Origin of the sequence: Candidatus Phytoplasma solani (genome assembly GCF_040126175.1) — a bacterium.
GTDB lineage: Bacteria > Bacillota_I > Bacilli_A > Acholeplasmatales > Acholeplasmataceae > Phytoplasma > Phytoplasma solani_A.
Genome location: NZ_CP155828.1, coordinates 173,014 through 403,699 on the forward strand (window position 1 = coordinate 173,014; position 230,686 = coordinate 403,699).

The window sequence follows — 230,686 nt, forward strand, 5'->3', positions numbered from 1 at the left end:
TACTATTTGAACGTTGTCGCCTTCAATTTGAGTAGCAGCACTGTTAAAATGACCTCCGCCTCCCATTTGTTCCATAATAGTTTGCACATTAATTTGATTGTAAGAACGAGCACTAATAGCTATTTTATTTTCAGCAATTTTGGCTATCATAAAAGCAGCATCAATACTGCTAATATTTAAAACATTTTCTGCTACTTGAGCTAAAAAAGAACGATTATCATAAATTTTATTACTGCCAATAATAGCAAAACGGTCCATAAAAATTTCCATTTTAGAAACCAATGCATTGGTTTCTAAAACGTTATCAAAATTTTTGCGTAACCAACTTTTAACCTTTATCCCATCAGCTCCCCAATCTTTTAATCGGGAAACAACCTCAAAAGTACGCGAACTAGTTCGATAAATGAAGGAATTAGTATCAATTAAAATACCAGCATACATAATGCTTGCTTCAAAAGAAGTAATTTTTATTTCCTCTTCTAAAAAATCCATAATTTCAACTAATAATTCAACCGTCGAAGAAGCAGAAGAATCGACATAAGCAAAAATAGAAGGAATAATTTCTTCAGTTGCTCGATGATGGTCAATAACAACAATATTATTAGTTAAAGATAATAATTCAGGACTATTAAGTGTATCTTTAATTTGGGTATCAACTAATACAATAGCATCATTAGAGTTAATCATTTGAGAAGCTTTTTTAGTGGTAATAATATTAATAAAAGGCGATGTTTCTTGTTGAAGTAATTGCTGATAAACAGGAAGAATACTTTTATCTAGTTTTGCTTCGTCAACAATAATATAATGATTAACTTCTGGTTTTAAACTAAAAGCTATTTTATAAAAAGCAATCATAGATCCTAAAGAATCTAAGTCAGTGTAATTATGACCCATAATGAAAAAATGAAGATATTTTTTAACAATATCAACTAAATTTTGAGCATTAACACGGATACTAACTTTGGATTGTTTACTTAAAGCAGCTATTTTAGCACCAAAATATTTAATTTTTTTATTTTCAATGTTAACAACTACTTGATCACCGCCTCTTTTTTGTGCTAATTCAATCGCGTTTTGACTATAAATTGATAATTGGTCGTAAGGTAAATTCCAACAAGCAATCCCCATCGAAAGAGTTACTTTTAATTGATATTTATGAGATATTTTTCTGACAGTATCTAAGATACTAAATTTATTTTCTAACATTTTATCTAAATTTTGACGATTCAAAAGCAGTAAAAAACGATCGTCTATTAATTGTTTTAGATAGCCTTCGTAAGGTTCAATAAAATCAGATAAAGCACTTAAATATTCGCCTTGAATTTGAGATTGATCCGAAAGATCATAACGAATCAAGGATTCTTCTAAATTATCAAAAGTAATCATCGCTAAAGCTAAAGATTTGTCTCGAAACAATTGTTTAATATTTTCTTTTTCGGTAGCATTAAATAAATAAAAAACATTTAAATCTTTTTTGTAAAAGCATTCAAATTTTTCTTTTTTTAAAGTAATAATTGTTTTTTCTTCTTCTTTTTCAGTCAGAAACAACATTGATTCATTGATTTTGCTTAAAGGAGTATTAATTTCGGGATTTTTTAAAATCAAATTAGCATAAGGATTTAACCATTGTATTTCTTTGCTATTTGAATCAATTAAAATAATTCCAATCGGAAGTTCATTTAAAACCTCTTCACCAATTTGACTAACATGAAAAGATAATTTAGACCATAAAGTTAATTTAGCTTTTAAACGCTTATTTTGGTTATTTTTTTTAACATATAACAAAAAACTAATAATAAAGGATATTAAAGTAATTTTACCAAAAAAAGCAAAAACCCAAAAAGTGAAGTTGCTTGCAAGATTATCATTTTTATGACGTATATCAGGGTTTTGATTGTTAGTCAAAACATCGATTTTTTGAAAAAAATCTGATATAGATTTATAATCATAGATCAAACCTAGCAAAAATAAAACAATAATCGCAATAGTTATGATTAATTTGATATTATGTTTGTTTTTAAGAAACATAAAAATTATCACCTGCCTTTTGTTTTAAAAATAATAAAAAAATTAAAAAATTAATTTGTCTTTAAAAAAAGGCATTCATATCTTTTTATCAACCACAAAGTTTTTTAAAGTACAAACAATGAAAAGAAGCAACATTAATAAAAAAAACAGGATTATACCTGTTTTTATTGTTGGATAAAAGGGATTAAAGCCATATGACGAGCTCTTTTGATAGCAACTGCTAAATGACGTTGCCATTTAGCTGAAGTATTAGTAATTCTTCGAGAAAGAATTTTTCCACGTTCAGTAATAAACCTTTGTAAAAGTTCTATGTCTTTAAAATCGATTTTAGTAAAACTATGTTCAGTAAAATAACAAACTTTATGACGTTTTTTGAAAATATTTCTTTTGATGTTTTTCATTTTTTTTATCTCTTTCCAAATTTAAAAAGGTAAGTCATCATCTTGTGATTCTTCTTGTTTGAAATTGTTAGATTGTGATGTTTCGTATTCCGCGTTATGTTCTGGGTGTGTACTTTTTTTTGATTCTAAAAAGTGAATATTACTGCAACTAACTTCAGTAGTCCAGTTAGTTTTGCCATCTTTTTCCCATTTTTCAACTCGAATACTTCCTTCAATACCTAATAAATTTCCTTTAGAAATATACCTGCTTAAATTTTCTGCTTGTTTACGCCAAACGATACAGTTAATAAAATCAGTTTTTTTATTTTCTTCTTGATTGCTAAAGAATCTATTTACCGCTAAAGTAAATTTAACATAACTAGTATCACTATTATGAGTTTTTAATTCTGGATCTTTAGTGATTCTTCCAACTAAAATAACTTTATTAATCATACTGATAAAATCTCCTTTTATATCTATTCTATATTTTCTTATTAATATCAAATAAAACTATACTATATAATAATTTTATTAATTTATTTTTTTATTATGTAATTGTTTTGAATTTATTTTTATTATTATTCCGCCCTTTGTTTTAAACTTAATAATAATTTTAAAAATTACAAACCCATTATCTACTTTTTTTTAACTACAAAGTTATTTGTTATTTATTCTTTAATAATAATAAATCTAATAATTTCTTCAGTGATTTTAACGATACGATTAAATTCTAAAACAGCTTCATTATCGGTTTTTGTAATGAACCAATGATAATAACCTTTTTTATGGTTATCAATAGGATAAGCTAATTCTTTCAAACCTATCTCTTTTTTTTCTAAAATAGTACTAGGTTTTTTGCTAAAAATACTTTCTAAATGAACGTTAATTTTTTTCACTTCGTGATTATCTAAATTAGGTCTTAAAATATACATAATTTCGTACTTTTTCATATTTTTCTCCTTATGGCCTATAAGGTCTTTATATTATAATAAAGACAAGGAATAAGCATGTATCTATAATTTTTTTTACAAGACATTATTATTATAACAAATTTTTAGTTTATTGTTGTTTTTATTTATAACTTATTGATATATTTTTAAACTTTTTGAAAAAAGAACTTAGTTTAAGTATACAACTAATCAGTTTTATTGTAATAGGTGCGGTGTTCCAAAAAATCACTATCACCCCCAGAAACAAGTTGAGTTTTTTTAAAACAATAAGCTGGTAAATTGGGGTTGTTTTGGTAAAAGATTTTATATTTAATCGGAGTTAACTATTTCGCGTTTGAAATTGTAAACATTAATCTCTTTGACTTCTAAAAATTTAACTTTTTTATTTTATTTTGCAACTAAAGTTAGATTAAATTAATTTTTCAATTTTTTCTCGAGTAATTGTTTCTTGTTCTAAAAGCGTAACTACTATTTTATCTAATAAAGATTTATTTTCTTTTATAATAATTTGAGCTTGCTTAAAACATTCATCGATGATTTTTTTTATTTCTATATCAATCGCTTTTTTATCTGAAAATTCGGAATCTTGTACTGGTCCTAATTCACTCATGCCATATTTAGTTACCATTAAGCGAGCTATTTTAGTTGCTTGTTTAAAATCATCATAAGCACCACTAGAAACATCATCAAACACTAATTCTTCAGCGACTCTTCCCCCTAAAAAAGAAATAATATTTGCTAACATTCTTTTTTTAGAAGAAAAGAAAGTTTCTTTTTCTGGCATCATTAAATTATAACCCCCTGCAGAACCTCGAGGAATAATAGTAATTTTTTGAACAATTTGTGCATGAGGTAATTTGATACCAATCACCGCGTGTCCAGCTTCATGATAAGCTACCATTTTTCTTTCTTCTTCTGTATATTTAATAGACTTCTTTGTTGGTCCCATTAAAACACGGTCGATTGCTTCTTCTAATTCAGTCATTGTTATTAAGTCTTTTTGGTTACGAACAGTTAAAATGGAAGCTTCGTTTAAAACAGCCCCTAATTGTGCACCACTCATACCTGGTGTTTGTTTCGCTAATTGATGGAAATCAATATCATTAACTATTTTTTTATTACGAGCGTGAACTTTTAAAATAGCTTCACGTGCTTTGACATCAGGTAACCCTACTTTAAAAATACGGTCAAATCTACCAGGTCGTAATAAAGCAGGATCTAGGATATCAGCGCGGTTAGTAGCGCCAACAATAATAATACCTTTAGATTGAGTAAAGCCATCCATTTCAGTTAAAAGTTGGTTTAAAGTTTGATCTTTTTCTCGAGAACCACCAGAAAAATTTCCTCCTCTTTTACCACCTAAAACATCTATTTCATCAATAAATAAAATACAAGGAGCGTTTTGTTTGGCTTCTTGAAATAGTTTTCTGATACGGCTGGCACCAACTCCAACATACATTTCAACAAATTCAGAACCTGAGGCGGCATAAAAAGGTACTTGAGCTTCACCAGCTAAAGCTTTAGCTAATAAAGTTTTTCCAGTTCCTGGTGGTCCTTCAAGTAAAACTCCTTTTGGAACTTGAGCTCCAATGGAGGCATATTTTTGAGGTTGTTTTAAAAAATCAATTAATTCTTTCATCTCTTCTTTTTCTTCTTCATTTCCTGCAACATCTTGGAAAGTAAAAAGAGATTTTTGTTTAGAAGATACTAAAGGATTGGTATTTAATCGTCCTGATGTTTTTAACATATTATTAATTATGTAAAAAATAAAAATAGTATAACCAATAAAATTAAAAATTTGAATAAACATTAAAATATTATCGCGATATTTAAGAAAAAAATTTTTTTCTGGATTTTCTAAAAAAACTTCTTTTCCTTCTATATTATTTTGTAAAAAAATTTTTACGATACTAAAATCATCTTGCGGTAATAAAATTTGATATTTAGAATTATCTTTTTTTATTAATTTCAAATAAAAAAATTTTGGATTATCGTGCAGCATCGAAATAGTAATATGTTTATAATTTTCATGTTCTTTTTGAAAATCCGAAAACGATGTCAAAGACGATTGATAAACATTATTATCTAAAAATAAATCCAAACACCATATAAATAAAACAAAAAAGCAAATAATAAACAAAACTCTTAACCCAATTATAATTTTTCTATTATAAAATTTATTCATTTGTTTCAATTCAAATTCCTTTCTTTATTGATTCATTTTTTATATAAAATACATTTTTGTAAACTTAATAAAGGAATAGAAGGTATAATTTCAAAATATTTTTTCCAATTCATTTAATAATTTTAAAATTATTCGTTCTTTATTATTAAAATTATTTTTCGATATATTTATAATAAAAGCGTTTAATGTATCAACATTACCTTTTAATCTGTTATTTTGATCAATACCTATAAATTCTTTATTAGTATAATGAATTTTATTTTTCAATTTTTCTTTATCTTGTTCAGGTATTTGTGACAATTCTTCATTTAAATCAATATCAAATATATAATTACAATAAAAATTAGTCAAGAAAAAAAACATAATAAAATTAAAATTTGAAGTAAATTGGCTATCTATAAATAGATCTACATTATCAGGATATAATAAACTATTTATAGTAGAAGATAAATTTTCACCTTGATTATTTTTTTCTAATATAGTTTCTTTATCATTACTACTATTTTTCATTGTTAAGAAACGTTTTAGAATAATTTTATTCTCGAAAAAAGTTTTAAATCTTTCTTGTAAATAATCAAAAAGCATTTCAAATCTTTTATCATCAAAACATGAAATTTTTAATTCAATGGGTTTTGTTTTTGTATCTAATGGTAATTTGTCATAAGCTTTAAAAAATAAATTTTTAGCTTTTTCTTCATCAAAACTTTTTGATAATAAATTATTTTTTTCTGTTCGTTGATTTTCTTCTTCTAAATCTAAAAAATTATTTAAATTTTTTTGCAAAGAAACGTTTTTATCATAACTAAATTCAGATAATTCGGAAATAAGATAACAAGAAGGTGTAAAAAAAGGAAAAATATTTTTTATTATTTCTTGACGATCAAATAAAAAATATAAAGATTTACGAAAATCTTTATCTTGTAAAATAGGATGTGATATTTCTGCATTTTCCCAATTGTCTAATATTTTTAAATATTTTTGATAAGTTGTTTTATCTTTAACTTCCCACAGTTGTTTTAGTAAATCTTTGTATTGATTGCAAATTTCATTTTCTTGTTCTTTTTCGGAAATAATTTTATAATTATTTTCTAATTTATTAATAATATTTTCTTTATTATCATTATTTTTTTCATTTTTATTAAAATAATCCTTAAAATAAACTAATTGTTCTAAAATTTTGGATTTTAGTCTATTTTTTTTTGTAGTTAAATTAAAAATTAAAAATAATTGTCTCTCATCTAATGTAAATTTTTTGTTATAATTTTCATTTTCTAAAAATTCTTGATTTTGGATATGGTCATTATAAAAAATATCTGAGTCGATGTCTTCTAAAGGAATATAACAAGAAATTTTACCATTTCGAAATAATTCGCGTTGTTCACCTTTAGAAGCGTTTAAATAAATAATATGATTTATTTTGGAATTATTTTTATTTTCTGTGATTAATTTAAGTTCTAAGATCATATTAAAAGGATCAAATTTATTAATTTTATATTCACCATAAGATAAAAGTGGATATTTTGGAAAACCATATTTTTTTTTGAAAAAATCATTATCTAAATTATTTGATTCATATTTAGAAGGAATTAAAAATATCTTTTTTTTTAAATATTCTATAATTTGTTTTGATGGTGTATTTTCTTTCAATTTAATTTTTATTTTTAAATCGTCGTTTTTATCAATTGAAATAAAATCATTGAATAATTTATCTTTTTCTGATTTACGATATTCAATAATATATTTAACTAAATCTTGATTTAATAACTCAATCAAATCTTTAGCTAAATTATTATCTATATAAATTTTTAAAGAATTTTTTAAAGTTTGAGCGTTAATAGATTCATCATTTTCAAATGTTAAATTAGGTTTTATTTTTAGTATTATTTCATTTGTTTTTGAATTTGTTTGAAATGTTTCTTCGAAAATATCTTGTTTTAAGTAATTAAAAATTTCTTGAATTTGTTCATCAAAAGTATTAATTCTTTGATAAATATTTAAATCAATAGGGAAATCATTTTTTTCTAAACATAAAACTTTAGATGATTGAGGGATATGAGATAAAAAAAAGATTTTATCAAAATTATTATTTTTTGTTTTTTGTTTTCTATCTTTTATTTTTAATCCCCATAACAAAAAAATAGATAAAGTAATAAAAATAAAAATAAATATTATGATAAATTTTTTTTTAAAATTAATTTTTTTCATTTGGTTCTCTTATTTTCTTTTTTAAAAATTTAGTTTTTTAAAAATAAATTTATATATTAAAATTATTTCAATTTTTTGTGACTATATTTTATTGTTAATCCAATTTTGATTGGCTTTTTGGATTGTTAACTTTATCAAGATAATCAGCATATTTAATTTTAAAAATTAAAATACCTTTTCTATTACTATTTTGAATATCATTTAATGTTAATTCTTCATATTTTTTATTGAATATTTGATTAACTGGATTACTAGAGTCGTCTTCTTTAAAAATTTTATCTATTTGTTCTCTCTTAGTCAAAGGAATAAAGATTAAAACACTTTTATCATCAGTGTTATTATTTATAACTGAATTTGGAAAATCTTCTTTGGCAAATATTACAGTCTTTGTTGTTTGATCTGGATAAATTTGAGGTTCTTGAGATAAACGATCAATACCCGAAGCAATAGCAATCATATTATTTTCTTTATAATATTTTTTAAAATATTCGTTTGTAAATAATGAATCAAGTGTTTCAAGTTCAATTTCTTTATAAGGGAAATCAAAGTTTAATTCATCTTCTGTATTATTTTGTGTTTGATTTGCTTCTATATTTTGTTGAGGTTGGTTTTTAACTTGTGGTAAATTTTTTATTTTGTTTATATATATATTTTTATTATTTTCAATACAATATTGTTTTAATTCTTCTAATGTTGAGTCAAAATATTTTTTTTCATCTTTTATGATGTTTTCTTCGTTTAATCTAGGTATAAAAATACAAAGAGGTTCTTTAATAATATTAGACGAACTATATCCCTTATTTATAAATATTAATGCATGAGCAACATGATTATCAGTTCCCGAATAATATCCATTTATATCTTTATATTTATATATTTTAGTCGCTTCTTCTGGATATTGTTGTGTCATTTTTGTTTGAAATGAATCTAATTCTTCAAATGAAATCTCTTTTTCTTCTAATATATTTGGAACAGAGAAATCTTTTTTTATATCATTTGATGATTTTTTATTATTTAATTTTTTTGTAAATAAAAAAGATAATGCAAAAATACAACAAATACTTAAAAAAAGTAAAAAAAATACTATTATTTGTTTATATCGATAATAAAAACTTTTAAATTTCATAATTTTTAATTCCTTGTTTTATTCTATTTCAATAATCATAGCAAATATTTAAATTAACTATTTTGCAAATTCAAAAAATAATTTAAACTTCACTATTAACTACAATTATACATCAAAAAAAAAAAAAACAAGTTTAACACTCAGAAAAATTAATTTACTAAGGTTTTTACTTGCAAAACAAAAAAATATTTAAAAATAATTATATAACATCAATGAATTTTTTTAAGAAAGAAAAAAATATGTTATAATTTAATAGCGATTTATTATTATTCATCTGTTATCTTAATTTACCTCTAAATCATTAAATCGCATAAACATAATTTTTTAATCTTCAAAAATATGTAATAGAATATTTATTATATTTTTTTACATTTTTTTGCTTAAATTTTAAATTCAAAAACTCTCAAATATTATTTTTCATTAGAAAGGGTTTTCATAAAATATAATCGACAACAATGAAAATCAAAAATAAACTTTTTTCTTATTTTCTTATTTTCTTATTTTTTTTATCTACCTTAAATGTTAACGCCCAAACACCATTTAAATCTAATATCTCCAAGAATATGCTTAAAAATATAGATGATTTTGATATTGTTCAAAAATTAAAAAATACTTTTCCTAAATTAAGAAATAATCATGAATTATTAACTAAAATAATTCAAATAATTGCTCAAGAATTTCAAAAAAATTTTTATATCGATGACGAACAAAAAAACAATACTTTAATAAATAATTTATATTTGATAGAACGTTACAATCTTTTATCAGATTTTAGTAGTTCTATTCAACAAACAATTTCCAGCATTAATGAATGTATGTTGGTTTTCATAGGAGATAAAAATGATTATATTAATTATAATCATTATTTAAATGCTAAAAAACAAAATTTTAATACCCCTAGTGGGTCTTTTTGGCATTCTTGGACGCCACGAAATTTTTCTATTATTTCAAAAACATATTTACAATTTTTTATTGATAATTACTCTGATATTCTCATCCAAGAAACTCAAATTAACCTTCAAACAATTAAAATTCAAAAACAACTACAAACTAATACTTTTTTAGAAGAACAAATTAAAGTAAAACAAAAAGAAATATTAGAAAACAAAAATTTAACTGAACAACAAAAAAAAGAATTAAATAATAAAATCGATAATTTAAAAAAACAATTTGAAAAACAAGAACTCGAAATATCAAATTTAAACATTGATATTGAATCATTTAAAACAGAATTAAACAATAAAGAAGTAGAATTAAAAAAAATAACTAATATTTCTTTATCTGAAAAAAATGAATTACAAAATCAAATTCAACTTCAAAAAACTTTAATTTCTAATAATCAAACATCTTTTAATGATTTACAATCTAAATATACAAATATTCAAACAGAATTAAAAAATAAAGACAATCAACTTCAAGAACAAAGAATTAAACTCCAAGAACAAGAAACTCAAATTAACTTTCAAACAACTAAAATTCAAAAACAACTACAAACTAACACTTTTTTAGAAGAACAAATCAAAGAAAAACAAAAAGAAATCTTAGAAAATAAAAATTTAACTGAACAACAAAAAAAAGAATTAAATAATAAAATCGATAATTTAAAAAAACAATTTGAAAAACAAGAACTCGAAATATCAAATTTAAACATTGATATTGAATCATTTAAAACAAAATTAAACAATAAAGAAGCAGAATTAAAAAAAATAACTAATATTTCTTTATCTGAAAAAAATGAATTACAAAATCAAATTCAACTTCAAAAAACTTTAATTTCTAATAATCAAACATCTTTTAATGATTTACAATCTAAATATACAAATATTCAAACAGAATTAAAAAATAAAGACAATCAACTTCAAGAACAAAGAATTAAACTCCAAGAACAAGAAACTCAAATTAACTTTCAAACAACTAAAATTCAAAAACAACTACAAACTAACATTTTTTTAGAAGAACAAATCAAAGAAAAACAAAAAGAAATCTTAGAAAATAAAAATTTAACTGAACAACAAAAAAAAGAATTAAATAATGAAATCGATAATTTAAAAAAACAATTTGAAAAACAAGAACTCGAAATATCGAATTTAAACATCGATATTGAATCATTTAAAACAAAATTAAACAATAAAGAAGCAGAATTAAAAAAAATAACTAATATTTCTTTATCTGAAAAAAATGAATTACAAAATCAAATTCAACTTCAAAAAACTTTAATTTCTAATAATCAAACATTTTTTAATGATTTACAATCTAAATATACAAATATTCAAACAGAATTAAAAAATAAAGACAATCAACTTCAAGAACAAAGAATTAAACTCCAAGAACAAGAAACTCAAATTAACTTTCAAACAACTAAAATTCAAAAACAACTACAAACTAACACTTTTTTAGAAGAACAAATCAAAGAAAAACAAAAAGAAATCTTAGAAAATAAAAATTTAACTGAACAACAAAAAAAAGAATTAAATAATGAAATCGATAATTTAAAAAAACAATTTGAAAAACAAGAACTTGAAATATCGAATTTAAACATTGATATTGAATCATTTAAAACAAAATTAAACAATAAAGAAGCAGAATTAAAAAAAATAACTAATATTTCTTTATCTGAAAAAAATGAATTACAAAATCAAATTCAACTTCAAAAAACTTTAATTTCTAATAATCAAACATCTTTTAATGATTTACAATCTAAATATACAAATATTCAAACAGAATTAAAAAATAAAGACAATCAACTTCAAGAACAAAGAATTAAACTCCAAGAACAAGAAACTCAAATTAACTTTCAAACAACTAAAATTCAAAAACAACTACAAACTAACACTTTTTTAGAAGAACAAATTAAAGAAAAACAAAAAGAAATCTTAGAAAATAAAAATTTAACTGAACAACAAAAAAAAGAATTAAATAATGAAATCGATAATTTAAAAAAACAATTTGAAAAACAAGAACTCGAAATATCGAATTTAAACATTGATATTGAATCATTTAAAACAAAATTAAACAATAAAGAAGCAGAATTAAAAAAAATAACTAATATTTCTTTATCTGAAAAAAATGAATTACAAAATCAAATTCAACTTCAAAAAACTTTAATTTCTAATAATCAAACATCTTTTAATGATTTACAATCTAAATATACAAATATTCAAACAGAATTAAAAAATAAAGACAATCAACTTCAAGAACAAAATCAAAACATGAAAGATTTTGCAAAACAAACTATTTTAACAATTAATGCATCTCATCAAATCCTAAATAATTCAATCGAAAATTCAAATAAACACATTAATAAATTGACAAATAAACTTAAAAAAGAAGAAAAAAATAAAATCATTAATAAATTAGAAAATCCTAAAAAATTTAAAGTTGATGCTTCTAAACTACCAACTTTAAGGGAAGTAATTGGTTTTCAAGAAGAAATATCACAACTAAAAGAATTTTTACATTATTTAAAAAATCCTGATAAATATAAAAAAATAGGAGTTAAAAAACCCCCGAAAGGAGTTTTATTATATGGTCCTCCAGGAACAGGAAAAACCTTTTTAGCCCAAGTAATTTCTAAAGAAGCCAATTTACCATTTTTTGCTCTTAATTCTAGTGATTTTTCAAAAACTTATTTGGGAGAAGGTCCGAAATTAATTAATGAAATCTTTGAAGAAGCTCGTAAAGAATCTCCTAGCATCATTTTTATTGATGAATGTGAAAGTGTTTTTCGTAGTCGTGTGAACAATAAAAATTCTCATTCTGATCACGATAACATGATTGCAGCTTTTTTAACCCAAACAGAAGGTTTTAAAACGGATTCGAAACATCCTGTTTTTTTAATTGGAGCTACCAATTATAAAGATGAAATCGATCCCGCTATTTTGAGTCGTTTTAGTAGACATATTAAAATAGATTTATTAAATGTTTCAGATAGAACCAAATTCCTCAAAACTTTAGCATCATCATATCAAATAGATATTCGAGCATACCAATATTTAGATAAAATAATTGAAATTACAGAAAAATACGATGATGAAACCCTCAAAACCCAAAGAAAATTAACAGATATTTTAGACCAAGCTGCTATCAAAGCTATTAGTCATGATCATTTAAATATTTTGCCTATTGATTTGCAATTATCTTTATCTACACAAATGAATCAAAAATTTAATTGGGGCCCACACGAGCATACCAAATATTTATTGACAGATTTAGAAAATTTAAAAGAATATAAAAATATTCCAATTCAACATATTTATCGAGATACAAATACACTTTATAATAGCAAAGAAAAACAGTATTTTGATTTGATTTTCGGAAATTCTCATTCCTTAAAACAAAAAGTTTATAATTCAAATGATCAAAAAATTCAAATTATCAACTTTTCTAAAAATCCAGATAAAATTCAAAAATTTTATGGAACTCTCAATTTTTTACCACCTGAATTATTAGGTTTTTATTTTGAAGATGAAAACCCAACTCAAGAAACTACTAAAATGTATGAATCTACAACTTTAGAAGAATTTTTGGATATTAGAAAAAAAAATACTAAAAAAATTTATTTTATTTGGAATATTAATAAAATAGCTGAAAACATGGCTTTTGCTCAAAATCTAATAACAAATATGAATCAAAAATATCCTTTTTTACAAAAACAAGAATTTTTAGAAAAAATTTATTTTTCTGCTAAACAAAAAGATATAACTTCAAATCAAATTCAACAAATAATTGATGAACACATTCAACAACTAAAAAACAACCTAAATAACAAAATTAATACTGAAAATCCATTTCCAAATTCTTGGTTTTTGACCGAAACATTAAAAACAATTATTACACAAGAAATAGATAAAAATTTTCAAAAACCCTACCATTCTATAAGTGAAATAGAAAATAGTATTTTAGAAAATATCCACCAAAAAATTTTAGAAAACAAAAAAAACATCATCCAAAATAAAATTAAAGAATTAGTAAATAATTTTAAAATCAATCATCCTTGGTTTGAAAACAATCAAATTTCACATTTAAAAAAACTACTATATAATAAAAATAATGAATTATATTTATTACCATTAAGTTTAAAAGATATGGATATCGAAATAATTTACAATAATTTTGAAAATATCAAAAACTATCAGTTGCTAAAAATAATTAATAATAAATGGAAACAAAACTTAAATTACTTTAATTTCCGTTATCCTCATTTTACTCAAAAAGAAATTAAAAACATTATTACTGATAAGGTAAAATCAGAATTATTTCAGCCTAGGGTTTCTTTGGAACAAATTAACCAAGAAATTCAAAAAACAATAGATGAAAACGAAATCAGAATAATTAATAATTTTCAAAATGAAATGTCTGAAAATATCGATCAATTATTAATAGAAAAAAAATTATATAAAAACATACCATTAAACAAAATCAACACTATTCACAAAGAATTACTAGTTCTTGTCAAACAAGAATTAAAAAAAACGGACTCCAACGAAAATAAAATACAACAAAAAATTAAAAATTTTCTTGAAAATTATCAAATAACACCTTTTTCAAACCCTTTATTATCGTTTTTTCAAGACAAAATAACACTTATTGCAATTATTTCAATTGTTACCATTTTAATTTTTTTTATAATAAGTAAAATAAAAAAATAATGTTAAAAAATTTTATAAAAATTAAATTTAAAAAAAGTTCAAAAAAAAATATAGTTACTGCAAAAATTCGATGAGTTTCTCAATAATTTTTAAATTATTTTTGGTTTTTTGAAAGAAAGTAAAAATAAAACTTTTTTATTTTATAATTTGTTGTAGCATTTGGGGTGCGCCTTGTTGTCGTTGAAACATTTTTTTTAACTAAAATTTAAATTATAATTGATTTAGTTTTTAATTTTAATTCAAAACATGGCTTAAAAAACTTCAATCAATCAACAAAAAAAGAGACTTTTTAAGGGTCTCCTTTTTTTTAATTAAAATTACAAATAGTTTTTATTTTTATGTTTCATTGTTAATACAATTTATAATTTATTTAAACTAATTTTTCAATTTCTTCTTTCGTAATTGTTTCTTATTCTAAAAGTTGATTTGCTATTTTATCTTATAATGTTTGATTTTCTTTTTTTATTATTTTTGATTTGGTTCTGAATTTAAGTTATCTACAATTTCAATAGTTGTTATAACTTCAAGAACTTCTACTTTTTCAGCTACTGCTTCTTCAGGAGTTTTTGGAGCTGATTTGATAGTGTCTTTTTTTGTAGTTTCATTTGTTTCAACCGTTTTAGTAACTTTTTTACCAACTCAAACTTTCTAAATTATAAGTGATGCAAACACAACTAACATTACAACCATCCCTAAGGCGATTAAATTATCTTTTTTTTGTTCTTCTTTCTTATTATGGTTTTCGCAATGAATTAAATGCAAAAGTAAATATTTCGGTTTGAATGAAATACTTAGAGTTTTAGATGGAATAAAAATGAATTAGAAAAATCTTTATTCAAGTTTTGATATAATTTAATTTTTTCTTGTATGTTTTGTTAGGGTGGAGTGGTTTATTGTTTGTTGATGAATTAATAAAGCCAAATGTAAGTAATTATAATAATTATTTTGTTTTTTTTATTAAAAATTGTTTTATTATCATGAATTTTTATTCCTTTTGTATTTTTTTTAATAGCAATTTCTATAAAAAATACTATTAATTATAATATATTATATATACATCAAAAAAAGTTTAACGATCAGAAAAATTAATTTTCTAAGATTTTTACTTGTTTTTTGTTATGTTTTTATGATTTTTTTAATTTCTTTATCAATCACTTTTTTATCTAAAATTTAGTAATTTCAAGATATGCACATTAATTAGATATGTTATAATATGCATATAGGAAAATCAAACTTTAATATAATATATTTTGATAATTTTTACTTGTTAACAACATTTTAAATGGGTTTTCTTATAAAAACTAAAAATAAGGAGAAGTTTTATTTATGATGAGAAATATTATGATGAGAAATAACAAAATAAAATTTAAATTATTATTTATAATTATTGTTTTATTACCTTGTGTTTTATCGTTTAATAATTTTGTTTTCGCTATTACAGAAATACAAAAACTAGAAAATAAAAATTTATCAAAAGAACTAATTCAAAAAATGAATCCCATTATGACAACTTTTTTGGATGATGATATTCCAATGCCATCCTTTTTTGTCAATCAATTTAATACTCTGGGTTGTGTAGAATTTAAACAAAGCAATGATATTAATTGTTATGATTATAAATTTGTTCATCATTATGATTTTGAAGGAAGATTAATGACTATGCAACAATATAATCCTGATGGTTCGTTAAAATATAAATTTTTTTATGTATACAGTGACGATAAAAAAAAATTACAAGTTATTGAAATATATCTTCCAGAAGAAAATAAAAAACCATTTTTTAAATTTGTAAATAGTCATAACGATGAAGGTAAATTGATAAAAATTCAAGAATTTTTTTTAGGTTTTGAAGGTGATATTTATATCCCTGTTTACAGTAATAAAAATTTATTATTTTATATAAAAAAATATAGTTTTCAAGATGAATTCAAATGTTTATATAAATTTATATACAACGGCGATCATCAATTAGAAAAAATTGGAAAATACAATGATATTTTGTCAACAGAAGAAACAAAAACATCTTATATTTCATACAACAAAAAACAAGAATTTTCAGAGATTGCAGATTTTAATAATTATGGTTTTAATCTTTGTACTTTTGTAAACACAATAAAATAAATCATTATGATTCAACATAGCGAATGTTGGTAATTTTATGATAAATAATAATTTTTAATAATATAAATAAGGTACCTAACCAAAAAAATATTGAAAATCAAAAACTAAATTGTTTATTAAAATAAACAGTTTAGTTTTTTTGTTTTTCTAAGTTGTGATAAAAAAAGAGTAATAAAAAAATGTGTTTAATAATTTTAAACTTTCACAATAATTCAAAAAAACTAGAAGTAATAAAAAAAATGAAAAAAACAATACAAGAATTAAAGATAGTCAATTGTGTCCCCCCCCCACTAGATTAAATTTTTGATTAAATAAAAAATACGTTTTTATTCTTGAAAAGAATAGATGATAAGCGAACAAAGCTTTTTTTAAATCATTAAATAAAATCGAAATCATTGAATATTAAGGAGAGTTATTCTAACACCTTTGCCATATAACTTGTGCATGCTTTATTTCTCTACTGTCTTATTCCTTAATACCCACCTAAGAAAAAAATATTAGTATTTTCAAAAGTAATTATTACAAAATATTTTTAATAAAGTTGTTATTTTTATACGGATAGATTAATTGTGTTTTATTCAGTGATTTGTCTTTGCTGTTTTATTTACAATCACCCCCGTCCAAACCGTGCGAGCAAGTTTCCAAGCACACGGTTTTCCATAATTTATTTCCGTTTCAATAAATTACTAGCTATTTTCGCCTTGTGAAGGTCGTTAACCTTCGCCCAGGTAGGTCAATGTGTTAATTTATTCCAAAATTAACTTTGAACTTTCTACGACTACTAAATAGCTTCTTTATCCTTGGCTATTGGGGCTTTTATTTTCCAATTTATCAATTTAATGACTTGGCTTTAGATCGTGATAGAATCATGGCGTTTCAGAGTTTAATCTTATTACCATGAGCCCCACACACCACCGTGCGAGCAAAGTTTCCAAGCACACGGCGGTTCCAAGTTTCTAGCTTTATGGATTGCGTTTATTTATTTATGAATTATTTCTTGATGTTTGTTCTAAAATTTAGTATTTGTTGTTGAGTTATTGGTGTGTGGCATGTGATACACAAAGCTTTCGTTTCTTTATTACGAACGCTTTGCTAGTTTTTATTTCTTACTGTTTTTTTGTGGTGAATTTGTAATTTTTGATTACTTTTTCCACATTTCTCGCATGTCTCAGCCCCTAGCCTGTCGAATAATTTGGTGCGTCCTTTATAGATATTGGGATTTGGTATTGAGTCCTCGCATTTAAAATTGCGTTTCATCTTTACCTTACCCCAATTAAAGGTTTCCCAAATTTCACACATGACTTTGATTTTATTCTTGGTCTTGTATTTTATTCCGAATGTTTTAGTTTTAGGTATGTTGTATTTCTTCCGCACTTTTGCGACGGAAGTACTAAACTTTCTTGCAAATGTTTTCAGGAGTGAATAAGTTGCGATGTAGTATAACTTTCCTAATTGGGCTATATTACCTGCGTAGGCATAGTAATTCGTAAACCCTCTTAGTCTTGCTTTGTAACTTCTGATAATTTCTAACAATTCAAAAGAGTGGAGATCCTCTTGGTGTTTGATTTTTTTCTTCTTGTTGACCCTTTCGGTTATTCAAAGCGTATTTTTCAACTTTTGCTTTGTTGATTTTTAATCTTGTTCTTCCGTTTAGTTTAGGATCTTGTAGTCCCCTTTGGGTTTTAGTTTTCGATGGGATTGACTGATAGGTCATATCCCAGAAATTCTACTCCTTTTTTGCTTTTCGAGATTGTAGATTTTTCAGTGGATACGACTAATTTTAGTTCTTCTTGTAAGTAATTCTTAATCGTATCCATTACTTTGTATGCAAGTGTTATATTGTCTGAACTTATTCCAATGATAAAATCGTCTGCATATCTAATATATTCAAGTCTAGTTGGTTTCTTGGAATTGATACAAACTTCTTTAAGTTGTTTTTTAAACTCTTGATATTTGTCTGTTGTTCCATTTACCTTCTTTTCTTTTGCCATAAGTCTCGATTTCTGGCTATATTCAGGGTTTATTTTACTTTTCCATCTCCCCATTGATGACTTTTTTTTAATTTATCCTCGATGAAGTTATCTAATTCATTTAACATGATGTTTGACAGGATGGGTGAGATAATGCCTTCTTGCGGGGTTCCTGAATATGTTGGTTCTATATTTCCCTTGTTTCATTACTCCACTTTTTAACATTTTATAAATCATTTTAATGAGTTTATGCTTTTTAATGCTTTTTTGGAGTAATTTGATTAGAGTTTCGTGATTAACTGTTCCGAAAAAATCTTTTAAGTCAATTTTGACGAAGTAGTTTATCCCTTGAAATCTTTGTTCAAAACGCTTTAAAGCATCTTGACAGGTTTTTTTAGGACGGAATCCGTAGCTCCATTCGGAAAACGTGGGTTCATAGACTGCTTCGAGTTGCATACGTATGATTTCTTGTACTACTCTATCTTTTATGGTAGGTAGTCCAAGTTGGTCTTGTTTTGCCATTGCTTTTGGGGATTTCTACATATTTCACGGGTTTGGGTATATATTTGTTTTCCCTTACCAGTTGTCGGATGTGTTGGATATCTTTTAACGTATATCCATCGATTGTTTCCCCATCTATTCCTGATGTGCCCGCTCTCTTGTTATTACTTATTTTGTTAAAAGCTACGAAATAACTCTCTTCAAGGTTGGTAATTTTTTGGAATCGTTTACAATTTGCAATTTTTGAATTTTTTGCAATCTCATTGAGTTGCTTCAATTCTGTAGAAAGCTTAGAATTATTTGTTAATAATTCAGTTGTTGACATACTTATCAACTCCTTTCTTCATCCAGAATTAAAGCTGAAATTTGGTTCCCCTTTCGCCTTGTGAGGGTTGTTATCCCTTTCTTTGGTAGGTCAGTGCATTAATTTATTCCAAAATTAACTTTGAACTTTCTACGACTACTACGGTTATGCTTTTCCCTTGAATCTACCAACTTAATGATATTTTAACTAGTTACCTAGTGATTTTTAGGGAGATAGAAGTTACTCTAATTTACGACCAATTCCTTTAGGTGAGATGACCTTAGCTTAGGTAAATACCGTTGAGCCAGGTGAATAATTAGCTTTTTTACTTGATAATTTTAGATATTAGAATCCTTGATATCTAAATAGCTAATTTCAGAGTCTTTTGCTATTATCTCTGAGTTACTTGATTACATTTTTTTATTCTCTTAGACTCATTTCAGAGCTTATCCATAGGAATATCATCTTGCGGGATCGTCTTAGGTAATAGTTTCCCTTCAATCCGCTTTCAATCTCTGCTGTAATTTTTGGTTCTTTCGTTCCGAAAACCGAGATCGTGATGTCACATATTATCTTGTGTGTGGGAGTGGTTAATTCCTTAGTAAATTAGGCATCTTTCTCGCCCGATTCTCCAAGTTACTCTAATTATCGACCTTTGTCCTTTAGGTGCAGTAACCGTTTATGTTTTTATGTCTTTCCTGACTGTCGGTGAGATTCCAGGTTTTCTTTATTGATAAACTATCCAATACGAAACTTTTCTATTGATAGATTCTGGACTGAATGACTTCAGTAGTTTGCATAACAGGTTATTTTATTACATCTTCTTTTCTTCTTAGGCCATTGCGCAGGCTTATCCATGGGACAATTTGATTGCGGGGGGTCATATTGATTAACAACTACTTCATCTCAACTCGCTTTTATGGTTTGCTGTAATTCATTTGTCTTTTGTTAAGTAAACCAACCCCATATTCTTTCAGTGTTTATCGCACTGGTTATTGGTTAGATAACACGATAATTAAGCATCTTTGGCGCCCTTATGAAATAAGTAAATATTTTTTTTGTTAAGATAATATCTTTGAAATAAAATAAAAAATTTTATTCATGTTTTGTGATTTTAATTTTAAATTAAGTTTAATTGTGTTATACTAAAGGTAATGATGTATATTTTAAAGATGAAACTCTTAGAAAATTTAAAAATTAAATAATTTTTAATCAAAAATTTCTTATTAAGTTAAAATTAAAGGAAAATTTATGTTTTTTTATAATAAATTATTATCTTTGTTTAAAAAAAAGCGAAAAAAAAATGATGTTTTTTCTCCTTTTTTACAAGAATTAAAAAAAACAATTATACAGATAAAAATAACATCTATCAATGAATCTAAAAAAAATAATGATTTAAATGATGATATACAAATATTAAAAGATAAGTACGAATCATATACAAAAACAATTAAAAAAAAATATTTTAAAATATTTACTGTTCTTGATGAAAAAATCAAACAATTAGTAAAACAAAAAAATATTATTTTGCAAAAAAACACTCTTAAAAAGGTTAAAATAAAAGATTTTTTTAACAAAGAGATTAGTGTTCAAAAAAACAAAAATCAAGTCAAAATTAAACATTTAATGAAAATTTTTCAAAAAGAAATTGAATATTACAAAAAGCAAAATCATAAAAAAAAAATACATCTTTTAACTCAATTAACCGATAAAAACAATAATATTAATAATTTATTAATTCATCTCGAAAAACAAAAAAAACAATTAGAAGAAAAAAAGAATTCTGATAATCAGCTGTTAAAACAAAATTTTTATAATACAGATTTTAAATTAAATCAAAAACATAAAAATCTCAATAAACAATTAGGTTTAGAATTAAAAGCTTTAGAAATTAAAAAAATAGACAATTTAGCCAATATTGAAAAAATATACAATAATAAAATAGAGTTATATCAAAAAAATATTAATAAAATCCACAAAATATACCAAATAAAATTAAATTTTCACGATCAAATCTTTGATTCGATTAAAAATGATTATGAAAAAAGCAAAATTAAAATTAAATTACAAAAAGAAAATTTTTTTTGCAAGATAAGACCTATTACTTTTTTAAATCTACCATTTTGTCATTTTTTTTATAATTCTTTTGGTTCAGATATTCAAAATCAAAAAAATAAACTTTATTCTCGCAATCAAGAAAATGAATTAACTTATTTAAAAGAAATAACTTTATGGAAAAAAAAATATAATTTTATTAATATCAACCATTATAAAGCCATTAATCAATTACATTTAGAAAAAGAAAAAAAAGAAGAAATTTATCAAAAATATCGAAAAAATTTAATAAAAAATTATTATTATCAAGAGCAAAAAATTAAATATTTATTTGAGCAAAAAATAAATGATGTTAAATTACAAATTCAAATTATTCGTAATTTACATTTGCGAGATAATTCTATTTTTGATAATGAAAAAGATTATCAAGAAACTTTTTTTTCTTATCGTAAAATTATGTTAATTTTAGAATTAGAAAACAATTCTATTCAAAGTGATTACTACCATGATTTTTTTCATAATAAAACAGCCTTTGAATTTAAAAATAAAAGCATTGCTTTACAATTGAAGTTAGAAAAAATAAAAATTCATTTTAATGATTTAACTAAAATAATGGATTTAAAAAAAGAAATTAGTTTTTTAGACAATCAAATCACAAATTATGAATTGTTGCAACAAGATAATTTAATTATTTATCAATTAAATGAAGTAAAAAAAAAGCATTTTTATTTAAAAGATATTAGTTTACACAATATATATATTAATTATCTTTGGAAAAAACAACTTTTTGAAGAAATGCAACTTTTAACTACATTATCAGACTCTGTAAAGAAAATAAAATCAATAAACAATCAAAATATTGTTATTTTGGAGCAATTAAAACAAAAAATTAGTTTTTTTGAGACTTTTTGTAGTAATAAAATTTGTCTTTTAGAAGAAAATATTATAAATAAGTTTCAACAAATGATCAATAATGATTTTGTTAAAATTATAGAAGAACAATTTTATAATTTTTGTTTGCTTAATGAAAAAAAGTATTTCTTTAAAAAACAACAAATTTTAGATAAAATTGAAATTATCAAACAAATAATTATTTTTTATGAAAAACAATTATTTTTTATTAGTGAAAAAATTCAAAATAATGATGGACATCAAATTCAAACCCCATTGGAACAAATTTATCGTCAAATCAACCTTAAAAAAGAAAAATTTAATCAACAAAGTAATTATTTTTCTCAAAAAGTAATCAAAATAAAAAATGATTATTATAAAAAAAAACAAAAATATAATTTAAAACATCAACAAAAAATTAATGAAATTAAAGGGTTATTTCAAAAACTTTTCTTTTTATGGAAATATTGTCCTTTAGAAACCAAAATCACAAAATTACAACCTTTATCAGTTGTTAAAAAATTTTATTCTCCCCTTTTTTTCAAAATTTGGAAAAAAATTTTAAACAAAACTCTTCAAGTTATTTTTTTTTATTATCGTTATCAAAATAATTTTATTAAACAAAATAAATTTTTTTTAAATTTAGAAAGACAACAATCAATTCAACAAAAAGAAAAACAATCAATTGACTATTATTTGTTTGATACAAACTTTTTAATCAAAGATAAATTTATGAATTCTTTAGATTTTTTTGTTGAAAAAATATTCTTGCAAAAAGAAAAAGCATTTTTGCAAGAAATTAAAAAAAAGAAAATTCAAAAAGAAAAAGAATTAGAAAAAAGTTCAAAATCAATGCAACAAAAAATAGTTTTATTGAATGATAACCTTGAAGATGTGTTAATCAATTTAAAACAATTTTGGGAAACACAACAAAAAGATTTGAAAAAAAAATTAATTTTTTTACAAAAAAAGAATTTAGATAAATTTTCTCAAAAAGAAAAATTATTTTTTGAAAATAAAAAAATAACCATTAAGAAAAAAAATAATGAAATTTTTAAAAATTTTATTTTTCACAAAGAAAATATTTTAAAAATATTTGCCCAAAAAGAAATAAACAACAAGAAAAAAATTATTGTAATTAATAAAAAGATTAAGTATAATCAAAAATTTTTGCATCAAAAAATTAAAATATCTTTTTGGAAAGAAAAGTTTAAAAAAATAATGTTACAATTATCATTATTTCAGCAAAAATACAAAAAAACACAAGAAATTAACGGTCATTACAAAAAAATAAGTAAAAAAATTAAACAAGAAATTCAATTTGAAAAAAGAATTTCTTAAAAAAATATTTTCAAAAAACAAAAAAAATTAGGAGAAAAAATGGCTATTATCAATCAGATTTTAATTGAAATTAAAAATCTATCAAAATATTTTGTTGTTAAAAAGAATTTTTTACAAGAAGATGAATTTTTAAAAGCTAACCAAAATATTAATTTAAATATTTTTAAAGGTGAAACTTTAGCTGTTGTAGGGGGTTCTGGTTCAGGCAAATCTACTTTAGGACAGGTGATTTTGCAACTACAAAATCCAACCTCAGGTCATGTTTTTTATCATCAAAATAACAAAATAAATGTGGATTTAACTGCAATTAGCAACAAACAAAAACGTTTTTTACGCAAAGATTTACAAATCATTTTTCAAGATCCTTTTTCTTCTCTTGACCCCCTTTTTAAAATATCTGATATTATTGGTGAAGGACTTTTGATTCATAAAATGGTTAAAAATAAAAAAGATTCGGTATATAAAAAAATGATTTTAGAAATAATGCAAAAATGCGGCATTGATCTTTCTTTTTATAACCGCTATCCGCATCAATTATCAGGTGGTCAAAGGCAAAGAATTGCTATTGCACGTGCTTTGGTTATTAAGCCTCAATTTGTTGTTTGTGATGAAATAGTTTCAGCTTTAGATGTTTCAATTCAAGCACAAATATTAAAACTGATTAATGATTTGAAAAAAGAATTTCAACTTACTTTTTTATTTATTACTCATGACCTAGGAGTTGCTCGTTTTTTAAGTGATCGTATTTGTGTGATGTATTTAGGTAAAACAATTGAACTTGCCAAAACAGAAGATATGTTTAAAAATCCTTATCATCCTTACACCAAACAATTACTAAATGCTATTCCTAAATTACCAATTCAAAACCAATCTCTTCCAGATTATGAAATTAAGTATGAATATCAAGATTTTTCATTTTTATTTCCAACCACCACTCAAGATTTAGATTGGTATCAAGTAGATTTTAATCACTTTGTGGCTTGTACTTTAAAAAATAAACCTAAAGGAAAAACCAAAATATGAGTTTATTACAAGTTAAAAATTTACATACTTATTTTCAGACTCAAAAAGAGTTAATTAAGGCAGTTTGTGGAGTTTCTTTTGAAGTTCAAAAAGAAAAAACCCTAGGTATAGTTGGAGAATCAGGAAGTGGTAAAAGTCAAACAGCGATGTCTATTTTGCAATTATTTGAAAAAAATCAAAAAATCCATCAAGGTAAAATTATTTTCGATCAACAAGTGATTTCGGAATTCGGGGAAAAAGAAATGCAAAAAATACGCGGAAATGAAATAGCTATGATTTTTCAAGATCCGACTACCAGCTTAAATCCTGTTTTTAAAATTAAAAACCAAATTATAGAAGTTTTAATGTTGCATCGCAATATAAACGCACAAAAGGCTTATCAAAAAAGTTGTGAAATTTTAAAAAAAGTTAAAATACCTAATATTCAAAGAATCATGAATTCTTATCCACATCAATTATCAGGCGGGATGTGTCAAAGAATCATGATTGCAATGGCGTTAGTTTGTCAACCTAAACTTTTAATTGCCGATGAAGCTACTACTGCTTTGGATGTGATTGTGCAAAAAGAAATCCTTAATTTAATTAGTGATTTGCAAAAAGAGGAAAAAACTGCTGTTTTGTTTATTACTCATGATTTAGGGGTAGTCTCTCAAGTGGCTGATGATGTGATTGTGATGCATCAGGGGAAAATAGTAGAAAGTGCACCCACTCAACAAATTTTAAACAATCCACAACACCCTTATACTAAAAATTTGTTAGCTAATTTTTTGAAAACAGGTCTTAGTTGCTAATTAGTAAAGAGTTTAAAAAAATTAACAAATATTTTTTTAATAAAACAAAAAAATTTTATCAATTATTAAATAACCAAAATATTTTTAAATTAAAATTAAAAAAAATCAAATTTTAAAAGTTTAATTTTTTATTGTTTATAAGTTAACTTTTTTTTGTTTTTGATGTATAATTGTATTTAATAGTAGTTATTTTTTGAAAAGCTGCTATTAATATCAAGCTGCTATTAATATCAAAACAAAAGGAGAAAAAATAAAATATGGATTTAACCAAATTCAAAAATTTTTACAAAAAACATAAAAAAGGAATGATTATTGGAAGTAGTTTGTTTGTTGTTTGTGGCATCATTATTACATTATTGATGATTTATAAACCTTTAAAAAACGACATTTTCGATAAAAATACAGTAAATATTGCTGTTCCTTGTGATACCAAAGGGTTTGATGTAACTATGGAAAGTATAACTAATTCTTCATATTCATACAATGTTTTTTCAATGATACATGATACTTTGTTATATAAAACAAAAAATGGCCAAGTAGAATCTAGATTAGCTTTGCTTCCTCAAAAAGAAGGCAAAAAACTAACATTTACTTTAAAAAATGATATCTTTTTTCACAATGGCAAACCTTTAAAAACAGATGACGTCATTTTTACTTTTGAAAGAGCAAAAACAAACGAACATAAACAATTTCAAGAAATTGATTCAATTACTAAAAAAGATGATAAAACATTTGAAGTTATATTAAAAGAAGATAATATGTGGTATGATTTTAAATTTTATAACTTTTTTAGAGTTTTAAGTAAGGAAACCATTTTAGCAGCCACAAATGAAACTGAAATGAAAAAAGCTTTACAAGTGGGATCAGGCCCTTATAAATTAGTTAATTATGAAAAAGATGATAAACTAAATTTTTTATTATTTGATTCTTATTATGATAAAACAAGAATCCAAAATAGTCTTAAAAAAGTTAATTTTATCGTTTCTAAAGACGATGACACTAATTTACAAAAATTAGAAAAGGGTGAATTTGATTCTATTAGTTATCCTGCAAGTAAAATTAAAGATATTAAAAAAAAGCTTGGCAATAAAGTGACGGTAGTTGAAAATGATTCTGTCAGTTGTAGCTATATTTATATTAACAAAAAAACCACTCCTTTGCAAACTAGACAAGCAATTAGTCAAACAATTGACACTAACAAAATTAAACAAGAGTTAGATTTACCGTCAAAAGTTTTAGATAGTTATTTACCACCTTCTTTGGTAGGTTATAATTCAGATTTAAAATATGTTTTAGATTTAACACAAGCTAAAACATATGTTAATACTTTAAACGAAACGCAAAAAAAATTAAAAATAGCTGCAAGTTCAGGTCCTTTAACTTTTCAACCTAAAATTATTGAACAATTAAGAGACGTTGGTTTTAAAGTTGAATTTGTTCAATTAGAATTTAATATGGTTACGCAAAAGATGATAGAAGATAATTCTGATTTTAATATGCTTTTTTTAGGTGAAAACCATGAAATGGAATACGGTCATAAATCTTTAAGTGATTATTTTTTAACCAACAATAACACGTCTAATTTTTGCCATGTTGATGAAAGCGATAAACTTTCCATTGAAAATAAATTAATTGAAGTACAAAAATCTTTTGATAAAGTCAAATACACTAATTTAGTCAAAGAAGTAAGTAAATACATCCATGATAATGTTTATGTCATTCCTTTATACACCTCTCCTTCTTATTTTATTACTTCAAATCATATTAAACAAGGTTTTACAACAGATGCTTTTTCGAGATTGGAATTTACTGATATTAGAAAAGAAAAATAGTATTATCTTGAAAGTATTTTTTTAATTCGCTTATCAAACTAGTTATTTTTAATTCTAAAAACTATTTTTTTTATCTTCTTAAAATAAAATATTTTGCCAATTAACTTGCTTTTTTTCAACACGGTATGTTTTAAATAATTGTTTATACCGTGTTTTGTGGAAGCAATTAATAACAAAACTTACAAAAAAATAAGAAAATACAAATTATTAATTTAAATTTTATAAAAATATTTTATCATTTTTGTATGAACTAAATACAAACTTATATTCTAAATTTGCGAGGAGCCTTTTTTTGACAAAATATATTTTAAAAAAATTTTTTTATACCGCAATATTGTTTATAACAGTAATATTCATTATTTTTTTTACTTTGAAATTAGTTCCTGGCGATCCTGTTTCTGCCATGTTTGGCCAAAAAGGTCCAACTAAAGAACAAAGAGTGATTTACGAAAAAGAATTAGGAATAGATAAACCTTTATTACAGCAATTTTCAAATTATTTGCAAAATATTTTTTTTGAATTTGATTTTGGTAAATCTTATGCTGGAAATAAAGAAAGTGCTTTAACTCTTTTTTTTAAAGCTTTTAAAAATACTTTTTTATTAGCTTTTTTAAGTTGTTTTTTTGGCTCTTTGATAGGTATTTTTTTCGGAGTATTAGCTGCTTTTTATGCAGGTACTAAAAAAAGTTTAATTATTGATTTAATTGCAATTATTTTGATTTCGGCACCTACTTTTGTTATTGGTTTTTTGTTGCAAATAACTTTAGGATATTATGCCGGACTTTTTCCCATTTCAGGTTTTGACACTTATCGACACATGTTTTTGCCAGTTTTAACTTTATCTTTGGTAATAGCCTCTTCAGTTTTTAAAACCGCTCAAACAACAATGCTAGATGTTTTAGGACAACCTTATATTACTGTTGCTTATGCTAAAGGTCTTTCGAAATCCAAAATTATTTTTAAACATGCTTTGAAAAATGCTTTAATTCCGATTGTCGCCCACATTGGTTTAATTCTTAGTTTTTTAATTGGTGGTTCGATTATTGTTGAATATATTTTCAACATTAAAGGTGTTGGAAATCTCATGATTACCGCCTTCGAAGAAAGAAATTATCCTGTAATTCAATGTTGCATTATTTTATTAGCTTTAGTAATTGCTATTTGGAATTTATTTTTAGATTTAATTTATCTTTTGTTGGATCCTAAAATAAATAAAAAAGGATGAAAATATGCTAGAAAGTAAAAAAACAATAATGAAATTTAATTATAAAAAAAGTTTTAAAATTTTGATTAAAAATAAAAATATTTTTTTTGGTAGTCTTTTTTTAATTATTTTATTTTTAACTATTTATTTGTTTCCTTTGACACCTTTTTATAAAGATCCTTATAAATCTTCTTTTAAACGTTTACAAAGTTTTAGTTTTAAACACTTGATGGGAACAGACTCTACCGGTTATGACTTATTTAGCCGTGTTTTAGAAGGGGCTAAAATTTCTTTAACTATTGGTTTTTATGCTGTTTGTTTAGGCAGTTTAATCGGTAGTTTTTTAGGGATTATCTCTGGTTATTTTCGCGGTATTATCGATAATATAATTAATTTTATATGTGATATTTTAGTCGTTTTTCCAGATGTTATTTTATCCATTATTATTATGTTTTTTTTACAAAAAAGCAAACTATCATTGATTATTGTCTTAAGTGTTTCTAATATTCCTAGCTTTATCCGTATTATTAGAGCCAATACTTTAAAAATTAAACAAAAGGATTTCATTAAAGCTTCAAAAGCTTTAGGCGCTAGTCAATTTTTAATTATTGTTAAACATCTTGTTCCTCATCTTTATCCCATTGTTATTGCAAGAATAAGTATTTGTATGGCAACTATAATTCTTACTATTTCAGGACTAGGTTTTATCGGTTTAGGACTTGATCCTACTCTTCCAGAATGGGGTAATATTTTAAGTTCTTCTAAAAGTGATATGCGTTTTTATCCTCATTTATTTTTTGGTCCCTTTATTGTTATTCTTTTAACTAGTTTATCTTTTAATTTAATTGGTAAAGGTTTAATTGCTTTTTTTAACCCTAAAAAAGAAAATTAAGTAAATCATTTTAATATTTTATCAAAATAAAAGATTAGTCTTAAAGTTAATAAACATTTAAAATAAAGAAAAATTAAAATTTTTAATAAAAATTTTTTATTTAGGACATTTTCTGGTTTAAAAAAACATTTATAAATGGAAAAAATAAAATATTAAATATTTTCACGATATTGAAATTAAACTATGTATATTATAAAAAGAATTATCCTAAATTTCAAAACAATAAATAAATTCAAGCGTATTTTACTACTATTAAAGATTTTGTTATTTGTCGATTTTTTCATACACATCTAAAAATTTTAATTAAATAAATTTTATTTTTTTATAACATTTCGCTTAATTATATAGTTAGTCAAACTAACTAAAATTAAATAAATAACACTTACAACAAAGAAAGGAGTTTTATAATCAAAATTAATAGATATATTGCGTTGTGCTTTCCACAAAAGACTAATTTAAACCAATAATCGAAAATAAAGCAGTATCTTTGATATTAATAATAAACTGGTTTCAAACAGAAGGATAAGTCATTTTTAAATCTTGTTTAAAAAAATATAACGAAAAACTTGTTTTTGATTCATTCCTAAGGAATACAGCCGCTTCGATTTGTCCTTGATCTAATAATTTAATATTGTGGGGCATCATAATATTAGTTAAATTTGCTATAGTGTTTAACGAAATGACAATCAAAGCAAGTATAAAAAAAGGATCTAAATCACCTTTAAAAACATCAAAAAAAATTAATCAACGAATAATAAAAAAATAATGCTTGAATGGCGATTGGAATTGACTGCAAAAAATAAATAATTTTATCTAATATAAAATTAAATGTTAAATAGCAAAATATAATAATTTTTTTACTTGTTTTTCGAAGATTTTCAATAAAAATTTTAAATCTTGCTAAAATTAAAGTAAATAAACAGCCTGCAATCAAACTATCAATAGCTAATAAAAGATATCAAAAAACTTTCTTTATACGAGGGTAAAGTTAACCATACTTTTTTTAAAAAACTATTATTTTTACTTTCATCTATTTTTTTGTTGAACAAGTTTATAATGAATTTTCGCTGGTACTCCAAAATTTGTTTCATAATTTTTTGTTTTTTTAATGCCTGTATTTCCTATTAAATCGTTTAAATGTGTTTTTAATGTTTTATAAATAGGATTTTCTTTTTTTTATAAAAAAAGAATAATTTCCGAGTTGTTTGAAAGAATCATCATTATCTAAAGGTAAAACTATAAACCGTTTATTTTTATCTTTTTCAAATATATCTTGGACATTAGCATCATCTGAAACATAAATATGAGCGATTCCTTTTTTCATATTTCCATAACACCCCGCAATATCTTCCCCAAACAAACTTTATTTAACTTCTAATTTATTTAAGTCTTTGTTGGGGGTAATCTTTTAATGGATTGTGATAGCGCAAGAGTTTAAAATAGAAATAACTTTTGGATTAATTTTATCATAAGTTTTGTTTATTTTTAAATTAGTTAATTTTTGTGCATTTTCTGGATTAGAAAACATATCTTTTTTTATTTTATTAAGGCACTCACTTTAGGCAAAGAATATTCTAAATTTAAAAATTTTTCTTTTCTTTCATTAGTTGCATTCAGACAACAAATCATAAAATCAATTTGTCCATTTTTCAAATCAGCTGTCATTCCTGCTATATTGCTATAAACTTTAACAACTATTTTTTTATTTATTTTTTCAGCTATTTTTTTACACAAAAGAATATTAGAACCATTAATAAAATCTTCATTTTCTTGTTCATGTTTATTGTTTGCGGCGTCTATATCTTTAAAACTATCAAAAATAAAAGGAGCAGAAAACATAGTTCCTACAATAAGGCAATTTTTTTTGTTCTTTTTGAGATGATTTTTTTGCCAAAACAAACTAATTTCCTAAAAATAAAACACTAATAAAAGTAATAATTTTTAATATAATAATTTATTATCTTTTTTTTCATAAATTATCTTTCATTTTTATTTTTTTTTAGATATTTTAAAAATTAAAAGAAAAATTAAAATTCTTCAAAAAAAGATTTAGATTTTGGATATTTATCAGTTTCAAAAATTTGTTTAGGAGTTCCTTGTTTCACTAATCCCCCTTTTTCTAAAAAACAAATTGTATGAGAAATTTTTTTGGCAAAACGCATTTCATGTGTTGCACTAATTAAAGTTATTTTTTTTATTATCAGATAGTTTTTGTAAAGTTTTTAGGACTTTTTCTGTAGAACCAGGATCTAAAGATGAAGTTGGTTCATCTAATAAAAGAATTTGAGGTTTCATACATAAAGCACAAGCAATAGCGACACGTTGTTTTTGACCGCCTGATAAAAATTCTACTTGATAATTGACAAAATTTCCTAAATTAACCTCTTTTAATTTTTCCAAAGATCTTTGTTCTGTTTGTTTGCGACTTAGTTTTAAAACTTTCATAGGAGCTAAATAACAATTTTCTAAAATAGTTCTTCCTACGAATAAATTAAAACTTTGAAATACCATATCAACTTTAGTCCTTAGTTCGGATAAAGACATTTTTGCATCTAAATTATTTTGGTTATCGATTAAAATAGTTCCTTCATCAGGTTTTTCTAATAAATTAAGACATTTTAATAAAGTTGATTTTTCAGAACCAGAATGACTAATAATAGTCATAATTTCTTTATCTTGGATTTTTAAATTGATATCTTGTAAAAATAATTTGATCATGATTTTTTTTGTAAATTTTTAATTTCCACTAAACAAGACATAATTATTTTTTAACCTCTTTTCTATTTTAATTATTAATTAAGGGATAAAACAGTATTTGAAATAACAATAAAATTTTTTCAAAAACTAACAACATAGATAAAATTAGTTATTTTATCTCTAAGACTGTTAAATTACTAAAATATTTACTTAATTAGCAATACAATAATATAACATAAAAAAATATTTATGTCAAATGTTTTTAAAAATCGATAATAAAATAATTTATATTGTGCAAAATTTATCTTTTTTTATATTTTCAGTTGGTCTTCTGATTTTTTGTAGTTTAACCAACAATAAAAAGTTTGGCAAAAAGTAATAATTTAGTTCAAATAATTATTATTTGGAGTAATGGCAAAAAAATAAATAAAAGTTGGTAAAAAATAATATTTTAAAAAAATTTGTTACAATAAGATAGTGGTAGAAATAATTTTTTCTTGTTTGTCACTTTTTTCTAAATTAAAAATACTTAAGATAACGAGATTAAATACTACTAATGTTTTGTTAAAATTAAAGATTTGTTTCATCTATTTGAATAATTAAAAGTCATTTTTTTAGTTAATTGTATGAAATGTTTAAAAAAATAATTTTTTTAATAAAATTTTTTTCTTTGAAAAATAAATCTATATAAAAATTTCTTTTAAGATAAATTACAAAAAAATATAAAAAAATAACAGAAAAGAGATATTTTAAAGTGAGTTATTTGGAAAAAATACGTCAAAAAATAGGTCATGAACCTTTATTTTCACCAGGAGCTTCAATTATTGTTTACGAAAATGAAAAATATTTATTGCAATTTAGAAATGATTTTAAAATTTGGGGTCTTCATGGTGGAGCGATGGATTTAGGAGAAACAGGTAAAGAAACTGCATTAAGAGAATTAAAAGAAGAAACTAATTTAAAAGCATTAGAAATGCACTCTTTTAAAACTTATTCAGGCGAAAAAATAAAAATCATTTACCCTAATGGTGATATTATTTATCCTATTGTTTTGGGTTTTGTAGTTACTGCAACAGAAGGAAAAATCAAGGCTCAAAAAACAGAAGTTAAAAGTTTAAAGTGGTTTGAAGAAAAAGATTTACCAATAGAAAAAATGATGGAAATTGATAAAATTTTTTTAAAAGATTTTATAAAATATAAAAAAAATTCTAAGACTCTTTTTACGCAAAATTCAGTTAATAAATTTTTGTAATAAAATAAAAAAATTGGAAAAAACTGTTGATTAAAATCATTAATAATATTTTTTTTCAATTTAAAGACATTTTAAAAAAATAACATAATGAAACTAATTTTTAAATTATTTTTAATGTGTAGTGAGGCTGGTTTATAATAGGATAAGTTTTGTATTAATAAATGAATTGGAAGAAGAACAACACTTTTTAAGATGGTAAAAGCAAGCCTTAAAAAAATTGTTTACTATTATTTTTAGTATGCAATAGAAAAAAAGTAATTGTAGTAAAAAAACACATTTTATTTTTTTAACAAATTTAAAAAATTTTTGAGTATTTTAGTTGATAAATAATTTACTTTATATTTATATATAAATCCGCGGAACTGATTTGTTAGTTTTTACCTTGTTTTTTTGGAATGTATCTAATTTTGTAAATCACAATAAAATATAACAGTTAAAACACTTATTTTTCAAAAAAATATATACTTTTATTAAAAATATGATTATTAGGTTTTTTTAAAAAGCAAAAAATATAACCTTTTAAAAAGATTATAAAAATGTTATTTGATGGATTTATTAAAATAGCTATCTAAAACGACGTTAAAATCTATTATAAAGAAGTTTTAGATGTTATATTTTCAAAAAAATATTTAAAATATTTTTTTATATTTTATTGGAGATAAATAATTTAGAATTTTCATTTTGCGTTTATAATTGTCATAATATATATACTCATAGAATAATATTAAAAACTCGTGTTATTTGTTTAAATATTTCATTTTTTCATAATTTTGCGTTTTTTTAAGATTATCTTAAAAAGATTAATTATCTACCTTTGTCCGTTAGGCGAATTGACCGTTTATGTTTTTATGTCTTTCTTGACTGTCGGTGAGATTCCAGGTTTTCTTTAATTGATAAACTATCCAATACAGAGTCTATATATTGATAGTCTCTGGGCTGTATGATTTCATTAGTTTGCATAACAGGTTGTTAGATTACATCTTTTTTTCTTCTTAGGCCATTGCAGGCTTATCCGTGGGGACAATTTGATTGCGCGGCGTCCTTTTGACTAACTATTTCATCTCAAACTCGCTTTTATGGTCTGCTTTAATCCATTATTCTTTCGTTTAACGAACCGAGATCATATTCTTTCAGTGTTTATCACACTGGTTACTGGTAAAATAACACGATAATTAGGCATCTTTGGCGCCCTGTTTATATAATAGAAGCATGTTTTGATAAAAATGTTTATTTTTTAAAAACAAAAAAAGAAATAAAATATTAGGATGTTTTATGTCTTTTAAAATTAAAATATTGTTTTTATTTTTAATATCGCTTAGCCAATAGTAGCGGCGGTTCTAATCGACTAGTTTTTATTCCTCTTGATTGCTAAATAGATTATTCTAAAAAACATGAATTAAAAGAATGGAGACATGAAAATGTTTCCGTTTATTCTTTTAATTTGCGATTATTTTGTGATATTTTAAATATTAAAATGTTTCCGTGTAAATCTTATTAAGAATGGGGTGTGATGAGTATTAATAAAACAATATTTCAAAAATTATTTTCCAAAGGGTCAACACTATATCAATGAAAAAGATTGTAATTTGGAATATATTTGATTTATATTTTTGTAAAAATATTTTCAAAATAATTTTTAATTTAACAGTTTTTATTTTATTTTTAGAAATCCTAGTGGTTTTCAAAAATAATTTTTTTTTGAATTGTGATTTATCAACATCATTTCTAAAAATAAGTCAAAATAGTTCATTTGGTAAAACACTTTATCTAAAAAATAATCCTTTAGTTTTAATTATGGAAAAATTAAATATTTCAGAACAAGAAATACCTAAAGTTTCTACAAAACCTTACTTAAAATATTTTGATTCAGAAGCCAATACTATTCGTGAATATAATTTATTTCAAAAATTATCTCCCCAAGTAGTAGATTATAAAAACAGAAAAAATTATTTTTTAAAACAAGATTTAAAAAAACAATATGAATTATTAGGGGGCTACAAGTTAAAATGGGGGGGAGGACAAGAAAATATTGGTGTGATAGAATATCAAAATAATTCTCGAACTGTAAAAAAGAAATATGGTTGGATAGTATCCAAAGCTAATTACAATTTAATTTTGACAAATCAACCTTATAATCCTCCAGAACTTATGACTCAAAATGAATTTGGAGAAAATAATTTTTTTAATAGATCTATTTGTTACCTAGATAATGAATCACCCCATACTCTCAATGATTTTCTAAATTATTATTGTAATGAAACAGATTTATCTCCTTATTTAGAAAAAATGCTTTATTGGCGTTTAATGACTAAAAATTTAAAATTAAAGTTTGACTGGTCTTCTTTGATTTATGATTTATTTAATGTGTATTTTAAAGAAGTATGTCAATCTCCTTTGCTTCCAAATAAAAATTTAGAATATTATTTTTTAAAATTAAAAGATAACCATGAACAAATGTATTCTGATTTACTTCAAAAAAGAAAAATTATTTTATGGAATCTTAACAAAGAAACAATTAAATTTTAATTATTTATAATTTAAGAGATTAAAAAAATACGTATTTGAATAAAAAAAATCTGTCAAATATTAATTTACGTAAATTTAATATGCGGGGTGTGGTTTTGATTGTTATTTAAAATGCAATTAGTAACACCGTAAATGTTTATTTTTTGATATTTTTTTTGAAAATTTTTGGAGACTTAACTACAAAAATATATTATTTTTTTATCTAAAATAAATTTGTGTAGTGCTTATATTTTTTTGAGATTTTTTAATTTAATTTTTATAAACTTTTTAAAATTATTTTTTATTGTCTGGTGTGCAATGGGATTGCGTAATCACAGTCATTCAAAATAAAATCATTAAATACTCCACACTAACCATGATTTTTTTAGCAAACGGCACCGGACCAAAAATGGCAACCACCCAAAAACAAAAAAATATTAAAAATATCAAAGCTAAACTGTTTATTAAAAATTAAACAGTTTAGCTTTTTTTGTGTTTTTTATAATTATTTATTTTTGGTTTTTCACATTCTTTATCTTTAGGATTTTTTTTATTTGAAGAATTTGGATTATCTGCTTCTGAATCAGTTACTTTTAATTTAGGATTTATTGCGTGCAAACTAACATAAACAAATTATTTTTGTTTTTTTAGTTTCCATTGCCATCACACAATAATTATTGATAACAAATAATAATCCTAATAAAATAAATAAACTAATCTTAAATAATAATGCATGTTTTTTTATTTTAAACATTGATCCAAACTATCTCGATATATTTTATTATATACAAATAATTCACCGTGCTTATGCTTATAATAATTAAATATTATTTTTTAAAATGTTTTATATTTTCAATATTTAAATTATCTATATATTTTATTATTTGTTCTATATTAATATTTGTTTTTTATATTCGAATATTGTTGTATAATTTTTCTTTTCTTTATTGTTTAAAATATTTGTGCATATTGTTTTTAATTGTTCTTTGTGAAAAATTAATTTTTGTTGTTCTTTGATGGGTTTCCAGTAGTAATCAACTTCTTCTTTATAAATATCTATTGTATTACACCCACAATAAACAGTTAAGCAAACTTTAAAAAAAGTAATACTGATTTAATGTATGAATTCATATTTTATATTTATTTCCTTTCACAATAAAAAATAATTTTAAAAAGTTTATAAAAATTAAATTCAAAAAGTTCAAAAAAATATAGTTACTGCGGGGATTAGACGGCAAGCAATAGTTTTAACAAGGGAAATTAAACCTTGTTAATTTTATTATAATTTTTTTTAATGGTTAGTAATTCAATTTAATATTTTTTTGGTCTATAATTGTATTTTTATTTTCTAATTTGCCGATTTTAATTCTAATTTGCTCCATTTGTTTAACTATTTCAATTTCTTCATCTTGTAATTTAGAGATTTCATTTTCTATTTGGATGATTTCAAGATTATTATAAATTGTTATTCCTTTTGTTTGTAATTGTGTTTTTTTATTTTGGTTTTTATTTTTTAATTTATTTATTTGTTCACTTTTACTAGTGTTTTTATTTTCTAATTCTTTTAATTTTAAAGTTTCGATTTCAAATTCTAGAATATTTCGTTGGCCTTCTGATTTATTGATGATTTTGCGACATTCATTAACTTGAAGTTGACAGTTATTTTTGTTATTTATTTTTTTGATTAATTTTTCTTTTTTCCTATCTTTATCGTTATTTTCTGATGAAACATATTTAATTTTGTCTTGAAGATTGGTTACGTCATCAATCTCATTTGGTGATTGGTGGTTATAAGAACAAGCTAAATAAACCATAATTGCAATTAACATTATAATTAAGGTAATATAAATAGTTGTTATGATTTTTTTAAATAAATTCATTTAATCTCCCCTTTTTAATAATAAGCTGAATATTTATAATTCAACTTATTATTATACAACTTTATTTTTTAATTTCGATTAAAAAAGTTTTTTGTACTGACAACAAATTTCAAAAATTTTTAAAAAAGTTGGTATTACATAAAAAAATTTTGTTATTGCATTTTTACTATTCGCAAAGACAAATATAACATTAATTCTTTTTTTTGCATAATCATAAACAATTACATATAATAATTTTAAAAAGAATCTTTCAAAAGATTCCTTTTTTATTTCATTTCAAAAGTTACTTATCGTCAACTTTGTTCTTTTTTTGTTTTAAACTAACTTGCATTTATCAAAAATACTTTTTATATGCTATAATTAATTTAGTGGTAATAAAAAGAGATAAAAATAAATTATAATTTATTTTTAAAGGAAAATTAGATATTAAGATTATTATGTCAACAATTAATAAAAATATAAAAAAAGAAAAAAAACAACCAAAACTGCTTATTTCAATTTTTAAAAAGATAATCATTGTTTTTTTAGATATTTTACTTTTATATTTATTTATTGCTTCTTTCGCTAATATTTTCTTTCCTAAAAATTCTGCTAAATGGGTTGGTTTAGCTGGTTTTCCTGTTGCTTCAGGTAGTATGTCTCCCTTTATTAATGGACCGAAGGAAAATATTGGAGGCGAAGGTGATTTTATCTTTATTAGGGGTGTTTGGAATTGTACTAAGTTAAAACCAGGAGATATTGTTGTTTTTCAAAATCCTCAATATTCAAGTAAATCACAATTAGAAACTCCTCGATTTATTATTCATAGAGTTGTTTCAAATGATACTAAAAAAAAAATTATTGCAACTTGGGGCGACAAAAATGATATTCAATTATCATATGAAAAAAACATTCCTTATGACAACATTGTTGGAAAATTTATATTGAAAGATAGAAAAATTATTCCATCAATCAGAAGAATTATTAATTATTTAAAGGAATATCCTTTATATTTATCCTTAACGATTATTTATTTAATTATCATGTTTTTGCTTTTGCGTATGATTAAAAAAAACATAAATATTTTAAAATAATTATTAATGAAAAATCAAAATCTTAAAAGGTAAGATAAAAAAATTAATGTGGCAAGAAATTATTGATTCGCAAAGAAAAAAAGTTTATTTTCAAAAAATAGTTCAATTTTTACAAGAAGAAAAAAAGAAGGACCAAATTATTTATCCGGCGACCAAAGATATTTTTACAGCCTTTCGTTTAACTCCCTTTAATAAGGTAAAAGCAGTTATTTTAGGGCAAGATCCTTATCACGGAAAAAATCAAGCTCACGGTTTATCTTTTAGTGTTAAATGTGAAAAAAGACCTCCAAGCCTCAATAATATTTTAAAAGAATTAAAAGATGATTTAAACATTGAAAATAAGCAAAATAATTTAAATTCCTGGGCTTTAGAAGGAGTTTTAATGTTAAATGCTGTTTTAACTGTCCAAAAAAATACACCTTTAAGTCATCAAAAAATCGGTTGGGAAATTTTTACTCAAACTATTTTACAAACTTTACAAACTAAAAAAAATATAGTCTATCTTTTGTGGGGTAAATTTGCTCAAACTTACGAAAAGTATATTATAGCAAAAAATAATTATATCCTTAAAACTGCTCATCCTTCTCCCTTTTCTGCTACTAGTGGTTTTTTTGGTTCCAAACCATTTTCTAAAACAAATCTTTATCTTAAATCACACAATCTTAAAGAAATTAATTGGCATCTTTACTAATTTTTGTTTTGATTTGTTGATTCATTTTTTTCAAAATATAACTTATTTTACAAATTTAATAAGAAAGGTAAGTTTTAATTTTTTATGTCTAAAAAAAAACGTTTTTTTGAAAAAATAACTTTTTATAAAAACCAAAATATTAATCTTCCTCAAAGACAAACCCAAAAAAGTGCAGGATATGATTTAGAAGCAGCTCAAACTCTAGAAATCAAACCTCAAACAATTCAATTAGTTCCTACAGGAATTAAATCTTATTTTCCCGAAAATGAAGTATTATTAATTTATGCAAGGTCCTCTTTGCCTTTAAAAAAACAATTAATGATAGCTAATGGCGTCGGAGTGATTGATAGTGATTATTATAATAATTCTTACAATGAAGGTCATATTTTTATTCCTTTATATAATTTTTCTTCTCAAATGGTTAAAATTGTTAAAGGTGAAAGAATTGCTCAAGGTATTTTTCAAACTTTTTTTTTAATCACTAACGAAGAAAATCCTTCTTTTTTAAGACAAGGTGGTTTTGGTAGCACAACTAATAAAAATTAGTTAATACAACAAAAAAACAATTGCCAAACGGCTTTAAATATGCTAAAATATTTTAGGTAAATGTTGTTTTATTGTTTTTATATTTTTTTATTTTCTTAATTGTTAAAATAATTTTTCGATTTAATAAAGTTTTAATAATAAATTAAAAACAGATGTAATTATGAGATTGTTTTGTCACAAGTAGCAAAATTAAAAAAGTTAAAAAAACAAAAAAATAATTAAAAAATTTTATTTTTTTAAAAATCAAAGAAAAACGTTAAGTTCAACAATAAATTTATTGTTATCAAAAATTTTATTATTTTTTATTATTTAATAATATTAAAAAACAAAGGAGTTATTAATAAAAATGGCAGTAGTTACGATGAAACAATTATTAGAATCAGGAGTTCATTTTGGTCATGCCACCAGAAAATGGAATCCTAAAATGAAAAGTTATATTTTTACATCAAGAAACGGCATTCACATTATCGATCTTAAAAAAACTTCAGATAAAATTGAAGAAGCTTATCAAGAATTATTAAAAATAATTAATCAAGGTGGCAAAATTTTATTTTTGGGAACAAAAAAACAAATTCAATCATCCATTAGAGAAGAGTCAAAACGTTGCGATCAATATTGTGTTGATCATCGTTGGTTGGGGGGGACTTTAACTAATTTTAATACCATTTTAAAACGAATTCAATTATTGCATTATTTGTATAAACAAGAAGAAGATGGTATTTGGAAAAAATTACCTAAAAAAGAAGTAGTTCAATTGAAAAGGAAAAGAGATAAGTTAGAAAAATTTTTGGGAGGAATTAAAGAAATGAAAGAATTACCTCAAGCTCTTTTTGTTATAGATCCTGAAAAAGAAAAAAATGCTGTCGCAGAAGCTCGTAAATTAAATATTAAAATTTTTGGCATTGTAGATACTAATTGTAATCCTGATTTAGTTGATTACATCATTCCTGCTAATGACGATGCTATTAGAGGTGTTAAATTAATTACTTGGGTGATTGCTAACGCTTGTATTGAAGGAAATGGCGGTGTCGCTGAAAAATCTGAGCAATTTGATGCTAAAAACGTTTTAAAACCGAAACCTTCCTATCAACAAAACAAAAGAACTTATCAAGAAACAGTAAAACCAACAACTTTTAATTAAGTTATTTTTCTATAAAAAACAAGAAATAATTATTATTGATTAGGAATTGTTTTTTTTAATAATATGATAAAGATACGAAAAATTATTATAACATTAATTTAATTTTAATTTGAAAAAAGTAAAATAACAAAAGGATTAAACACGAAAATGAAAATAACAGCAGAAATGATTAAAGAATTAAGACAACAAACTCACGCTGGAATGATTGCATGCAAACAAGCGTTAGAAAAAACAGAAGGAAACCTACAAAAAGCAATTATTTTTTTAAGAGAAAAAGGAATCATTAAAGCAGCTCAAAAACAATATCGTATAACTTCAGAAGGTTTAACTAATATTGTTTTTTCTCGAAATGATGCTTTTTTATATGAATTAAATTCAGAAACAGATTTTGTTGCTAAAAACGAATATTTCCAACAATTAATTAATATTATAGGAGAAGTAATTCTTCAAAAACAATTGCAAAGTGTTGAAGAAGTTTTAGCTTTCGCGTACCAAAACAAAACAATTCAAGATTTACTTTTAGAAAAAACATCTGTTTTAGGTGAAAAAATAACCCTTAAAAAGGTATTAAAAGTTACCAAAAAAGAAGAAGAAGTTTTTGGCACTTACAAACATCAAGGTGGTCGTATTTCTGTTTTGGTAGTTTTAAAAAACAATCATCCTTTGATTGCTGAAGATATAGCAATGCATATAGCCGCTTTTAACCCTAAATTTTTAACCCTTGAAAAAGTTAACCCTAAATTTTTAACTACTGAAAAAAATATCTTACAAAAACAAACTGAAAAGCAACTTTTAGAAGAAAAAAAACCTTTACATATTTTAGATAAAATAGTCCAAAATCGTTTAAATAAACTTTTAAAAGAAATTTGTTTATCAGAGCAACCTTTTGTCAAGAACAATGAACAAAAAGTAAAAGATTATCTTAAAAAACATAATACAGATGTTATTTCTTATTTCCGTTGGTCAATTACTAATCAATAAATTCAATTATTTTTTTAAAAATAAAAATATCTTGCTTGAAAAACATTTTTCAGGTGTTCACAAAAAAAGGTTGTCAAATGTATAAAAAAATTCTTTTAAAATTAAGTGGTGCATCCCTCAAAGGAGACACTTCCCACGGTATCGATCCTATAACTATTAAAAAAATCGCTTTAGAAATTAAAGACATTAAGGATTTAGGAATTCAAATTGTGATTATTGTAGGAGCAGGCAACCTTTGGCGTGGACGAACCGGAGAAGAACTAGGTATGGACCGTTCTCAAGCTGATTATATGGGGATGTTAGGCACTATTATGAACTCTTTAGCTTTACAAGATGCCTTAGAACAAACACAAACAATTACTCGAGTTATGACGGCCTTTCCCGTTGCTACAGTAGCAGAACCTTATATTCGTAGAAAAGCTCTTCGTCATTTAGAAAAAAGAAGAGTAGTTATTTTAGGTGCTGGTGCTGGTTCACCTTATTTTTCAACCGATACTGCTGCTGCTCTAAGAGCGGCTGAATTACATATTGATGTTATTTTGATGGCTAAAAACAACATCGAAGGAGTTTATGATAAAGATCCTAAAAAACACGATAATGCTATTTTATTAAAAAAGATGAAACACGAACAAATTTTATCACAAAGACTTTCTGTTATGGATATAACAGCAGCATCCCTTTGTTTAGAAAATAATATTGATATTTTAGTTTTCAACATGCTTCAATCAGGAAACATTAAAAAAGCTGTTTTACAAAAAGAAATCGGCACTATTATTAGTTCAAAAGGAGAACAAAAGTGGAACAACAAACCCAAGAAATAGTTTTATTAATTGAAAAAAAAATGTCCCAAGCGCAAGAAATGATGTTAAAATTATTTTTAGATATTAGAACAGGAATTGCTAATTCTAATATTTTGAATAAAATAAATATTAATTATTATGGAACCGAAACCCCTTTAAAAACATTATCTTCTGTTAGTATTTCTGAAGGAACTCAATTACAAATTAAACCTTATGAAAAAACTTTAATTCCTTCAATTAAAAAAGCTCTTTTAGCCTCTGATTTAGGAATCACCCCTGAAACTGATGGAGTTATTTTAAGGCTTAATTTTCCTAAACCAACAGAAGAAAGAAGAAAAGCTTTGACAAAAGAAGTCGAAAAAATAGCTGAACAAACTAAAATAATTATTAGAAATATTCGACGCGATGGCAACATTCAAATTAAAAAAATATCACTTACCAAAGACTTAGAAACTTTATATTTAAACAAAATTCAATTTTTAACTGACAAAAATATTAAAATAGTTGAAAAAGAAACTATCAATAAAAACAAAGAGCTTTTAAAAGCTTAATTTTTTCATTTATTTTTCATATTTTTCAAAAAATATTTTAACCCAATTAGGAGGTTTTTTTATGATAAAAAAGAGAATAATAACAGGTTTAAGTTTGGTTTTATTTTCTTTTTTCTTTTATTTTCTTCCTAATGGTGAAATTAAATTTTTGATCTTTGTCGGTTTAACTATTAAAGCATCTCAAGAAATGTTAATTATTTTTAACAAAGAAGAAAAAAAAGTAAGTTCTCAAAAATCTTTTAGCAAAAATTTCATTATCATAATCTTGACTTTATTGTTTTTTATCATTCTTTTTATTTTTTTGCAAAAGCAAAAGTTACTACCAAACCAAGTAAGATTTCTCGATAAAATTCCTTTTTCTTTTGATAAATACAGTTTTTTTCTTTTATTCTCTCCTTTTATTTTACTTTTATTTTTTTTTGTTTTTTTATCTTCTTGGCATACCTCAGATCTAGCTAAAATTTTTCTGATTATGATTTATATTGGCGTTGGCATGTCTTGTCTTTTGACTTTAATTTTATCGACTTTACCTTATCTACTTTTTTTTGTCTTGCTAATTGTTTTAACTGATTCCTTTGCTTTTTTAGCTCGCTTCCCACGTTTTTGTCCTTTTTTAAATTTAGGTCTTTTAGTGCCTCATCTCAGTCCTAAAAAAACCAAAAAAGGAGCTATTTTAGGTACTTTGGGATCTGTGATTGCTACTTTTATCTTTTTTTTCACTTGGAATAAAATTAACAACTACTCTTTATTTATTTTTTTTGCTTTTGCAATTTCTATTATTTCTCAAATCAGTGATTTATTAGCCTCTAAATTTAAAAGAGATTTTAATATTAAAGATTTTGGTAATATTTTACCTGGTCATGGTGGTTTTTTAGATCGTTTTGACTCTTGGCTTTTAACTGCTTTTTTCTCACTTTTCTTTTTTACTTTCATATTTTTAAACTAGACTGAGTTTCTTGTAATTTTTATTTTTATTTGTTGAATATTATCATTTTTTGGATTATTTTGTGTTATAATTTCATATGATATAATTTTATTTATTAATATTTATTATTTCTTTTTTTAATTACTTCTTTTTAGTCAAAATTTTATAATCAAAAAAACAATATAATATTACCTTTTGATAAGCTTGAATATATATTATTTTTAAACAATAAAATACAAATTAAATGTTTTTTAAAAATAATTTATCTTTTTGACAAATAAAATATTCAAAGGAGTTATTTTATGAATAATCATCAAAGAATTAAAGTTATCGCTGGAAATTGGAAGATGTATAAAAACAAAAATGAAGCTTTAGAATTTATACAAAAGGTTAATTTTAAAGTTCCAACCCCAAAAGAAGTAGAAACTATTATTTTTGCCCAAAGCACTTTATTAGATTTTTTAGTTCAAAATCAAGGACCTAATCTTAAAATTGGCGCTCAAAACATCTTTTATAAAAATGAAGGAGCTTTTACAGGAGAAATATCCCCCCTTAATTTGATTTCTTTGGGGGTAAAATATGTTTTATTGGGTCACAGCGAAAGAAGAATTATTTTTGGAGAAACTGATCAATTAGTAAATTTAAAATTATTAAAAGCGCTTCAAAACAATTTATCTCCTATTTTATGTTTGGGTGAAACCCTTGAAACAAAAGAAAAAAACGAAACTAAAGTTTTTTTAGAAAAACAATTAACTCAATCTTTAAAAGGTGTTCCACAAAATTCCTTAGAACAAATAATAATCGCTTATGAACCTGTTTGGGCAATTGGGACAGGAAAAACTGCCACTCCCGAGGATGCTAATAACATTATTCAACAAATTAGAAATAAAATTGCTACTTTATATTCAAATCAAATGGCAGAATCTGTAAGAATTCTTTATGGTGGTTCTGTTTCTTGTGATAATATCGAAAATATTTTAGAACAAATCGCTATTGATGGTGTTTTAGTGGGGAAAGCTGCTTTAGAAGTGAAAGATTTTTTATTTTTTACTCAAACAGCTATGAAATGTTTGCAAACTTGTTCCCGAAAAAAATTAAAAAAAGATGATTGCCTTTTTTGTTCTTAAACTTAACCAAAAATAATATTGCTTATTTTTTAATTTTAAAACCTCATATTAAATTTTATTTTAAAAAATAACATAAGGAGTTTTTTAAAATGATACCAACTAAAAAGATGTTTTTTTTTGATATTGATGGTACTCTTTTAAGCTCTAAATATAAACAAATTTTTTCTCAAACTAATGAAGCCATCAAAGAATTAGCTAAAAACCCTAACGTTATTTTAGGAATAGCTACTGGAAGAAATATGAAAAGAATTAATGTTTTAGGAGATTTAATGCCATATTTTAATCATTTAGTCTTATTTAATGGTGGTTTAACCAAAGTTTTTGATAAAGTTATCGATGATAGACCTTTTCAAAGAGAAATAGTGCAAGAGTTGATCAACAAAGCTCATCAAGCTAAAATTTATATTGGTCTTACAGGTTTCAACCAAGAAATTGTTCCTAGTCAAAAAGATTTAATTCCTACTTCTTTGCAAGAAATTTATTTCACCAATAAAAATTTTTTAGTCGATTCTCAATTTCATCTTTATAACAACGTTTATCAAGTTTGGTTATTTGAACCAAATCGTAAAAAATTAGAATATTTTTTAAAAGATTTTTCACATTTACAAAAATATTATTGGAGAAGCGATGGTGGAGTTGATTTGCTTCCCGAAAAAATAAATAAAACTCGTGGAATTAAGTTAATAAAATCTTTATATAAAGAGCATCAATTAATTTGTGTAGGAGATGGTTATAATGATGTTGATATGCTTAAATATGCTGATATTGGTATAGGGATGGATAACACTAATTGTCAAGAAATTAGAGACAATTCAAATCTTTTATCTCCTCATATTGATACTAATAAATTTTATGATTTTTTAAAACAAAATTCTTTAATTTAAAAAAAATATTTTTTTGGTTTTAGTTTGTTTTATAAGTGGTTTCATTTTTACCTCTTTTTAATTTCAAGTATTATTTTATCAAACATCCAAAAAGGAACAATTTCTCAAAAATTATTTTAAATCAAAGAAAAGGTTTAATTAAATGTTAACTTCAGATAAAAAAATTATTTTAAAAGCGCATCAACAAAAATATGCTATAGCTCAAGTAAATATTAATAATTTAGAATGGACTAAAGCAGCTTTACAAACAGCTCAAGAGTTACAATCTCCTATTATTTTAGGAGTTTCTGAAGGAGCTGCTAAATACTTGGGAGGATTTAAAACTGCTTTTGCTTTGGTGAAAGAACTTGATGCTTATTATAAAATTTCTGTCCCTGTTATTCTTCATTTAGATCATGGTTCTTTTGAAGGTGGTTTAGAAGCAATTGAAGCCGGCTTTACTTCTATTATGTTTGATGGTAGTCGTTTTGATTTTGAGATTAATTTAATGAAAACAAAAGAAATGACAAAGATATGTCACGATAGAGGACTTTTGATTGAAGCAGAAGTAGGAAGCGTTGGTGGCGAAGAAGATGGTATTGTTGGTCAGGGTGAAATAGCTGATCCGGAAGAATGTAAAAAAATAGCTGATTTAGGAATTGATATGCTTGCTGCTTGTGTTGGTAATATTCACGGTAAATATCCTGAAAATTGGGCTGGGCTTGATTTTAAAGTTTTTAATCAAGTTAGAGAATTAACTAACGAAAATACTCCTTTGGTATTACATGGAGGAAGCGGCATTTCCGAAGATATCATCAAAAAATCCATTGCTTTAGGAGTAGTCAAAATTAATGTTAATACAGAGTTTCAATTGGTTTTTGCAAAAGCAACTAGAAAATATATCGAAGAAGGAAAAGATTTAAAAGATAAAGGCTTTGACCCGCGTAAATTATTAAACCCTGGATTTATAGCGATTAAAGAAGAAATAAAATATAAGTTAGCTCTTTTTGGTTCAATCAATAAAGCTTAATACAAAAATATTTTTTTAACAAAAACAACATGATATTAATTTAGAAATGTAAAAATATTTAAAATTAAAAGGTGTAATTGCTATGAAGACTCAGTTAACTCATTTCAATATAGAAAATAAAAAAGTTTTATTGAGGGCTGATTTAAATGTCCCTTTAGAAAATAATGTTATTACAGATGACAATAGAATTAAAGCTATTTTACCAACTATCAAATATTTAATTAAAAACAAAGGTAAAATCATTATTTTATCGCATTTAGGAAGAATTAAAGATGAAACTCAAAAAGCTTATTTTAGTTTAAAACCGATAGCCGAAAAGTTATCTTTTTATTTGCAACAAAAAGTTATTTTTGTTCCAGAAACAAAAGGTAGGCTTGTAAAAGAGGCTATTGATAAATTACTTCCAGGTGATGTGTTAATGTTAGAAAATACTCGTTTTGAAGATTTAAATAACAAAGCTGAAAGTAAAAATGATCCTCAATTAGGTAAGTATTGGGCTTCTTTAGGGGATATATTTGTCAATGATGCTTTTGGCACCTGTCATCGTGTTCACGCTTCTAATGTAGGAATTGCTACCAACATCAAAGCAAAATGTTTTGGCTTTTTGATTGAAAAAGAAATCAATTTTATTCAAAAAATAATTTCTAACCCTCAAAGACCGTTAATTGCTATTTTAGGAGGTTCTAAAGTTACTGATAAAATAGAATTAATTAAAAATATGTTGCAAAAAGTTGATTTTCTTTTAATTGGGGGCGGGATGAGCTATACTTTTTTAAAAGCTCAAGGTTTTAACGTTGGTACTAGTTTGTTAGAAACTGATAAAATCCCTTTAGTTAAAGAATTATTATCTTCTCCAGAAGCTAAAAAAATAATTTTACCGAAAGATTTTGTTTGTGGAAAGGAATTTTTGCCAGACACTCAAGCAGTTGTTTATCAATATTTTAATATTCCTGATAATTTTATGGGCCTTGATATTGGACCAGAAACGATTAAACTTTTCAAAAGTTATTTAATAACAGCCAAAACAATTCTTTGGAATGGCCCTGTAGGTGTTTTTGAATTTGAAAAATTTAGTCAAGGCACTAAAAATATAGCTCAAATTATTAGCTTATTTACATCATCAACAACTATTATTGGCGGAGGAGATAGTGCAGCTGCTGTCTTTAAATTTGGTTTAGAAAATCATTTTAGTCATATTTCAACTGGTGGCGGGGCTTTTTTAGAATTTTTAGAAGGAAAACCCATGCCAGGAATTACATGCATTCAAAATACAACTAAATCATGATTTCTTTTTTTTACAAAAGATAAATAATTTATCAATTAAAAAAAATAAAAAAAACGAGGTTTTAACAATTATGAAAGTTAGAGTAGCAATTAATGGTTTTGGTCGTATCGGCAAATTAGCTTTTCGTCTTATTTTTGGAGATCCTAAATTTCAAGTAGTAGCAATTAATGATTTATCATCTTTAGAAACTGTTTCTTATTTACTCAAATATGATAGCATGCAAAAACCTTATAAAGTTGATGCTGTGCGTTTTGAAGGCAAACATTTAATAGTTGAAGGAGAAAAAATTCCTGTTTTTCAAGAAAGAAATCCACAAGATTTACCTTGGAAAGAATTAAAAGTTGACATTGTTTTAGAATGTACAGGTTTTTTTACTGATAAAGAAAAAGCTTCCTTACATTTAGCGGCTGGCGCTCTCAAAGTTTTAATTAGTGCCCCCGCAACCGGAGATGTTAAAACAGTTGTTTATAATGTTAATGATCACATTTTAAACAAGGATGATGTTATTGTAAGTGGCGCATCATGCACTACTAATTGTTTGGCGCCAATCGCTAAGGTGTTAAATGATCATTTTGGCATTAAACAAGCTTTTATGACTACTGTTCACAGTTATACAAGTGATCAAAGTTTAATAGATCAAAACCATCCTAAAGGTATTTGGACTCGACGTGGTAGAGCAGCAGCTTTTAATATGGTTCCAAGTTCTACTGGTGCTGCTAAAGCTATTGGCTTAGTTATTCCTGAATTAAAAGGTAAGTTAGATGGAACAGCCATTAGAGTCCCTACTATTACTGGTTCTTTGGTGGATTTAACAGTAGAATTAAAACAAGAAGCAACAGCACAAACTATTAATGAAACCTTTAAAAAAAGCGCAAATGAAACATTAGCTTACATTACAGATCCGATTGTATCATCAGATATTGTAGGTACTACTTATGGCTCTTTGTATGATGCAAATACTTTACAAATATTAAAAGAAAGTCCAAGATTTATTAAATTAATGTCTTGGTATGACAACGAAATGAGTTATGTTAATCAGTTAGTAAGATTACTATATAAAATATCAAGTTTAAGTTGAACCCTTTTTAAAAGACCATTTATCAAAATGGTCTATTTTTTTATTTTAAAATTATGATGATTAACCTAAAATTTATAAAAATTAAAAAAATTATTTGTAGTAGTTATATTTTTTAAAACTTTTTAAATTCATTTTTTTTAAATTTAAAACATTAAAAAAATTAATAAAAGTTAAAAAAATATCTTATAATTAATATTGGTGTTTATTCTTAAAATAAACACATTAATAAAATAGCTAAGGGTTTAAAAAAAATTATTAAAAAAACATTTGACTTGTTCTTTTCTTTTTGGAACAATATAAATTATAATTATCAAATGATTATCATAGCTTCTACAATCAGTTTAATCTTTGTTTGCTTTCGTAGCATTTTTAAAATTATTATTGCTTTACTTTTGTTAGTTGTTATATTTAAATTTGGCTTTCGAATAAATTTATTAACCAAACATTAAATTAACACTAATTTTTTGTTAAAAAGCGAAAAGCAACAAAACAAAGGATCAGCATTTTTTCAAGATAATTGTTAATTTGAAACAACTCTTTTTTTAATATCAAAGAAGAGTTGTTTTTTAATCACAAATATATATATATATTAATAAAATAATGATATATCAAATCATTTGTCGTTTATGTTCCAATGAAGATATTTTAAAGGCACCCCAAACTCTGCACAAAATTAAGATAAAAAAACAATATTTAAGGTTAGTTTTTAAAAAAGTGTTTAGTTTTATTTAGTATTTTTAATTATATTACAAAAATTTTAATAAAGGATTTTGAATCAACTTGAAAGTAAAAAATAATAATTTCAAAAACTTTAATTATAAAATAAAAACAAAATTTAAAAGGTTTTTTAGTTTGCAACACTCTTTATTTGGTTTCTTTTTGCTAATTGCTATTTTACAAATATGGTATATTAAAAATCAAGGTAAAATCAATAATTTGTGGCATCCTTTAATAACTCCTTTGTTTTTAACTATGGTATTAGGTTTTTGGCTAAATTTTATTGGAAATAAAACTCTTTATTTGAATAAATTGGGAGGTGGATTTTTACTTTGTCTTATTATTCCTTCTTTTTTAGTCCATAAAGACATTATTCCTGAAATATTAGCTCAAAAAATAGAGAAGGATTTTTTTAATAAACCTGATATTAAAGATTATTTGGGTATAAATTTTGCTCAATTTTTTGTTACTATAACTACTATTGGCAGCATTTTAAGTATTGATAAAATTTTATTAAAAAAATCTTTTTGGAAATTTATTCCTTTAACTTTAATTGCTTTATTTTGTAATTTTTTATTAGTTGGAATTGCAGGTGTTTTATTAAGGTATCAAATACCTAAAGGATTTATTTCTCGCGGACGTTTTTTAGATACTATTTTTTACTTTTGTAACCCTTTAACAAGTGGTGGCACCAATCTTGGTGTTAATCGTTTTTCAGAAGAGATTTTTCCTAAATTCTTTGATAAAATAAAGATTACTAGTTCTCAAATAAGAAGTTTTTTGGTAGCTCCTTTGATTTTAACACGTATTTTAGCTATCCTTCTGGGAGGGATTCTTTATAGTTTGTTTGATAAAACAATTTATAGCGGTAACCAAAAATTAGAAATAACAACCAACAAATATATTCCAAAAGTTCCAAAAGAAGGCAATAACAAACAAAAATCATATTTTTGTCCATTAGACTCCAAACAACAATATCAAGACATTTGCAATGGTTTATTAATCATGTTCGCTTTATACAATGGAGCTAGTATTATTAATAAAATTTTGATGATTTATAATTTTTCGACGGATTTAATGGTTTATTTAATTGTAATTTTAGTTATAATTAAGATTTTTGATTTTATTCCTTATCATTTAGAAAAAGCTATAATTCAATCATCCAAATTTATTATCATTAATTTTACTCCTGCAGCTTTAGTGTGTTTTGGTATTTCTATTAAATTTGAACAATTGCAAAGTTGTATCACAGATGTTACAATTCTAATTATGGTATTAATTTCTTTGTTAAGTGTTGTTTTTGTTGTTTTTCTATTAGCCAAAAGTTTTGGTTTTTATCCTTTGGAAGCATCGTTAACAGCGGGTCTTTGTTCTCATAGCGTTGGTAGCATGGGGAATATCGGTATTATGTCAATCAGTCATAGAATGAATTTACTTCCTTTAGCCAATATAGCAACTAGAATCGTAGGACCTATTGTATTTGTTATGATGAATATTTTTTTTAAATTTATTATATCACTTAACCCTTAATCTTTTTTAATTTTTTATTATGATTTTTCTATCAAAAGTTTCTAATAAAAATCAACATCTTTTCTTTTTACAACAAATTAAAAGCAAAAAAAATGATAAAATAATGTTTGATGATTTATTTTAATTTTCACAAATAATACTTTTTTCTTATGATGGGAATATCAATTTTTTTACTGGTTGTTATCAAAAAAAAGAAATGAGATTACCCAAAAACAAAAAAATTAATAAAAAAACAATAAAAATAAAAAAGGAGCGAAAAAGTTCATGAAATCTTTTGCAATTAGAAAAATGTGGCTTGATTTTTTTGCTGGCAAAGATCATCATATAGAGAAATCATTTTCTTTAATTCCCCATCAAGATCCTACTTTATTATGGGTTAACGCTGGAATTACTCCTTTGAAAAAATATTTTGACGGAAGAGAAGTGCCACTTTGCAAAAGGATTGTGAATGTGCAAAAATGTATTCGTACCAATGATATTAAAAATGTAGGGGAAACTTCACGTCATCATACATTTTTTGAAATGTTAGGAAATTTTTCAATTGGCGATTATTTTAAAAAAGAAGCCATTAATTATGCTTATGAATTATTAATTTCCTCTAAATGGTTTTCCTTACCTTTAGACAAACTATACATCACTTATTATCCCAAAGATAAAGATACATATCAATATTGGTTGGACTTAGGAATACCAAAAGATAGACTTATTCCTTTAAAAAGTAATTTTTGGCAAATTGGTCCTGGTCCTTCAGGTCCTTGTACGGAAATTTTTTTCGATAAAGGGGACAAATATGATACTCGTTACAAAGAATTAATTATTGAAGATTTAGAAAATAATCGTTTTATCGAAATTTGGAATATTGTTTTTTCTCAATATAATTGTGATCCCAAAATAACTGTTGAAAGATATCAAGAACTTCCAAGTAAAAATATTGATACAGGAGCAGGTTTAGAACGTTTAGCCGCTGTCATGCAAAAAACTAAAAATAATTTTGAAACTGATCTTTTTTTTCCTTTAATTAAAACAATAGGAAAACTATCTCGAATTTCTTATCAAGGTCAAAAAAGTTTTAAAATAATTGCAGATCATTTAAAAACGCTTGTTTTTGCTATTAATGACGGAGCCATTTTAACCAACGAAAAAAGAGGCTATGTTTTAAAAAAACTTTTAAGAAGATCAGTTAACCAGGGAAAAAAAATTAATTTAAATCAACCCTTTTTGTATCAATTAGTTCCTCAAACGGTTGATATGATGAAAGATTTTTATCCTGAATTAACTAAAAATCAAAATTATATCGCAGATGTTATATTAAAACAAGAGCATATTTTTTTAGAAACTTTAAAAACTGCAGAAGCTAAATTTTTTCATTATGTCAACAAAAAAGCTTTGTCAGGTGCAAATTTTTTTAAATTATATGATACTTATGGCATTCCCGAAGATTTAATTCTAGATTATGCCAAAAATAATAATATTGCAACTGATTATAACCAATTTAAAGTCTTACTTAAAGAACACCAAAATAAATCTAAACAAAAACAATTATTTGTAACAAAGATGAATCAACAAGAAGAAAAATTCTTAAATTTTCATGAAAAAAGCGAATTTGTAGGTTATAATAATTTTGCTATTCAAACCAAAGTCATTAAAGTTTTTGACAAAGGAATAGTTTTGTCAAAAACTCCCTTTTATGCGCCTATGGGAGGCCAAATAGCTGATGAAGGAACAATTGAAGAAAAAAAAGTAACAAATATTATTAAATTACCAAATGGACAACATTTGCATCAAGTTGCAGAATCTTTTTACGAAGGGCAAGAAGTTTTTGCTAAAATTAATCAAAAGAAAAGAGAGCAAATTTCTTACCACCACACAGTAACGCATCTTTTGGAAAAAGTCTTACGTATCAAATTAGGTAATCACTTAGAACAACAAGGTTCATTAGTTGGTTTTAACTCTTTACGTTATGATTTTAATCATTTTGAAAAAATAACACCTGAAATATTAATTCAAATCGAAAAAGAAGTTAATTATTTAATTGAAAAAAATTTATCTGTTAAAATCAAAAATATCCCCATAGAAGAAGCAAAAATTAATTATAATGTTCTTTTGAAAAAAAATCCTAAAGCTAAATATAAAGAACAAGTAAGAGTGGTAAGCATAGGAAATGATTTTATAGTTAATTTATGTGGCGGAACTCACGCTTTACAAACTAAAAATTTAGAACGTTTTGCCATCTTATCTTGTGAAACTATCAGTTCGGGGATTTATCGCATTGAAGCAGTTTGTGGTTCGAATTTAAAAAAAGTTTTAGCTAATAAATTAAAAACTTATCAGACAACAGAAAAACTTTTGATACAAAAAACACAAATAAAAAAACTTGTTTTTCAATTGCCTCCCACCCCTAAAATAAAACAAAGTTATCAAGATATTATCAATTATCAGAAATATCTTAAAGAGTTGCAAAAACAAATAGTTCTTTGTGAAAAAAATTCCTTAAAATATCATCAAAAAGAAATGATCCAAGAAAAAAATAAATTTTTACCTAACACTATCACTAAAGAAATGTTAATCATTGTTGAAGGAGATAAAAACGTTGAAGTTTTAAAGTATTTTATGAACAATATTTTTGATACTTTTAAACTAGAAGTTTTATTTATTTGTCAATTAAGTCTTCCGAAAGTTATTTTCTTGTGTAAAAGTAAAACTTGGCATGCAGGAAAATTAGTGAAAGAGATTTCTTTATTAGCTTTAGGGCAAGGTGGCGGAAATGCTTTTTTAGGACAAGGTGGCACCAAAACCACTCAAAACATGGATCAAACAATCAAAATCTTAAAAGAAAAATTTAAAATTACTTAAAACAAGTAATTTGGAGGAAGGAGTTTTTTATTGTTATTAATATAAATTATTGTAATTCTTACTTAGGATTTGATTTAGGTGAAAAAACTCTAGGAATTGCGTTATCTGAAACAGGAATTATTGCTCAAAAATTAAAAACCATTATTTTTCCTATTCACCAATATCAACAATTAATTAAACCTTTAAAAGAAATTATCGCTTGTTATGAAACTAAAACAATTGTTTTGGGATATCCCAAACACATGAATAATGTTGTAGGAATTAAAGCTAAAATCAGTATTGAATTTAAAAAATTACTTGAAAACAAATTTCCTCAAATTGAAATTATTTTGTGGGATGAACGTTTAACCACTGTCCAATCACTCAAAATTTTAAGACAAAACAACAAAACAAAAGTTCAAATAAAAGAAATGAAAGATGCAATTGCGGCTACTATTATTTTACAAAATTATCTAGATTTTAAAGAGATTGGTAATGTTTAATAAAGAAAGATATTTAAACAAATTAAAGAAATACGCTCAAGATAATCACATCCCCATAATTCAAAACAATAGTTTATCTTTTTTACTCCAAATTATTAATCAAAATAAAATACAAAAGATTTTAGAAATTGGAACCGCCATTGGCTATAGTGCTTTAGCCATGAGTTTTACAGACACTCAAATAGATACTTTAGAAAGAGATTATCTCAATTATCATTTAGCTAAAAATTTTCTTAAATGTACACCTTTTAAAATCAATGTTATTTGGACAGAAGCTTTAATTTATCCAATGAATCACTTAAAAAAATACGATTTGATTTTAATTGATGCCGCTAAAGCCCAATATAAAAAAATATTTTTAAAATATTGCTCCTTACTTAGTCCTGAAGGGTTAATTATTTGTGATAATATACATTTAAATTGTTTTCAAAATAAGCAAGAAGCCAGTAAGCCAAAAGGAATTTTCAAAAGAATGCACGATTTTATAATATTTTTGCAAAATAATCCAGATTTTAAAACTATTTTTAAGAATATTGGCGATGGTTTGAGTATTTCTTATAAAATAACAGATAATACAAAGCAATCATGATTGCTTGTTTAAGATAAATTAAAAAGAAGGTTTTTTATGAACAACACAATTTATGAACTAACCCAATCAGGAATATCAAAATTAAAAAAAGAATTACTTTTTTTGAAAGAAGTTAAAAGAAAAGAAAACTTAGAAGCTTTAAAAGAAGCGCGTGAGCAAGGAGATTTATCAGAAAATGCTGATTATGATGCTGCACGTAATGAACAGGCTTTAATAGAATATCGTATTACAGAAATCCAAAATATTTTAAAAAATGTTCGCGTTGTCAAAGTTTCTCAAGATAAAGAAATAAGCATTGGCAAAAAAGTATCTTTAGAAATGATCCATTTTGGGACAAAAGAAGAAATTGAATTGGTAAGTACCTTAGAATCAGATCCATTCAGTAATAAAATTTCGGTTGAATCTCCTTTAGGAAAAAAAATCAAAGGTCGTGAAATAGGAGATGTTGTTTTTGTAACTAGTGAGACTGGAAAAACCTTCAAGGTTAAAATTTTAAATGTTGAATAAAAAAAAATATATACCTCAATACTATTATCCTTCTGTTTACAAAATACCTTTTGATTTTTTTAAAAAAAAAGGTATTAAAGCTTTATTTTTTGATTTAGATAATACTTTAGTTGAATGTAAAAAAAATAAATTAGATGAAAATATTAAAAATCTTTTAACTCAAATATCACATTCTTTTAAAATAATTATCCTTTCAAATGCTTCTTACAAACGATTGCAAAAAGTTTTACAACAAGATTTAAATTTTATTTACTTAAATTTATTCATTAAAAAACCTTCAATAATATCTTTTCAAAAAGCTTTAAAAGCAGTTAATTTGGAACCATCTAAAGTTTTGATGATTGGAGATCAACTGCACACAGACGTTAACGGCGCTAATCAAATAGGAATTACTTCTTTATTGGTTAAACCATTAAATTATAAGCAAGAAAGTTTATGGACTAAATTTAATCGTTTTTATAGAGAAAAAAAATTTTTAAAAAAATTAAAAAAAGAAGACTATCTATTATGGAAAAATAAATTTGAAGATTTTGAAAGAAATTAAGATGTTATTAGCAAAAATTCGCCACATTGTGGAAAATAAATTAAAAAATGATCCATTGCGTTTAAATCACTCTTTAAGAGTTTACCGGACTGCCACCAAAATGGCAAGGCATTACCGTAAACCTTTATTACCCATTCAAATTGCTGCTTTGTTTCATGACTACACTAAAAACGATACTTTAGAACAACAAAAACCTTATTTAACTACAATAAGTATCACCAAATATCAAAATACACCAGCTATTTTTCATGCTTTATCAGCAGCTAATTTTTTAAAAAAAGAATTAGACATCAATAATAAAATTATTTTAAATGCTATTAAAAAACATGTTTGGGGTGATTTTAAAATGAATTATTGTGATAAAATTGTTTTTTTAAGTGATAAAATTGAACCTAAAAGAAATTATCCTCAAAGATCATATTTTGAAAAATTAGCTTATCTTAATATCCATCAAGCTGTATACGAAATTTTAAAAAATAATTTTGATTATTTCCAAAAAAAAAAGCATCCCCTTCCATATAATTATCAATTAATGCTTGCATTTTTAGAAAAAGACATCAAAAAAAGAAAGATATTATGACAAAAACTACTAACATCATTAGCGGAAAATATAAAGGTCATAAAATCAAATTAGTACCATCATTCAAAACTAAAGCCACTAGCAACTTAGTTAAAGAAGCTCTTTTTAATGTTTTAGGTAATTCAATAGAAAACACAAAAATTTTGGATTTATTCGCTGGCAATGGTTCTTATGGTTTTGAAGCTTTAAGCAGGAACGCTAAACAAGTTTTTTTCGTTGATTCCTCTTTCAGGGCTTTTCAAACATTAAAAGACAATCAACAAAAATTAAAACTTAATTTAGGTCAGAGTGTTATTTATTATTCTCATTATCTATTTGCTTTAAAAAAATTTCAAAAACTTAATTTCATCTTTGATTTTGTTATTCTAGATCCTCCTTATTTTAAAAACTTATATTTACCCGTTTTGGAAAACTTAGGGAAAGTAACCCATCAAAAAAGTGTAATTATTTGCGAATTACACCGCAAAACTTATTTACCTTATAAAATCAAAGAATTTGTTTTAACTAAAGAAAAAAATTATGGCAACAAGAAGCTACAATTTTATCAAAAAAATCTGTAATTTTAATGAAAAAAAATTAAAAATAAAAAAAGGAGTAAGAAAAATGTCTACTTGGTCGTCTTTAGGACTTTTTATTTTAGGACTTTTAATAGGTGGTGCTTTAGGAGCTTTTTTCATGTTTCGTTGGTTTAAAAACTATTTACAAAAAAATCCTCCCATTAATGAAAGACAAATTAAAGAAATGTTTCGTCAAATGGGGCGCACTCCTTCTGAAAAACAAATTCGCCAAATCATCAATAGCATGAAACAAGTTAAATAAAAAAAATGACACCACTACTACCATATTTAATTATTATTTTAACTAGCATTATTTTTTTAATAATGAATTATTTTTATCAAAAAAACGTTAAAACTAAAATTAAAAATTATTTAATAGTTTGTGGAGAGTTAGAAAAAGAAATTTTAAAAAGTTTTGTCAAAGAAAAAGAAAAACCCTTTTTTTTAACAAAAGATGCTAATATTACTAAAAATTTATTAAATTTAAATATTATTTTTATAAAAAAAGTTATTTTTAACCAAAAATACAATAGTTATGTATTAAATCCTTTAGTGAGAAAAATTATCAACAAAAATAATGTTTTAAAAAAAAATTATTTATTATAAGAAACCGGAAAAATATACAACTACTCAAAAACAAAAAATTTTAAAAAAACATTAAAGACAAAATATTAAAATTTTTAAAACTTTGTTTTTTCTAAGTAAATCTATTTTTGTGGTTTAAACAAACATAACTTTCGATTTAAAAAAATTTTCTAATTGTTAAATTAACAATATTTATTAAAAATATCTTCTAAAAAAATATAGTAATTCAATAAAAATATTTGATATCGCTTAGAAAGAATAATTTGCTAAGGTTTTGATTTGTTTTTTAGTTTTTTTTGATTTGGTAATTTTAATTATTTAATTTAACAACAATAAGAAATTAATGGATAGCTACTAAAATTTAATTAAAAAAGTTTTTTTAAATATATTAAATAATAATTATTTGATAAAATAAAATAGGTCAATGGAAGGTGATCGAGGTTTGAAAAAATTTAATTATTTTTTTAAGCTTAGGAAAGTCCATGTTAGCACATGCTGCGATTGCATGTAGTGTTTGTGTCTAAGGAATAAATAACTTAGAGTGCTTTAAAAAGAAAGCAACGGCGTTTTTGATTTCTAAGGATTTATCTTGTTTAAATTTATGAAATGAAAACTGAAAGTGTCACAGAGACGAGCTAATTAGAAATAATTAGGTGAAACGCGATAAACCCCTCAAGCTAACAACCCAAAAAAAATGGTAGGGGCATGTAAGTCAACAAAAATGAAGTTAGATTTACACTACTTTTTGAGTAGAAGATAAATGATCACACTTGTTTTTAACAAGAACAAAACATGGCTTATGCACATTGACCAATTTTCTTTTTTTAAAACTTTCCAATAACATAAAAATTAAAGGTTATTGTTATTTTTTATCTTTTAATTTTTTGCATTAAAAAAAGTTAAAATGTTGCAGTGACTATGTTTTTTTAAACTTTTTATTAAAATTATAAAAGTTATTAATAATATTAAATTTGATTGTGACTTTTTATTACCAAGATTATTTTTTAGATTTTAGCAATTTTTTATGCTTAAATGAATAATAATAAGTTTTTTTTCATCTATTCTATTTCTTTTTTTATTCTTTTCTTTGCTTGGGCAAAATATTTTTTATAAAATTTTATATTTTGCATAATAACTTAATATATTTTTATCTCTTTTTAACTATTAACAATACCTTTCTTAACTTTTTGATAGTTTTTTATGTTATCTTAATGTTTAATATTTTTGATTTTTATCAGCTTATATTTTTGTGTAACTTTGAATTTTTTTATGTTATAACACTATTGATATATATATATATATATTATAATTGGTTTTAAATATTTTTTTTATATTTCAAAAAAATAAATATATGAATCATAAAAAAAGTATTGAATTTTTTTATTTAGAAAGTAACTAACTTAAAAAAAGTATTATCGTTAGACTTTATTTTTACTCTATGATCAAGATGAATGAGTCAATAAATTTTTTTGTTTTTTTTAAAATGTTTTGCATTATATTGTGATTACTGGACTAAATTATTTTAATTGTTTTTGTAAAAGATTATAAGTTTTAAAAAAACAAATATACTTCAAAAAAACAACATCATATGGTATATTTAAATTTATATCTTATTTTAAAAACTTTTATGATTTTGATTGTCTTTGAATTGTCCTTAGTTAAAAATTATATAATAAATAAAATAAAAATTATTTTTTTTATTTTTGTTAGATTGTTTTTTTAAAAGGTAATGTTATATTATTATTTTAATTTTTATTATTGGATTTTTTTAGAAATTTAATATCAAGTTAAATGTTAAAAAAATTAACTAAATATATTAATTGATCTTGGAGTATAGCAAATTAAAATTATTCAAGAATTAGAATGACAAACCCTTAAAAATATCAAAGCAAAATTATAATATTTCCTCTATTTTATTAAGTTATTATAACATTAAAAAACCTAGTATTTAATTATAATTAAAAAAAGTCATTTATCATTTTACTCAATAATTTTATAATTTTTTTAGTATTAGAATAATCTTTTTTTAATTGCCTAAAAGTTAATTTTTGTTTTTTTTCGATATTTCAATTTTTTCTAAAGTTTTGGAACAGTGCAAGCCTTAGTATCCATTATTTATTAACTTCAAGAAAGATTCTTTAACCTTATGAATATTACAATTATTGGCGGTGGTGCTTGGGGTGCTACTTTAGCTCAAGTTTTGACTGATAACAATCATCAAGTTTTAGTTTATGAACTTAACGAAAACTACATTAAAACTATCAATCGAGGCAAACATCCTATTTTTAACCTTCCTTTAAAAAATGTTAAAGTTGTTTCCAATTTACAAGAAGCTTTGTTGCATTCTGATTTGTTAGTTTTAGCGGTCCCTGTAAAAGTTATGCGACAAGTTTTACAACAAATTGCTTTGCTTGTTAAAACTCCTAAATCTTTTGTTAACGTTTCTAAAGGGATTGAACCATTAACTTTTTTTCGGGTTTCTCAAATTGTTAAACAAGTTATTCCAGTTATTCTTTTGAAAAATTACGCTTCTTTGATGGGACCGTCTCATGCTGAAGAAGTTATCTTAAGAAAATTAACTCTTTTGACTGCTGCTTCTTCTGATTTGTCTTTTGCAATGGAAATCCAAAAAATTTTTTCTAACTCCTCTTATTTCAAAATTTATACTTCTTCTGATTTGATTGGTAATGAAGTTTGTAGTTCTTTTAAAAACGTTTTAGCTTTAATTAACGGTATTTTAGTAGCTAAAGATTTCGGGATCAATTCTCAAGCCGCTTTAATGAGTCGTGGTATTGCAGAAATGTCTCGTTTAGTTGCTTTTTATCATGGTAATTATGAAACAGTTTTAGGACTTCCTGGTTTAGGTGACTTAATTGTTACTGCTTTTAGTTCATATTCAAGAAATTTTAATGCTGGTCAAAAAATTGCTTCAGGAAAAACTTACCATCAAATTATTGAAGATTCTATTCAAGTAATTGAGGGATTTCAAAGTCTTACTGCTTTTTACCAATTGCAATTAAAACATCACCTTAATTTACCACTCGTTCATGCAGCCTATCAATTAATTTATGAGTTTAAGCCTTTTGAACTTGTTTTTGTTGAGTTAATGCAACGACCTTTTACAAATGATTGTTAAAAAAAATACAAAAATAAATAAAATAATTATTTGTTTTTGCTTGCAAATCTTTTTTTTGATGTTATAATAATTACGTAATTTAAAAGAAAGGAATGAACAAAATGAACAAGTTAGATTTTTTAAAAAAATTAGCAGAAAAACATGATATTAGTCAAAAAGAAGCTGATAGATTTTTGAGTAGCTTTATTGAAGTTATTTCTGAAAATCTTCAATTGTTTGAAGAAGATGAAAAACTGACTTTAACTGGCTTTGGTACTTTTGAAGTTAAACAAAGAAGTGCTCGTCAAGGTAAAAACCCAAGAACTGGCAATTCTATTGATATTCCAGCTAAAAAAGTTCCCGTTTTTAAATTTAGCAAAAGTTTCAAAGATGTTTTTATTTCCTAAAAATAATAATCATTAATTTTTGAATATTTTTTCGATAAAAAAACAAACTAAAAAAAGTTTGTTTTTTTTATTGTTATATTCTTTTTCTCTTATATGATTTTTATATGTTTTGTAGACAAATTTTTGTTTTTAAAGAAAGTAGGTTATCTATGGTTAAAACTTTTACAAAAACTTATTTAATTGGGCAAAGAGCAAGAGTTGAAAACGAAAAAGAAATAGCAGTTATTACCCGTATTGATTTTGAAAGAGGATTTATTTATTTATTGTTTAAGAGATTGCGAGAAGAAAAATATCCTTTCCCTCAAGCTTTAGAACAAAACCTGATTAAACCAATAATGTCTAAACAACAAAGAAAATCTTAGTTTTAGTAAAAAATTAATTAAGTAATTATTTTTTGAATATTTTTTTTATTAAAAAAAAGGAAATTATATGTCTATTAAAAAGAAAATCAAAAAAATAGTTTTTCGTAATTATTTTAAAAACCCTGATATTGTTTTCCTTTTTTTAATGATTTGTATTTCTTTAATGATTCTTGTTTTTTTTAATGATTTTAAAAAAGTGTCAGAAGGAGAAAGAAATTATTTTAATTATAAATATGAACCTCCTGAATTTATTGAAGATAATGGATATTTAGATTATAGCAAAAATGGTTATTATCCAGGGCATCAAACTTTTATTAAAATGATTTTTTATTTTACTTATCAAAGCAATTTATTTGTTTTAATTGTCTATGTTTTGTTTTTTACAAAGGCACGTAATCAAGATTGGTATCCTTATCTTGTTTTTGTTTGTTTAATTAGTATTTTGGCGACAGGAATTATTTATCACATTGTTATTGATAAATTTCAACATTTCAAAACATTTAAATGGGAACTTTCTTATATTATTTCACATTTGCAACATACTTTTGTTCCTTTAATTTATTTATATTTTTATTTTTTTGTTAATACTTTTGCTATCCCTTATAAAAGAATGTGGATGGGTTGGCTTCATGCTTTGGTTTATATGTTTTGTTTTAGTTTATATAGTCGTTTAAGTATGAATTCTTATTATAAGAAATTTAAAAAAGATAAACCAATTGTCGAAAGTCAAGAAGAAGCAAATGAAAGAGATCCTTTTAAGATATTCCCTTATTATTTTTTTTCTCCTTTTCGCCCAGATAAAAAGAAAGAATATGAAAGTTTAGGAAAAAAACGATATCGTTTTTTGTATAAGGGATATGGAATTGTTTTTAAATTATTTTTGCTTCTTTTTCTTTTTATCTCTTTGATGACATATTTTCTTTTATGGTTTAAAAAAAGAATGATTCACAAAAAACAAAAAAAAGCAACCATAATTTTTTATTTTGGATAAAAATTTGATATAATAATTATATGTTACTTTAATTGTTAAGGAGGATAAAATAATATGCGTGATTTAGTAAAATTAGTTTGTACTGATTGTAAAAGAGAAAATTATCATACTGATAAAAACAAGAAAAAAAATTCCAATCGTTTAGAATTAAAAAAATATTGTCCTTTTTCTAGAAAACATATTTTACATCGTGAAAAAAAATAATTTTTTGTTTTTATTATTAAAAATATTTGCTTTTTTCAAATATTTTTATCATTTTTCATCTTTTTAATATCAAATCATCAATAGGGAGATAATCTTTTTATGTTTTTGCAAAATAGAAAAAATTTGATTAAAAAAATGAAACCAAATGCAGTTGCTTTGTTTTATTCTGGTAAAAATATTGTTAAAAGCACTGATCAATTTTTTCCTTTCGAAGTTAATCGTAATTTTTATTATTTAACAGGGATTAATCAGCCAAATTCTATTTTATTAATCAAAAAAACTCCTTATGATTGTCAAACTTTTTTATTTTTAGATGATCGTGATCCGCAAAAAGTCTTGTGGGATGGCGTTTTTTTAAGTTTTACTGAAGCTTCAAAGATATCTTGTATTAAAGAAAGTAATATTAAAAAAAATAACATTTTTAATTCTTTTTTATTAGAAATAATTAACCCTTTAAGAAGTTCTTTTGTTTTTTCTATAGATATTTTTTATTTTGATTTATTAAGTCAGTATCATACCTCCGCACAAGAAAAGAGTCAGGCTTTAACTTTTTGTCAAAAACTTTTGTCTTTGTATCCTTTTTTAAAAATTGAAAATAGTTCACCTTTTTTACTGTCTTTGCGTCAATCTAAAAGTGTTTATGAACAAAATCAAATCAAAAAAGCTTTAGAAATCAATGAAAAAGCTTTAAATCAACTAATAACTAAAATAAGACCTTTAACTAACGAAAACGATATAGCCGCTTTCTTTCATTATTTTTTAGAAAAAAATCAAACTAAAAAATCTTATGATACTATTGCTGCTTCAGGAAAAAATGCTTTAATTTTACATTATATTCGTAATTGTTCGCAGTTAATGCCTAATGAAGTTTTGCTATTTGATGCAGGGGTTAATTATAATCATTATTCTTCTGATATTACTCGCTGTTATCCTATTAGTGGTGTTTTTAACCCTTTACAAAAACAAATTTATAATTTGGTTTTAAAAGCCAACAAAGAAATTATTGCTTTTGTTAGGCCGCATCGCACTTTCACTCAATTAAATCACTATGGCAAAAATATTTTAGCAGAAGGTTTAAAAGAATTATCTCTTTGGAAAAACGATGACCATATTGATAATTATTGTTATCATGGTTTAAGTCATCACTTAGGTTTAGATCTTCATGATGCGTGTAATCATTCTGATATTATTGGAGAAAACAGTGTTATTACTGTTGAACCAGGTCTTTATTTAAAACAATTTAATCTAGGCATTAGAATTGAAGATAATATTTTGGTGACTAAAGATGGCTCCATTAATTTATCTCAAAAAATACCTAAAGAAATTACAGAAATTGAAGCTTTAATGAAACCCCTTTGTTGATGGTTTTTTAAAACATTATTTTTCGGCCCTGTAGCCAAGTGGTAAGGCATGGCTCTGCAAAAGCTTGATCATCGGTTCAAATCCGTTCAGGGCCTCCATTTTATTATTTTTAAAAGTTTTATTCCTTTAACTTTAAGTTCTCTTAAGATTAAAAAAGTGTTAATGTTGCAAAACAATTTCATCAGGAGCAGTACTCAAGCGGCTATAAGAGGCGTCCCTGCTAAGGACGTAGTCCGAGAAATCGGTGCAAGGGTTCGAATCCCTTCTGCTCCGCCATAATCACTTTTATTTAATTTTTAATTGATTTCTAAATGACCTTATTTCATTTTTCAATTATTTTTTTTAAACTTTATTAATTTCAATAAACCTGATCAAAGAGTTTTTTGACTCTTTAAAAAAATAAATATTTCAATAAAATTATTGTTTGACTTAATTTTTTAATTATTTATTTTTTTATTTAACGGCAATTCCCCTTTTTTAAAAAAAATGATATAATAGTAAGAACTAAAAATCTTCCCAAAATTTTTTTATCTTCAAGAAATAGCTATATAAAGGTTATATAAAAATGAAAGTAATCAAACGAGTGACAAAAGTTACTCCACGTTTATCTGATTTTGGTAAATGGTATACAGATATTTGTTTAAAAGCTGAATTAATAGCATATTCAGAAATTAAAGGATTTATTATTTATCTTCCTTATGGTTATTCTTTGTGGGAACATATTCAAAAATATCTTAATTGTGAATTGCAAAAAATAGGGCATCAAAATGTCTATTTTCCGTTAGTCTTTCCTAAAAAACTTTTTCAAAAAGAAAAAGATCACATTCAAGGTTTTTCTCCAGAAGCAGCTATGATTACTTCCGTTGGTCAAAAAGAATTATCTGACAAACTTGTGATTCGTCCAACTTCAGAAGTTTTATTTTCTCAATATTACGCTAAAATTATTAGCTCTTATCGAGATTTGCCTAAGTTATATAACCAATGGTGTAATGTCGTTCGTTGGGAAAAAACAACTAAACCTTTTTTGCGTGGCAAAGAATTTTTATGGCAAGAAGGACATACCGTCCATGCTACAAAAAAAGAAGCTATTGAACAAGCTTTATCTATTATTGAACTTTATCAAAAATTAGGCAAGGAACTTTTAGCTCTTCCTTTTGTTTGCGGTCAAAAAACTGAAAATGAAAAATTTTCTGGAGCTTTAACTACTTATTCTATTGAAGCTTTAATGTATGATGGTCAATCTTTACAAGCAGGTACCTCTCATTATTTAGGAACTAATTTTGCTAAATCATTTAAAATTAAATTTCAAGATCAAGATTATCAAAATAAATATGTTCATCAAACTTCTTGGGGGGTTTCAACTCGTCTTATTGGTGCTTTAATTATGGTTCATAGTGATGATGAAGGTTTAATTTTACCCCCTTATATTGCCCCTATTCAAATTGTTATTATCCCTTTGCAACCGAAAAATTTATTGGTTCAATTAGAAGCTAAAAAAATATTTGATGATTTAAAAACAACTTATCGCGTTCATTTAGATTTACAAGATAAAACTTCTGGTTGGAAATTCAATCAATACGAACTTAAAGGGGTTCCTTTGAGAATTGAAATTGGTGCTCGCGATTTAGTCAAAGATGAAGTAACTATTTTTCAAAGATATAATGGTTCTAAATACAGTCTTAAAAAAATAGATTTAAAAGAAGAAATACCTAAATTATTAGCAAACATTCATCATAAGATGTATTACATTGCAAAAAAACATTTAGAATCTCATCGCAGACAAGCAACTACTTATCAAGAGTTTAAAAAACACCTTCAAAAAGGAGGTTATATAGCGATGAGTATTGCAGGTGTTGAAGCAGAAACACAAATCAAAGAAGAAACAGGAGCAACTGCAAGAATTATTTTAGATACTCCTTTAATTACTATGCACTGTCCTGTCACTTACAAAAAAGCTTTTCAAACTGTTTTATTTGCTAAAGCTTATTAAAATTAGTTTTATTTTTAATTTGTTCTAGTTTGTATTTTTTTATCAAAATATTTTATCAAAATAATTTTTTAAACATTTTATCTTAACTTTTTATTTTTAAATCTTGATATTTAATTATAAAAAAGTTATAATTAAGAAAGTGTGTTTAAATAGAAAAGAGGTTTTTTTATGAAACGAACATATCAACCTAGCAAAATTAAAAGAAAAAGAACTCATGGTTTTAGAGCTAGAATGGCAACTGCTGGAGGTTGTAAAGTCATTACTCGTAGAAGAGCTAAAGGTAGAGCTCAATTAGCTCTTTAATTATAAATTTTTTTTACAATTAAAGAACAACTTAACTATTTTTTAGTCTTTTTCTTTTACAAGAGCTTAAATTTTTTTTAACAAATTATTTTTTTGTTTGGTGTGCAAAAAAATTTCTATTTTAGGAAAATTAAGAAAATGAAAAGAAAATATATTCTTAAAAAAGAAAGTGAAGTTACAGCTGTTTTCCGTTCGAAAAAAAGATACGGAAACTCCTCTTTTATGATTTATTATTTGCAACAAAACACTAACCCTCATTTTAAATTTGCTTTAAGTGTTGGTAAAAAATACGGTAAAGCTCATCAAAGAAATTTAATTAAAAGACGTTTAAGGTCAATTATTAGCAATTATGCTTGCAATCTTAATTCTACAATCTTTTTTGTAATTGTGATCAAACCGCAAGCTAAAAATTTAACTTTTCAACAATTAAAATATTTATTTGTGAAATGCGCTTTTAAAATTCATTTACTACTTTCAAATAACTAAAAATAAAGGGATTAATTAAAAATGGGTATGAAAAATAGTATTTTTAAACAAAATTTATTCCTTTTTATTTTGCTTTTTGTAGGTGTATCTTGGTGGTTTTTTTGGCCATCAAAACCTATAAAGATTAATGAACTTGCACAAGTTCAACTTGATAAAAATGATGAAGAACAATTTATTGTTTATACTCTTAACAATAAACATCAAGAAATCAAAGTAGATACAAAACAAAGTTATGAAAAATGGCTTGATGATAAAAAAAAAGAAAAATATTTTTTTGGTTTGTTTGATAAAAAACAGCCAGTTGTAAACAAAACACCAACATTCTCCTCCATCATCCATCTTCCTTTTAGTTTCAAAAAAGCTAATGGCCTCTTACAAAGTTTAGAAGGGGAAATTTTAACAAAAAAAAAAGTTGAAATTATCAAAAATTTGTTGACAGTTCCTGCTGGTACTAAAATCGAATATATTGAAAACAAAAAATATAAAGAAGAATTTCAAGATTCTTTAGAATTTGATTCTACAAATTTAATAGTAAAATTTGAAGAAAAAGATAAAGCAATAGAAAAACTTAAAAAAACTTCTTCTGAAGAATCATTGAAATTAACACTTACATTTAAATTAGAATCAACAAATTCAATACCTATATTTGTCACTAATTATTCTTTACCAATTCAATGGCCTAAATATCTTGAATGGAGTTTTTTTGGTTATTTTTGGAATGTTTTGATTATTTCTATTAGTTCTTTTCTATATATATTTTCAACTTTTTGGTCTACTGGAGCTGGAATTTTTTTAGGAAATTTAGGATTAGGTATTATTTTGACCACCATTTGGATCCGAACTCTTACTTGGCCTATTTATACTAAAACCAGCACTTTTAGCATGAATATGAATTTAATTCAACCCGAAATTGAAAAAGTTAAACAAAAATACGCTTTGCACAAAGATCCTACTTCTGCTCAAAAAATGCAGTTAGAAATTTTAAAAGTTTATCGTAAAAATAATTTTAGTTTTTGGGGTTTTTTAGTTTCCTTTTTACAACTACCTTTGTTTATCGCCATTAACCAAACTTTAACACGTTTTATCATTCCTGGTGGCATTTTTGAGACTAATAATTTAACTGAAAAATTATTTTTAGGTTTTATAAGTTTAAATCCTGAAAAACCTAATCGTATAATAGTTATTATTTTATTGTCTTTTTTAGTCGGAATCACGATGTTTATTTTAAATAAAATTAGTTTTAAAAAACCTGATTATTTAAAAACTTCTACACATAATTTAACTTTGGAACAAAAAGCTAAAGCCAAACAATCAGAAAAAACAATGAAAATTACGAGTTGGGTTATGATTGTGATGATGGTATTGTTTTCTCGTTCTAATCCGATATTGTCTTTATACTGGATTGTAGGAAATACTTACACCATTTTTCAAACTTTAATTACAAGAAAAAAAACGGAACAAAAGTATCTTTTGTTAAAAAACAAATCTATCTAATTTTTTTGTCTTAATAATAGGTAATTAATTTTTGCATTAAAGTTATGATTGCCTATTATTAGAAGATAAAATACAATTATATTATTATTTTTTTAAAAAAATTGCTTTTTTACCTTTGACTATGTTATAATAATTTAGGTAAACTAAATTGTATTTATTATATTTTTAATTTTGGAGGGATAGCGAAGTGGCTAAACGCAGCAGTCTGTAAAACTGTTCCGTAAGGTACGGTGGTTCGAATCCACCTCCCTCCACCATTAAAATTTTTTTAATCTTTGAAAACTGAAGATGATGCTTAAATTATTATTTTAATTTAATTAAAAGTCTTTTTAATTAACTAGTTTGATTGAAAAGCAAAAAAACGAAGAGTTTGATCCTGGCTCAGGATTAACGCTGGCGGCATGCCTAATACATGCAAGTCGAACGGAAGTTTAAGCAATTAAACTTTAGTGGCGAACGGGTGAGTAACGCGTAAGCAATCTGCCCCTAAGACGAGAATAACAGTTGGAAACGACTGCTAAGACTGGATAGGAGATAAGAAGGCATCTTCTTGTTTTTAAAAGACCTAGCAATAGGTATGCTTAGGGAAGAGCTTGCGTCACATTAGTTAGTTGGTGGGGTAAAAGCCTACCAAGACGATGATGTGTAGCCGGGCTGAGAGGTCAAACGGCCACATTGGGACTGAGACACGGCCCAAACTCCTACGGGAGGCAGCAGTAAGGAATTTTCGGCAATGGAGGAAACTCTGACCGAGCAATGCCGCGTGAACGATGAAGTATTTCGGTACGTAAAGTTCTTTTATTAGGGAAGAAAAAATGGTGGAAAAACCATTATGACGGTACCTAATGAATAAGCCCCGGCTAACTATGTGCCAGCAGCCGCGGTAATACATAGGGGGCAAGCGTTATCCGGAATTATTGGGCGTAAAGGGTGCGTAGGCGGTTAAATAAGTTTATGGTCTAAGTGCAATGCTTAACGTTGTGATGCTATAAAAACTGTTTAGCTAGAGTTGGATAGAGGCAAGTGGAATTCCATGTGTAGTGGTAAAATGCGTAAATATATGGAGGAACACCAGGAGCGAAGGCGGCTTGCTGGGTCTTAACTGACGCTGAGGCACGAAAGCGTGGGGAGCAAACAGGATTAGATACCCTGGTAGTCCACGCCCTAAACGATGAGTACTAAACGTTGGGTAAAACCAGTGTTGAAGTTAACACATTAAGTACTCCGCCTGAGTAGTACGTACGCAAGTATGAAACTTAAAGGAATTGACGGGACTCCGCACAAGCGGTGGATCATGTTGTTTAATTCGAAGGTACCCGAAAAACCTCACCAGGTCTTGACATGCTTTTGCAAAGTTGTAGAAATACAGTGGAGGTTATCAGAAGCACAGGTGGTGCATGGTTGTCGTCAGCTCGTGTCGTGAGATGTTGGGTTAAGTCCCGCAACGAGCGCAACCCTTGTTGTTAATTGCCATCATTAAGTTGGGGACTTTAGCAAGACTGCCAGTGATAAATTGGAGGAAGGTGGGGACGACGTCAAATCATCATGCCCCTTATGACCTGGGCTACAAACGTGATACAATGGCTGTTACAAAGGGTAGCTAAAGCGTAAGCTTCTGGCGAATCTCAAAAAAGCAGTCTCAGTTCGGATTGAAGTCTGCAACTCGACTTCATGAAGTTGGAATCGCTAGTAATCGCGAATCAGCATGTCGCGGTGAATACGTTCTCGGGGTTTGTACACACCGCCCGTCAAACCACGAAAGTTGGCAATACCCAAAGCCGGTGGCCTAACTTGAGCAATCAAGAGGGAGCCGTCTAAGGTAGGGTTGATGATTGGGGTTAAGTCGTAACAAGGTATCCCTACCGGAAGGTGGGGATGGATCACCTCCTTTCTAAGGATTAAAGTTATCATCTTCAGTTTTGAGAGACTTAAGAAAGTTTTTCATTTTTTTAAGATTCGGGCCTATAGCTCAGTTGGTTAGAGCACACGCCTGATAAGCGTGAGGTCGGTGGTTCAAGTCCATTTAGGCCCACCAAAATAGGTCATATCTTAAAAAAGCTCTTTGAAAAGTAGATAAACAATAAAGGTTAAAAAAATCAAAGGAACTAAGGGCGCACAGTGGATGCCTTGGCACTAAGAGCTGATGAAGGACGCAATTAACGGCGATACGCCACGGGAAGCTGTAAATAAGTGGAGATCCGTGGATTTCCGAATGGGGCAACCCGTTGCATTGAAGATGCATCATCCTTGAAAAAGGAAGGAAACGCAGCGAACTGAAATATCTAAGTAACTGCAGGAAAAGAAAGTAATAACGATTCTGGTAGTAGTGACGAGCGAACCCGGAAAAGCCAGATACCATTTCTAGTTACCAAGTTTTTGTCAAGTAGAAGCTTTTGGAAAGAAGCACCAAAGAAGGTGACAGTCCCGTAAACGTAAGCAAAGACCTAGGGTATCAATAAGTACGGCGAGACACGAGAAATCTTGTTGGAAGATGGGAGGACCATCTCCTAAGGCTAAATACTACTTAGTGACCGATAGTGAACTAGTACCGTGAGGGAAAGGTGAAAAGAACCCCGAAAGGGGAGTGAAATAGATCCTGAAACTGTGTGCCTACAATTAGTCAAAGCTCGTTAATGAGTAATGGCTTGCCTTTTGCAGAATGAACCGGCGAGTTATGATATGGAGCAAGGTTAAGTTTGAAGGAACGGAGCCGTAGTGAAAGCGAGTCTTAATAGGGCGTTAAGTTGCATGTCATAGACCCGAAACTGAAGTGAGCTAGCCATGAGCAGGTTGAAGTTTAGGTAAAACTAAATGGAGGACCGAACCAGGACACGTTGAAAAGTGTTTGGATGACTTGTGGCTAGGGGTGAAATTCCAATCGAACTCAGAGATAGCTGGTTCTCCCCGAAATAGCTTTAGGGCTAGCGTTGATTTGGTTATTTGGTGAAGGTAGAGCACTGAATGAGTAAGGGCTCCACCTCGGGGTACCGAACTCAATTAAACTCCGAATGTTATCAAATAAAATCAGCAGTCAGACTGTGGGTGATAAGGTCCATGGTCAAAAGGGAAAGAGCCCAGACCGTCAGCTAAGGTCCCAAAATTGATGTTAAGTGGCAAAGGAAGTGAAGACGTTTAAACAACTAGGAGGTTGGCTTAGAAGCAGCCATCCTTTAAAGAGTGCGTAATAGCTCACTAGTCGAATGACTCTGCGCCGAAAATGTACCGGGGCTAAAACATCATACCGAAGCTACGGATTGAAATAACTTTCGAGTTAATTTGATGGTAGGGGAAGCGTTCTGACATCAGTGAAGCCATAGCGGAAGCAGTGGTGGAGAGGTCAGAAGTGAGAATGCCGGTGTAAGTAACGAAAAGATAGGTGAGAATCCTATCCGTCAAAAACCCAAGGTTTCCAGGGCCAGGTTCGTCCTCCCTGGGTTAGTCGGGTCCTAAGGTGAGGGAGAAATCCGTAGCCGATGGCAAACAGGCTGAAATTCCTGTACTAGTTAATCAACTGATGGAGGGACAAAGCAGGCTAAACACGCCCTTAATCGGATTAGGGTAGAAAAACTAAGTCTGAGAAAATAGGTAAATCCGTTTTCTCATTCAAAGATGAGGTTTAAAAGTAAAGTGATTGATGTCATACTTTCAAGAAAAGCTTCTAGGGTTAATTGATTAACTACCCGTACCGTAAACCGACACAGGTGGGAAGGTAGAGTATACTAAGACGCGCGAGCAAACTCTTGTTAAGGAACTCGGCAAAATGACTCCGTAACTTCGGGATAAGGAGAGCTTTTATTAAAACTAAAAGCCGCAGAGAATAGGCCCAAGCGACTGTTTATCAAAAACATAGGTCTCTGCTAAACCGTAAGGTGATGTATAGGGGCTGATGCCTGCCCGGTGCTGGAAGATTAAAAGGAGATGTCAGGTAACGAAGCATTGAATTGAAGTCCCAGTAAACGGCGGCCGTAACTATAACGGTCCTAAGGTAGCGAAATTCCTTGTCGGGTAAATTCCGACCCGCACGAAAGGCATAACGATTTGGGCGCTGTCTCAACAAGAGCCTCGGTGAAATCAAATTACCGGTGAAAATGCCGGTTACCCGCGACAGGACGAAAAGACCCCATGGAGCTTTACTGCAACTTAATATTGAAATTGAAAATAGGATGTACAGGATAGGTGGGAGACTGTGAACAAAAGACGTTAGTTTTTTGGGAGTCACCCTTGGGATACCACCCTTGCTATTTTTAGTTTCTAACCTGTGCAAGTGGATTGCAAGGGACAGTGTTTGGTGGGCAGTTTGACTGGGGCGGTCGCCTCCTAAAGAGTAACGGAGGCGTTCGAAGGTTCCCTCAAAATGGTTGGAAATCATTTGTAGAGCATAAAGGCATAAGGGAGCTTGACTGCGAGACTTACAAGTCGAGCAGGGACGAAAGTCGGACTTAGTGATCTTACGGTACCGAATGGAAGGGCCGTGACTCAACGGATAAAAGCTACCCTGGGGATAACAGGCTTATCGCTTCCAAGCGTTCACAGCGACGAAGCGGTTTGGCACCTCGATGTCGGCTCATCACATCCTGGAGCTGAAGAAGGTTCCAAGGGTTGGGCTGTTCGCCCATTAAAGTGGAACGCGAGCTGGGTTCAGAACGTCGTGAGACAGTTCGGTCTCTATCCGTCGTGGGCGTTGGAAATTTGAAAGGAACTGTCCCTAGTATGAGAAGACCGGGATGGATATACCGCTGGTGTTTCAGTTGGTTCGCCAGAGCCACAGCTGAGTAGCTATGTATAGAAGGGATAAACACTGAAAGCATCTAAGTGTGAAGCCTCCCTTAAGATGAGATTTCCCTATGAGATCCCTGAAAGACGATCAGGTTGATAGGCTAGGGGTGTAAGAAGAGTGATCTTTTTAGCTGACTAGTACTAATAGATCCATTGACTTTGATTTTTTAACCTGTTTATCTAGTTTTGAAAGATCCTTGGTGCATAAAACTAAGGGGCAACACCTGTTTCCATCCCGAACACAGCAGTTAAGTCCTTAGTACTGACAATAGTTTTTACGAACGAAGATAGGGAGTGCCAAGGTTTGCTTTAATAAAAAAAAAGAATAAAAAAAGAGGATTAGCTCAGCTGGGAGAGCGTCTGCCTTACAAGCAGAATGTCGGGGGTTCGAGTCCCTCATCCTCTACCATTAATGAGGCCTACGTAGCTCAGTTGGTTAGAGCATCTGACTGTTAATCAGAGGGTCCTAGGTTCGAGTCCTAGCGTGGGCGCCATTTTTTTAATTTAATTTTGGAATTATTTTTTAAATTAGTGTTTATTTTCAAAATATTTGAAGCACACATTTTTTACAAACATAATTTTAAATTGATTTTTTCAATAAATATCATTTAAAATTAAAAATAATTAAAACTTTAAAATAAGCTAGTTTGTTGAAAACCATTCAAATACTAGCTTTTTATTTTTATATATTTTTTGACTAAAAAAATCAAACATTATATAAATTACAAAACCTAATCAAAGGAGAATTAAAAGTGTTAAAGCAAATTTTTGAAACCACTGATTTAAAAAATTATTTTCAAGTAGAAATAGGTACTTATGCAAGAAACGTTGATTCTTCTATTTTAATTCGTTTTCAAGATACAGTAGTTTTAACGACTACCGTTTTTAGTAATAAGAAAAATCACTTTGATTTTCTTCCTCTAACTGTTATTTATCAAGAAAAATTTTATGCTGCTGGTAAAATTCCTGGCAGCTTTTTAAGAAGAGAAGGGCGTTCAACTGATCATGAAATTTTAGCTTCTCGTTTGATTGATCGCTCTTTAAGACCTTTATTTCCAGAAAATTTTAAACAAGAAATTCAAGTGATTAATACAGTTTTAAGTTCTGATCCAGATTTTAAAAGTGAACTTGCTTCTATTCTTGGTAGCTCTTTGTCACTACTTATTTCTGAAATCCCTTTTTGTGAAGCTGTTGCAGGTGTTTATGTTGGACGTATCAAAGATCAATTAATTCTTAATCCTAATTCACAACAATTAAATGATTTATCATTACATTTGTTGGTGTCGGGAACAAAGAAAAATGTTGTTATGATCGAAGCTCATGCTTTTGAAGTTTCAGAAGAAGTTTTTTTAGAAGCAATTACTTTTGCTCATAAATATATTCAAAAATTATGTTTATTTCAAGAAGATGTTCAAAAAAAAATTGGTAAGGATAAAAAACCAATTGATTATGATCTCGCTTTGATAGCTTTGGAAAAAGAATTTAATGAGCAACATCAGGAAAAAATAATTGAAGCGATTATTAGCTTTTTTGTTCAAGGAAAAAAAAATAATTTACAACTTTTAAAAGAAAAAATTCTTACCAAAGCTCAGCAAAAACCTTTTTTCAAAACTGTTGATCAAATTACTTTTTTCGATCTAGAAGCACAAAAAAATTATTTATTTATAATTGAACGTTTATTTCAAAAATTATCTAATCAAGAAATTAGAAATTATATTATCAAAACTAAAAAAAGACCTGATAAAAGAAATTTAGAAGAAATTAGAAATCTTGATTCTCATATTGATTTATTACCGCGAACGCACGGTTCTGCTTTATTTACTAGGGGGCAAACTCAGAGTTTAGCTGTAGTTACTTTAGGGACTTTATCAGAAAGTAAAATTATTGACGGTTTAAGTGGTGAAAACAACAAACGCTTTATGTTGCATTATAATTTCCCTCCTTTTGCAGTCGGTGCGGTAGGTCGTTATATTGCTCCCAGTAGAAGAGAAATTGGTCATGGAAATTTAGCTGAAAAAGCTATTCTTCCTCTTTTGCCTGAAGAAAACGACTTTCCTTATGCTATTAGAGTAGTTTCTGAAATTTTAGAGTCAAATGGTTCTTCTTCGCAAGCAACTGTTTGTGCTACCTCCATGGCTTTAATGGCTGCTGGTGTTCCTTTAAAAAAAGCAGTTTCAGGAATTGCTATGGGTTTATTTATGGACTCTACAACTCATGAATATGTTATTTTGAGTGATATTCAAGGTTTAGAGGATCATATCGGTGATATGGATTTAAAAATAGCAGGTAGTGTTAAAGGTATTACATCTTTGCAAATGGATCTTAAAATTGAAGGAGTTTCTCAAGAAATTTTAAAAAAGGCCTTTTTACAAGCAAAAAAAGGAAGACTTCATATTTTAGAACATATGAATAAAATTATTGCTTCTCCACGTCAAGAAATGTCAAAATATGCTCCAAAAGTTGAAATGATCCAAATAAAACCAGAAAAAATACGCGATATTATCGGCGCTGGTGGTAAAATTATTAATCAAATTATTGAAAATCATGATAGAGTTAAAATTGATATTGAACAAGATGGTCGTATTTTTGTAATGCATTCTGATTTAGAAATAGTCAAACAAACCATTGCTTTTATTCAAAGTTTAATTCAAGATATCGAAGTTAATAATTGTTATCAAGCTCATATTTCGCGTTTTTTAAATGATAAATCTGGAAAAATTTTGGGAGCTTTTGCCCAAGTTAGTCCAGGAATTGAAGGTTTAATTCATTTTTCTCAAGTAACAAAAATAAGTGATATTGTTAAAATAGGTGATAAAGTTTTAGTAAAATGTGTTAAAGTTAATGAACGAGGACGGATTGATTTTGCCCTTGTATCACAAAAATAAATTTTTTTAATTTTAACTAATTCAAAATATTGCATGAAATTTATAAAAAATATGGTGTTGAGGCATGAATGAAAATTTAAATAATTCAGATATCATTAAAGGATTAAACAATCAAGAAATAGAGAAAAAAAAAGCTTTAGGTCAAGTTAATGTTATTGTTTCTAAAAACGCTAGAAGTCTTAAGGATATTTTATTTAGTAATTTTTTTAACCCCTTAACTTTGTTGATTTTAATTGTTGTTGTTATCGTTATTTCTATCCAAAAATATGAACAATTATTGTTTTTGTTAGTATCTTTAACTAATATGTTAATTAGTATTTTTCAAGAAATTAAAGCTAAAAAAACTTTAGATAAAATATCTTTACTGTTAAGAACTTCTTCTCAAGTGATTAGAAATGGTCACAAAGAAACTGTTGCTATTACTGATTTAGTTTTAAGTGATATTTTGGTTTTAGAAGCAGGCGATCAAATTTCAGCTGATGCCCAAGTTAAAACTGGTATTGTGGAAGTTAACGAATCTCTTTTAACTGGGGAAACTAAATTGATAGTTAAAAAAGAAGGTGATTTTTTATATTCAGGTAGTTATATTATCTCAGGCCAAAGTTTGGCTGAAATTGTTGCAGTTGGCTCTAATATGTATATAGAAAAAATTTCTCAAGCAGCTAAAAAGTATAAACAGCCACAAACACCTTTAATGAAAGGTTTATTTTCACTCATTAAAGTTATTATTATTTTTTTAACTCTTTTTTCTCTTATTTTAGCTTATTTTGTCTTTTTTCCTTATGATGATATTATTTTAGCAGATTTAAAATCCCCCGAATACAAAGATAAAGCTTTGTTAGGATTATGTGGGATGATGATATCTATGCTACCTTTGGGACTTTTTTTGTTAACAAACATCACTTTAGCTGTTGGTTTTGTGAATTTAGCAAAACAAAAAGTTTATGCTCAAAATTTATTTGGGATTGAAATGCTTGCACAAATCAACACTTTATGCTTAGATAAAACAGGAACTATTACTGATGGTACTATGAAAGTAAAAGCTGTTATTCCTTATTATTCTAATAATTTTCCTTTTGAAAAAATTATGGCTTCTTTTTTAAAAGCTGAATCTGCTTCAAATCATACTAATGAGGCTTTAATTAATCAGTTTGCTAAAATAAAAAATTTTTATCCTATGAAACAAAAGATCCCCTTTTCGAGTGTTCGCAAATACAGCGTTGTCGAATTTGATCATTTAGGTACTTTTTTTTTAGGAGCTCCTGAATTTATTCTTCAAAATGATTTTGATCTCATTCAAAAAGACTTTGAAAGTCAAGCAAAAGAAGGCTATCGTGTCCTTTTATTAGCGCAAGCTTCTAATAATTTAATTTCACAAAATCAATTTGATGTTAGTCAACAAATAAAAATTACTAAATGTATTCCTTTGGCTTTAATTGTAATTGAAGACAACATTAAAAAAGATGCAGCCAATACGGTTGATTTTTTTCAAAAAAATGGAGTCGCTATCAAAGTTATTTCGGGAGATAATCATTTAACAGTTTCGCAAATAGCTAAAAGAGTAGGTATTATTAATCCCGATAAAGCCATTAATTTAGAACATATGACTGATTTAGAAGTAGAAAAAATAGCTTTGCAATATAATGTTTTTGGCAGAACTTCGCCACAACAAAAACAAATTTTGATTAAAATCTTGAAAAAAAATGGTCAAAAAGTAGCTATGACAGGAGATGGTGTTAATGATATTTTAGCTTTAAAGGAAGCTGATCTTTCGATTGCTATGGCATCAGGAAGTCAAGCTACTTGCAACATTTCTAATTTAGTTTTAATGGATTCAAATTTTGCTTCCATGAAACAAGTAGTTTTTGAAGGTAGAAAAATTATCAATAATCTTGATAAAATATCTGTATTATTTTTCACCAAAACTATTCTTTCTTTTTTGTTAGCTTTTGTTGTTACTGTTTTTAATTTTATGAAAAAACCTTGTTATTATCCGATCGATCCTTTAACATTACAATTCATTATGGATTATTGGGCAATTGGCATTCCTTCCCTTTTATTATCTTTTGAAAAAAATCATAAAATTATTAAGGGTGATTTTTTGATGAAAAACCTCAAAAAAGCCCTTCCTTATGCTTTTTTAGTTGTGTTTAGTTACTGTTTTGTTTTTGCGAAAGAGTTTTTCTTTTCCTCCTCAATTTCACTTGAAAAACTACAACAAATTTCTAAATATTTCATTTTGGTAGCAACTTTAGTTTTATTTATAGTTTTATGGACGACTTGCAAACCCTTTAACTTTGCTAAAACTTTTTTATTTATTTTTATGTTATTTTGTTTTTTATGTTCTTATTGTTGTTTTTTTGGTTTCTTCAAAAGTGATGAATTATTACAATATATTTTATTATTAATAATTATTATTATTTTATCTTTATTGTTGGCTTTTTTTGATTCTAAAAAAGTAGAAAAGAAGTTTTAAGATGTTTATTTGTGGAAAAAACACCATCAAAGAAGCTATCAAAGCTAAAAGAAAAATCCATCAATTATATCTTGATGCTAATTTAAAAGACCCCGCTTTTATCTCTTTTTTGCAAGCATCTAATCTTTTTTATCGCTTAGTTGATAAAAAATTTTTATTTGATTTGATAAATCAAAAAAATCATCAGGGAGTAGTAGCTAAAGTAGAAGATTATCGTTTTTATGATTTGGATAGTTTTTTATCGTTTGAAGAAACTAAACGCTTTTTAATTTTAGATGCTATTCATGATCCTCATAATTTAGGAGCTATTTTAAGAACAGTTGAGGCTTGTTCTTTTGATGGGGTGATTATGAGCAAAAAACATCAAGTTCCTTTGAATACAACAGTAGCTAAAATTGCCTGTGGTGCTTTAGAATATGTAAAAGTTTTTTTAGTTTCTAACCTCCATCAAACTATTTTAAAATTGCAAAAACAACAAATTTTAATTATTGGTACAGATGGTAATGCTTCGCAAACTTTGAAGCAAATCCCCACTAATCAATCTTTAGCGATTGTTGTTGGTAATGAAGGTGTCGGCATGCGTTATTTGTTAAAACAAAAATGTGATTTATTAGTTAAAATACCAATGAAAGGAAAGATCAATTCTTTAAATGTTAGTGTAGCTGCCGCTTTAATGATGTATGCTACTTTACTATCGTATTAAAATTATTTTTTTCTAAGATTTGAATTTTTTTTGTTTTAAGACTGTTTTTTTCAATAAAATATTTTTGACCATTTCTTTCTGTTAATGATTATAAGGTAATTTGTCTTTTTTTTGAAATAAAATCATTATTTATCTTTTACTTTTTTAAAAAATATTAATTTATGATATAATAAAAAAAGATGTATTAATTTTTTTTAATTTTTTTGTTATTAGAGGAGTTATTTTTTGAAAAAAAATATTTTAGTTTGTGTTTTGTGTTTAAATCGTAATTATCATACTAAATCTAAAAATCACAACAAATTACAACGTTTAACTTTAAAAAAATATTGCTCTTATTGTAATAAACATACTTTGCATCAAGAAACTAAGTAAAGGAGTTTTTTTTGGTTTATGGGAATTAAAGTAGTCAATGAAAACAAACCAAATCAGTTATTAGGAATTATTCACAAACATTATAGTTTCCTTAGTGTTTTTTTACTTCTAATATCTATTTTGTTTTTAGGTATTTGCGGAGAATTATTTCAATCTAAAATGATGCTATTTACAAGCAACTCAGACATTGATTTAATTTTACGAGTTGTACTATTAATTTTTTTTGTTGTTGTTTTTTTTGTAAGTTCTTTTCGTTTTTTTAAAGATGCTTTTTTGCAAATTAGTCAAATTAGTTTCCCCTCTTTTAAACAAATTTTTTTTAACACACTACAAGTAATTTTTTTTACCTTCTTTTTAATTATATCTATTTGGTTTTTTGGGTATATTATAAACAAATTACTTGAAATAAAAAAATTAGTTATTAGTAAATAATGAAAAAAGAAAAATTAATAAAAATTAATAAAAAAACAGAAAAACCTCAAGAATTACAACCAGACACACCTCAACTTAAATGGTATATTGCTCAAACTTATTCAGGTTATGAAAACGTTGTTAAACAAGATTTACTAAGAAGGGTTGAAAGTATTGGAATTAGTGATTTAGTTTCTAACGTTTTATCTCCCAAAGAAATTTATTATGAAACTCGTGCAGACGGAAAAAAAACCGCTAAAGAAAGAAAATTATATCCAGGATATGTTTTCATTGAGATGATTATTACTGATCGTTCTTGGTTTGTAGTTAAAAATACACCAAGAATTACTGGTTTTTTAGGTTCTAGTGGGATGAGTTCTAAACCTGTTCCTTTATCAGAAAAAGAAATCAATCCTGTCTTATTTAAAATGGGAATTATGAATAAGCCCAATTATGATCATTTAATCGGTAAAAAAATAGAAATTATTTCTGGTTCTTTTGTTTACCAACAAGGACAAGTATCAATTATAGACAACGATCGAGAAAAAATGATAGTTGAAGTTGATTTGTTTGGTAGATCGACTCCAGTGGAAATATCATTTAATGATTTTAAAGAAATATTTTAATTTGAAATATTTTTTTACTAATATTTAAAATTTTATGTTAAAATAGATTGTCTTATTTTTTTTGTCATAGATTTTTAATTAAAAAATAGATGTTAACAATAAAGAAAGAAAACACGCAATTATTTGATAAGTTTTCTTTTATAAAGGAAAGGTTTTTATGGCTAAAAAAGTTGTTAAAATAGTGAAATTACAAATCCCCGCAGGAAAAGCCAATCCGGCTCCTCCAGTAGGACCCGCTTTAGGACAAGCTCAAGTAAATATCCCTTCTTTTTGCTCTCAGTTTAATGAGACAACCAAAGATCAAGCAGGTTTTATTATTCCTGTAGTCATTTCTGTTTATGAAGATAGAACTTTTACTTTTGTTACTAAAACTCCTCCTGCAAGCGATCTTTTAAAAAAAGCAGCTAAAATTGAAGCTGGTTCTGCAAACACTAAACAAACTAAAGTTGCTACTATTAGTCGAGAAAAACTTCAAGAAATCGCCAATTTAAAATTAAGAGATCTTAATGCTTATTCCCTCGAACAGGCATGTAAAATAATTGCAGGAACTGCTCGTAATATGGGTATTTTAATTGAAGATTAAATTAGCGAAAAAAATTAGTTTTTGTTAAAGGAAGAAAGGGGAATTACTAAGATGAAACGAAGTAAAAAATATTTAGTAGTTAGTCAAATGTTTGATATAAAAAAAAGATATCCTTTTCAGGAAGCGATTAAATTAGCCAAACAAATTCAGGTAACTAAATTTGATGCTACAGTGCAATGTGCTTTTAACTTAAACTTAGATCCTAAAAAAGCAGATCAAAATTTAAGAGGAGCTATTAATTTGCCTTACGGAACCGGTAAAGTTGTAAAATTAGCGGTTCTTGCTAAAGGAGAACAAGCAAAAGCTGCAAAAGAAGCCCAAGCTGATTATGTTGGTGATGAGGATTTAATTGATAAAATTGCTAAAAATTGGTTTGATTTTGATGTTTTAGTATCTACTCCTGAAATGATGCCTAAGTTAAGTAAATTAGGGCGCATCTTAGGACCGAAAGGGTTGATGCCAAATCCTAAAACTGGTACTGTGACTGATAATGTTAGTCAAGCTGTTCATGAAATTAAAAATGGTAAAATTGAGTATCGTCTTGATAAAAATGGTAATATTCATGCAATCATTGGCAAAGCTTCTTTTGAGGAATATAAATTACTAGATAACCTCAAAGCTTTATATTTACAATTAATTAGAATAAAACCTCGAACAGCTAAAGGCACTTATATAAAAAATATCACCATATCAACTACTATGTCTCCAGGAATTAAAATTGATCCTATTACCGTTGCATAAAAATCCCATATTGATTAATATAATTACAAATTTAATTTTTAAAGAAAGGATAGATCAATGATAAAAACTCAGTTAGCTAAAAAAATAGAAGCAGTTTCTTTTTTGCAAGAAAAACTAAGTCAAGCTAAAACAGTTATTGTTTTTGAACATTCCAGTTTACCAGTAAGTGATTTTATGCAACTTCGTCGTCAATTAAAAAAACTGGATTGCGAAGTTAAGGTTTATCCTAAAAATATTATGCAAAGAGCTGCTCTAAATGCCCAATATCACGATTTAGTTGTTTTTTTAAAAGGGATAAAAGCTTTAATCATTAGTCAACATGAATTATTAGAACCAATCAAAGTTATTTATAATTTTACTAAGCAAAATAAAGCTATTAAAATTGTTTCAGGTGTGGTGGAACAAAACATTGTTTCATTGCAAGAAATCAATAGCTTAGCTACTTTACCTTCTAAAGAACAAATGTTAACGCTTTTAGCTGTAGGAATGATAGCACCTTTGCAACAATTAGCAATTGGTTTAAAGATATTGTTAGAGAAATAGAAATAAGAAACAATTAATCAAGAAAAAAATTATAAAAAGGTTATAACAAAGGAGTTTAAAATGGCTAAATTAACTAAAGAATTATTTGTATCCGCTTTAAAAGAAATGTCTTTATTAGAAATTAAAGAATTATTGGATGGTTTAAAAGAAGAATTTGGCATTGACCCAAATTCATTAGCGGTTGCCGCTGCTGGTTCCTCTAATTCGCCTGAAGTAGAAGAAAAAACAGAATTTACAGTTATTATGAAAAATTTTGGCAAAAACAGACTTCCTGTTATTAAGGTAATTCGCGAAATAACAGGTTTGGGCTTGCTTGATGCTGATAAATTCATTAAAGTCCCTGACCAAAAAGTAAAAGAAAATGTTTCTAAAGCGTTAGCTGAAGATATAAAAGCCAAATTAGAACAAGCTGGAGCTGTTATTGAGCTTCAATAAATTATTTTCTTGTCAAAAGATGTAAAAACCTGAGTTAACTCAGGTTTTTTGGTCTTGTAAATTTTTATTTTATACAAAGAAAACTTCAAATATATATTTTAAAGTAAAAATTTCGCCAATAAAACTAACAACTAAATAATTTATAGGAGTATAAGATGGCTTATAAAAACGTCAAATATGGTAAAAAAGCAGAACGTCGTAATTATTCAAAAATAATTTATGATGTTGATTTACCTAATTTAATTGAAATCCAAAATCAATCTTTTGATTGGTTTTTAAAGCACGGAATTAAAGAGTTGTTGCAGGATTTTTGTCCTATTGAAAGTTATAACGGTGATTTAAAAATTTATTTTGATGATTATTATTTTACAGAACCTAAATATAATATTGAAGAATCTAAAACCAAAGATATTAGTTATGTAGTTCAATTATTTGTTAAAACTACGTTGGAAAATGTTTTAACCGGAGAAACTAAGCAAAGTAATATTTTGTTGACAGAACTACCTTTAATGACTGATACTGGAACTTTCATTATCAATGGCAAAGAAAGGGTAGTTGTTTCTCAAATTGTTCGCTCTGCTAGTGTTTATTATTCAAGTAATTTTGATGTTAAACTTAATAGAAATTTGTATTCTGGACAAGTTATTCCTGCTCGTGGTGCTTGGATTGAATATGAAGAAGGTTCAAAAGAAATTTTGTATGTTAAACTTGATCGTTCTAAAAAAATACCCTTATCAAATTTTATTTATGCCTTAGGTTTTGATAATAGAGAAATTATTGAAAATGTTTTTGGCCAAAATCCTATCCTTAATTCTTTTTTTGAAAAAGAATCAGATATGGATACAGGCAATGCTTTGATAGAGTTGTATTCAAAAATTCGTCAAGGTGAAAAAGTTCCATTTGATACCGCAAGAGATTTTATTCGTACAAGACTTTTTGATCAAAAAAAATATGATCTTGCGATAGTTGGTAGATATAAGTTTAATAAAAAACTTGATGCGCTTGCTAGAGCAGAAAAAACTTATTTAGTTCATGATTTCATTAATCCTGAAACAAAAGAAGTTATTTTCCCTAAACATGAATTTTTAACTAAAGAAAAAATCGAAATATTAAAGCAAAATCGTCATTTTTTACTTAAAGAGTTATTTGATATTCAACATAATTTAGAAAACGAAACAGATGAAGAAATTCTTACTTATAAAAAAGATTTTCAAAAAAAAGAATTATACATTAAGACTAATATTTTAAATGTTCGTACAGGTGAAGTTATCTTTGTTAAAGATACTTTAGTAACCCCAGAAGTCATTAACTATTTAAGACAAAATATTCAATTATTGGATGAAAAAGTAATTAAATTTTTTTTAGGTTCCAAAGATATTTATCAAAAAGAATTAGAACGTACAGGTGTTTTTAATGAAATTTTAGAAGTTTATCTTTCTAAAGATGAACACGATAATTTATATCATAAAGTTAAAATTATAGGTAACGATCAAAGAGAAACTAAAAAACACATTACTTTATCTGATATTATCGCAAGTATTAGTTATTATTTAAACCTTTATGAAAATATTGGTTGTGTTGATGATATTGATCATCTAGGCAATCGCCGTTTGAGATTAATTGGCGAATTGTTAAAAAATCAATTTCGTATTGGTTTAATTAGAGCTGAAAAAAACATTAAAGATATGATATCTGTTAATAAATTTAATGAAGTGGGTCCAGGAGATTTAGTTAATTTTACTTTTTTGAATAGTGTAATTAAAACTTTTTTTGCCAACTCTCGTTTATCTCAATTTATGGATCAAATCAACCCTTTAGCTGAGTTAACACAAAAAAGAAGAGTTTCTGCTTTAGGTGTTGGTGGAATTAACCGTGATCGTGCCGGTGTTGAAGTAAGAGATGTTCATAATTCTCATTATGGCAGGTTATGTCCCATTGAAACTCCAGAAGGTCCTTCTATTGGGCTTATTACTTCACTTTCTACTTATGCTAAAGTTGATAATTATGGTTTTATCCAAACCCCCTTTTTTAAAGTTTTTGTTGAAAACGGAATAATGAAAATTTCTAATCAAATAGAATATTTAACAGCTGATCAAGAAAAAGAAGAAATTATCGCTTCAGCTGGTTTTGAGTTAAATTTAGACAACACTTTTAAAAATAAAAAGGTAATCGCTAGAAAAAATGGAGAAACAGGAATTTATAAAAGAGAACAAATCACTTATACTGATATTTCCCCTAAACAAATTGTTTCTATAGCTACTGCATCAATTCCTTTTTTAGAACATAATGACGCTTCTAGAGCTTTAATGGGTGCCAATATGCAACGTCAAGCGGTCCCTTTGTTAATTTCTGAATCTCCTATTGTCGGAACAGGAATTGAATACCGTGCAGCTAAAGACTCAGGTTCTTTAATTATAGCTTCAGAACCTGGCTTTGTTACTTATGTTGATGGCCAAAAAATTATTATTACTAAAAAACCAAATCAAAAAATTGTCTTAGGTCAAAAAACTCTTTTTGATCCCGAAAAAGAATTTAATTACGAAACAGCCAAAACCTTGTACGACTATCAAATAAAAGATTATCAAACAACATATGTTTTAACAAATTTTGCTAAATCTAATCAAGATACTTTAATTTTGCAAAAACCAATTGTAGTTTTAGGAGAGTATATCCAAAAAAACGATATTTTAGTTGATGGTCCTTCAACTTATCAAGGAGAATTAGCTCTTGGCAGAAATGTTACAGTTGCTTTTATGACTTGGGAAGGATATAATTATGAAGATGCCATTATTATGTCAGAAGATTTAGTTAAAAATGATGTTTACACTTCCATTCATATGGATAAATATGAAGTTCAAACTCGAGAATTAAAAAAAGGTAGTGGGCAAGAAGAAATAACTCGTGAAGTTCCTAATGTTGGGGCTGATGCCATTAAAAACCTTGATGAAAGAGGAATTATTATTCCTGGTTCAGAAGTTAAAGAAGGTGATATTTTAGTAGGAAAAATTACTCCTCAAGGTAATGTTGAACCTACACCTTATGAAAAATTAATTCAAATAGTTATTGGTGAAAAAGCTCGCAAATATAAAGACTCTTCTTTAAGAGTACCTTATGGAGAAGGTGGCGTTGTTCAAAGTGTTCACTATTTTTCTAGAAAAAATGGCGATATTTTGCCATCTGGTGTGAATGAAAATATTCGTGTCTTTATTGCCAAAAAACGCAAAATTAGTGAAGGCGATAAGATGGCTGGTCGTCATGGCAATAAAGGAGTAATTTCTCGTATTTTACCTAAAGAAGATCTTCCTTTTATGGAAGATGGAACTCCAATTGACATTATGTTAAATCCTTTAGGTGTTCCTAGTAGGATGAATATTGGTCAAATTTTAGAAATTCATTTAGGGATGTCAGCTAAACAACTCGGCATCAAAGTAGCTACTCCTGTTTTTGATGGAGTTGATGTTTTGGACTTGAAAGAAATTATGCAAGAAGCTAATTTAGAACTTGATGGTAAAAAGGTTTTATATGATGGAAGAACAGGTGAACCTTATGATAGCCGTATTTCTGTGGGAGTAATGTATATGATTAAATTATCACATATGGTTGATGATAAATTGCACGCTCGTAATGTTGGTCCTTACACTTTGGTGACTCAACAACCTATGGGAGGAAAAGTTCAAAATGGAGGACAAAGATTTGGTGAAATGGAAGTTTGGGCTCTTTATGCTTATGGAGCAGCCCATACTTTGCAAGAAATTCTAACAGTTAAAAGTGATGATATTATTGGCAGAAACAAAACATACAGTGCTATTGTCCAAGGAAATTCTTTACCTAAGCCAAACATTCCAGAAAGCTTTCGGGTTTTTATTAAAGAATTACAATCTTTAGGGTTATATGTGGAACTTATCAAAACAGATACTAAAGAAAATGAAGTTAATAAATCCTTAATTGATTACAAAAAGGAAGGTTATAATTAAAAGATGAGTGATACTCAATTATTTAGATCAATAGAAACTCTAAATTTTTCTGCTCAAACTTTGGAAAAATTAAAACTTTCAGGAATCAATAATTTGGAAGATTTTAATACTTTTTCTTTAGAAGAACTAAGGTTTTTGCTACAAGAAACTTTTTTAGAAGTTTTGCCTATTTTGAAGCAATTTGCTTTACCACGTGATTTAAAAAATTTAAATTTAAATAATGATATTATTGAAAAATTTGCTCTTTTAGGTATTTATGATTTTGAACAACTTTTAAAAACAGAAATATCAATCTTGCATCAAACTTTTGAATCTGATCATATTTCTTGGCAAAAATTAAATGAACTTTTTGAATTATATCAACATTTTGCTAAAGAAACTTTGATTTTATCTAATAAAGAATATGGCAGTAGAGATTATGATTATTTTAAAATTCGTTTAGCTTCTCCTGAAGAAATTCGTCAATGGTCTTATGGAGAAATTACAAGTTACGAAACTATTAATTATCGTACCTATAAACCTGAATTTGGGGGATTGTTTTGTCAAAAAATATTTGGCCCAGTAGTTGATTTTCAATGTGCTTGTTCAAAAAAACAAATCAGCAATAAAAGTCAATTTTGTAGTAAATGTGAAGTTGAATTTACTGAAACAAAAGTAAGGCGAGAAAGAATGGGACATATTGAATTGCAAGCTCCAATTGTACATACTTGGTATCTTAATTCTTCTCCCAGTCGTTTAGCTATTCTTTTAAATATTAAAGCCAAAGATTTAGAAGAAATAGTTTATTATATTTCTTATGTTGTAATTGATCCTGGTAAAACAGATTTCAAAGAAAAAGAAATTATTTCAGAAAGCCAATATAGTCAAAATTTAACTCTTTTTGGGCCCCATGGTTTTGTTGCTTTAACAGGAGCTGAAGCAGTGAGAAAATTGTTGGAAAACCTTGATTTAGAAAAAACAATTAAACTTCTTAGAAAAAATTTATCCGAAGTTTCTAAACAAAAAAGAGAAAACTTGATTAAAAGGTTAGAAATTATTGAGTCTTTCTATCAATCTGATAATAAACCTGAGTGGATGGTAATGGATGTTATTTCTGTTTTGCCACCAGGATTAAGACCAATGGTTCCTTTAGATGGTGGTCGATTTGCTACTACCGAAGTTAATGACTTGTATCGACGCATTCTTAACCGTAATAATCGTTTAAAAAAACAAATGATGCAAAAAGCTCCAAGGTTAATTATTAAAAATGAAAAAAGAATGTTACAAGAAGCAGTCGATTGCTTATTTGATAATGATAAAAATTTCAAAAAAAACGTTAATAATGTTGAAAAAAACCATCCTCTTAAATCTTTATCTGAAATTCTTCGTGGTAAACAAGGTCGTTTTCGTCAAAATCTTTTAGGCAAAAGAGTTGATTATTCTGGTCGTTCAGTTATTATTGTAGGTCCTGATCTTAAAATGCATCAATGCGGTATTCCTCGCGAAATGGCAATTATTTTATTTAAACCCTTTATTCTTCAAAAATTACAAGAAACTAAAGGGATTGACAAAAAAAACGCGAATTCTATTTATGAAAAAATGAATGAAGAAGTTTGGAATGCTTTAGAAGAGGTAGTCAAAGAACATCCAGTGCTTCTTAATCGCGCGCCAACACTTCACCGCTTAGGTATTCAAGCTTTTGACCCAAAATTAATTGATGGAAAAGCTATTCGCCTACACCCTTTAGTAACTCCTGCTTTTAATGCTGATTTTGATGGTGATCAAATGGCTGTTTATGTACCTCTTTCTTTGGAAGCTCAAGCTGAGGCACGTTTGTTAATGCTTGTCTCCAATAATATTTTAGATCCTAAAAATGGTAGACCTGTTGTTACTCCTTCACAAGATATGGTTTTAGGCAATTATTATTTAACTATCGAAGAAAAAAAAGATCGTATTTTAAAAGGTTATAACACTTCTCAAAGAAATTCGGAACATCAACAAAAGCACCGCAACGAAGGAACTTTTTTTACTGACATCAACGAAGCTAAAATTGCTTACCAAAATAAAGAAATTGAACTTCATACAAGAATTTTTATCAAACCACAATCAATTAATTTATCTTTTACCGAAGAACAAAAAGAAAAATATTTAATGACTACTTTAGGAAAATTAATTTTTAACGATATTTTACCCCCTAATTTTCCTTACATTAACGAACCGACTCAGTTAAATTTATATGTTAAAACTCCTGATAAATATTTTTTAAATCCAGGAAATCACCCAAAATCATTTTTGAAAAAACTCCCTGCTCCTAAACCTTTTAATAAAAAATTCTTATCAATGATTATTGCTTGTTTTTTTAAACAAATGAAAATCACAGAAACTTCTAAAATGTTAGATCACATTAAAAATTTAGGTTTTAAATACTCTACTATTGCAGGAATTACTGTTTCTTTTGCTGACATCAATACTTATTCTGGTAAAGATAAATTATTAGAAAAAGTTGAAAATCGAAATATCCAAATTGAAAACTGGTATCAGCAAGGTTTTTTGACAGATGTAGAACGTCGTCGTTTAGTTATTAACGAGTGGAAAGTTATTCGTGATCAAATTCAAGAAGGTTTAATGAAAGAATTTCAACAAGATAATCATATTTTTATGATGAGCGAAAGTGGAGCGCGTGGTAGTGTTTCTAACTTTACTCAATTAGCAGGAATGAGAGGGTTAATGAATAACCCCAAAGGAGAAATTATTGAAGTCCCTGTTAAAGCCTCTTTTCTAGAAGGTTTGAAGATGTCTGAATTTTTTATCTCTACCCATGGAGCGCGTAAAGGTTCAACAGATACTGCTTTAAAAACAGCTGAATCAGGTTATTTAACTCGTCGTTTAGTCGATGTTACACAAGATATTGTAGTTATTAAAGATGATTGCGGCAGTGATCGTAGCTTTATTGTTGAAGCAATAATAAGCGATGGCAAAGAAATTGTTTCTTTAAAAAACCGTATTTTAGGACGTTTTGCTAGTCGTGACATTTGTCACCCTAAAAGCCATGATATTATTGTGGTTTGCAATGAACTAATTACAGAAGCAAAAGCGCAAGATATTGTTGATGCTAAAATTAAAAAAGTTCCGATCAGAAGTGTTTTAACTTGTAATTGTGAATACGGTATTTGTTCTAAAGATTATGGCTTTAATTTAGCTACTAACAAACTAGTAGAAATTGGCGAAGCTGTTGGTGTTATTGCTGCTCAGTCTATCGGAGAGCCAGGAACTCAACTAACTATGAGAACTTTCCACACTGGAGGTGTTGCTTCAGCATCAGACATTACTCAAGGTCTTCCAAGGATAGAAGAGTTATTTGAAGTAAGAAAACCAAAAGGAAAAGCTTTAATTAGTGAATTTAAAGGTAAAATTAAAAAAATCAATAAAATTCGTTCCCAACATCCAGAAATTGTGATAGCCATAGAAAACGAATCTAAGAAAGAACAATGTTATATCTTAGAACCTAATGTTGACATTTTAGTTGGCAAAAATAATGATGTTTATCCAGGGCAAAAACTGACTTCTGGATCAATTGATTTAAAAGAACTTTTAAGGGTGGCAGGAACCATTGCAACACAAAAATATATTTTAGCAGAAGTACAAAAAGTTTATTGTGCCCAAAATGTTTTTATTAGTGATAAACATATCGAAATTATTATTCATCAAATGTTTAAACAAATTTTAATCATTAACGAAGGAGAAACACAACTTTTACCAGGCACTGAAATTCCTATCAACAGTTTTAAAAAAGCTAATCTAGAAATGTTACAAGAAAAAAAACATTTAGCTATCGGGCGACCGATTATTTTAGGAATTACCCGTTCTTCTTTAAGAAGTGATTCTTTACTTTCTGCTGCATCTTTTCAGGAAACTACCAAAATTTTAATTGATGCCGCTATTAAAGGAAAAGTTGATCATTTATATGGTTTAAAAGAAAACGTAATTATTGGTGGTTTAATTCCAGCTGGCACAGGTATTTTAGAAACTGTTGAATTTGAATATCCTAAAGTTACACTTGCTAAAAATGAAAATAAAGATTAAATAAAACAAATTAAGAAAGGAAAAACCAATGCCTACTGTTTCTCAGTTAATTAAAAAAAGAAGAATTAGTAAAACTCCTAAAACTAAAGCTCCAGCTTTAAGTTATGGTTTTAATGTTTTACAAAAAAAAGTTCAAAATTATAGTTCTCCTCAAAAAATGGGAGTTTGTCTTCGTGTTACTACTATGACTCCTAAAAAACCTAACTCGGCTTTGCGTAAATTTGCAAGAGTTCGTTTAAGTAACGGTTCTGAAGTAACTGCTTATATTCCTGGTGTAGGTCATTCTTTGCAAGAACACAGTTCAGTTTTAGTTCGCGGTGGAAAAGTCAAAGATCTTCCAGGAGTACGTTATCATATCGTTCGTGGCACTTTAGATGCTACAGGGGTTGCTAATCGCCAACAAGGGCGTTCTAAATATGGTTCTAAAAGACCGAAAGTTAAAAAATAAATTTAAATTTAAAAAATAATTACTATAAAAATAAAAGAAAGTGGGTGTATTATTTTGTCTCGCAAAGGACATATTAAAAAACGTGATGTTAATCCCGATCCGATTTATAATTCAAAATTAGTAACAAAAACAATCAACACTATTATGGAAGATGGTAAAAAAGGAAAAGCTCAAAGTATTTTTTATCAAGCTTTAAAGCAAGTAAAAAGCACAACACAAAGAGATCCTTTAGAGGTTTTTCACGAAGCATTAAACAATATTATGCCTGTTTTGGAAGTGCGCACTCGTCGAGTTGGTGGTCAAAATTGTCAAATACCTTCCGAAGTTAATCCAGAAAGGCGTCAATCTTTAGGTTTAAGATGGCTTGTTAAATTTACTAAACAACGCAATGAAAAAACCATAGAAGAAAAACTTGCTAAAGAAATAGTAGATGCTTCTTCAGGACATGGAGTATCGGTTAAAAAAAGAGAAGAAACGCATCGTATAGCTGAAGCTAACAAAGCTTTTGCTCATTATCGTTGGTGATGTTTGACATTTATAGGAGAATAAAAGATGGTTCGTCAATTTACTTTAGAAAAAACTCGCAATATTGGTATTATTGCTCATATTGATGCAGGAAAAACCACCACTACTGAAAGGATTTTATTTCATACTGGTAAAATTCATAAAATTGGAGAAACTCATGATGGTGCTTCTCAAATGGATTGGATGGAACAAGAGCAAGAAAGAGGAATCACCATTACTTCAGCTGCCACAACAGCTTTTTGGAAAGATCACCGTATTAATATTATTGATACCCCTGGTCACGTCGATTTTACAGTTGAAGTCTCTCGTTCTTTAAGGGTTTTAGATGGTGCAGTAACTGTTATTGATGCTCAAGCGGGAGTTGAACCACAAACTGAAACTGTGTGGCGTCAAGCAACCGAATATAAAGTTCCAAGAATTATTTTTGTTAATAAAATGGATAAAGTAGGTGCTAATTTTGCTTATGCCATCGAAACACTTAATCAAAAATTGGGAGTGCATGCAAACCCTATTCAATGGCCGATTGGATCTGAAAATGATTTTACTGGAATTATTGATTTAGTTCAATTAATTGCTTTTGAATATGATAATTCTCCCGAAGAAAAAGGAAAAAAGATTGAAATTCCTTCTCATTTGAAATTAATTGCCGAAACAAAAAGAAACGAATTAATCGAAGCTTTATCTAATTTAGATGAGGAATTGATGATTCTTTATTTAGAAGAAAAACCAATTACAGTTGAAATCTTAAAAAAAGCCATTCGTAAAGCTACTTTACAAGCTTCTTTTTTTCCGGTTTTGTGTGGTTCGTCTTTCAAAAATAAAGGTATTGTTAAAATGCTTGATGCTGTAGTTGATTATCTACCAGCTCCTTGTGATGTGGTACCAATTGTAGGATTCGATGATCAAAATCAAAAAATAACTCGGCTAAATTCAGATAAAGAACCCTTTACCGCTTTAGCTTTTAAAGTGATGACAGATCCTTATGTTGGTAAATTAACTTTTTTCCGGATTTATGCAGGAATAATCAAAGCTGGTTCTTATGTTTTTAACACCACTAAAGGAATTAAAGAACGTTTCGGACGTTTACTTCAAATGCATGCTAATTCTCGTGAAGAAATTAAAGAAGCTTATACAGGCGATATTTTGGCGGTTATTGGTTTAAAAGGTACTACAACAGGAGATACCCTAGCAGCTGAAGGACAAACCATTGTTTTAGAATCAATGAATTTCCCGGAACCAGTTATTGAAATTGCAGTAGAACCAAAAACTAAAGCTGATCAAGATAAAATGGGGATTGCTTTGTCTAAATTAGCTGAGGAAGATCCTACTTTTAAAGTTTTTTCTAATCATGAAACCGGACAAACTATTATTGCAGGAATGGGTGAACTTCATTTAGATATTATTATAGAGCGTCTTAAAAGAGAATTTAAAGTTCAAGCTAATACAACAGAACCTCAAGTAGCTTATCGCGAAACTATTACCCAAGAAACTGAAACCGAAGGAAAATTCATTCGTCAATCTGGTGGACGCGGTCAATACGGTCATGTTTGGGTTCGTTTTGAACCTAATCCTGGTAAAGGTTTTGAATTTGTCAATAAAATTGTTGGTGGAGTCGTTCCTCGAGAATACGTTCCAGCAGTTCAAAAAGGAATTCAAGAATCTCTTGCTGGCGGTATTTTAGCAGGTTATCAAATTATTGACATCAAAGCTACTTTATTTGATGGTTCTTATCATGATGTTGATTCTTCGGAAATGGCTTTTAAAATTGCTGCTTCCATCGCTTTAAAAGAAACCAAAACTAAAGCCAATCCAGTTATTTTAGAACCGATCATGGATGTTGAAGTAATCACTCCTAATGATTATGTCGGTAGCGTTATTGGGGATTTAACTTCTAGGAGAGGGCGTTTAGAAAACCAAGAATCCCGTGATAATGCAGTTGCTATTAGAGTTTTAGTCCCTCTTTCTGCAATGTTTGGTTATGCTACTATTTTGCGTTCTAATACACAAGGAAGAGCTACTTTTATGATGAAATTTGCAAAATATGAAAAAGCTCCAAAAAGTATTACTGAGGAAATTATTAAAAAACGTACTTAATTTATAAAAATTAAAATCAGAATTTTTTAATATAAAATAGTTGCTATATTTTAAAAAATAAGTTAAAATTTAAATGGCAATAATTGTTAAAAACATTAAACAAAATAAAAAAGGAGGCCTTTTGCAAAATGGCTAATGAAAAATTTATAAGAAATAAACCTCATTTAAATGTTGGAACCATTGGACACGTTGATCACGGAAAAACCACTTTAACAGCTGCCATAACTCAAGTTTTATCTACTCAAGGATTGGCTAAAAGTAAAGCTTATGACCAAATTGATAATGCTCCTGAAGAAAGAGAACGTGGAATTACCATTAAAACTTCTCATGTAGAATATGAAACTTCAAAAAGACATTATGCTCACGTTGATTGTCCAGGTCATGCTGATTATGTTAAAAACATGATTACTGGTGCCGCTCAAATGGATGCTGCTATTTTAGTAGTTTCTGGCGCAGATAGCGTTATGCCTCAAACTAGAGAACACATTTTGTTAGCTCGACAAGTAGGGGTTCCTAAAATTGTTGTTTTTTTAAACAAATGCGATCTTTGTCCTGATGAAGAAATTTTAGAATTAGTTGAAATGGAAGTTCGTGAATTACTATCTAAATATGATTTTCCAGGTGATGACATTCCTATTATTAGAGGATCTGCTTTAAAAGCTTTAGAAGGGGATGCACATTATGTCACTCAAGTTAATGAATTAATTAAAACTTTGGATTCATATATTGAAGATCCAGTGCGTGAAATTGACAAACCTTTTTTAATGCCAGTCGAAGATGTTTTCACTATTACCGGTAGAGGAACAGTGGTTACTGGTAGGGTTGAAAGAGGGCGAGTGAAATCTGGTGATGAAGTAGAGATTATAGGTCTTAAAGATACTAGAAAAACAATTGTAACAGCGGTGGAAATGTTTAAAAAAGACTTAGATTTTGCTCAAGCAGGTGATAATATTGGAGCTTTATTGCGTGGAATTAACCGCGAAGACGTTCAACGTGGTCAAGTATTAGCAAAGCCAGATTCTGTGAAACCTCATTTTCAATTTGTAGCTCAAGTTTATGTTTTAACCAAAGAAGAAGGAGGGCGTCATACTGCCTTTTTTTCACAATACCGTCCTCAATTTTATTTCCGCACCACCGATATTACAGGTGTTGTTGAATTACAAGGTGATGTTAAAATGGTTATGCCAGGAGATAACACCGAATTAACTGTCACTTTAAACAGTCCTATCGCAATCGAAGAAGGAACTAAGTTCTCTATTCGTGAAGGTGGTAAAACAGTTGGTGCCGGATCAGTTTCTAAAATTTTAAAATAATTTTTTGATTATTTCTATATATTTGTTCAATTATTTAAATAAAGCCCTTTTTTAAGGGTTTTTCTTTTTTTTTAAATCCAAATTTTTGAAAATAAAAAAATAAATTAGTTGCAATTAAACGCAAAAAAAGGTAATATATAAATGTACTTATTTATCATTAATCAAAATTTTTTAACTAAAATAAGTATTAAAAATATTAAATTAATGTAAAAAAGGTGGTTTTCAATGAAATCAAATAATAATAACATTATTAAAGTTAATCGTTCGTTTGAAAAAATTCATAATAATTTTCTTTCTTTTTCCGATACAACCGATTATAAACACCAAGCCACACGAAAAGGAATTGCTTTTAAAACTATTTTTCTTTTATTAATTACTACTCTAACTACTGTAGTTTTTTTTAGTTTTTTTAAAACAAGCAAAATTTTTGAAGCATTAATACAATATATGTATTATTTGCTACTGGGTTTATTTTTGATGACTAGTGGGGTTTATCTTATGGCAATGGCCAAGCCACAAACAACCAATATTTTAGCTTGTCTTTTTTCTTTTCTAGAAGGTTTTATTATAGCAATTTTTTTCTATTGTGTTGATCTTTTCTTTAATAATTTATTCGAAATAATTTTTATAGCTCTTTTTGGAACTATAGCTATTTTTTGTTTAATGGCACATACTTATTACAAAGGCGTTTTAAAAGTTACTAATAGATTTAGAACTATTATGCAATATTGTTCAATTGCTTTGTTTCTTTCTTACTTAGTTCGTTTTTTTTTAATGATTTTCATAACTAGCAAATTTGAAGACATATTATATCATAGTCTTTTTGCAATTCCTCTTAGTTTAGCTGTATTAGTTTTTTTATCGATGTATTTAGCTATTCATTTTGATTATACTGAACACATGATTTCACAAGGAATGCCTGAAAAATATGAATGGCAAGTATCTTTAGCTTTCGCTGCTACTTTAATTAGTATTTTTTTAAGAATTGTAAGCATTCTTTTAAGAATCATGGGCAAAGAAAGAAAATAAGACCACTATTTCTAGTGGTCTTATTTTTATAATTTCAAGAAAGGACAAAAGATTGGATTTTTTTTGATTTTTGGTTGCTCCATGAAAAATATAAAATCAAGAAGCTATTAGTATTTTTTTTATGCAAAAAAATAAAAAAAGAAGTTAATTGATAAAAGATGCTTTTGAAAAAATATTTAATATTTCAACTTTATAGCGTTTTTTATGATTGTGGTTACTTCGGCAAAAACTCAAAAAAGAGATTTAATAACAAAATAAGTTAAAATACTTAAATAATCTTAAATTTGTAAAAAAATATTATAAGTAATTATTCGTAAGTTTTTTAGTTTTTGAAATTAATTTTTTAATAAAAAAAAGACCAACTCAAAAGTTGATCTTAATTATTGTTTTTTTTAACTAGTTTGAAATAATAAATTAACACGAGTTCCTAATTGATTTGGTAATTCTTGGGTATTTGTTTTAATTAAATCAATTTTTAATTTTTGAATAATAGATTGACTATCTTTTAACTCCTCTTCGTATTTTTTGCCTTTCATGGCTAAAAAATAACCCCTTTTTTTAATTAAAGGAAAACACCATGGTAAAATAAGAGATAATTTTCCCAAAGCCCTAGTTACCACACAATCATAACTTAAAGTATGTTTTTCGACCCTTTGGTGAAAAAAAAAGATATTTTCCAAAGATAAATATGGAGCTAATTGTTTTAAAAAAATAATTTTTTTTAAAGAAGATTCTATAATTGTAATCCTTAAATGTGGATAGATGATTTTTAAAGGAAAACTAGGAAAACCAGCCCCTGAACCAACATCACAAAGATTTTTAATTTTTTTAAATTCTAGTATTTCTTTTAATATTAAAGAATCATAAAAATGTTTACCATAAACTTCTGATAAAGATGTTAAAGCAGTAAGATTATATTTTTTATTTTCTTGGGTTAAAAATTGATAGTATAAAGAAAACTGTTTTAATTGCTTTTGATCAAGTTTAAATTTGTTTGCTAATAAATTAGTATAAAGCATGTTTTTTTTCCAAATAAATCAACAAAATAGAAATATCCACTTGATTAACTCCTAAAATTCTCGAAGCTTGACCTAAAGTTTCTGGTTTAACAAAAGCTAATTTTTCTTTAGCTTCTTTTGATAAATTTTTAATCTCTAAATAATTAATTTTTTCAGGTATTATTTTACACTCTAATCTTAATAGTTTTTTTGCTTCTTTTTGAGCTTTTGCAATATAACCTTCATATTTGATTTGTATTTCTACTTGTTCATAGACTTTTTGATCCGCTTTTTCTTTTGAAAAATGTTGCAAAACCTTATAGTTCAATTCAGGACGTTTTAACAATTGTAATAATGTTGTTTTGCCAGCAAAAGGTGCAGAATCTAATTTTTTTAAATAAGCTAAATTAGTTTCATTAGCTAAAATTTCACAATTTTGACTAAACCGTAAAATTAATTTAATTTGATCTTTTTTCTTTTGAAAATTTTTATAATTGGTCTCATCAATTAAACCTAGATGATAACTATAATCTTTTAAACGCAAATCAGCATTATCATGTCTTAATAATAAACGAAATTCAGCTCGCGAGGTTAACAAACGATAAGGTTCTTTAGTTCCTTTGGTGATTAAATCATCAATTAAAACTCCAATATAAGCTTCATTTCTTTTTAAAATAAAAGCTGGTTTATTTTCTAATTTTAAAGAAGCATTAATTCCCGCCATTAATCCTTGGCAAGCTGCTTCTTCATAACCGCTAGTTCCATTCATTTGTCCGGCAAAAAAAAGATTAATAATTTTTTTTGTTTCTAGGTTGTGTTTTAATTGGCTCGGATTAAAAGCATCGTATTCAATAGCATAAGCATATTTAGTAATTTGGGAGTTTTGTAAACCAGGAATGGTTTTTAAAATTTCATGTTGTACTTCTTGTGTCATACTAGTTGAAAGTCCTTGCAAATACATTTCATCTAAAGATATACTTTCGGGTTCGATAAAAATTTGATGACTATTTTTATCACAAAAACGTATTACTTTATCCTCAATTGAAGGACAATAACGTGGTCCTGTTCCTTTAATATAACCACCATACATAGCAGATTTTTGAAGATGTTTTTGAATCACTTGATGAGTTTTTTCGTTAGTGTGGGTTAAATAACAAGGTTCTTGTTGTCTTAAATTTTTTATATCGCTATCAAAACTAAATGTTTGTAAATGATTATCACCTAATTGGATTTTAGTTTGACTATAATCAATTGTTGATTTTTTTATTCTTGGTGGTGTTCCTGTTTTCAGTCTAATTATTTCAAAACCTAATTCTTTTAATTGTTGACTAATGCCATAAGTGGTTGGCTTGCCGTTGGGACCAGCTGCTTTTTTGGTTTCTCCAATTAAAATTTGACTTGCTAAATAAGTTCCTGTTGTAATAATTACGGTTTTTCCATAAATTTTTTGACCATCTAACAGACAAACTCCTTGAACTTGATTACCTTTGATTAATAAATTATTAACTAAACCTTCTAATAAAGTTAAATTAGGACTGGATTGTAACATTTTTAAAATAATTTGGGGATATTGTAGTTTATCAATTTGAGCTCTTAAAGCTCTGACAGCAGGACCTTTAGAAAAGTTAAGCATTTTCATTTGGATTTGCGATAAATCGGCTGCTTTGCCCATCACCCCTCCTAAAGCATCTATTTCTCGGACAACTACTCCTTTGGCAGGGCCTCCAATAGAAGGATTACAAGGTAAAGAGGCTACTTCTTTTAAAGAACCCGAAATTAATAAAGTATGATGTTTTTTAGCCAATATTAAAGCTGCTTCAACTCCTGCATGTCCTGCTCCGATAACAATGCTATCATAAATCATTTTAAACCTCTTTTTTTCTTTTGATATGATGGGATTTTTTTAAACATATTTTAAAAATAAAAATAAGTATTAAATATTTTTAAAATATTGTGTCATTATCTCCTTCATTTTTGATTGACACATAAGGAGGCTTATAATTTTTTTGTTTTTCTAGGAGTTCTGCAAAAAAAGATTCTCCTAATTTTTTTTTAATTTCTTCTAATGCTTTTTGTAACTCTTTATCTTTAAAAAAAATTAATTGTTTTTGTTGATTTTTAATCCAATAATTAACGATAAAGCTAACAGTTAATAAAATAACTAAAGGAACGACAAAAAACCATTTTTTTTCTAATTTTTGCCATTTTTGAATTGTTAAAAAAATTAATAATAAAGTAGGGAGTAAAACAAACAAAAAAACAAATTTAATTCTGTTAATTAAACTTATTTCTTTTTGATAAACTCGTATCATGAATGTTAGCCAAAAAACATTTATTTCTTTTTGATACAAAGGTGCAAAATGTTGATAATAGTCTTTGTCAATTAAAAGCCGATAACTTCCTTGATCAGCTGTCCAAATAGCAAATTGTCTTGACTGAAACAAAGTACTGTAATGCTTACTTTGTTCTAAATAATAAAATTCAACTTTGACTAAATCCCCATCCAAAACAACTTCTTCTATTAAAAAAGGTTCCCCTTGTAAAGAATGATAAAAATTAGTTAATAACTGTAACTGTTTTTTCTTCTTTAAAAAAAATAATAAATTCATATAATACCTTAATTTCTTTTGATGGTTATTTTTATCAATTATTAGATTTCTAGTTGATATCTATGTCTTCTTTTATAATTTGTTTATCAGTTACAAACTTAATTATTTTTTCAAATTATTGTTTTAGCTATAAACAATAAACTATTAAATGCAAAATCAAAAAACATAATTTGCCATTTTGACCAATTTTTTTGGTTTATTTTTTATAATATTTTTTTGATTTTTTTATTTATCAAAAATTTTTGAAAAAAACTAAAAAACAAAATTTAAGGTTTAAAATATTCTAATAATAATATATTTTTTTGATTATGATTTTTATTTTTTAGATAAAATAACCTTTTCAAACTTTATTATCCACACAATAAAACAACTTATGGCTGCTTCATTCAAGACCTGACCAAATTCATTCTTTCATTGTTGAACAATAAAGTTTGAAAAAGCTAACTTTTTTTAAATATGTAAAATATATCACCTAACTTTTAAAATAAAATATTAACTAAAACTATGATTTTTTTAATTATTTTATTTATATACCTAAAAAGGGTACACTATTATTATAAACTTTTTTTTAGTTTTTATTGCAAATAAATTTTTTTGAAACTTTTTTTACTCTATTTTTTTGTTTGTTGTTGTATTGTAAATATTTTTAAAAAATACCTCTCAAAAATTAATCATAAAATTTTTATTTTATGTTACAATATTTATTGTTATTTATTGTTATATATAATTTATTGTTATATATACTTTGTTTGAGTAGCTCAGCAGGATAGAGCAACAGCCTTCTAAGCTGTCGGTCGGGGGTTCGAATCCCTTCTCAAACGCCATATATGTTTTTTTATTAATGATTTAACAAAATTTATTTTTATATTCGTTAAAAATTATTTTTCAAAGATTATTTAATTATTATTTTTTTTTAATCAATTTTTTTAAAAATAATTAATTAAAAAAAGGAACTATTAAAATTCATGACTGAATTTTATTTGCAAATTTTTATTTTAATTCTTTTAGCTATATTTATTATTGTGATTATTGTTATAGTATTTGTTTTACGTAAGCTCTTTTTAAAAAACCAACCTTTAGAAAACAATATTCAAGATTTTTTAAAACAATCTTTTTTAGAGTCTGAATTACGAGTTATCGATAGGTTAGATCTTAAAATAAACAATTTAACTCATCAAAGCAAAGATAGTTTAACTAAAGAAATCAAAGACACTCGTCAACATTTGATTAATAATCTTGAAAATTCATTAAAAGTTTTAAGAGAACAAAATGCCAGTGGTTTTCAAGAAGTTCAAAATATTCATAAATTATTGTGTCAAAATGATAAATCGGGTCAAGCAGGAGAATTTTTGTTAACACGCATTTTGGAAAACATCTCGCAAATGAAAGATAAATTAATTTTTGAAAAGCAATTTCTAATGAAGAAACAAACCAACAATGGACAACGTTTAAGAGTCGATGTTATGTGCAAAGGACATGGAAAGTTTATTCAAATTCCAATTGATTCTAAATTTCCTACAACAGATTTTCTCGCATATATTAACGATATCAACAATCAAACAGAATTAAAAAAACGTTTTTTTTCTCATGTAAAAGAAAGAATTAAAGAAGCCCAAAAATACGTTAGCAAAGAAGATAACGCTCCTTATGTAATTATGTTTATTCCGTCTGAAAGTGTTTTTTCTCAAATTAACGCGGATGAAGAAACAATATCATATGCTTTTAAACGTAATGTTATTATTACAAGTCCTTCTATTTTATTAGCTATTTTAAATTCAGTTGATTATTATTTTCAAATTTTTGAAAGTGTTCAGAATAATGAAGAAAAGTTTGTTTGTATTGATAATGTTTTGCAGGCAATGAAAAATTTTGATAAAATATTTTTTAATGACCTAAAAATAGCTTTACAAAAAGTTTTAAATGTTATTGAAGAGTTGGATAAAAAAGAAAGAACTTTACAAAAGCGTTATGAACAATTATTAGAAGTTCGCAAACAGGAAAGTAAAAAAAGATTACAAACTAACCAAAAAGATTAATTTTTTGATATTTTTTTAATGGTTGAATTTAAAAAAATGGGTCTTTGCTATTTTGATTTTTTTATAAATTGTATTTATTAAAATTATTTTGCAAATATTTTTTTTGCTTATTATATAATATTTATGGATACTAAATATTTAAAGATTTAGTATTTTGCCTTTGTTTGTTTAAGTACATATTTAATTTAAAAAAATTAAAGCATTTATGATTGTATTTAAATCTTTCATGGTATTTTTAATTTAAAATTAAAGGATTTTTTGAAATTTTTACATTGAACTCAAAATATAATAGAACTTTTATAATTAGTATTTTAATTTTTTTTACTATCGTTATTTTTTTAAGTTTTTTATTCTTTAATTATCAAGGTTTTTTTGTCGATGAAACATCCAACGATGAAACTGAAGAAATTGTTTCATCAATAACACCAGAACCTCATGTTTCTGATTCTAACATAGACGTTCTTAAAAATAAAATTTTGAATAAATTAGGTGATGTAACCGAAAAAATAATTGATTCAAAGCAGGTAAACAAGCATTTAAATGAACTTCCTAGTAAATTGACTTCTTTTGTATTTAAGGGCAAAAAAACCAAAAATTAAATTTATGAAACTAATTTTTGTATAATATATTAATAATTATTTTTTTTCTTATGAAAGCTAATCTCTTAAGGTTAGCTTTTCAGTTTTTTTATTTTACATCAAAAAAATATTTATTGAGATAAAAATATTGCATTTTTCTATTATTTTATTCAATTAAAATAATTAATCTTTGTTTATAATCTTTTTCTATTTCAGTTTTGTTTGAAAAAAAGATTTTCAAAAAAATATAAATTAATTATTAAAAACCATCTTGAAATTTTATCTTTGTTTATTTGAAATGATATAAAAAAAAGCATTTTACATACAATTTTATTGTCTATAATTGCTTTTTTTATTATAAAATATTATAAAAAAGAAAGGCATAAAAGAAAATGGGCGTGGACTGCAATGATTGTAGTAACATGGTTTTGCTTTCTGTTGTTTTTTTTTCTTTAGGTATTTCAATAGGTTATTTATTTTATTCTTTTTTTAATCGAAAAAAACTAGACCAAGAACAAAACAAATTTAAAAAACAAGTTAAAGAAAAATTAGAAAAATTGGAAAAATATGAAAAAGAATTGATTCGAAATGCCAAAATAGAAATATTTTCGTTAAGAAAAAAAATGGAACATGATTTACATGAAAGAACTAATATTATAGTTAATTTAGAAGAAAAAAATAATCGTCGTGAGGAATTGTTTAATAATAGAACAGAAAATTTAAACAGAAGAGAACAATATTTAGACGAAAAACAACAAACAATTAATCATACTAAAAAAATTATAGAAATGCAAATCAAAGAACAAGAAATTATTTTGCAAAATCAAAAAATCAAATTAGAACAAATAGCTTCTTTAAATCAAAAAGAAGCGCAAAAAATTATTATGGATGAAGTTAGAAATAAAACTGCTAACGAAATTTTTGCATATATTAAAAAAGAAGAAGAAAAGGCTAAATTAGAAGTTTCTAAAAAAGCTAAAATGCTTTTGATTTTAGCGATGCAAAAGTATTCTGCTGATACCACAGGAGAAAAAAACATTAGCGTGATTGATATTCCTAATGAAGAAATGAAAGGTCGCATTATCGGTCGTCAAGGCAGAAATATTAAAGCTTTAGAAATTTTAACCGGAGTAGATTTAATTATTGATGATTCCCCTTTGACAGTAGTTTTAAGTAGTTTTAACCCTATTAGAAGAGAAATTGCTAAAAAAACTTTAGAATTGCTAGTTTTAGATGGCAGAATTCATCCTTCTCATATTGAAAAAGCCTTAGAACAATCAATTATAGAGGTTGATAATTTTATTAAAGAATTAGGTGAAGAAGCTGTTTTTATTACTAAAATTGGCGAAGTTCATCCTGATTTAATTAAACTTTTAGGAAAATTACATTTTCGATTAAGTTATAGTCAAAATGTTTTAAAACATTCTTTGGAAGTAGCTTTTTTAGCGGGTAAACTAGCTTCAGAAATTGGTGAAAATGAAATTTTAGCAAGGAGAGCAGGTCTTTTTCATGATATCGGAAAGGCTTTGGACCACGAAACAGAAGGTAGTCACGTTGAAATTGGGATCGCTTTAGCTCATAAATATAAAGAAAAAAAAGAAGTAATTGACGCTATTGCTTCTCACCATGAAGATCAATTAGCTCAAACTACAATTGGTGTTTTAGTTGCTATTGCAGATACTCTTAGCGCAGCAAGGCCTGGAGCCAGAAAAGAATCAATAGAAAATTATATTCAAAGATTAACTAAATTAGAAAACATTGCAAATTCCATTAAAGGGGTAGCTCATTCTTATGCTATTCAAGCTGGTCGTGAAATTAGAGTTATTGTTAAACCAGACACAATAAATGATTATTTTATGTCTCCAATTGCAAGAATTATTAAAGAAAAAATAGAAAAAGACATTATTTACAATGGATTTATTAAAGTTACCGTTATAAGAGAAACAAGAGTTATTGAGGTAGCTAAATTCTAGCAAATTAGGGGAATTATTATGAAAATAATGTTTATTGGAGATATTTATGGTAAACCAGGGATTGATTATTTTACAGAAAAAATGGTTTTTTTGAAAAAAACTTACCAACCAAATTTTATTATTGCTAATGCAGAAAATGCTCACAATGGAAAAGGTTTAAGTTATAAAGTTTATCAAAAATTACAAAAAATAGGTGTTAATTTAATTACTATGGGTAATCATATTTGGAAAAATCAACAAATTAAAGATTTTATTGATGATTCTGATGTTATCCGTCCTATTAATGACCTTCAACAAATAGGTCAAGGTTATAAGATTGTGGAGTGTAATAATAAAAAAATTTTAGTTATGAATGCTTTAGGGCGTGTTTTTCTTAATCCTAAAATTTATTGCCCTTTTAAAACAATTGATTATGTTTTAGAAAAAAATAAATCTAAATATGATTTTTCTTTTTTAGACTTTCATGCCGAAGCCACTAGTGAAAAAATAGCTCTTACTCATTATTTTGACGGTCGGATTAATGCTATTGTAGGAACTCACACTCATGTTCAAACCAACGATGATCGTCTTTTTCCTCACAAAACACTTTATATTTCTGATGCCGGGATGACTGGGGCCAAAGATGGGGTTATTGGTAAAGAAAAAGATCCTATTATTGAGTCTTTTTTAGGCAACAAGGTTTTTGTAAAACCCAATGCTACAGGAAAACGACAATTAAATGGGGTTTTATTAACTTTGCAACCAGAACAAAAAATTGAAAAAATAAATTTATCAGAAGAGTAATAATTCATAAATATTTATTTTTCTTTTATTCTCTTTTTATTTGTTATTTTAAAAGAATTACTATTAATAATTTTTCAAAAATTGAAAAAAATCACGATTATGTAAAACTAAAGATTGCATAAAGGAATTGTTATGAAAAAAATAATTGCTATTACAGGGGTTACCGCTTCAGGAAAAACAAACCTTTCTATTAAAATAGCTAAACAATTTAATTTCGAAATTATTAATTGTGATTCTACTCAAATTTATCAACACTATAATATTGGGACTGCTAAAATTAAAAAAGAAGAGATGCAAGGAGTTAAACATCATCTTTTAGATTTTCTTTCTCCTGAAAAAAATTATAGTATTTATCATTTCCAAAGAGATGCACGTCAAAAAATTAATGATATTAGTAATTCTTTGTTTGTTGGAGGGAGTGGATTATATTTAAAAGCAGCTCTTTTTGATTACGAATTAACCCCAAAGCCTTTGATTCAACAAAAATTTAATAAACAAGATTTAGAAAATATGCTTGTTACCATTAAAAAAAAAGACCCTCAAATAGTTTTAGATGTTAAAAATCCCCTTCGCATTGTTAGTTCTTATCATGATATTATTTCAGGACATTTGAGATCTCAAAAAACTAAAAAAAATATACCTTTATATTCATTTTTAATTTTTTATCTTGATATTGATCGACAAGTATTAAAAAAAAGGATTATTTTCAGGTTAGAATCTATGTTAAATCAAGGTTTTATAGAAGAAGTAAAAAATATTAAAACTGATTTTCCTCAAGCTAATTTTAATATTATTGGTTACCGCGAAATCAAATCATTTTTAGAAGGAAGATATAATTTAACAGAAGCTAAAAATTTAATTATCCAAAAAACGATGCAATATGCTAAAAGGCAAAAAACTTGGTTTAAAAACCAATTTCAACCTATTGTCTTAGATGCTTTATCGTCTTCTTTAGAAAAAATAGTTTCTCAGATAGTCAGTGATTTTTTAAAAAAATAATTTCATTAATAGGAGTTAAAATATGATTAACACAAATGATTTTAAAACAGGTCAAACAATTAAATTCAATAATCAAATTTATCAAATTTTGGAGTTTTTACATGTTAAACCCGGAAAAGGAGCTGCTTTTGTAAGAAGTAAACTAAGAAATTTAAGAACAGGTAGTGTTATAGATCATACTTTTAATGCTGGTGTTAAATTAGAGCCTGCTTTGATTAATAAAATAAAAATGCAGTTTCTTTATTGTTTAAAAGAACAATATATTTTTATGAATACTCAAACTTATGAACAGTTAGAAATCAATAAAAACCAACTAAAAGAAGAACTTCAATACCTTTATGAGGGTTTATTAGTGGAAGTTATCTTTTATGACAATAACGAAATTTTGACAATTAGTTTACCTGATAAAATATCTTTAAAAGTCATTTATACAGAACCAGGAGCAAAAGGAGACACTAAGACTAATTCTTTAAAATATGCCACTTTAGAAACAGGATTAGTGATTAAAGTACCTCTTTTTATTAATATAGGTGAAAAGATCATCATCAACACAGAGACTGGACTTTATTTGTCAAGAGATAATAGTAAGTAATTTTTTGACTTTGTCAAAATACCTTTTTTGCTATTTGGATTTTCTTTTTGTTCTTATGTTTTTAACTTTTATTTTTTTCAACATCTTTTTTGTTATATAATGAGAATAGTTATTCTTAAAAATTTTACTTTGATTTGTTGATTAAAATAAATAAGGGAAATAAAGCATTGTGAATGAAATATTTGAATGGTTAATAAATTCATATTTAAAATTTTTTATTAGTTATCTTGTTGGTTTTATTAGTGGTTTTGTTTTTTTTGCTTTTGTTTATTGTTGGCTTTCTTTGTGCAATATTAAAAAAAGCATTAATCAGAGTAAACCAGAAAAAAACGATGTTAATCAAAAAGCAATCATTGAATTAATTGAATCTAAAAAAAAAGATTTTAAAACTAAAATAAAAAAAGATAAGGATAATTTTGGTAATCTTTTGCTTTTATCAATTAAAGAGTTGACTTTGGAAATTGTTACACAGTTTTACCCAAAATCTAAATACCCTTATTTAGAATTAACTATTGATGAAAGTTTAATCTTAATACTTTATATTAATCAAAGAATTGATAATATATTTAAAAATAAAATTTTAAGAATATTTCGCAAAATGACTTTAAAAAGAATTTTTATTATTAGGGAAGCCATTATTAAAAAAAATATTGTCCAAAAGTTCCAGAAAACTAAAAAAATTACCAATACTTTGAGTAATATTAAAAACTTGATTAATCCCTTTCATTGGATTAAAAAACTTGTTTTTGATAAACCTTTAGAATTAATTTTTATTCAAATAGGTGTTTCTTTAATATCTATTACCGGAGAAGAATTTTATAAAATTTATAGCAAAAAAATTTTTGAAACTGAAGCTGATGTTGAACAAGATTTACAAAAAGTTTTGGAATCTATTTCAAATGTCACAAATAATTAATTTTTTAATCATCAAAATAGAAGTTAAATTAAAGAAACAGGAAATAACTAAATGAAAATATTTAATTGGTTTCCTGGTCATATGAAAAAAACTTTTGACCAAATTAAAAATAATTTGTTTTTAGTTGATATAGTTTTGATAATGCTAGATGCAAGAATACCCTTTTCTAGTGTTAATTTTAAAGTTTTGTCTTTGATTAAAAAGCATCAAAAACCTTTTTTGTTTTTATTAAATAAAAACTCTTTAACTGATTCTCATAAAACGGCTACTTTTATTAAATATTATTTGCAAAAAGAAATATCAATCTTAGCAATTGATGCTATTGAAAAAAATCAAAATTTTTCTATTTATGAACAAGCCCTTAAAATAATTAAAATGAAAAAAGCTCATTTTAATTCCCCAAAAAAACTTATTTCGAATAAACCTAATATTAAAATGATGATAGTAGGTATGCCAAATGTCGGTAAATCTACTTTAATTAATAGTTTTGCTGGTAAAAAAGTCTTAAAAACAGCTAATTTAGCTGGTACTACCATCAAAATTCAATGGATTAAGATCTTAAAACCTAATATTAAATTTTTAGATACTCCGGGAGTTTTATCTCATAGTTTTTATGATCAAAAAATTAGTTTGTCTTTGGCGTTGGCTGGTTGTTTTAAAGATTCAGTTTTGCCTTTAGAACAATTAGGGCAACACTCCTTAGGTTATTTACAGAAACATTATTTTAACAATTTAAAAAAGAGATTTAATTTAGTTGATTTAGATGAAAACAATTTTAAAAAAACTAATTTAGTTGAACTTATTGGGCAAAAAAGAAATTTTTATACTAAAAATAAGCAAATTGATCAAAATAAAGTTTATCAAATGATTTTAAAAGAAATAAGAGAAGGTAGTTTAGGAAAAATTAATTTTGATTTAGATATTTTACCTTTTTTGGATGATTTTTTTCAACAACAAATCAAATTAAGCTAAAAATTTTTACGAGGAATGCAAAAATGAAAAACAAAGTTATTATAGTCGAGTCTCCTGCTAAAATAAAAACTTTAAGTCGTTTTTTTGATGATAAAGTTGAAATTTTATCTTCTAAAGGTCACATTAGGGATTTATCTTTATCAGGAAAAGATAGGCTTGGTATCGACATTAAAAATGGTTTCATCCCTAAATATGAAATTATAAAAGAGAAAAAAAGTCTAGTTGATTTTTTGCTTCAAAAAACTAAAAATAAAGAAATTTTTTTAGCGACTGATCCCGATAGAGAAGGTGAAGCAATTGCTTGGCATTTATCCAAAGTTCTAAATTTAAAACCTCAAATTGCTAATAGAATTGTTTTTCGTGAAATCACTAAAGAAGTGGTTCTAAAAGCTTTTCAAAAACCTCGTATGATTGATGAATTATTGGTTTTTTCTCAAGAAACTAGAAGGATGCTTGATCGCATTATTGGTTTTAAGCTGTCTCGTATAGTCAGGAGAATTAAATCGCAGTCTGCAGGAAGAGTTCAATCAGTAACTTTGAAGTTAATTGTTGATTTGGAAAAAGAAATCAATTCTTTTGTTCCGGAAGAATATCACCTTATTACTGCTTTTTTTCCATGTTTTCAAGCTGAATATCAAAATCCTAAAAATAAAAAAATTAAAGCTTTAGAAGCTTTAGGTATTATTGAAAAAATAACAAAAAAACCTTTTATAGTGAAAAAAATAAAACAAACCGACATGTTTCAAAAACCTAAAAAACCCTTGATTACTTCAACTTTACAACAAGAAGCAATTAATAATCTTAATATGACATCTAATCAAACAATGAGAGTAGCTCAAAAACTTTATGAAGGGATTGAAATTTCAAGCGAACCAATCGGATTAATCACTTATATGCGTACTGATTCTCAAAGATTTTCGAAAATGTTTGTTAAAGACGCTCAAGAATTCATTAAAGAGCAATATGGCAAAAAATATTTAGCCGTTTTTCAACAAAATTCAAAAACCAAAGCTCAAGATGCTCATGAAGCGATAAGACCTACGGATTTAACTAAAACACCAGAAAGTTTAGCGTCATATCTTGATAAATATGAATATAAACTTTATGAACTTATTTACAAAAGAACACTAGCAAGTTTTATGAAACCAGCTATATTTCAAAGAAATCAAGTTTGTTTTGAAGTGGAAAAACATTCTTTTTTAACAGAAGGAATGATTAAAATATTTGATGGTTATCAAAAAATTTTAAAAGATGGAATTCAAGATAAAATAATCCCAATTTTTCATTTAAATGAAACTTTTTTTCCTGAAGAAATACAAGATCTACAAAAGTTTACTACTCCTCCAACTCGTTTTTCGGAAGCTACTTTGATTAAAACTTTAGAAAAACTTAATATTGGTAGACCTTCTACTTATTCACAAATTATTTTTACTCTCAAAAAAAGATTTTATGTTGATGTGTTAGAAAAACGTTTTCAACCAACCGAACAAGGGATTTTAACTATTCAAAATTTAGAAATTTTTTTCAAACAATTTCTTGATTACCAATATACAGCTAAAATGGAAGATGATCTTGATAAAATTGCTTTAGGAATGGTTGATAATAAACAATTAATGCAACGTTTTTATCAAAAATTTCTTGAACTTTATCAAATAGCAAATAAAAAACTAGAAAAAATAAAACCAATTGAAACCGATCAAAAATGCAATTTATGTAAAGCTCCTTTATTGATTAAAAAAAGTCGTTATGGTCAATTTTTGGGGTGTAGTCGTTTTCCTGAATGTAAAAATACTTCTCTTTTGAAACCTCAAGAAAATGAAAAATTACAAAATTCAAAACCAATTGAAACCGATCAAAAATGCAATTTATGTAAAGCTCCTTTATTGATTAAAAAAAGTCGTTATGGTCAATTTTTGGGGTGTAGTCGTTTTCCTGAATGTAAAAATATTGTTAAAATTAAAAAAACTTAATTTTTTAAGTTTTTTTTCTAATTAATTTTCTATTTCTTATTTTTTTAAACTCTTCATCTATTTTGCATTCAACAACAAATAACGATTAAAAAATTTAGGCCGATATTTTTTTACTTAGTGTTATCGTAAATATGATTATATATTTTTATTAGCATCAAGTCGCGCGACATTTAAAAAAATGAGCTGAGATAAAAAAACAAACTAAAAATAACGAAAAATCAATTATAAAAATATATATAATTAAATTATAAAAGTAAATTGGGCGATAATAATTTTTTAAATTTTAGTTATTTTTTCAATGTTTTTTGTATTTCGATCATTTTTATTAAATATTTTATCAAATAAAAAATAATTAGGGGTTTTGTACATCTTTTAAATTTTTTAAAATTATCAAAATAAAAGTATTTTTTGTAGTTTTAGTTGTTTTTTATTTTATTTTTTGTATCACTCACACTTATGCTTTAATTTTTGATGGCGATGGGGAGGTTCTACATCAGCTTTTAACCCTAATGATTATGAAATAGATTATAATACCCAAAAAACACATAATTCACACCACAATTTTGGCGAACATGAAGATAGGCGCTTTTGCCACTAATGCTCTAGAGTATTTTATGATATTCCAAGGAATGAAAATGGTTCCTTGTAGAAACTTTTATCAAGAATATACTAATAAATCACAAATAGCGGGCAATGATTTTGGTATACTTTGTAATTTTTTCCTCCGGTAAAAGTTGAATATGGAATTTGTAAATTGGGTAGTGAAAAAAAGACTAACTTAATAGTTAGTCTTAAAGATTTTTTTTAAAAAAAATTGTTTAAAATTTGGAACACCTCAAGTTTTTTACTAATAATAAGTTTCTAATTAAAATTATTAAAAATTAGTAATCAAGGAGTTGTTAATTTCATTTATTTGTCATAACGTTAGTAAATTAATAAACATTTTTTTGCTTAATATTTGTTTAAGTGGTAGTGTTTTGAGATCCCCGGTCCCCTTTTTCTCTTACTGTTTTTATACTTATATTTTTTAATTAAAATATTTTTATTTATAATCACTAATTTTAAAAAAATAAACGATTATCAAATATTTCTGTATAATTATAAATTTTTAATCGAACAGTTAAACTTTTTTTGTGGTTTTTGATGTATTATTTTTCTTCTTTTTTAATTTTAATAATAAAACGTAGGCATAAAAAAAGCATAAAAATCAACATAATGCAGTTAGAAAAGAAGTTAGCTAGACTATACACATGATATTCTTTTGAACTGCCAGGTTTCAAAATAATATTTCTAAATAAATAAAGAAAAGGAATTCTAAATAGAAAAACACGACCAAAACTTAAAAATAAATCATATTTCGGTTGTTTTGTGGCAATTAAAAAAGTAGATATAATTTCTAATTGTGTTGTTATTAAACTGGTTGTTAAAAGTCCTCCAATTAAAAATTCTGAAAAACCAGGAGGAATCTTTGTATCTTTTTTTATACATTTTATACCTAAATTTTTAAAAAATAAGTATATTTTATCCCCTAATCCAAAACCCATATAATTTGTAGGTGCACAAATTAAATATGTAATAATAAAAATGATAAAAACAGATATAGAAGAAATAACTAAGGTTTTGATAGCTCTTTTAATGTTTTTGTTTCCTAGATTTTCAGAAACAATCAATAATTCCCCTTCTTTCAAAGAAAAGGATATTTGAACAAATAAACTAATTACCCCGTCAGCAACACCTATTTTTCCTAATGTTCCGTTTCCAAATCCGTAAAAACCTAAAAAACCCGTTTCTGGATTACTTTCTATCATGTATAAAGTCAATAATCTACCAAACTCATAAAACATTTTCCCCAACATTAAAGGAATAGCGAATTTAAGGATAGTTTTAATTATTTTTTTATTTTCTAAAAAATTTTTCCAATGAAAATCTTTGATACTTAAACAAAAATTATTTTTTTTGTTAAAAAGAGTTCCAAAAGCTACTATTGTAATGGAAGCATGGGCCAATACAGAAGCTACTTCCAACCCTAAAGCATTTTTAATGCCTAATCCATAAAAAATTAAAAAACTTAAGCTAATTTTGAAAGCCATCATAATGCAATTCAAAATTAATATTTTCTTCATTTTTCCTAAAATTCTTTCGGTTCCCAAAAAGAAAACGTTAATGGCTAATAAAATAATCCCTAACATTTTTAACCTAAAAGCCTGAATGCAACTTGCTTGTCCTTTTTCCGTTAAAAAGCCGTCATGTACATATTTATTTAACCCCATAATATTATTACAAAAAGGTTCAGCAAACAAAACCATTACAAAAGCTACTAAAACACTGATAGAAATTAATAAAACAAAAATCAAAGATGCTATTTGACGAGCTTTTGGATTGTATATATCTTTTTTTTTCCCAATTTCTCTAGCAATTAAAGTAATTCCTGCAATACTTAAACAAATTCCTATCGAATCAATAATACTTTGAATAGATTTAGAAAATTGAATAAAACCAGAGATACCATCAGGTTTGGAGTTTCCAACAATAAATAAAGCGTCAATGTTGGCAAATAAAGCTTTAAAAATATTAAAAACAATAATAGGGAAAGAAACAACTAATAAAGATTTTAACAAACTTCCTTCTAAGATTAATTTATTTAATCTTTCTTTTTTACTAATGATTATACCTCCTTTTGTCATGAATTTAATTCCTTTCAATTATTTTCAATTTTTTTATTTTTGTGGTTATGATTGTGGTTTGTCGTTATTTTTTTTAATTATATTTTTTAATAAATTATTGTTTACTATTAATCATGCTCATTACTGACTACTTTTAAATATAACACACAAAAAAATAAATGTCAATCTATTTATTTTTAAAATTTATTGTTTTTTTAATAAAATATTTATTGTAATTTTTCGATAGTTGTGCAGTGACTATATTTTTTTGAACTTTTTGAATTTAATTTTATAAACTTTTTAAAACTGTTAAAATTATTTAAAAATATTTTATAATTTATGTTTTTTTATTGCAATATTGTTTTTAATTTTATATAATTAAAATGTAGTTAATAATTAAATAAAAATATTAACTTTTTATTTGTAAAATTTTTTCAAAAAGGTGATTTTAAAAATATTTAATGTTTTGTTTTTAATAAAACATCAATGAAATTTCATTTCAAAATAAGTCTTGTAATCATTTCATAATTTAGTAATTACAAATTTTTTTTAGTAATTTTTTAAGATTGTTTTAAAAAAATAAAATCATTGTAGTTTTTAATTGCCTAAATTAAGAAAGGGAATAATTTGAAAAATATTTAATTAAGTATTATTTTAAACCTATTTCATTTTTTTAGTTTTATTTGTTCTCCTTTTATTTCTTAAAATAGATAATATTTTTTAATTAATTGTTTTTTCTAAATTTTATTTTTGCTTTTTGTATTTTTTGATTTTGATAAATAAGATTTTATCAATTAATAAAAATAAAGTAATTTTGTTTAAATTATTTTTTTGAGTAATTTTTTAAAGTTAATGGTTGAAAATTAAAATAATTCTAAAAGAGGTTTTATATTAAAAATGAAAAAAGAAAAAGAATTGAAAAAAATTGCTGTTTTAACTTCAGGAGGAGATGCTCCTGGGATGAATGCTGCCATTAGAGCTGTTGTTTTAGAAGGAGCTAGACAAGGCCTTGAAGTTTATGGTGTAAAAGATGGTTATTTAGGATTATATAACAACGAAATACAGCTTTTAGAATTAAAACTACTTCCTCGCGTTATCAATGTATCGGGAACTTTTTTAGGAACTTCTCGTTTTATAGCTTTTCAAGAAAATCTTGCTATTCGTCAAAAATGTGCAAGCAATTTAAAAAAACTAGGGATTGAAAAGTTAGTTGTTATTGGTGGTGATGGTTCTTATAGGGGTGCTATGAAATTAAAAGAATTAGGAATTAATTGTGTTGGCTTGCCTGCTACTATTGATAATGATATTGATGATACCGATTTTACAATTGGCTTTAGTACTGCTTTAAGCAATGTGGTTGATGCGATTGAAAAATTGCGTGATACTTCTTTTTCTCATCGTAGATGTAGCATTATTGAAGTTATGGGACGTTACAAAGGAGATTTAGCTTTATATGGAGGAGTGGCCACTGGAGCAGATTTAATTGTAACACGCGAACATCCTTTAGATAAGCAAAAAATTTTTGATAAAATCAAAAAATTGCGTGAATCTAATCAAAGAGATGTGATTGTAGTTGTCACTGAGCATATTTTTGATGTTGTTAGTTTAGCAAAAGAAGTTGAAGTATACAGTGGTTTTGAAACTAGATCTCAAATTTTAGGTCACATTCAAAGAGGCGGTACTCCAACTGCTGAAGATTTGGTATTAGCAACTCGCATGGGTAGTTTCGCTGTCCAATTATTGCAAAAAGATATTTCTAATTGTGGAGTTGGTTTACAAGGGTTAAAATTACATCATGTTAATTTTGAACAAATTTTTAGTCATAAAGGTAAACAATGCTGTTTGTTTGATACAATATCAAATTTATTATCTAATTAATTTTTTTCATTTCAAAATAGATTAACTTTTGATTTAGATAAAATATAAAAAATACGAAAGTAAAAGGTTTTTTATGAACATTAATAATCATATTACAAAAAAACATAATTCTTCTCATCCTCAAAGAACTTTTGAAAGACCTATTTGGAAAAATTTAATCATCCTTACTATTCCAATTGCTATTTATTTGCTTTTTCAACATTTAGGTACTTCTATTGATTTTTACATTATAGGTACTCCAAAAAAATTACTTAATGTAGATTCAACTATTACTTATATGAAGCAAATCAAAAAAATTCTTCAAAGTATAGCGATTTCTTTAGGAGGGGCTGGAGTAGTTTTAGTAGCGCGTGAATATAAAAGGCAAAATAAAGAAAAATCGAAACAATACGCCACTTTAGCTTTTGTATTATCTGTTGCTATTTCTTTAGTTCTTTTAATTATTTTAGGTTTGGGACCGTTATTACCTAGTTATTTAGGTGATATATTTTTAAAAAGTGATTATCATCCAGATGGTGGTTTTTTATATTATCAACTTTCTTTAATTACTTTTGTGTTTATCACCATTAATTCTGTTTTTATTGGCTTAGAGCGTGCTAAAAATAAAACTAAATTTGTTTTAATGTTAAATATTTTGCTAATTATTGTAAGAATCATGATTTCTTTTATTTATAAGTTTGTTAAAAAAGAAGGCAATGTTACAGTAATTCATTTAGCTTTAGCTGATTTATTTTCTAATTTGTTAATTTCTTTTATTGCTTTTTATTGTATGTTTAGTTCTAAAAACCCTTTTCAATTCCAGTTTAAAAAGTTAGTTTTTTCTAGAAATATAGTTCAAAGTATGCTTAAATTATCAGGCACTTTAATTATTGGAAAAGTTACTTATGAAATTGGTAAAAAAATTATTCTTGATATGTCTACAAATTATTATAATGATTTAGTAGCTATTTCAGGGTTGGTGGCAGTTGTAAATGGTATTTGTTATGCTGTTTCTCAGTCTTTTGAAGATTCTCAATCTGCAATGGTTGCTCAAAGTGTTGCTTGTGAAAATGATCAAAAAACTTTTAAAATCTTTAAAAACGTTTTTGTCATTACTTTAATCATCGGTATTATTGGTTTTTTATCTAATTATTTTTTGGGAGAATATTTATTACAACTATTGAAACCAGGTAAAAAATTTTCACCAACGGAAAAAGTAAATTTTAATATAATTTTATTTTGGGAAGGCACCTCTTTATTTACTTCTGTTTGGGCTTCTATGATGATGGGTTATATTTTATCTTACAAAAAAAATGCTAACTTGATTTTTTGGATGAACCTTTTAAGAGTGGTTTTAAGAATTGCACTTTTATTTACTTTACATGAAATTTTTCAAAATATACCTAACGCTCAACAATTTGGTTTAAGCACTTTTGGCAGTAATATAACTGTTTTAATAGTAACAGCAATTATTTTTATTGCTTTTTTAAGAAAAAATAAAATGAATTCTTTGAAATCAACAAAGTCATTTTAATAAAAAAAATATTTTTCGTGCATAATAATCAAAAAAATATTTATTAAACTATAGTTATTAAAAAATTAAGGAGTTAACAATGAGTTTAAAATTAAATCTTGGCGGAATTGAAACTTTTTTTAATTGGGAAAAAGAAACAAAAAATTATCATTCTAAAATAAAAGCTATTCATCATCAATTGCATCATGACGAAATTATTCGAAATCAATATTTAGGATGGTTAGATTTGCCTTTAAATTATGACCGTCAAGAACTTCAAATAATAAAACAACTAAAGCGACAAAACACTGATTTAGATGTTTTAGTAGTCATTGGAATTGGAGGTTCTTATTTAGGATCCAAAGCTGGGATTGAATTTCTTCAAACTCCTTTTCAAAAAAACAAACCTGAAATAATTTTTGCAGGACAACAAGTATCAGGCAGTTATTTAACGAATCTTTTAAAATATTTACAAGAGAAAACTTGGGCTATTAATGTCATTTCAAAATCTGGAACCACTTTAGAACCAGCCCTAGCTTTTAGAATCCTTAAAAAAGAAATTGAAAAAAAATATGGCAAAGAAGTTGCTAAAAAACGTATTTTTGTTACTACAGACAAACAAAAAGGGGTTTTATTTAATTTAGCCAAAAAAGAAGGCTATGAAATGTTTGTGATTCCTGAATCTGTCGGAGGAAGATTTAGTGTTTTTACTAGTGTAGGCACTCTTCCTTTTGTTTTTGCTAATTTAGATGTTGATGTTATGTTGCAAGGAGCCTTGTGCGCTTTAAAAGATACTTCTTCAGGCGATTTAAATAAAAATCAAGCTTATCAATATGCTTTAGCTAGATATTTAATGTATACTAAAATGGATAAAAAAATGGAGTTATTAGTTACTTATGAACCTCATTTATTAGCTTTTTCTGAATGGTGGAAACAATTGTTTGCTGAATCCGAAGGAAAAGAAAATAAAGGTCTTTTTGTGGGATCAGTTAATAATTCTACTGATCTTCATTCTTTAGGACAATTTATTCAAGAAGGTAAAAAAATTCTTTTTGAGACTGTTTTAAATATAACTTCTACAAAAGATGATTGTGTTATTCCTGAAATAAGCAATGAATTAGATAATCTTAATTATATAGCCCACAAATCTTATTCAGAAATTAATCAAAAAATACTTCAAGCTACTAAACAAGCTCACATCGAAGGTGAAGTTCCTAATTTAGAAATTATTATTCCTACTTTAGATGAATTTCATTTTGGCTATTTAGCTTATTTTTTTCAAAAAGCTTGTGCTATGTCGGGGTATTTGTTGGGGATTAACCCTTTTAATCAACCTGGAGTAGAAATATACAAACAAAAAATGTTTTCTTTGTTGAAAAAATAAATTAAAAGAGGTTGTTTTCAACAGATATATTTGGAAGGTATCGGACCAAAAATGGCAACCACCCAAAAACAAAAAGTGTCTAAACTTTTGGAACACCTCACCCCCTCAATATTCCTTAAATTTTAGATAATATTTTTTATTTAAATATTCAACCTTGAAAAAGGTTATCTTTTTGCACCTTTTTTTTAAAAACAACATAATTGCGTAAAAAAATAATTTTAATTTCATTTTCTAGGGGGATTTTCCACTTTTTTCCCCTAGCTAGTTAGTAAAATGATATAATATTTAAAAAAAATATCTTTTGAAACTAGCAAATTTAAAAAAAGTTTAGACACTTTTTATTTGTAATTTTAATAATTTGTTTGTTTGAAAAGATATGAAATTATCTACTTATTTTTAAGTTTTAAAGAGTAATTTTTAAATAAAAAAATGTCCAAAAAAACGGAACAGCGCATAATTATCCGCGGCCGTTAAATGATTTAGAAAAGGAATTGATAAAAATATGCAAGCAAAATTATTATATTACAATTGATGGAAAAAAAAGACGCCGATTAGGTTATCGGATAGTACACCATAATTTAATAAAAGCTGGTTTTTCTATTCACCCTAAAACGGTTTTAAGTTTGATGCATAAGTTCGGTTTACTTTCACAAAGAGTTAAACGCAAGCATCAATATTATTATAATTTAGCTATTCAAAAAGAAAATAATTTAAAAAATCTTATTAATAATAATTTTCAAGCCGATACACCTTTACAAAGGTTATGTACTGACGTGACTTATATTATAATTGGTGCCAAAGGTACAAAAATATATGTATCAGCTATTCTTGATTTATACAACCGACAAATTATCAGTTATAACATTGCAACTATCACTGACGTTAATTTTATTTTAGAAACTATCAAACCAATTCCTAAAGTAAATCATTTTTGTATCCTACATTGTGATAGGGGTAGTATTTATACCTCCAAAAGATATCAAAAAGCAGTAAAAGATAAAAATATGTATCAAAGTTTTTCAGCAAAAGCAACTCCAACCGAAAATGCATGTATAGAGTCTTTTTGGGCTAATTTAAAAAAAGAGACTCTCCATTACGAAAAAATGAAATACTTAACCGAAAATCAAGTTAAAAATATTATTCATAAATATATGCATTATTATAACTACAAACGAAAAATGAAAATTCTTAATTATTTATCTCCGATTGAATATAAAAAAAAACATTTTAAATAATTGCCGTTCTATTTTTGAATGGTTATTTTTTTTGATTTTTTTTAAATTCTTTCAAAAAAAAGTTTAATTAATTTTTATAATATTGATATAGCGCTTAATTTTGCCCCTTAGTGACGTCTTAGGGGGTATATTAATAAATTTTACTCAAATACCCCTTTTAAAATCTTATTAAAGGGCAATATTTTTAGTTTTTAATAAACGATAGTATTTATATACAATAACAAATGGCATACATTTTTACAAATAAGGTCATTTTGATTTGTTATTTACTTGCGATTTTTTGCAATGGCATACATTTTTACAAAATTGGCATACATTGCTAAAAAGCAAGTAAAAAACTAGCAAATCGGCCTCGCGGGGATATATTTTTTTATATATTATACACTTAAATAATGTTATTGTCAATAGTAAAATTAAATGAAAGTTATTTTTTTACGCAATTATGTTAAAAAACATAATTTATTAATTTTTTATGTTTTTTGTACCACTAAAGAACAACAAAAAAATTTTATTTTTTTATGTTGAAATGCGATTTTAGTAGTGTATAATAAAAGTAATAGTAAACATTTTTTTTGAGTCATGTCTTTTTTGTCTCAAAAAGTGTTGTTCTTTATCAGTTCACTTTTCGTGGAGCTTACCATCTTTACATTTTTTCCCTTCCTGTTTCAAAACAACAGCCTTTAATTTAGTATCCAAAGAATATGATTTTAATTTCTTCTCCATTTCTAAGCTCATTTCCGTTTTGTTAACATATCCTTAATTTTTAAGTTGCTATTGTTAAAAAACTGTTTATTTGTTATTTATATTGATAAAAAAAACAACAATAAAATCTTTTTTAGAAGGTTTATTGTTGTTTTAAAGATATTTATTTATTATTTTAACATGCTTTTGGGGGGTTTGATAATTTTGATAAAATATAATTTGTTTGTTTTGGTTTTCGATTAGTTTTTTATATATTCATTATTGATTTAAAAATAAATTTCTACGAATATTTTCGGCTTGTATAGCAATTTGATTTGCTTGATTTTTAAAGTGGTTAATTGTTTCTTCTGAAGCATTATTTCTCAATGCATTATATATTTCTTGCGTTAACCTTGCCTCTTCTAATAATAAATCATGTAAATTTCTACATGCCGTCATTTCGTTCTCAACATTTCTATTATTTTGCTGAACATAACCGTTAGAATGACCGTTATTCATAGCCATAACTTGATTATTCGTGATTAAAAATAATCCTAAAGAACTAAATAAAAATATTGGTAATAAATATAATTGTTTTTTTAATCTAAAAATTAACATTTTTTTCTCTTTTCTTTTTTTTAATTATTTTTTTGTTTGTTTACTATCTTTAGTGTTTATTTTTTCAGTATAAAGGGTAATATATTGTTTCTAGAATAAATATTATAAGTTTTTACTATAAGGTAAAGTTTTAATATAATTTTCCATAAATTCCCAATCTGGTGTTCCTTCTTTATTTGTCGGCAATTTAATAATTGTCTTTTTGATACGTTTTTGATTGAAGCCTCTACCATAAGAATATCGAAATTGCTCTTGGTTAATAATAGTGGTTAAAAACATAGCAATATATTTATTTAATTTAAAATTTGGTTTTAATTGTTCTACATGGTCTGTAGCTGTAAATTTATTTTCTTGATAAAAACACGAACCTACCACCGCTGAATCAACAGTCAAAACATTTCCTTCTTCCGAATAAAAAGAATAAAATCCGTTAACTCCGTTGTTAGTCGCTCTAGTAGAAACATATGCATATTCACCTTTTTCATATTCTTCTATTTCTTCTTTAGATGTTGTTTTGGTTCCTTTAACTTTAAACAAATCTTTAATTTGAAAACTTTTACAATTTTTAAATATGTCAAAATAAGTATTTTTTGTTATGTTCGATTTTTTTTGTGTGAAAACAATTTTTTGGTTAAGTTTTTCTAACAAAGTAATTTCATCTAAATTTTTATTTAAAATTCCTAAATCTTTTTTTATTTGAAAAATAACATATTTTTTAACAGTTAACAAAAAATCTTTTTCGGTTAAGTTATTATAATTGGTTTTAACATATGCAAATGAAATCCATTCATCGTTTTCTTTAATTGGGTGTTTTAAATAATTATAACCATCGTAATATTTGGAATGAAATTTATTTAAAAAATCTTTTTCAATATCACCCCATTTGTGAAAACGGTCAACTCTACCTTTATTTTTAAATAAAACTAAACCATCATCTTCTAGGTTATAAAAATCAACTTCTTTATTGTTGTGAGGGGTGTTAGTTTTAAAAATAGAAATTGCTGTATGCGTAGAAGCATTAGGTTCAAATATTTTTTTTGGCATTTGAATTATTTTTTCCAAAGTATGTTTTTTTAAAATTCTATTTCTTATTGTATTGTCATTTATGTAAGTGCTTAAAGGTGCAATCATCACAACACGACCATCAACCAACTTTAACAGTTTTTCTAAAAACTCAATTTCTTTTTTAGTAGGGTTTGTTGGTGTGCTTTTTCCAGCATAAGGTGGATTAATAAATCCAATGGTCGGTTTTTTTGTTCCATCTTTTATTTTTTTATCAACTTCCTCACTGAAAAAATCTAAATTATAAATTTGTGATTTCCCGTCACCACGAAATAACATATTAGAAATTGATAAAGTATACATAGTAGGGTCTTTATCGAAACCGATAATTTGATTTTGTTTTATTTTATTAATTTCTTTTTCATTTTTATTATCTAATTTATCGATAATAGAATTCATGCCCGCAATTAAAAAACCACCAGTGCCACAACAGGGGTCTAAAACAACATCAGTACTACTAATATCAATTAATTTAGTAAATAATTCAGTAATATGTCTAGGTGTTAAAACAATTCCGTTTTTGACATTAGTTACACCAGCATATTTTAAAAAAACCTCATAAAAATTACCAATAATATCATAACTATATTTATTTTTGCTGTCTAATAGATGATAAATGTTTGTTTTCAATTCTTCTAAAACATCTTTAATTATTTCTAAACCATTATCTCCTAATAAGGATTTAATTAAACGCATTTGTTCGTGTAAATATTGAATTTTTTCATTATTAATGTTTTGATTTCGTAAAACATTTTTTATAGCAGTATTAATGTCTTGTAATAAACTGTCATAAGCATCTTCATATTCTATTTTTCTTTTGTTTTCTTTTAATTTAGAATCATAAGAATATATATTGTTTTTTTGATTATCAAACTTTTCCTTAAACTTGGTATTTTTTAAGCAAATTAATAAAATAGAAATTAAAATAGGTCTATATTGAACTTCTAATGGTCTTAATTGAATATTAATTATTCTAGCTGTTTTAGCTGATTGTTTTATAATAGTATCTAATTCGAATTTATCATTTTTAAATAATTGTAAATATTCATCATCATTTTTTAAAATTTCTGAAATCGATAATTTGTCTTTTAATTCTATAATAGAATTGTTTTTGATATAAAAATGAGTTAATTCGTGTTTATCTTCAATATTTCCTGACAAAGCAATCCCTATTTTATTCCAGTTACAAAGAGTATCACAAAAATAATGAAGATAATGTTTAACCCCTTCGACAGCATAAGAAATTTCTGGATTTTTTGTATTATTTGAAAAACATCGATGTTTTTTTATATCATTTTTTATTTCTACCAAAATTAAAAGTTTTTTACTAGTATTTTCATAAACAAAATCTGGATATCCTGCTTTATTATTTCCTTTTTTTGAAGCTTTATTTAAAATATCGTCAATTATTTTTAAGCCACTTCTTTCGCTTTGCCATTTGCGTTCAAATTTTTTGTTGTTATTAATAAAATTGTAAAAGTAATTGTGATTTTGGGTTTCTCTTTCTTTTTTCAAATTAGTATTTTCCTTTTTATAAATTTAGGCGATTTCATAGGGGGAATTGAGGGAGGATAGGAGGGGTTGATTTTCTTTATTCATTTTTTTTGATTTTTCCTCCTTTTTCTAATTATTTATTTTCTTTTGTGTTGTGTTTTTGAGTGTATAGGGTGATGTAGGCTTGTTTGGGGTTGAAGTGGAGGTAGTAGGTTTTGTTTATCAAAGAGCCTTCAGGTCGACTTTTATTTGTAGGACAATTTACTTCATCCATGAAAAAGTCTTTGTCTTCTTCGAGTAACAATTTAGGGCCTTCGTAGTTTAGTTCTATGTAGTGATTTGATGGATCTACAAGCATATGGTCGTCAAATTGTGAGTCTTTATGTTGTCTTTTTGTGTGGAAACCGCGAAACTCATCTACTGTATAACCTTTTTCATACCAATTGTCGAATGGGTTTTTGACGAATGGCGCGAGGTCGGTTAGTTCGTGTTCGGGGTGTTTTCCTTTACCTAATCCAGCTAATCCGTAGAAGGTGTAGGTTCTTTTAATCATCGGAGTACCTTCAATTTTAACACCATTTATTGTTAATTCTAATTCGTTAGCTTTTATGTTTTTTATTTTTTCCTTAGCTTCTTCGCTATAATCAATTCTGTATGAATCATAATAATTTTCACTTTCTCTTTGTTTTTCTTTCGCTTGAAACCATTCATCATGTGTTTCTATTTTGGTGTTGGGGATAGGGTAAATTTTTGGTTTTGTTTTGGTGATATCATATTTTATATCTAAAAACAAAAACACTCCAAAAGCAAGAACTATAATAGACATCATGACATAATAAACAATCAAAGCTGTCTTTATATTGACTTTTTTAATCCTATTTGTATTTTCTCGTTTTTGAATAAACCAAATCCATAAAGGGATTAATCCAAAAATAATACCCAAAATACCTATAATAACTAATAATTTAAATAACTCCATTCTAATCTTGATTCCTTTTTTTTATAATTTTAACTTATTATTATTTTAACACAAACAAAACAAAATGCAAAAAAATATGCATTATTGTTACCAACCAAACCATTCTTTGAATGTGTCCCATTTTGTTGCAACCGCTGTTGCACCGCCTAAAGCTGCACCAGCAAGTCCACCAACAACAGTTCCAACAGGGCCTAAAACAGAACCAGCTGCGGCACCATAAATAGCCCCTGATTTAACCGAAACTGCTGTTGTAATAACTGCTCCTGTTCTTTCTACTCCTTTTTGCCAATCCGTTTTCTTATTTTTTAATTTCTCTGCGTCAGTGATTAATTTTAGTCTATCAACTTCTACTTCACGGATTTGTTTGTCTAATTGCCTTTTCGTTGCTTCATGTGCGTTTTGTTCGGCTTTCAATTGTGCTTTTAGTTTTTCAATTTCATGTCTTAATTCTTTGTTTTCGAATCCTAATGAACCACTAGCGCCTTCAAGTCCTGCAATTGCGCCTTCTAGTTCTTTAATCCTCATTGCTTGTTGTTTGAAGGTTTCCATGTTGGCTTCAATTTCAGCAGTTAGTTTCATAATTTGTTCTGCTTGTTCTTGTATGGTTTGTTGTAGTTGGGCTATTTCTTCGTCTTTTTGTTTGATGATTTCTTGTAATTGAGTTTCATTGGCTTCTAAGGTGTTGATTTTGCCTTTTAACTCTTTTATTTGGGATTGTTTAGTGTTTAATTGGTTGACTAATGCTTCATTGGCATTTCCATTTTTAACTAATTCATCTTGTATTTCTTGCATTTCTTTTTCTAGTTGTTCGTTTTCATCTTTATATGTATTAAGTTCTTTTTGAATTTTGTTTAAATCGTTAGTATATTTTTCTTTAAGGTTTTTATTTTCTAACTTTAAAGTATCTATTTCACTTCTAAAACCTTGTTCTTTAATTTCTAGTTGTTGCATTTCGTCTTTTAAGTTTTTGATATGAGTTTCTTTGTTGTTTAATTCTTGTTGTAAAGTGTCATCAGGTTTTTGGTTGGTAATTAAATCAGTAATTTCATTTTTTTGTTTATTTAATTCTTCTTGTTTATTGTTTAATTGTTGCGTAATTTCATTTAAATTATTTGTTTTTTCTTCTAATATGGATTTATAATTATCGAGTTTATTTGGTGGTGGAGTAGTACTTACATCGTGACTAAATTTTAATTCCCAATATTCTTGTTTATTAGGACCATTTTTATAATTTTCAACATCCATAAACCAACTTTTATCATCATGAGTCAAAGTTCCTATATAACTACTTCTTTCACTATAACGTATATAATAAACATCATTTCCGTTAATTTCAGTTTTATAACTATCTATTGTTGTTATATTTTTATCTTGGAAACCTCTATTACAATACCAATCACCCATATCTTTTGCATGTAAAATTGGTTTTATTTTTATTTGAAAAGGCACAGGAGAATAATATATACCATCTTTATTATCGTAAGTTGATAATGTTTCGTTAGCTTTAATTTCACAATTTTTTTGCCATTCCTCATAAGTTTGAGTTAAATTTGATATTTCTTGTTGTAAAGAGATTTGTTGTTGTGAAAGACTACCTAATTCTTGGTTGATTGTGTTTATTTTGTTTTGTTTAGTTAATAATTCTTCTTGTAGTATTTTTGCATTTTCATTGTTTTTTGCAATTTGTTCTTTTAGGTTTTCGGTTTCAGTTTCTAGTTCCGAAATAATGTTTTTGTAATTATCTATTTGTCTTTGGATTTCTTCCAAAGTTTTTACGTGTTGTTCTCTTAGACTTGTTGTTTCATCTTGTTTTTGGGTTAATAGTTGTTTTAGATTAGCTTCATTTTGTTTTAATTGTTCGATTTCTTCTTCTTTGAGAGATAATTGAACTTCAAATTTAACCTTTTCTTGGTTGATATCAGTTTTTAAAATCTTAATTTCTGAATTTAGTTGTTGTTTTTCTTCGTTTGATAAATTAATTTGCTCGTTTAATTGTTGTTCTTTTTTTTGTAATTCTTCTTCTTTTTGGTTAATTTGTTGTTGGAGTTTTTCTAAGTCTTGTTTATTTGAAGATAATTGGTTTTCTAATTGTGATGTTTGAGTTTGTAATTGTTCGATTTCTTTGTGTTTGTTTTCGGTATTTTTAACTTGATTAGCTAAATTAGTTTTAATATCTTTAATTTCTTGAGTTAATTGTTTCTCTTTTTCTTCACTGGATTTTTGAGTTTGTGTTAATTTTTCTTCTTGTTCTTTAATAACTTTGTTTAACTCCTTTTGGGTTGTTTTTTCTTGTTCTAATTTTTGATTTACATTCTTTAATTCTTCATTTTTAGAAGTTAAATTAGTTTGAATACCTTGAATTTCTTGAGTTAATTTTTGTTTTTCTTCATCTGATAGGTTTTTTTGTTCTTTCAATTGATTTTCTTTTTGTTTTAATGTTTCTTGTTCTTGTTTGATAACCTTATTTAATTCCTTTTGGTTTTCTTTTTCTTGGTCTAATTGTTGATTTACATTCTTTAATTCTTCGTTTTTAGAAGATAAATTAGTTTTAATATCTTTAATTTCTTGAGTTAATTGTTTCTCTTTTTCTTCACTGGATTTTTGAGTTTGTGTTAATTTTTCTTCTTGTTCTTTAATAACTTTGTTTAACTCCTTTTGGGTTGTTTTTTCTTGTTCTAATTTTTGATTTACATTCTTTAATTCTTCATTTTTAGAAGTTAAATTAGTTTGAATACCTTGAATTTCTTGAGTTAATTTTTGTTTTTCTTCATCTGATAGGTTTTTTTGTTCTTCAAGTTGTTTTTCTTTTTTTCCTAAAGATTCTTTTTCTTGATTAATAAGGTTATTTAATTCATCTTGTTTTTCTTTTTCTTGTTCTAATTTTTGATTCAAGGTGTTTAATTCCTCGTTTTTATTAATTAAGTTTTTTTGTAATTCTTCTTTTAATTTATCTTTTTCTTCTTTACTCAATGTTTTATTAGCTTCTAATTCTTTTTGTTTTAATTGAAGTTGGTTTTCTAATTGAGATTTTTGGCTATTTATATTAAACATTTCTAATTGTTGAGCTTGTAAGTTGGCTTCAAGATAGTTTTTTTCATTCTCTAATTCTTTATTTTTTGCTTTTTCTTGTTGAATTAACTCCTCAACTTGTTTTTTCATTTCAGGATTTAATTCATTTCTTTTGTGTTCTTCTTTTTCTTTATGAATTGGTTGTTGCATAGTTAGTTGAGGAGTTTGGGGGTTATTAGTTAATTCAGGAGATTTGTTTGTTTTTTTTTTTTTTTGAGATTCCATTTGTTGGGGTTCGTCGTTATTGTTTGTTTCTATCGCCTCTTCGTGGTGTTGTGTGTTGTTGGTTTTGTTTTCTATTTTTGGGTTTTCGTTTTTATTTTCTAGTTGTTGTGGTGGGGAGTTGTTAGTTGGTGGGGTTTGGGGTGTTTTATCTGTTAATGAAGTTATTGATACATAAGTGATAGTTGCAACTAAAACCAAACTTCCGATTAAAGGTCCTACAAATGGGATGAAACAACATGCACCAGCAAGTAGACAACCACCAATAAGCCATAGAGCTTTTGAAGCAACAGAAGAATATTGAGGGCTAATCCCTATTTTTTCTAATGCTTCTGCGGTTTTGTCGTTTATGTTATGACAGGTATCTTTTAAATTTTTAAATGCTCCGCCAAATTTTGCAGCTAATTCAGGGAAGAATTTAGTAACCACAAGAAATATTCCGCCACCAATTAACAAAAATGGTAATAAAAAGAGAATTGTAGTTTTTAGTGATTTGATTATTTTTACAAACCAATTATCTTGTTTTTGTTGAGTTTCTACAATTATTTTTGTAGGTTGTGGGGGGGTTTTGGTAATTGGTTTTGTAGTTTTTGGGGTTGTTTTAGTAATTCTTGTTGAAGTTTTTTTAATTATAGTTGGTTTGGTGGTTGTTTTTTTAACTGTTTTTTTTGGTTTTTTGTTTTTTCGAGGGATAACTTTTTTAGAAGTTATCGCCTTTGGTTTAGTTTTTTTGGTTTTAATTATTTTTTTAGCCATATGATTTTACTCGCTTTCTTTGTTTGAATTATTTTGATTTATTACAATTTCTTCTAAATTATTTAAATCTTCATCAAATTTTTCAAAATTCCTTTTTGTTTCTTGTTGAAATGCATCCATTTCTTTTTCAATAAGATTAATTTTTTGTTTTAAATGATTGTTTTGAAGATTAACGTTTTCTTTTAAATGTTGGTTATGAAGGTTAATATATTCTTTTAAATTATTATTATTGAAATTACAGATTATGATTGTTGTTAAAGTAAAAATTATTAAACAAATATAAGGTGAATATTTTTGAATAGTTTCCATTTTGTTTTCTCGCTTTCTAATTATTTATTTTCTTTTGTGTTGTGTTTTTGAGTGTATAGGGTGATGTAGGCTTGTTTGGGGTTGAAGTGGAGGTAGTAGGTTTTGTTTATCAAAGAGCCTTCAGGTCGACTTTTATTTGTAGGACAATTTACTTCATCCATGAAAAAGTCTTTGTCTTCTTCGAGTAACCATTTAGGGCCTTCGTAGTTTAGTTCTATGTAGTGATTTGATGGATCTACAAGCATATGGTCGTCAAATTGTGAGTCTTTATGTTGTCTTTTTGTGTGGAAACCGCGAAACTCATCTACTGTATAACCTTTTTCATACCAATTGTCGAATGGGTTTTTGACGAATGGCGCGAGGTCGGTTGGTTCGTGTTCGGGGTGTTTTCCTTTACCTAATCCAGCTAATCCGTAGAAGGTGTAGGTTCTTTTAATCATTCTTCGGTCTTTGGGGGGTTTGAGGTATTTGATTATTCCTTTTTTCCATGCTTCATATTGGTCTTCGCATTCTTTTCTACGTTTTTTAATATCGGTTATATCTTTATTGATGCCTTGTTTTACATCCATCACTTCTTCTAAGTCGGACGGCAACATTACTTCATGAATTGGATTCATTGATTTATATTTATTAGTTTTATTGTAAGCTTCATTAATAATAGTTGTTAAAACACGGTTAGAATAGTTTTTACCTTTGCATCTTGTTGCAATTTCTTTTAAATGAAGGTAAGTATGATAACTAATTTGATAAGGGGTTGTTAAGAATTCCAAGAAACCTTCAATTTCTTCGTCTTTTATTAAATCAATTTTTATTTCTTTGGAAAATCTACTTCTTAAAGCTTTATCAATTTGGCCGAGGTGGTTTGTTGAGCCCATTAAAACTATTTTTTTGTCAGCGCTATTAAAACCATCTAATTTAGTTAACATATTATTGATTATATTTTTGCTTGTGTTGTTAACGTTTTTATCTTCTCTATTAGCAAGTCCGCTTATTTCATCAATGAAGATAATAGTTTTATTGTGATTTTGCGCATCTTTCCAGATGTTTTCCCATTCTTCGGTTCCTTCTCCAATATATGTTTTGTCTAATTTAGATGGTTCAAATTCAATAAAATAAGCTCCGCTTTCGTTGCATAAAGCTTTCATTAAAAAGGTTTTTCCTGTTCCTGGGGGACCATATAATAAGTATCCTTTTGGTTTAATTTTGTCATAATTTACTAAATCATTGTTATCATCTTTAAAATAATAAATTAAATCTTCTAATTCTTCTTTTTCTCTTTCCATTCCATATACATCTTTAAACATAACTTTCTTTTTTTCAAGTTTGGGTGTATTTGGGTTTTTAATTATTTCAATTTCATTGTTTAGCTGTTTAATTTGTTTTTCGAATTGAATTAATTGATCGTCTAAGAATAAATCATAGCTTTTTAAGTTTTGGATTTCTTGGGGATTATCCTGATTTTTAGTTATTTGTTCTTTTATTAATTCTTTGTTTGCGTTATTGTAATTAATTGCTTTTTGTAAGATGTTGATTTTTTCATAAATATCTTTAAAATTGGTAGTTTTATTTATTTCTGAGTTAGTTTCTTGAATTGTGTTGTGGTTGGTTAATTGAGATTGTGTGATTTCTATTCGTTTTTTAGTTAGTGGTTTTGTTTCATTATTGATGTTATCGCGTTGTTGAGTTAAATTAGAGATTTCTTGATTTAAGTTGTTTAAATCAGTTTTTAATTTCTTTTTTTCTTCGTCAGTTAAGTTAGTTTCTTTGTTGTTTAATTGTTTGGTTTTTTCTTCTAATTGGTTATTGAGGTTATTTATTTCTTGATTTAAAGTGTTTATCTTTGTTAAATTAGAATTGATTTTTTGTGATAAAATGTTGTCTTCTTCTTTTAATTTTTTTGAGTTTTCTATATTTTTTTGATTACTTTTTTCTAATTCTTGTAAACGAGCTTGTAATTTGGCAAGATCTTCTTTATCTTTGGGATTTAGTTCTTTTTGGTTTGTTGGGGGTTGTATTGTTGGATTTTGGTTGGGAATGGGTGTGGATGGTGATTTGGTTAATCCAACAATAAATAAAACAATTAGAATTAAACTAAATATTGCTAAAAAACTAAGATATATTTTGGTTGAAAGTTTCATATTTTCTCCTTTCTTTAAAGAGCGGTGTTTTTATAATGATAAGCGATGTATAATGAGTCGACTTTTGTTTTTGAGGGACCTTTATGGCTAAAATTTTGAGTCTATTTTTTTATGTTTTGTTTTATTACTTAATTTTAGTTAGTTTTTTTAAATAAGTAGTTTTAGCTAGTTCTTCTTTTGCTTTATTTAGAAGATTTAAATATTTTTTACTATCAGCAATCATTTTAGGGATGAAGGTTTTATCTTGATAAATGCGGACAACATGAAAGTTTATGTCATCAAAATAAACCAAAAAGTAAGCAAATTTAGCTTGACTACAATATAATTGGCATTGAACTTGGGCCCAGTAGTTAATGGGGACTTCTTTATTTGAAAAAAAGCCGTTCCAAGATGCAGATGTTTTATTGTTTTCATCCACATAAGGACATTTTATTTCTAACAAAGTGTTAGTTTTAGAATTATATCCATCAAGAGAGGATGAAAACATTTTTGTTTTATCGTCAGTAAAGATGGTATCAGGGAAATTTAGTTTAGTTGTTTTTTCAAAGAAACTACGTGCTAGGGGTTCAGTTTTGTTGCCGTGTTCGGTGTATTTGTTGGAAGTAAAAGTTGTTCCAAATATTTTGTCATGTATTAATTGTTCTAAGGTTCTAAATTTATCATTTCCAGTGATACTTCCTATTTCAGATGCATTGATGTATTTTTTACGGTGTTGGTACCATAATTTGGTGCGTTGATTTAAATTTTTGATTTGCATAATAATTATTCTTTTTCTATTTCTTTGTTATTTAATTCAATTGGTTTTTGTTTTGGATTAATTGGATTGTTGTTTTCTGTTTTAGTGTTTAATTGTTTGATTGATTCTAGTTCTTGTAATCTTTTTTTTATTTCTTTTGTTTCTTGGGGATGAGAATGTTGAAAAAGAGAGAAGAATAGTTTTTTAAAAAGGAACATCAAAGCAGTTGTAAACAAACAACCAATTAAAAAACCAATAGTAAAATTTAAATCATTCATCTTCTTTATCCTTTCTTTGTGATTTTAACAAGTTTTTTCGCTCTTTTTTAGCTTTCCAATGAGAAACTTTGAGTCTTTGGGAAGAAATTTTGTTTTGGAGTTTTTCTTGTTTTCTGTTGATTTCATCTAATTTTTTTAATAATTGTTTTTCTAAGTATTCTTGTTTGGCGTTTTTTATTTCTAAATTTCGGAGTTTTTTGTTGGGGAAAAAGATGCCGATGATGGTATCTTTGCAAAAAATAATGATGTTAAATAATAGTGTAAAAATTGGTTTAAAACCTGTGACAACAAAGATTGTTAAAAGAGTTGTTTGAATTACATCCATTCTTCGGTCAAGAATTTCGGTGATGGTAAATCCTTTGGTAAATTTAACAACAAAATTGCTAATGTACGTAAATATTGAAAAAATAAACATAATTTAAATCCTTCTTTCTTTAATAATTTTTAATTCTTTTAGTTTTAAGTTCTTTCTTTTTGTTTTTCATGGTTTTAGTTGGATGTTTTAAGTTAAGCCATGTACCTTTCGGATTTTTATATTTGTTGGTTTGTTTTTTTGAAGTTTTTGAACGGTCCTTGAAGTAAGTACCACAGTATGCTTCTGACATTCCATCGCTCATATTTTTTCCTCCTTTGGGTTTATTGAAATTAATATTAAAAAAATAATTATAAAAATTAAAGATATTATAATTGTCAGTGTTATTTTACTTACGGTTTCTATGCTTAAGGTAAAATATTCAAATATTTTGAAAAGCGAAAACGAAATTGATGTTGGAACTATAATAATAAGGATTGTTGATAATATAGCTTTTAAAAATTTATTCATTTTGTTTTATTCCTCCTTTGGGTTTATTGAAATTAATATAAAAAATAAAATATTTTGCAACAAAATTCCAAATGTTGTAATGTGGAATATAGTTTTTGCACTTAATTCAAAATAATTAATTATTTTGAAAGTAAAAAATGCAATTATTACGGAGTATATAGTAACCGCAAATATAGGTATGAAATTATTTTTTATTTTCATATTATTCTCCTTTGTTGGTTTTAATTTAATTCTAGTTTCTTAACTTCATCTTTGATGGTTTTAGAAAGTTTAAAAGTGACTACTGTTTTGGCAGGTATTTTTAGTTTTTTTCCAGTTTTAGGATTTCTTCCTATGTGGGCTTTTCTTGATTTTAAGATGAATTTGCCGATTTGTGGGGATAAAACCACTTCTGCGTTGGATGTTATTGCCATCTTTAAAGCATACTCAAATGAGTTATAAAATTCCTCGGTTTTTGTGATTGAGGTTTTATTTACCTCAGCTATTTTTCTAATTAATTCTTTTTTATTCATTTTTTTAAGTTCTCCTTTGGTTTTTTTGTTTTTTGAGTTGTTGGATTTTTTCTTTGTATTCTTGGGCTTCTGCTGTTCATTTTCGTGCTTGCGTTTCATATTCTTTGGCCGCAACTGAAAACATTTGTGCTAATGCTGGGTGTTTTTTCGTTTTTATTGTGTATTTTTTTTCTTTTGTTCGGTTGGGTTAGGATCATTTTCTTTTTGGCTAGTTTTTATATCGTTTGGTTGGGACTTTGGTAAAAAGGGAATTTTGTTGTCGTGGTAGTTTATTGCTACAATGAAAACAAAATGCAAAATGATAGTTACATAAGCGATAATTTTTAAATAATTTATTATTGGTGATTTCATATTTTTGTTCTCCTTTGGATTTGTTATAGTTTGTGTTGATTGTTTAGTTGTTTTTATAATTGGTGATTTTTTTGGTTTGAGTTTGTTTTTTATAGGGGGCGTTTTTGACATAATATTTTCTCACTTTCTTTATTTAATTTTTGATTTTAATAACCACAATATTCGCAATTGCATTCGTGGTCGTCATCATCTTCGGGAAAATTTTCAACCTCTTCAATTGTGCCGTCGGATTTGTAGTAGGTTGATTTGGTTTCGTTTCCTGTTTGGGGGTTGTATTCGGTGATGTACCAAATTGTTGTGCCGTTGGGGCGGAATGTGGTTTGTTTGATTGGTTTATTTGTTTTAGGATTGTATTCGATGATGTAGTCGATTGTTGTGCTATTGGAGTTGTATTCGGTTTTTTTGGTTTGGTATCCTGTTTTGGGGTCATATTCGTCGATGGAACTAATTGTTTTACCATTGGAGCCGTAATAGGTTTCTTTGGTTTGGTATCCTGTTTGAGGATTGTAGTTGGCGATGGCTTCGATTTTACCATCAGAACCGTACCAGGTTTGTTTGGTTTGGTATTCTGTTTGAGGATCGAATTCTTCGATGTACCAAATTGTTGTATTGTCGGAATGGAATGTGGTTTGTTTGATTACTTTATTTGATTGGGGGTCTAGTTCTTGGATTCCTTTGTAACCATATTCGTTGGTTGTTTCTTTTTTTATTGTTTGCATTTTTTTAATTCTCCTTTTTATTTATTTTCTTCTTTGATAATTCAATTAAACAAACATTTTCATTGTTATAATCATCAAGAGATGTCTTAATTATTTTTCTTGTATACATTGAATTATAAGGGTTGAATTCGATGATATACCAAATTGTCTTACCGTCATCGTGGTAATAGGTTCTTTTGAGGAAAGGGTCGTATTCGTAGATGTGGTCGATTGTTTTTCCGTCGGAGTTGTACCAGGTTTCTTTGGTTTCGTTTCCTGTTTGGGGGTTGTATTCGGTGATGCAACTAATGGTTGAGGCATGAATGCCGTAGCTGGTGTATTTGATTTGATTACCTGTTTTGGGGTCGTATTTGGCGATGAAAAGGAATTCACCATCTTCTTTGTAGCTGGTGTGTTTGATTTTTTTACCTGTTTCAAGGTCGTATTTGGTGATGGAATGAAGTGTTTTTCCGTCGGAGTTGTACCAGGTTTCTTTGGTTTTGGTTCCTGTTTTTGGGTCGAATTCGTCGATGTGCCAAATTGTTGTGCCGTCGGATTTGTAGTAGGTTGATTTGGTTTCGTTTCCTGTTTGGGGGTTGTATTCGGTGATGTGCCAAATTGTTTCGGTGTTGGGGCGGAATGCGATTACTTTGATTAATTGGTTTTGTGAATTAGTTTCTTTGATTATTCTATAACCATATTTGTTGGTTGTTTCTTTGATTATATTCATTTTTATATTTCCTTTTTTAATCTTTCAATTTAATTTTCTAATTGTTGTGCTTTTACTGTGTATTCTTGCGCCTCCGCTATGTCTTCTTGCACATAGGTTGTGCATCTTTGTGCCATCGCTGTGTATTCTTGCGTCAAAGATACGCATTCTTGTGCCTCCGCTGTGTATTCTTGCGCATTCTCTGTGTAATCTTGTACCTTCTCTCTGTAAGGTTTGGCGGTTTTAGTTAATGATTTAATTTTTTTGCTTGTTTTTTTACTCATTTTATTTTATTTCTCCTATTTGTTTAATTTTTATTATATTTTTTTAAAATGTTAATTGTGAAAGAAGTTAACCCATATAAAAAAGATGAATCTAAATAAACACGGGAGTAAAAATTAAGCTCAAAAATATTTTTACAAATGTGATTGTAAAGATGGATTGAATCAATTTCATACAATCTTTGATGTTGATTTAAAGAAATTAATTTTTCTTTCAATTTTTGAAAACCTACAATGTAATATTCTTGGATGATTTCAATTTTGTGTTGGAGTTCCTCGTTGTCTGCTAAAAGTTCTTGAATTTCTAGTTCTATTTCAAAATAAATATCTGAATAAGAGTTTTTAGATGGCAAAAGGTTAAATAATTTATTGATTTGTATGTTGTTTTTATCAATTATTGTTTTTAATAAATCAATTTGTAGGTGGTGGCGTTTGATGAAATTTTTTGTTTGAGATAAAAAAGTTAATGAATTTGTCATTTTTTATTACCTTTTTTTGAAAATTTAAAATATTTTTTTAATGGTTAAAATTTTAATTATTTGTTTTAGAATTTTATTTTTAGATTGTGTTGCATTAATTAAAAAACTATTGCAATTTTCGTGTTTGCAATTTGGATTATTGCAGTATTTGTGTTGGTTTAAGTAATTTTTGCGAACATTTGTAAAATAATTTAATGGTTTTTGTTCGATTGGATCTAATTTGTGATTGGGTTGATTTTGTTTTCTTTGTAATCCTATTTTAGGTGTAATATCTAGATATATAGTTAAATTAGGTTTAATTAAGAAATGATTTATGATTTTTGAAGTCGTTATTTCGTCGCCATAATCAAGGTTCATATCGTCACTTTGATAAGCAAAAGTAGAATCATACCAACGATCAACTAAAACAATATAACCTTTTGATAAACCAGGAATAATGAGCTCTTCTTGGGTTTGGAGCATGTTAGTTAAACTAAGTAAAAATCTAGTATTAGGTGATAAATTTGATTGATTTAAAAATAAATTTCTAATTGGTTTACCAATTAAAGAGCTTCCTAATCCTTGACACAAAATTACTTTTTTGTGTTGATTTTTTAAATATTTTTTTAATTGTTTAATTAAAGTTGTTTTTCCGCTGCCATCTAATCCTTCAAAAACGATTAATTTATTTGTCATTTGAGTGCACCATTTTTTTAATTAAATTAATTGGTGAAAAAGAGATGAATTGGTTGGTAAGTAAGGTTTGTAAGAATTGATTTGCATTGTTAGAAAATAGATTAATGACTTGATTTATTCCTTGAACTTTGCCATTTGCAATTTTGTTGTTTAATCTTTGGGATTCAATGGTATTGTTAGTTAATAAATAGAATTCAAAACGGGTGTCGAGTTTTTTTAATTGTTGGGCTTCGACAATTGTTTGTTTGTATCGGTCTCTCAGGCATGTTTTGAAATTAAAAGCGATAATCCGTTTGGTTTTAGTGAATAAAACCAAATCGAATTTGATGTCGGGGATGAAAAACAAGTAAGCCTGGGGGTATAAATTGATGATTCCCTTGTTGTTTAGATAAAGCAAAATTAAGTATTCATTGATTTTACCGCGGATTGTCTTTTGGCTTTGGGAGTTGTATTGGTTTTTATCTAGATATTTATTTAGATTATTGTGAGATTCTAACATATATTCATTAAAAGGCTTAGTAAAAAAAGATGGTTGACATATTTGTTTGGTTATGTTAACACATGAATTTTGATTATTAAAAACATTAATATTTTTGAAATGTAAATTAGTTAATTGATTCATTTTATTATTTCCTTTTTTAATTTAAAACTTCAAATTTTTGGATTTGTTTGTAAAAATTAAAATTACATTCACCTAGTTGTCCACTGCGGTTTTTGGCAATGATTAAATTAGTGAATGGGTTATTGTCTGGTTTTTGATAATAACTTTCGCGGTGTAAAAACATTACAACATCAGCATCTTGTTCGATAGTGCCTGAATCTCTTAAATCCGATAATTGTGGTGATTTGACTTCTCTTATGTTTGTCGCGCGATTCATTTGACTTAAAGCTATGATTGGAATATTAAGTTCACTTGCTAGTTTTTTGAGTTCACGCGAAATTACTGCTGTTGCTTGATAGGTATTGTAATTTTGTTCTTCTTTTAATAAGTGTAAATAATCAATAAAAACAACATCAAGTCCTTTTGTATATTTCATTTGGCGACATTTGTTTTTAATATCTTCAATTTTATTATTTCTATCATCATCAATTAAAATATTTAATTTAGTTAATTCAAATTCAGCTTTGGCTAATGCAAATCTATCTTCTTTATTTAAGGTTTTGTGTTGCAGTTTTGTTAAGGGTACTTGTGATACTGATGAAATTAAACGAATTCCTAATTCTTCTGATGTCATTTCTAAACTAAAAATTACTGCATTTTGTTTTTTTGGTTTTGATTCTAATTCTTGTTTTTGATGAAAATTTTTTGTAATGTTTGTGATTAAATTTAGCATAAAAGCGGTTTTACCCATTCCAGTTCTTGCGCCTAAAATAATTAATTGTTTATTTTTAAACCCAGAAACTAATTCATCGAGATTGTCAAAACCTGTTTTAATTCCTATAAACTGGTTATCTTCGTTATCAGTAATAATGTTTTGGCGAAGAGAAGGGATTAATGTTTTTGTAGAAATAAAAGGTGATTTAGTATTTTGGATAAATCCTTCAACTTGATTTTTGACTGTTTGTAAATAATTATGTATATTTTTAGTTTTTGATAATTCAATAGGTAAATGTTTGATTAAATCTAATAAATCAGTTTTAAGGGTGTTTTCTTTGATTAAATCAATATAAGTGTCTAAATATTGAGTTGGTGGGGTTTCTTCGGTTAATTCAATCAAATAGTCAATTCCTCCTATTTTGTTTAAATTATTATTAGTTTCTAAAGTAGAACTAACAGAAACGTAATCAATCTCGCGATTTAGTTTTCGTAGGTGCTTCATTGCCTCAAATATATAGCGATGTTGTGATGTGGTGAAATTGCGAGTTTCAATTAAAATTCTCACAGCATCCATCTTTTCTGGATTTAAAAACAAACTACCTAACAATGCACGTTCAGCTTCTAACATCTTTTCTCCTTTTTTGCATTTGGGTACAAAAAATACCCAAACTATTTATTTTTAATTAATAAATAATTTGGGTATTTTGTTGCTTTAAACCAGTTCACTTTTTTTGGGGCAGTCTACTACAATTAAAGTTAAGTTTAAATTATCCTTTTTTCTTAAAAAGTATTTATTCTTTCTAAAAGAAAAAACGCTTATGATAAAATAATGATGATGCTTTTGTTTTGAGATAAATCAAATTAACTATAATTTAACACTTACAAAGAATCAATCATGATAAATATACAACAAAGGATTTAAAATGCAATTAACTTTTATTATTTTTTTTCTTTTATTTTATGCTTTAGGATCTTTGCCAACTGGCTTAATAATTGGGAAATTAACTCAAAAAAAAGATTTACGTTTTACTGGTTCTTGCAATATTGGTGCTACTAACGCTTCAAGAATTTTAGGAGCCAAATGGGGAATTGTAGTTTTTTTATGCGATTTTTTAAAAGGTTTAATTCCTACTCTCATTTGCTTACACAACAAAACACTTAAAGATTCAGTAAATGAATCTCATAATCCAAATATAGCTGTTTGTCTTTTGATAATTTTACCAATTTTAGGACATATGTTTTCTATTTTTAATAAATTAAAAGGTGGTAAGGCAATCGCAACATCAGTTGGGGTAATTACTGCTATTAATCCTTTGATTGGTTTTTTAGGAATTCTTTTTTTTCTTCTTTTTTTAAGGTTTTTTGGTTATGCTTCTCTGGCTTCAATCATAGCAACTCTTTTAGTAAACTTATTGCTTGGAATTAATTTTATTTTTAATGATGATGTTTTCACTAGAATACCAAATATCCAAGATAATAAGGGAATGTTATATTTTTTTATCATTTCAATAACTTGTGTTGTTATTTTAAAACATTATTCAAATATCGTCCGTCTTTGGCAAGGCAAGGAATATAAATTTACTTTTTCAAAATAATAATTTTAAATGGTATAAAATGTTTTTAAACAAAAAAAGGTGTGGGAATGTCAAACTTAAAACTAATTGAACAAAAAATTAAAATTTTAGTTAAACAACTGTTAAAAGCCAATTATCAGTACTATAATTTAAGTCAACCTAAAATAAATGATCAACAATACGATGCTTTATTAAAAGAATTAATAGCTTTAGAAGAAAAATATCCTCAATTTATACTTCCTTATAGTCCTACTTTAAAAATAGGTGGTTTTGTCGAAAAAAAATTTAAAACATTCAAACATCAAATTCCTATGATGTCTTTAGCTAATGCTTTTAATACTCAAGAATTAAAAAACTTTCATAATCGTCTTAGTAAAGTTAGTTCCTCTTTTAGTTTTTTTACCGAATTAAAAATTGATGGAGTTGCTGTTAGTTTAAAATACCAAAAAGGGATTTTAACTCAAGCCTTAACCAGGGGTAATGGGATTTTAGGGGAAGATATTTTAAAAAACATACAAACAATTAAAACAATTCCTTTAAAATTAAATCAACCAATAGATCTAGAAGTAAGAGGTGAAGTTTATTTATCTTATACCTCCTTTGAAAAACTTAACCAACAACAAGAAAAAAAACAGAAACCACTTTTTGCCAATCCTCGAAATGCTACTTCAGGAACTTTAAGACAGCTTAATTCCAAAATAGTAGCACAAAGAAATTTATCAATTTTTGTTTATCAACTTTCCTTTCCTGAACTTATGAAAGAAACACAAAAAGAAAGCTTAGAGTTTTTAGCTTTCTTAGGTTTTATGATAAACCCTCATTATGATTTAGCTTTAACTTTTGAAGAATTATTAATAAAATTAAAAAATTACCAAAATTTAAAAGATAGACTTGATTACGATACCGACGGAGTTGTCATTAAAGTTAATGAACTTAAACTTTATTCATTAATAGGAACAACTTCTAAAGTGCCTAAATGGGCGATTGCTTATAAATTTCCAGCTAAAAACAGTCAAAGTATCGTCAAAAAAATTATTTTTCAATTAGGGCGTTCAGGGATGATTACTCCTGTGTGTCAAATTATTCCTGTTATAGTTGATGGTAGTTTAATTTCGAAAGTAGTTTTACACAATTATGATTATATTGCTAAAAAAGATATTCGTGTAGGAGATCACGTCACCATTCATAAAGCAGGTTCTGTTATTCCTGAAATTTTAGAAGTAATTAAAAGCAAAAGAGATGGCACCCAAAAAAAAACTACTATGATTTTGCAATGTCCTTATTGCCATACTGATTTAGTCAAAAAAGAAAGTGAAGTTGATTATTTTTGCCTCAATGAAAATTGTAAGCAACAAAAAATCCAAAAATTAATTCATTTTGTTTCGAAAAAAGCAATGGATATTAATGCTTTAGGGGGGCAAACAATTATTACTTTATTTCAAAAAAATTTAATTCAAAGACCATCGGATTTGTATTTATTAAATAATCACTTAAATGTACTTCAAAGTTTTCCTAGTTTTGGGGTTAAAAAAATACAAAATATTTTAGATGCTATCCAAAAAAGTAAGACTAAACCTTTTGAAAATGTTTTATTCGCTTTAGGGATTAAACATGTTGGTGCAAAAATTTCTCAAGTGTTGGCTAAAAACTTTACTACAATCGACCAACTTGCCACTAGCAACTTTTTAAATTTAATTTTAATTCCCGAAATTGGAGAAAAAATTGCTGCAAGTCTTGAAACATTTTTTAAAGAAAAAAACAATTTAGCGGAAATTGAAAAATTAAAAAAACTAGGAGTAACTTTTCAAAATCTTATCGCAAATCAAAGTTCCAAAAAAACCTTTTTTACTAATAAAAAAATTGTTTTAACGGGAGCATTAGGAAAATATAGTCGCCTTGATTTAACTAAAATATTAAAAGAGATGGGAGCTATTATTAGCAATTCCCTTTCAATTAAAACAGATTATCTAATAGTTGGCGCTAATGCTGGTTCTAAATTAACAAAAGCTAAAAAGTTAAAAATAGCAATCATCAAAGAAAAACAATTAGAACAATTAATCCAAGAAAGGTAAAAAAACAATAATTAATTATTGTTTTTTTTTAACCATGTTAAAACATAAAGAGGTGCCAATGTCTTTTACTGTCGAAATCAAAGAAGAAATTACTTTACAAAAATTCTCACCTTTAGAAAATTTTTTTGAACTGACAGCTTTATTACATTTTGGTGCTGAATTAGAAAAAAATCACCAAAAAACTATTTTATGGTTCAAAACAAAAAATATTAAAATTGCTAGAAGATTCCTTATTTTAATCAAATCATTTTATGATGTTAATTCTTTTTTAATGACTAATAAGGAATATAATTTACCTCATTTAAAAAGCATTCATATAGGAATTGAAAAAAACATTCCTTTGATTTTAACAAAACATCATTTTTTATTAACTAATCAAAAGGACTTTTTACAAGAACTTAAAAAAAACACTAAAACAAAAAAAGCATATTTAAGAGGAGTTTTTTTGTGTATCGGCTACGTTTCTAATCCAAAAAAAAATAATAATCATTTGGAATTTTTTCATCAAGATATTACAAAAATTAAACTAATTCAACAATTAATGTTGGATTTTGACCTTAACGCTAAACAAATTTCACATAAAAAAGGTTTTTTAGTTTATTTAAAAAAATCACAAATGATTATCGATTTTTTAAGATTAATTGGGGCTTTAGAAATGGTATTTCAATACGAAAAAACCAATATTCAAAAAGATTTTAACAAAATAATTAAATCAACTATTAACTTTGAAATCTCTAATGAAAAAAAAATCATTAACACCGCAAGCAAACAATTACAATCCATTAGTTTGATGGAAAAAAACATTCCAAAAAAAAATTGGCTTCACAAAAACAAAAAAATGATGCAAATTATTGAATTAAGAAAAAAATATCCTGATGCTAGTATGAAAGAATTAACACAAAAATATTACAACACATATAAGCAAAAAATAACTAAATCAGGAATAAATTATTATTTTCAAAAAATCCAAGAAATAAATAAAAAAGAGAAAGAAGTTAAAAATGAATGTCCAAAATATCGGAATAGATTTAGTCGAAATAACAAAGATTAAAAAAATAGGACTTCAATTTTTAGCTACAAGAATTTTATCTTTTCAAGAAAAAAGAATTTTTCTTACTTTACAAAACAATGAAAGAAAATTAACTTTTTTAGGAGGGAGATGGGCCGCTAAAGAAGCTCTTTTTAAAGCTTTTCGCACACAAGCTAATCTTAATTATACCAAATCAAACTATCGCGATTGGTCCATTTTAAACGATTGCAATAATGCTCCTTATTTAGAAGATAAAAACTGGAAAAACCAAGTTTTACTTTCTATTTCTCATACCACTAATTATGCTTTAGCGATGGTCTTGATTTTACAAAAAAAGAAAAAAAACTAAACTACCTATTTTGAAGAAATAATTTAACTTTATTTTTTTGTTTTTAGGTGGTTGCTGTTCTTGGACCGGTACCAAGATGACGACAGTCAAATCGAATTAAAAGAAATTTTTAAACATACTTATAGTAAAATGAGTACTCAATTAGAAAAACAATATCACAAATTAAAAAGTTTTTTATAAAACTGAAAACCAAAAAATAATTATAGTTTTAAAAGGAAAAATAAAGAAAGATATAAAAATATGTTAATAGATACTCATGCGCATTTAAATGTGAAAACATATGCTAAAGATTTAGATGAAGTTTTAAAAAGAGCTTTTCAAAATGATATTAAAAAAATTATTGTAGTTGGAATGGATGAAAAAAGTAATCAAAAAGCTTTTGAGATAGCAAATAAAAATAAAGAAATAATGGTCTCTTTTGGGATTCACCCTTGTTCAGATTTTTCAAAAGAAACCTCCGAAAGCATCCTTAAATATCTCAAACACCCTCAAACAGTTGCCATCGGAGAAATTGGACTTGACTTGTATCATCAACAAGACAACCTAGACATTCAAAAAAAAAATTTTCAAGATCAAGTAAAAATAGCGATCCAATATAACTTACCAATAATTATTCATGCTCGCAAATCTTTTGAAGAAATTTACCGCTTATTATTACCTTTTAAAAATAAAATTAGAGGAGTTTTTCACTGTTTGGTTTTTAGTTGTAAGGAAGTTCAAATGGCTCTTGAATTAGGTTTTTACATAGGAATTGGCGGAGTTGTAACTTTTAAAAATACTCCAGTTGCACAAGTTATTGCAAAAACAACTCCTTTAAATAGGGTTTTATTAGAAACAGACGCTCCTTATTTAACTCCTTACCCTTTTCAAGGAAAAAGAAACGAACCCGCACACATTAAAATTATTGCTCAAAAAGTCGCTCAATTAAAAAATATTTCTTTGCAAGAAGTTGCAAGACAAACAAGTAATAACGTAGCGCAACTTTTTTACAATAAAAGTTCTTTTTAAGTTTTTAATAATCAAATAAGAAAAAAGTTTTAAAATTTTTTAATTTTAAATAAAAAAAATCAACCTCCATTATATGTGGTTGATTTTGCCTTTTTCCTTATCGTCGGTTTGTCTAAAAATTTTTACATCTAAAAAAACTTGGTGAAGTGATTCTTTTTTACTTTCTCTAACTTCTCCTTCTACTACCTTAATTACTTGCCCTGGTTGTAAAAAAAATTCCGGATTATCAGCATCAATATGAGTAAAATTAATAATTACTTCGTTATATTTAATTTTTTGATTATCAAACTTAGCAAACCATTCCTTTTTACCACCATCAACTGTTTTTAAATATCTTACTTTCACTTCCAAATAAACATTTTGAACTTTAATTACTTTTTTATTATCATGATTCATTTTTTTAATTAAACCTTCCTTATTATTTGATTCTTTTTTTTTAAAAACTTACAATAAAACAATATCATAATAATATGATAAAATATTATTGAATTGTTTAAGTGTGAAACAATTTTTTTAATTAATATTTCATCTAATATTATAGCAAATTATTATAAATTTTAGTTTGAGAAAATAAATGATTTCATTTTATTATCCTTAATTTGATGTCGTTTATACACTTATTTGTTTTTTTATTAATTTTAATCTTGAAGTTAATCAAGTAAATAAAATTGAAATATTTAATACTTTTTTTATATTTTTTTGTTAATTGGTATTATTTTAATAATATTCTAATTAAGCTAATTAAAATAATTCATAAAAAAACAAAACTAAACTTTTTGCTATTTTTAACCAAAAAAATATTAATATTTATAACAAATTATAACTTAATTAAAAGGAGTGTTGTTTTTTTAATGAAAATAGCGGTAGATGCGATGGGAGGCGATTTTGCTCCTTTAGAAATTGTTAAAGGATCTTGTCTAGCTTTAGAAAATAACCCTTCACTTCAAATCATTTTATATGGCGATCAAAATTTAATAACCCCTATTATTGCAAAAAATCGTTTTTTTTTAACACAACAAATTAGTATCAAACACACTCCACATTTTTTAACAATGCGCGATAAAAATATTAGAGACCAATTAAAAATAAAACCCGATGCCTCTTTGTTTTTAGCACTCAAAGGGGCTTTAAATGAAGAAGTAGAAGGAGTAGTTTCTGCAGGGGGAACTCAAGTTTTAGTTTTAGCTAGTCATTTAATTTTAAAAAAAATGCCTTTAATGCAAAGAATAGCTATAGCTCCTATCTTTAAATCATTTGATAATCGAATAAGAATTTTGTTAGATGCAGGGGCTAATGTGGAATTAAAACCACAACATTTATTAATGTTTGCTCATTACGCTACTATTGTTGCTCAAGAAATTTTATCAATTAAAAACCCTCAAGTAAAACTTTTAAATATCGGTCAAGAAGCAAACAAAGGAAGGCCAGTAGACTTAGAAACTTATGAAATTTTAAGCAAATCACCTCATATTAATTTCGGTGGTAACGAAGAGCCTCAAAATATTTTAACAACTTCAGCCGATATTTTATTAAGTGATGGTTTTACCGCTAATATAACTTTAAAAACTTATGAAGGAACAGTGCTTAACTTTATGAAAAATATCAAGCAAATTATGTCTCAAACTTTAACTAAAAAAATCATTACTAAAATATATTTTAAAAAAGAGTTACAAAAGTTACAAAAAAAAATAGATCCTCGCGAGATTGGTGGCGCAATGCTTTTAGGAATGAATAAAATAGTCATTAAAGCCCATGGTTCTTCTCAAGATTATGCTTTTTGTCAAGCTATTTTACAAGCACAAAAAATGATTTCGACTAACATTAATCAAAAAATAACTCAAATATTAAAAAAACAAACATCATGAATGTTGAATATTTTTTAAAAAAATTAAATATTGTGCCGAAAAATCTTGCTTTATATCGAAAAGCTTTAACACATAGTTCTTATTCTAACGAAAAAGCACTTTTACAAGAAGATAACGAAAGATTAGAATTTCTGGGTGATGCTATCATTGGACTTTTAATGGCAGACCATTTATACCAAAAAAATCAAGAAGATGAAGGAATTATGACTAAAAAAAGAGCTCAAGCTGTCTGTGAAAAATCTTTAACTATTTATGCTAAAAATATCAACTTACAAAATTATCTTTTTTTAGGAAAGGGTGAAAAAAACAAAGATTTTAACACTCAAAGCATTATGGCTGATGCTTTTGAAGCTTTATTTGGGGCAATTTACTTAGATTTAGGATATTCTTTTGCTAAAAAAATTTTTCAAAAATTAGTAATTCCTCATTTATCAAAAGTTATTAATATTGTTGATTTTAAAACTCAATTACAAGAAATAATCCAATCAGAAAAAAAAACCATTCAATATAAAATAGTTTCGGAACAAGGGCCTGCGCACTCTAAAAAATTTGTGGCTGAAGTTTATTTAGAAAAAAACTTATTAGGTAGCGGCGAGGGAACAACCAAAAAAGCAGCTGAACAAAAAGCAGCTCAAGAAGCATTATCTAAAGTCGCCAAAAGTTAAAAAAGGGTATTATATGTTAAAAAAACTTTATGAAGATGGTTTCTTGTTGATGGAAAAAATATTAATTCAAGAATATCAAAAATTAAATTTAACTTATCAAGAATTAACTATTTTAATGTTTTTATTTGATTTTTCTAAAAAAAGGGTTTTTTCTTCGAACACTTTAGCTAAAAAAGCAGGTATCAGTAAAAATGAAGTTGAAAATATTTTAGAAAAACTACTCTCTAAAGGTTTCTTTGAACTTTTTCAAGAAACTAAAGGAAATCGAATAATTGAAGTTTTTTCTCTTAACCTTACCTTTGAAAAAATAGAAAAAATATATTTAGAGGACGTTGAAAAAGAAAAAGAAGCTTCTAAAACAACTTTAATTCAAGAAACTATCAATTTTCTTGAAAAAAACAAAGGTCAAGAATTAGTCTCTTATGAACTAGATGTAGTTAAAGGTTGGTATCAAAATCAAGAATTTAGTCATCAAGAAATTAAAACAACTATTGAAGAAGCATTTCATTATAAAAAAACATCGGTTTTTTATATCGATAAATTATTACATAAAAAACAATTAACTCAAGTAGAACCCAACGAAAAAGATGATCAACTCTTGAAAAAACTTTTTAAAAAAGTTAAATAAAAAGATATCAAAAATTAAATATAATTTCTATTTATTTTTTATTATAACGACATGTATTGATGGGTAAACACATTAAACAAAACAATAAATATTACAAATTAGCTAAAATTTGAACAAAATAAGAAAGGTCTATTTAGTAAAAATGAAATTTATAGCTACTAAAAGAAACAAAATCATTGTCGGAGTTATTTGTATTATAACATCTCTTTATTTGGGTTTAGGGTTTTGGATTTCCTTTAACCCTATTAAATGGTTTTCTCCTTATGAAACTTGGGCAAAAAATTCTGGTAATAAATTGGTGGTTTTAGCTGAAGAATTAAAAAAAGAAAAAGACAAAAACAAAATAAAACAGAAAATAAAAGAAATCAAAAATCAATTATCAAAAATTAATACCTTTGTTGTTGAACGTTATAAAAACATAGAAAAAATTAAACAAAAATATTCGGAATTTAAATTTAAATATGATGAATTAAATAATAATATAAAAGAAGTTGGAAATGATAATACATACATCGTAAAACTTGCTAAGGATATCAGAGGAAAGATTAATATTTTATTTGAATAAAAAAACATATTAATCTTTTTTTTAAGAGTTTTTTTAAATATTAAAAAAAGCTAAATTGTAAATGACAAACATTAAATTTAGCTTTTATTTTTTTATTTTTTTGGTAGTCGTGTTTTTTGGACTAGTATTTTTAATTTTATTAATTGACTAGTTCTTTTTATCAATTTTTTTCTTATTTAATAAAGAAGTTTCAATAAAACTTTTAAACAAAGGGTGAGGTTTTAATGGTCTTGATAAAAATTCAGGATGAAACTGTACTGCAATAAACCAAGGATGTTTTTTTAACTCAATTATTTCTGGAAGGTTTTGTTCGGGGTTTAACCCTGCAACTAAAAAATCATTACTTTTTTCAAACAAAGAAACATAATAAGGATTCATTTCAAAACGATGACGATGTCTTTCATAAATAGTTTCTTGTTGATAAATAGCTTTACTTTTGCTATTTTCTTTAAGAACGCATCGATAAGAACCCAATCTTAAAGTTCCTCCCAAATTAGCATTTGTTATTTTTTTTGTAATAACTGGATAAGAAGTTTTTTCGTTAATTTCAGTAGAATTAGCTCCTTCTAAAAATAATACATTGTTTGCATACTCAATCACTGCTAACTGCATCCCAAAGCAAATACCAAAAAAAGGAATATTTTTTTCGCGTGCATATTGAATAGCTAAAATTTTTCCTTCAACAGCGCGAGCACCAAAACCATGAGGAACTAAAATACCATTGCAATCACTCAAGAAAGTTATAATATTAGATGAGTTTAATTTTTCTGAATCAATCCATTTAATCTCAATATCAAAATTATAATAATAGGCGGCATGTTTTAAAGCTTCAACGATTGATAAATAAGCATCTTTTAAAATAACATATTTACCAACCAAAGCAATCACTAATTTTTCTTTTAAATTTTGAATTCGAGTGATTAAAAAATGCCAATCTTTTAAATTAGCTTTAATGTTGTTTGGTAACTGAAAATGATTTAAAATAAAATTGTCAATCCCTTGGTTAAAAAAATTTAAAATAATTTGATATAAAATATCTACATCTAAAGCTTCAAAAATAGCTTTAGCGTTAATATCGCATAAAGAAGATACTTTGTTTTTAATTTCTTGATTAATTGGTATTTCACTTCTTAAAACTAAAATTTGAGGTTGTATCCCTAAAGAACGTAATTCTTTAACACTATGTTGAGTCGGTTTTGTTTTTATTTCTTGGGCCTTTTTTAAATAAGGAAGTAAAGTGGTATGCAAATACAAAACATTATGATAGCCAAAATCATGACGAAATTGTCTAATAGCTTCTAAAAAAGGAGCAGATTCCATATCGCCAACAGTTCCACCAATTTCTACAATTACAATATCAGATTGATGAAATATAGCGGCTTTTATTAATTTTTGTTTAATTTCTTCAGTAATGTGTGGGATTACTTGCACAGTTTTTCCTAAATATTTACCTTGTCTTTCTTTGTTGATAACACTTTGATAAATTTGTCCTGCGGTAATATTAGAACTTTTAGACATGTTTTCATCTAAAAATCTTTCATAATGTCCTAAATCAAGATCAGTTTCAGCTCCATCATCAGTAACAAAAACTTCTCCATGTTGATAAGGGCTCATAGTTCCAGGATCAACATTAATATATGGGTCTAATTTTTGAATACTAACTTTGAATCCTCGATTTTTCAAAATTTGTCCAATAGAAGCAGCGGTGATACCTTTGCCTAAACTAGAAACAACCCCACCAGTGATAAAAATAAATTTTGTTTTTAAAGGTTTATTATTCAAGTGTTTCCACCCCTTTTCTTGTTGATTTGCCAAACTTTTCTTAAATAATTGTTTTTTTCTTAAAAAGATAAGAATGAAAATATTTTTTTAATTTTTACAAAAATTTATCTACTGATTTTTTTGCCAATCACTTCAGCGATTTTAATTTGTGTTTCACAACTTTGTTGGGTATTTTTTAAAATACGTTGATCAAAAAGAACCACATTTTTTTGTACTAAAATAACAATAGTAGAACCACCACATTCGAAATAACCTTTTTCTTCCCCTTTTTGAAAAGTTTGAGAAGAATGATTTTTGATTTTTCCAACTAGCAAAGCTCCTATTTCTATTTGAACTATTTTTCCGAAATTTTTAGTTTGTAAAACACTATATTCTCTTGTGTTTTCTTTAAAAACATCAAAACTTTCAAACGCGATAGGATTAACGGTATGTAATTTGCCTTGAATTTTTTTTATTTGAGTTAAAAAATATCCTTGATCAATAAAAAGATAGCGATGATAATCATGAGGTTCTAAACGAAAAACAAGTAAATAACCATCTTGATAATCCATTGCTAAGTTTTTATTTTGCAATAAATCAACTAAACTATAATTAGTATCTTTAATTTGATAAAAGGAGTTACTTTTAATAGGATAAATACTTAATTTACTTTCGCAAGGACTTATAAAAGAAAGGTTATTATTATCAAAGGGTATTGTTTTGTATTTTCTAGTAAAAAAATCATTGTAAGAGTTAAATTGTTGCTTTTCAAAATATTTTAAAATAATTTGATGCTTTTGAATAATATTTCTTGCGTATCCACATGACCAAGGAGTATACCAATACAAAGTAACTAACCAAGAAATAGGTCTTGTAATTAATATTTTTAAAAGCATTCTTTTAAAAAAGTTTTTTTCTAGGTTAGTGTATAAAAACTTTTGGATAAAAGAAACCGAATTTTGTTTAATTATTTTACCTTCTAAATTAACAATTTTCATTTAAAATGATCACTTTCTAGGATATATTTTCATAATAACAAAAAAAATAATCCAAATAATACCAACGATACCAACGATAATAATAGTTTTTTTGGCTTTTGGTTTTTTCAATATAATTTTGTCGCAAAGAAACAAGAAAGTTAAAAGTATAATGCATACAAAATGAACCCAAAACCAAAATACATCATTTAATATTTGCACATCATTTATTTGCAATGATAATGATTTACTAATCATTTTTAAAAAACCCACAAAGGGGAAAACCATCGCTACAGTTGTGACAGGAAAACCGATAAACTTTTTAGAACTTTTATTATCACTTTCAGCCAAAACATTATAATAAGCTAATCTAATTAAAGCAGCTAAAAGATATAAACCCCAACAAAACCAAATTAAATAAAAAAAAGGCGTGTGGCGGGTTAAAAACATAATACTTTCTTTTTCTTTTGTTTTTGGAACAATTAAAGAATAATTAATCAAAATAGGTAAAATCCCAAAACTTATCATATCAGCTAAAGAATCGATTTGAATACCATATCTTTTTTCAAAAATAGTACTATTTTTTTTAGTCCTACTAACTAAACCATCAAACATATCACAAATACCTGCAAGTAAAAGAAAAATTAAAGAAGAGGTGTATTTTCCGACAACTGCAAAACTAATTCCAAAAAAACCACTTAATAAATTAAGATAAGTTAAATAAGTGGTATAATTATATAATCCTAAAAACATATTAAACCTCTTTTACTAATTTTTTTATAAAAGATTTTTAACATTTCTAAAATTTTTTTGAAAAAAATCTTTATTTTTTTATTTTTTTGCCCCCCAAAAAAAATAAAAATCCTTTATCCGTGTTGAATAAAGGATAAAAAGAAAAAAGTAAAAAAATTATTATTTTTGCAAAATAACACTTATTTATCGTAAAGATAATCATAATCATCTAATAAATCATCGTAATCATCTTCTTTATCGTTATTATCTAAAATTTCATCAGAATTATTTTTTTTATCTTCTTCATTGTCTAATGAATCATCTTCTAATGCTGCATTGTTTTTTTTATTTTGTTTGTCATCTTCATTATTTAATTTTTCCAAAAGAAAATCTTCAAAATCTAAATTCTGTTCTGCCAGAGAATCAGATAAATCATCAATTTTATTATTTTGAGGTTTTTCAAAAAAATCTTTATCCCAATGTTCTTTATTATTTTCTTTAATCATTAAACATTTATCATCACAAAAAATAAATTGTCCGCTCAAAGTAATATCTAAATAAAGTTGATTTATTTTTTTATAATCGCTAAAATCATTGATTTGATGTTTCTTACATGTTTGCTTTAATAAATCATAAATAAAAATAGGTTTACGTTGTTTTTTAGCTATTTCATAAGCTGTTTCTAAAAGTGATTTTGATATTTTTATTGTTTTCATAATTAATTATCACCTTTTTTTAAATTTTCTAAATTTTATATTTTATTAAAAAAATATAAAATTTTAATAATTGCAAATTTATTATTTTAAAATGGAGATAAACCACCTGATATTTGACCCATAATTTCTTTAGAAGTTTTTTCAAGCTTTCTTAAGGCAGCATTAAAAGCCAATAAAATACTTTCTTGCAAAGTTTCTATATTGTTGTTTTTTTCAATAATTACATCTATAACTTGTTTAGTGCCTTGTAAAACAACAATAACATCACCAGCTTTACCAGTAAATTCTTGTAATTCCAATTGTTTTTGAGCGTTTTCAATTTCTTCTTGCATTTTTTTTAATTTTTCTAATATATTAGATTGAGTATTCATTTTTTATGTATTAACTCCTAGTTCTTAATTAATTATTTCTACTATATTATTGTCAAAAAAATCATAAGCTAATTGAACAACAAAAGGAAGATTAATTATTTGATTTTGGGTTTTATAAAAATCAAGTTCCCAATCGCAAGCATTTATAAAAATATCAATCGCATCAGAAGAATTATTTTTTAAAAAAGTTTCTAAATTTTTATAATCTTTTTCTAAAAAACAAACATAATCTCTAACAAGTTGCGTTTTTCTATTTAAAATCTTTAAAGCTTGAACTTTAATATTTTTTTTCAATATTTGTTGACAAGCAATATTATCTCGATAAACCAAAATCATTTCTTTTTTATGACTTAAAGCTATGATTTGACCTTTATATAAAAGTTGAGCTACATTTCTATTAGAAAAAAATCTATATTCTGTATTTAATTTTTCCCAAGCGTTAGCAATCATTTTTATTTTAGATTCGTCTTTATTGGATAAAATATTTAAAGCTATCATTATTAAATCATTCAAAGAAGAAATCACAAAATAAGGATCTTTTTGAACACTTATCGTTTCTTTTTGCTCTTTTTTAGAATAAATATTATTTTGCATAAAAGAAGTGGCTGTAGTTGAAATTAAATTTTCATCTATATTTGTTCTTGGTTTTGCATGATTATCCAAAAAAGAATTATCATTAAAATTTACTTTTGTTTTTTCATCAATATTTTGTCGTAATAAAGGTTGTTTATTGTTTGATGCAAAAAATGAATTTTGATTAGATTCTGCAAAATAACATATTTGTAAAAAAGCAATTTCTATCAAAATCTTTTTTTGATCACTTTTTTTTAAATCTTGTTGCAATTTAATTAAAGTTTTTAAAATAAAATCAACATGAAATGCAATAACTTCATTAGTGATATTTGTTTTTTCAGGTGACAAAACTTGTGTATTTTCGATTTGTTCTAATAAATAATTTTTTAAAGCATCAATTAAATCAAAAACTAATAAATCAAGATTTTTACCAGAATGAAACGCCTTATCAAGTAATTTTAAAACTTCAATAGTTTTTTTAGTCATAAGTGAATGAAATAATTTTTTTAAAAAACTACCTGAAACAAGTCCTTTAACTTCAGCAATATCTTCTGAAGTGATTAAATTATTTTGATAAGAACTTATTTGATCCAATAAACTTAAGGCATTACGCATACTTCCATCAGCATAACTAGCAATGACTTTGATAGCATCATCAGTAATAATAATATTTTCCAAAATAGTAATTTTTTTTAATTGTAAAATAATATTTTCAAGGCTTAAATTTTCAAAAGAAAAACTTTGAGCGCGAGATAAAATAGTTTCAGGAATTTTATATATTTCTGTAGTTATTAAAAGAAAAACAACATGCTTAGGGGGTTCTTCTAAAATTTTTAATAAAGCGTTAAAAGCATTGGGAGTTAAAACATGAACTTCATCAACAATATAAACCTTGTATTTACCTATATGAGGTTTATATTGGACTTTATCTTGTAATTCCCTTATTTCATCAACTCCATTATAAGAGGCGCCATCAAGTTCAACAATATCAGTATTTGCTTGAAAGCAATTAAGACATGATTGACATTTTTCACAAACATCTCCTAATTTAGGATGCATGCAATTAATAGCTTTGGCAAATATTTTGGCTAAAGTAGTTTTTCCGGTGCCTTTATTACCGCTAAAAAGGTAACAATGATTAATTTTTTGATATCTAATGGTGTTTTTTAAAGTTTGAATAATGATTTTTTGTCCGACAACATCTTTAAAAATTTGAGGTCGATATTTTCTATATAAAACTAAATAAGACACCATCAACTCCTTTTTTATTATTAAAATATCTAATATAAAATAAAAAATCTCTTAATTATTATAACATATTATTTAATAAACGATAAATATATTTTTGATAAATAAAAATTATTAAATTTTCAAAGTGTTTTTAGAAAATAAAAATATTTTCAATTGAATATATCAAAGGGGATAACTTTTTTAATTTAATCTTTTTTTGTTATTTGTTAAAAAAAAGATAAAAAATAATTAAAACTGAAAATTTGTTTTAAAAAATAACAAAATTTAACGAAAAATGTTGACCTTGGAAATCCACAAAATATTAATAAACAATTTAGATTTAATGTTGTTATTTTTCGGTTCAGTTTTTTTGGGTGCTCCAAAATGCAGCTTAAAATGAAATAATATTGCCATTTTTAAAAAACAAAAAATGTCTAAATTTTTGGAACACCTCATTGGAGTTAAATTGGTTTGTGACACTTCTTCTGATTTGAATGGTCGGAAAAACCAAATTGAAACAGCTACGATTACTGACACAACAATAGCCGCTGTGAATGCGTATATTTGTTTATTTTCCATTTTTTATTTCTCCTTTCTAATGATTTATTTAATTAAAACAGTTTTATGACTTGTTTAGGGCAATATTTTTAGTTTTTTTAATAAAAAAGCTAGTTTTAAACTAGCTTTTTATTTATGATCGTTGGCATCGTTGGCATCGTCTTCGTCAATGAAATCGATAATTTCAATGTTTTCATCTTTACAATAATCAAATAAATTATTGATTTCATCATCAAGTGATTCAAGCGTATTTTTACTAATGTCGTTTTGAAGTTCATAAAAATAATCGTGAATTGATGATAAAAAGGAGTTGATTATTTGTTTGTTGTTGTCGGTTAAATTTTTTGAATATTCAATTTCATCTGAAACATCTACATTCCAAACAGTACCATTTACAGCTTCTACAAATTCGTGATAATCTAAATATTGTGCGTCTCCTGTCAAATAAGTAACGGACGGCAAAAACTCTAATAATATTTTTTTATTATTCATTTTATTTTATTTCTCCTTATTTTTTGTTTAGAATAATACGGATAGATCAATTGCGTTTTATTAGATGTTTTGTGTCATCCTTTTATTTACAGTTAACCACATTCCGACCGTGTGGGAGAGAGTGAGTTGCTAGGTATGGGGTTTTTCATAATTTATTCTCTTTCTTGCCTTTTGTGATAATTGGGTATTTTCGGTGGCTTTCTTTGTTAATTTAATTCCAATTCTTTAACTAAATCTTTGATGGTTTTAGAAAGTTTGAAAGTTACTACTGTTTTAGCAGGAATTTTTAGTTTTTTACCTGTTTGAGGGTTTCTTCCTATGTAGGCTTTTCTTGATTTTAAAATAAATTTACCGATAGAAGGTGATAAAACTACTTCAGCGGTGGATGTTATTGCCTCATTCAAAGCAAATTCAAATGAGTTATAAAATTCCTCAGTTTTTGTGATTGAGGTTTTATTAATTTCGGCGATTTTTTTAATTAATTCTTTTTTATTCATTTTTTGGGTTCTCCTTTTATTTTTAGTATTTCTTTTAATTTATTAAATTGGATTTTTAATTCATCGCTTTCTTTTTGAATTAAATATAAATTTTTAAATTGTTGATACATTTTATCATAATTAAAAGAAAATACAACTTGCGCGTCTTTACTAATTGGAAGTAATGCTTTTAAACATATGATAGTTGAATTTATTTCATTTTTTAGTAATTCGTATTTAATTTTGTTTAAGTTTTTCCCTTCTTTTGTTAATGATTGGTATTTTTCCATTTTTTTCTCCTTTTTGTTTAATTTTTATTATATTTTTGTTGTTCGGTTTTGACAAATTCGCTGTCTGAATAGTGGATTTTTATGTGTTTTCCTGTTTGTGGGTCGAATTCGTGGATGCGCCAAACTGATTTTCCGTCGGGTTGGAACCAAATTATTTTGGTTTTGGTTCCTGTTTGGGGGTCAAATTCGTCAAAATGATCCAAATTGATTTTCCGTCAGGTTGGAATGTGGTTGATTTGATTAGTTTACGTGTTTGGGGGTCTAGTTCTTGGATTACTTTGTAACCATATTCATCGGTTGTTTCTTTAATTATATTCATTTTATTTTATTTCTCCTATTTATCTGATTTATTATATTTTTTTGAGATTTTTTATAAAATAATTTTTTATTATTTCATCTTTAATAACGTTTTTAGACCAATCTTCGTTATTATCCCAAGCTGATTGCCAAGGAGCTTCTTGATGCGTCACATTAGTTAAACTAGTAGGCGCTTTATTTCCATATAATTCTATTATTCTATCGATTAAAACACGATGATCGTTTGTTAAGTGTTTTTCTTCTCCTTTTTTAGTTCCGTGACAAATTGGTTTGTAGGTATAACGTTTAAATTCATTATATAAATTAGGGAAAACAGGACCGTGAAGCCACGCTTCGATTGGTTCTTTAAAAATTGGTTGATTATTTTCAACTAAATATTTAGCGTAACAATAATAAGTTAATTTTTGTAATTTCATATTTGTGATGGCACTCTTATTTTTTTTAATAATATAATTGGCGACATCAAAAATAGTGATTTCGTTATTTTGATTATTCATAATTTTTTTCTTTTTAGTTGGATTTTTTGGTTTTTTTGATCGGTCTTTAAAGTAAGTTCCATGATACGCTTCTGACATTCCATCGCTCATATTTTTTCCTCCTTTGGGTTTATTGAAATTAATATTAAAAATAAAATATTTTGCAACAAAATTCCAAATGTTGTAATGTGAAATACAGCTTTTGCACTTAATTCAAAATAATCAATTATTTTGAAAACAAAAAATGTACTTAATAAGGAGTATATAGTGGTTGCAAAAATAGGAAATGAAGAGTTTTTTAATTTCATATTATTTCTCCTTTGGAATTTAATAATTACTGATAATAATTTCTTCTAAAATATTGCTTTTTGTTAAACAATGTGAGGTGGTTGTTTTGACGGTTGTGATATTAAAATCTTTAAATAATTCGATTATTTCAGGTGAATTATAATTGGTGTATAACCATTTTACATTACGGTGATGGGCGCTTTTTAACGTTTTATAAAGTCTTATATGGTTGTCAAATGTAAATGCTTTTTGATAAAAAGCTTTATCTTTGATGTCTTTCCGAAAATATGGTGGATCGACAAATATAAAATCATTGCTTTGTGATTGGTTGATTACGCTTTCAAAATCTATATTTAAAATTTTTGAATTGGTGGAATTATTTTTATTTTTTTGTAATTCTTCTAAATCAATAATTGGGCTTTTAAATTTGTTTTTGTAACCAAAACTCATATATATTTTTCCGTTTTTTTGATATCTAAAAATGCCGCGAAAAGCATATTTCAATAATACATAAAAAAATGAATTTTTAACAACGCAGGGATTCATTTTGTTAAAAATATTTAATAAAAGTTTATAGTTTTCTTTTTGTGAATGTTGATTGTTGGTTTTATATAATTGGGTTTCAAAATTAATAACATTATTACAAAATAAAACTGGTTCGTTTAATGCGTTTTGCCAAAGTTGAATTAAATTAATATCATTATCGTTTAAAATGGCTTTTTTAGGGTTTAAAGTTTGAAATAATATCCCACTTCCTAAAAAGGGTTCGTAATAGGTGTTGTAATTTGAGGGTATTTTGGTTAATAATTGAGGAATCATTTTCTTTTTACACCCTATCCAATTAATTTTCATTTTTTCGTTGCTCCTTTAACCAAATATAAATTAAAAAAACAACATCAGAAACAAGGCTTATTGTTGTGTTGGCTTTGATCCCTAAATTAAAATCAAAAAATAAAATCATAAGGTTTGTAATTATAAAACCGATATATGTAAAAGTTAAAATAATTAAAATATTTTTTGGTTTTAAGTTCATTTACTTACTCCTTAAATTAATTTGTTAAATTACTTATCTTTGATTTGGGTATAAAAAAAGTCCTTTTAGGGACTTGGTTTTGTAAATATTATTTGGATTTATTATCTAAAAAGATAACGTTTTGGATAATTATTTTGGTGGTAGTTCGTGTTTGGCCTTCGAGGGTGGTATATTTTTGGATTGATAGGGTGCCTTCGACATATATTTTTGAACCTTTATGTAGGTATTTGTGGCAGTTTTCGGCCTGAGTTCTAAAAACCACACAAGGGGTGTATTGTACTTTATCCTTGTTGTTGATTGCTAAATTGAAATCTATTTTTGGTATTTGTTCGTTGTTACTATTAATGTATTGTTTTTCTAAGTTATGGGCGATATTGCCGATTAATTGAACTTTGTTTAACATTTTTTTATATTTTCTCCTTATTTTTTTTATTATTTGGGGTTAGTTTTTGAATGGCGTGTTCTTTTAATTTTTCTATTTGTTTTAAAGTTAAATTTAATTTTGTAGCTATTTCTTGATTTGTATATGTTGGTTGATGTGTGTCGTTAATGTTTTTTGTAGTAACGCCAAAACTCAAACAAATAACGTTGAATTCATTTTTACTTAGTTTGGTTTTTAATTTTTTTATTAATAATTCGTGTTTTACTTGTTTTAACCATAATTGATGCGGATTGGGGATTTTGTCGTAAATTGTTTGTTGTGAGTGTTGGTTTTCGTTAAAACTGATATTTCTTGGTTTGGTGGTTTTTTGGGGGATTGAAGGGGAATGGCTTTTTCTTATTAATTCGCGGATTTCCGATTTGATGGTGGGAGTAGCGTAGGCGATAAAGTCGTAACCTAAGTCATGGTAATTATTTAGGGCTTTGATTAAACCTAAAATCCCTTCCTGGTATAAATCCTCTTTAGTCAAAACTCGCGGATAGAAATTAAATTTGTTTGATAATTTTTTTGCTAACGGATAATGAAGTTCAATTAATTGATTGCGGGCCTCTAAATTCTTTTTATTTTTTAAAAAATCTTTAAATAATTTTTGTCTTAACATTTTAATCCTTTCTAAAAACGTTTTTAGAAAAGATATGAAATTATTTTTTAGTCTTTAAAACAAAAAAAAGACTAACTTAATAGTTAGTCTTAAAGAATTTTTAAAAAATAAAAAGTGTCTAAAGTTTTGGAACAGTGCAACCATCAAAAAATTACCTAAATTAAAAAAACCATGCATAATTCATTCCGACCGAGGAACAGTTTATCAATCACAAAAAGTCCAGCAAACACTAACTAAAAAAGGTTTTTTAATAAGTATGTCAAGAAGCACCACCCCACGTGATAATGCGGTAATTGAAAACTTTTTCGGTCAAATGAAAAATATATTACAAAACCAACATCCCTTTTTATTTCTCAAATCAGCCGAAAACGTTAAAAAAATAATCAATCAATTTCCTAAATTTTGGAATACCAAATGGATTTTAGCTAAATTAAATTACTTATCTCCAACTCAATATCACTCACAAAACCTTAGATAAATAATTTTTTATTTCAAACATTTCAACCTTGGAAAAGGTTATCTTTTTGCGCACTTTTTTCATCAAAACAACATAATTACCTAAAAAATAATTTTATTTTCATTTTGTAGGCGGAATTTTAACTTTTTTTACCTAACTATATAGTGTAAAGATAAAATATGAAAAAATATCTTTTGAAACTAACGAATTATTAAAAAAATTTAGACACTTTTTGATTTTTAAAAAAATATTTCCTTAGTTTGAAAAGATATGAAATTATCAATTAATTTTTTAGTCTTAAAGAGTAATTTTAAAACTAAAAGTTGTATTAAAAAACGGAACACTGCAGTTGATCCTTTTTTTGGTAATTGGCAAGACATTGAAAAATTAAGTCAAAATTATTATTTAATGTTTGACTTTATGATTAACCATATTTCGCGTTTATCTTTAATGTATCAAGATTTTCAAAAATATCATGAAAAATCTAAATATAAAGATTTTTTTTATTCGTTGGGAAAAATTTTGGGAACAAGCTGGGAAAAATCGACCCAATCAAAAAGATATTGATTTAATTTATAAGCGTAAGGATCAAGCGCCCATTACAACCATTTATTTTGATGATGGAACGCAAGAAAATCTTTGGAATACTTTTGGCGAAGAACAGATCGATATTAATGTTCATTCTGTTGTTGCTAAAGAGTTTATTAAAACAACTTTAAAAGATATGGTTAAATACGGCGCTAGTTTAATTCGTTTGGATGCTTTTGCTTATGCGATTAAAAAAATTGATACCAATAGTTTTTTTATTGAACCAGAAATTTGGCATTTATTACAAGAAATAAGAGATATTTTAAAACCTTTGGATGCAGAAATTTTACCAGAAATTCATGAGCATTACACTATTTTAAAAAAAATTAGTGATTATAATTATTTTATTTACGATTTTGCTTTATCTATGACAACCCTTTATACTTTATATTCAGGTAAAACTAATCGTTTAGCTGATTGGCTTAAAAAATCACCAATGAAACAATTTACTACTTTAGACACTCACGATGGCATTGGAGTTGTTGATGCCCGTGATGTTTTAAGTGATACAGAAATTAAGTATACTTCGAAAAAATTATATCAAATAGGGGCTAATGTTAAAAAAATTTATTCTTCTGCTTCTTATAATAATTTAGATATTTATCAAATTAATTCCACTTATTATTCAGCGTTAGGTAATGATGATAATGCTTATTTATTAAGTCGAGTTTTTCAAGTTTTTGCGCCAGGTATTCCTCAAATTTATTATGTGGGGCTTTTAGCTGGTGTAAATGATATTGAATTATTAGAAAACTCAAAAGAAGGACGTAATATTAATCGTCATTATTATTCACTTCAAGAAATTAAAGAAGAAATAAAACGTCCCATTGTCCAAAAATTATTGCATTTACTTGAATGGCGTAATCAATTCCTTGCTTTTAATTTAGATGGTTCGATTGAAATTACAAACCCTACACAAACAACAATTAAAATCATTCGTAAAGATCGTATGAAAAAAAATATTGCCATTTTAGAAGCTAATTCTTTGGAAAAAACTTTTCTTATTACAGCTAATGTATAGACTGTCTCAAAAAAAAGATGATAAAGATTTTTAAATTTTAAAAAACACTTTTTATTATTAATGTCGTTTATTTAAAGCGGCATTTTTTAATATTTTTTGTAGTGACTATATTTTCATAAACTTTTTGATTTTTTATCATAATTATTATAATATATTTTTTTAAGAAATTATTTTTATGAAAACTTAAATTTAAAAAGTTCAAAAAAACATAGTCACTGCATTCCGAAATTTTTAAAAAGTCTATAATTAAAAAACTACTTACTTGATTAAATTGTAAAAAGTTTTAAAAAATGTTGTTATTCCAAATTTTTTTATTTTATTTATTGCTATTTTTTAAAAAAATATGTTAAAATAAAAGTATTATTAGAATTTTTTGATGGCAAAAATAAAAAAATATTAATTGCTTATTTAATTTATCTAAAAAAAGTTAGAACAAAATAAATGAATTTAAGAAATCTAAATAAAAGACAAAAAAATATTTTGAATACTGTTATTGGGTTAATTTTATTATTAATTGCTGTTTTTGTTTTTTTTATGCGGTTTAATAAAAACTCAATTCCAATAAATAATAAAAAAACTAAAACTTTAACAGTTGGGATGGAATGTGATTATTGGCCTTATAATGGGGCTTTAAATCAAAAAAAAGACGAAAATAATATTCCAATTTTTGGACAAAGTGGATATGCTTTCGGTTATGATGTTTTAGTTGCTAAACATTTAGCTGAGGAATTAAAACGTACATTAATTATTAAAAAGATTAGTTTTGATGGTTTAATTCCAGCTTTAAAAGCAGGTGAAATTGATGTAATCATTGGTGGGATGACTCCAACAGAAAAAAGAAAAAAAGAAGTCGATTTTAGTAATCCTTATTTTGAATCTAAAATAAATCTATTTTTAAAAAAAGAATCCAAACGTAAAACATATATTAAAATTGGTACTCAAACAGGGACTATTTACTCAGAAGATGAACAAATAAAAAACCAATTCCAAAGTATCAATTTCTCTTATGATAGTTACACTGATTTAGAAAATGCCTTAACAACTGATGCTATTGACGGTTATATTGCTGAATCCCCTATTGCTGATATGATTTGCAAACAAAAAGAAAGAATTTGTGAAGATATTGCATTCAATGATAAAATCTCTATATGTATTGCTGTAAAAAAAGATAATAAAGAATTATTAGAAGCTGTTAATAATAAATTAGAATCAATAAAAAATTACGTATCAATGAAAGAAGTGATCGAGAAAGTGATTAAATATACACAAGGTTAAAAAATAATGCAACTTTTAAAACTATGCTATAATAATTTAAAAAATCATTATTCAATTTATTATCAAGGTTTAATGACAACTGTTAAATTAGCTGTTTTTGGCACTGTTGGAGCTTTTTTACTTGCTTTATTATTGCTTTATGTCAAAGGATTACCAAAAAAACCTAAAAAAACCAGCATTTTTACCAAAATTTCTTTTAAAAGTTTAAATGCCATCATTAATGCTTATATATTTATTATTAAAGGAGTTCCTATGATGTTGCAAGCCATGCTTTTTTATTATGGTCTTAAAAGCACTGGTTACTTTAAATGGTTAACACCTTTTTATGGTGGCTTAATCGTCATTACCTTTAACTCCACTGCTTATATTGCAGAAATCATGTTAAAAAATATGCAATTTTTTGACCCCGGTCAAATTGAAGCAGCCTTAGCTTTAGGTATGACTGCAAGACAAGCTTTAAAAAGAGTTGTTTTACCGCAAGTCATTCAAAGGTCTTTGTTGCGTATTGTTAATGAATTTATTATTAATGTTAAAGATAGTTGTGTTTTTAGTACTATTGGTTTATTAGAGTTATTTGGCGCCACTAAACAAATATATTCAATTTCATATAGTGTGACTGTCCCCTTTATTAATGCTTCTATTATGTATTTAATGTTAGTGGGGATTGCAACTATTGTCTTAAAAAAATTAGAGATTAAATTAGGAAATAAAAATGCATAACATTATTGAAATCAAAAACCTTCAAAAAAATTTTGGCAATCATGTAGTTTTAAAAGATATTAATTTAACAATCAAAAAAAATGAAATTATTACTATTATAGGTGCTTCTGGCGCTGGTAAATCGTCTCTTCTAAGATGTTTAAATCTTTTAGAAGAACCTGATGATGGTATTATTTTATTTAAAAAACAAGACATCTTAGACCCGTGTTATAACACTACTCATTTAAGACAAAAAGTGGGGATGGTTTTTCAACATTTTAATCTTTTTGAACATAAAAATGTTTTAAAAAATTGTAGTTTAGCACCAATGGAAGTTTTAGGAAAAAGTCAAGCAGAATCTGATTTGATTGCCCAAAAAAAACTCAAAATCGTAGGTCTTGAAAAAGCAATGTTACAAAGTATTCAAACTCTTTCTGGAGGACAAAAACAACGGGTTGCCATTGCTCGTGCTTTATGTATGGAACCAGAAGTTATTTTATTTGATGAACCAACAGCTTCACTCGATCCTCAGTTAACTAAAGAAGTTTTAGATATTATGGCAAATTTAGCCAAACAAGCAATTACTATTGTTTTAGTTACTCATGAAATTGCTTTTGCACAAAAAATATCTGATCGGATTGTTTTTATGGCTGATGGGATTATTGTTGAAGGCGGAACTCCTTCGCAAATATTAAATAATCCTCAAAACCAAAAACTGAAAGCTTTTTTAAAAGAAGCTTTTTTTTAATAAGTAAATAAGTTATCAAATTAGTCTAAAATTTTAATTCACTAAAACCTTTTACTTGTTTATAGTAAAGGGTTTTTTTGTTTCACGGAAGCAAAAAATTAAAAAATAAGGATATTTACAAATGAAACGCAGCCATTTAATTATTATTTTAATTTATCTTTTTGTTTTGGTTTTTTCTTTGTGGGCAGATGCTGATTTTAAAATTCCTTTTACTAACAACCAAACAAAACAAATAGATTTAATAGTTGGGATGGAACTAGAATACCTTCCTTTAGGTTACTTGACTAATGAAAACAATGAAGACGCTTGTTATAATATTCAAGGTCAAAGTGGATATGCTTGCGGTTATGATGTTTTAGTTGCTAAAAAATTAGCAGAGGGATTAAACCGTAAATTAATCATTAAAAAGATTAGTTTTGATGGTTTAATTCCAGCTTTAAAAAATAACGAAATAGATTTAGTTATTTCAGGACTTTCTCAAACGCAAGAACGTCAAAAAGAAATTGTTTTTTCTGAACCTTATTGTTTTTATGGATTAGAAATTATTTTAAATAAATCAAAATCAGCAATAAAAGATTTAGGGGATTTAAAAAAATTAAAAATTGGTTATCAAAGTGGTTCTTCTTATGCTTCTATAGTTTCTCAAATAAGTGATTTTAGCACATCTTTTCAAAGTTATAATGACCTCGAAACATCTTTTTTAGCCACTGATATGGATGGTTTTATTGCTGAATCCTTTCTTGCTCAAGTGTTTGTAAATAAATTTGGAAGCCAAACACACACAAACAAACATGTAAATGAAATATTTAGCAAACAACAAGACCAAGAATTATTACAATCTCGTATTGCTTTAAAAAAGGAAAATGATACACTTTTAAAAGATGTTAACAAGGCTTTAACCAAGTTTGACCTAAAACAACAAGGTAAAGAATTAATGCAAATAATTATTAAACAAGCATCTGTAAACAATGATTATAAAATTAATTTATGGCAAATATTAAAAAAATATAAATCATTATATTTTCAAGGTTTTATAAAAACTATGCAATTAGCTTTTTTAGGTACTATTAGTGCTTTTTTTTTAACTTTATTATTGTTTTATCTCAAAGGAATTCCTAAAAATATTAAAAGAATAAGCACTTTAAAAAAATATTTATTTAAATGTTTAAATGCTATTGTTAATATTTATATTTTTATCATCAAAGGGGTGCCTATGATGGTACAAGCTATGATTTTTTATTATGGTCTTAAAAGTACTGGTTACTTTAAGTGGCTAACCCCTTTTTGTGGTGGATTAATTGTTATTACCTTTAATTCAACCGCCTATCTTGCTGAAACAATGTTTAAAAATATTGAGTTTCTTGATTTGGGACAAATTGAAGCAGCTTTAGCTTTAGGGATGACTCCAAGAAAAACTTTAAAAACAGTTGTTTTGCCACAAGTAATTCAAAAGTCTTTATTGCGTTTTTGTAATGAATTTGTTAATAACATCAAAGATAGTTATGTTTTTGAAGTCATTGGATTGTTTGAACTTTTTAATTCCATTTCCCAAATAAGAGGTGCTACTTTGAATATTAATGTTTTTCTTATTCCCGTTTTCTTTTATTTATTTTTAAATATGATTACCTTTTATCTTTTTAAAAAAATATTCGGTTAACAAAAGGTGTTGTAGGGTTTTATAATTTGATATCAAAGAAAAAAGTAATTTTAAATAAATTTTTTATGAATTTTAAACTTGTTTTTTTATTTTTTTGATGTTATAATTATAATTAGTAGTAGTTTGATTATATGTAAAATTACTATATTATTAAATAGTTAGAATTAGAATTAAGGAGGAAAAAGTTAATAAACCTAAAGTATCGTTATATTTTATTATTTTAAAAAATTTTGAAAGGTCTTATTATGTCAAATAAAAAACATTTTTTAAATTTTAAAAAAATATTTAATATTTTTTTTATTATTGGTTTATTGATGCTTTTTGTAATTAATAATACAATAATTAATAGTACAAATCAAACATATGGTGATGTTAATAAACAAACATCATCTGAAAAATTATCAAGTGTATTAACAACAAAAGAATTAGGACAAGTAGATGCAAGAGAAACTGATAAAGTTAAAAGTGCAATAATTACTAAAAACGATTCTTTAAAAGACAAAGATTTACAAGTTACTTTAGTTGAAAAAGAAAACAAAGCAAAAGTAACATCTAATGACTATAATGGTGAAGTAGAAGTTAGATTTACTGTTAAAAAAGATTTATCGGAAGTTTTAAAATCTAAAACAGATAAAATTCAATTATCAGACGAAGAAGCAAAAGAAAACACCCTTAAAGATCAATCTTTTTTAACTTCTATTTTAAATAAAGTTAAAAAAGATGCTAATTCTGACGTGAGTTTAGAAGATGTAACAATAACTACTGATGGTCAAAAATTAAAAGTAGTAGCTAAAACAAATTCTACTAAATTTAAAGGTACAGTAGAATTTAACTTTACAACTCCAAAAGATTTATCAAGTGTATTAACAACAAAAGAATTAGGACAAGTAGATGCAAGAGAAACTGATAAAGTTAAAAGTGCAATAATTACTAAAAACGATTCTTTAAAAGACGAAGATTTACAAGTTACTTTAGTTGAAAAAGAAAACAAAGCAAAAGTAACATCTAATGACTATAATGGTGAAGTAGAAGTTAGATTTACTGTTAAAAAAGATTTATCGGAAGTTTTAAAATCTAAAACAGATAAAATTCAATTATCAGACGAAGAAGCAAAAGAAAACACCCTTAAAGATCAATCTGTTTTAACTTCTATTTTAAATAAAGTTAAAAAAGATGCTAATTCTGACGTGAGTTTAGAAGATGTAACAATAACTACTGATGGTCAAAAATTAAAAGTAGTAGCTAAAACAAATTCTACTAAATTTAAAGGTACAGTAGAATTTAACTTTACAACTCCAAAAGATTTATCAAGTGTATTAACAACAAAAGAATTAGGACAAGTAGATGCAAGAGAAACTGATAAAGTTAAAAGTGCAATAATTACTAAAAACGATTCTTTAAAAGACGAAGATTTACAAGTTACTTTAGTTGAAAAAGAAAACAAAGCAAAAGTAACATCTAATGACTATAATGGTGAAGTAGAAGTTACATTTACTGTTAAAAAAGATTTATCGGAAGTTTTAAAATCTAAAACAGATAAAATTCAATTATCAGACGAAGAAGCAAAAGAAAACACCCTTAAAGATCAATCTGTTTTAACTTCTATTTTAAATAAAGTTAAAAAAGATGCTAATTCTGACGTGAGTTTAGAAGATGTAACAATAACTACTGATGGTCAAAAATTAAAAGTAGTAGCTAAAACAAATTCTACTAAATTTAAAGGTACAGTAGAATTTAACTTTACAACTCCAAAAGATTTATCAAGTGTATTAACAACAAAAGAATTAGGACAAGTAGATGCAAGAGAAACTGATAAAGTTAAAAGTGCAATAATTACTAAAAACGATTCTTTAAAAGACGAAGATTTACAAGTTACTTTAGTTGAAAAAGAAAACAAAGCAAAAGTAACATCTAACGACTATAATGGTGAAGTAGAAGTTACATTTACTGTTAAAAAAGATTTATCGGAAGTTTTAAAATCTAAAACAGATAAAATTCAATTATCAGACGAAGAAGCAAAAGAAAACACCCTTAAAGATCAATCTGTTTTAACTTCTATTTTAAATAAAGTTAAAAAAGATGCTAATTCTGACGTGAGTTTAGAAGATGTAACAATAACTACTGATGGTCAAAAATTAAAAGTAGTAGCTAAAACAAATTCTACTAAATTTAAAGGTACAGTAGAATTTAACTTTACAACTCCAAAAGATTTATCAAGTGTATTAACAACAAAAGAATTAGGACAAGTAGATGCAAGAGAAACTGATAAAGTTAAAAGTGCAATAATTACTAAAAACGATTCTTTAAAAGACGAAGATTTACAAGTTACTTTAGTTGAAAAAGAAAACAAAGCAAAAGTAACATCTAATGACTATAATGGTGAAGTAGAAGTTACATTTACTGTTAAAAAAGATTTATCGGAAGTTTTAAAATCTAAAACAGATAAAATTCAATTATCAGACGAAGAAGCAAAAGAAAACACCCTTAAAGATCAATCTTTTTTAACTTCTATTTTAAATAAAGTTAAAAAAGATGCTAATTCTGACGTGAATTTAGAAGATGTAACAATAACTACTGATGGTCAAAAATTAAAAGTAGTAGCTAAAACAAATTCTACTAAATTTAAAGGTACAGTAGAATTTAACTTTACAACTCCAAAAGATTTATCAAGTGTATTAACAACAAAAGAATTAGGACAAGTAGATGCAAGAGAAACTGATAAAGTTAAAAGTGCAATAATTACTAAAAACGATTCTTTAAAAGACGAAGATTTACAAGTTACTTTAGTTGAAAAAGAAAACAAAGCAAAAGTAACATATAATGACTATAATGGTGAAGTAGAAGTTACATTTACTGTTAAAAAAGATTTATCAAGTGTATTAACAACAAAAGAATTAGGACAAGTAGATGCAAGAGAAACTGATAAAGTTAAAAGTGCAATAATTACTAAAAACGATTCTTTAAAAGACGAAGATTTACAAGTTACTTTAGTTGAAAAAGAAAACAAAGCAAAAGTAACATATAATGACTATAATGGTGAAGTAGAAGTTACATTTACTGTTAAAAAAGATTTATCAAGTGTATTAACAACAAAAGAATTAGGACAAGTAGATGCAAGAGAAACTGATAAAGTTAAAAGTGCAATAATTACTAAAAACGATTCTTTAAAAGACAAAGATTTACAAGTTACTTTAGTTGAAAAAGAAAACAAAGCAAAAGTAACATCTAATGACTATAATGGTGAAGTAGAAGTTACATTTACTGTTAAAAAAGATTTATCAAGTGTATTAACAACAAAAGAATTAGGACAAGTAGATGCAAGAGAAACTGATAAAGTTAAAAGTGCAATAATTACTAAAAACGATTCTTTAAAAGACAAAGATTTACAAGTTACTTTAGTTGAAAAAGAAAACAAAGCAAAAGTAACATCTAAAGACTATGATGGTGAAGTAGAAGTTACATTTACTGTTAAAAAATCAATAATAGGTTGGATTATTTTAGTTATCTTATTTGTTCTTGCTCTTTGTGGTATTATTGGTATAATTATATACAAAAATAAACAAAATAAAAATTCAAACTCCATAAAATTTAGAAGAACATAATTGAATAAAAATAAAAAGAGACTTAAATAGTCTCTTTTTTTTAATGATTTGTGGTGTTTGTATTAGACAAAACAGTCTCTAAATCTATACGTTGAAATAACATTTCATCTGGTATCAGTTTTTGGCTTGGCAGTAAGCCAAAAGTATTTAAACTTTCGAAAGTGACATCTTGAGCTTTAATTTGATAAAGAATTTTTTCGGCTGTTTGAGGCAAAAAAGGCTTTAATAAAACTCCTAAAAATCTTAAAGTTTCTGTTAAAGAATATAAAACATAATCTAACAAAGTTTTTTTTTCTGGTAATTGAGCTAATTTCCAAGGTTTCACCAAATCAATATATTTATTAATAAAGCGAGCTAACTTTTCAACCTCCTCTAAAGATTCACCTACCTTAGAAGCTTTAATTTTTTGACGAACTAAAGGTAAAACTGATAAAACTTTTTGTGATAAATCAAAATCTTGATGGTTTTTAGGGACAACCAAAACTTGAGTGAGTTGGTAATCACGATAACTTTTAATCATTCCAAAAATACGATGAACTACATTTCCAAAAAGATTAACTAAATCACTATTATGTCTTTCTACTAACAGTTCATAAGTAATATTGCCGTCACTTGCGTAAGGAATTTCATGCAAAACAAAATAACGAATAGTATCAATGGGAAAAAATTTTAATAAATCATCAATATATAAAACGTTTCCTTTTGATTTTGACATTTTATTTTTATCAAATAAAATCCAAGGATGAGCTAAAAATTGTTTGGGTAATTCAATTTTAAGTGCCATTAATAAAATAGGCCAATAAATTAAATGAAATCTTAAAATATCTTTCCCAATGACATGCAAATCACAAGGCCAATAATGAATAAATTGTTTACTAGGGTTTTGATTAGGATGATAACCTAAACCAGTTAAATAATTACTTAAAGCATCAATCCAAACATAAATAACATGTTTTTTATCGAAAGGAACAGGAATACCCCATTTAAAAGAAGTTCTTGAAATCGATAAATCATTTAAGGGTTCTTTTAAGAGATTTAAAAGTTCTTTTCTTTGGGTTTCTGGTTTGATTAAATTAGGGTTGTTTTTTAAATAATTTAAAAGGCGATTTTGGTATTTAGATAATTTAAAAAAATAAGTAGCTTCACTGATTAAAATAGGAGTTTCGCCATTAAAAGTTTTGCCATCAACTAAATCTTTTTCCGAAACATAAGCTTCTTCGGCGACCGAATATAAACCTTGATATTGACCTAAATAAATATCTCCTTGTTGCCATAACTTATCAAAAATCGATTGAACTGCTTTTTGATGATTTTGATTAGTTGTTTTAATAAAATGATCATAGCTAATTTGCATCAAATCATAAATTCTTTTAATTTCTAAAGAAACATGATTAACATATAATTGCGGCGGGATAGCTTGTAGGGAAGCTTTTTGTTCGATTTTTTGTCCGTGTTCATCAGTTCCTGTTTGAAAAAAAACATCATAACCATCTAAGCGTTTAAAACGAGCAATTGCATCAGCCAAAATAACTTCATAAACATTACCAACGTGAGGAATGCCAGAAGTATAAGCAATAGAAGTAGAAAGATAAAATTTTGTTTTTGATTGCATAAAAAAACTCCTTCAATAAATATTTACAACAACTATAATAATTTTTAGATTAAAAAGAAAAAAATTAAACAAACTTAAAAAAAGTTTAATATAGCAAAATTTTAAAAATAAAAAAAGGCTATTGTCAAAAAATAGCCTTAAATTTTGTAATTTTATTTTTTTTCATAATAACTTTTTATTAAATGATTTAAAAGACGCACTCCAAAACCGGAAGCCCAAGAGGAGTCAACTTCATTAATTCTTTTACCTGCAGCAACACCTGCAATATCTATATGTGCCCAAGGGATATCATCACCTACAAAACGTTTTAAAAATTGGGCTGCAGTAATAGACCCAGCGCCATAACCACTAGGAGAGTTGCTTATATCAGCAAATTTACCGTTTATTAATTTATCATATTCTTGCGATAAAGGTAATTGCCAAACTTTTTCTTCGGTTACCTCTCCTGAATGAATTAATTGTTTAACCAATTCGTTATTATTAGAAAAAAGGCCTGCATATTCTGAACCTAAAGAAACTACAATAGCACCAGTTAAAGTAGCTAAATCTATAATTGTTTTAGGTTGTAATTTAGTTTTGCAATACCACAAAGCATCTGCTAAAACAAGTCTACCTTCAGCATCGGTATTTATAATTTCAATAGTTTGTCCAGACATAGAAGTTATAATGTCGCCAGGACGTTGAGCGTTAGAACTAGGCATATTTTCAACTAAACCAACAACCCCCAAAGCATTAACTTTGGCTTTTCTAGTAGCTAAAGTATGCATCAATCCTACAACAGTTGCAGCTCCTGCCATATCTGATTTCATATCTTCCATGCGAGAGGAAGGTTTAAGTGAAATCCCACCAGTATCAAAAACAACTCCTTTACCAACAAAAGCTAACGGTTTTTCTTTTTGATCATCTCCACACCATTTCATTACCACCAAATAAGGAGGTCTTACAGACCCTTTAGCTACCCCTAATAAAGCATTCATCCCTAGTTTTTGTAATTCTTCTTTTTCTAAAACTTCAATTTCAACACCTAAAGTTTTTAGTTGTTTTATTTTTTGAACAAACTCTTCGGTTCCTAAAATATTAGCAGGTTCATTAACTAATTCTTTAGTTAAATTAACCCCCTCTAAAATTGCTTTTACTTCTTCTAATTCTTTTTGACACAAATCAGCATTTTTAGTGATTAAAGTAATTTCTAAATCTTTTTTATTATTTTGACTAGAACTATTTTTTTTTGTATGATAATATTCAAAAGAATAACTTTTTAATAAAAGTCCTAAAGTAAAATTCATGATTTGTGATATTTGGACATCAATACCTAAAGCATCAACAAAAACAACTATTTTAGTAGAATTATCAATGCCAGCAAGGCAAACGCTTCCCGCTTTTAAAAAAGATTGATCATTGATGTCTTTTTCTTTCCCTAAGCCCATAATTTTTAAACAAGACATAGGAGATCCTTCTGGATATAATAATTTAATATGAGATCCTAAAGAACCTTTAAATTTTTCTCTTAAAAAACTTTTTTTAGCAATCCCCTTTGGATCCATTTCTTCCAGACCGAAAGCATTATCTAATTTTTCTACTTGTAAAATGACAGCTGTATCAGCATTAATAGTTGATATATAATTTTTTTTAAAATAAATTTTCATAACACATAACCCTATTTCTTTTATTTTTCCAAATATAATTATATTATATAAATTTTAAAATTAAAATCTACAAAAAAAGAAACCAAAAAAGAACAATATTTTTTTTTAATAAAAATAATAAAAAAAGAATCTTAAAAAACATTATTGATTCTCATGTTTATTATATATCAAAATAAAAAAATAATTACAATAAAAATAAAAAAAATATCAAAGCTAAATTGTTTATTAAAAATAAAACAGTTTAGCTTTTTTTGTTTTTCTAAGCTGTTAGAAAAAAGAAATAATAAAAAAAATGCGTTCAACAATTTAAAAATTTAATAAAATATGTTAAAAATCTTTAACAGCGATTTTAAAAAACCAATAAAACGAAAGAAATATAAAAAAATGAACCAAACAATAAATAAAAAAAAGAAGTTAAATATTACACAATTTTATATATTAATAGTAAATTAATAAATATTTTTTCACTTAAGATTTGTTTTCAAGTGGTATTATTTTTTTGAGTTATTGATATAAGTTTTGATTAAACTTTAGTTTATTTAATATTATTGTATTTGCTGTAAATATCTTTTTTGCTTTTTTTTCGATCTTGAGCAACTTGCAATAAAGCTTCTTTTTGACTTAAACCTAATTTTAAATAAAAATCAACGTGTTGAGCTACACTTAAAAAAAGCAAATGTTGATGCTCATTTTTATTACCCTCTACTAAAATTACATATTCACCTTTGTAAATAAGATTTTCTTTTAAAATATCTTCAAGATTGCCGTTGATAATAGTTTCAAATTTTTTAGTTAGTTCACGCGCTAAAGATATTTTGCGATTGCCATAAAGTTGATAAATTAACAATAAAGTTTTTTTGATTCTGTAAGGAGATTCATAAATAATAAGGGTTTCATTAGCGTTTTGGTATTTTAATAATTCTTTTTTCAAAGTTTGATTAAAACGTGATAAAAATGATAAAAAAATAAAAGGAGCGGTTAGGTTAGAAGTTATAAAAGCAGTTAAAAAAGCAGAAGCTCCTGGAATAGCTACTACATTAAAACTTTTTTTTTGCACTTCACTCACTAAAGAAAAACCAGGATCACTAATTAAAGGAGTTCCAGCATCACTAATCAAAGCTAAGTTTTTACCTTGCGATAATAACTCTAAAATTTGAGGTAATCTACTTTTTTGATTGTGTTCATAACAAGAAAGCAAAGGTTTTTTAATCTGATAATGTTCTAAAAGTTTTTTGGAGTTTCTTGTATCTTCGGCTAAAATCAAAAAAACTTCTTTTAAAACTTTGACAGCTCGGAAAGTGATATCTTCCAAATTACCGATAGGGGTTGCGATTAAATATAAAGTTGCCTGGTTATTACAAAAACTTTTTTGGTGAAATAACATATTTTTTTACCTTATTCAAAAAAATAGGACTAACTTTTTTAATGATAACTTTTAAATTATTTTTGATCTTCTAATTCTATCATTAAAGCAAAAAAGATATTTTGAGGATTAACTAAATGAGGTTTTTTTTGATGATATTTTTTAATAATTTGTAAAATATTTATGTTTTGTTGTAAAGTTAAATTTTGAAATGAAGATTTATAGTTATTTTGATTTTCAAAATAAATAGGTAATTGTTTTTTTTCATAAAACAAATCTAAAAACCATCTTAATAAAACTGATACAAAATCAATCAAAAAATCACTAAAAGAATTTATAAGAACAGGAGTAAAATAAAAAGTTGAAAAAGACAATTTTAAAGAAGTTGTTTTTGGCCACTGATCAATAAAAAACAAAAAGCAACTTCGAAAATGTTGATAATAATCACTTGTAACAAAAGTCATGGTTTGACTTGAGGAAGAATTAATCAAAGGGTTTAAATAAAAATCCAAAGAATCTTTTGATAATTTTTGACAATCAGATAAAAAAGGCGTTAATAGTTGTTGTCCCCCGTTATTAATATTAATAACTTGGCAACGAGAAACAATTGTGGATAAAACTTGATCTAAATTGCTAGTCAACAAAAAACCTATTGTATTGTTTGGAGTATTTTCCAAAAAATGAAGCAAACTATTAGCTGCTGGTAGAGTAGTTTTTTCAATTTCTTCAATAACATAAATTCTTTCTTTTCCAAATAAAGAACCTTGATGAAACACTTTTTGCAATTGCATTATTTGATCTTTTTTAAAAAGATGATCGTCTTTATTTAAATAATAAAAATTAGGATATGTACCATCTATTAAAGCTTGTTTTAAAAAAAGATGATCATTTTGAGGATCTTTTGATTTAAATATTTGATAAGATAATTCAAAAACAAATTCTTTTCTTTGGGGAAGGGTTAACCCTGTGATTAAATAAAGGTGGGATAATTTGTTGTTTTGAATTATTTTAAAAAATGTATTTATAAATGATTGGTGCTGCATAATAAATTTTTTACTTTTTGATAAATTAGAGAAGATAATTGAGATAAAGAATTATTGGCTTTAATTTTAATAATACGTTTGTTTTCTTGTTGAGCTAGTTCTAAATAACCTTCACGAATTTTTTGATAAAATTCAAGTTTTTCTAAATCAAGACGATTTTGTTTATTAGAGCGAAAAAGAGATAATCTTTTTTTAGCCATCATAGGATCTAAATCAAGGTAAAAAGTAATATTAGGTAAATGTTTTAAAGCAAAATCGTTAATCTGAGCAATATAATGTTTTCCTAATTGTCTAGCATATCCTTGATAAACAAAAGAAGAATCTAAATAACGATCACAAATAACAATGTTTTTCTTTTTTAAAGCGGGAAGAATCACATTATTTAAATGTTCATTCCTGTCAGCAGCATAAAGCAAAGCTTCCGTTTTGAAATCAATAGGTGGCATTACAGGATTTAAAAGTTTTTCTCTAATAAAACTAAAAGGTTTGTAGCCACCAGGTTCTTTAGTTAAAACAACTTGATAATTGTCTTTCGTTAACTTTTTAGATAAAATACGGGCTAAAGTTGTTTTTCCTGCTGCCTCGCCTCCTTCAAAAGAAATAAACATAATGATTTTATTAATTCTCCTTTTTTTTGTTTTATTCAACCTAAAAGATTTAATTTTGGTAAAAACTAAAAATAAATAAACTAAAGAACAATTTAATAAAAAATTGTTTTCAAAATTAATCCTTTAGCTGGAGCCAAAAAAGAAGCTTTTTTATTGGTTTTTCGCAATAACATAGCTTCAAAAAGCTCTAAAGACATCTTATTTTTACCAATTTCAATTAAACTTCCTACTATAAAACGAACCATATATTTAAGAAAACCATCTGCATGAAAAATTAAAATATAATGTTTTGCAGTTTCTTTAACAAAAGCACGGAAAATAGTTTTATTAAAATTTTTAGCTTGTTTTTCGTTAGTAAAAGAGGTGAAATCATGTTTACCAACAATCAGATTAATAGCTAATTTAATTTTATCAAAATTAAGACCAGCAAAAAATACTTGAAAATGATAATTAAAAGCGTTTAAAGGATTCTTTGCAAAAAAATATTGATAAATTTTTGATTTAACCAAATAACGAGCGTGAAAAGTAGAAGTAACTTTTTTGATTGTTTTAACTCTAATATCTGGTGGCAAAAGATGATTAAGGGTGTGTTTAAAATGGCGAGATTTAAGAAAAAAAGAAATTTTAAAATGGATTGTTTGTCCTTGGGCATGCACTCCTTTATCGGTTCTACTAGCTGCAATAGTATCAATTTGACAATGAGTCATTAATTTTAAAGTATTTTCTAATGTTTGTTGGATAGTCTTTGTTTGAGGTTGTTTTTGATAGCCACAATAACAAGTTCCATCATAACTTAAAACTAATTTATAAAAATGATGTTCCAAAAATACCTCCTTGTTAAGTTAAAACCAAGAAAAACCAAAAAAACACTAATATTTAAAAAAATATATCATTAACTAATTATTATTATAACATAAAAACCATATAAAAACACTAGTTATCTCCCAAAATATTTTAAAGGTTAAATGAAAAAATTTAAACTCATAATCACTTTTAATATAAGATTAAAAAAACAGATATTTTAATGGTTTTAATAGATAAAAAAATAACCCTATTTGATCAAAATTAAAAGTTTTTTTTACATAACTATAAAAATAATTAAAAAATATTTTAAAGTTAACTTTTTTAATAATTTTACTAAAAGTAACTATTTGTTTTAACCTTTTAAATCTTTTTTTGTAGTTGAGATACAAAAAAAAGCTAAATTATTTATTAATAAACAATCTAGCTTGTTTTTAGTTTTAGCAATATTTTTGTTTGCAAACATTTATTAGTAATGATTGATTTTTAAATTTTATCTTCATAAGTGGTATTTTCTTTTTTAGTTTTGCGATAAAAAGGAATAAAAAAAGATAAAGTAGTAATAAAACAAATTAAATTACCTAAAAAAAGACTGAAACCAACTTTATGGACTTCATTAAAACTACTGAAAATAGGAGCACTAAAAAGAAAAAGAAAAAAAATACCAGAAATAATTCTTAAAAGATTCATATTTAAAGCAATTTTTGTTTTTTTAAAACAAACAAAAAAACTACATAAAATAATAGAAAAACAAGTTAACCATAAACCTGTTGTTTCATAAAAAAATAATATTCGAAAGGCGGCGGATTGTGTTTTTGTATCTGATGCACACGCTAAATTATGATAATTTTCACCCGTCATTAAATACAAAATTTTTCCATAACAAAAAAGATGAATTAAAGTTCCTACGAAAGCTAAAAGAACAATTAAAATAATAATTTTTTTAAAGGTTTCAAAAACTCGATTCATTTTTTTTTGCCCTAAATTTTGAGAAATAATAGTATTTTGGGAATCAGCAAAAGAATTGATAATATTAAAAAAAATATTATTAACAGATACTGCTAAAACTAATTGAGCATCAATATTTGTTCCATCGTCATAATTTGTTTTAACAACCATACTAATAATTATTTTACCTAGATTAAAAACTATAATACTTATACAAATAGGAATAGATAAGGTAAAAAGATTTTTCAAAAAAATTTTATCAAAACGAAATTTTTTTGAAAAAATTTTTAAATAGTTTTTTTGATTCAAAAACAAAAACCAAAAGGTAAATAAAGTAACAGAAGCATGAGCAATTAAAGTAGCCCAAGCTAAAGATTTCATTTGGTTTTTAATTTCAAAAAAAACCAAAGACAAAATAATTTTAATGGCGATATTTGATAATGTCACCCATAAAACAATTTTATTATTTCCTTTAGCTCGTTCTAAAGCTAAAAAGACTATATTAATGATAATGCAAACAAGTGAGCAAAAAATAATAAGATAGTATTTTTTTAAATCTTCCTGTTTATTTCCTTGATAATTAACAATATGTTCCAAAATAAGTGTTTTAAAAAAAACAGTACATAAAATAGCAATAATTAACCCTATAATAATAGTTAATACAAAAGTTTGCGAAAGATATAGACGCATTTTTTCAAGATTTTTGCGTCCATAATTGCGACCCACTAAAATAACGCCAGCAGTGGCAATAGAAGCCCCAAAAGAAATGAAGATGTCTTTGAGTAAGTGGATGCGATTGATAGATGATACAAGTTCATCATCAATTTTTAATTTTTTTCGTAATAAAAAAATATCATAAGAATTAAAGATAGCTTGAAAAACTAAATAAATAGTAATAGGAAATGTAACATATAAAATTACTTTCCACAAATTTCCTTCTAACAAAAACTTTCTTTTTTTTTCTTCGGAAATCATAAATTTTTTTTTATCAATTTGCTCTTTTTTTTGAAATATCATAAAACCTCCAATAATTGTTTGTTTTGACGATAAGCAAAAAAAGTTTTCAAAATACTAACAACATCATATATTCTATCAAAAATAAAATTTTTTTAAACAGGTAAATGATTAATCTAAGAAACTTATTTAAAATAACTTCCATATAATGAAGTAAAAAAAAGGCAATAAAAGTTTAGTCTAAAATTAAAAAACAACTAAAAATATTGTATTTAGTTTTTTTATAATTTGTTTGTCTAAACATCTTTTTTTATTTTTTTTAAAAACTATTGTTATTGTTGGAGGATAAATAAAAAGGTAAAAATTTTAATTTAAATTAGACTTTAAAAGTCTATAGTGGGGGCTATTTATAATAAACCAGAAAAAAAAGATAAAAACGGTAACATTCCAAAAGAAAAAAACCGACACCAGACCAAAAAAACAGCAACTACCTAAAAACAAAAAATATTATTAATATTAAAGCTAAATTGTTTATTAAAAATCCAAACTGCTTATTTTTTAATAATAAACAATTTGGATTTAATGTTATTCTTTTTTTTGGTTCAGTTTTTTTGGGCACTCTACAACAATTTTGAAATTTAATAAAATATGTTAAAAATCTTTAACAACTATTTTTTTTAAATTGTAAAAATTAGTATATATAAAATACAATTTTAATTGTTAATTTTTAAACCTAACCAAAAGGTAAATTTCGTTTTTGTTCTTACCGGTTTTTTTCTTAAAATATTGCAATTTCATTATTTTATAATAAATTAGCAAAACGATCAAAAAAAATGAAAGAGTCTTGTTGGATTTTAGAAGTGACAATAAATTCTAAATTTAAAGGCCAATGATGATATTTTAAGGTTAACAAAAAGCGATAATAATTATTTTTTTTTGGAATCATTGACAAAACAGGACCTAAAACTTTAAATTTTGGAGAGCAAGTAGTTTCTAAAATAACTTTAATTTGACAAGCAATATCAAAAGTTTTTTTAAAGTTTTTATGAGCAATCAAAATTTTACTCAGATAACCAAAAGGTGGTGTTTGAGTCATTAATCTTTCTTGTAATAGTTGTTTTAAAAAATTAACCTCATCATAAAGAACAGCTTTTTTAATAGCAAAATGTTCTAAATTATAACTTTGAACAATTACTTGACCTTCTTTTTTTCTGGCACAACGTCCAGCGGCTTGAATTAATAATTGAAATGTTTTTTCAGCAGCTTTAAAAGTAGGAATTTTTAAAAGAGTATCTGCCATCAATATTCCTACTAAGGTAACTTGGTGAAAATCAAGCCCTTTGGCAATCATTTGCGTTCCTAACAAAATATCGGCTTTTTGCTCTTGAAAATCATACCACAATTTTTCATATTGAGCTAAATGGGTGACATTATCTGAATCAAGTGTAATTATTTTAGTTTTAGGAAAATTTTTTTGCAAATGATTTTGAATATATTCAATCCCCACTCCTAAAGCTTTAACGGTTTTTTTGTGACAATTACTACATTGAATAGTGAAATCTTTTTGATAGCCGCAATAATTACATTTTAAAATTTGTTTTTGATTATAAAAAGTTAGGCTATTATTACAATTTTGACATTTAGGAACAAAACCACAAAAACGACATAAAACAAAAGGCGCAAACCCTTTAGTATTGATAAATAAAATAGCTTGTTCACCTTTGATTAAAGTTTGTTGTAAGGCATGTTTCAAATCCATGGAAAATGGTTCTAAATTACCGCTTTTTAATTCTTCTTTCATGTCAACTAATTTAATAGGTGGCAAAATGTTGATTAAAGCTCTTTTATTTAACTTTAAAAGTTTGTATTTCTTTTGAAAAACTTGATAATAACTTTCTAAAGAGGGGGTGGCACTTCCAAGTATTAAAGGAATTTGATGATAATTGGCTCTTATTTGGGCTAATTCTTTAACATCATAAGGAGTTTTTATTTTTTCTATTAATGATTCATCATGTTCTTCATCAATAATGATAATACCTAAATGATGCAGAGGCGCAAAAATAGCACTTCTCGTTCCTAAAACAATTTGAGCTTCTTGGGATGTAATTTTTGTGAATTGATCTTGTTTTTGTAAAGGGGTTAAATAACTATGCAAAACAACTATTTTAATCTTTTCAAATTTAGCTTCTAAACGTTGGATTAAAGGAGCAATTAAGATAACTTCAGGAACTAAAAACAACACTTGTTCTTTTTTTTTAAAAATTTTTGCGATCAAATTTAAATAAATTTCTGTTTTACCAGAACCCGTTTTTCCGTGCAAAAGATAAGTTTTGTATTTGTTAACATTAATGCTTTTTATCACTTTGACTTGTTCTTTATTTAATATGATTTTTTTGTCATGTTTTAGAGGTTTAAAATGATGTTTCAAAACAATAATTCTTTTTTGGAAAACCTGTAAAATAATTTTTTTTTGAAGGAGACTTTTGATAATGTTGGGTGAAGTCAGACTTAAAGCTTCTTTTCTATCGATAGCAATTATTTCTTTAGTATTTTTATTTTTGTTCCAATTTATTAATCTTTGTAGAAAGTCTTGTTCTTTTAATGTTAAATTCGATAATATTTTTAATTCCGAATTCAAAAGATAACCAATAGAGTTTTTTGTACTTTTGTTAGCTTTAACAATGTCTTTTATCAAAATAACGCCTTGTTGTGATAGTTTTTGTAAAGATTTTACAATTTTATTATTAGCGTTAATCAAAAATTTATTTTTTTTAGGAATATGATTTCGAATTGTTTCAGGGATCAATTTTGGTTTAAGAATGACAATTTCTTTTAAGTGAGTTATTAAAAAAGCTTTAGGGATAATAGTTTGATAAATCAAAGCTTTAATGCTAAAAGGAGTTTTTAACATTTCTTCTGCTAATAAAAATAATTCTTCATTAAAATAAGGTTTTTCATCTAAGATATCGATTAACTCTTTATTAGCGAAAGGACTTTCATTTTTAAAATCAATGATATAACCTAAACGATGACAATTTTTAGGGCCAAAAGGAATAATAACTCGCATCCCTTTTTGAACCAAAGGAAGAAATGTTTGAGGAATTAAATAATCAAAACATTGATTTAAAGAAGAAGTTTTAAGATCTATAATTACTTGAGCTATCAATTTGTTTGATCCTTTTCTTTCTTTAGAATTGTTATGGTATTAGAAACAACACCTAATATTTTAATTATAACAAAAAAAAGAATTTTTAATGAATTTATTTTTAAACATCTTGGCGCTATACCAAAAAACGGCAATCACCCGAAAACAAAAAATATCCAAACTAAATTGTTTATTAAAAATAAAAAGTTGGTACCGATTGTAATTTTTTAATAAATTTTTTTTCTAAATATTTTTTTTGTTACGTTGTAATTATCATTATTCATATTAAGTTATTTTATTTTCCTTTTTTTATCAAATATTCTTTATTAACTGATGTTATCTTGAAAAAAAGTACTATTTTTTAATAAAAGATATTTATTTTTAATTTAATTAAATAGTCATTTTAGAAAAAAAACAATCACCATTAATTATAATTATACATCAAAGTGTTCAAAAATATTATTTTACTAAGTTTTTTTAATTTAATCAACCATTTGAGGATTTTGTTCTTTTTAACTAGTTTACTTTTTCGGGAACAATCTACTTCAATAAATACTTTTGAAGTATTAAAATATCCCTTTTTTAATAAAAAAGAATTATAATATTTATTAGTTATTAAATATTGAAAATTATTTTTTTAATTTAACTTAAAAAAATAATTTTAATAACATATTGGATTTTTATGTAGTTAATTTTTGATATTACTTTAATTTATAAGCGATGAAATGGTATTTTGATTTCTCGAAAAAAATAAAAAAATCAATTTAAAAAGTTTATCTTAATATTTTTTATATTTAATTGTTTGTAGGGTTTGGAAAATAATTTAGATTATTTTTATTTAATTAAAATAAAAAAAGGTTGAAAAATTAGGAGTTATTTTTTTTAATAAACAATTTTTATTTTAAAAAAAGTTGTTTATTTGGTAGTTCATCATCAGTTTTTTTTATAAAGATAAAAAATACAAAAAAAGGTTCAGTTATGTTAAAAAAACAAGCTAAAGAACAAAAAATTCGTAAAATGTTGAAAAAAGTTAATCTTGATAAATTAAAAATCATTGTTTTAAAAAACTGCAGTAAAAAAACTAATTTTGAAACGAAAAATCATATTCTTTTTGTAAATCCTCAAGTTAAAGTTATTGTTGATAAAGTTTTAAAAGAAATTTTATTAAAAAAGAAACAATGATATTATTTGATTTAATTTAAATGGTTTTTTTAGCCGAAATAATTTTGATTTTTTTTAATCTCATTATTATAATTTTAATATTGCTATTGTTTTATAATAAGAAAAGATTACCAATATATCATTAACAAAATTGGTTTTGAAATAAAAAAAAGCCATCTTTGATTGAGAGCTTTTTATTGTTTTGAGTAATAATTATCTTAATTAAATGATAGGAAAAATTGTTTTATTTATTTTGAAAGCAATCTTTTTGAAATTATTGGCGGAGGAAAAGGGATTCGAACCCTTGCATCTTTTGGATCTACACGCTTTCCAAGCGTGCCTCTTTAGCCACTTGAGTATTCCTCCGATAAAGTCTTAAAAAAAGACTTTGTTATTTATTAAGAAAAATTATTTTTCTCGTTGTTATAAATTCTTAAAACATCACAAGCGATTGCTAGTTCTTCGTTGGTAGGAACAACAAAAGCCTGAATAAGTGATTGAGTAGTAGTAATTAAACCCTCTTTGCTTTGAAGTTGGTTTTTTTCGACGTCTAGTTTAAACCCTAAAATGGATAAAGAATTAATGATTTTTGATCTAAAAAAAACTGAATTTTCGCCAATACCGGCAGTAAAAACTAAAGCATCAATCCCTTTTAATAAAACGTAGTAACTAGCAATATAATCAACTATCCGTTTTACTTGAATATCAAAAGACAAACAAGATTGGAGATTGCCTTTTTTTATTTCTGCGATAATATCTCGTGCATCATTAGAAATGCCAGATACCCCAAGGTAACCTGATTTTTTATTTAAATCATCAATTACAGCAGCAATACTTTTGTTTTCTTTGTCAGCAATAAATTTGATTACTGCTGGATCAATATTGCCACTGCGAGTGCCCATAGGAACACCTTCTAAAGGGGTAAAACCCATAGAAGTATCTAAAGATTTCCCCGAATCAACCGCACACAAAGAAACTCCATTACCAGCATGACAAATAATTAGTTTCGCATCTTTTTTCTTTAAAATATGTTGCATTTTTTCAGTGATATATTTATAAGAGATTCCATGAAAACCATATTTTCTCACTTGATATTTTTGATACCAAGAATAAGGAGTGGCATATAAAAAATTAACTGCTGGAATAGTTTGGTGAAAAGTAGTATCAAAAACTCCTACTTGAAATAAAGACGGTAAAACTTTTTTAAAAGCTTTAATACTTACAAGATTAGCTGGATTGTGTAAAGGCGCCAAATCACAAAGACTTTCTATTTTGGCAATTGCTTCGTTAGTTAAAATAGTTGCATCTTGAAATAATTCTCCTCCTTGAACAATCCTATGTCCGATGCCTTCAATTTCTTCTAATTGATTGATGATTTTGTTTTGAATTAAAATGTCTAATAACAATGCGATCGCTTGTTGGTGGTTTTTAATTTCTAATGTTTTTGTTTCTTTATTGTTTTTGGTTTTAAGGGTAAAAATGGCATTAGAAAAACCAATTCTTTCGATTAAACCAGAAGCAATTAAATCTTTTTGAGGCATTTCTAATAATTGAAATTTTAAAGAAGAACTACCTGAATTGACCGACATAATTTTCATATATTTTTCTCTTTTCTCTTTTGATATCTTTTTTTCTTATAGATATTTTAATTTAACGGTTGCTTGACACAAAATTGAAAGTTATTTTTATTAATAATTAGCATTTTGATATTTTTTCTTTATTTTCATTTAGTCTACAATTTTTTTAATAAAAGATAAATCCCTACAGCATGGAAACAAGTGCCTAAGATAACAAAAAGATGCCAAATAAAATGAAAATATTTTTTATGATCTTTGATAAAAAACCAAATACCCCCACTATAAAAACAACCACCCAAAAAAATACAAATAAATAAATTTTTATTATTTGGCTTTATTAATTCATCAACAAACAATAAACCACTCCATCCTAACAAAACATAAAGGACAAGGTGTACATATTTTCCTTTTTCAAACCATAGTATTTTAGCAAGAATACCTAAAAAAACTAAAAGACATTGACAAATAAAAAGAAAATTTCCTTTGGTAATCTTACAATCTTCAATTAAAGGGACTTGTAATTCTTTTAAAAGTAACAAAATAGGAACAAAAGTTCCCCAAATAAGTAAATAAACACTAATATGATCGCTTTTTTGAAAAAATTTATGAGCTTTGGTAAAAGATAAGGAGTGATTTAAAGTACTCATCAAATAAAGAATAATAATGGAGATACTAAAAATTAAAAAAATAAATTTATTAGAAGGATTAATTTTGTTAATTTTGATGGTAAAAAAAACAAGGGTAAAAATTCCTAAAAGAATCATTAAACCATGAGAAATAGCGTTAGCAATTTCTTCGCCATAAGTTTGTTTGTCGCTTGTTTTTGTAGGCCATTTCATAATAATTTATCTCCTCCTTTGTTTAATTTGTTACCTTTTTAAGACTATTTATTTAATTTTGTCAAAGAGCTAACCAATAAAATAAAAAAAGACTCTTTTATATTTTAGCATATATTATCATATAAAAAACTAAGTTTCAAATATTTTTTATCTTTTGGGTGTTGAAATTAAAAATATTTTATTTTTTTGGGGTGATATTTTTTATAAGTAAACGATTAATAAGATAATAAAAGTAAAGCCAAAAAAATAGTCACTGCATTGTTTAATTTTTAATAAACAATTTAACTTTGATATTTTTTTTCATTTTTAGGTGGTTACCATTTTTGGTCCAGTATCCATTTATATAATTTAATTATACATCAAAAAAACAACTTAGTTTGCTCAAGTATTTGATTTTTTATTTGTTTTTTCTGAAAAATTTAAATAAAAAAATAATGAATATTAATTATTTTACTTTTAGTAAGGCTTTAATTTAATCAAAAAAGAGACTTCAAAAAGTCTCTTATAAAAAAGTTGTTACTTTGTCAAAAGGTAATCTAAAAGTAGGTGGTAGTGTTTGTGTTTCTATTGATTTACCTAGAGCTATCAGTAAAACAGGGACTAGATTTTCATCAATATTAAAAGTTGGATTAATAATTTTAGAATTAAAGCCTCCCACAGGACAACTATCGTAACCATAACTTTTAGCCACTAACATTAATTGTAAAGAAACAATACCACATTCTAAAAAAAGTTCATTTTTGATTTCTTCCTGATCTTTGTTTCGATATAAAAGATCAACTTGAGCTAATACTTGTTCTTGAATGATTAATGGCATTTGTGCCTCCGTAAAAGATTGTCTTAAGATAGGTTCTTTTGTTTCGTTTTTTTTTATGTTGCCACAAACCAAAATTACAGCTGAACTAGTTTCTAATTGGCTATTATTGCCATATAAACAAGGTTTTAGTTTGGCTTTACTTGCTTCATTTTCTATCACGAAAAAATGCCAAGGTTGTAAATTAAAAGAAGAAGGAGCTCTCATTGTATCTGTCAAAATTTGTTCTAAAATATTTTTTGGGATAAGGTGATTTTTTTGAAAAACTTTAATAGATCTTCTTAATGTTAAGATGTTCACGATAAAACTCTTTCTTTTTATCTTTAATTTCTTAATTTTAATTTTTTTACTTAATAAATTTTCAAGTTATTAATTGCTTTAAAAAAAATAAAATTTTACCCCTCCTTGAAACCTTAATTTTAATTAAAAGAATTTTGATTATTGTTAAAAAATAAAATTATTTAAAAGCAATAAAGATAAAAAAACTAAAAAAATATATTTAACTAACAATATTATTATAGCATAATAAAAGTAAAAAAAATAATCACTTTTGTAGTTTAAACCAAGTTTTTGAGCTAATAAAAAATTTTATTTGGGTATTTATATTTTTATAACAAACCTTTATCAATTAACATTTGACGCAAAAAATCTGCTTGCTTAAATTCTTTGTTTTGTCTTGCCATTTGCCATAAATGATAAGTTTGTAAATCTGTTTTTGTAGCGCGCACAAACTGAGGATTAATTCCTAAATCAGTTAAAATCCATAATAAAGTGTTGTGTGTTTGAGCTAAAAAGGATAAATTTTTGTTTTTATGAGTTGTTTTGATGCTCGTTTCAATTAAATCTATCACTTTATGAGTAGCAAAATCATCTTGCATCAATCGATGAAAAGAATTGACAATATTTGGTTCTAAGTCCGTTATTAAACTTTTTTTTATTTGTAAATAAAAATATTTTTTAGTTAAAAAAACGATGATTTTATGATATCTTTTTTGAGCTTGTTCCATTATCTCATAAGAAAAATTAATAGGTTTACGATAATGAGTACTTAAGATAAAAAATTTAATCACTGAAGGAGGAAATTGTTTTAATAAATCTTTGCACCAAACAATATTCCCTAAAGATTTAGACATTTTTTGGTTTTGATAATCTAACCTTGCAACATGCATAAAAAAATTTGCTAAAGGATAATTACTGCAAGCTTGGGTTTGTGCTATTTCATTTTGGTGATGAGGAAATTTAAGGTCAGTCCCTCCCCCATGAATATCTAATGAAATTTTAAAAATTTGCTGAATCATGGTTGCACATTCGGTATGCCATCCTGGGCGTCCCAAAAACCAAGGACTTTGATATTGAACCCCTTGAAAAGTTTTTTTCCATAAAATAAAATCACTTGGATTTTCTTTGTCAGGGTCTAATTGTTTTCTTGCGTTTTTTTTTAATTGATTTAAATCTTGCTTTTTTAATTGACCGTAATCAGTTATTTTAGATATTCTAAAATAAATACCTTGTTCGGTAAAATAAGCAAAACCCTTCTTTAAAAGATTTTGAATATAATTAATCATTGATGGAATATAATCAGTTGCTTGAGGGTAAAAATTAATTGTTTTAATTTCTAAATCTTTTAATAATTGAAAAAAAGCTAGGATATATATTTTAGCTAAAAGCTCTTCTTTAATTTCTTGTTGTAAAGAAGATGCAATGATTTTATCATCAATATCGGTAATATTAACAACATAAAAAACTTGAAAACCAATTGTTTCTAAATATTTTTTAACTGTATCAAAAAAAATTAATGGTCTTGTGTTTCCTAAATGCAAATGATTATAAACAGTCGGTCCGCAAACATACATATTAACGGTAGGAGTGTGCAAAGGAGTAAAAATTTCTTTTTGATTGGTTAAGGAATTATAAATTTTTAACATTTTCAAGCAATCCTTTTAATTTTAGAAAAATAGTTTAAAAAAAAGAAGTAATAAAATAAATATGATGATCAAAAAAATAAAACAAAAAACTATTTGAAAATAGTGATTTTTTAAATACAATATTAAAATATTGTTAATGCATTTTTTTTAAAATACCTTGAAATAAACTTTAATTGATGATGTCCTAATGAGTTTTGTAATTTTGTTTTATATTTGCTCATTTTTAAACAAAAGGATTATTTTTTTAGTTATTTATTAACTTTTAATTTTGTTTTATGTTTATCATTTTTAAAAGTTTTTTGGTTTTTTTCAAAATAATCAAATTATTATCTTTTTTTAAACTATGAGAAATTGATTTTTATCATTGGATGCAGTTTTTTTAATTATTTTTTGAAAAAAAATAATATTTAAAAAAATATGTAACTAAACTTTCTTGACATTTAATACCTCAAAAACTTGAACTAAATTAGCAAGAACTTGCTTTTTTCCTAACAATTCTAAAAAAAGTGGTAAACTAGGACCTTGCATTTGGCAAGTAACGCCAATCCGTAAAGCTGTGAAAAGAATTTTTTTAGAAAATTTATTATTTTGAGTTATTTCAACAATAATTGCGTTAATCATTTCTTTTTCAAAATTAATTGACTTTAATTTCTGATAAAAAATAGTTAAAATTGGCAATACGTAATCATGAGTTTTTAAAAATTGTTGCGCTTCTTGAGAAAAAGAAGGGTTAGTTATAAAAAAATAACGATATAAATCTATTGCTTGTTTTATATAATTCATTCTTTCTTGAAATAAAGTCACAAATTTAGTTAACCAAACTTGATTATTTACAGGTAAAGCGTTGACAAAATATTTTTTACTTATTATAAAAGAGGTAATGTTGTTGATAGGTGTTTTTCGGAGATAATAATTGTTAAAAAAATCTAATTTTGTTTTATCAAAAATAGCTGGAGATTTATTTAAACGATTGACATCAAATAAGGAAATAAATTCTTCAGGACTCAATATTTCTTTAGAGCTTAAAGGAGAAAACCCCAAAAGAGATAAAAAATTAAATAAAGATTGAGGAAGATAACCTAAATCAGCGTAATCTTCAATAAACTGAAGGACATCAAGGTCTCTTTTACTAATTTTTTTTCTTTTTTGATTTAAAATTAAAGTCATATGGGCAAATTTAGGAATTTCCCAATTAAAAGCTTGATAAATCATTATTTGTTTAGGGGTATTAGTAATATGTTCTTCCCCTCGAAAAATATGAGAAATTTTCATCAAATGATCATCAACGGCTGCTGCAAAATTATAAGAAGGATAACCATTAGATTTAATAATAACCCAATCTTCAATATCTTTGCTTAAAAAAGTTAACTTTCCTCTAATTAAATCATGAAAAGCAAAAGTTTGATTTTGTGGAACTTTAAATCTAATAGCAAACATTTTTTGATCTTTTCCAAATTCTTGATAAGCGAGATTTTTTTCAAGTAATTTAAAAGCATATTTTTGATAAATTGATAATCTTTCGGATTGACGGTAAGGACCAAAAGGTCCTTTTATGTCTGGTCCTTCATTCCAATTAATCCCTAACCAACGTAAATTTTTCAATTGTGAATTTTCCCCACTATCAACATTACGCAAAAGATCAGTATCTTCAATTCTTACAATGAAATCCCCTTGATGATGTTTAGCAAATAAATAATTAAATAAAGCAGTTCGGGCATTACCTATATGTAAAAAACCAGTTGGACTAGGAGCATAACGAACTCTTATTTTATTCATAGTTTTTTTCTTTCTCTTTTTATTTTGTAGTATTTTTTTGATAAAAAAAGAACTTTTTTGACAAAGTTCTTTTTTTTGTTATTAACGTTTTGAAAATTGTGGGGCGCGACGAGCTTTTTTCAAGCCATATTTTTTGCGTTCAACACAACGAGAATCGCGTGTTAATAATCCTGCCTTTTTTAAAATAATTCTTAATTCAGGAATGCTTTCTAATAAAGCATGAGCAATCCCTAAACGAATAGCGCCTGCTTGCGCAGAAAGACCACCACCACCAACATTAACGCGGACATCATAAGATTCTCTTTTTTTAGTAATTGCTAAAGGTTGCAACATATCTAAACGAGTAGCTGGTAGCGGCAAATAAGATTCAAAATTTTTAGTATTGATAGTGATGTTTCCAGTTCCATTAGTTAAAATAACTCGAGCAACAGCGCTTTTGCGACGTCCAGTGCCACAAAAATTTACTTTTTTCATATAATTAAACCTCTAATATTTCTGGTTTTTGAGCTTGATGATTGTGGTTTTCTTGGGGATAAACAAAAAGCTTCTTGCCAATTTGAGAACCTAATTTAGTGTGAGGAATCATTCCTAAAATTGCTTTTTCAACTATTCTAATAGGAAATTTACGCATTAAATCCGTTGCAACAATGCTAGTTAGTCCTCCTGGATAACCTGAATGTTTATAATAAACTTTTTGTGACCATTTTTTACCAGTTAATTTGATGTAAGATGCGTTAATAACAATTACATAATCACCATTATCAACATGCGGAGTATAATGAGTTTTGTTTTTACCTTTTAAAATTGCAGCTACTTTGGTAGCTAATCTACCCAAAGTTTTATCTTTAGCATCAACTAAATGCCATTTACGTTTGATAGTGGAACTGTTAGCCATCAAAGTTTTATGGTTATTTTTGGGAAGTAATTGATTAATCATGAGACTTTCTCCTTATTATTATAAAAATAAGATATTAAAATTTTTTTGCTTTTTCAAAAAAGTAATTTTTTTTAAACTAATTCTTTTAACAATATTAATTATAACGATTATTTTTTTCAACATTCTTTAATATTTTACTATAAAAAAGTAATTAAGTCAAGTGTAATAAGTAAAAAAAGTTTTTTTTATGATATAAAATATCAAAAATAAAACTAATAAAGAAGTAAATCAATGTAAATAAAAAAAATATTTAATTTATCAAAAATTTGATTCTTTATAAGATATAAGTATTTGACGTTTAATAGAAAAGTTTAGACATTAAGATTTTTTCGAAAAGCTAAAGCAGTCGTTTTGCCTTTTAATGATTCAACCAAAGCGAAAACAAATTCAAAGACAGTAATAGGAGAACGAGAAGTGACAAAATTACCACTAATAACAGCTTTTTGATTAGGTAAATAAGATCCTAAAATAAAATGTTGGCAATTAGGAAAACAAGTAAAAGAATGTTCTTTTAATAAATCTAACTTTCCTAAAAACATTGGGGCTGCGCAAATAGCGCCAACAATTTTATTAGAAACAATAAATTGTTGAATTAACTGTAATAAAAAAGTTTCTTTTTCAATAATTTGAGCGACGTAAGGACCGCCTGGAATTACTAAAAAGTCATGAGAAGATGTATCAATTGTAGAAAAATGACAATCTGCTTTGACTTTAAGGCCGCTAGAAGAAATAACTTCCAATGATAAATTAGGGGTAGCAGTAGTTAAAGGTAGAGAAACTCGTTTTAATAAAGCTCTAGTTACTAAAGCTTCGCAATCTTCAAAGCCATCGTATAAAACTAATATTCCTTTCATAAGACTCCTTTTTATTGTTATTTAGTAAATCATTTATCATTTTATCTTTAAGATAGATATTTTCGATGATATTGAAATATTTTTTTAAGTTAAAGATTGATAAGTAAATAAAAAAACACCACAAAAAATAGTTTTGTGGTATTTTGAAGAGTAACTTTTATTTTCCTAAATATTTTAATAAACTACGCTTTTTACTGTTTTTCATAAAAAGACCTCTTTTAGAATGGAAATCATGAGGATGTTTTTTAAGATGTTCGCTTAGTTTTTTAATTTCTTCTGACAAAATAGCAATTTGCACTTCAGAAGAGCCTGTGTTTTTTGGAAAACTAACAGTTGATTTAATAATTTCTTCTTTTTGTTTTTTAGTTAATGACACTAATTTACCTCCTTATTTTAATTAATTTTTTTAAGTAAAAAAAACTAAACTTTTAAAAATTGATCCACATTTAAAACAAAAATAGTGGCTCCCCCAATAGAAATTTCTGTTGGCAAAGAACTATAAGCTGAAAATTGATTCATAATACTATTAGGAATCAATTGAGTTTTTTTTTTGGAATGTTTACCAATGATGTCTAAAGCCTTATGGACTTGTTCTTCTTTAACCCCTAAAATAAAAGTAGCATTAGTTTCTTTTAAAAAACCTCCTTTAGTAGCTAATTTGGTTATAAAAAAACTATTTTCAATTAAAGAATTTTCTACTTTATTCGCATCGTTACTAGAAACGATAGCTATAATTAATTTCATATGATCCACAAAAATATTATACCTTATTTTTTTAAATTTAGAGAAAAAAATATTTTTAAAAAAACAAATTAAAAACTATCACTTTTTTAAATTTAATAATTAGTTAACGTTTATCTAATTTAGCAGCTAAAAATCCCCCGATTAATTGTACTATTTGGGTTAAAGCAAACATAGAAAAAACACAAACCATAATCAAATCTAAAGAATTAAAACCATTTAATTTTAATAAAGAAGAGTCACCATTATAACCACGAGAAATAGCAATTTCGCCGATCCCTATATGTCCTATAATTCCTAAGACAGAAGAATAAGCCAAAGATGTTACAAAAAGAGAAGAAGCTTTTAAAACAATATCAGAGCAAGTTTCCTTCAATAAAAAAAATTTAATAAATTGCCAGTTATTAGCTCCAAGACTATAAGATGTTTGATAAATTTCAGGGTTAACAGTGAGAAAAATTTGTTCACAATGCCGACCAAAAAGTGGAGTTAAAATTAAAATTAAGGAAATTAAACCAACTTTAAAACCATAAGATAAACCAAAAAAAGGATATAAAAAAAATTTAATAAACAAAACAATCAACAACAAAAAAGGAGTTGAAATTAAAAAATTAATAAACATGTTGCAAATAAAATATCTTTTATGATGTTTTTTCATTTTTAATAAATATAAATAAACACCTAAAGAAAGTCCAAGAAAAAAAGAAACCAAAGAAGAAAGAAAAGTTATTTTAACAGTTTCTAAGAAAGCTTTTGCAAACAAATAATGATTCCATTCTTTATAAGTTATAATTTTCCAAAAAGTTTTTAAAAAAGTAAACATTATCTTAAGAAACTCTTTCGGCCGAACTAGTTTTCCCTAAATATTTATCTTTAATTGTTTGGCTAAGAATATCTATTTTTTCTCTAGGAATCATATAATATCTTCCTTTAAAAATCCCTTCTTGTGCTTCGTTAATAATTTTTTCTTGTTTTAAAACTTCTTGTAAAATTTTAATTTCTTTAGATTTTTCATTATCTTTTCTAGCCACTAAAGAAATAGTATAAGAATAAATAGGATCTTCTAATTCATCAGGTTTTTTAAGTGTTTCAACGACGCTAACATCATTAGATATGTTGCCCATAAGAGTAGGATATTGAAGACATAAATCATAACCTCCATTTAGAAATTTATGAGTAATTGAAATTAATTCATCAGTTTCATATTGAATTTCGGGGAAACCAAAAACACTTTCAAAAAAATTGGGTTTGAGTTCAAAAAATGTTTGAGTTGTTGTTCCAAGGTTATTTTTTTTAATTATGCCTAATTGTTCTAATAAATAAAAAGATAAAGACTGTTGAAAATTATCATTAGGCATTAAAATTTTTAGTTTTTTGTTGGGATTATCTTTTTTGAATTTTTTTAAGTCTTCCAAATTTTTAAAATTATTGTCTTTGTTTAAAGCAAAAAGACTAAATTTAGGTAAATAACCCGCTTGAACAAAAGTCAATCTATTATTATAATTTTGGTTAGCTATATTTAAATGATGAACATGGGCGTCAAATTTCGCATCTACTTCTTTATTGGCTAATAATTCATCAGTTTTATTAAAACCATTAGGAAAATATAAAATTTCTAAAGTAATGTTGTGATATTTTTTTAAATGTTTTTTCACAGAACCTTCTAATAGGTTTTGAACCGTCGATAAAGCAGTAGCTACTTTTAATCGCGAAGGAAAAAGATCTAAAGCAGTTTGTTTTGAGAAATGAGTTTTTAGATTCCAATAAAAATAACCTAAGGTAAAATTGACCAAAAGAGATAACGTAAATAAAACAAGTAAGAGATTTTTTTTATTCTTCCAAGGTAAAGAAAGTAAATAAAACATATATAAATACACCTTTGTAAATTAATTTATGGTTTTTTTGCAAAAAATAGTTAAAAAATGTTTTGATAAGGAACTGCCTCCATTTTATAAGTGGGATTTAAAGCAACAATTTTTTCTAACTTACCTTGATGCAAAATAGCTACTCGATGACATAAACTTTTAATAACTGCAACATTATGAGAAACTAAAAAAATAGTAGTTTTAAGTTGTTGATTGGTTTTTAGCAACAAGCACAAAATTTCTTGACTTGTAATTTCATCTAAAGCAAAAGTTGGTTCATCGCAAAAAACAATTTTGGGTTTATAAATTAAGGCTCTTGCAATTGCGATTCGTTGTTTTTGGCCGCCTGATAAGGTTTTGGGGTAAACGTTAGCGAAAGATTGTAAACCTACAAATGTTAAAATTTGATTAACTTCTTTTTGGATCAATTCTTTGCGATATTTTCTAATTTTCAAAGGTAAAGCGATATTATCAAAAACATTTAAATTATTCAAAAGATTAAAATTTTGAAAAATCATAGCACTTTCAAAACGATTAAAAGATTTTTGCATCACTTGTGACATATTTTGATCTGGTATTATAAATTCATTCATTATTTTTAATAAAGTACTTTTACCAGAACCAGATGATCCGACAAGACCAAAAATTTCACCTTTTAAAACTGTTAAAGTAATATTTTTAAGAATTTTTAGATGCGTTTGGTTCATCATAAAGGTTTTAGAAAGGTTTTTAATTTTAATCATAATAATCCATTTGTTATTTTAATAATTTTACAATATTTTAAATTCAAACAAATAGATTCATATAATGAATTAATTTACTTGTAACATTCAAAAAAATTAAATATTTGTTAATGTTTGTATTAGTTGTGTAAAATTTAAGGGTAAAGGAGCTTTGAGTTTCATTTTTTGAGAGGTGATGGGATGTGTAAATATTAACTCTTTAGCATGTAAAAATTGACCTAAATCAGTATTATAATGTTTGGAACCATAAAGTTTGTCTCCTACAATCGGATGTTTTAAATAAGATAAATGAGTTCTAATTTGATGAGTGCGTCCTGTTTCTAAAATAAATTCCATTAAAGAAAAATTCTTAAATCTTTTTAAAGTTTTAAAATGGGTAATTGATTGTTTTCCATTTAGTAAAACTGCCATTTTTAAGCGATCATGAGTATTTCTTGCAATCGGAAGATTAATGGTTCCTTTATCTTCTAAAAAACCTTCTATAAAAGCCCAATAAACTTTTTTAATAGTTCTCGTGTTAAAAGCTGTTTGTAATTTCTGACTAACATTATCATTTTTAGCTATTAATATTAAACCAGTGGTATTTTTATCTAACCTATGAACAATTCCCGGTCTTAAAGTATCAAGATTACTTAAAGATTTAAATTGATAAATCAAACCATTAATTAAGGTGATGCCTGAAAAACTCAAAGAAGGATGGACAATTAAATTAGAAGGTTTATTAATGACAGCTAAATATGGATCTTCATAAATAACATCTAAATTAAGATTATAAGGTTTTTGAATATTTAAAGGTGTTTTGAAAACAGTAGCTGTAATGGTTACTAAATCTTTAATTTTGAGTAGATATCTTTTTTTTGCGGGCTTGTGATTGACTAAAACTTTTTGAGATAAAATTAGTTTTTGAGATTGACTTTTATTCCAAGTAGTTTGACAAACTAAAAAATGATCTAATCTTTGCATTGCGTTTTTTTCTGAAATAAGAAAATCTTTAATTTCTTGCATATAAAAAACCTTTTCTAAAAAGATAAAAAAGAACAAATCTTAAGTTTACTTAAAGTTTGTTTAATGGCGGGGTTTTGTTTTGAAAAGAAAACTTATTTTAATAAATTTGTTATTTTTTTATACATTATTTTTTTGGTTTTATCCGAATGGAATAATTTAATTTTCTATTGAATTAATGCTTGGTTCATTTGTAGAAATTAATTCATTATTGTTTTTTTCTTTTTCAGCTGCTTTTTTTTCTTCTTCCCACCAACCAATTTTATTTGTGGCAACAATTTCATCAATATCTTTTTTAGTAAGTGTTTCAATTTCTAATAAATATGAAGCAATAGCATCTAATAAGACTTTATTTTCTTTAATAATTCTTTTTGCTTCTCCGTAACAGCTAGAAATTATTTTTTGAATTTCTTGATCAATTTCTAAACCTTTAGGATCAGAAAAATCATTTTGAAAATTGTTTCCTGAATATTGGACAAGTCCTAATTCACTCATCCCGAATTTAGTAACCATTAATTTAGCTATTTTAGTAGCCTCTTTAAAATCACTGTAAGCACCACTAGAAACATCATTAAACATTAATTCTTCAGCGACTCTTCCACCCAAAAAAGAAGTAATTTGAGCTAATAAAGTTTTTTTGGAAGAAAAGTAAGTTTCTTCTTGGGGTAACATTAAATTATAACCGCCAGCATTACCACGGGGAATAATAGTTATTTTTTGCACTACTTGAGCAAAAGGCATTTTAATACCAACGACGGCATGCCCTGCTTCGTGGAAAGCAACCATCCTTTTTTCTTTATCACTATATTTACGAGATTTTTTAGCAGGACCCATTAAAATACGATCCAAAGCTTCACTAATATCTTTTTTATTAATTGTAGAAGCACTTCTTCGAGCGGCTAATAAAGCAGCTTCATTTAAAGTTCCTTCTAATTGAGCACCACTGAATCCAGGAGTTTGTTTTGCTAATTCTTCCAAACTAATTTCTTTAGATAATTTTTTATTATTAGCATGAAGTTTTAAAATAGCTTCACGGTCTTTTACATTCGGTAAAGCAATATTAAAATGACGATCAAACCTACCTGGTCTTAAAATAGCTGAATCAATTGCTTCTGGTTGGTTAGTTGCAGCAATGACAATAATTCCTGATTTTTGGTTAAAACCATCCATTTCAACTAAAAGTTGATTTAAGGTTTGTTCCGAACCACTGTTTGTCATCATTGCTCCTCTTTTTCTTGCAACAGCTTCAATTTCATCAATGAAAACAATACACGGAGCTGATGCTTGTGCTTCTTTGAAAAGATCCCTGATGCGGCTTGCTCCAAGACCTACATAAACTTCATCAAATTCAGAACCAGCAGCAGCAAAAAAAGGAACACCAGCTTCACCAGCAACAGCTTTGGCTAAAAGGGTTTTACCAGTTCCTGGAGGTCCATATAATAAAACACCTTTTGGAATGCGAGCTCCCATAGATATATATTTGAGCGGGTTTTTTAAAAAATCAATTAACTCAGACATTTCTTCTTTTTCTTCATCAGCACCTGCAACATCTTTGAAAGTAAATCTTTTGTTAGGAATAGTTGCTTTTCTTGATTTAATACCTTTTTTAGCAGAAAGTTCATTACCGACTTGTTCAAGTGTATCCGAAAGAACAAGGTAAAAACAATATAAAATGATAACTTTGAAGCAAATCCAAGCAATTTCTATTGCAATTTCGTAACCATAATGAGGACGTGGATCTTTAGGATTTATTTTAATGTTTTTTAAAGAATCTTTTAGTCCCTCATCATTAAACAAATATTCTTTAGGGACGTGAAAATAATCAATTTTTTTATTATCTTTTTTGGTAACGGTTAATTTAAGATAATTTGTAAAAATAACAGGTTCATAAACTATTTCTTTTATTTCTTTATTTTCAAAAGAATCTGTTAATGATGTCAAGCCATCAGGATCTGTATTTTTTTTGTTAAAATAACACCATCCAAAAGCAAGAGCAATAACTACTAGAGCTACATATAAAACATAAACATTAAATTTTTTAAAAATTTTATCTAAAAATGTCATAAAATTACCTTCTTTTTTTAATAAATATCTAAGTTTTTAATAAATATCTAAGTTATTGGATAATTAAAAAAACAACTAACTTTTTAAATTAATTTTGTAAACCTAAGGAAATCAAATGAAAACTACCTAAGGTATAATTAATATATAAATGAGGAATCCATAAAATATTATCATTATGATCAACTATTAACCATAAATTATTTCTTTGGAGAAAAGGGACTTTTTTATTGATTAAAAAGTTTTTGAGTTTTTGCTTTCCAAAACTAAATTTCAAGTAATCACCTGGTTTTTTTTGACGCAACTTCAAAGGAAAAATAATTTGTTGTAAATCATAACTAATAGTTAAAACTTGTTGCAAAGAAGAAGGGAGACAAGTTGCACAAGTAGAGACATAAAGTAAAGGTTTTTTGTAGACACAATCTTTTATTGTTAAGGATGTGTCATTAGAAACAAGACCAAAATAATTATAACTTTTAATCAAAGAATAACCTAAATTAAGAGTCCAAGATAAGTTAGGTTTAGTGGAAAAAGATAGTCCTTTTACTATGCTTTCAACCACTAAAAAAGTTTTATCAATATTTTTTTTTTCTAATAAATAAAGTATAATATCTTTTTGAATTACTTTATCAAGGGATAAAAAAGGAGCGAGACAAAAGACTAAACTATTAGCTTGAAAATTTAAGTCTTTTTGCAAAAAAAACAAGATATAATCTTTTTTAGTTTGATTTCTTTCAACAAAAAGAAGAGTTTGTTTTCTAATAAAATGTTGAGTTTGAAAAAGAATGAGCGAAAAATTTTTAATGTTTTGTAAAAAAGTAGTTTCTTCTTTGAGGTAAGGAATAATATGATGTCTTATTTGATTTCTTTGATAGATATTGATTTTATTGGTATAATCGGATAAAAAAGGAATCTTATTTTTTTTAGCATAAGAAATAATTTTTTCTTTAGTTAAGTACAAAAAAGGTTTTAAAAAGAGAAATCCTTGCAAAGATAACTCTGGTTGCATTCCACTATAACCTAGCAAAGTGCTACCACGAGCGATTTTTTGCAAAATAGTTTCTGCTAAATCATCTAAATGATGAGCTGTGATAACATAAGGAGTTTGGTATTTTTTAGCTATTTGTTTTAGCTTTTCTTGTCTTAAAAGGCGAGCTTGAGTTTGAAAATTTTTGAAATCTAGTTGCAATTCAAAATAATAAAAGGGTATTTGTTTTTGGAAACAATAAGTTTGAATCAAATCTTTGTCTTTAAAAGCATCAGAACGTTTTAAATGATTGAAATGAACTACTTTTAACTGAAACTTTTGCGACCACAAAAAATCTAACAAAACCATCGAATCAATGCCACCACTAATAGCTGCAATATAAGTTTTTTGAGGATCTAATTTTAAAGATAATTTCATTGAACTACTTTTACTCTTGTTAATTTAGAATTTAATTTTTAAAATTTTTAATTGTTCTTGGTCAACAGTTCCAGGAGCGTTTAACATTAAATCTTTAGCGCTTTGAGTTTTAGGAAAAGCAATCACGTCTTTAATATTGTTAGTTTTTGTAAATAGCATCACTAAACGATCAAGTCCTAAAGCTAAACCACCGTGAGGAGGAGTTCCGTATTTTAGAGCTTCAATTAAAAAACCAAATCGTCTTTCTGTTTCTGCTTGGGTAAAACCCAAAAGTTTAAAAATTATTTCTTGAGTTTGTTGATTATTAATCCTCAAAGAGCCACCACCAACTTCATAACCATTCCAAACTAAATCATATGCTAAGGCTAAGGCTTTTGAAGGTTCTTTTTTTAAAGCATTAATGTCACAAGGGGCGGTAAAAGGATGATGTAAAGAGTAAAATCTATTATTGCAAGAATCAAATTCAAACAAAGGAAAATCAACTATCCATAATAAAGATTCTTTGGTTTCATCAATTAAAGCTAAATCAGCTGCTAATTTACTTCTAAAAAGTCCTAAAGCTTTATGAACTTTTTCTTTTGGACCTGAAACTACAAAACAAATTTCTTCATTTTTCAAAAAAGAATCATCTTTAATAAATTTTGATATTACACTCATAATTTTATCATTTTTTTTGTTAAAAATGAATAATTTTAAACAAAAATTATTTTCAAAGAAAAGTTGGTATTTTTCTATTTGACGACGACTTAAAAAAAGTGTTTTAGTAACTTTAAAACCTTTTATGTCTTCTTGAAAAATATTGTTTTTCCAAGCGCTGTCGTCAAAAAAAGCATTAAAATTAGTAATTTTTAAAGGATTTCTTAAATCGGGTTTATCAGAGCCATAAAGTTCTAAAGCTGTTTTATAAGTTAAAGTCATAAAAGGTTGTAAAAGTTTTTTTTGCCAAATATTTCGAAACAAATCAACAAAAATTTTTTCAGTTAAAGTAATAATATCACTTTTAGTACAAAAAGCGGTTTCAATATCAATTTGACTGAATTCAGGTTGACGATCCGATCGCAAATCCTCATCGCGAAAACAACGAGCTACTTGAAAATATCTTTCAAAACCAGCAATCATATATAATTGTTTAAAAAGTTGTGGCGATTGAGGTAAAGCATAAAAATTTCCTGGATAAATTCTTGAAGGAACTAAATAATCTCGCGCTCCTTCTGGAGTTGATTTAGATAAAATGGGAGTTTCAAGTTCTAAAAAATCATTTTTTAAAAGTGTTTGGCGAATACTTTGAGTGATATGATGCCTTTGAATTAAAAAGTGTTTTACTTCTGGATTACGTAAATCTAAATAACGATATTTAAGCCTAGTTTCTTCAAGGCTTGTTTGACTTTTAAAAATATTTAAAGGAAGAATTTGGGATTCGCTTAAAACATTTAAAAAAGAGACTAAAATTTCAATTTCTCCTGTTTTTAATTTGTTGTTTTTATTGCTTCTTTCAACAACTATTCCTTTGATTTCAACAACTGTTTCTAATTTGAGAGATATGATTTGGCTGTATTGAGGATTATTTTCTTTGATCAATAATTGAATTACTCCAGAAACATCCCGTAAGTCTAAAAAAATAGTTTTACCTAAATTTCTCTTGCGAAAAAGAAAACCTTTTAAAAAAACTGATTCTCCTTTATTTTGAAGAGTTAATTGATTATTAGAATGGCTATATTTATTTTTCATAAGGTTTTCTTTTAACTCCTTGTTGTTTTAAATAAAGAATAATATCTTTTTGAGCAATAGTGGCTTGAGTTTGATTTTTGGTGTTTTTAACAGTTATTTTTTCTTTAGCAAATTCTTGATTTCCTAAAATTAAAAGATAATGCGGTTTATTTTTTAAAGCTTGTTTTAAAGCTTTGGTGAAAGTTAAGAAATAATAATTAAGTTCTATTTTAAATCCTTGGTAACGTAAATAATGTGTTAAAGCAAGCCCATGATAAAAAAAATCTGGTTCTAAAATCAATAAAAAAAGATCTAAAGTATCAGTTTGTTGGGTAGGACAAAAATTATTTTTTTGTAAACTTAACATTAACCTTTCCATCCCTAAAGCAAAACCAATACCAGGAAGATCTTTGCCCCCTAATATTGATACTAAATGATCATAACAACCCCCACCACCTAAAACCATTTTCTTAGTTGTGATTTCAAAAACTGTATGCGTATAATAATCAAGTCCACGGACTAAATTATGACAAATTTCAAAAGTAATTTCCATACTTTTTAAACCCTTTAATACTTTTTCAAATCTTGTTTTAGATTCTAAAGAAAGAGAGTCTAAAATTTTAGGAGCTTGTTGTAAAAAGGAGTGTTGTGGACAAATTTTGCAATCCCAAATACGTAAAAGATTATTTTTAAATCTTTCTTGACATAAATGACATAATTGTTCATAATATGCTTCTAAATAAGTTTTAAAAATTTGCAAATAATTAAGATAATCATTTTGATTACCTAAAGAATTAACTTTAACAATAACATCATCAACCCCTAATGATTTTAAAAATTGATAAGCTAAGGTAATTACTTCGACATCTAAAAAAGGGGTTGTTTTCCCTAAAACTTCAATCCCTAATTGATGAAATTGACGATAGCGACCTAATTGTGGTCTTTCATAACGAAAATAAGGGCCATAATAATAAAATTTATTTAACTGTGAATTTTGATCTAATTTATTTTCGATATAACTACGAATTATGCCAGCTGTTCCTTCGGGCCTTAAAGTGATTAAGCGATTTTTTTTATCTGAGAAAGTATAAGTTTCTTTGGTAACCATTTCAGAATGATGAGCAGCTCGATTAAAAACTTCAGTATATTCCATGATAGGAGTTCGTATTTCTTGAAAATTATGACGCATAAAAAAAGAATGCAAATAAGTTTCAACTTTGTGCCAATAAGTCATTTGTGTTTCTAATAAATCATGAGTTCCTTTAATCTTATAAAACATTTATTTTGTCCCTTTCTTACGTTTATTTGATATTGATTGAATAAAGAAAAAAATCTTTTGCAAAATTCAACAAAATATTAAAATTTTAACAATGCAAAGAATAACAAATTAGGTAAGATCCACAAAAAAAGAACCGGAAAAGAACAACATTTTTTTGAGATAGTAAAAGCATGACTCAAAAAAAATGCTTAACACTATTTTTATTATACAATAAAAAAAGAATTACAACAAAAAAATAAAAAGTATCTTTTTTTCTTTTTAACAAATCTAAAAAAATATTTTTAATTATTTTAATTAACAAATAATTTAAATAATTATAAAAGTTATATATAATCAAAATTTAACAATTTGTGACTGTTTTACCTTATTTTTTTGAACTTTTTGAATTTAATTTTTAGTTTTAATAATTTTTTAGAAATAACTTAAAAAATATTGAAAAATTGTGAACTTGATTAAAGACCCCAAGAAGAGGTTTTTTGTGCTAAAATTTGTTTGCCTGTGTCATTTAAAAAAACTTGATTTTTTTTAATAGTAATATAATTTAATTTTAAAGCTTTGGTAAGGCATTTATCATAAGAAGACAAGGACCATTGAAGCTCTTCTCTTAGTTTTGAGATTTGATTGGATCTTTGATCTTTTTCATTATTGTTTAAATGCATTAAAAAAGATATTACCATAAAATATTTTTTTTGGAAATGGTTTTTTATAATTTTGGCGACAATTCCGTTTTTAGTTTCAAAAAAAAGAATCAACAAAAAAATAACCAAAATAACAACTGAAATTAACCCTGATATTGGAAGATCCCAAATAATACCTAAAAAATAACCTAAACTAGAGCTGACAAAAGAAAACCATAAGGACAAAAAAATACAATTTAATAATTTTTTACTTAATAAAAGAGCAATTGCAGCAGGACCGATAATACAAGTAATTGTCATCACAGAACCAACTATATCAAAAGAAATAACTGCTGTTACAGATATTAAAGTCATTAAAAGATAGTTAATTATAATCGAAGAAAAACCTAAAATGGCTGCTAAAGTAGAGTCAAAGATAAATATTTTTAATTCTTTATAAAAAAGAAAGACAAAACTAAAGTTTAATAATAAAATAGGAATAATTTTTTTTAAGGCGCTAATATGAGTTAATTCGATATTGCCCAAGAAGACAGCATCGGTATCCATGTGTACATCTCGTATGTAAATGCTAATAATAATAATGGCAATAGCAAAGAAAAAAGTAAAGACAATTCCGATAGCAGCATCTTTTTTAATGCGAGGATTTTTACCCATTATTTCTACTAAATAAACAGTTAAAATACCTATGAAAGTAGCTCCAAAAATTAAAAAAGGAGAATCAAGTCTTTTAATTAATAAAAAAACTAAAACAATTCCTAATAAAACACTATGACTAATAGCATCAATCACCATTGAAACTTTTTTTAAAACCAAAAAAACACCTAAAATTGATAACGTTAAAGAACAAAAAATTAAAATTGCATAAACTTCCATATCAAAATTATTAATAACGGTATTTAACATTATTGCACCCTACCATCAATTAAATTTTCAACAACTTTGATTCCTTTAGTGGTAATCAATATCTTTTCTTGTTGTTTAATTAAATATTGTTCTTTAAATAAAAAAATTTTAATTTCTTGACTATCGAAATATTCGTTATATTTATAAAAATGAATTAATTGCTTAAATTTCTGTATTTTTTTTTGATAACGGTAATGTTTTAATTTTTGTTGAATAACGCCATATTTAGGATTTAGTAAACATGCTATAAAAAGAATAATAGCAGTTACAACAATAACAGCAGGTCCTGTAGGAACATTGGCATTACAAGTACTTACAACCACACCAATAAAACCAGAAAAAACCATAATAAAGGAAGAAATAATAACATTAACTGCTAATTTATTGCTAATTTGACGAGAAATAATGCTAGGCATAATTAAAAAAGCACTAGTTAAGATAATACCTGTAATTTTTAAACTAATAACAATAACTCCAATTAACAAAGTATTAAAAATAACAGAAATAACGAGATTGTGAAAACCTATACTTTTAGCAAAAATTTCATCAAAGAAAAAAACCTTTAATTCTTTCCATAACAAAAAAACCACTATTAAAATTATTAAAGATCCAATAGCAATCAACCAAACATCACTAGTTTCAATTAATGCCACTTGTCCTAGAATAAATTTTTCTAAAACCGCAATGGAACTATTTTTATTATTTTTTTGGGCATAAGCTATTAAAATATTACCCAAACCAAAAAAAGATGACAAAATTAAAGATAAAACTGCATCAGATTTAATTTTTGAATATCTTTTGATTACTTCCATTAAAAATAAAGAGACAATAGCAGCCCCAAAAGCACCTATCCAAATAACCCAAATATCAGTTTTACCAAAGTAAATAAAAGATAAAGCAATCCCTGGTAAAACAGTATGTGAAATAGTATCCCCTAACAAAGCTTTTTGTTTTAAAATAACAAAATTACCTAAAATACCTGCAGCAAAACCTAATAATACGATACCTAAAAAGATTTTAATAGTACTATATTGTATTAATATATTTATAATATCATTTAATTTCATATAATTTACTTTTTAGGTGGTTGTGGGATTATTTTTTTATAAGGGCTAGATTGATGAGAATTGGAGGTATTTTTTAATTGATGATGTTGATAGGTTTTTTTGATATTTTCAGGAGTAAAAGTAGTTTTAATAGGGCCACTTGCTATCTTTTGGATGTTTAATAAAACTATATGATCAAAATATTGAAAGACTGTTTCTAAATCATGATGGACTACAATAATAGTTTTGTTTTGTTTTTGTAAATCTTTTAAAACAGTAATAATTTTTTTTTCAGTTTGGATGTCAACCCCTTGAAAAGGTTCGTCCATTAAATAAATATCTCCTTGTTGGGCTAAAGCGCGGGCTAAAAAAATTCTTTGTTGTTGTCCGCCTGAAAGTTCTGAAATTTGACGGTCTTTTAATTCTTGCATAGCTACTTTTTCTAAAGATTGCATGACTATTTGACGGTCTTTTTCGGTTGGTCGTCTAAACCAACCTAAATGTCCATATCTCCCCATTAAAACAACATCAAAAACAGTAGTGGGGAAATCCCAATCAACTGAATTTCTTTGAGGGACATAAGCTATTTGTTTTCTTATTTTTTTATATACTTGCCCTTGAAATAAAATTTCTCCCGAAACTTTAGGTATTAACTCAATTAAAGTTTTAATTAAAGTTGATTTACCAGCTCCATTAGGTCCTATAATTCCTGTTAAAGAACTTTGATGAAAATCAACATCAACATCCCATAAAACTGGTTTTAAATAATAACTAACTGTTAAATCTTTAACCGTAATAGCCGTCCTTTTATTCATCATAATTTTTTTCTCCTAAATAATTTTTGATAATTTCAATATTGTTTAAAAAAGCACCGATATAAGTTGAGTGTTTATAATTTTTATCAATAAATTTTTCTTCATTTTCTGTTTTTCCCAAGGAATCAGAATATAATTCAACATCTTTAGGAATCTCAATCTCTCCTTTTAGTCCTTGTTTTTTTCTTTGATTATCAACTTCTTCTTTTAAACTTCTTAAAGAGTTTTTCGGCATAGAACTTTCAGTAAAAATAGCTTTAACATTGTTTTTAGCTAATTTTTGAGCTAAAGTAACTATCTTATTATTGCTAGCTTCAGTTTGAGTTGAAATTCCTTGAATTGGTTCTAACTCAAATTCACATTTATTTTCTTTGCAAAAAGCTTTCCAATAAGAAAAAGCATCATGAGCAGTAACAATAATAAATTTATAACCTTTATTTTCTATTTTTTGTTTTAGTTCCTCCATCTCTTTTATAATATATTTTTTTAATTCTCCCAAGTCATCAGAATAAAATTTAAAATTTTGTTCTAAAATATTTTTATCTTCTATTGTTTTAACAATCTCTTTTTCTAAAAGAACTTTTTTTAAGTTTTGAAAAATTTCAATCCATAAATCAGGATTAAACCAAATATGAGGATCATAATCTTCTAAACCCTCTTCTTTCAATAACTTATTTTTAAATTTAGAATTTTCTAATAAACTTTTGCCTGCATCATAAAGACAATCCTTTTTGGTAAATAATTTAAAAGCATCAGGCATTTTAGCTTCTAAATGAAGTCCATTGACAACTACTAAATCAGCATTTTTAATTTTTAGGCGATCTGATAATTTAGTTTTATAATTGTGGGGATCAATTCCTACACCCATTAAAGTTTGACATTCAATACCTTTAATTTTTTTATATTTTTGGTTTTCTCCTTGTTCAACATCACCAATTAAATGTTTTACTAAATCTTGTAACATTGTAGTTGTTGTCACTATCATTTTAGTTCCATTGGTTTCTTTTTTTTCTCTTAAAAAATAAGCATAGATAGGAATTGACAAAATGAAAACAGTTATTGCTAAAATTAAAAAAGTGATAATAATTGATTTGTGCTTGTTTTTATTTTTTTGCATAAACTATTCTTGTTCTTTCTAACTTTTTTTCTTATATTTTATATTATTGAAATCATCGTTGCATTCTTTTGGTATATCCATTTTTTTTTGATGTTAGTTTTTTTTGATTTTAATATTTACCAACTAATCTTAGTTGTTAATTATAAATAATATCAAGCGATAACCTTTTTATTAATTCTTTAAAAAAATAATTTTTATCTTTTATATGATTTTTACTTAAGTATCAATAAATTAAAAATAGATTATTAAAAATAAAATACTTAATATATAATTATAACATATAAAAAAATAAAAATTAAAAATAATTTTTTATAATTTTTATAATCAAAAAATTATTATGATTTTCAAAAGAAAACTTTTTTTCACAAAAAACAAAAAATAAAATTAAAAAGTTTAAAAAAACGTTAGCAGTCCATTTTGGGTTGTTGTTGGACAAATTAGTTTTAATTTAATTATTAAGGGTTAAAAGTTTTTAAATGCTTATCTTAAAAATTATTAAATTTTTTTAAATATTGCTTTCTTTTTGCAAACTAAGATAATGTTTATGTGTTATAATAACATTAATTAGTGTTTTTTTAACTCTAAAATTACTTTTTTAATTAAAAAATATTTAAAATATCTTTTTAAAAAAAATAAATGTTATTGTCAAAAAAAATAGGAGATATGCTTTGGAAAAAGCCTTAGTTATTAGATTTTTAGCTGGTATTTATTATATCAAAGATTTTAAAACACAAACTGTTTTAGAAGCTCAAAAAAGAGGAACTTTAAAAAAGTCTCATTTGAGTCAAGACAGTCAATTAAAAAGCAATCGTAATGAAGTTAGTATTAAAGTAGGAGATGTTGTCCTTTATGAATTTTGTTATGATAAACATTTAATTCATACAATTTTGCCTCGCAAAAATGAATTACAAAGACCTAATATTGCTAATGTTGACCAAGTATTATTAGTTTTTTCCTTAATTAAACCTAACTTTAAAACACTTCTTTTAGATAAATTTTTATTGATTTTGGAACAACAAAAATTAGATGTAATTTTAGTTTTTTCTAAAATAGATTTACTTGATAAAAAAAATTTAGAAATAATAAAACAACAAATTAATTATTATAACACTTTTTATCCTTGTTATTATGTTAATTCAAAACAGCAAATAGGCATTGATGTTTTGAAAAACATTTTTAAAAACAAAATCACTGTTTTAGCTGGACAAACAGGAGTTGGTAAATCAACTTTATTAAAAGCTTTTATTCCTGAAGCACATTTGAAAACCCAAGAAATTTCAGAAAGTTCAGGGAGAGGCAAACACACCACTAAAAATGCTCAATTATATCCTTTTAACAATGGTTTTATCGTCGATACTCCTGGTTTTTCTAAATTAGATTTAAATGGTTTTTCTTATCAAGATTTAAAAAATTTTTATCCTGACTTTTTAATATATCTTAATCATTGTTTTTTTGGCAACAATTGTCTTCATTTACAAGAAACAAGTTGTGGTGTTAAAAAAGCTTTAGCAAATGGTAATATTTTATCTTCACGATATGATAATTATTTTTATTTCGTTGAAGAAATTAAAAAAGAAAGAAAAAATTATATTTAACAAATAAAATTTTATTTGTTAAATTATTTTTGTAAAAATATTTTTATTGTTTGGTTTTTTTATATTAATAATATAAATTAAGATATTTTACTTTTATATATTTAATTTATTAATTTCAAGATTTTAAGCAAAAAACTATTTTTTGATCTTCTAGAAAAAATGAATTAATTGTTAAATTTTTAAAAGCAATAAATTACTATAATTAAGTTAACAAATAAGGAGTTTAAAAAAATGAAAATAGGCATTATTGGTTTACCTAACGTAGGAAAATCAACTTTATTTAACGCTTTAACTAAAATGCAAGTTTTAGAAGCTAATTATCCTTTTGCAACAATTGAACCGAATATCGGAATAGTAGAAGTTCCAGAACCTCGTTTAAAAGTTTTATCTCAAATTTTTCAATCTCAAAAAATTACTGCTGCTTTAATAGAGTTTAAAGATATTGCTGGTTTAGTAACCGGTGCTTCACAAGGGGAAGGGTTAGGCAATCAATTTTTAAGTCATATTCGCAATGTAGATGCTATTTGTCATGTTGTTAAATGTTTTGAAGATCCTAATATTTTTCATGTTATGGATGAAAATGATCCTTTGGAAGAAATTAACATTATTGAAACTGAACTTGCTTTGGCTGATTTAGAACAAATCGAAAAACGTTTACAAAAAATCGTTAAACAAAAAAAGAAAGGCGATAAAGCTTTATTATTTGAATATAATCTTTTGAGTAAAATTAAAACTTATTTAACAAATGAAAACTTAAAAGATCTAGTTTTAGATGAAGAAGAATTAAAAATAGTTAAAAACTTTAATTTATTGTTTTTAAAACCTTCTCTTTATTTAGCTAACGTCAAAGAAAATGATTTAACGAACATAAATTCAAATCCACTTTTACAAAAAGTATGCACTTACGCACAGAAAAAAGGTAAAAAAGTAATTCCTTTGTGTGTTCAATTAGAAAAGGAGTTATCTTCTTTGGAGGTAGCAGAAAAAGAAACTTTTTTAAAAGATTATGGTTTAACCAAAACAGCTTTTGTAAGATTAATTCAAGAAAGTTATCATCTTTTGGGATTGCAAACTTATTTTACAGCAGGTCCTAAAGAAGTGCGCGCTTGGTCTTTTAAAAAAGGTTTAAAAGCTCCTGAATGTGCCCGTATTATTCATACCGATTTAGAAAAAGGATTTATTAAAGCTGAAGTGCTTGCTTATCAAGATTTAATTGTTGATCAAAATTTTCAAAAAAGTAAAGAAAAAGGTAAAGTTAGAATTGAAGGTAAAGAATATCTCGTGCAAGATGGAGATATTATTAATTTTAGATTCAACGTCTAAATAATAATAAAATTATAAGAAAGCAAAAAAAATATGCAAAATTATAAAAATACTCTTTTAATGCCTAAAACTAATTTTCCGATGAAAGGTAATTTAGGAACTAAAGAAATTAATATTCAAGCATTTTGGGAAAAACTTAATTTATATCAAAAAAAAATGAAACAAAATCAAAATTCTCCTTCATTTATTTTGCATGATGGTCCTCCTTATGCAAACGGCAACATTCATATCGGACATGCTTTAAATAAAATTTTAAAAGATTTTATTATTCGTTTTTACAATATGCAAGGTTTTTACACCCCTTATCTTCCTGGTTGGGATACTCACGGACTTCCAATTGAAGTGGCAGTTTTAAAAAAAATAGGTTTCAACAAAAAATTGACAAGAAAAGAATTTATTAAAAAATGTCAATCTTTTGCTTTAGAAAATGTAGAAACACAAAAAAAACAATTTCAAAGATTAGGCATTTTAGGTGATTGGGAAAATCCTTATTTAACTTTAGATAAAAGTTTTATGGCAAATCAAATTCGTATTTTTGGTAAAATGGTATCACAAGGTTTAATTTTTAAAACTTTAAAACCTATTTATTGGTCGCCTACTTTAGAATCAGCTTTGGCAGAAGCTGAATTAGAATATCATAATCACACTTCTCCTTCTATTTATGTAGCTTTTTCAATGATAGAAACTAATTTATTCAAAAATACTTCTTTAGTTATTTGGACAACCACTCCTTGGACCTTACCAGCTAATATGGCTATAGCAGTTCACCCTGAAAAAGATTACCAATTAATTGATGTAAATCAAAAGAGTTATTTAGTTGGCAAAAACACCCTTCCTCAACTTAAAAAAATATTTTCTTGGGACAAAATCAAGATTATTGCTACTTTTAAAGGACAAGAATTAGAACATTTAAAATATTTGAATCCTGTTGTTCCTAAGACAGGAAAAATTATTTTATCCGATCATGTTTTAGATAATGAGGGTACTGGTTTAGTCCACATCGCCCCTGGTCATGGTTTAGAAGATTTTTTAGTTAGTCAAAAATATGATTTAGCAGTGGTTTGTAGTGTTGATAAAAAAGGATTTATGACTAATTGCACTCAAAAATACGAAGGTTTATTTTATACCGAAGCAAATAATGCCATTATTTCTGATTTAAAATTGGGTCATTATTTATTAAAAGATGATCTTATAACACATTCTTATCCTTATGATTGGCGAACTAAAAAACCAGTTATTTTGTTGGCCCTTTCTCAATGGTTTGTTTCTATTAAAAAAATTAAAACTAATTTATTAAAAGAGATTCAAAAAGTTAACTGGATGCCTCAATGGGGAAATTTAAAAATGACTAATATGATTAAAGATCGTAGTGATTGGAATATTAGTCGTCAAAGAATTTGGGGAGTACCGATTGCTATTTTTTACACTGAATCTAACGAACCTATTTTAGACTTAAAAGTAATTAATCATGTCGCTGATTTGTTTGAAAAACACGGTATAGAAATTTGGTATGAATGGGATTGTAAACAACTTTTACCTGATAATTATAAACATCCTCAAAGTCCAAATGGTCTTTTTACCAAAGAACTTGATATTATGGATGTTTGGTTTGATTCTGGAACTTCTTATAGTGTTTGTTCTCAAACAAGCGATCTTTATTTAGAAGGTTCTGATCAATATCGAGGTTGGTTTAATTCTTCTTTAATCACTTCTGTAGCTGCTTTTAAAAAAGCTCCTTACAAAAAAGTGATTACGCATGGTTTTGTTTTTGATGGTCAAGGTAAAAAAATGAGTAAATCTTTAGGGAATGTCATCGATCCTTTAACTATTGCTTCCCAAAAAGGAGCTGATATTATTAGGTTGTGGGTTGCAAATACTAATTATAATTTTGATGTTCGCATTAATAATGATATTTTGAATCAAATAGAAAATATGTATCGTAAAATTAGAAACACTTTCCGTTTTATGTTAGGTAATTTAAATTATTTTGATAAAAATAAGCATTATATTAATTTTGAAAATAGAAATCCGATTCATCAAGCAGTAATGATGGATTTAGAAGAAGTGATAAAACACGTTTTAAACGCTTATCAAACTTATAATTTTGAAGCAATTTTAAGACATTTATTCCCGTTTATTACTAATAAAATTAGTGCTTTTTATTTTGATTTTATTAAAGATATTTTATATATCGAAAAAGAAGAACACCTAGAAAGAAAAATGATTCAATCAACTATTTATGATTTGTTATCAACTTTTTTAAAAATTTTAACCCCTATCATTCCTCATACCACCTCTGAAGTTTATAGTTTTGGTCATTTTTTTGATCAAGAAGATGTTTATTTAGAATCAATGCCACAATTAAAAGTTCATCAAGAAACAAATCTTTTATTAGAATATCATAATTTTTTATCATTGCGAAAATCTATTTTACAAGCTTTAGAAAAAGCAAGAATAAACAATATTATTAATTCTTCTTTGCAAGCACACATTAACTTATTTTTAACTGAAGTACAAATACATACTTTAGAAGTTTTACAAATCAAAAATCAATTACATCAACTTTTTATTGTTTCAAAAGTAACCTTAACCGAAAGAACCTTTTTTTCCGTGGAAATCATGAAAGCAATTGGTTATCCTTGTCAAAGATGTTGGAATGTAGTCATTACAAAACCAAATCAAAATTTATGCTTGCGTTGCAAAAACATTTTAAATTAGAAAAAAATAAATATTATTTTAATTATGAACAAAGATAAACAAACAAAATTTAATTACTGGAAAGAATTAAAAAAATTATTAATTGTTTTTGCTTGTTTAATTGGTTATGATTTGGTTAGCATCTGGGCTCTTAATTGCACTGGAGGACCAAGTGGTAAAAACATATATCAAACAGACCTTTATCCTGGTGGAATTCATGGTTTAGGGGATTGTATTGGAAAAATTTTAAAGAAAGCAAATGTCTTACAAGAAAGTAATCAAATTACTACTTTTGCGATGATTTTTTATTTGATTGTTAATGTTTTTCTTTTGCTTTTTATTTCTTATTGTTATTTAGATAAATATTTTACCATTACAACCGCAGTAGCAGCTTTATTTCTTTCTTTAATGGGTCTTTTTTTAAATTGGGCAATTAAACATAGTTTCTTAAAAGAAAGCGAACGTTTTTTTGGTTTTTTCCCATTTGAAAATAATTTTCCAATGGACGTTTTAAGATCTACTTTTGCCGGTTTGTTGATAGGATTTTTTAACGGAATCATAATTAAGTTGGGCTCTTCAACGGGTGGAATAGATGTAATAGGGAAATATTTAGTTATTTACAAACAAAAAAATATTTCTTTGATTATAGAAATTTTTGGCTATAGTCTTATTTTTGTTGGTGTTTGTGCCAGTTTAATTTTAAACAAGGAGAATTTTTTTAAATTCGAAACTATTCAAGGAATTTTTTGTGCTCTTTTAAGAATTAAATTAACTGCTTTTGTAATAGATTTAATCAATTATTCTAAACCAAAACTAAAACAAGTTGCACCAAACTGATTTTTGCCAGTTTGGTTTTTTTATTCTATTGATTTAAATTTTTGTAATTTTTAGCAAATATAAAGTTTCAAAAGGTACTTTTGAAAATTTTTGTAATAAAAATTCTAAAATAATAAATAATTTCATTATTTTTAAAAATAATTGCTATTAATTACCAAATTATTATTTCTCTTAATTTAAATAAAGGATTTTTAATGAAAAATATATTTAGCCAACAGACACTTGATGAATTACAAGTGTTTTTTAAAACAGACCTCCTCAAAGGTCTTACCAGTGAAGAATCTTTTCAGAGATTACAAATGCATGGCCCTAATCAAATTAAACCATTTGATAAACCAACTTTATATCAACAATTAAAAAAACAATTAAAAGATTTTTTAGTTATTCTTCTTTTGTTAGCTGCAACTATTAATTTTGTCATAGGTATGTGGCAAGATAAAAAGGAAGAATTATTTGAAGCTTTTTTTATTTTAGTTATTATTCTTGGAAATGCTTTTTTAAGTATTTATTACGAAAACAAAACTAACAAAACTTTAGCTTTAATTGAACAAAAGACTTTATTAGAAGTTAAAGTGATTAGAGATAACAAGCATTTTTTGATTCCTATTACTAATTTAGTCTCAGGAGATGTTGTTATTTTAGAAGCGGGCGACATTGTTTCAGCTGATATGAGGTTGATCCAAGCTTTTGATTTGTTGGTTGACGAATCACTTTTAACAGGAGAGTCCCAAGCGATTTTAAAAAATAGTCTTACTCTTGAAAACAACGAAAAAAAAGATGAAGAAATTTTTTTAAATATGGTTTTTATGAATACTATTATTTTAAAAGGAAGGGCGAAAGGATTAGTAGTTGCTACAGGAATGAAGACTGAAATTGGTAAAATTACTACTTTTATTGAAAAACCTTATACCCAAAAAACTCCTTTAGAAAAAAAAATAACCCACTTCATTAAAAATCTAACTTTATTAATTACTATTATTATTATTTTTAATACTTCTTGGGTGTTGTTTAAAAATATTATGCATTTGGATAGTTGGGTTAATTGGAGAAGTATCTTTAAAAATACTTTTTTAGATGCCATTGCTTTGACAGTTGCTGCAGTGCCTGAAGGGTTGTTGATCATCATGACTTTAATTTTGGCTTTAGGAATGAAAAAACTAACAACTAAAAAAGCTATTGTTAAAAACTTAAAAACTTTAGAAATTCTTGGGTCTGTAAATGTTATTTGCACTGATAAAACAGGAACCTTGACACAAAACAAAATGACTGTTAAAAAAATTATTTTTTCCGATCATTATATCAAACCCTTAGATAAAACACAAAAAACAGATATTAATAAAAATCAAAATCTTCTTACTTTGAAAAAATTACTTCTTTTCGGTATTTTATGTAACGATGCTTTAGTTAGTTTTAAAAAAGAGGATCAAACTTTAGAAATTATTGCCGACCCAACTGAAAAAGCTTTAATTAATTTAGCTTTACTTTATCAAATGGATATCTTTAAAAACAAACAAAATTATTTTCGTGTAAAAGAAATTCCTTTCGATTCACAAAGAAAAATGATGACAACTTTTTGTATCAATCAAAAAGATAACATTATTTATCAAATTACCAAAGGAGCTCCAGAAGTTATTTTACAAAGATGTACTAAAATAGAACATCAAGGGAAAATTATTGATAAAAATAAAAAAATCAGTAACCTTTTGGAAGCTCAAATTAATGCATTAACTAAAAAATCATTAAGAGTTTTGGCAATTTCTTATAATATTTTTCCCTTTGAGAATCAAAATAATTTAGACTACCTGTCTGATTTACCAGAAAACAATCTTATTTTTTTAGGTGCTGTTGCTATGGAAGATCCGATTCGCCAAGATGCTTATCAAGCCATTATTAAATGTCAAAAAGCACATATAACTCCTATTATGATTACAGGAGATCATCTACAAACTGCAACTATGATTGCTCAAAAATTAAATATTTTAACCAATTCATACGAATTAGCAATTACAGGTCAAACCTTAAATCAAATGTCTGAAAAAGAATTTTTAGAAAAATTAATACACATTAAAGTTTATGCAAGAACTAATCCTGAAGATAAATTAAAAATAGTTAAAACTTGGCAAAAAAAAGGTTTTATTGTTGCTATGACAGGAGATGGGGTAAATGACGCTTTAAGCATCAAGCAAGCTGATGTAGGAATTTCTATGGGAATTTCAGGAACTCATGTTGCCAAAATGGCATCAGATATGATTTTAACAGATGATAATTTTGCAACTATTGTGTCAGCTTTAGAAGAAGGGCGTAATATTTTTCATAACATCAAAAAAAGCCTTGTTTTTCTTTTAAGTTGTAACGTGGGTGAAATAATGTTGATTTTAATCAGTAATTTTTTTGGAGATTTATTTTTTAATTCTAACTTTAAAATTCTAACAGCTTTTCAAATTCTTTGGATTAATTTAATTACTGATTCTTTAGTAGCTATGGCTTTAGGGTTAGAACCACAAGAAAAAAATTTGATGTCTCAAAAATATCGTTGTATCAATGAAAATTTATTAGATAGACAAACTTATAAAAAAATAATTTTCGAAGGAATGATGATTGCCCTTTTAGCTTTTATTGCCGCTTTGACAGGTTTTTATATTCATGGGGAAAAAAATTTGCAAGAAAAAAACCAATACGCACAAACTTTTGCTTTTATGGTTTTAGCTTTAACTCAATTGATTCATGTCTGGAATTTACGTAGTTTTAAAAATTCTATTTTTAAATTGAAAAGTAATTCTTTTTTAACCAAAACTTTTTTCATTAGTCTTTTTTTACAATTAATGATTATTGTAATTTCCCCTATAAGAGAATTATTTAAATTAATATCTTTATCTTGTTTAGATTTTGTTGTTATTTTCTTTTTTTCTATTCTCCCCTTAATCATTATAGAAATGAAAAAGATGATATTTAATAAAAAGGTATAATGTGGTGTGACGAAACACAAACATTATTAGAAAGTTTTTAAAATTAAATTATGAATATTAAAATTAAAAATAGGGTTTATCGTTTAATTCCTTTTATAATTATTACTTGTATTTTGTTACTTTGTTTTTTATTAATAGTTAACGCAGTTTATAAATTATATTTAGAACACGAGGAAACAAGAGAATTACAAAAAGTAAATATTGAGGAAAAAGCAAAACAATTGAATAATGAAATAAAAATTAATAATGAAAAATTAAAAATAAAGAATTAGAAAATGAAAACAAATCATTAAATGAAAAAATAAATTGTAAAGTTTATGAAATGAAACAATCAAACGGAGATATAGAGTTTTATAGTTTTAATTATTTTGAAAAATTAAAAACTATTTATAAACATGATAATTCTATTAAATGGCATAATTCAAGCAACACTACTATTACATATTATAAACACTTAGGTGCTACACCTAAAAACTTAAAAGATATCGGATTTAATTTGCAAGCAATAGTAAAAGCCGGATATACTTTGCAAGACTTTAAAAACGGCGGATTTACTGCAACTGAATTAAGAAATGGTGGATATACTTTGCAAGAATTAAAAACCGCCGGATATACTGCAATTGAATTAAGAAACGCCGTATTTACTGCAACTGAATTAAGAAACGTTGGATATATTTTGGAAGAAATATTTACTGCAACCGAATTAAAAAAAGCCAAATATTGTACTGCAACTGAATTAAAAAACGATGGATTTACTGCAACTGAATTAAGAAACGCCGGATATACTTTGCACAAGAATTAACTAACGCCGAATATACTTTTCAAGAATTAAGAAATGCTGGTTTTGATATCTAAAAAAATACATTTAATACAAAATATTTTAATGGATTTAAGGGGTCCTTATTGAGGGCCCCTTAATAGAAAAGTCCTTATATAAAGATTACAAAGTAGAATTAAAAAATACTATATTTAGATGAATTAACACGCAGAGAAATTAAAAAATAAGAAAAATAGTTGGCAAACAGGTGTAGAAAGAACAGGAGCAGTGGTTACAACAGGACTTTCGGTTAAATCAGGGGCTATTTATGGTGCCGCAGCTGGTTCTGTTTTAGGCCCTGTTGGAACTGTTGTTGGTGGACTTGCTGGTGCAGCTTTAGGTGGTGCAACAGCGGTTGCAACAAAATGGGACACATTCAAAGAATGGTTTGGTTGGTAACAATAATGCATATTTTTTTGCATTTTGTTTTGTTTGTGTTAAAATAATAATAAGTTAAAATTATAAAAAAAAAGGAATCAAGATTAGAATGGAGTTATTTAAATTATTAGTTATTATAGGTATTTTGGGTATTATTTTTGGATTAATCCCTTTATGGATTTGGTTTATTCAAAAACGAGAAAATACAAATAGGATTAAAAAAGTCAATATAAAGACAGCTTTGATTGTTTATTATGTCATGATGTCTATTATAGTTCTTGCTTTTGGAGTGTTTTTGTTTTTAGATATAAAATATGATATCACCAAAACAAAACCAAAAATTTACCCTATCCCCAACACCAAAATAGAAACACATGATGAATGGTTTCAAGCGAAAGAAAAACAAAGAGAAAGTGAAAATTATTATGATTCATACAGAATTGATTATAGCGAAGAAGCTAAGGAAAAAATAAAAAACATAAAAGCTAACGAATTAGAATTAACAATAAATGGTGTTAAAATTGAAGGTACTCCGATGATTAAAAGAACCTACACCTTCTACGGATTAGCTGGATTAGGTAAAGGAAAACACCCCGAACACGAACCAACCGACCTCGCGCCATTCGTCAAAAACCCATTCGACAATTGGTATGAAAAAAGTTATACAGTAGATGAGTTTCGCGGTTTCCACACAAAACTCAAATATAAAGATTCACAATTTAGTGAGGACGGTTATGTTTGTGTAGACCACTCAAATCACTACATAGAACTAAACTACGAAGGCCCTAAATGGTTACTAGAAGAAGACAAAGACTTTTTCATGGATGAAGTAAATTGTGATTCTAACAAAAAACTACCTGATGGCAATTTCAAAGCCAAAACCTACTACCTCCACTTCAACCCCAAACAAGCCTACATCACCCTATACACTCAAAAACACAACACAAAAGAAAATAAATAATTAGAAAAAGGAGGAAAAATCAAAAAAAATGAATAAAGAAAATCAACCCCTCCTATCCTCCCTCAATTCCCCCTATGAAATCGCCTAAATTTATAAAAAGGAAAATACTAATTTGAAAAAAGAAAGAGAAACCCAAAATCACAATTACTTTTACAATTTTATTAATAACAACAAAAAATTTGAACGCAAATGGCAAAGCGAAAGAAGTGGCTTAAAAATAATTGACGATATTTTAAATAAAGCTTCAAAAAAAGGAAATAATAAAGCAGGATATCCAGATTTTGTTTATGAAAATACTAGTAAAAAACTTTTAATTTTGGTAGAAATAAAAAATGATATAAAAAAACATCGATGTTTTTCAAATAATACAAAAAATCCAGAAATTTCTTATGCTGTCGAAGGGGTTAAACATTATCTTCATTATTTTTGTGATACTCTTTGTAACTGGAATAAAATAGGGATTGCTTTGTCAGGAAATATTGAAGATAAACACGAATTAACTCATTTTTATATCAAAAACAATTCTATTATAGAATTAAAAGACAAATTATCGATTTCAGAAATTTTAAAAAATGATGATGAATATTTACAATTATTTAAAAATGATAAATTCGAATTAGATACTATTATAAAACAATCAGCTAAAACAGCTAGAATAATTAATATTCAATTAAGACCATTAGAAGTTCAATATAGACCTATTTTAATTTCTATTTTATTAATTTGCTTAAAAAATACCAAGTTTAAGGAAAAGTTTGATAATCAAAAAAACAATATATATTCTTATGATTCTAAATTAAAAGAAAACAAAAGAAAAATAGAATATGAAGATGCTTATGACAGTTTATTACAAGACATTAATACTGCTATAAAAAATGTTTTACGAAATCAAAACATTAATAATGAAAAAATTCAATATTTACACGAACAAATGCGTTTAATTAAATCCTTATTAGGAGATAATGGTTTAGAAATAATTAAAGATGTTTTAGAAGAATTGAAAACAAACATTTATCATCTATTAGACAGCAAAAATAAATATAGTTATGATATTATTGGTAATTTTTATGAGGTTTTTTTAAAATATGCTGGTGTAACTAATGTCAAAAACGGAATTGTTTTAACACCTAGACATATTACTGAATTATTTACTAAATTAATTGATATTAGTAGTACTGATGTTGTTTTAGACCCCTGTTGTGGCACTGGTGGTTTTTTAATTGCGGGCATGAATTCTATTATCGATAAATTAGATAATAAAAATGAAAAAGAAATTAATAAAATAAAACAAAATCAAATTATCGGTTTCGATAAAGACCCTACTATGTATACTTTATCAATTTCTAATATGTTATTTCGTGGTGACGGGAAATCACAAATTTATAATTTAGATTTTTTCAGTGAGGAAGTTGATAAAAAAATAAAAGATGGAACAAAAAAACCGACCATTGGATTTATTAATCCACCTTATGCTGGAAAAAGCACACCAACAAACCCTACTAAAAAAGAAATTGAGTTTTTAGAAAAACTGTTAAAGTTGGTTGATGGTCGTGTTGTGATGATTGCACCTTTAAGCACTTACATAAATGACAATACAATAAGAAATAGAATTTTAAAAAAACATACTTTGGAAAAAATAATTCAAATGCCAAAAAAAATATTTGAACCTAATGCTTCTACGCATACAGCAATTTCTATTTTTAAAACTAACACCCCTCACAACAATAAAGAAGTTGATTTTTATAACCTAGAAGATGATGGTTTAGTTTTATTTAAAAATAAAGGTAGAGTTGACCGTTTTCACAAATGGGGTGATATTGAAAAAGATTTTTTAAATAAATTTCATTCCAAATATTACGATGGTTATAATTATTTAAAACACCCAATTAAAGAAAACGATGAATGGATTTCATTTGCATATGTTAAAACCAATTATAATAACTTAACCGAAAAAGATTTTTTGTTAACTGTTAAAAAATATGTTATTTTTCAAATAAAAAAAGATTTAGGAATTTTAAATAAAAATTTAGATGAAATTACTTTGTTAGAAAAACTTAACCAAAAAATTGTTTTCACACAAAAAAAATCGAACATAACAAAAAATACTTATTTTGACATATTTAAAAATTGTAAAAGTTTTCAAATTAAAGATTTGTTTAAAGTTAAAGGAACCAAAACAACATCTAAAGAAGAAATAGAAGAATATGAAAAAGGTGAATATGCATATGTTTCTACTAGAGCGACTAACAACGGAGTTAACGGATTTTATTCTTTTTATTCGGAAGAAGGAAATGTTTTGACTGTTGATTCAGCGGTGGTAGGTTCGTGTTTTTATCAAGAAAATAAATTTACAGCTACAGACCATGTAGAACAATTAAAACCAAATTTTAAATTAAATAAATATATTGCTATGTTTTTAACCACTATTATTAACCAAGAGCAATTTCGATATTCTTATGGTAGAGGCTTCAATCAAAAACGTATCAAAAAGACAATTATTAAATTGCCGACAAATAAAGAAGGAACACCAGATTGGGAATTTATGGAAAATTATATTAAAACTTTACCTTATAGTAAAAACTTATAATATTTATTCTAGAAACAATATATTACCCTTTATACTGAAAAAATAAACACTAAAGATAGTAAACAAACAAAAAAATAATTAAAAAAAAGAAAAGAGAAAAAAATGTTAATTTTTAGATTAAAAAAACAATTATATTTATTACCAATATTTTTATTTAGTTCTTTAGGATTATTTTTAATCACGAATAATCAAGTTATGGCTATGAATAACGGTCATTCTAACGGTTATGTTCAGCAAAATAATAGAAATGTTGAGAACGAAATGACGGCATGTAGAAATTTACATGATTTATTATTAGAAGAGGCAAGGTTAACGCAAGAAATATATAATGCATTGAGAAATAATGCTTCAGAAGAAACAATTAACCACTTTAAAAATCAAGCAAATCAAATTGCTATACAAGCCGAAAATATTCGTAGAAATTTATTTTTAAATCAATAATGAATATATAAAAAACTAATCGAAAACCAAAACAAACAAATTATATTTTATCAAAATTATCAAACCCCCCAAAAGCATGTTAAAATAATAAATAAATATCTTTAAAACAACAATAAACCTTCTAAAAAAGATTTTATTGTTGTTTTTTTTATCAATATAAATAACAAATAAACAGTTTTTTAACAATAGCAACTTAAAAATTAAGGATATGTTAACAAAACGGAAATGAGCTTAGAAATGGAGAAGAAATTAAAATCATATTCTTTGGATACTAAATTAAAGGCTGTTGTTTTGAAACAGGAAGGGAAAAAATGTAAAGAAATACAAGAGAAATTTAAAATTAAAAATCGTAGTCAAATTTATAAATGGGTTAAAGTGTATGAAAAACTAGGAGCAGAAGGACTAGAATCACTAATTAAAGGAAAAAATACGCAAATAGAAACAACAGAAGAAATTAATATAATAAAAACAGCAATTAATAAAAAAATTGCTAATAGTTTGAAAAAGAATAGAAAATTGTATTTGGAAATTATTAATGAATATCAAGGTGATATTTCATTGAATCAATTAACTAGATGGTTAAGTATTTCTAAAAATAGTTATTATCGGTGGATAGAACAAAGTAGCAATCCAAGACCGCACAATGAATTAGAAAAAGCCTTATTTCAAATATGCAAACAAAATTCATATATTACTACTGATGGTAAAAGAAAAAGACGCCTTGGGTATCGGATAGTTCATAAAAAATTAATTGAACTTAGATTTAAAATCAATCCTAAAACTGTTTTAAAAATGATGCATAAATTTGGTTTGTTATCACAAAGGATTCAACGAAAACCTCAATATTATTATGATTTATCGGTTCAAAAAGAAAATAATTTAAAAAATTTAATTCAAAATAATTATCATGCAACAATACCTTTTGAAAAATTATGTACCGATATTACTTATATTACTTTTGGGAATCAAAATAAAAAATTATTTGTTTCAGCGATTATGGATTTACACAACCGCGAAATTATAGAGTTTAACATTTCTAAGTTTGCTGATGTTGATTTTGTGATTAATACTTTAACATATCTTCCAAAATTAAAAGAACCTTGTATTATCCATTGTGATAGGGGAAGTGTTTATACTTCTAAAAAATATCAAAATCATTTAAAAGAAAATAATTTGATTGCTAGCTATTCAGCAAAAGGTATGCCAACTGATAATGCATGTATGGAATCATTTTGGGCCAATATGAAGCGCGAAACGATTCATTATGAAAAGATGCAAAAATTAAATGAATCGCAAATTAAAGAAATCATTACTGATTATATTCAGTATTATAATATTCATCGTAAAATGAAAGTATTAAATTATTTATCGCCTTTAGAATATAAACATAAGTATTATCAAAAATAATTAAAATAATTTAATTTTAAACCCTCCATTAGAGAGGGTGGTTTGTGTAGGGTTTTATAATTGTTATCTCAAAACGTTCTTAAATTAAAAATATAAATACCGATTTAAAGCATTATTTTGCCACTATATGACGTTTTAGGATGTCTTTGTGTAGTTGACTTCAAATAATAATTTTCAATCTCTTTAAAAGCTATTATTTTGATTTTAATGTTTTAAAAATATTATTTATTACATAATTACGTAAAAAAATAATTTTATTTATATTTTAGTGTTACAAGTATATTATTTTAATAGTATAATATATATGAGTTAAATATATAAGAAAGAAATAAAACTTTTTAAGAGTTTTATTTCTTTCTTATATTATATATATACATATATTATACTATTATAAAATAAAACTTGTCATTTGATATAAAATTTAAAAAATAATAAATATTATTATTTTATTTTCGTTTTGTTGTTTAAAAAAATGTTTTCATGATATAATAATAGTAATTAATAAGCAATTTGGTTTTTCGAAAAAAATCATATTTTTTTTCGATAAAATTGTTGCTCTCAACTGGTTCTATTTTCGTGGAGCTTATCACTCCGTTGTTAGTCGCTCTAGTAGAAACATATGCATATTCACCTTTTTCATATTCTTCTATTTCTTCTTTAGATGTTGTTTTGGTTCCTTTAACTTTAAACAAATCTTTAATTTGAAAACTTTTACAATTTTTAAATATGTCAAAATAAGTATTTTTTGTTATGTTCGATTTTTTTTGTGTGAAAACAATTTTTTGGTTAAGTTTTTCTAACAAAGTAATTTCATCTAAATTTTTATTTAAAATTCCTAAATCTTTTTTTATTTGAAAAATAACATATTTTTTAACAGTTAACAAAAAATCTTTTTCGGTTAAGTTATTATAATTGGTTTTAACATATGCAAATGAAATCCATTCATCGTTTTCTTTAATTGGGTGTTTTAAATAATTATAACCATCGTAATATTTGGAATGAAATTTATTTAAAAAATCTTTTTCAATATCACCCCATTTGTGAAAACGGTCAACTCTACCTTTATTTTTAAATAAAACTAAACCATCATCTTCTAGGTTATAAAAATCAACTTCTTTATTGTTGTGAGGGGTGTTAGTTTTAAAAATAGAAATTGCTGTATGCGTAGAAGCATTAGGTTCAAATATTTTTTTTGGCATTTGAATTATTTTTTCCAAAGTATGTTTTTTTAAAATTCTATTTCTTATTGTATTGTCATTTATGTAAGTGCTTAAAGGTGCAATCATCACAACACGACCATCAACCAACTTTAACAGTTTTTCTAAAAACTCAATTTCTTTTTTAGTAGGGTTTGTTGGTGTGCTTTTTCCAGCATAAGGTGGATTAATAAATCCAATGGTCGGTTTTTTTGTTCCATCTTTTATTTTTTTATCAACTTCCTCACTGAAAAAATCTAAATTATAAATTTGTGATTTCCCGTCACCACGAAATAACATATTAGAAATTGATAAAGTATACATAGTAGGGTCTTTATCGAAACCGATAATTTGATTTTGTTTTATTTTATTAATTTCTTTTTCATTTTTATTATCTAATTTATCGATAATAGAATTCATGCCCGCAATTAAAAAACCACCAGTGCCACAACAGGGGTCTAAAACAACATCAGTACTACTAATATCAATTAATTTAGTAAATAATTCAGTAATATGTCTAGGTGTTAAAACAATTCCGTTTTTGACATTAGTTACACCAGCATATTTTAAAAAAACCTCATAAAAATTACCAATAATATCATAACTATATTTATTTTTGCTGTCTAATAGATGATAAATGTTTGTTTTCAATTCTTCTAAAACATCTTTAATTATTTCTAAACCATTATCTCCTAATAAGGATTTAATTAAACGCATTTGTTCGTGTAAATATTTAATTTTTTCATTATTAATGTTTTGATTTCGTAAAACATTTTTTATAGCAGTATTAATGTCTTGTAATAAACTGTCATAAGCATCTTCATATTCTATTTTTCTTTTGTTTTCTTTTAATTTAGAATCATAAGAATATATATTGTTTTTTTGATTATCAAACTTTTCCTTAAACTTGGTATTTTTTAAGCAAATTAATAAAATAGAAATTAAAATAGGTCTATATTGAACTTCTAATGGTCTTAATTGAATATTAATTATTCTAGCTGTTTTAGCTGATTGTTTTATAATAGTATCTAATTCGAATTTATCATTTTTAAATAATTGTAAATATTCATCATCATTTTTTAAAATTTCTGAAATCGATAATTTGTCTTTTAATTCTATAATAGAATTGTTTTTGATATAAAAATGAGTTAATTCGTGTTTATCTTCAATATTTCCTGACAAAGCAATCCCTATTTTATTCCAGTTACAAAGAGTATCACAAAAATAATGAAGATAATGTTTAACCCCTTCGACAGCATAAGAAATTTCTGGATTTTTTGTATTATTTGAAAAACATCGATGTTTTTTTATATCATTTTTTATTTCTACCAAAATTAAAAGTTTTTTACTAGTATTTTCATAAACAAAATCTGGATATCCTGCTTTATTATTTCCTTTTTTTGAAGCTTTATTTAAAATATCGTCAATTATTTTTAAGCCACTTCTTTCGCTTTGCCATTTGCGTTCAAATTTTTTGTTGTTATTAATAAAATTGTAAAAGTAATTGTGATTTTGGGTTTCTCTTTCTTTTTTCAAATTAGTATTTTCCTTTTTATAAATTTAGGCGATTTCATGGAGGGAATTGAGGGAGGATAGGAGGGGTTGATTTTCTTTATTCATTTTTTTTGATTTTTCCTCCTTTTTCTAATTATTTATTTTCTTTTGTGTTGTGTTTTTGAGTGTATAGGGTGATGTAGGCTTGTTTGGGGTTGAAGTGGAGGTAGTAGGTTTTGTTTATCAAAGAGCCTTTAGGTCGACTTTTATTTGTAGGACAATTTACTTCATCCATGAAAAAGTCTTTATCTTCTTCTAGTAACCATTTAGGGCCTTCGTAGTTTAGTTCTATGTAGTGATTTGATGGGGCTACAATCATGTTGTCATTAAATTGTGAGTCTTCGTCTTTGATTTTTGTGTGGAAACCGCGAAACTCATCTACTGTATAACCTTTTTCATACCAATTGTCGAATGGGTTTTTGACGAATGGCGCGAGGTCGGTTGGTTCGTGTTCGGGGTGTTTTCCTTTACCTAATCCAGCTAATCCATAGAAGGTGTAGGTTCTTTTAATCATCGGAGTACCTTCAATTTTAACACCATTTATTGTTAATTCTAATTCGTTAGCTTTTATGTTTTTTATTTTTTCCTTAGCTTCTTCGCTATAATCAATTCTGTATGAATCATAATAATTTTCACTTTCTCTTTGTTTTTCTTTCGCTTGAAACCATTCATCATGTGTTTCTATTTTGGTGTTGGGGATAGGGTAAATTTTTGGTTTTGTTTTGGTGATATCATATTTTATATCTAAAAACAAAAACACTCCAAAAGCAAGAACTATAATAGACATCATGACATAATAAACAATCAAAGCTGTCTTTATATTGACTTTTTTAATCCTATTTGTATTTTCTCGTTTTTGAATAAACCAAATCCATAAAGGGATTAATCCAAAAATAATACCCAAAATACCTATAATAACTAATAATTTAAATAACTCCATTCTAATCTTGATTCCTTTTTTTTATAATTTTAACTTATTATTATTTTAACACAAACAAAACAAAATGCAAAAAAATATGCATTATTGTTACCAACCAAACCATTCTTTGAATGTGTCCCATTTTGTTGCAACCGCTGTTGCACCGCCTAAAGCTGCACCAGCAAGTCCACCAATAACAGTTCCAACAGGGCCTAAAACAGAACCAGCTGCGGCACCATAAATAGCCCCTGATTTAACCGAAAGTCCTGTTGTAACCACTGCTCCTGTTCTTTCTACACCTATTTGCCAACCCTTTTTCTTATTTTTTAATTTCTTTGCTTCAGTGGTTAATTTTGAGTTTCTGCAGTTTAAATCATTTATATCTTTTTCTAACTGCTTTTTCATTGTTTTGTGTGCGTCTTGTTCGGCTTTCAATTGTGCTTTTAGTTTTTCAATTTCATGTCTTAATTCTTTGTTTTCGAATCCTAATGAACCACTAGCGCCTTCAAGTCCTGCAATTGCACCTTCTAGTTCTTTAATCCTCATTGCTTGTTGTTTGAAGGTTTCCATGTTGGCTTCAATTTCAGCAGTTAGTTTGATGATTTGTTCTGCTTGTTCTTGGATGGTTTGTTGTAATTTGGCTATTTCTTCGTCTTTTTGTTTGATGATTTCTTGTAATTGAGTTTCATTGGCTTCTAAGGTGTTGATTTTGCCTTTTAAGTCTTTGATTTGAGTTTGTTTATTGTTTAATTGGTTGACTAACGCTTCGTTTGCATTTCCATTTTTAACTAATTCATCTTGTATTTCTTGCATTTCTTTTTCTAGTTGTTCGTTTTCATCTTTATATGTATTAAGTTCTTTTTGAATTTTGTTTAAATCGTTAGTATATTTTTCTTTAAGGTTTTTATTTTCTAACTTCAAAGTATCTATTTCACTTCTAAAACCTTGTTCTTTAATTTCTAGTTGTTGCATTTCGTCTTTTAAGGTTTTGATGTGAGTTTCTTTGTTGTTTAGTTCTTGTTGTAGAGTGTCATCAGGTTTTTGGTTGGTAATTAAATCAGTAATTTCATTTTTTTGTTTATTTAATTCTTCTTGTTTATTGTTTAATTGTTGCGTAATTTCATTTAAATTATTTGTTTTTTCTTCTAATATGGATTTATAATTATCGAGTTTATTTGGTGGTGGAGTAGTACTTACATCGTGACTAAATTTTAATTCCCAATATTCTTGTTTATTAGGACCATTTTTATAATTTTCAACATCCATAAACCAACTTTTATCATCATGAGTCAAAGTTCCTATATAACTACTTCTTTCACTATAACGTATATAATAAACATCATTTCCGTTAATTTCAGTTTTATAACTATCTATTGTTGTTATATTTTTATCTTGGAAACCTCTATTACAACACCAATCACCCATATCTTCTGCATGTAAAATTGGTTTTATTTTTATTTGAAAAGGCACAGGAGAATAATATATACCATCTTTATTATCGTAAGTTGATAATGTTTCGTTAGCTTTAATTTCACAATTTTTTTGCCATTCATCTTGAGGTTGTGTTAAATTTGATATTTCTTGTTGTAAAGAGATTTGTTGTTGTGAAAGACTACCTAATTCTTGGTTGATTGTGTTTATTTTGTTTTGTTTAGTTAATAATTCTTCTTGTAGTATTTTTGCATTTTCATTGTTTTTTGCAATTTGTTCTTTTAGGTTTTCGGTTTCAGTTTCTAGTTCCGAAACAATGTTTTTGTAATTATCTATTTGTCTTTGGATTTCTTCCAAAGTTTTTTCATGTTTATCTCTTAAACTCATAGTTTCTTCTTGTTTTTGAGTCAATTGTTGTCTTAAATCATTTTCATTTTGTTTTAATTGGTTAATTTCTTCTTCTTTAAGTGATAATTGAACTTCAAATTTAACCTTTTCTTGGTTGATATCAGTTTTTAAAATCTTAATTTCTGAATTTAGTTGTTGTTTTTCTTCGTTTGATAAATTAATTTGCTCGTTTAATTGTTGTTCTTTTTTTTGTAATTCTTCTTCTTTTTGGTTAATTTGTTGTTGGAGTTTTTCTAAGTCTTGTTTATTTGAAGATAATTGGTTTTCTAATTGTGATGTTTGAGTTTGTAATTGTTCGATTTCTTTGTGTTTGTTTTCGGTATTTTTAACTTGATTAGCTAAATTAGTTTTAATATCTTTAATTTCTTGAGTTAATTGTTTCTCTTTTTCTTCACTGGATTTTTGAGTTTGTGTTAATTTTTCTTCTTGTTCTTTAATAACTTTGTTTAACTCCTTTTGGGTTGTTTTTTCTTGTTCTAATTTTTGATTTACATTCTTTAATTCTTCATTTTTAGAAGTTAAATTAGTTTGAATACCTTGAATTTCTTGAGTTAATTTTTGTTTTTCTTCATCTGATAGGTTTTTTTGTTCTTCAAGTTGTTTTTCTTTTTTTCCTAAAGATTCTTTTTCTTGATTAATAAGGTTATTTAATTCATCTTGTTTTTCTTTTTCTTGTTCTAATTTTTGATTCAAGGTGTTTAATTCCTCGTTTTTATTAATTAAGTTTTTTTGTAATTCTTCTTTTAATTTATCTTTTTCTTCTTTACTCAATGTTTTATTATCTTTTAATTCTTTTTGTTTTGATTGAAGTTGGTTTTCTAATTGATATTTTTGATTATTTATATTTAACATTTCTAATTGTTGAGCTTGTAAATTAGCTTCTAGATAGTTTTTTTCTTGTTCTAATTGTTGAGTTTTTGCTTTTTCTTGTTGAATTAACTCCTCAACTTGTTTTTGCATTTCGGGATTCAACGAATTCCTTTTATGTTCTTCTTTTTGTTTATGAATTGGTTGTTGCATAGTTAGTTGAGGAGTTTGGGGGTTATTAGTTAATTCAGGAGATTTGTTTGTTTTTTTTTGTTGTTTTTTTGAGAATCCTTTTGTTGGGGTTCGTCGTTATTGTTTGTTTCTATCGGCTCTTCGTGGTGTTGTGTGTTGTTGGTTTTGTTTTCTATTTTTGGGTTTTCGTTTTTATTTTCTAGTTGTTGTGGTGGGGAGTTGTTAGTTGGTGGGGTTTGGGGTGTTTTATCTGTTAATGAAGTTATTGATACATAAGTGATAGTTGCAACTAAAACCAAACTTCCGATTAAAGGTCCTACAAATGGGATGAAACAACATGCACCAGCAAGTAGACAACCACCAATAAGCCATAGAGCTTTTGAAGCAACAGAAGAATATTGAGGGCTAATCCCTATTTTTTCTAATGCTTCTGCGGTTTTGTCGTTTATGTTATGACAGGTATCTTTTAAATTTTTAAATGCTCCGCCAAATTTTGCAGCTAATTCAGGGAAGAATTTAGTAACCACAAGAAATATTCCGCCACCAATTAACAAAAATGGTAATAAAAAGAGAATTGTAGTTTTTAGTGATTTGATTATTTTTACAAACCAATTATCTTGTTTTTGTTGAGTTTCTACAATTATTTTTGTAGATTTGTTATTTCTTTTTGAGGTTACTTTTGTAGGATTTATTGGTTGTTTTATTTTTTTAATTTCTTTTTTTGTAGATAGTTTTGTTTGAGGTTTTTTGATAATTACTTTTTTAACTGTTTTTGTTGGTTTTTGGATTTTTCGAGGGATAACTTTTTTAGAAGTTATCGCCTTTGGTTTTGCTTTTGGAGTTTGAATTATTTTTTTTTGCCATATATTTTTACTCGCTTTCTTTGTTTGAATTATTTTGATTTATTACAATTTCT

At 26.1% G+C, this 230,686-nt stretch carries 195 protein-coding genes, 8 tRNA genes, 3 rRNA genes, 2 other RNA genes and 2 pseudogenes (2 of these 210 running past the window's edge); 113 read left to right on the forward strand and 97 right to left on the reverse strand.

Translation table 11 applies throughout. The features are described from left to right. From rplI to PSOL_RS00955, 7 genes are all read right to left on the reverse strand, one after another. A protein-coding gene (gene rplI / locus PSOL_RS00925) for a 50S ribosomal protein L9 (RefSeq protein ID WP_349402076.1) crosses the window boundary here: on the reverse strand, nucleotides 1-2,028 show its 5' portion. The gene continues 507 nt to the left of window position 1, outside the view; only the first 2,028 of its 2,535 coding nucleotides appear in the window; it begins with the start codon at nucleotides 2,026-2,028; the stop codon falls past the left edge of the window. A gap of 164 nt (nucleotides 2,029-2,192) precedes the next feature. Further along, nucleotides 2,193-2,429 (reverse strand): 30S ribosomal protein S18, encoded by a 237-nt coding sequence (gene rpsR, locus PSOL_RS00930; RefSeq protein ID WP_349402077.1) that lies wholly within the window; start codon nucleotides 2,427-2,429, stop codon nucleotides 2,193-2,195. A 21-nt stretch (nucleotides 2,430-2,450) separates the two neighbouring features. Then, a complete protein-coding gene (locus PSOL_RS00935) occupies nucleotides 2,451-2,861 on the reverse strand; it encodes a single-stranded DNA-binding protein (protein WP_349402078.1) in 411 nt (136 codons plus the stop codon). Nucleotides 2,862-3,076: 215 nt separating this feature from the next. Continuing rightward, on the reverse strand, nucleotides 3,077-3,358 hold the full coding sequence (gene rpsF / locus PSOL_RS00940) for a 30S ribosomal protein S6 (RefSeq protein ID WP_349402079.1): 282 nt from the start codon (nucleotides 3,356-3,358) through the stop codon (nucleotides 3,077-3,079). Between the two features lie 409 nt (nucleotides 3,359-3,767). After that, nucleotides 3,768-5,543, reverse strand: a complete 1,776-nt coding sequence (gene ftsH, locus PSOL_RS00945) for an ATP-dependent zinc metalloprotease FtsH (protein ID WP_349402080.1) — start codon at nucleotides 5,541-5,543, stop codon at nucleotides 3,768-3,770. 90 nt (nucleotides 5,544-5,633) lie between these two features. After that, nucleotides 5,634-7,748 carry an ABC transporter substrate-binding protein gene (locus tag PSOL_RS00950; protein ID WP_349402081.1) on the reverse strand — a complete coding sequence of 705 codons (2,115 nt, stop codon included), beginning with the start codon at nucleotides 7,746-7,748 and terminating at the stop codon, nucleotides 5,634-5,636. A gap of 94 nt (nucleotides 7,749-7,842) precedes the next feature. Further along, nucleotides 7,843-8,874, reverse strand: a complete 1,032-nt coding sequence (locus PSOL_RS00955; protein WP_349402082.1) for a hypothetical protein — start codon at nucleotides 8,872-8,874, stop codon at nucleotides 7,843-7,845. Nucleotides 8,875-9,437: 563 nt separating this feature from the next. Between PSOL_RS00955 and PSOL_RS00960 the strand changes: the two genes are divergently transcribed. Both PSOL_RS00960 and PSOL_RS00965 read left to right on the forward strand, forming a co-directional pair. After that, the gene (locus PSOL_RS00960) at nucleotides 9,438-14,522 is read left to right on the forward strand and encodes an AAA family ATPase (RefSeq protein WP_349402083.1); all 5,085 of its coding nucleotides are present in this window, start codon (nucleotides 9,438-9,440) and stop codon (nucleotides 14,520-14,522) included. 1,326 nt (nucleotides 14,523-15,848) lie between these two features. Further along, the gene (locus tag PSOL_RS00965) at nucleotides 15,849-16,643 is read left to right on the forward strand and encodes a hypothetical protein (protein ID WP_349402084.1); all 795 of its coding nucleotides are present in this window, start codon (nucleotides 15,849-15,851) and stop codon (nucleotides 16,641-16,643) included. Between the two features lie 1,092 nt (nucleotides 16,644-17,735). Here the strand turns inward: PSOL_RS00965 and PSOL_RS00970 are convergent. The 4 genes from PSOL_RS00970 to PSOL_RS00985 all read right to left on the reverse strand — a co-directional run bounded on the left by PSOL_RS00970 (nucleotide 17,736) and on the right by PSOL_RS00985 (nucleotide 19,439). After that, entirely contained in the window at nucleotides 17,736-18,176 is a 441-nt protein-coding gene (locus tag PSOL_RS00970) for a group II intron reverse transcriptase/maturase (RefSeq protein ID WP_349402085.1), read from the reverse strand. A 149-nt stretch (nucleotides 18,177-18,325) separates the two neighbouring features. Then, nucleotides 18,326-18,688 carry a reverse transcriptase domain-containing protein gene (locus tag PSOL_RS00975; protein ID WP_349402086.1) on the reverse strand — a complete coding sequence of 121 codons (363 nt, stop codon included), beginning with the start codon at nucleotides 18,686-18,688 and terminating at the stop codon, nucleotides 18,326-18,328. 42 nt (nucleotides 18,689-18,730) lie between these two features. Then, nucleotides 18,731-19,135: a reverse transcriptase/maturase family protein gene (locus PSOL_RS00980; protein WP_349402087.1), complete on the reverse strand. Its 405-nt coding sequence runs from the start codon at nucleotides 19,133-19,135 to the stop codon at nucleotides 18,731-18,733. Beyond that, nucleotides 19,092-19,439 (reverse strand): hypothetical protein, encoded by a 348-nt coding sequence (locus PSOL_RS00985; protein ID WP_349402088.1) that lies wholly within the window; start codon nucleotides 19,437-19,439, stop codon nucleotides 19,092-19,094. The genes PSOL_RS00980 and PSOL_RS00985 overlap by 44 nt, the downstream gene beginning before the upstream one ends. Nucleotides 19,440-20,669: 1,230 nt before the next feature. On the opposite strand from PSOL_RS00985, the gene PSOL_RS00990 reads away from it, so the two are divergent. The 6 genes from PSOL_RS00990 to PSOL_RS01015 all read left to right on the forward strand — a co-directional run bounded on the left by PSOL_RS00990 (nucleotide 20,670) and on the right by PSOL_RS01015 (nucleotide 29,447). After that, a complete protein-coding gene (locus PSOL_RS00990; RefSeq protein ID WP_349402089.1) occupies nucleotides 20,670-23,705 on the forward strand; it encodes a cytadherence high molecular weight protein 2 in 3,036 nt (1,011 codons plus the stop codon). A gap of 39 nt (nucleotides 23,706-23,744) precedes the next feature. Further along, the gene (locus PSOL_RS00995; RefSeq protein ID WP_349402090.1) at nucleotides 23,745-24,728 is read left to right on the forward strand and encodes an ATP-binding cassette domain-containing protein; all 984 of its coding nucleotides are present in this window, start codon (nucleotides 23,745-23,747) and stop codon (nucleotides 24,726-24,728) included. Beyond that, nucleotides 24,725-25,519, forward strand: a complete 795-nt coding sequence (locus PSOL_RS01000) for an ABC transporter ATP-binding protein (RefSeq protein ID WP_349402091.1) — start codon at nucleotides 24,725-24,727, stop codon at nucleotides 25,517-25,519. Before PSOL_RS00995 ends, PSOL_RS01000 begins: the two co-directional genes overlap by 4 nt. 257 nt (nucleotides 25,520-25,776) lie before the next feature. After that, nucleotides 25,777-27,351 carry an ABC transporter substrate-binding protein gene (locus tag PSOL_RS01005; RefSeq protein WP_349402092.1) on the forward strand — a complete coding sequence of 525 codons (1,575 nt, stop codon included), beginning with the start codon at nucleotides 25,777-25,779 and terminating at the stop codon, nucleotides 27,349-27,351. A 292-nt stretch (nucleotides 27,352-27,643) separates the two neighbouring features. Then, a complete protein-coding gene (locus tag PSOL_RS01010) occupies nucleotides 27,644-28,576 on the forward strand; it encodes an ABC transporter permease (RefSeq protein WP_349402093.1) in 933 nt (310 codons plus the stop codon). A gap of 4 nt (nucleotides 28,577-28,580) precedes the next feature. After that, nucleotides 28,581-29,447 (forward strand): ABC transporter permease, encoded by an 867-nt coding sequence (locus tag PSOL_RS01015; protein ID WP_434062262.1) that lies wholly within the window; start codon nucleotides 28,581-28,583, stop codon nucleotides 29,445-29,447. Between the two features lie 1,153 nt (nucleotides 29,448-30,600). On the opposite strand, the gene PSOL_RS01020 is transcribed toward PSOL_RS01015, so the two are convergent. The 4 genes from PSOL_RS01020 to PSOL_RS01035 all read right to left on the reverse strand — a co-directional run bounded on the left by PSOL_RS01020 (nucleotide 30,601) and on the right by PSOL_RS01035 (nucleotide 32,731). Further along, a complete protein-coding gene (locus PSOL_RS01020; RefSeq protein WP_349402094.1) occupies nucleotides 30,601-30,771 on the reverse strand; it encodes a hypothetical protein in 171 nt (56 codons plus the stop codon). Nucleotides 30,772-30,983: 212 nt separating this feature from the next. Next, nucleotides 30,984-31,346 carry a transporter substrate-binding domain-containing protein gene (locus PSOL_RS01025; RefSeq protein ID WP_349402095.1) on the reverse strand — a complete coding sequence of 121 codons (363 nt, stop codon included), beginning with the start codon at nucleotides 31,344-31,346 and terminating at the stop codon, nucleotides 30,984-30,986. 276 nt (nucleotides 31,347-31,622) lie between these two features. Then, a complete protein-coding gene (locus PSOL_RS01030) occupies nucleotides 31,623-32,165 on the reverse strand; it encodes an ATP-binding cassette domain-containing protein (protein WP_349402096.1) in 543 nt (180 codons plus the stop codon). Between the two features lie 443 nt (nucleotides 32,166-32,608). Continuing rightward, complete coding sequence (locus PSOL_RS01035; RefSeq protein ID WP_349402097.1) at nucleotides 32,609-32,731, reverse strand: hypothetical protein; 123 nt, start codon at nucleotides 32,729-32,731, stop codon at nucleotides 32,609-32,611. A gap of 167 nt (nucleotides 32,732-32,898) precedes the next feature. Here PSOL_RS01035 and PSOL_RS01040 point away from each other — a divergent pair, with 167 nt between their 5' ends. After that, entirely contained in the window at nucleotides 32,899-33,396 is a 498-nt protein-coding gene (locus PSOL_RS01040) for an NUDIX hydrolase (protein WP_349402098.1), read from the forward strand. A gap of 1,569 nt (nucleotides 33,397-34,965) precedes the next feature. Next, complete coding sequence (locus tag PSOL_RS01045) at nucleotides 34,966-35,922, forward strand: hypothetical protein (RefSeq protein WP_349402099.1); 957 nt, start codon at nucleotides 34,966-34,968, stop codon at nucleotides 35,920-35,922. Between the two features lie 459 nt (nucleotides 35,923-36,381). Here the strand turns inward: PSOL_RS01045 and PSOL_RS01050 are convergent, their stop codons facing one another. From PSOL_RS01050 to PSOL_RS01060, 3 genes are all read right to left on the reverse strand, one after another. Further along, a complete protein-coding gene (locus PSOL_RS01050; RefSeq protein WP_349402100.1) occupies nucleotides 36,382-36,519 on the reverse strand; it encodes a hypothetical protein in 138 nt (45 codons plus the stop codon). Between the two features lies 1 nt (nucleotide 36,520). Next, nucleotides 36,521-36,655: an SVM family protein gene (locus tag PSOL_RS01055; RefSeq protein WP_349402101.1), complete on the reverse strand. Its 135-nt coding sequence runs from the start codon at nucleotides 36,653-36,655 to the stop codon at nucleotides 36,521-36,523. Nucleotides 36,656-37,199: 544 nt separating this feature from the next. Then, a complete protein-coding gene (locus PSOL_RS01060; protein WP_349402102.1) occupies nucleotides 37,200-37,781 on the reverse strand; it encodes a hypothetical protein in 582 nt (193 codons plus the stop codon). Nucleotides 37,782-38,218: 437 nt separating this feature from the next. On the opposite strand from PSOL_RS01060, the gene PSOL_RS01065 reads away from it, so the two are divergent. The 60 genes from PSOL_RS01065 (at nucleotide 38,219) to PSOL_RS01360 (ending at nucleotide 97,526) form a co-directional block, all read left to right on the forward strand. After that, entirely contained in the window at nucleotides 38,219-38,854 is a 636-nt protein-coding gene (locus PSOL_RS01065) for a signal peptidase I (RefSeq protein ID WP_349402103.1), read from the forward strand. Between the two features lie 46 nt (nucleotides 38,855-38,900). Further along, nucleotides 38,901-39,545: a uracil-DNA glycosylase gene (locus PSOL_RS01070; RefSeq protein ID WP_349402104.1), complete on the forward strand. Its 645-nt coding sequence runs from the start codon at nucleotides 38,901-38,903 to the stop codon at nucleotides 39,543-39,545. An 84-nt stretch (nucleotides 39,546-39,629) separates the two neighbouring features. Beyond that, nucleotides 39,630-40,091 (forward strand): dUTP diphosphatase, encoded by a 462-nt coding sequence (gene dut, locus PSOL_RS01075; protein ID WP_349402105.1) that lies wholly within the window; start codon nucleotides 39,630-39,632, stop codon nucleotides 40,089-40,091. Nucleotides 40,092-40,437: 346 nt separating this feature from the next. Then, a complete protein-coding gene (gene rpsB / locus PSOL_RS01080; RefSeq protein WP_349402106.1) occupies nucleotides 40,438-41,232 on the forward strand; it encodes a 30S ribosomal protein S2 in 795 nt (264 codons plus the stop codon). A 147-nt stretch (nucleotides 41,233-41,379) separates the two neighbouring features. Beyond that, nucleotides 41,380-42,213, forward strand: coding sequence for a translation elongation factor Ts (gene tsf / locus PSOL_RS01085; RefSeq protein WP_349402107.1), 834 nt, complete (start codon nucleotides 41,380-41,382; stop codon nucleotides 42,211-42,213). Nucleotides 42,214-42,290: 77 nt separating this feature from the next. Continuing rightward, nucleotides 42,291-43,034: a UMP kinase gene (gene pyrH / locus PSOL_RS01090; protein WP_349402108.1), complete on the forward strand. Its 744-nt coding sequence runs from the start codon at nucleotides 42,291-42,293 to the stop codon at nucleotides 43,032-43,034. Continuing rightward, nucleotides 43,010-43,564: a ribosome recycling factor gene (gene frr, locus PSOL_RS01095; protein WP_349402109.1), complete on the forward strand. Its 555-nt coding sequence runs from the start codon at nucleotides 43,010-43,012 to the stop codon at nucleotides 43,562-43,564. The genes pyrH and frr overlap by 25 nt, the downstream gene beginning before the upstream one ends. A 61-nt stretch (nucleotides 43,565-43,625) precedes the next feature. After that, on the forward strand, nucleotides 43,626-44,510 hold the full coding sequence (locus PSOL_RS01100; RefSeq protein ID WP_349402110.1) for a phosphatidate cytidylyltransferase: 885 nt from the start codon (nucleotides 43,626-43,628) through the stop codon (nucleotides 44,508-44,510). Between the two features lie 281 nt (nucleotides 44,511-44,791). After that, entirely contained in the window at nucleotides 44,792-45,616 is an 825-nt protein-coding gene (gene tpiA, locus PSOL_RS01105) for a triose-phosphate isomerase (RefSeq protein WP_349402111.1), read from the forward strand. Between the two features lie 89 nt (nucleotides 45,617-45,705). After that, entirely contained in the window at nucleotides 45,706-46,500 is a 795-nt protein-coding gene (locus tag PSOL_RS01110) for an HAD family hydrolase (RefSeq protein WP_349402112.1), read from the forward strand. A gap of 142 nt (nucleotides 46,501-46,642) precedes the next feature. Continuing rightward, nucleotides 46,643-47,509, forward strand: a complete 867-nt coding sequence (locus PSOL_RS01115; protein WP_349402113.1) for a class II fructose-bisphosphate aldolase — start codon at nucleotides 46,643-46,645, stop codon at nucleotides 47,507-47,509. Nucleotides 47,510-47,591: 82 nt separating this feature from the next. Then, nucleotides 47,592-48,794 carry a phosphoglycerate kinase gene (locus PSOL_RS01120; RefSeq protein WP_349402114.1) on the forward strand — a complete coding sequence of 401 codons (1,203 nt, stop codon included), beginning with the start codon at nucleotides 47,592-47,594 and terminating at the stop codon, nucleotides 48,792-48,794. 70 nt (nucleotides 48,795-48,864) lie between these two features. After that, nucleotides 48,865-49,872 carry a type I glyceraldehyde-3-phosphate dehydrogenase gene (gene gap, locus PSOL_RS01125; RefSeq protein WP_349402115.1) on the forward strand — a complete coding sequence of 336 codons (1,008 nt, stop codon included), beginning with the start codon at nucleotides 48,865-48,867 and terminating at the stop codon, nucleotides 49,870-49,872. Nucleotides 49,873-50,724: 852 nt separating this feature from the next. Beyond that, the gene (locus PSOL_RS01130; protein WP_349402116.1) at nucleotides 50,725-52,119 is read left to right on the forward strand and encodes a 2-hydroxycarboxylate transporter family protein; all 1,395 of its coding nucleotides are present in this window, start codon (nucleotides 50,725-50,727) and stop codon (nucleotides 52,117-52,119) included. 264 nt (nucleotides 52,120-52,383) lie between these two features. Beyond that, the gene (alaS, locus tag PSOL_RS01135) at nucleotides 52,384-54,972 is read left to right on the forward strand and encodes an alanine--tRNA ligase (protein WP_349402117.1); all 2,589 of its coding nucleotides are present in this window, start codon (nucleotides 52,384-52,386) and stop codon (nucleotides 54,970-54,972) included. 35 nt (nucleotides 54,973-55,007) lie between these two features. Beyond that, complete coding sequence (gene ruvX / locus PSOL_RS01140; protein ID WP_349402210.1) at nucleotides 55,008-55,454, forward strand: Holliday junction resolvase RuvX; 447 nt, start codon at nucleotides 55,008-55,010, stop codon at nucleotides 55,452-55,454. Continuing rightward, nucleotides 55,447-56,043 carry an O-methyltransferase gene (locus tag PSOL_RS01145; protein ID WP_349402118.1) on the forward strand — a complete coding sequence of 199 codons (597 nt, stop codon included), beginning with the start codon at nucleotides 55,447-55,449 and terminating at the stop codon, nucleotides 56,041-56,043. Before ruvX ends, PSOL_RS01145 begins: the two co-directional genes overlap by 8 nt. Before the next feature lie 36 nt (nucleotides 56,044-56,079). Next, entirely contained in the window at nucleotides 56,080-56,550 is a 471-nt protein-coding gene (greA, locus tag PSOL_RS01150) for a transcription elongation factor GreA (protein ID WP_349402119.1), read from the forward strand. Then, nucleotides 56,540-57,094, forward strand: a complete 555-nt coding sequence (locus tag PSOL_RS01155; RefSeq protein ID WP_349402120.1) for a YqeG family HAD IIIA-type phosphatase — start codon at nucleotides 56,540-56,542, stop codon at nucleotides 57,092-57,094. The genes greA and PSOL_RS01155 overlap by 11 nt, the downstream gene beginning before the upstream one ends. A 1-nt stretch (nucleotide 57,095) precedes the next feature. After that, nucleotides 57,096-57,674: a bis(5'-nucleosyl)-tetraphosphatase (symmetrical) YqeK gene (yqeK, locus tag PSOL_RS01160; RefSeq protein WP_349402121.1), complete on the forward strand. Its 579-nt coding sequence runs from the start codon at nucleotides 57,096-57,098 to the stop codon at nucleotides 57,672-57,674. Further along, on the forward strand, nucleotides 57,671-58,234 hold the full coding sequence (rsmD, locus tag PSOL_RS01165; RefSeq protein ID WP_349402122.1) for a 16S rRNA (guanine(966)-N(2))-methyltransferase RsmD: 564 nt from the start codon (nucleotides 57,671-57,673) through the stop codon (nucleotides 58,232-58,234). The genes yqeK and rsmD overlap by 4 nt, the downstream gene beginning before the upstream one ends. A gap of 43 nt (nucleotides 58,235-58,277) precedes the next feature. Next, entirely contained in the window at nucleotides 58,278-58,493 is a 216-nt protein-coding gene (locus PSOL_RS01170; RefSeq protein ID WP_349402123.1) for a YneF family protein, read from the forward strand. A gap of 62 nt (nucleotides 58,494-58,555) precedes the next feature. Next, on the forward strand, nucleotides 58,556-58,837 hold the full coding sequence (locus PSOL_RS01175; RefSeq protein WP_349402124.1) for a hypothetical protein: 282 nt from the start codon (nucleotides 58,556-58,558) through the stop codon (nucleotides 58,835-58,837). A gap of 402 nt (nucleotides 58,838-59,239) precedes the next feature. Further along, nucleotides 59,240-59,621: RNase P RNA component class B (gene rnpB, locus PSOL_RS01180), an RNA gene on the forward strand. Between the two features lie 1,341 nt (nucleotides 59,622-60,962). After that, a complete protein-coding gene (locus tag PSOL_RS01185; RefSeq protein WP_349402125.1) occupies nucleotides 60,963-61,952 on the forward strand; it encodes an NAD(P)H-dependent glycerol-3-phosphate dehydrogenase in 990 nt (329 codons plus the stop codon). Between the two features lie 101 nt (nucleotides 61,953-62,053). Further along, entirely contained in the window at nucleotides 62,054-62,338 is a 285-nt protein-coding gene (locus PSOL_RS01190; RefSeq protein ID WP_349402126.1) for an HU family DNA-binding protein, read from the forward strand. 149 nt (nucleotides 62,339-62,487) lie between these two features. Further along, the gene (locus PSOL_RS01195; protein ID WP_349402211.1) at nucleotides 62,488-62,700 is read left to right on the forward strand and encodes a hypothetical protein; all 213 of its coding nucleotides are present in this window, start codon (nucleotides 62,488-62,490) and stop codon (nucleotides 62,698-62,700) included. A 67-nt stretch (nucleotides 62,701-62,767) separates the two neighbouring features. Beyond that, the gene (locus PSOL_RS01200; protein ID WP_349402127.1) at nucleotides 62,768-63,691 is read left to right on the forward strand and encodes a hypothetical protein; all 924 of its coding nucleotides are present in this window, start codon (nucleotides 62,768-62,770) and stop codon (nucleotides 63,689-63,691) included. Nucleotides 63,692-63,745: 54 nt separating this feature from the next. Beyond that, nucleotides 63,746-63,895, forward strand: coding sequence for a 50S ribosomal protein L33 (gene rpmG / locus PSOL_RS01205; protein ID WP_349402128.1), 150 nt, complete (start codon nucleotides 63,746-63,748; stop codon nucleotides 63,893-63,895). A gap of 99 nt (nucleotides 63,896-63,994) precedes the next feature. Then, complete coding sequence (locus tag PSOL_RS01210; protein ID WP_349402129.1) at nucleotides 63,995-65,257, forward strand: aminopeptidase P family protein; 1,263 nt, start codon at nucleotides 63,995-63,997, stop codon at nucleotides 65,255-65,257. Nucleotides 65,258-65,281: 24 nt separating this feature from the next. Beyond that, a tRNA-Cys gene (locus PSOL_RS01215) sits at nucleotides 65,282-65,355 on the forward strand. Nucleotides 65,356-65,441: 86 nt separating this feature from the next. Further along, nucleotides 65,442-65,533, forward strand: a tRNA-Ser gene (locus PSOL_RS01220). A gap of 289 nt (nucleotides 65,534-65,822) precedes the next feature. Continuing rightward, nucleotides 65,823-67,247, forward strand: a complete 1,425-nt coding sequence (gene proS / locus PSOL_RS01225; RefSeq protein ID WP_349402130.1) for a proline--tRNA ligase — start codon at nucleotides 65,823-65,825, stop codon at nucleotides 67,245-67,247. A gap of 168 nt (nucleotides 67,248-67,415) precedes the next feature. Beyond that, on the forward strand, nucleotides 67,416-67,550 hold the full coding sequence (rpmH, locus tag PSOL_RS01230) for a 50S ribosomal protein L34 (protein WP_349402131.1): 135 nt from the start codon (nucleotides 67,416-67,418) through the stop codon (nucleotides 67,548-67,550). A gap of 138 nt (nucleotides 67,551-67,688) precedes the next feature. Next, on the forward strand, nucleotides 67,689-68,036 hold the full coding sequence (rnpA, locus tag PSOL_RS01235; protein ID WP_349402132.1) for a ribonuclease P protein component: 348 nt from the start codon (nucleotides 67,689-67,691) through the stop codon (nucleotides 68,034-68,036). 27 nt (nucleotides 68,037-68,063) lie between these two features. Beyond that, nucleotides 68,064-69,530: a membrane protein insertase YidC gene (gene yidC, locus PSOL_RS01240; RefSeq protein WP_349402133.1), complete on the forward strand. Its 1,467-nt coding sequence runs from the start codon at nucleotides 68,064-68,066 to the stop codon at nucleotides 69,528-69,530. A 173-nt stretch (nucleotides 69,531-69,703) separates the two neighbouring features. Next, nucleotides 69,704-69,787 (forward strand) — tRNA-Tyr (locus PSOL_RS01245). Between the two features lie 101 nt (nucleotides 69,788-69,888). Beyond that, nucleotides 69,889-71,421, forward strand: a 16S ribosomal RNA gene (locus PSOL_RS01250). A gap of 67 nt (nucleotides 71,422-71,488) precedes the next feature. Continuing rightward, a tRNA-Ile gene (locus PSOL_RS01255) sits at nucleotides 71,489-71,565 on the forward strand. A gap of 60 nt (nucleotides 71,566-71,625) precedes the next feature. Further along, nucleotides 71,626-74,472, forward strand: a 23S ribosomal RNA gene (locus PSOL_RS01260). A 30-nt stretch (nucleotides 74,473-74,502) separates the two neighbouring features. Further along, nucleotides 74,503-74,609, forward strand: a 5S ribosomal RNA gene (gene rrf, locus PSOL_RS01265). Together the 16S, 23S and 5S rRNA genes with 4 tRNA genes alongside form the textbook arrangement of a ribosomal RNA operon. A 30-nt stretch (nucleotides 74,610-74,639) precedes the next feature. After that, nucleotides 74,640-74,715, forward strand: a tRNA-Val gene (locus PSOL_RS01270). Nucleotides 74,716-74,723: 8 nt separating this feature from the next. Further along, nucleotides 74,724-74,800: transfer RNA gene (locus PSOL_RS01275), tRNA-Asn, on the forward strand. Nucleotides 74,801-75,058: 258 nt separating this feature from the next. Continuing rightward, entirely contained in the window at nucleotides 75,059-77,191 is a 2,133-nt protein-coding gene (locus tag PSOL_RS01280; RefSeq protein ID WP_349402134.1) for a polyribonucleotide nucleotidyltransferase, read from the forward strand. Between the two features lie 64 nt (nucleotides 77,192-77,255). Then, nucleotides 77,256-79,667, forward strand: coding sequence for an HAD-IC family P-type ATPase (locus PSOL_RS01285; protein WP_349402135.1), 2,412 nt, complete (start codon nucleotides 77,256-77,258; stop codon nucleotides 79,665-79,667). A gap of 1 nt (nucleotide 79,668) precedes the next feature. Further along, nucleotides 79,669-80,370 (forward strand): 23S rRNA (guanosine(2251)-2'-O)-methyltransferase RlmB, encoded by a 702-nt coding sequence (gene rlmB, locus PSOL_RS01290; RefSeq protein WP_349402136.1) that lies wholly within the window; start codon nucleotides 79,669-79,671, stop codon nucleotides 80,368-80,370. Between the two features lie 225 nt (nucleotides 80,371-80,595). After that, a complete protein-coding gene (gene rpmG, locus PSOL_RS01295; RefSeq protein ID WP_349402137.1) occupies nucleotides 80,596-80,742 on the forward strand; it encodes a 50S ribosomal protein L33 in 147 nt (48 codons plus the stop codon). An 18-nt stretch (nucleotides 80,743-80,760) separates the two neighbouring features. Then, nucleotides 80,761-81,174 (forward strand): preprotein translocase subunit SecE, encoded by a 414-nt coding sequence (gene secE, locus PSOL_RS01300; protein ID WP_349402138.1) that lies wholly within the window; start codon nucleotides 80,761-80,763, stop codon nucleotides 81,172-81,174. Next, nucleotides 81,174-81,779, forward strand: coding sequence for a transcription termination/antitermination protein NusG (gene nusG, locus PSOL_RS01305; protein ID WP_349402139.1), 606 nt, complete (start codon nucleotides 81,174-81,176; stop codon nucleotides 81,777-81,779). Before secE ends, nusG begins: the two co-directional genes overlap by 1 nt. 157 nt (nucleotides 81,780-81,936) lie before the next feature. Then, nucleotides 81,937-82,362, forward strand: coding sequence for a 50S ribosomal protein L11 (gene rplK / locus PSOL_RS01310; RefSeq protein WP_349402140.1), 426 nt, complete (start codon nucleotides 81,937-81,939; stop codon nucleotides 82,360-82,362). 51 nt (nucleotides 82,363-82,413) lie between these two features. After that, complete coding sequence (gene rplA / locus PSOL_RS01315) at nucleotides 82,414-83,103, forward strand: 50S ribosomal protein L1 (RefSeq protein WP_349402141.1); 690 nt, start codon at nucleotides 82,414-82,416, stop codon at nucleotides 83,101-83,103. Between the two features lie 57 nt (nucleotides 83,104-83,160). Beyond that, the gene (gene rplJ, locus PSOL_RS01320) at nucleotides 83,161-83,646 is read left to right on the forward strand and encodes a 50S ribosomal protein L10 (RefSeq protein ID WP_349402142.1); all 486 of its coding nucleotides are present in this window, start codon (nucleotides 83,161-83,163) and stop codon (nucleotides 83,644-83,646) included. Nucleotides 83,647-83,706: 60 nt separating this feature from the next. Further along, the gene (gene rplL / locus PSOL_RS01325) at nucleotides 83,707-84,081 is read left to right on the forward strand and encodes a 50S ribosomal protein L7/L12 (protein ID WP_349402143.1); all 375 of its coding nucleotides are present in this window, start codon (nucleotides 83,707-83,709) and stop codon (nucleotides 84,079-84,081) included. Nucleotides 84,082-84,236: 155 nt separating this feature from the next. After that, nucleotides 84,237-88,055, forward strand: coding sequence for a DNA-directed RNA polymerase subunit beta (locus PSOL_RS01330; protein ID WP_349402144.1), 3,819 nt, complete (start codon nucleotides 84,237-84,239; stop codon nucleotides 88,053-88,055). A gap of 3 nt (nucleotides 88,056-88,058) precedes the next feature. After that, nucleotides 88,059-92,117 carry a DNA-directed RNA polymerase subunit beta' gene (rpoC, locus tag PSOL_RS01335; protein WP_349402145.1) on the forward strand — a complete coding sequence of 1,353 codons (4,059 nt, stop codon included), beginning with the start codon at nucleotides 88,059-88,061 and terminating at the stop codon, nucleotides 92,115-92,117. 28 nt (nucleotides 92,118-92,145) lie between these two features. Then, a complete protein-coding gene (rpsL, locus tag PSOL_RS01340) occupies nucleotides 92,146-92,565 on the forward strand; it encodes a 30S ribosomal protein S12 (protein ID WP_349402146.1) in 420 nt (139 codons plus the stop codon). Nucleotides 92,566-92,619: 54 nt separating this feature from the next. Further along, entirely contained in the window at nucleotides 92,620-93,090 is a 471-nt protein-coding gene (gene rpsG, locus PSOL_RS01345; RefSeq protein WP_349402147.1) for a 30S ribosomal protein S7, read from the forward strand. A 27-nt stretch (nucleotides 93,091-93,117) separates the two neighbouring features. Further along, complete coding sequence (gene fusA, locus PSOL_RS01350; protein WP_349402148.1) at nucleotides 93,118-95,184, forward strand: elongation factor G; 2,067 nt, start codon at nucleotides 93,118-93,120, stop codon at nucleotides 95,182-95,184. A gap of 128 nt (nucleotides 95,185-95,312) precedes the next feature. After that, nucleotides 95,313-96,497 (forward strand): elongation factor Tu, encoded by a 1,185-nt coding sequence (gene tuf, locus PSOL_RS01355; RefSeq protein ID WP_349402149.1) that lies wholly within the window; start codon nucleotides 95,313-95,315, stop codon nucleotides 96,495-96,497. Nucleotides 96,498-96,722: 225 nt separating this feature from the next. Continuing rightward, a complete protein-coding gene (locus PSOL_RS01360; protein WP_349402150.1) occupies nucleotides 96,723-97,526 on the forward strand; it encodes a Bax inhibitor-1/YccA family membrane protein in 804 nt (267 codons plus the stop codon). 392 nt (nucleotides 97,527-97,918) lie between these two features. On the opposite strand, the gene rsmG is transcribed toward PSOL_RS01360, so the two are convergent. The 4 genes from rsmG to ffs form a co-directional block, all read right to left on the reverse strand. Continuing rightward, on the reverse strand, nucleotides 97,919-98,545 hold the full coding sequence (gene rsmG / locus PSOL_RS01365; protein WP_349402151.1) for a 16S rRNA (guanine(527)-N(7))-methyltransferase RsmG: 627 nt from the start codon (nucleotides 98,543-98,545) through the stop codon (nucleotides 97,919-97,921). Further along, nucleotides 98,532-100,388, reverse strand: coding sequence for a tRNA uridine-5-carboxymethylaminomethyl(34) synthesis enzyme MnmG (gene mnmG, locus PSOL_RS01370; RefSeq protein WP_349402152.1), 1,857 nt, complete (start codon nucleotides 100,386-100,388; stop codon nucleotides 98,532-98,534). Before mnmG ends, rsmG begins: the two co-directional genes overlap by 14 nt. 79 nt (nucleotides 100,389-100,467) lie before the next feature. Then, complete coding sequence (locus tag PSOL_RS01375; protein WP_349402153.1) at nucleotides 100,468-101,133, reverse strand: hypothetical protein; 666 nt, start codon at nucleotides 101,131-101,133, stop codon at nucleotides 100,468-100,470. Nucleotides 101,134-101,476: 343 nt separating this feature from the next. After that, nucleotides 101,477-101,562: signal recognition particle sRNA small type (ffs, locus tag PSOL_RS01380), an RNA gene on the reverse strand. A 318-nt stretch (nucleotides 101,563-101,880) separates the two neighbouring features. Between ffs and PSOL_RS01385 the strand changes: the two genes are divergently transcribed. The 10 genes from PSOL_RS01385 (at nucleotide 101,881) to topA (ending at nucleotide 111,952) form a co-directional block, all read left to right on the forward strand. Beyond that, nucleotides 101,881-101,957 (forward strand) — tRNA-Arg (locus tag PSOL_RS01385). A 141-nt stretch (nucleotides 101,958-102,098) separates the two neighbouring features. Then, the gene (locus PSOL_RS01390) at nucleotides 102,099-103,169 is read left to right on the forward strand and encodes a DNA recombination protein RmuC (RefSeq protein WP_349402154.1); all 1,071 of its coding nucleotides are present in this window, start codon (nucleotides 102,099-102,101) and stop codon (nucleotides 103,167-103,169) included. Nucleotides 103,170-103,441: 272 nt separating this feature from the next. Then, nucleotides 103,442-103,768 carry a hypothetical protein gene (locus PSOL_RS01395; RefSeq protein WP_349402155.1) on the forward strand — a complete coding sequence of 109 codons (327 nt, stop codon included), beginning with the start codon at nucleotides 103,442-103,444 and terminating at the stop codon, nucleotides 103,766-103,768. Nucleotides 103,769-104,139: 371 nt separating this feature from the next. Next, nucleotides 104,140-105,720 (forward strand): ribonuclease Y, encoded by a 1,581-nt coding sequence (gene rny, locus PSOL_RS01400; RefSeq protein WP_434062263.1) that lies wholly within the window; start codon nucleotides 104,140-104,142, stop codon nucleotides 105,718-105,720. Nucleotides 105,721-105,738: 18 nt separating this feature from the next. Further along, entirely contained in the window at nucleotides 105,739-106,503 is a 765-nt protein-coding gene (locus tag PSOL_RS01405; protein ID WP_349402156.1) for a TIGR00282 family metallophosphoesterase, read from the forward strand. Between the two features lie 132 nt (nucleotides 106,504-106,635). Then, nucleotides 106,636-107,502 carry a tRNA (adenosine(37)-N6)-dimethylallyltransferase MiaA gene (gene miaA, locus PSOL_RS01410; protein WP_349402157.1) on the forward strand — a complete coding sequence of 289 codons (867 nt, stop codon included), beginning with the start codon at nucleotides 106,636-106,638 and terminating at the stop codon, nucleotides 107,500-107,502. A gap of 22 nt (nucleotides 107,503-107,524) precedes the next feature. Next, a complete protein-coding gene (efp, locus tag PSOL_RS01415) occupies nucleotides 107,525-108,094 on the forward strand; it encodes an elongation factor P (protein ID WP_349402158.1) in 570 nt (189 codons plus the stop codon). 169 nt (nucleotides 108,095-108,263) lie between these two features. Next, the gene (locus PSOL_RS01420) at nucleotides 108,264-109,010 is read left to right on the forward strand and encodes a hypothetical protein (protein WP_349402159.1); all 747 of its coding nucleotides are present in this window, start codon (nucleotides 108,264-108,266) and stop codon (nucleotides 109,008-109,010) included. A gap of 51 nt (nucleotides 109,011-109,061) precedes the next feature. After that, nucleotides 109,062-109,982: a ribosome biogenesis GTPase YlqF gene (gene ylqF / locus PSOL_RS01425; protein ID WP_349402160.1), complete on the forward strand. Its 921-nt coding sequence runs from the start codon at nucleotides 109,062-109,064 to the stop codon at nucleotides 109,980-109,982. 23 nt (nucleotides 109,983-110,005) lie between these two features. Further along, on the forward strand, nucleotides 110,006-111,952 hold the full coding sequence (topA, locus tag PSOL_RS01430; protein ID WP_349402161.1) for a type I DNA topoisomerase: 1,947 nt from the start codon (nucleotides 110,006-110,008) through the stop codon (nucleotides 111,950-111,952). Nucleotides 111,953-113,100: 1,148 nt separating this feature from the next. On the opposite strand, the gene PSOL_RS01435 is transcribed toward topA, so the two are convergent. After that, nucleotides 113,101-114,636 (reverse strand): multidrug transporter, encoded by a 1,536-nt coding sequence (locus PSOL_RS01435; protein ID WP_349402162.1) that lies wholly within the window; start codon nucleotides 114,634-114,636, stop codon nucleotides 113,101-113,103. A gap of 876 nt (nucleotides 114,637-115,512) precedes the next feature. Here PSOL_RS01435 and PSOL_RS01440 point away from each other — a divergent pair. The 4 genes from PSOL_RS01440 to PSOL_RS01455 all read left to right on the forward strand — a co-directional run bounded on the left by PSOL_RS01440 (nucleotide 115,513) and on the right by PSOL_RS01455 (nucleotide 120,604). Next, nucleotides 115,513-116,493 carry an ATP-dependent 6-phosphofructokinase gene (locus tag PSOL_RS01440; protein ID WP_349402163.1) on the forward strand — a complete coding sequence of 327 codons (981 nt, stop codon included), beginning with the start codon at nucleotides 115,513-115,515 and terminating at the stop codon, nucleotides 116,491-116,493. Between the two features lie 73 nt (nucleotides 116,494-116,566). Next, nucleotides 116,567-118,006: an MATE family efflux transporter gene (locus PSOL_RS01445; protein ID WP_349402164.1), complete on the forward strand. Its 1,440-nt coding sequence runs from the start codon at nucleotides 116,567-116,569 to the stop codon at nucleotides 118,004-118,006. A 79-nt stretch (nucleotides 118,007-118,085) separates the two neighbouring features. After that, entirely contained in the window at nucleotides 118,086-119,369 is a 1,284-nt protein-coding gene (locus PSOL_RS01450; RefSeq protein ID WP_349402165.1) for a glucose-6-phosphate isomerase, read from the forward strand. Nucleotides 119,370-119,860: 491 nt separating this feature from the next. After that, nucleotides 119,861-120,604 (forward strand): IS3 family transposase, encoded by a 744-nt coding sequence (locus tag PSOL_RS01455; RefSeq protein ID WP_349402166.1) that lies wholly within the window; start codon nucleotides 119,861-119,863, stop codon nucleotides 120,602-120,604. 960 nt (nucleotides 120,605-121,564) lie between these two features. Here the strand turns inward: PSOL_RS01455 and PSOL_RS01460 are convergent. From PSOL_RS01460 to dnaB, 19 genes are all read right to left on the reverse strand, one after another. Next, nucleotides 121,565-121,903: an SVM family protein gene (locus PSOL_RS01460; protein WP_349401651.1), complete on the reverse strand. Its 339-nt coding sequence runs from the start codon at nucleotides 121,901-121,903 to the stop codon at nucleotides 121,565-121,567. A 102-nt stretch (nucleotides 121,904-122,005) separates the two neighbouring features. Further along, entirely contained in the window at nucleotides 122,006-124,480 is a 2,475-nt protein-coding gene (locus PSOL_RS01465) for an N-6 DNA methylase (protein ID WP_349401649.1), read from the reverse strand. Between the two features lie 112 nt (nucleotides 124,481-124,592). Continuing rightward, on the reverse strand, nucleotides 124,593-125,438 hold the full coding sequence (locus tag PSOL_RS01470) for a hypothetical protein (protein ID WP_349402167.1): 846 nt from the start codon (nucleotides 125,436-125,438) through the stop codon (nucleotides 124,593-124,595). Between the two features lie 87 nt (nucleotides 125,439-125,525). Continuing rightward, on the reverse strand, nucleotides 125,526-129,485 hold the full coding sequence (locus PSOL_RS01475) for a hypothetical protein (RefSeq protein WP_349402168.1): 3,960 nt from the start codon (nucleotides 129,483-129,485) through the stop codon (nucleotides 125,526-125,528). A gap of 6 nt (nucleotides 129,486-129,491) precedes the next feature. Continuing rightward, on the reverse strand, nucleotides 129,492-129,794 hold the full coding sequence (locus PSOL_RS01480) for a hypothetical protein (protein ID WP_349402169.1): 303 nt from the start codon (nucleotides 129,792-129,794) through the stop codon (nucleotides 129,492-129,494). A 20-nt stretch (nucleotides 129,795-129,814) separates the two neighbouring features. Further along, nucleotides 129,815-131,932 (reverse strand): AAA family ATPase, encoded by a 2,118-nt coding sequence (locus tag PSOL_RS01485; RefSeq protein ID WP_349402170.1) that lies wholly within the window; start codon nucleotides 131,930-131,932, stop codon nucleotides 129,815-129,817. A gap of 124 nt (nucleotides 131,933-132,056) precedes the next feature. After that, the gene (locus tag PSOL_RS01490) at nucleotides 132,057-132,689 is read right to left on the reverse strand and encodes a YqaJ viral recombinase family protein (protein ID WP_349401659.1); all 633 of its coding nucleotides are present in this window, start codon (nucleotides 132,687-132,689) and stop codon (nucleotides 132,057-132,059) included. A 5-nt stretch (nucleotides 132,690-132,694) separates the two neighbouring features. After that, nucleotides 132,695-132,946, reverse strand: a complete 252-nt coding sequence (locus tag PSOL_RS01495) for a hypothetical protein (protein WP_349401661.1) — start codon at nucleotides 132,944-132,946, stop codon at nucleotides 132,695-132,697. Then, nucleotides 132,939-133,361, reverse strand: coding sequence for a hypothetical protein (locus PSOL_RS01500; RefSeq protein ID WP_349402171.1), 423 nt, complete (start codon nucleotides 133,359-133,361; stop codon nucleotides 132,939-132,941). The genes PSOL_RS01495 and PSOL_RS01500 overlap by 8 nt, the downstream gene beginning before the upstream one ends. Before the next feature lie 19 nt (nucleotides 133,362-133,380). Continuing rightward, a complete protein-coding gene (locus tag PSOL_RS01505; protein ID WP_349401665.1) occupies nucleotides 133,381-133,563 on the reverse strand; it encodes a hypothetical protein in 183 nt (60 codons plus the stop codon). Between the two features lie 427 nt (nucleotides 133,564-133,990). Further along, the gene (locus tag PSOL_RS01510; protein WP_349401667.1) at nucleotides 133,991-134,281 is read right to left on the reverse strand and encodes an HU family DNA-binding protein; all 291 of its coding nucleotides are present in this window, start codon (nucleotides 134,279-134,281) and stop codon (nucleotides 133,991-133,993) included. 153 nt (nucleotides 134,282-134,434) lie between these two features. Next, nucleotides 134,435-134,743, reverse strand: coding sequence for a hypothetical protein (locus PSOL_RS01515; protein WP_349402172.1), 309 nt, complete (start codon nucleotides 134,741-134,743; stop codon nucleotides 134,435-134,437). A gap of 35 nt (nucleotides 134,744-134,778) precedes the next feature. Further along, on the reverse strand, nucleotides 134,779-135,351 hold the full coding sequence (locus PSOL_RS01520; RefSeq protein WP_349401993.1) for a DUF2963 domain-containing protein: 573 nt from the start codon (nucleotides 135,349-135,351) through the stop codon (nucleotides 134,779-134,781). 4 nt (nucleotides 135,352-135,355) lie between these two features. Beyond that, nucleotides 135,356-136,060 carry a DUF2963 domain-containing protein gene (locus PSOL_RS01525; RefSeq protein WP_349402173.1) on the reverse strand — a complete coding sequence of 235 codons (705 nt, stop codon included), beginning with the start codon at nucleotides 136,058-136,060 and terminating at the stop codon, nucleotides 135,356-135,358. Between the two features lie 29 nt (nucleotides 136,061-136,089). Next, complete coding sequence (locus PSOL_RS01530; RefSeq protein ID WP_349402174.1) at nucleotides 136,090-136,323, reverse strand: hypothetical protein; 234 nt, start codon at nucleotides 136,321-136,323, stop codon at nucleotides 136,090-136,092. 23 nt (nucleotides 136,324-136,346) lie between these two features. Beyond that, nucleotides 136,347-136,799: a hypothetical protein gene (locus tag PSOL_RS01535; RefSeq protein ID WP_349401682.1), complete on the reverse strand. Its 453-nt coding sequence runs from the start codon at nucleotides 136,797-136,799 to the stop codon at nucleotides 136,347-136,349. A gap of 24 nt (nucleotides 136,800-136,823) precedes the next feature. Continuing rightward, nucleotides 136,824-137,474: a dTMP kinase gene (gene tmk / locus PSOL_RS01540; RefSeq protein ID WP_349402175.1), complete on the reverse strand. Its 651-nt coding sequence runs from the start codon at nucleotides 137,472-137,474 to the stop codon at nucleotides 136,824-136,826. Continuing rightward, complete coding sequence (locus PSOL_RS01545) at nucleotides 137,464-138,096, reverse strand: hypothetical protein (RefSeq protein WP_349402176.1); 633 nt, start codon at nucleotides 138,094-138,096, stop codon at nucleotides 137,464-137,466. Before PSOL_RS01545 ends, tmk (PSOL_RS01540) begins: the two co-directional genes overlap by 11 nt. A gap of 16 nt (nucleotides 138,097-138,112) precedes the next feature. Continuing rightward, the gene (gene dnaB / locus PSOL_RS01550; protein WP_349401688.1) at nucleotides 138,113-139,420 is read right to left on the reverse strand and encodes a replicative DNA helicase; all 1,308 of its coding nucleotides are present in this window, start codon (nucleotides 139,418-139,420) and stop codon (nucleotides 138,113-138,115) included. 295 nt (nucleotides 139,421-139,715) lie between these two features. Here dnaB and plsY point away from each other — a divergent pair, with 295 nt between their 5' ends. The 5 genes from plsY to PSOL_RS01575 all read left to right on the forward strand — a co-directional run bounded on the left by plsY (nucleotide 139,716) and on the right by PSOL_RS01575 (nucleotide 144,825). After that, nucleotides 139,716-140,387 carry a glycerol-3-phosphate 1-O-acyltransferase PlsY gene (plsY, locus tag PSOL_RS01555; RefSeq protein ID WP_349402177.1) on the forward strand — a complete coding sequence of 224 codons (672 nt, stop codon included), beginning with the start codon at nucleotides 139,716-139,718 and terminating at the stop codon, nucleotides 140,385-140,387. Between the two features lie 47 nt (nucleotides 140,388-140,434). Beyond that, nucleotides 140,435-142,438: an NAD-dependent DNA ligase LigA gene (gene ligA / locus PSOL_RS01560; protein WP_349402178.1), complete on the forward strand. Its 2,004-nt coding sequence runs from the start codon at nucleotides 140,435-140,437 to the stop codon at nucleotides 142,436-142,438. A 58-nt stretch (nucleotides 142,439-142,496) separates the two neighbouring features. Continuing rightward, nucleotides 142,497-143,489, forward strand: coding sequence for a DNA-binding protein WhiA (gene whiA / locus PSOL_RS01565; protein ID WP_349402179.1), 993 nt, complete (start codon nucleotides 142,497-142,499; stop codon nucleotides 143,487-143,489). Then, nucleotides 143,440-143,817, forward strand: coding sequence for a holo-ACP synthase (locus PSOL_RS01570; RefSeq protein ID WP_349402180.1), 378 nt, complete (start codon nucleotides 143,440-143,442; stop codon nucleotides 143,815-143,817). The genes whiA and PSOL_RS01570 overlap by 50 nt, the downstream gene beginning before the upstream one ends. 240 nt (nucleotides 143,818-144,057) lie before the next feature. Further along, complete coding sequence (locus PSOL_RS01575) at nucleotides 144,058-144,825, forward strand: TatD family hydrolase (RefSeq protein ID WP_349402181.1); 768 nt, start codon at nucleotides 144,058-144,060, stop codon at nucleotides 144,823-144,825. 69 nt (nucleotides 144,826-144,894) lie between these two features. On the opposite strand, the gene PSOL_RS01580 is transcribed toward PSOL_RS01575, so the two are convergent. Next, the gene (locus PSOL_RS01580) at nucleotides 144,895-145,221 is read right to left on the reverse strand and encodes a hypothetical protein (RefSeq protein WP_349402182.1); all 327 of its coding nucleotides are present in this window, start codon (nucleotides 145,219-145,221) and stop codon (nucleotides 144,895-144,897) included. A 455-nt stretch (nucleotides 145,222-145,676) separates the two neighbouring features. Between PSOL_RS01580 and plsX the strand changes: the two genes are divergently transcribed. The 4 genes from plsX (at nucleotide 145,677) to PSOL_RS01600 (ending at nucleotide 148,548) form a co-directional block, all read left to right on the forward strand. Next, nucleotides 145,677-146,690, forward strand: coding sequence for a phosphate acyltransferase PlsX (plsX, locus tag PSOL_RS01585; protein ID WP_349402183.1), 1,014 nt, complete (start codon nucleotides 145,677-145,679; stop codon nucleotides 146,688-146,690). Next, nucleotides 146,687-147,355 carry a ribonuclease III gene (gene rnc / locus PSOL_RS01590; protein WP_349402184.1) on the forward strand — a complete coding sequence of 223 codons (669 nt, stop codon included), beginning with the start codon at nucleotides 146,687-146,689 and terminating at the stop codon, nucleotides 147,353-147,355. Before plsX ends, rnc begins: the two co-directional genes overlap by 4 nt. Before the next feature lie 13 nt (nucleotides 147,356-147,368). Next, nucleotides 147,369-147,983, forward strand: a complete 615-nt coding sequence (locus PSOL_RS01595) for a DnaD domain protein (protein WP_349402185.1) — start codon at nucleotides 147,369-147,371, stop codon at nucleotides 147,981-147,983. A 142-nt stretch (nucleotides 147,984-148,125) separates the two neighbouring features. Beyond that, nucleotides 148,126-148,548, forward strand: coding sequence for a hypothetical protein (locus PSOL_RS01600; RefSeq protein ID WP_349402186.1), 423 nt, complete (start codon nucleotides 148,126-148,128; stop codon nucleotides 148,546-148,548). Nucleotides 148,549-148,695: 147 nt separating this feature from the next. On the opposite strand, the gene PSOL_RS01605 is transcribed toward PSOL_RS01600, so the two are convergent. From PSOL_RS01605 to PSOL_RS01690, 18 genes are all read right to left on the reverse strand, one after another. After that, nucleotides 148,696-150,330, reverse strand: a complete 1,635-nt coding sequence (locus PSOL_RS01605; RefSeq protein ID WP_349402187.1) for a CTP synthase — start codon at nucleotides 150,328-150,330, stop codon at nucleotides 148,696-148,698. Nucleotides 150,331-150,434: 104 nt separating this feature from the next. After that, the gene (locus PSOL_RS01610) at nucleotides 150,435-151,307 is read right to left on the reverse strand and encodes a phosphatidylserine decarboxylase (protein WP_349402188.1); all 873 of its coding nucleotides are present in this window, start codon (nucleotides 151,305-151,307) and stop codon (nucleotides 150,435-150,437) included. A 9-nt stretch (nucleotides 151,308-151,316) separates the two neighbouring features. Next, nucleotides 151,317-152,039: a CDP-alcohol phosphatidyltransferase family protein gene (locus PSOL_RS01615; RefSeq protein WP_349402189.1), complete on the reverse strand. Its 723-nt coding sequence runs from the start codon at nucleotides 152,037-152,039 to the stop codon at nucleotides 151,317-151,319. A gap of 179 nt (nucleotides 152,040-152,218) precedes the next feature. Beyond that, complete coding sequence (gene rpoE / locus PSOL_RS01620) at nucleotides 152,219-152,734, reverse strand: DNA-directed RNA polymerase subunit delta (protein WP_349402190.1); 516 nt, start codon at nucleotides 152,732-152,734, stop codon at nucleotides 152,219-152,221. An 86-nt stretch (nucleotides 152,735-152,820) separates the two neighbouring features. After that, complete coding sequence (locus PSOL_RS01625; RefSeq protein WP_349402191.1) at nucleotides 152,821-153,105, reverse strand: YbaB/EbfC family nucleoid-associated protein; 285 nt, start codon at nucleotides 153,103-153,105, stop codon at nucleotides 152,821-152,823. Nucleotides 153,106-153,129: 24 nt separating this feature from the next. Then, the gene (gene dnaX, locus PSOL_RS01630; protein WP_349402192.1) at nucleotides 153,130-154,932 is read right to left on the reverse strand and encodes a DNA polymerase III subunit gamma/tau; all 1,803 of its coding nucleotides are present in this window, start codon (nucleotides 154,930-154,932) and stop codon (nucleotides 153,130-153,132) included. 261 nt (nucleotides 154,933-155,193) lie between these two features. Further along, nucleotides 155,194-155,487 carry a hypothetical protein gene (locus tag PSOL_RS01635; RefSeq protein ID WP_349402193.1) on the reverse strand — a complete coding sequence of 98 codons (294 nt, stop codon included), beginning with the start codon at nucleotides 155,485-155,487 and terminating at the stop codon, nucleotides 155,194-155,196. 108 nt (nucleotides 155,488-155,595) lie between these two features. After that, complete coding sequence (locus PSOL_RS01640; protein ID WP_349401989.1) at nucleotides 155,596-155,958, reverse strand: hypothetical protein; 363 nt, start codon at nucleotides 155,956-155,958, stop codon at nucleotides 155,596-155,598. A gap of 206 nt (nucleotides 155,959-156,164) precedes the next feature. After that, a complete protein-coding gene (locus tag PSOL_RS01645) occupies nucleotides 156,165-156,455 on the reverse strand; it encodes an HU family DNA-binding protein (RefSeq protein WP_349401988.1) in 291 nt (96 codons plus the stop codon). Beyond that, nucleotides 156,452-156,724 carry a hypothetical protein gene (locus PSOL_RS01650; RefSeq protein ID WP_349401987.1) on the reverse strand — a complete coding sequence of 91 codons (273 nt, stop codon included), beginning with the start codon at nucleotides 156,722-156,724 and terminating at the stop codon, nucleotides 156,452-156,454. The genes PSOL_RS01645 and PSOL_RS01650 overlap by 4 nt, the downstream gene beginning before the upstream one ends. 17 nt (nucleotides 156,725-156,741) lie before the next feature. Then, nucleotides 156,742-156,927: a DUF2963 domain-containing protein gene (locus PSOL_RS01655; protein ID WP_349401986.1), complete on the reverse strand. Its 186-nt coding sequence runs from the start codon at nucleotides 156,925-156,927 to the stop codon at nucleotides 156,742-156,744. Continuing rightward, on the reverse strand, nucleotides 156,876-157,043 hold the full coding sequence (locus PSOL_RS01660; RefSeq protein ID WP_349401985.1) for a DUF2963 domain-containing protein: 168 nt from the start codon (nucleotides 157,041-157,043) through the stop codon (nucleotides 156,876-156,878). Before PSOL_RS01660 ends, PSOL_RS01655 begins: the two co-directional genes overlap by 52 nt. A gap of 31 nt (nucleotides 157,044-157,074) precedes the next feature. Next, nucleotides 157,075-157,629, reverse strand: a complete 555-nt coding sequence (locus tag PSOL_RS01665) for a Panacea domain-containing protein (RefSeq protein ID WP_349401984.1) — start codon at nucleotides 157,627-157,629, stop codon at nucleotides 157,075-157,077. Then, complete coding sequence (locus PSOL_RS01670; protein WP_349401983.1) at nucleotides 157,626-157,826, reverse strand: hypothetical protein; 201 nt, start codon at nucleotides 157,824-157,826, stop codon at nucleotides 157,626-157,628. The genes PSOL_RS01665 and PSOL_RS01670 overlap by 4 nt, the downstream gene beginning before the upstream one ends. A gap of 19 nt (nucleotides 157,827-157,845) precedes the next feature. Beyond that, a complete protein-coding gene (locus PSOL_RS01675) occupies nucleotides 157,846-158,658 on the reverse strand; it encodes a DNA adenine methylase (protein WP_349402054.1) in 813 nt (270 codons plus the stop codon). Beyond that, nucleotides 158,648-158,839 (reverse strand): hypothetical protein, encoded by a 192-nt coding sequence (locus PSOL_RS01680; protein ID WP_349401981.1) that lies wholly within the window; start codon nucleotides 158,837-158,839, stop codon nucleotides 158,648-158,650. Before PSOL_RS01680 ends, PSOL_RS01675 begins: the two co-directional genes overlap by 11 nt. An 88-nt stretch (nucleotides 158,840-158,927) precedes the next feature. Further along, nucleotides 158,928-159,242 (reverse strand): single-stranded DNA-binding protein, encoded by a 315-nt coding sequence (locus PSOL_RS01685; RefSeq protein ID WP_349401980.1) that lies wholly within the window; start codon nucleotides 159,240-159,242, stop codon nucleotides 158,928-158,930. Nucleotides 159,243-159,246: 4 nt separating this feature from the next. Further along, on the reverse strand, nucleotides 159,247-159,882 hold the full coding sequence (locus tag PSOL_RS01690) for a sigma-70 family RNA polymerase sigma factor (protein ID WP_349401928.1): 636 nt from the start codon (nucleotides 159,880-159,882) through the stop codon (nucleotides 159,247-159,249). Between the two features lie 139 nt (nucleotides 159,883-160,021). On the opposite strand from PSOL_RS01690, the pseudogene PSOL_RS01695 reads away from it, so the two are divergent. The 7 genes and pseudogenes from PSOL_RS01695 to PSOL_RS01725 all read left to right on the forward strand — a co-directional run. After that, nucleotides 160,022-160,360 (forward strand): annotated as a pseudogene (locus PSOL_RS01695) (transposase); the annotation flags it as partial. 321 nt (nucleotides 160,361-160,681) lie between these two features. Continuing rightward, a pseudogene (gtfA, locus tag PSOL_RS01700) lies at nucleotides 160,682-161,948 on the forward strand (sucrose phosphorylase); the annotation flags it as partial. 441 nt (nucleotides 161,949-162,389) lie between these two features. Further along, nucleotides 162,390-163,223, forward strand: a complete 834-nt coding sequence (locus tag PSOL_RS01705) for a transporter substrate-binding domain-containing protein (RefSeq protein WP_349402194.1) — start codon at nucleotides 162,390-162,392, stop codon at nucleotides 163,221-163,223. Nucleotides 163,224-163,229: 6 nt separating this feature from the next. After that, nucleotides 163,230-163,943 (forward strand): amino acid ABC transporter permease, encoded by a 714-nt coding sequence (locus PSOL_RS01710; RefSeq protein ID WP_349402195.1) that lies wholly within the window; start codon nucleotides 163,230-163,232, stop codon nucleotides 163,941-163,943. Continuing rightward, nucleotides 163,936-164,670, forward strand: a complete 735-nt coding sequence (locus PSOL_RS01715; RefSeq protein WP_349402196.1) for an amino acid ABC transporter ATP-binding protein — start codon at nucleotides 163,936-163,938, stop codon at nucleotides 164,668-164,670. The genes PSOL_RS01710 and PSOL_RS01715 overlap by 8 nt, the downstream gene beginning before the upstream one ends. A gap of 121 nt (nucleotides 164,671-164,791) precedes the next feature. Further along, a complete protein-coding gene (locus tag PSOL_RS01720; protein WP_349402197.1) occupies nucleotides 164,792-166,327 on the forward strand; it encodes an ABC transporter substrate-binding protein/permease in 1,536 nt (511 codons plus the stop codon). Nucleotides 166,328-166,572: 245 nt separating this feature from the next. Beyond that, entirely contained in the window at nucleotides 166,573-169,929 is a 3,357-nt protein-coding gene (locus PSOL_RS01725; protein WP_349402198.1) for a hypothetical protein, read from the forward strand. A gap of 40 nt (nucleotides 169,930-169,969) precedes the next feature. Here PSOL_RS01725 and metG read toward each other — a convergent pair whose 3' ends face one another. From metG to priA, 8 genes are all read right to left on the reverse strand, one after another. Next, entirely contained in the window at nucleotides 169,970-171,541 is a 1,572-nt protein-coding gene (metG, locus tag PSOL_RS01730; protein WP_349402199.1) for a methionine--tRNA ligase, read from the reverse strand. 152 nt (nucleotides 171,542-171,693) lie between these two features. Next, on the reverse strand, nucleotides 171,694-173,187 hold the full coding sequence (locus tag PSOL_RS01735; protein ID WP_349402200.1) for a leucyl aminopeptidase: 1,494 nt from the start codon (nucleotides 173,185-173,187) through the stop codon (nucleotides 171,694-171,696). 535 nt (nucleotides 173,188-173,722) lie between these two features. Next, nucleotides 173,723-174,571: a 16S rRNA (cytidine(1402)-2'-O)-methyltransferase gene (gene rsmI / locus PSOL_RS01740; protein ID WP_349402201.1), complete on the reverse strand. Its 849-nt coding sequence runs from the start codon at nucleotides 174,569-174,571 to the stop codon at nucleotides 173,723-173,725. Nucleotides 174,572-174,627: 56 nt separating this feature from the next. Further along, nucleotides 174,628-175,593 (reverse strand): DNA polymerase III subunit delta', encoded by a 966-nt coding sequence (locus PSOL_RS01745; RefSeq protein ID WP_349402202.1) that lies wholly within the window; start codon nucleotides 175,591-175,593, stop codon nucleotides 174,628-174,630. Further along, entirely contained in the window at nucleotides 175,572-176,240 is a 669-nt protein-coding gene (tmk, locus tag PSOL_RS01750; protein WP_349402203.1) for a dTMP kinase, read from the reverse strand. Before tmk (PSOL_RS01750) ends, PSOL_RS01745 begins: the two co-directional genes overlap by 22 nt. Before the next feature lie 53 nt (nucleotides 176,241-176,293). Beyond that, nucleotides 176,294-177,025: a tRNA pseudouridine(38-40) synthase TruA gene (truA, locus tag PSOL_RS01755; RefSeq protein ID WP_349402204.1), complete on the reverse strand. Its 732-nt coding sequence runs from the start codon at nucleotides 177,023-177,025 to the stop codon at nucleotides 176,294-176,296. A gap of 463 nt (nucleotides 177,026-177,488) precedes the next feature. Further along, on the reverse strand, nucleotides 177,489-178,967 hold the full coding sequence (locus PSOL_RS01760; RefSeq protein WP_349402205.1) for an MATE family efflux transporter: 1,479 nt from the start codon (nucleotides 178,965-178,967) through the stop codon (nucleotides 177,489-177,491). Nucleotides 178,968-179,706: 739 nt separating this feature from the next. Next, the gene (gene priA / locus PSOL_RS01765) at nucleotides 179,707-182,070 is read right to left on the reverse strand and encodes a replication restart helicase PriA (protein WP_349401603.1); all 2,364 of its coding nucleotides are present in this window, start codon (nucleotides 182,068-182,070) and stop codon (nucleotides 179,707-179,709) included. Nucleotides 182,071-183,027: 957 nt separating this feature from the next. On the opposite strand from priA, the gene PSOL_RS01770 reads away from it, so the two are divergent. Next, the gene (locus PSOL_RS01770; protein WP_349401604.1) at nucleotides 183,028-183,231 is read left to right on the forward strand and encodes a hypothetical protein; all 204 of its coding nucleotides are present in this window, start codon (nucleotides 183,028-183,030) and stop codon (nucleotides 183,229-183,231) included. Nucleotides 183,232-183,488: 257 nt separating this feature from the next. Here PSOL_RS01770 and PSOL_RS01775 read toward each other — a convergent pair. The 23 genes from PSOL_RS01775 to PSOL_RS01885 all read right to left on the reverse strand — a co-directional run bounded on the left by PSOL_RS01775 (nucleotide 183,489) and on the right by PSOL_RS01885 (nucleotide 207,254). After that, a tRNA-Ser gene (locus PSOL_RS01775) sits at nucleotides 183,489-183,576 on the reverse strand. A gap of 32 nt (nucleotides 183,577-183,608) precedes the next feature. After that, complete coding sequence (locus PSOL_RS01780) at nucleotides 183,609-184,808, reverse strand: acetate kinase (protein ID WP_349401606.1); 1,200 nt, start codon at nucleotides 184,806-184,808, stop codon at nucleotides 183,609-183,611. Between the two features lie 134 nt (nucleotides 184,809-184,942). Continuing rightward, a complete protein-coding gene (gene trhA / locus PSOL_RS01785) occupies nucleotides 184,943-185,626 on the reverse strand; it encodes a PAQR family membrane homeostasis protein TrhA (protein ID WP_349401608.1) in 684 nt (227 codons plus the stop codon). Nucleotides 185,627-186,128: 502 nt separating this feature from the next. Then, nucleotides 186,129-186,740 (reverse strand): nitroreductase family protein, encoded by a 612-nt coding sequence (locus PSOL_RS01790; RefSeq protein WP_349401609.1) that lies wholly within the window; start codon nucleotides 186,738-186,740, stop codon nucleotides 186,129-186,131. A 308-nt stretch (nucleotides 186,741-187,048) separates the two neighbouring features. Continuing rightward, a complete protein-coding gene (gene cysS / locus PSOL_RS01795; protein ID WP_349401610.1) occupies nucleotides 187,049-188,365 on the reverse strand; it encodes a cysteine--tRNA ligase in 1,317 nt (438 codons plus the stop codon). A gap of 423 nt (nucleotides 188,366-188,788) precedes the next feature. Then, a complete protein-coding gene (gene gltX / locus PSOL_RS01800; RefSeq protein ID WP_349401611.1) occupies nucleotides 188,789-190,141 on the reverse strand; it encodes a glutamate--tRNA ligase in 1,353 nt (450 codons plus the stop codon). 81 nt (nucleotides 190,142-190,222) lie between these two features. Further along, nucleotides 190,223-190,615 carry a 30S ribosomal protein S9 gene (gene rpsI / locus PSOL_RS01805; protein WP_349401613.1) on the reverse strand — a complete coding sequence of 131 codons (393 nt, stop codon included), beginning with the start codon at nucleotides 190,613-190,615 and terminating at the stop codon, nucleotides 190,223-190,225. 4 nt (nucleotides 190,616-190,619) lie between these two features. Further along, nucleotides 190,620-191,078, reverse strand: coding sequence for a 50S ribosomal protein L13 (gene rplM / locus PSOL_RS01810; protein ID WP_349401615.1), 459 nt, complete (start codon nucleotides 191,076-191,078; stop codon nucleotides 190,620-190,622). A 311-nt stretch (nucleotides 191,079-191,389) separates the two neighbouring features. After that, on the reverse strand, nucleotides 191,390-191,932 hold the full coding sequence (locus PSOL_RS01815) for a DJ-1/PfpI family protein (RefSeq protein WP_349401616.1): 543 nt from the start codon (nucleotides 191,930-191,932) through the stop codon (nucleotides 191,390-191,392). Between the two features lie 157 nt (nucleotides 191,933-192,089). Then, nucleotides 192,090-192,308 (reverse strand): 30S ribosomal protein S15, encoded by a 219-nt coding sequence (gene rpsO, locus PSOL_RS01820; protein ID WP_349401618.1) that lies wholly within the window; start codon nucleotides 192,306-192,308, stop codon nucleotides 192,090-192,092. A gap of 44 nt (nucleotides 192,309-192,352) precedes the next feature. Beyond that, entirely contained in the window at nucleotides 192,353-192,676 is a 324-nt protein-coding gene (locus PSOL_RS01825; protein ID WP_349401621.1) for a cyclic-di-AMP receptor, read from the reverse strand. 103 nt (nucleotides 192,677-192,779) lie between these two features. After that, a complete protein-coding gene (locus tag PSOL_RS01830) occupies nucleotides 192,780-193,496 on the reverse strand; it encodes an ABC transporter permease subunit (protein ID WP_349401623.1) in 717 nt (238 codons plus the stop codon). Nucleotides 193,497-193,500: 4 nt separating this feature from the next. After that, complete coding sequence (locus tag PSOL_RS01835; RefSeq protein WP_349401624.1) at nucleotides 193,501-194,538, reverse strand: MetQ/NlpA family ABC transporter substrate-binding protein; 1,038 nt, start codon at nucleotides 194,536-194,538, stop codon at nucleotides 193,501-193,503. Between the two features lie 50 nt (nucleotides 194,539-194,588). Continuing rightward, entirely contained in the window at nucleotides 194,589-195,281 is a 693-nt protein-coding gene (locus tag PSOL_RS01840; RefSeq protein ID WP_349401625.1) for an ATP-binding cassette domain-containing protein, read from the reverse strand. Between the two features lie 96 nt (nucleotides 195,282-195,377). Continuing rightward, nucleotides 195,378-196,286, reverse strand: coding sequence for an RluA family pseudouridine synthase (locus tag PSOL_RS01845; RefSeq protein WP_349401627.1), 909 nt, complete (start codon nucleotides 196,284-196,286; stop codon nucleotides 195,378-195,380). A gap of 156 nt (nucleotides 196,287-196,442) precedes the next feature. Continuing rightward, complete coding sequence (ftsH, locus tag PSOL_RS01850) at nucleotides 196,443-198,347, reverse strand: ATP-dependent zinc metalloprotease FtsH (protein ID WP_349401629.1); 1,905 nt, start codon at nucleotides 198,345-198,347, stop codon at nucleotides 196,443-196,445. A gap of 88 nt (nucleotides 198,348-198,435) precedes the next feature. Beyond that, entirely contained in the window at nucleotides 198,436-199,749 is a 1,314-nt protein-coding gene (gene tilS / locus PSOL_RS01855) for a tRNA lysidine(34) synthetase TilS (protein WP_349401632.1), read from the reverse strand. A 24-nt stretch (nucleotides 199,750-199,773) separates the two neighbouring features. Next, the gene (aspS, locus tag PSOL_RS01860; protein ID WP_349401633.1) at nucleotides 199,774-201,477 is read right to left on the reverse strand and encodes an aspartate--tRNA ligase; all 1,704 of its coding nucleotides are present in this window, start codon (nucleotides 201,475-201,477) and stop codon (nucleotides 199,774-199,776) included. Next, entirely contained in the window at nucleotides 201,467-202,735 is a 1,269-nt protein-coding gene (gene hisS, locus PSOL_RS01865; protein ID WP_349401635.1) for a histidine--tRNA ligase, read from the reverse strand. Before hisS ends, aspS begins: the two co-directional genes overlap by 11 nt. 452 nt (nucleotides 202,736-203,187) lie before the next feature. Then, nucleotides 203,188-204,276, reverse strand: a complete 1,089-nt coding sequence (locus PSOL_RS01870) for a metal ABC transporter permease (protein ID WP_349401636.1) — start codon at nucleotides 204,274-204,276, stop codon at nucleotides 203,188-203,190. Continuing rightward, entirely contained in the window at nucleotides 204,276-205,343 is a 1,068-nt protein-coding gene (locus tag PSOL_RS01875; RefSeq protein ID WP_349401637.1) for a metal ABC transporter permease, read from the reverse strand. Before PSOL_RS01875 ends, PSOL_RS01870 begins: the two co-directional genes overlap by 1 nt. Before the next feature lie 5 nt (nucleotides 205,344-205,348). After that, nucleotides 205,349-206,137: a metal ABC transporter ATP-binding protein gene (locus tag PSOL_RS01880; protein ID WP_349401638.1), complete on the reverse strand. Its 789-nt coding sequence runs from the start codon at nucleotides 206,135-206,137 to the stop codon at nucleotides 205,349-205,351. Next, complete coding sequence (locus tag PSOL_RS01885; protein WP_349401639.1) at nucleotides 206,130-207,254, reverse strand: metal ABC transporter solute-binding protein, Zn/Mn family; 1,125 nt, start codon at nucleotides 207,252-207,254, stop codon at nucleotides 206,130-206,132. Before PSOL_RS01885 ends, PSOL_RS01880 begins: the two co-directional genes overlap by 8 nt. A gap of 668 nt (nucleotides 207,255-207,922) precedes the next feature. On the opposite strand from PSOL_RS01885, the gene rsgA reads away from it, so the two are divergent. From rsgA to PSOL_RS01945, 12 genes are all read left to right on the forward strand, one after another. Beyond that, nucleotides 207,923-208,849, forward strand: a complete 927-nt coding sequence (gene rsgA, locus PSOL_RS01890; protein ID WP_349401640.1) for a ribosome small subunit-dependent GTPase A — start codon at nucleotides 207,923-207,925, stop codon at nucleotides 208,847-208,849. 231 nt (nucleotides 208,850-209,080) lie between these two features. Further along, the gene (gene ychF / locus PSOL_RS01895; protein WP_349401641.1) at nucleotides 209,081-210,172 is read left to right on the forward strand and encodes a redox-regulated ATPase YchF; all 1,092 of its coding nucleotides are present in this window, start codon (nucleotides 209,081-209,083) and stop codon (nucleotides 210,170-210,172) included. A 33-nt stretch (nucleotides 210,173-210,205) separates the two neighbouring features. Next, a complete protein-coding gene (gene ileS / locus PSOL_RS01900; RefSeq protein WP_349401642.1) occupies nucleotides 210,206-212,890 on the forward strand; it encodes an isoleucine--tRNA ligase in 2,685 nt (894 codons plus the stop codon). Nucleotides 212,891-212,914: 24 nt separating this feature from the next. After that, nucleotides 212,915-213,706: a YitT family protein gene (locus PSOL_RS01905; protein ID WP_349401643.1), complete on the forward strand. Its 792-nt coding sequence runs from the start codon at nucleotides 212,915-212,917 to the stop codon at nucleotides 213,704-213,706. Nucleotides 213,707-213,900: 194 nt separating this feature from the next. After that, a complete protein-coding gene (locus tag PSOL_RS01910; protein WP_349401644.1) occupies nucleotides 213,901-216,672 on the forward strand; it encodes a cation-translocating P-type ATPase in 2,772 nt (923 codons plus the stop codon). Between the two features lie 50 nt (nucleotides 216,673-216,722). Continuing rightward, on the forward strand, nucleotides 216,723-216,944 hold the full coding sequence (locus PSOL_RS01915) for a hypothetical protein (RefSeq protein ID WP_349401645.1): 222 nt from the start codon (nucleotides 216,723-216,725) through the stop codon (nucleotides 216,942-216,944). Nucleotides 216,945-216,994: 50 nt separating this feature from the next. Continuing rightward, on the forward strand, nucleotides 216,995-217,474 hold the full coding sequence (locus PSOL_RS01920; protein ID WP_349401646.1) for a hypothetical protein: 480 nt from the start codon (nucleotides 216,995-216,997) through the stop codon (nucleotides 217,472-217,474). 243 nt (nucleotides 217,475-217,717) lie between these two features. Then, nucleotides 217,718-217,888 carry a hypothetical protein gene (locus PSOL_RS01925; protein ID WP_349401647.1) on the forward strand — a complete coding sequence of 57 codons (171 nt, stop codon included), beginning with the start codon at nucleotides 217,718-217,720 and terminating at the stop codon, nucleotides 217,886-217,888. A gap of 88 nt (nucleotides 217,889-217,976) precedes the next feature. After that, nucleotides 217,977-218,828, forward strand: coding sequence for a hypothetical protein (locus PSOL_RS01930; protein WP_349401648.1), 852 nt, complete (start codon nucleotides 217,977-217,979; stop codon nucleotides 218,826-218,828). 112 nt (nucleotides 218,829-218,940) lie between these two features. Next, nucleotides 218,941-221,415, forward strand: coding sequence for an N-6 DNA methylase (locus PSOL_RS01935; protein WP_349401649.1), 2,475 nt, complete (start codon nucleotides 218,941-218,943; stop codon nucleotides 221,413-221,415). A 102-nt stretch (nucleotides 221,416-221,517) separates the two neighbouring features. Further along, nucleotides 221,518-221,856, forward strand: a complete 339-nt coding sequence (locus tag PSOL_RS01940) for an SVM family protein (RefSeq protein WP_349401651.1) — start codon at nucleotides 221,518-221,520, stop codon at nucleotides 221,854-221,856. 225 nt (nucleotides 221,857-222,081) lie between these two features. Further along, nucleotides 222,082-223,263, forward strand: coding sequence for an IS3 family transposase (locus PSOL_RS01945; protein WP_349401652.1), 1,182 nt, complete (start codon nucleotides 222,082-222,084; stop codon nucleotides 223,261-223,263). 464 nt (nucleotides 223,264-223,727) lie between these two features. Here the strand turns inward: PSOL_RS01945 and PSOL_RS01950 are convergent, their stop codons facing one another. From PSOL_RS01950 to PSOL_RS01970, 5 genes are all read right to left on the reverse strand, one after another. Beyond that, a complete protein-coding gene (locus PSOL_RS01950) occupies nucleotides 223,728-225,995 on the reverse strand; it encodes an HsdM family class I SAM-dependent methyltransferase (protein WP_349401653.1) in 2,268 nt (755 codons plus the stop codon). Nucleotides 225,996-226,107: 112 nt separating this feature from the next. Continuing rightward, on the reverse strand, nucleotides 226,108-226,953 hold the full coding sequence (locus PSOL_RS01955) for a hypothetical protein (RefSeq protein ID WP_349401654.1): 846 nt from the start codon (nucleotides 226,951-226,953) through the stop codon (nucleotides 226,108-226,110). Nucleotides 226,954-227,040: 87 nt separating this feature from the next. Beyond that, nucleotides 227,041-229,791 carry a hypothetical protein gene (locus tag PSOL_RS01960; RefSeq protein WP_434062259.1) on the reverse strand — a complete coding sequence of 917 codons (2,751 nt, stop codon included), beginning with the start codon at nucleotides 229,789-229,791 and terminating at the stop codon, nucleotides 227,041-227,043. 29 nt (nucleotides 229,792-229,820) lie between these two features. After that, nucleotides 229,821-230,324: a hypothetical protein gene (locus PSOL_RS01965; RefSeq protein ID WP_349401656.1), complete on the reverse strand. Its 504-nt coding sequence runs from the start codon at nucleotides 230,322-230,324 to the stop codon at nucleotides 229,821-229,823. Nucleotides 230,325-230,640: 316 nt separating this feature from the next. Further along, nucleotides 230,641-230,686, reverse strand: partial view of a hypothetical protein gene (locus PSOL_RS01970; RefSeq protein WP_349401657.1) — the 3' portion only. The gene runs 257 nt beyond the window's last position; the window shows 46 of its 303 coding nt (coding positions 258-303); the start codon falls outside the window, past its right edge; the stop codon is at nucleotides 230,641-230,643.

What these genes read in the sequence shown, in the direction of transcription:
- trhA (WP_349401608.1), bottom strand. Translation starts at nt 185,626, where the DNA reads ATGAAATGGCCTACAAAAACAAGCGACAAACAAACTTATGGCGAAGAA.
- nusG (WP_349402139.1), top strand. Translation starts at nt 81,174, where the DNA reads ATGAAAAAAGAAAAATTAATAAAAATTAATAAAAAAACAGAAAAACCT.
- PSOL_RS01005 (WP_349402092.1), top strand. Translation starts at nt 25,777, where the DNA reads ATGGATTTAACCAAATTCAAAAATTTTTACAAAAAACATAAAAAAGGA.
- rplA (WP_349402141.1), top strand. Translation starts at nt 82,414, where the DNA reads ATGAAACGAAGTAAAAAATATTTAGTAGTTAGTCAAATGTTTGATATA.
- PSOL_RS01600 (WP_349402186.1), top strand. Translation starts at nt 148,126, where the DNA reads ATGAAATTTATAGCTACTAAAAGAAACAAAATCATTGTCGGAGTTATT.
- PSOL_RS01570 (WP_349402180.1), top strand. Translation starts at nt 143,440, where the DNA reads ATGAATGTCCAAAATATCGGAATAGATTTAGTCGAAATAACAAAGATT.
- PSOL_RS01525 (WP_349402173.1), bottom strand. Translation starts at nt 136,060, where the DNA reads ATGAATATAATCAAAGAAACAACCAACAAATATGGTTATAGAATAATC.
- PSOL_RS01520 (WP_349401993.1), bottom strand. Translation starts at nt 135,351, where the DNA reads ATGCAAACAATAAAAAAAGAAACAACCAACGAATATGGTTACAAAGGA.
- rpsI (WP_349401613.1), bottom strand. Translation starts at nt 190,615, where the DNA reads ATGAAAAAAGTAAATTTTTGTGGCACTGGACGTCGCAAAAGCGCTGTT.
- PSOL_RS01360 (WP_349402150.1), top strand. Translation starts at nt 96,723, where the DNA reads ATGAAATCAAATAATAATAACATTATTAAAGTTAATCGTTCGTTTGAA.
- PSOL_RS00975 (WP_349402086.1), bottom strand. Translation starts at nt 18,688, where the DNA reads ATGGGGAGATGGAAAAGTAAAATAAACCCTGAATATAGCCAGAAATCG.
- PSOL_RS01835 (WP_349401624.1), bottom strand. Translation starts at nt 194,538, where the DNA reads ATGTTTTATTTACTTTCTTTACCTTGGAAGAATAAAAAAAATCTCTTA.
- PSOL_RS01915 (WP_349401645.1), top strand. Translation starts at nt 216,723, where the DNA reads ATGAATATTAAAATTAAAAATAGGGTTTATCGTTTAATTCCTTTTATA.
- greA (WP_349402119.1), top strand. Translation starts at nt 56,080, where the DNA reads ATGAACAACACAATTTATGAACTAACCCAATCAGGAATATCAAAATTA.
- rpoE (WP_349402190.1), bottom strand. Translation starts at nt 152,734, where the DNA reads ATGAAAACAATAAAAATATCAAAATCACTTTTAGAAACAGCTTATGAA.
- PSOL_RS01495 (WP_349401661.1), bottom strand. Translation starts at nt 132,946, where the DNA reads ATGAATGATTTAAATTTTACTATTGGTTTTTTAATTGGTTGTTTGTTT.
- tsf (WP_349402107.1), top strand. Translation starts at nt 41,380, where the DNA reads ATGAAAATAACAGCAGAAATGATTAAAGAATTAAGACAACAAACTCAC.
- PSOL_RS01115 (WP_349402113.1), top strand. Translation starts at nt 46,643, where the DNA reads ATGTTAACTTCAGATAAAAAAATTATTTTAAAAGCGCATCAACAAAAA.
- PSOL_RS00990 (WP_349402089.1), top strand. Translation starts at nt 20,670, where the DNA reads ATGTTTTTTTATAATAAATTATTATCTTTGTTTAAAAAAAAGCGAAAA.
- dnaX (WP_349402192.1), bottom strand. Translation starts at nt 154,932, where the DNA reads ATGGTGTCTTATTTAGTTTTATATAGAAAATATCGACCTCAAATTTTT.
- PSOL_RS01665 (WP_349401984.1), bottom strand. Translation starts at nt 157,629, where the DNA reads ATGAGCGATGGAATGTCAGAAGCGTATCATGGAACTTACTTTAAAGAC.
- rpoC (WP_349402145.1), top strand. Translation starts at nt 88,059, where the DNA reads ATGAGTGATACTCAATTATTTAGATCAATAGAAACTCTAAATTTTTCT.
- PSOL_RS01710 (WP_349402195.1), top strand. Translation starts at nt 163,230, where the DNA reads ATGCAACTTTTAAAACTATGCTATAATAATTTAAAAAATCATTATTCA.
- PSOL_RS01615 (WP_349402189.1), bottom strand. Translation starts at nt 152,039, where the DNA reads ATGTTTTTAGGATTATATAATTATACCACTTATTTAACTTATCTTAAT.
- PSOL_RS01770 (WP_349401604.1), top strand. Translation starts at nt 183,028, where the DNA reads ATGTTAAAAAAACAAGCTAAAGAACAAAAAATTCGTAAAATGTTGAAA.
- PSOL_RS01875 (WP_349401637.1), bottom strand. Translation starts at nt 205,343, where the DNA reads ATGAAATTAAATGATATTATAAATATATTAATACAATATAGTACTATT.
- PSOL_RS01780 (WP_349401606.1), bottom strand. Translation starts at nt 184,808, where the DNA reads ATGAAAATTATGTCGGTCAATTCAGGTAGTTCTTCTTTAAAATTTCAA.
- PSOL_RS01930 (WP_349401648.1), top strand. Translation starts at nt 217,977, where the DNA reads ATGGAGTTATTTAAATTATTAGTTATTATAGGTATTTTGGGTATTATT.
- dnaB (WP_349401688.1), bottom strand. Translation starts at nt 139,420, where the DNA reads ATGTTAGAAGCTGAACGTGCATTGTTAGGTAGTTTGTTTTTAAATCCA.
- ftsH (WP_349401629.1), bottom strand. Translation starts at nt 198,347, where the DNA reads ATGACATTTTTAGATAAAATTTTTAAAAAATTTAATGTTTATGTTTTA.
- PSOL_RS01635 (WP_349402193.1), bottom strand. Translation starts at nt 155,487, where the DNA reads ATGGAAAATAAACAAATATACGCATTCACAGCGGCTATTGTTGTGTCA.
- rpsB (WP_349402106.1), top strand. Translation starts at nt 40,438, where the DNA reads ATGGCAGTAGTTACGATGAAACAATTATTAGAATCAGGAGTTCATTTT.
- PSOL_RS01505 (WP_349401665.1), bottom strand. Translation starts at nt 133,563, where the DNA reads ATGAGCGATGGAATGTCAGAAGCATACTGTGGTACTTACTTCAAGGAC.
- PSOL_RS01065 (WP_349402103.1), top strand. Translation starts at nt 38,219, where the DNA reads ATGTCAACAATTAATAAAAATATAAAAAAAGAAAAAAAACAACCAAAA.
- PSOL_RS00995 (WP_349402090.1), top strand. Translation starts at nt 23,745, where the DNA reads ATGGCTATTATCAATCAGATTTTAATTGAAATTAAAAATCTATCAAAA.
- PSOL_RS00950 (WP_349402081.1), bottom strand. Translation starts at nt 7,748, where the DNA reads ATGAAAAAAATTAATTTTAAAAAAAAATTTATCATAATATTTATTTTT.
- rplJ (WP_349402142.1), top strand. Translation starts at nt 83,161, where the DNA reads ATGATAAAAACTCAGTTAGCTAAAAAAATAGAAGCAGTTTCTTTTTTG.
- PSOL_RS00935 (WP_349402078.1), bottom strand. Translation starts at nt 2,861, where the DNA reads ATGATTAATAAAGTTATTTTAGTTGGAAGAATCACTAAAGATCCAGAA.
- PSOL_RS01670 (WP_349401983.1), bottom strand. Translation starts at nt 157,826, where the DNA reads ATGAAATTAAAAAACTCTTCATTTCCTATTTTTGCAACCACTATATAC.
- rpsF (WP_349402079.1), bottom strand. Translation starts at nt 3,358, where the DNA reads ATGAAAAAGTACGAAATTATGTATATTTTAAGACCTAATTTAGATAAT.
- tuf (WP_349402149.1), top strand. Translation starts at nt 95,313, where the DNA reads ATGGCTAATGAAAAATTTATAAGAAATAAACCTCATTTAAATGTTGGA.
- PSOL_RS01825 (WP_349401621.1), bottom strand. Translation starts at nt 192,676, where the DNA reads ATGAAATTAATTATAGCTATCGTTTCTAGTAACGATGCGAATAAAGTA.
- PSOL_RS00965 (WP_349402084.1), top strand. Translation starts at nt 15,849, where the DNA reads ATGATGAGAAATATTATGATGAGAAATAACAAAATAAAATTTAAATTA.
- PSOL_RS01815 (WP_349401616.1), bottom strand. Translation starts at nt 191,932, where the DNA reads ATGAAAGGAATATTAGTTTTATACGATGGCTTTGAAGATTGCGAAGCT.
- PSOL_RS01715 (WP_349402196.1), top strand. Translation starts at nt 163,936, where the DNA reads ATGCATAACATTATTGAAATCAAAAACCTTCAAAAAAATTTTGGCAAT.
- hisS (WP_349401635.1), bottom strand. Translation starts at nt 202,735, where the DNA reads ATGTTTTATAAGATTAAAGGAACTCATGATTTATTAGAAACACAAATG.
- PSOL_RS01445 (WP_349402164.1), top strand. Translation starts at nt 116,567, where the DNA reads ATGAACATTAATAATCATATTACAAAAAAACATAATTCTTCTCATCCT.
- PSOL_RS01945 (WP_349401652.1), top strand. Translation starts at nt 222,082, where the DNA reads ATGAGCTTAGAAATGGAGAAGAAATTAAAATCATATTCTTTGGATACT.
- PSOL_RS01905 (WP_349401643.1), top strand. Translation starts at nt 212,915, where the DNA reads ATGAACAAAGATAAACAAACAAAATTTAATTACTGGAAAGAATTAAAA.
- PSOL_RS01045 (WP_349402099.1), top strand. Translation starts at nt 34,966, where the DNA reads ATGAAAAAGATTGTAATTTGGAATATATTTGATTTATATTTTTGTAAA.
- topA (WP_349402161.1), top strand. Translation starts at nt 110,006, where the DNA reads ATGAAAAACAAAGTTATTATAGTCGAGTCTCCTGCTAAAATAAAAACT.
- PSOL_RS01535 (WP_349401682.1), bottom strand. Translation starts at nt 136,799, where the DNA reads ATGACAAATTCATTAACTTTTTTATCTCAAACAAAAAATTTCATCAAA.
- rny (WP_434062263.1), top strand. Translation starts at nt 104,140, where the DNA reads ATGGGCGTGGACTGCAATGATTGTAGTAACATGGTTTTGCTTTCTGTT.
- PSOL_RS01185 (WP_349402125.1), top strand. Translation starts at nt 60,963, where the DNA reads ATGAATATTACAATTATTGGCGGTGGTGCTTGGGGTGCTACTTTAGCT.
- PSOL_RS01475 (WP_349402168.1), bottom strand. Translation starts at nt 129,485, where the DNA reads ATGGCTAAAAAAATAATTAAAACCAAAAAAACTAAACCAAAGGCGATA.
- PSOL_RS01960 (WP_434062259.1), bottom strand. Translation starts at nt 229,791, where the DNA reads ATGCAACAACCAATTCATAAACAAAAAGAAGAACATAAAAGGAATTCG.
- PSOL_RS01705 (WP_349402194.1), top strand. Translation starts at nt 162,390, where the DNA reads ATGAATTTAAGAAATCTAAATAAAAGACAAAAAAATATTTTGAATACT.
- PSOL_RS01910 (WP_349401644.1), top strand. Translation starts at nt 213,901, where the DNA reads ATGAAAAATATATTTAGCCAACAGACACTTGATGAATTACAAGTGTTT.
- PSOL_RS01210 (WP_349402129.1), top strand. Translation starts at nt 63,995, where the DNA reads ATGTTTTTGCAAAATAGAAAAAATTTGATTAAAAAAATGAAACCAAAT.
- PSOL_RS01745 (WP_349402202.1), bottom strand. Translation starts at nt 175,593, where the DNA reads ATGCAGCACCAATCATTTATAAATACATTTTTTAAAATAATTCAAAAC.
- PSOL_RS01145 (WP_349402118.1), top strand. Translation starts at nt 55,447, where the DNA reads ATGTTTAATAAAGAAAGATATTTAAACAAATTAAAGAAATACGCTCAA.
- PSOL_RS01685 (WP_349401980.1), bottom strand. Translation starts at nt 159,242, where the DNA reads ATGTTAAACAAAGTTCAATTAATCGGCAATATCGCCCATAACTTAGAA.
- PSOL_RS01680 (WP_349401981.1), bottom strand. Translation starts at nt 158,839, where the DNA reads ATGAACTTAAAACCAAAAAATATTTTAATTATTTTAACTTTTACATAT.
- PSOL_RS00960 (WP_349402083.1), top strand. Translation starts at nt 9,438, where the DNA reads ATGCTTAAAAATATAGATGATTTTGATATTGTTCAAAAATTAAAAAAT.
- yidC (WP_349402133.1), top strand. Translation starts at nt 68,064, where the DNA reads ATGAAAAATAGTATTTTTAAACAAAATTTATTCCTTTTTATTTTGCTT.
- PSOL_RS01940 (WP_349401651.1), top strand. Translation starts at nt 221,518, where the DNA reads ATGTTAATTTTTAGATTAAAAAAACAATTATATTTATTACCAATATTT.
- PSOL_RS01640 (WP_349401989.1), bottom strand. Translation starts at nt 155,958, where the DNA reads ATGAATAATAAAAAAATATTATTAGAGTTTTTGCCGTCCGTTACTTAT.
- PSOL_RS01490 (WP_349401659.1), bottom strand. Translation starts at nt 132,689, where the DNA reads ATGCAAATCAAAAATTTAAATCAACGCACCAAATTATGGTACCAACAC.
- PSOL_RS01545 (WP_349402176.1), bottom strand. Translation starts at nt 138,096, where the DNA reads ATGAATCAATTAACTAATTTACATTTCAAAAATATTAATGTTTTTAAT.
- PSOL_RS01435 (WP_349402162.1), bottom strand. Translation starts at nt 114,636, where the DNA reads ATGACAAAAGGAGGTATAATCATTAGTAAAAAAGAAAGATTAAATAAA.
- rpsL (WP_349402146.1), top strand. Translation starts at nt 92,146, where the DNA reads ATGCCTACTGTTTCTCAGTTAATTAAAAAAAGAAGAATTAGTAAAACT.
- PSOL_RS01725 (WP_349402198.1), top strand. Translation starts at nt 166,573, where the DNA reads ATGTCAAATAAAAAACATTTTTTAAATTTTAAAAAAATATTTAATATT.
- miaA (WP_349402157.1), top strand. Translation starts at nt 106,636, where the DNA reads ATGAAAAAAATAATTGCTATTACAGGGGTTACCGCTTCAGGAAAAACA.
- tilS (WP_349401632.1), bottom strand. Translation starts at nt 199,749, where the DNA reads ATGAAATTATCTTTAAAATTAGATCCTCAAAAAACTTATATTGCAGCT.
- PSOL_RS01650 (WP_349401987.1), bottom strand. Translation starts at nt 156,724, where the DNA reads ATGGAAAAATACCAATCATTAACAAAAGAAGGGAAAAACTTAAACAAA.
- PSOL_RS01485 (WP_349402170.1), bottom strand. Translation starts at nt 131,932, where the DNA reads ATGAAACTTTCAACCAAAATATATCTTAGTTTTTTAGCAATATTTAGT.
- PSOL_RS01580 (WP_349402182.1), bottom strand. Translation starts at nt 145,221, where the DNA reads ATGAATCATGATAATAAAAAAGTAATTAAAGTTCAAAATGTTTATTTG.
- PSOL_RS01190 (WP_349402126.1), top strand. Translation starts at nt 62,054, where the DNA reads ATGAACAAGTTAGATTTTTTAAAAAAATTAGCAGAAAAACATGATATT.
- PSOL_RS01015 (WP_434062262.1), top strand. Translation starts at nt 28,581, where the DNA reads ATGCTAGAAAGTAAAAAAACAATAATGAAATTTAATTATAAAAAAAGT.
- PSOL_RS01100 (WP_349402110.1), top strand. Translation starts at nt 43,626, where the DNA reads ATGATAAAAAAGAGAATAATAACAGGTTTAAGTTTGGTTTTATTTTCT.
- PSOL_RS01660 (WP_349401985.1), bottom strand. Translation starts at nt 157,043, where the DNA reads ATGAATATAATTAAAGAAACAACCGATGAATATGGTTACAAAGTAATC.
- PSOL_RS01170 (WP_349402123.1), top strand. Translation starts at nt 58,278, where the DNA reads ATGTCTACTTGGTCGTCTTTAGGACTTTTTATTTTAGGACTTTTAATA.
- tpiA (WP_349402111.1), top strand. Translation starts at nt 44,792, where the DNA reads ATGAATAATCATCAAAGAATTAAAGTTATCGCTGGAAATTGGAAGATG.
- rpmG (WP_349402128.1), top strand. Translation starts at nt 63,746, where the DNA reads ATGCGTGATTTAGTAAAATTAGTTTGTACTGATTGTAAAAGAGAAAAT.
- rpsR (WP_349402077.1), bottom strand. Translation starts at nt 2,429, where the DNA reads ATGAAAAACATCAAAAGAAATATTTTCAAAAAACGTCATAAAGTTTGT.
- PSOL_RS01625 (WP_349402191.1), bottom strand. Translation starts at nt 153,105, where the DNA reads ATGAATACTCAATCTAATATATTAGAAAAATTAAAAAAAATGCAAGAA.
- plsX (WP_349402183.1), top strand. Translation starts at nt 145,677, where the DNA reads ATGAAAATAGCGGTAGATGCGATGGGAGGCGATTTTGCTCCTTTAGAA.
- PSOL_RS01870 (WP_349401636.1), bottom strand. Translation starts at nt 204,276, where the DNA reads ATGTTAAATACCGTTATTAATAATTTTGATATGGAAGTTTATGCAATT.
- PSOL_RS01575 (WP_349402181.1), top strand. Translation starts at nt 144,058, where the DNA reads ATGTTAATAGATACTCATGCGCATTTAAATGTGAAAACATATGCTAAA.
- dut (WP_349402105.1), top strand. Translation starts at nt 39,630, where the DNA reads ATGTCTAAAAAAAAACGTTTTTTTGAAAAAATAACTTTTTATAAAAAC.
- ileS (WP_349401642.1), top strand. Translation starts at nt 210,206, where the DNA reads ATGCAAAATTATAAAAATACTCTTTTAATGCCTAAAACTAATTTTCCG.
- metG (WP_349402199.1), bottom strand. Translation starts at nt 171,541, where the DNA reads ATGCAATCAAAAACAAAATTTTATCTTTCTACTTCTATTGCTTATACT.
- PSOL_RS01920 (WP_349401646.1), top strand. Translation starts at nt 216,995, where the DNA reads ATGAAACAATCAAACGGAGATATAGAGTTTTATAGTTTTAATTATTTT.
- PSOL_RS01690 (WP_349401928.1), bottom strand. Translation starts at nt 159,882, where the DNA reads ATGTTAAGACAAAAATTATTTAAAGATTTTTTAAAAAATAAAAAGAAT.
- aspS (WP_349401633.1), bottom strand. Translation starts at nt 201,477, where the DNA reads ATGAAAAATAAATATAGCCATTCTAATAATCAATTAACTCTTCAAAAT.
- PSOL_RS01055 (WP_349402101.1), bottom strand. Translation starts at nt 36,655, where the DNA reads ATGTTTAAAATAAAAAAACATGCATTATTATTTAAGATTAGTTTATTT.
- PSOL_RS01330 (WP_349402144.1), top strand. Translation starts at nt 84,237, where the DNA reads ATGGCTTATAAAAACGTCAAATATGGTAAAAAAGCAGAACGTCGTAAT.
- PSOL_RS01885 (WP_349401639.1), bottom strand. Translation starts at nt 207,254, where the DNA reads ATGCAAAAAAATAAAAACAAGCACAAATCAATTATTATCACTTTTTTA.
- PSOL_RS01880 (WP_349401638.1), bottom strand. Translation starts at nt 206,137, where the DNA reads ATGAATAAAAGGACGGCTATTACGGTTAAAGATTTAACAGTTAGTTAT.
- secE (WP_349402138.1), top strand. Translation starts at nt 80,761, where the DNA reads ATGGGAATTAAAGTAGTCAATGAAAACAAACCAAATCAGTTATTAGGA.
- fusA (WP_349402148.1), top strand. Translation starts at nt 93,118, where the DNA reads ATGGTTCGTCAATTTACTTTAGAAAAAACTCGCAATATTGGTATTATT.
- PSOL_RS01840 (WP_349401625.1), bottom strand. Translation starts at nt 195,281, where the DNA reads ATGATTAAAATTAAAAACCTTTCTAAAACCTTTATGATGAACCAAACG.
- rplL (WP_349402143.1), top strand. Translation starts at nt 83,707, where the DNA reads ATGGCTAAATTAACTAAAGAATTATTTGTATCCGCTTTAAAAGAAATG.
- PSOL_RS01440 (WP_349402163.1), top strand. Translation starts at nt 115,513, where the DNA reads ATGAAAAAAGAAAAAGAATTGAAAAAAATTGCTGTTTTAACTTCAGGA.
- proS (WP_349402130.1), top strand. Translation starts at nt 65,823, where the DNA reads ATGAAAGTAATCAAACGAGTGACAAAAGTTACTCCACGTTTATCTGAT.
- plsY (WP_349402177.1), top strand. Translation starts at nt 139,716, where the DNA reads ATGCAATTAACTTTTATTATTTTTTTTCTTTTATTTTATGCTTTAGGA.
- ftsH (WP_349402080.1), bottom strand. Translation starts at nt 5,543, where the DNA reads ATGAATAAATTTTATAATAGAAAAATTATAATTGGGTTAAGAGTTTTG.
- ylqF (WP_349402160.1), top strand. Translation starts at nt 109,062, where the DNA reads ATGAAAATATTTAATTGGTTTCCTGGTCATATGAAAAAAACTTTTGAC.
- PSOL_RS01195 (WP_349402211.1), top strand. Translation starts at nt 62,488, where the DNA reads ATGGTTAAAACTTTTACAAAAACTTATTTAATTGGGCAAAGAGCAAGA.
- mnmG (WP_349402152.1), bottom strand. Translation starts at nt 100,388, where the DNA reads ATGATTTATGATAGCATTGTTATCGGAGCAGGACATGCAGGAGTTGAA.
- PSOL_RS01955 (WP_349401654.1), bottom strand. Translation starts at nt 226,953, where the DNA reads ATGGAGTTATTTAAATTATTAGTTATTATAGGTATTTTGGGTATTATT.
- cysS (WP_349401610.1), bottom strand. Translation starts at nt 188,365, where the DNA reads ATGTTAAAAATTTATAATTCCTTAACCAATCAAAAAGAAATTTTTACT.
- PSOL_RS01645 (WP_349401988.1), bottom strand. Translation starts at nt 156,455, where the DNA reads ATGAATAAAAAAGAATTAATTAAAAAAATCGCCGAAATTAATAAAACC.
- PSOL_RS01070 (WP_349402104.1), top strand. Translation starts at nt 38,901, where the DNA reads ATGTGGCAAGAAATTATTGATTCGCAAAGAAAAAAAGTTTATTTTCAA.
- PSOL_RS01200 (WP_349402127.1), top strand. Translation starts at nt 62,768, where the DNA reads ATGTCTATTAAAAAGAAAATCAAAAAAATAGTTTTTCGTAATTATTTT.
- PSOL_RS01390 (WP_349402154.1), top strand. Translation starts at nt 102,099, where the DNA reads ATGACTGAATTTTATTTGCAAATTTTTATTTTAATTCTTTTAGCTATA.
- PSOL_RS01450 (WP_349402165.1), top strand. Translation starts at nt 118,086, where the DNA reads ATGAGTTTAAAATTAAATCTTGGCGGAATTGAAACTTTTTTTAATTGG.
- PSOL_RS01175 (WP_349402124.1), top strand. Translation starts at nt 58,556, where the DNA reads ATGAATTATTTTTATCAAAAAAACGTTAAAACTAAAATTAAAAATTAT.
- alaS (WP_349402117.1), top strand. Translation starts at nt 52,384, where the DNA reads ATGAAATCTTTTGCAATTAGAAAAATGTGGCTTGATTTTTTTGCTGGC.
- PSOL_RS01530 (WP_349402174.1), bottom strand. Translation starts at nt 136,323, where the DNA reads ATGAGTAAAAAAACAAGCAAAAAAATTAAATCATTAACTAAAACCGCC.
- rplK (WP_349402140.1), top strand. Translation starts at nt 81,937, where the DNA reads ATGGCTAAAAAAGTTGTTAAAATAGTGAAATTACAAATCCCCGCAGGA.
- PSOL_RS01020 (WP_349402094.1), bottom strand. Translation starts at nt 30,771, where the DNA reads ATGAAAAAAGGAATCGCTCATATTTATGTTTCAGATGATGCTAATGTC.
- rpmH (WP_349402131.1), top strand. Translation starts at nt 67,416, where the DNA reads ATGAAACGAACATATCAACCTAGCAAAATTAAAAGAAAAAGAACTCAT.
- PSOL_RS00985 (WP_349402088.1), bottom strand. Translation starts at nt 19,439, where the DNA reads ATGTCAACAACTGAATTATTAACAAATAATTCTAAGCTTTCTACAGAA.
- gltX (WP_349401611.1), bottom strand. Translation starts at nt 190,141, where the DNA reads ATGAATAAAATAAGAGTTCGTTATGCTCCTAGTCCAACTGGTTTTTTA.
- PSOL_RS01830 (WP_349401623.1), bottom strand. Translation starts at nt 193,496, where the DNA reads ATGTTTACTTTTTTAAAAACTTTTTGGAAAATTATAACTTATAAAGAA.
- yqeK (WP_349402121.1), top strand. Translation starts at nt 57,096, where the DNA reads ATGTTATTAGCAAAAATTCGCCACATTGTGGAAAATAAATTAAAAAAT.
- PSOL_RS01510 (WP_349401667.1), bottom strand. Translation starts at nt 134,281, where the DNA reads ATGAATAAAAAAGAATTAATTAGAAAAATAGCTGAGGTAAATAAAACC.
- PSOL_RS01060 (WP_349402102.1), bottom strand. Translation starts at nt 37,781, where the DNA reads ATGAATTTATTTAAAAAAATCATAACAACTATTTATATTACCTTAATT.
- PSOL_RS01760 (WP_349402205.1), bottom strand. Translation starts at nt 178,967, where the DNA reads ATGATATTTCAAAAAAAAGAGCAAATTGATAAAAAAAAATTTATGATT.
- pyrH (WP_349402108.1), top strand. Translation starts at nt 42,291, where the DNA reads ATGTATAAAAAAATTCTTTTAAAATTAAGTGGTGCATCCCTCAAAGGA.
- PSOL_RS01720 (WP_349402197.1), top strand. Translation starts at nt 164,792, where the DNA reads ATGAAACGCAGCCATTTAATTATTATTTTAATTTATCTTTTTGTTTTG.
- PSOL_RS01675 (WP_349402054.1), bottom strand. Translation starts at nt 158,658, where the DNA reads ATGAAAATTAATTGGATAGGGTGTAAAAAGAAAATGATTCCTCAATTA.
- PSOL_RS01285 (WP_349402135.1), top strand. Translation starts at nt 77,256, where the DNA reads ATGAATGAAAATTTAAATAATTCAGATATCATTAAAGGATTAAACAAT.
- PSOL_RS01405 (WP_349402156.1), top strand. Translation starts at nt 105,739, where the DNA reads ATGAAAATAATGTTTATTGGAGATATTTATGGTAAACCAGGGATTGAT.
- PSOL_RS01480 (WP_349402169.1), bottom strand. Translation starts at nt 129,794, where the DNA reads ATGGAAACTATTCAAAAATATTCACCTTATATTTGTTTAATAATTTTT.
- rnc (WP_349402184.1), top strand. Translation starts at nt 146,687, where the DNA reads ATGAATGTTGAATATTTTTTAAAAAAATTAAATATTGTGCCGAAAAAT.
- PSOL_RS01845 (WP_349401627.1), bottom strand. Translation starts at nt 196,286, where the DNA reads ATGCAAGAAATTAAAGATTTTCTTATTTCAGAAAAAAACGCAATGCAA.
- PSOL_RS01375 (WP_349402153.1), bottom strand. Translation starts at nt 101,133, where the DNA reads ATGAATTTATTATTTTTTTTAAAGAAGAAAAAACAGTTACAGTTATTA.
- PSOL_RS01500 (WP_349402171.1), bottom strand. Translation starts at nt 133,361, where the DNA reads ATGTTTATTTTTTCAATATTTACGTACATTAGCAATTTTGTTGTTAAA.
- PSOL_RS01120 (WP_349402114.1), top strand. Translation starts at nt 47,592, where the DNA reads ATGAAGACTCAGTTAACTCATTTCAATATAGAAAATAAAAAAGTTTTA.
- gap (WP_349402115.1), top strand. Translation starts at nt 48,865, where the DNA reads ATGAAAGTTAGAGTAGCAATTAATGGTTTTGGTCGTATCGGCAAATTA.
- PSOL_RS01035 (WP_349402097.1), bottom strand. Translation starts at nt 32,731, where the DNA reads ATGAAACAAATCTTTAATTTTAACAAAACATTAGTAGTATTTAATCTC.
- PSOL_RS01000 (WP_349402091.1), top strand. Translation starts at nt 24,725, where the DNA reads ATGAGTTTATTACAAGTTAAAAATTTACATACTTATTTTCAGACTCAA.
- rlmB (WP_349402136.1), top strand. Translation starts at nt 79,669, where the DNA reads ATGTTTATTTGTGGAAAAAACACCATCAAAGAAGCTATCAAAGCTAAA.
- rnpA (WP_349402132.1), top strand. Translation starts at nt 67,689, where the DNA reads ATGAAAAGAAAATATATTCTTAAAAAAGAAAGTGAAGTTACAGCTGTT.
- ychF (WP_349401641.1), top strand. Translation starts at nt 209,081, where the DNA reads ATGAAAATAGGCATTATTGGTTTACCTAACGTAGGAAAATCAACTTTA.
- PSOL_RS01595 (WP_349402185.1), top strand. Translation starts at nt 147,369, where the DNA reads ATGTTAAAAAAACTTTATGAAGATGGTTTCTTGTTGATGGAAAAAATA.
- PSOL_RS01155 (WP_349402120.1), top strand. Translation starts at nt 56,540, where the DNA reads ATGTTGAATAAAAAAAAATATATACCTCAATACTATTATCCTTCTGTT.
- tmk (WP_349402175.1), bottom strand. Translation starts at nt 137,474, where the DNA reads ATGACAAATAAATTAATCGTTTTTGAAGGATTAGATGGCAGCGGAAAA.
- rsmI (WP_349402201.1), bottom strand. Translation starts at nt 174,571, where the DNA reads ATGTTATTTCACCAAAAAAGTTTTTGTAATAACCAGGCAACTTTATAT.
- PSOL_RS01610 (WP_349402188.1), bottom strand. Translation starts at nt 151,307, where the DNA reads ATGAAAATTGTTAATTTAGAAGGTAAAATAATTAAACAAAATTCGGTT.
- PSOL_RS01110 (WP_349402112.1), top strand. Translation starts at nt 45,706, where the DNA reads ATGATACCAACTAAAAAGATGTTTTTTTTTGATATTGATGGTACTCTT.
- PSOL_RS00955 (WP_349402082.1), bottom strand. Translation starts at nt 8,874, where the DNA reads ATGAAATTTAAAAGTTTTTATTATCGATATAAACAAATAATAGTATTT.
- PSOL_RS00980 (WP_349402087.1), bottom strand. Translation starts at nt 19,135, where the DNA reads ATGGCAAAACAAGACCAACTTGGACTACCTACCATAAAAGATAGAGTA.
- rsmG (WP_349402151.1), bottom strand. Translation starts at nt 98,545, where the DNA reads ATGCTTTATACTAATTTATTAGCAAACAAATTTAAACTTGATCAAAAG.
- PSOL_RS01460 (WP_349401651.1), bottom strand. Translation starts at nt 121,903, where the DNA reads ATGTTAATTTTTAGATTAAAAAAACAATTATATTTATTACCAATATTT.
- PSOL_RS01735 (WP_349402200.1), bottom strand. Translation starts at nt 173,187, where the DNA reads ATGAAAATTTATTTTAAAAAAAATTATATATCAACTATTAATGCTGAT.
- rsmD (WP_349402122.1), top strand. Translation starts at nt 57,671, where the DNA reads ATGACAAAAACTACTAACATCATTAGCGGAAAATATAAAGGTCATAAA.
- whiA (WP_349402179.1), top strand. Translation starts at nt 142,497, where the DNA reads ATGTCTTTTACTGTCGAAATCAAAGAAGAAATTACTTTACAAAAATTC.
- PSOL_RS01515 (WP_349402172.1), bottom strand. Translation starts at nt 134,743, where the DNA reads ATGTCAAAAACGCCCCCTATAAAAAACAAACTCAAACCAAAAAAATCA.
- efp (WP_349402158.1), top strand. Translation starts at nt 107,525, where the DNA reads ATGATTAACACAAATGATTTTAAAACAGGTCAAACAATTAAATTCAAT.
- ligA (WP_349402178.1), top strand. Translation starts at nt 140,435, where the DNA reads ATGTCAAACTTAAAACTAATTGAACAAAAAATTAAAATTTTAGTTAAA.
- PSOL_RS01030 (WP_349402096.1), bottom strand. Translation starts at nt 32,165, where the DNA reads ATGATCAAATTATTTTTACAAGATATCAATTTAAAAATCCAAGATAAA.
- rplM (WP_349401615.1), bottom strand. Translation starts at nt 191,078, where the DNA reads ATGATTAATCAATTACTTCCCAAAAATAACCATAAAACTTTGATGGCT.
- PSOL_RS01470 (WP_349402167.1), bottom strand. Translation starts at nt 125,438, where the DNA reads ATGGAGTTATTTAAATTATTAGTTATTATAGGTATTTTGGGTATTATT.